210 protein-coding genes, 10 tRNA genes and 4 pseudogenes (2 of these 224 running past the window's edge) are annotated in these 228,382 nt (G+C 63.1%); 154 read left to right on the top strand and 70 right to left on the bottom strand.

All coding sequences use genetic code 11. The features are described from left to right. Positions 1-237, bottom strand: partial view of a hypothetical protein gene (locus tag F3H41_RS01375; RefSeq protein WP_149736800.1) — the 5' portion only. 189 nt of this gene lie to the left of the window's left edge; only the first 237 of its 426 coding nucleotides appear in the window; it begins with the start codon at positions 235-237; the stop codon falls past the left edge of the window. 58 nt (positions 238-295) lie between these two features. Here F3H41_RS01375 and F3H41_RS01380 point away from each other — a divergent pair, with 58 nt between their 5' ends. The 3 genes and pseudogenes from F3H41_RS01380 to F3H41_RS01390 all read left to right on the top strand — a co-directional run. Then, positions 296-766 (top strand): GNAT family N-acetyltransferase, encoded by a 471-nt coding sequence (locus F3H41_RS01380; protein ID WP_149736801.1) that lies wholly within the window; start codon positions 296-298, stop codon positions 764-766. Between the two features lie 110 nt (positions 767-876). Then, complete coding sequence (locus F3H41_RS01385; protein ID WP_149736802.1) at positions 877-1,275, top strand: NADH:ubiquinone oxidoreductase subunit NDUFA12; 399 nt, start codon at positions 877-879, stop codon at positions 1,273-1,275. 238 nt (positions 1,276-1,513) lie between these two features. Then, positions 1,514-1,855: pseudogene (locus F3H41_RS01390) on the top strand (DUF2155 domain-containing protein); the annotation flags it as partial. Positions 1,856-2,148: 293 nt separating this feature from the next. On the opposite strand, the gene aat reads toward F3H41_RS01390, so the two are convergent. From aat to F3H41_RS01415, 5 genes are all read right to left on the bottom strand, one after another. Next, the gene (gene aat / locus F3H41_RS01395; RefSeq protein WP_149736804.1) at positions 2,149-2,757 is read right to left on the bottom strand and encodes a leucyl/phenylalanyl-tRNA--protein transferase; all 609 of its coding nucleotides are present in this window, start codon (positions 2,755-2,757) and stop codon (positions 2,149-2,151) included. Between the two features lie 17 nt (positions 2,758-2,774). After that, a complete protein-coding gene (gene accC, locus F3H41_RS01400) occupies positions 2,775-4,118 on the bottom strand; it encodes an acetyl-CoA carboxylase biotin carboxylase subunit (protein ID WP_149736805.1) in 1,344 nt (447 codons plus the stop codon). A 12-nt stretch (positions 4,119-4,130) separates the two neighbouring features. After that, the gene (gene accB / locus F3H41_RS01405) at positions 4,131-4,610 is read right to left on the bottom strand and encodes an acetyl-CoA carboxylase biotin carboxyl carrier protein (protein WP_149736806.1); all 480 of its coding nucleotides are present in this window, start codon (positions 4,608-4,610) and stop codon (positions 4,131-4,133) included. A 21-nt stretch (positions 4,611-4,631) separates the two neighbouring features. Continuing rightward, entirely contained in the window at positions 4,632-5,078 is a 447-nt protein-coding gene (gene aroQ / locus F3H41_RS01410) for a type II 3-dehydroquinate dehydratase (RefSeq protein ID WP_149736807.1), read from the bottom strand. Positions 5,079-5,187: 109 nt separating this feature from the next. Beyond that, on the bottom strand, positions 5,188-5,952 hold the full coding sequence (locus tag F3H41_RS01415; RefSeq protein WP_149736808.1) for a DsbA family protein: 765 nt from the start codon (positions 5,950-5,952) through the stop codon (positions 5,188-5,190). Positions 5,953-6,128: 176 nt separating this feature from the next. On the opposite strand from F3H41_RS01415, the gene F3H41_RS01420 reads away from it, so the two are divergent. Further along, complete coding sequence (locus F3H41_RS01420) at positions 6,129-7,286, top strand: pyridoxal phosphate-dependent aminotransferase (protein ID WP_149736809.1); 1,158 nt, start codon at positions 6,129-6,131, stop codon at positions 7,284-7,286. 71 nt (positions 7,287-7,357) lie between these two features. Here F3H41_RS01420 and F3H41_RS01425 read toward each other — a convergent pair whose 3' ends face one another. Further along, positions 7,358-8,122: an SDR family oxidoreductase gene (locus tag F3H41_RS01425; RefSeq protein ID WP_149736810.1), complete on the bottom strand. Its 765-nt coding sequence runs from the start codon at positions 8,120-8,122 to the stop codon at positions 7,358-7,360. 204 nt (positions 8,123-8,326) lie between these two features. Here F3H41_RS01425 and F3H41_RS01430 point away from each other — a divergent pair, with 204 nt between their 5' ends. Then, the gene (locus tag F3H41_RS01430) at positions 8,327-9,322 is read left to right on the top strand and encodes a hypothetical protein (RefSeq protein ID WP_149736811.1); all 996 of its coding nucleotides are present in this window, start codon (positions 8,327-8,329) and stop codon (positions 9,320-9,322) included. Between the two features lie 136 nt (positions 9,323-9,458). Here the strand turns inward: F3H41_RS01430 and F3H41_RS01435 are convergent, their stop codons facing one another. Continuing rightward, a complete protein-coding gene (locus tag F3H41_RS01435; protein WP_188129308.1) occupies positions 9,459-12,428 on the bottom strand; it encodes a ribonuclease E/G in 2,970 nt (989 codons plus the stop codon). 738 nt (positions 12,429-13,166) lie between these two features. On the opposite strand from F3H41_RS01435, the gene F3H41_RS01440 reads away from it, so the two are divergent. From F3H41_RS01440 to prfB, 3 genes are all read left to right on the top strand, one after another. After that, positions 13,167-14,408 carry an N-acetylmuramoyl-L-alanine amidase gene (locus F3H41_RS01440; protein ID WP_149736812.1) on the top strand — a complete coding sequence of 414 codons (1,242 nt, stop codon included), beginning with the start codon at positions 13,167-13,169 and terminating at the stop codon, positions 14,406-14,408. A gap of 275 nt (positions 14,409-14,683) precedes the next feature. Beyond that, entirely contained in the window at positions 14,684-17,131 is a 2,448-nt protein-coding gene (locus F3H41_RS01445) for a penicillin-binding protein 1A (protein WP_149736813.1), read from the top strand. A gap of 96 nt (positions 17,132-17,227) precedes the next feature. Beyond that, positions 17,228-18,356 (top strand): peptide chain release factor 2 gene (prfB, locus tag F3H41_RS01450; RefSeq protein ID WP_149736814.1). Its coding sequence is split into 2 segments (ribosomal slippage): positions 17,228-17,296 and positions 17,298-18,356, totalling 1,128 coding nucleotides; the frame shifts between segments, so codons are not numbered across the junction. Between the two features lie 85 nt (positions 18,357-18,441). Here prfB and F3H41_RS01455 read toward each other — a convergent pair. The 7 genes from F3H41_RS01455 to F3H41_RS21165 all read right to left on the bottom strand — a co-directional run bounded on the left by F3H41_RS01455 (position 18,442) and on the right by F3H41_RS21165 (position 23,222). After that, entirely contained in the window at positions 18,442-18,909 is a 468-nt protein-coding gene (locus F3H41_RS01455; protein ID WP_149738160.1) for a hypothetical protein, read from the bottom strand. A 227-nt stretch (positions 18,910-19,136) separates the two neighbouring features. Continuing rightward, entirely contained in the window at positions 19,137-19,907 is a 771-nt protein-coding gene (locus tag F3H41_RS01460; RefSeq protein WP_244616042.1) for an NAD kinase, read from the bottom strand. Positions 19,908-20,127: 220 nt separating this feature from the next. Then, entirely contained in the window at positions 20,128-20,301 is a 174-nt protein-coding gene (locus tag F3H41_RS01465) for a hypothetical protein (protein ID WP_188129310.1), read from the bottom strand. 153 nt (positions 20,302-20,454) lie between these two features. Continuing rightward, positions 20,455-21,789, bottom strand: a complete 1,335-nt coding sequence (locus tag F3H41_RS01470) for a pilus assembly protein (RefSeq protein ID WP_149736816.1) — start codon at positions 21,787-21,789, stop codon at positions 20,455-20,457. A 212-nt stretch (positions 21,790-22,001) separates the two neighbouring features. Then, a tRNA-Thr gene (locus F3H41_RS01475) sits at positions 22,002-22,077 on the bottom strand. 125 nt (positions 22,078-22,202) lie between these two features. Further along, on the bottom strand, positions 22,203-23,081 hold the full coding sequence (locus F3H41_RS01480) for an RNA methyltransferase (protein ID WP_149736817.1): 879 nt from the start codon (positions 23,079-23,081) through the stop codon (positions 22,203-22,205). Between the two features lie 3 nt (positions 23,082-23,084). Beyond that, positions 23,085-23,222 (bottom strand): hypothetical protein, encoded by a 138-nt coding sequence (locus F3H41_RS21165; RefSeq protein ID WP_188129311.1) that lies wholly within the window; start codon positions 23,220-23,222, stop codon positions 23,085-23,087. 85 nt (positions 23,223-23,307) lie between these two features. On the opposite strand from F3H41_RS21165, the gene F3H41_RS01485 reads away from it, so the two are divergent. The 14 genes from F3H41_RS01485 to F3H41_RS01555 all read left to right on the top strand — a co-directional run bounded on the left by F3H41_RS01485 (position 23,308) and on the right by F3H41_RS01555 (position 39,749). Further along, a tRNA-Tyr gene (locus F3H41_RS01485) sits at positions 23,308-23,392 on the top strand. A 25-nt stretch (positions 23,393-23,417) separates the two neighbouring features. Further along, a tRNA-Gly gene (locus tag F3H41_RS01490) sits at positions 23,418-23,491 on the top strand. 236 nt (positions 23,492-23,727) lie between these two features. After that, positions 23,728-24,903 (top strand): elongation factor Tu, encoded by a 1,176-nt coding sequence (tuf, locus tag F3H41_RS01495; protein ID WP_149736818.1) that lies wholly within the window; start codon positions 23,728-23,730, stop codon positions 24,901-24,903. 240 nt (positions 24,904-25,143) lie between these two features. Further along, positions 25,144-25,464 (top strand): hypothetical protein, encoded by a 321-nt coding sequence (locus tag F3H41_RS01500; RefSeq protein ID WP_244616043.1) that lies wholly within the window; start codon positions 25,144-25,146, stop codon positions 25,462-25,464. Positions 25,465-25,581: 117 nt separating this feature from the next. Continuing rightward, positions 25,582-25,657 (top strand) — tRNA-Trp (locus tag F3H41_RS01505). 371 nt (positions 25,658-26,028) lie between these two features. Then, complete coding sequence (gene secE, locus F3H41_RS01510; RefSeq protein ID WP_149736819.1) at positions 26,029-26,229, top strand: preprotein translocase subunit SecE; 201 nt, start codon at positions 26,029-26,031, stop codon at positions 26,227-26,229. Positions 26,230-26,246: 17 nt separating this feature from the next. Continuing rightward, complete coding sequence (gene nusG, locus F3H41_RS01515) at positions 26,247-26,777, top strand: transcription termination/antitermination protein NusG (protein WP_149736820.1); 531 nt, start codon at positions 26,247-26,249, stop codon at positions 26,775-26,777. 232 nt (positions 26,778-27,009) lie between these two features. Continuing rightward, on the top strand, positions 27,010-27,441 hold the full coding sequence (gene rplK, locus F3H41_RS01520; protein ID WP_149736821.1) for a 50S ribosomal protein L11: 432 nt from the start codon (positions 27,010-27,012) through the stop codon (positions 27,439-27,441). Positions 27,442-27,445: 4 nt separating this feature from the next. Beyond that, positions 27,446-28,141, top strand: a complete 696-nt coding sequence (rplA, locus tag F3H41_RS01525) for a 50S ribosomal protein L1 (protein WP_149736822.1) — start codon at positions 27,446-27,448, stop codon at positions 28,139-28,141. Between the two features lie 355 nt (positions 28,142-28,496). Further along, the gene (gene rplJ / locus F3H41_RS01535; RefSeq protein WP_149736824.1) at positions 28,497-29,015 is read left to right on the top strand and encodes a 50S ribosomal protein L10; all 519 of its coding nucleotides are present in this window, start codon (positions 28,497-28,499) and stop codon (positions 29,013-29,015) included. Between the two features lie 58 nt (positions 29,016-29,073). Continuing rightward, positions 29,074-29,451, top strand: a complete 378-nt coding sequence (gene rplL / locus F3H41_RS01540) for a 50S ribosomal protein L7/L12 (RefSeq protein ID WP_149736825.1) — start codon at positions 29,074-29,076, stop codon at positions 29,449-29,451. Positions 29,452-29,718: 267 nt separating this feature from the next. After that, positions 29,719-33,858 (top strand): DNA-directed RNA polymerase subunit beta, encoded by a 4,140-nt coding sequence (rpoB, locus tag F3H41_RS01545; protein ID WP_149736826.1) that lies wholly within the window; start codon positions 29,719-29,721, stop codon positions 33,856-33,858. Between the two features lie 197 nt (positions 33,859-34,055). Continuing rightward, positions 34,056-38,264 (top strand): DNA-directed RNA polymerase subunit beta', encoded by a 4,209-nt coding sequence (rpoC, locus tag F3H41_RS01550; protein ID WP_149736827.1) that lies wholly within the window; start codon positions 34,056-34,058, stop codon positions 38,262-38,264. Between the two features lie 216 nt (positions 38,265-38,480). Then, positions 38,481-39,749: a caspase family protein gene (locus tag F3H41_RS01555; RefSeq protein WP_188129312.1), complete on the top strand. Its 1,269-nt coding sequence runs from the start codon at positions 38,481-38,483 to the stop codon at positions 39,747-39,749. Between the two features lie 54 nt (positions 39,750-39,803). On the opposite strand, the gene F3H41_RS01560 is transcribed toward F3H41_RS01555, so the two are convergent. Then, positions 39,804-40,097: a transcriptional regulator gene (locus tag F3H41_RS01560; RefSeq protein ID WP_149738163.1), complete on the bottom strand. Its 294-nt coding sequence runs from the start codon at positions 40,095-40,097 to the stop codon at positions 39,804-39,806. A gap of 542 nt (positions 40,098-40,639) precedes the next feature. Here F3H41_RS01560 and rpsL point away from each other — a divergent pair. From rpsL to F3H41_RS01740, 36 genes are all read left to right on the top strand, one after another. Beyond that, a complete protein-coding gene (rpsL, locus tag F3H41_RS01565) occupies positions 40,640-41,011 on the top strand; it encodes a 30S ribosomal protein S12 (RefSeq protein WP_003507760.1) in 372 nt (123 codons plus the stop codon). An 84-nt stretch (positions 41,012-41,095) separates the two neighbouring features. Continuing rightward, positions 41,096-41,566: a 30S ribosomal protein S7 gene (gene rpsG, locus F3H41_RS01570; protein WP_149736829.1), complete on the top strand. Its 471-nt coding sequence runs from the start codon at positions 41,096-41,098 to the stop codon at positions 41,564-41,566. Positions 41,567-41,596: 30 nt separating this feature from the next. Beyond that, positions 41,597-43,696, top strand: a complete 2,100-nt coding sequence (fusA, locus tag F3H41_RS01575; RefSeq protein ID WP_149736830.1) for an elongation factor G — start codon at positions 41,597-41,599, stop codon at positions 43,694-43,696. 90 nt (positions 43,697-43,786) lie between these two features. After that, the gene (gene tuf / locus F3H41_RS01580) at positions 43,787-44,962 is read left to right on the top strand and encodes an elongation factor Tu (protein WP_149736818.1); all 1,176 of its coding nucleotides are present in this window, start codon (positions 43,787-43,789) and stop codon (positions 44,960-44,962) included. 418 nt (positions 44,963-45,380) lie between these two features. After that, positions 45,381-45,689 (top strand): 30S ribosomal protein S10, encoded by a 309-nt coding sequence (rpsJ, locus tag F3H41_RS01585; protein ID WP_003507767.1) that lies wholly within the window; start codon positions 45,381-45,383, stop codon positions 45,687-45,689. A gap of 164 nt (positions 45,690-45,853) precedes the next feature. Continuing rightward, a complete protein-coding gene (gene rplC, locus F3H41_RS01590) occupies positions 45,854-46,540 on the top strand; it encodes a 50S ribosomal protein L3 (protein ID WP_149736831.1) in 687 nt (228 codons plus the stop codon). Between the two features lie 14 nt (positions 46,541-46,554). Continuing rightward, a complete protein-coding gene (gene rplD / locus F3H41_RS01595; RefSeq protein ID WP_149736832.1) occupies positions 46,555-47,175 on the top strand; it encodes a 50S ribosomal protein L4 in 621 nt (206 codons plus the stop codon). Next, positions 47,172-47,465 (top strand): 50S ribosomal protein L23, encoded by a 294-nt coding sequence (locus F3H41_RS01600; protein WP_149736833.1) that lies wholly within the window; start codon positions 47,172-47,174, stop codon positions 47,463-47,465. Before rplD ends, F3H41_RS01600 begins: the two co-directional genes overlap by 4 nt. 11 nt (positions 47,466-47,476) lie before the next feature. Then, on the top strand, positions 47,477-48,313 hold the full coding sequence (gene rplB, locus F3H41_RS01605; RefSeq protein WP_149736834.1) for a 50S ribosomal protein L2: 837 nt from the start codon (positions 47,477-47,479) through the stop codon (positions 48,311-48,313). A gap of 15 nt (positions 48,314-48,328) precedes the next feature. Beyond that, the gene (gene rpsS, locus F3H41_RS01610; RefSeq protein ID WP_023517272.1) at positions 48,329-48,607 is read left to right on the top strand and encodes a 30S ribosomal protein S19; all 279 of its coding nucleotides are present in this window, start codon (positions 48,329-48,331) and stop codon (positions 48,605-48,607) included. A 2-nt stretch (positions 48,608-48,609) separates the two neighbouring features. Beyond that, the gene (gene rplV, locus F3H41_RS01615; protein WP_149736835.1) at positions 48,610-48,999 is read left to right on the top strand and encodes a 50S ribosomal protein L22; all 390 of its coding nucleotides are present in this window, start codon (positions 48,610-48,612) and stop codon (positions 48,997-48,999) included. After that, positions 48,999-49,739, top strand: coding sequence for a 30S ribosomal protein S3 (rpsC, locus tag F3H41_RS01620; protein ID WP_149736836.1), 741 nt, complete (start codon positions 48,999-49,001; stop codon positions 49,737-49,739). The genes rplV and rpsC overlap by 1 nt, the downstream gene beginning before the upstream one ends. Positions 49,740-49,777: 38 nt before the next feature. Beyond that, entirely contained in the window at positions 49,778-50,191 is a 414-nt protein-coding gene (gene rplP / locus F3H41_RS01625) for a 50S ribosomal protein L16 (RefSeq protein WP_149736837.1), read from the top strand. A gap of 12 nt (positions 50,192-50,203) precedes the next feature. After that, entirely contained in the window at positions 50,204-50,404 is a 201-nt protein-coding gene (gene rpmC, locus F3H41_RS01630; RefSeq protein WP_149736838.1) for a 50S ribosomal protein L29, read from the top strand. A gap of 13 nt (positions 50,405-50,417) precedes the next feature. After that, positions 50,418-50,657, top strand: a complete 240-nt coding sequence (rpsQ, locus tag F3H41_RS01635) for a 30S ribosomal protein S17 (RefSeq protein WP_149736839.1) — start codon at positions 50,418-50,420, stop codon at positions 50,655-50,657. A 268-nt stretch (positions 50,658-50,925) separates the two neighbouring features. Next, positions 50,926-51,294: a 50S ribosomal protein L14 gene (gene rplN, locus F3H41_RS01640; protein WP_007770138.1), complete on the top strand. Its 369-nt coding sequence runs from the start codon at positions 50,926-50,928 to the stop codon at positions 51,292-51,294. A gap of 13 nt (positions 51,295-51,307) precedes the next feature. Beyond that, positions 51,308-51,619: a 50S ribosomal protein L24 gene (gene rplX / locus F3H41_RS01645; protein ID WP_149736840.1), complete on the top strand. Its 312-nt coding sequence runs from the start codon at positions 51,308-51,310 to the stop codon at positions 51,617-51,619. Beyond that, a complete protein-coding gene (rplE, locus tag F3H41_RS01650; protein ID WP_149736841.1) occupies positions 51,612-52,169 on the top strand; it encodes a 50S ribosomal protein L5 in 558 nt (185 codons plus the stop codon). Before rplX ends, rplE begins: the two co-directional genes overlap by 8 nt. 33 nt (positions 52,170-52,202) lie before the next feature. Beyond that, complete coding sequence (gene rpsN / locus F3H41_RS01655) at positions 52,203-52,508, top strand: 30S ribosomal protein S14 (protein ID WP_149736842.1); 306 nt, start codon at positions 52,203-52,205, stop codon at positions 52,506-52,508. 12 nt (positions 52,509-52,520) lie between these two features. Further along, positions 52,521-52,919, top strand: a complete 399-nt coding sequence (gene rpsH / locus F3H41_RS01660) for a 30S ribosomal protein S8 (RefSeq protein ID WP_149736843.1) — start codon at positions 52,521-52,523, stop codon at positions 52,917-52,919. Between the two features lie 42 nt (positions 52,920-52,961). Beyond that, positions 52,962-53,495 carry a 50S ribosomal protein L6 gene (gene rplF / locus F3H41_RS01665; RefSeq protein WP_149736844.1) on the top strand — a complete coding sequence of 178 codons (534 nt, stop codon included), beginning with the start codon at positions 52,962-52,964 and terminating at the stop codon, positions 53,493-53,495. A gap of 12 nt (positions 53,496-53,507) precedes the next feature. Then, complete coding sequence (rplR, locus tag F3H41_RS01670) at positions 53,508-53,870, top strand: 50S ribosomal protein L18 (protein ID WP_149736845.1); 363 nt, start codon at positions 53,508-53,510, stop codon at positions 53,868-53,870. 127 nt (positions 53,871-53,997) lie between these two features. Continuing rightward, a complete protein-coding gene (gene rpsE, locus F3H41_RS01675) occupies positions 53,998-54,567 on the top strand; it encodes a 30S ribosomal protein S5 (RefSeq protein ID WP_149736846.1) in 570 nt (189 codons plus the stop codon). Between the two features lie 12 nt (positions 54,568-54,579). Beyond that, entirely contained in the window at positions 54,580-54,783 is a 204-nt protein-coding gene (rpmD, locus tag F3H41_RS01680) for a 50S ribosomal protein L30 (protein ID WP_149736847.1), read from the top strand. A 13-nt stretch (positions 54,784-54,796) separates the two neighbouring features. Further along, positions 54,797-55,273: a 50S ribosomal protein L15 gene (rplO, locus tag F3H41_RS01685; RefSeq protein WP_149736848.1), complete on the top strand. Its 477-nt coding sequence runs from the start codon at positions 54,797-54,799 to the stop codon at positions 55,271-55,273. A gap of 232 nt (positions 55,274-55,505) precedes the next feature. Further along, positions 55,506-56,849 carry a preprotein translocase subunit SecY gene (gene secY, locus F3H41_RS01690; protein WP_149736849.1) on the top strand — a complete coding sequence of 448 codons (1,344 nt, stop codon included), beginning with the start codon at positions 55,506-55,508 and terminating at the stop codon, positions 56,847-56,849. Further along, the gene (locus tag F3H41_RS01695) at positions 56,846-57,496 is read left to right on the top strand and encodes an adenylate kinase (protein WP_149736850.1); all 651 of its coding nucleotides are present in this window, start codon (positions 56,846-56,848) and stop codon (positions 57,494-57,496) included. The genes secY and F3H41_RS01695 overlap by 4 nt, the downstream gene beginning before the upstream one ends. 277 nt (positions 57,497-57,773) lie before the next feature. After that, positions 57,774-58,142 (top strand): 30S ribosomal protein S13, encoded by a 369-nt coding sequence (rpsM, locus tag F3H41_RS01700; RefSeq protein ID WP_149736851.1) that lies wholly within the window; start codon positions 57,774-57,776, stop codon positions 58,140-58,142. Positions 58,143-58,267: 125 nt separating this feature from the next. Next, positions 58,268-58,657, top strand: coding sequence for a 30S ribosomal protein S11 (rpsK, locus tag F3H41_RS01705; RefSeq protein ID WP_003536496.1), 390 nt, complete (start codon positions 58,268-58,270; stop codon positions 58,655-58,657). 106 nt (positions 58,658-58,763) lie between these two features. Beyond that, positions 58,764-59,774 carry a DNA-directed RNA polymerase subunit alpha gene (locus tag F3H41_RS01710; RefSeq protein ID WP_149736852.1) on the top strand — a complete coding sequence of 337 codons (1,011 nt, stop codon included), beginning with the start codon at positions 58,764-58,766 and terminating at the stop codon, positions 59,772-59,774. A 46-nt stretch (positions 59,775-59,820) separates the two neighbouring features. Next, entirely contained in the window at positions 59,821-60,246 is a 426-nt protein-coding gene (gene rplQ / locus F3H41_RS01715) for a 50S ribosomal protein L17 (protein ID WP_149736853.1), read from the top strand. A gap of 453 nt (positions 60,247-60,699) precedes the next feature. Continuing rightward, positions 60,700-61,857 carry a ferric reductase-like transmembrane domain-containing protein gene (locus F3H41_RS01720; RefSeq protein ID WP_244616044.1) on the top strand — a complete coding sequence of 386 codons (1,158 nt, stop codon included), beginning with the start codon at positions 60,700-60,702 and terminating at the stop codon, positions 61,855-61,857. 96 nt (positions 61,858-61,953) lie between these two features. Next, entirely contained in the window at positions 61,954-65,277 is a 3,324-nt protein-coding gene (locus F3H41_RS01725) for a c-type cytochrome (protein ID WP_149736855.1), read from the top strand. 245 nt (positions 65,278-65,522) lie between these two features. Then, entirely contained in the window at positions 65,523-66,425 is a 903-nt protein-coding gene (locus F3H41_RS01730) for an OmpA family protein (RefSeq protein WP_149736856.1), read from the top strand. 3 nt (positions 66,426-66,428) lie between these two features. Then, entirely contained in the window at positions 66,429-68,051 is a 1,623-nt protein-coding gene (locus F3H41_RS01735) for a caspase family protein (RefSeq protein WP_149736857.1), read from the top strand. Then, a complete protein-coding gene (locus F3H41_RS01740) occupies positions 68,048-69,670 on the top strand; it encodes a caspase family protein (RefSeq protein ID WP_149736858.1) in 1,623 nt (540 codons plus the stop codon). Before F3H41_RS01735 ends, F3H41_RS01740 begins: the two co-directional genes overlap by 4 nt. A 107-nt stretch (positions 69,671-69,777) precedes the next feature. On the opposite strand, the gene F3H41_RS01745 is transcribed toward F3H41_RS01740, so the two are convergent. The 4 genes from F3H41_RS01745 to F3H41_RS01760 form a co-directional block, all read right to left on the bottom strand. Beyond that, positions 69,778-70,548, bottom strand: coding sequence for an amino acid ABC transporter ATP-binding protein (locus F3H41_RS01745; RefSeq protein ID WP_149736859.1), 771 nt, complete (start codon positions 70,546-70,548; stop codon positions 69,778-69,780). A gap of 15 nt (positions 70,549-70,563) precedes the next feature. After that, entirely contained in the window at positions 70,564-71,721 is a 1,158-nt protein-coding gene (locus F3H41_RS01750; RefSeq protein ID WP_149736860.1) for an amino acid ABC transporter permease, read from the bottom strand. Position 71,722: 1 nt separating this feature from the next. After that, positions 71,723-72,934 (bottom strand): amino acid ABC transporter permease, encoded by a 1,212-nt coding sequence (locus F3H41_RS01755; protein WP_149736861.1) that lies wholly within the window; start codon positions 72,932-72,934, stop codon positions 71,723-71,725. 96 nt (positions 72,935-73,030) lie between these two features. Continuing rightward, the gene (locus F3H41_RS01760) at positions 73,031-74,059 is read right to left on the bottom strand and encodes an amino acid ABC transporter substrate-binding protein (RefSeq protein WP_149736862.1); all 1,029 of its coding nucleotides are present in this window, start codon (positions 74,057-74,059) and stop codon (positions 73,031-73,033) included. Positions 74,060-74,453: 394 nt separating this feature from the next. Between F3H41_RS01760 and F3H41_RS01765 the strand changes: the two genes are divergently transcribed. Further along, on the top strand, positions 74,454-75,647 hold the full coding sequence (locus tag F3H41_RS01765) for a cystathionine beta-lyase (RefSeq protein WP_149736863.1): 1,194 nt from the start codon (positions 74,454-74,456) through the stop codon (positions 75,645-75,647). A 22-nt stretch (positions 75,648-75,669) separates the two neighbouring features. On the opposite strand, the gene F3H41_RS01770 is transcribed toward F3H41_RS01765, so the two are convergent. Continuing rightward, positions 75,670-76,845, bottom strand: a complete 1,176-nt coding sequence (locus tag F3H41_RS01770) for an FAD-dependent monooxygenase (RefSeq protein WP_149736864.1) — start codon at positions 76,843-76,845, stop codon at positions 75,670-75,672. Between the two features lie 28 nt (positions 76,846-76,873). After that, positions 76,874-77,116, bottom strand: coding sequence for a zinc-finger domain-containing protein (locus tag F3H41_RS01775; protein WP_149736865.1), 243 nt, complete (start codon positions 77,114-77,116; stop codon positions 76,874-76,876). Between the two features lie 231 nt (positions 77,117-77,347). Between F3H41_RS01775 and F3H41_RS01780 the strand changes: the two genes are divergently transcribed. From F3H41_RS01780 to F3H41_RS01815, 9 genes are all read left to right on the top strand, one after another. After that, positions 77,348-78,133, top strand: coding sequence for an alpha/beta hydrolase (locus F3H41_RS01780; RefSeq protein WP_149736866.1), 786 nt, complete (start codon positions 77,348-77,350; stop codon positions 78,131-78,133). A 143-nt stretch (positions 78,134-78,276) separates the two neighbouring features. Next, positions 78,277-79,104, top strand: a complete 828-nt coding sequence (gene cysE / locus F3H41_RS01785; RefSeq protein ID WP_149736867.1) for a serine O-acetyltransferase — start codon at positions 78,277-78,279, stop codon at positions 79,102-79,104. A gap of 96 nt (positions 79,105-79,200) precedes the next feature. Next, positions 79,201-79,404 (top strand): DUF3126 family protein, encoded by a 204-nt coding sequence (locus F3H41_RS01790; protein WP_149736868.1) that lies wholly within the window; start codon positions 79,201-79,203, stop codon positions 79,402-79,404. A gap of 245 nt (positions 79,405-79,649) precedes the next feature. Next, entirely contained in the window at positions 79,650-80,003 is a 354-nt protein-coding gene (locus F3H41_RS01795) for a phasin family protein (protein ID WP_149736869.1), read from the top strand. A gap of 186 nt (positions 80,004-80,189) precedes the next feature. Further along, positions 80,190-80,324 (top strand): hypothetical protein, encoded by a 135-nt coding sequence (locus tag F3H41_RS21675; protein WP_280177025.1) that lies wholly within the window; start codon positions 80,190-80,192, stop codon positions 80,322-80,324. 6 nt (positions 80,325-80,330) lie between these two features. Then, positions 80,331-80,687, top strand: a complete 357-nt coding sequence (gene clpS / locus F3H41_RS01800; RefSeq protein ID WP_149736870.1) for an ATP-dependent Clp protease adapter ClpS — start codon at positions 80,331-80,333, stop codon at positions 80,685-80,687. Positions 80,688-80,696: 9 nt separating this feature from the next. Continuing rightward, a complete protein-coding gene (gene clpA / locus F3H41_RS01805; protein WP_149736871.1) occupies positions 80,697-83,183 on the top strand; it encodes an ATP-dependent Clp protease ATP-binding subunit ClpA in 2,487 nt (828 codons plus the stop codon). Positions 83,184-83,428: 245 nt separating this feature from the next. Beyond that, on the top strand, positions 83,429-84,205 hold the full coding sequence (locus F3H41_RS01810; RefSeq protein WP_149736872.1) for an AzlC family ABC transporter permease: 777 nt from the start codon (positions 83,429-83,431) through the stop codon (positions 84,203-84,205). Then, positions 84,202-84,552, top strand: a complete 351-nt coding sequence (locus F3H41_RS01815) for an AzlD domain-containing protein (protein ID WP_149736873.1) — start codon at positions 84,202-84,204, stop codon at positions 84,550-84,552. Before F3H41_RS01810 ends, F3H41_RS01815 begins: the two co-directional genes overlap by 4 nt. A 25-nt stretch (positions 84,553-84,577) precedes the next feature. On the opposite strand, the gene F3H41_RS01820 is transcribed toward F3H41_RS01815, so the two are convergent. The 4 genes from F3H41_RS01820 to F3H41_RS01835 are packed head-to-tail and all read right to left on the bottom strand — an operon-like array spanning position 84,578 to position 87,409. Continuing rightward, complete coding sequence (locus F3H41_RS01820) at positions 84,578-85,003, bottom strand: HIT family protein (protein WP_188129313.1); 426 nt, start codon at positions 85,001-85,003, stop codon at positions 84,578-84,580. Between the two features lie 18 nt (positions 85,004-85,021). Beyond that, complete coding sequence (locus tag F3H41_RS01825; RefSeq protein WP_244616113.1) at positions 85,022-86,164, bottom strand: GNAT family N-acetyltransferase; 1,143 nt, start codon at positions 86,162-86,164, stop codon at positions 85,022-85,024. A 44-nt stretch (positions 86,165-86,208) separates the two neighbouring features. After that, entirely contained in the window at positions 86,209-86,934 is a 726-nt protein-coding gene (locus F3H41_RS01830; protein ID WP_149736875.1) for a glycerophosphodiester phosphodiesterase, read from the bottom strand. 7 nt (positions 86,935-86,941) lie between these two features. Further along, positions 86,942-87,409 (bottom strand): RidA family protein, encoded by a 468-nt coding sequence (locus F3H41_RS01835; protein ID WP_149736876.1) that lies wholly within the window; start codon positions 87,407-87,409, stop codon positions 86,942-86,944. A gap of 153 nt (positions 87,410-87,562) precedes the next feature. Here F3H41_RS01835 and F3H41_RS01840 point away from each other — a divergent pair, with 153 nt between their 5' ends. The 14 genes from F3H41_RS01840 (at position 87,563) to lpxB (ending at position 101,894) form a co-directional block, all read left to right on the top strand. Beyond that, positions 87,563-88,390, top strand: a complete 828-nt coding sequence (locus F3H41_RS01840) for a cell envelope integrity EipB family protein (RefSeq protein ID WP_149736877.1) — start codon at positions 87,563-87,565, stop codon at positions 88,388-88,390. A 174-nt stretch (positions 88,391-88,564) separates the two neighbouring features. Next, on the top strand, positions 88,565-89,332 hold the full coding sequence (gene rpsB / locus F3H41_RS01845; RefSeq protein WP_149736878.1) for a 30S ribosomal protein S2: 768 nt from the start codon (positions 88,565-88,567) through the stop codon (positions 89,330-89,332). Between the two features lie 245 nt (positions 89,333-89,577). Next, positions 89,578-90,504 (top strand): translation elongation factor Ts, encoded by a 927-nt coding sequence (gene tsf, locus F3H41_RS01850; RefSeq protein WP_149736879.1) that lies wholly within the window; start codon positions 89,578-89,580, stop codon positions 90,502-90,504. Positions 90,505-90,708: 204 nt separating this feature from the next. Then, the gene (gene pyrH, locus F3H41_RS01855; RefSeq protein WP_149736880.1) at positions 90,709-91,431 is read left to right on the top strand and encodes a UMP kinase; all 723 of its coding nucleotides are present in this window, start codon (positions 90,709-90,711) and stop codon (positions 91,429-91,431) included. Positions 91,432-91,539: 108 nt separating this feature from the next. Beyond that, positions 91,540-92,100: a ribosome recycling factor gene (gene frr, locus F3H41_RS01860; protein WP_149736881.1), complete on the top strand. Its 561-nt coding sequence runs from the start codon at positions 91,540-91,542 to the stop codon at positions 92,098-92,100. Between the two features lie 39 nt (positions 92,101-92,139). Next, the gene (locus F3H41_RS01865; RefSeq protein WP_149736882.1) at positions 92,140-92,883 is read left to right on the top strand and encodes an isoprenyl transferase; all 744 of its coding nucleotides are present in this window, start codon (positions 92,140-92,142) and stop codon (positions 92,881-92,883) included. Further along, the gene (locus tag F3H41_RS01870; protein WP_149736883.1) at positions 92,883-93,716 is read left to right on the top strand and encodes a phosphatidate cytidylyltransferase; all 834 of its coding nucleotides are present in this window, start codon (positions 92,883-92,885) and stop codon (positions 93,714-93,716) included. Before F3H41_RS01865 ends, F3H41_RS01870 begins: the two co-directional genes overlap by 1 nt. 27 nt (positions 93,717-93,743) lie before the next feature. Beyond that, entirely contained in the window at positions 93,744-94,886 is a 1,143-nt protein-coding gene (rseP, locus tag F3H41_RS01875) for an RIP metalloprotease RseP (RefSeq protein WP_149736884.1), read from the top strand. Positions 94,887-95,128: 242 nt separating this feature from the next. Then, on the top strand, positions 95,129-97,471 hold the full coding sequence (gene bamA / locus F3H41_RS01880; RefSeq protein WP_149736885.1) for an outer membrane protein assembly factor BamA: 2,343 nt from the start codon (positions 95,129-95,131) through the stop codon (positions 97,469-97,471). Positions 97,472-97,517: 46 nt separating this feature from the next. Next, positions 97,518-98,582 carry a UDP-3-O-(3-hydroxymyristoyl)glucosamine N-acyltransferase gene (lpxD, locus tag F3H41_RS01885; protein WP_149736886.1) on the top strand — a complete coding sequence of 355 codons (1,065 nt, stop codon included), beginning with the start codon at positions 97,518-97,520 and terminating at the stop codon, positions 98,580-98,582. Beyond that, positions 98,575-99,042 carry a 3-hydroxyacyl-ACP dehydratase FabZ gene (gene fabZ, locus F3H41_RS01890; RefSeq protein ID WP_149736887.1) on the top strand — a complete coding sequence of 156 codons (468 nt, stop codon included), beginning with the start codon at positions 98,575-98,577 and terminating at the stop codon, positions 99,040-99,042. Before lpxD ends, fabZ begins: the two co-directional genes overlap by 8 nt. After that, complete coding sequence (lpxA, locus tag F3H41_RS01895) at positions 99,039-99,854, top strand: acyl-ACP--UDP-N-acetylglucosamine O-acyltransferase (protein WP_188129378.1); 816 nt, start codon at positions 99,039-99,041, stop codon at positions 99,852-99,854. The genes fabZ and lpxA overlap by 4 nt, the downstream gene beginning before the upstream one ends. A gap of 4 nt (positions 99,855-99,858) precedes the next feature. Then, positions 99,859-100,716, top strand: coding sequence for an LpxI family protein (locus tag F3H41_RS01900; RefSeq protein WP_149736889.1), 858 nt, complete (start codon positions 99,859-99,861; stop codon positions 100,714-100,716). Further along, positions 100,713-101,894: a lipid-A-disaccharide synthase gene (gene lpxB, locus F3H41_RS01905; RefSeq protein WP_149736890.1), complete on the top strand. Its 1,182-nt coding sequence runs from the start codon at positions 100,713-100,715 to the stop codon at positions 101,892-101,894. Before F3H41_RS01900 ends, lpxB begins: the two co-directional genes overlap by 4 nt. A gap of 82 nt (positions 101,895-101,976) precedes the next feature. Here lpxB and gltA read toward each other — a convergent pair whose 3' ends face one another. Then, positions 101,977-103,266 carry a citrate synthase gene (gene gltA, locus F3H41_RS01910; protein WP_149736891.1) on the bottom strand — a complete coding sequence of 430 codons (1,290 nt, stop codon included), beginning with the start codon at positions 103,264-103,266 and terminating at the stop codon, positions 101,977-101,979. A 473-nt stretch (positions 103,267-103,739) separates the two neighbouring features. Here gltA and F3H41_RS01915 point away from each other — a divergent pair, with 473 nt between their 5' ends. The 8 genes from F3H41_RS01915 to exoR all read left to right on the top strand — a co-directional run bounded on the left by F3H41_RS01915 (position 103,740) and on the right by exoR (position 115,770). Further along, a complete protein-coding gene (locus F3H41_RS01915) occupies positions 103,740-106,022 on the top strand; it encodes a ComEC/Rec2 family competence protein (protein ID WP_149738165.1) in 2,283 nt (760 codons plus the stop codon). Positions 106,023-106,143: 121 nt separating this feature from the next. Further along, positions 106,144-107,067: a tonB-system energizer ExbB gene (gene exbB, locus F3H41_RS01920; protein WP_149736892.1), complete on the top strand. Its 924-nt coding sequence runs from the start codon at positions 106,144-106,146 to the stop codon at positions 107,065-107,067. Positions 107,068-107,083: 16 nt separating this feature from the next. Continuing rightward, on the top strand, positions 107,084-107,512 hold the full coding sequence (gene exbD / locus F3H41_RS01925) for a TonB system transport protein ExbD (protein ID WP_149736893.1): 429 nt from the start codon (positions 107,084-107,086) through the stop codon (positions 107,510-107,512). A gap of 147 nt (positions 107,513-107,659) precedes the next feature. Further along, positions 107,660-108,310: a protein-L-isoaspartate O-methyltransferase gene (locus F3H41_RS01930; protein ID WP_149738166.1), complete on the top strand. Its 651-nt coding sequence runs from the start codon at positions 107,660-107,662 to the stop codon at positions 108,308-108,310. Positions 108,311-108,581: 271 nt separating this feature from the next. Next, entirely contained in the window at positions 108,582-109,895 is a 1,314-nt protein-coding gene (locus F3H41_RS21680) for a DUF2497 domain-containing protein (RefSeq protein WP_280177026.1), read from the top strand. 133 nt (positions 109,896-110,028) lie between these two features. Next, positions 110,029-112,875 (top strand): valine--tRNA ligase, encoded by a 2,847-nt coding sequence (locus tag F3H41_RS01940; RefSeq protein ID WP_149736894.1) that lies wholly within the window; start codon positions 110,029-110,031, stop codon positions 112,873-112,875. Positions 112,876-113,288: 413 nt separating this feature from the next. After that, a complete protein-coding gene (locus F3H41_RS01945) occupies positions 113,289-114,548 on the top strand; it encodes an OmpP1/FadL family transporter (protein ID WP_149736895.1) in 1,260 nt (419 codons plus the stop codon). A 412-nt stretch (positions 114,549-114,960) separates the two neighbouring features. After that, the gene (gene exoR, locus F3H41_RS01950) at positions 114,961-115,770 is read left to right on the top strand and encodes an exopolysaccharide production regulator ExoR (RefSeq protein WP_149736896.1); all 810 of its coding nucleotides are present in this window, start codon (positions 114,961-114,963) and stop codon (positions 115,768-115,770) included. Between the two features lie 31 nt (positions 115,771-115,801). On the opposite strand, the gene xth is transcribed toward exoR, so the two are convergent. Then, a complete protein-coding gene (gene xth / locus F3H41_RS01955) occupies positions 115,802-116,593 on the bottom strand; it encodes an exodeoxyribonuclease III (protein ID WP_149736897.1) in 792 nt (263 codons plus the stop codon). 212 nt (positions 116,594-116,805) lie between these two features. On the opposite strand from xth, the gene F3H41_RS01960 reads away from it, so the two are divergent. After that, the gene (locus tag F3H41_RS01960; RefSeq protein ID WP_149736898.1) at positions 116,806-118,269 is read left to right on the top strand and encodes a phospholipase D-like domain-containing protein; all 1,464 of its coding nucleotides are present in this window, start codon (positions 116,806-116,808) and stop codon (positions 118,267-118,269) included. A gap of 79 nt (positions 118,270-118,348) precedes the next feature. Here the strand turns inward: F3H41_RS01960 and erpA are convergent, their stop codons facing one another. Beyond that, entirely contained in the window at positions 118,349-118,681 is a 333-nt protein-coding gene (gene erpA / locus F3H41_RS01965) for an iron-sulfur cluster insertion protein ErpA (protein ID WP_149736899.1), read from the bottom strand. A 215-nt stretch (positions 118,682-118,896) separates the two neighbouring features. On the opposite strand from erpA, the gene F3H41_RS01970 reads away from it, so the two are divergent. From F3H41_RS01970 to F3H41_RS02040, 15 genes are all read left to right on the top strand, one after another. Next, a complete protein-coding gene (locus F3H41_RS01970; protein WP_149736900.1) occupies positions 118,897-120,114 on the top strand; it encodes a deoxyguanosinetriphosphate triphosphohydrolase in 1,218 nt (405 codons plus the stop codon). A 96-nt stretch (positions 120,115-120,210) separates the two neighbouring features. Further along, entirely contained in the window at positions 120,211-121,971 is a 1,761-nt protein-coding gene (gene argS, locus F3H41_RS01975; RefSeq protein ID WP_149736901.1) for an arginine--tRNA ligase, read from the top strand. Between the two features lie 64 nt (positions 121,972-122,035). Then, positions 122,036-124,888 (top strand): SPOR domain-containing protein, encoded by a 2,853-nt coding sequence (locus F3H41_RS01980; RefSeq protein ID WP_149736902.1) that lies wholly within the window; start codon positions 122,036-122,038, stop codon positions 124,886-124,888. 129 nt (positions 124,889-125,017) lie between these two features. Next, on the top strand, positions 125,018-126,034 hold the full coding sequence (nagZ, locus tag F3H41_RS01985; protein ID WP_149736903.1) for a beta-N-acetylhexosaminidase: 1,017 nt from the start codon (positions 125,018-125,020) through the stop codon (positions 126,032-126,034). Between the two features lie 112 nt (positions 126,035-126,146). Further along, a complete protein-coding gene (locus F3H41_RS01990; RefSeq protein WP_244616114.1) occupies positions 126,147-126,962 on the top strand; it encodes a ScpA family protein in 816 nt (271 codons plus the stop codon). Between the two features lie 70 nt (positions 126,963-127,032). Then, positions 127,033-127,701 carry an SMC-Scp complex subunit ScpB gene (gene scpB, locus F3H41_RS01995; protein WP_149738168.1) on the top strand — a complete coding sequence of 223 codons (669 nt, stop codon included), beginning with the start codon at positions 127,033-127,035 and terminating at the stop codon, positions 127,699-127,701. An 81-nt stretch (positions 127,702-127,782) separates the two neighbouring features. Further along, entirely contained in the window at positions 127,783-128,895 is a 1,113-nt protein-coding gene (locus tag F3H41_RS02000) for an ABC transporter ATP-binding protein (RefSeq protein WP_149736905.1), read from the top strand. Positions 128,896-128,989: 94 nt separating this feature from the next. Continuing rightward, entirely contained in the window at positions 128,990-129,193 is a 204-nt protein-coding gene (locus tag F3H41_RS02005; RefSeq protein ID WP_149736906.1) for a twin-arginine translocase TatA/TatE family subunit, read from the top strand. A gap of 68 nt (positions 129,194-129,261) precedes the next feature. Continuing rightward, on the top strand, positions 129,262-130,128 hold the full coding sequence (tatB, locus tag F3H41_RS02010) for a Sec-independent protein translocase protein TatB (RefSeq protein WP_149736907.1): 867 nt from the start codon (positions 129,262-129,264) through the stop codon (positions 130,126-130,128). Next, complete coding sequence (gene tatC, locus F3H41_RS02015) at positions 130,125-130,928, top strand: twin-arginine translocase subunit TatC (protein WP_149736908.1); 804 nt, start codon at positions 130,125-130,127, stop codon at positions 130,926-130,928. The genes tatB and tatC overlap by 4 nt, the downstream gene beginning before the upstream one ends. 123 nt (positions 130,929-131,051) lie before the next feature. Then, positions 131,052-132,335 carry a serine--tRNA ligase gene (gene serS, locus F3H41_RS02020; protein WP_149736909.1) on the top strand — a complete coding sequence of 428 codons (1,284 nt, stop codon included), beginning with the start codon at positions 131,052-131,054 and terminating at the stop codon, positions 132,333-132,335. Between the two features lie 10 nt (positions 132,336-132,345). Further along, a complete protein-coding gene (gene surE, locus F3H41_RS02025; RefSeq protein WP_149736910.1) occupies positions 132,346-133,116 on the top strand; it encodes a 5'/3'-nucleotidase SurE in 771 nt (256 codons plus the stop codon). Continuing rightward, the gene (locus F3H41_RS02030) at positions 133,116-133,769 is read left to right on the top strand and encodes a protein-L-isoaspartate(D-aspartate) O-methyltransferase (protein ID WP_149736911.1); all 654 of its coding nucleotides are present in this window, start codon (positions 133,116-133,118) and stop codon (positions 133,767-133,769) included. The genes surE and F3H41_RS02030 overlap by 1 nt, the downstream gene beginning before the upstream one ends. 232 nt (positions 133,770-134,001) lie before the next feature. Continuing rightward, entirely contained in the window at positions 134,002-134,658 is a 657-nt protein-coding gene (locus F3H41_RS02035) for a biotin biosynthesis protein BioC (protein WP_149736912.1), read from the top strand. Between the two features lie 194 nt (positions 134,659-134,852). After that, positions 134,853-136,427, top strand: coding sequence for a LysM peptidoglycan-binding domain-containing protein (locus tag F3H41_RS02040; protein ID WP_149736913.1), 1,575 nt, complete (start codon positions 134,853-134,855; stop codon positions 136,425-136,427). Positions 136,428-136,491: 64 nt separating this feature from the next. Here the strand turns inward: F3H41_RS02040 and F3H41_RS02045 are convergent, their stop codons facing one another. Beyond that, the gene (locus F3H41_RS02045; protein WP_149736914.1) at positions 136,492-137,364 is read right to left on the bottom strand and encodes an ATP-binding protein; all 873 of its coding nucleotides are present in this window, start codon (positions 137,362-137,364) and stop codon (positions 136,492-136,494) included. 241 nt (positions 137,365-137,605) lie between these two features. Between F3H41_RS02045 and yajC the strand changes: the two genes are divergently transcribed. From yajC to F3H41_RS02070, 5 genes are all read left to right on the top strand, one after another. Continuing rightward, a complete protein-coding gene (yajC, locus tag F3H41_RS02050; protein ID WP_149736915.1) occupies positions 137,606-137,944 on the top strand; it encodes a preprotein translocase subunit YajC in 339 nt (112 codons plus the stop codon). A 166-nt stretch (positions 137,945-138,110) separates the two neighbouring features. After that, positions 138,111-140,621, top strand: coding sequence for a protein translocase subunit SecD (gene secD, locus F3H41_RS02055; protein WP_188129314.1), 2,511 nt, complete (start codon positions 138,111-138,113; stop codon positions 140,619-140,621). Between the two features lie 6 nt (positions 140,622-140,627). Then, positions 140,628-141,014 (top strand): Mth938-like domain-containing protein, encoded by a 387-nt coding sequence (locus F3H41_RS02060; protein ID WP_149736917.1) that lies wholly within the window; start codon positions 140,628-140,630, stop codon positions 141,012-141,014. Then, positions 141,011-141,877 carry a phytoene/squalene synthase family protein gene (locus F3H41_RS02065; protein WP_149736918.1) on the top strand — a complete coding sequence of 289 codons (867 nt, stop codon included), beginning with the start codon at positions 141,011-141,013 and terminating at the stop codon, positions 141,875-141,877. The genes F3H41_RS02060 and F3H41_RS02065 overlap by 4 nt, the downstream gene beginning before the upstream one ends. A 230-nt stretch (positions 141,878-142,107) precedes the next feature. Beyond that, positions 142,108-142,593: a hypothetical protein gene (locus tag F3H41_RS02070; RefSeq protein ID WP_244616045.1), complete on the top strand. Its 486-nt coding sequence runs from the start codon at positions 142,108-142,110 to the stop codon at positions 142,591-142,593. A gap of 30 nt (positions 142,594-142,623) precedes the next feature. Here F3H41_RS02070 and trmFO read toward each other — a convergent pair whose 3' ends face one another. From trmFO to F3H41_RS02085, 3 genes are all read right to left on the bottom strand, one after another. Then, entirely contained in the window at positions 142,624-144,042 is a 1,419-nt protein-coding gene (gene trmFO, locus F3H41_RS02075) for a methylenetetrahydrofolate--tRNA-(uracil(54)-C(5))-methyltransferase (FADH(2)-oxidizing) TrmFO (protein ID WP_149736919.1), read from the bottom strand. A 175-nt stretch (positions 144,043-144,217) separates the two neighbouring features. Then, on the bottom strand, positions 144,218-144,361 hold the full coding sequence (locus F3H41_RS02080; RefSeq protein ID WP_149736920.1) for a DUF1127 domain-containing protein: 144 nt from the start codon (positions 144,359-144,361) through the stop codon (positions 144,218-144,220). 298 nt (positions 144,362-144,659) lie between these two features. Beyond that, entirely contained in the window at positions 144,660-144,803 is a 144-nt protein-coding gene (locus F3H41_RS02085; RefSeq protein WP_149736921.1) for a DUF1127 domain-containing protein, read from the bottom strand. A 1,013-nt stretch (positions 144,804-145,816) separates the two neighbouring features. Here F3H41_RS02085 and F3H41_RS02090 point away from each other — a divergent pair. From F3H41_RS02090 to tig, 4 genes are all read left to right on the top strand, one after another. Then, a complete protein-coding gene (locus F3H41_RS02090) occupies positions 145,817-146,944 on the top strand; it encodes a DUF2157 domain-containing protein (RefSeq protein WP_149736922.1) in 1,128 nt (375 codons plus the stop codon). Continuing rightward, entirely contained in the window at positions 146,941-147,543 is a 603-nt protein-coding gene (locus F3H41_RS02095; protein ID WP_149736923.1) for a GDYXXLXY domain-containing protein, read from the top strand. The genes F3H41_RS02090 and F3H41_RS02095 overlap by 4 nt, the downstream gene beginning before the upstream one ends. Positions 147,544-147,666: 123 nt before the next feature. Further along, a tRNA-Leu gene (locus tag F3H41_RS02100) sits at positions 147,667-147,751 on the top strand. Between the two features lie 277 nt (positions 147,752-148,028). Next, positions 148,029-149,522, top strand: a complete 1,494-nt coding sequence (gene tig / locus F3H41_RS02105) for a trigger factor (protein WP_149736924.1) — start codon at positions 148,029-148,031, stop codon at positions 149,520-149,522. Between the two features lie 67 nt (positions 149,523-149,589). On the opposite strand, the gene F3H41_RS02110 is transcribed toward tig, so the two are convergent. From F3H41_RS02110 to phaC, 6 genes are all read right to left on the bottom strand, one after another. Further along, complete coding sequence (locus tag F3H41_RS02110) at positions 149,590-150,393, bottom strand: endonuclease/exonuclease/phosphatase family protein (protein WP_149736925.1); 804 nt, start codon at positions 150,391-150,393, stop codon at positions 149,590-149,592. Between the two features lie 24 nt (positions 150,394-150,417). Beyond that, positions 150,418-151,824: a Si-specific NAD(P)(+) transhydrogenase gene (sthA, locus tag F3H41_RS02115; protein WP_149736926.1), complete on the bottom strand. Its 1,407-nt coding sequence runs from the start codon at positions 151,822-151,824 to the stop codon at positions 150,418-150,420. Between the two features lie 140 nt (positions 151,825-151,964). After that, positions 151,965-152,777, bottom strand: a complete 813-nt coding sequence (gene radC / locus F3H41_RS02120; protein WP_149736927.1) for a DNA repair protein RadC — start codon at positions 152,775-152,777, stop codon at positions 151,965-151,967. Next, positions 152,774-153,613: a type I methionyl aminopeptidase gene (gene map, locus F3H41_RS02125; protein ID WP_149736928.1), complete on the bottom strand. Its 840-nt coding sequence runs from the start codon at positions 153,611-153,613 to the stop codon at positions 152,774-152,776. The genes radC and map overlap by 4 nt, the downstream gene beginning before the upstream one ends. Before the next feature lie 30 nt (positions 153,614-153,643). Beyond that, a complete protein-coding gene (gene sfsA, locus F3H41_RS02130; RefSeq protein ID WP_149736929.1) occupies positions 153,644-154,363 on the bottom strand; it encodes a DNA/RNA nuclease SfsA in 720 nt (239 codons plus the stop codon). Between the two features lie 54 nt (positions 154,364-154,417). After that, on the bottom strand, positions 154,418-156,256 hold the full coding sequence (phaC, locus tag F3H41_RS02135) for a poly(3-hydroxyalkanoate) polymerase subunit PhaC (RefSeq protein ID WP_348532475.1): 1,839 nt from the start codon (positions 156,254-156,256) through the stop codon (positions 154,418-154,420). Positions 156,257-156,358: 102 nt separating this feature from the next. Between phaC and F3H41_RS02140 the strand changes: the two genes are divergently transcribed. From F3H41_RS02140 to recJ, 4 genes are all read left to right on the top strand, one after another. Further along, positions 156,359-156,682, top strand: coding sequence for an SHOCT domain-containing protein (locus F3H41_RS02140; protein WP_149736931.1), 324 nt, complete (start codon positions 156,359-156,361; stop codon positions 156,680-156,682). Between the two features lie 231 nt (positions 156,683-156,913). Continuing rightward, on the top strand, positions 156,914-158,131 hold the full coding sequence (locus F3H41_RS02145; protein ID WP_149736932.1) for an LL-diaminopimelate aminotransferase: 1,218 nt from the start codon (positions 156,914-156,916) through the stop codon (positions 158,129-158,131). A gap of 183 nt (positions 158,132-158,314) precedes the next feature. Beyond that, the gene (locus F3H41_RS02150) at positions 158,315-159,637 is read left to right on the top strand and encodes a homoserine dehydrogenase (protein ID WP_149736933.1); all 1,323 of its coding nucleotides are present in this window, start codon (positions 158,315-158,317) and stop codon (positions 159,635-159,637) included. A 55-nt stretch (positions 159,638-159,692) separates the two neighbouring features. Beyond that, positions 159,693-161,495, top strand: coding sequence for a single-stranded-DNA-specific exonuclease RecJ (recJ, locus tag F3H41_RS02155; protein WP_149736934.1), 1,803 nt, complete (start codon positions 159,693-159,695; stop codon positions 161,493-161,495). 130 nt (positions 161,496-161,625) lie between these two features. Here the strand turns inward: recJ and F3H41_RS02160 are convergent. From F3H41_RS02160 to F3H41_RS02175, 4 genes are all read right to left on the bottom strand, one after another. Continuing rightward, a tRNA-Glu gene (locus tag F3H41_RS02160) sits at positions 161,626-161,700 on the bottom strand. A gap of 164 nt (positions 161,701-161,864) precedes the next feature. Beyond that, positions 161,865-161,939 (bottom strand) — tRNA-Glu (locus tag F3H41_RS02165). A 220-nt stretch (positions 161,940-162,159) separates the two neighbouring features. Beyond that, positions 162,160-163,389: a D-Ala-D-Ala carboxypeptidase family metallohydrolase gene (locus F3H41_RS02170; RefSeq protein WP_149736935.1), complete on the bottom strand. Its 1,230-nt coding sequence runs from the start codon at positions 163,387-163,389 to the stop codon at positions 162,160-162,162. Positions 163,390-163,710: 321 nt separating this feature from the next. Next, the gene (locus F3H41_RS02175) at positions 163,711-164,151 is read right to left on the bottom strand and encodes a VOC family protein (protein WP_149736936.1); all 441 of its coding nucleotides are present in this window, start codon (positions 164,149-164,151) and stop codon (positions 163,711-163,713) included. 97 nt (positions 164,152-164,248) lie between these two features. On the opposite strand from F3H41_RS02175, the gene F3H41_RS02180 reads away from it, so the two are divergent. The 4 genes from F3H41_RS02180 to F3H41_RS02195 all read left to right on the top strand — a co-directional run bounded on the left by F3H41_RS02180 (position 164,249) and on the right by F3H41_RS02195 (position 165,767). Then, positions 164,249-164,446, top strand: a complete 198-nt coding sequence (locus tag F3H41_RS02180; RefSeq protein ID WP_149736937.1) for a hypothetical protein — start codon at positions 164,249-164,251, stop codon at positions 164,444-164,446. 58 nt (positions 164,447-164,504) lie between these two features. After that, on the top strand, positions 164,505-165,083 hold the full coding sequence (locus F3H41_RS02185) for a cold-shock protein (RefSeq protein ID WP_149736938.1): 579 nt from the start codon (positions 164,505-164,507) through the stop codon (positions 165,081-165,083). Between the two features lie 10 nt (positions 165,084-165,093). Beyond that, complete coding sequence (locus tag F3H41_RS02190; protein WP_188129315.1) at positions 165,094-165,576, top strand: DUF192 domain-containing protein; 483 nt, start codon at positions 165,094-165,096, stop codon at positions 165,574-165,576. Between the two features lie 115 nt (positions 165,577-165,691). Next, a tRNA-Lys gene (locus F3H41_RS02195) sits at positions 165,692-165,767 on the top strand. 62 nt (positions 165,768-165,829) lie between these two features. Here F3H41_RS02195 and F3H41_RS02200 read toward each other — a convergent pair. Further along, a complete protein-coding gene (locus F3H41_RS02200; RefSeq protein WP_149736940.1) occupies positions 165,830-166,831 on the bottom strand; it encodes a GlxA family transcriptional regulator in 1,002 nt (333 codons plus the stop codon). Between the two features lie 288 nt (positions 166,832-167,119). Between F3H41_RS02200 and F3H41_RS02205 the strand changes: the two genes are divergently transcribed. The 6 genes and pseudogenes from F3H41_RS02205 to F3H41_RS02230 form a co-directional block, all read left to right on the top strand. After that, positions 167,120-167,196: transfer RNA gene (locus F3H41_RS02205), tRNA-Pro, on the top strand. A gap of 132 nt (positions 167,197-167,328) precedes the next feature. Next, positions 167,329-168,609, top strand: coding sequence for an Hsp70 family protein (locus F3H41_RS02210; RefSeq protein WP_149736941.1), 1,281 nt, complete (start codon positions 167,329-167,331; stop codon positions 168,607-168,609). Between the two features lie 158 nt (positions 168,610-168,767). After that, complete coding sequence (locus F3H41_RS02215) at positions 168,768-169,073, top strand: ETC complex I subunit (RefSeq protein ID WP_149736942.1); 306 nt, start codon at positions 168,768-168,770, stop codon at positions 169,071-169,073. A 52-nt stretch (positions 169,074-169,125) separates the two neighbouring features. Beyond that, positions 169,126-169,202, top strand: a tRNA-Arg gene (locus tag F3H41_RS02220). A gap of 413 nt (positions 169,203-169,615) precedes the next feature. Beyond that, positions 169,616-170,763: pseudogene (locus F3H41_RS02225) on the top strand (IS3 family transposase). A gap of 17 nt (positions 170,764-170,780) precedes the next feature. After that, a pseudogene (locus F3H41_RS02230) lies at positions 170,781-171,314 on the top strand (transposase); the annotation flags it as partial. Positions 171,315-171,492: 178 nt separating this feature from the next. Here F3H41_RS02230 and F3H41_RS02240 read toward each other — a convergent pair. The 9 genes from F3H41_RS02240 to F3H41_RS02280 form a co-directional block, all read right to left on the bottom strand. Beyond that, positions 171,493-172,356, bottom strand: coding sequence for a Pnap_2097 family protein (locus F3H41_RS02240; RefSeq protein ID WP_244616046.1), 864 nt, complete (start codon positions 172,354-172,356; stop codon positions 171,493-171,495). A 3-nt stretch (positions 172,357-172,359) separates the two neighbouring features. Continuing rightward, on the bottom strand, positions 172,360-173,631 hold the full coding sequence (locus tag F3H41_RS02245; protein WP_149736943.1) for an MSMEG_0569 family flavin-dependent oxidoreductase: 1,272 nt from the start codon (positions 173,629-173,631) through the stop codon (positions 172,360-172,362). An 11-nt stretch (positions 173,632-173,642) separates the two neighbouring features. Beyond that, positions 173,643-173,930 (bottom strand): MSMEG_0570 family nitrogen starvation response protein, encoded by a 288-nt coding sequence (locus F3H41_RS02250; protein ID WP_149736944.1) that lies wholly within the window; start codon positions 173,928-173,930, stop codon positions 173,643-173,645. Further along, a complete protein-coding gene (locus F3H41_RS02255; RefSeq protein WP_149736945.1) occupies positions 173,923-175,095 on the bottom strand; it encodes an MSMEG_0565 family glycosyltransferase in 1,173 nt (390 codons plus the stop codon). The genes F3H41_RS02250 and F3H41_RS02255 overlap by 8 nt, the downstream gene beginning before the upstream one ends. Beyond that, positions 175,092-176,066 carry a sll0787 family AIR synthase-like protein gene (locus F3H41_RS02260; RefSeq protein ID WP_149736946.1) on the bottom strand — a complete coding sequence of 325 codons (975 nt, stop codon included), beginning with the start codon at positions 176,064-176,066 and terminating at the stop codon, positions 175,092-175,094. Before F3H41_RS02260 ends, F3H41_RS02255 begins: the two co-directional genes overlap by 4 nt. Before the next feature lie 2 nt (positions 176,067-176,068). Then, a complete protein-coding gene (locus F3H41_RS02265) occupies positions 176,069-176,611 on the bottom strand; it encodes an MSMEG_0567/Sll0786 family nitrogen starvation N-acetyltransferase (RefSeq protein ID WP_149736947.1) in 543 nt (180 codons plus the stop codon). Next, complete coding sequence (locus F3H41_RS02270; protein WP_149736948.1) at positions 176,608-177,726, bottom strand: MSMEG_0568 family radical SAM protein; 1,119 nt, start codon at positions 177,724-177,726, stop codon at positions 176,608-176,610. The genes F3H41_RS02265 and F3H41_RS02270 overlap by 4 nt, the downstream gene beginning before the upstream one ends. After that, positions 177,653-178,696 carry a Nit6803 family nitrilase gene (locus tag F3H41_RS02275; protein WP_149736949.1) on the bottom strand — a complete coding sequence of 348 codons (1,044 nt, stop codon included), beginning with the start codon at positions 178,694-178,696 and terminating at the stop codon, positions 177,653-177,655. The genes F3H41_RS02270 and F3H41_RS02275 overlap by 74 nt, the downstream gene beginning before the upstream one ends. 81 nt (positions 178,697-178,777) lie before the next feature. After that, positions 178,778-179,260, bottom strand: coding sequence for an MSMEG_0572/Sll0783 family nitrogen starvation response protein (locus F3H41_RS02280; RefSeq protein ID WP_149736950.1), 483 nt, complete (start codon positions 179,258-179,260; stop codon positions 178,778-178,780). A 339-nt stretch (positions 179,261-179,599) separates the two neighbouring features. Between F3H41_RS02280 and F3H41_RS02285 the strand changes: the two genes are divergently transcribed. Beyond that, positions 179,600-181,003, top strand: a complete 1,404-nt coding sequence (locus tag F3H41_RS02285) for a PLP-dependent aminotransferase family protein (RefSeq protein ID WP_149736951.1) — start codon at positions 179,600-179,602, stop codon at positions 181,001-181,003. A gap of 470 nt (positions 181,004-181,473) precedes the next feature. Here F3H41_RS02285 and F3H41_RS02295 read toward each other — a convergent pair. Continuing rightward, positions 181,474-181,749, bottom strand: a pseudogene (locus tag F3H41_RS02295) (transposase); the annotation flags it as partial. 45 nt (positions 181,750-181,794) lie between these two features. Continuing rightward, positions 181,795-182,379, bottom strand: coding sequence for a transposase (locus F3H41_RS02300; RefSeq protein ID WP_244616047.1), 585 nt, complete (start codon positions 182,377-182,379; stop codon positions 181,795-181,797). Between the two features lie 598 nt (positions 182,380-182,977). Here F3H41_RS02300 and F3H41_RS02305 point away from each other — a divergent pair. Then, positions 182,978-183,727, top strand: coding sequence for a cytochrome c biogenesis CcdA family protein (locus F3H41_RS02305; protein ID WP_149736952.1), 750 nt, complete (start codon positions 182,978-182,980; stop codon positions 183,725-183,727). A gap of 110 nt (positions 183,728-183,837) precedes the next feature. Beyond that, the gene (locus F3H41_RS02310) at positions 183,838-184,809 is read left to right on the top strand and encodes an AEC family transporter (protein ID WP_149736953.1); all 972 of its coding nucleotides are present in this window, start codon (positions 183,838-183,840) and stop codon (positions 184,807-184,809) included. Here the strand turns inward: F3H41_RS02310 and F3H41_RS02315 are convergent. Next, positions 184,777-186,000, bottom strand: a complete 1,224-nt coding sequence (locus F3H41_RS02315) for a UbiH/UbiF family hydroxylase (RefSeq protein WP_149738172.1) — start codon at positions 185,998-186,000, stop codon at positions 184,777-184,779. The two genes, F3H41_RS02310 and F3H41_RS02315, sit on opposite strands and share 33 nt — an antisense overlap. A gap of 277 nt (positions 186,001-186,277) precedes the next feature. On the opposite strand from F3H41_RS02315, the gene pcsA reads away from it, so the two are divergent. The 12 genes from pcsA to F3H41_RS02375 all read left to right on the top strand — a co-directional run bounded on the left by pcsA (position 186,278) and on the right by F3H41_RS02375 (position 199,888). Then, positions 186,278-187,006 (top strand): phosphatidylcholine synthase, encoded by a 729-nt coding sequence (pcsA, locus tag F3H41_RS02320; RefSeq protein WP_149736954.1) that lies wholly within the window; start codon positions 186,278-186,280, stop codon positions 187,004-187,006. Between the two features lie 21 nt (positions 187,007-187,027). After that, positions 187,028-188,002: a quinone oxidoreductase gene (locus tag F3H41_RS02325; protein ID WP_149736955.1), complete on the top strand. Its 975-nt coding sequence runs from the start codon at positions 187,028-187,030 to the stop codon at positions 188,000-188,002. Positions 188,003-188,052: 50 nt separating this feature from the next. Further along, a complete protein-coding gene (locus F3H41_RS02330; protein ID WP_149736956.1) occupies positions 188,053-189,615 on the top strand; it encodes an ABC transporter ATP-binding protein in 1,563 nt (520 codons plus the stop codon). Then, positions 189,605-190,687 (top strand): ABC transporter permease, encoded by a 1,083-nt coding sequence (locus F3H41_RS02335; RefSeq protein ID WP_149736957.1) that lies wholly within the window; start codon positions 189,605-189,607, stop codon positions 190,685-190,687. Before F3H41_RS02330 ends, F3H41_RS02335 begins: the two co-directional genes overlap by 11 nt. Then, positions 190,687-191,607 carry an ABC transporter permease gene (locus F3H41_RS02340; RefSeq protein WP_149736958.1) on the top strand — a complete coding sequence of 307 codons (921 nt, stop codon included), beginning with the start codon at positions 190,687-190,689 and terminating at the stop codon, positions 191,605-191,607. The genes F3H41_RS02335 and F3H41_RS02340 overlap by 1 nt, the downstream gene beginning before the upstream one ends. 46 nt (positions 191,608-191,653) lie before the next feature. Continuing rightward, positions 191,654-192,724, top strand: coding sequence for a BMP family ABC transporter substrate-binding protein (locus F3H41_RS02345; RefSeq protein ID WP_149736959.1), 1,071 nt, complete (start codon positions 191,654-191,656; stop codon positions 192,722-192,724). A gap of 202 nt (positions 192,725-192,926) precedes the next feature. Further along, positions 192,927-193,889, top strand: coding sequence for a galactofuranose ABC transporter, galactofuranose-binding protein YtfQ (ytfQ, locus tag F3H41_RS02350; protein WP_149736960.1), 963 nt, complete (start codon positions 192,927-192,929; stop codon positions 193,887-193,889). Positions 193,890-194,156: 267 nt separating this feature from the next. Continuing rightward, complete coding sequence (ytfR, locus tag F3H41_RS02355) at positions 194,157-195,683, top strand: galactofuranose ABC transporter, ATP-binding protein YtfR (protein ID WP_149736961.1); 1,527 nt, start codon at positions 194,157-194,159, stop codon at positions 195,681-195,683. Continuing rightward, positions 195,680-196,699 carry an ABC transporter permease gene (locus F3H41_RS02360; protein ID WP_149736962.1) on the top strand — a complete coding sequence of 340 codons (1,020 nt, stop codon included), beginning with the start codon at positions 195,680-195,682 and terminating at the stop codon, positions 196,697-196,699. The genes ytfR and F3H41_RS02360 overlap by 4 nt, the downstream gene beginning before the upstream one ends. Next, positions 196,699-197,667 carry a galactofuranose ABC transporter, permease protein YjfF gene (gene yjfF / locus F3H41_RS02365; protein WP_149738173.1) on the top strand — a complete coding sequence of 323 codons (969 nt, stop codon included), beginning with the start codon at positions 196,699-196,701 and terminating at the stop codon, positions 197,665-197,667. The genes F3H41_RS02360 and yjfF overlap by 1 nt, the downstream gene beginning before the upstream one ends. After that, positions 197,664-198,422 carry a FadR/GntR family transcriptional regulator gene (locus F3H41_RS02370; protein ID WP_149736963.1) on the top strand — a complete coding sequence of 253 codons (759 nt, stop codon included), beginning with the start codon at positions 197,664-197,666 and terminating at the stop codon, positions 198,420-198,422. Before yjfF ends, F3H41_RS02370 begins: the two co-directional genes overlap by 4 nt. Before the next feature lie 173 nt (positions 198,423-198,595). Then, entirely contained in the window at positions 198,596-199,888 is a 1,293-nt protein-coding gene (locus F3H41_RS02375; RefSeq protein ID WP_149736964.1) for a hemolysin family protein, read from the top strand. 306 nt (positions 199,889-200,194) lie between these two features. Here F3H41_RS02375 and glp read toward each other — a convergent pair whose 3' ends face one another. The 6 genes from glp to F3H41_RS02405 form a co-directional block, all read right to left on the bottom strand. After that, positions 200,195-201,400: a gephyrin-like molybdotransferase Glp gene (gene glp, locus F3H41_RS02380; RefSeq protein WP_149736965.1), complete on the bottom strand. Its 1,206-nt coding sequence runs from the start codon at positions 201,398-201,400 to the stop codon at positions 200,195-200,197. Next, entirely contained in the window at positions 201,397-201,897 is a 501-nt protein-coding gene (moaC, locus tag F3H41_RS02385; protein ID WP_149736966.1) for a cyclic pyranopterin monophosphate synthase MoaC, read from the bottom strand. The genes glp and moaC overlap by 4 nt, the downstream gene beginning before the upstream one ends. Continuing rightward, positions 201,897-202,712: an indole-3-glycerol phosphate synthase TrpC gene (gene trpC, locus F3H41_RS02390; RefSeq protein ID WP_149736967.1), complete on the bottom strand. Its 816-nt coding sequence runs from the start codon at positions 202,710-202,712 to the stop codon at positions 201,897-201,899. Before trpC ends, moaC begins: the two co-directional genes overlap by 1 nt. Before the next feature lie 14 nt (positions 202,713-202,726). After that, positions 202,727-203,740, bottom strand: a complete 1,014-nt coding sequence (gene trpD / locus F3H41_RS02395) for an anthranilate phosphoribosyltransferase (RefSeq protein ID WP_149736968.1) — start codon at positions 203,738-203,740, stop codon at positions 202,727-202,729. A gap of 14 nt (positions 203,741-203,754) precedes the next feature. Beyond that, positions 203,755-205,647: a peptidylprolyl isomerase gene (locus tag F3H41_RS02400; RefSeq protein ID WP_149736969.1), complete on the bottom strand. Its 1,893-nt coding sequence runs from the start codon at positions 205,645-205,647 to the stop codon at positions 203,755-203,757. A 164-nt stretch (positions 205,648-205,811) separates the two neighbouring features. Beyond that, positions 205,812-207,548, bottom strand: coding sequence for a hypothetical protein (locus F3H41_RS02405; RefSeq protein ID WP_244616048.1), 1,737 nt, complete (start codon positions 207,546-207,548; stop codon positions 205,812-205,814). 173 nt (positions 207,549-207,721) lie between these two features. Between F3H41_RS02405 and glmU the strand changes: the two genes are divergently transcribed. From glmU to F3H41_RS02425, 4 genes are all read left to right on the top strand, one after another. After that, a complete protein-coding gene (gene glmU, locus F3H41_RS02410; RefSeq protein WP_149736970.1) occupies positions 207,722-209,086 on the top strand; it encodes a bifunctional UDP-N-acetylglucosamine diphosphorylase/glucosamine-1-phosphate N-acetyltransferase GlmU in 1,365 nt (454 codons plus the stop codon). 55 nt (positions 209,087-209,141) lie between these two features. Next, positions 209,142-210,968: a glutamine--fructose-6-phosphate transaminase (isomerizing) gene (glmS, locus tag F3H41_RS02415; RefSeq protein ID WP_149736971.1), complete on the top strand. Its 1,827-nt coding sequence runs from the start codon at positions 209,142-209,144 to the stop codon at positions 210,966-210,968. Then, positions 210,965-211,474: an N-acetyltransferase gene (locus F3H41_RS02420; RefSeq protein ID WP_149736972.1), complete on the top strand. Its 510-nt coding sequence runs from the start codon at positions 210,965-210,967 to the stop codon at positions 211,472-211,474. The genes glmS and F3H41_RS02420 overlap by 4 nt, the downstream gene beginning before the upstream one ends. Before the next feature lie 62 nt (positions 211,475-211,536). Next, positions 211,537-212,229: a DUF502 domain-containing protein gene (locus tag F3H41_RS02425; protein WP_149736973.1), complete on the top strand. Its 693-nt coding sequence runs from the start codon at positions 211,537-211,539 to the stop codon at positions 212,227-212,229. 63 nt (positions 212,230-212,292) lie between these two features. Here the strand turns inward: F3H41_RS02425 and F3H41_RS02430 are convergent, their stop codons facing one another. Then, positions 212,293-212,508 (bottom strand): hypothetical protein, encoded by a 216-nt coding sequence (locus F3H41_RS02430; protein WP_149736974.1) that lies wholly within the window; start codon positions 212,506-212,508, stop codon positions 212,293-212,295. A 95-nt stretch (positions 212,509-212,603) separates the two neighbouring features. Next, complete coding sequence (gene recG / locus F3H41_RS02435) at positions 212,604-214,709, bottom strand: ATP-dependent DNA helicase RecG (RefSeq protein ID WP_149738175.1); 2,106 nt, start codon at positions 214,707-214,709, stop codon at positions 212,604-212,606. Positions 214,710-214,873: 164 nt separating this feature from the next. On the opposite strand from recG, the gene F3H41_RS02440 reads away from it, so the two are divergent. The 3 genes from F3H41_RS02440 to F3H41_RS02450 all read left to right on the top strand — a co-directional run bounded on the left by F3H41_RS02440 (position 214,874) and on the right by F3H41_RS02450 (position 219,382). Then, the gene (locus F3H41_RS02440; protein WP_149736975.1) at positions 214,874-215,188 is read left to right on the top strand and encodes a succinate dehydrogenase assembly factor 2; all 315 of its coding nucleotides are present in this window, start codon (positions 214,874-214,876) and stop codon (positions 215,186-215,188) included. A 3-nt stretch (positions 215,189-215,191) separates the two neighbouring features. Further along, the gene (gene mfd / locus F3H41_RS02445) at positions 215,192-218,701 is read left to right on the top strand and encodes a transcription-repair coupling factor (RefSeq protein ID WP_149736976.1); all 3,510 of its coding nucleotides are present in this window, start codon (positions 215,192-215,194) and stop codon (positions 218,699-218,701) included. Between the two features lie 78 nt (positions 218,702-218,779). Beyond that, positions 218,780-219,382, top strand: coding sequence for a hypothetical protein (locus F3H41_RS02450; protein ID WP_149736977.1), 603 nt, complete (start codon positions 218,780-218,782; stop codon positions 219,380-219,382). A 229-nt stretch (positions 219,383-219,611) separates the two neighbouring features. Here the strand turns inward: F3H41_RS02450 and F3H41_RS02455 are convergent, their stop codons facing one another. Together F3H41_RS02455 and F3H41_RS02460 are read right to left on the bottom strand one after the other, a co-directional pair. After that, positions 219,612-220,271: a DsbA family oxidoreductase gene (locus F3H41_RS02455; protein WP_149736978.1), complete on the bottom strand. Its 660-nt coding sequence runs from the start codon at positions 220,269-220,271 to the stop codon at positions 219,612-219,614. Between the two features lie 61 nt (positions 220,272-220,332). Next, on the bottom strand, positions 220,333-222,150 hold the full coding sequence (locus F3H41_RS02460) for an extracellular solute-binding protein (protein WP_149736979.1): 1,818 nt from the start codon (positions 222,148-222,150) through the stop codon (positions 220,333-220,335). Positions 222,151-222,447: 297 nt separating this feature from the next. Here F3H41_RS02460 and F3H41_RS02465 point away from each other — a divergent pair, with 297 nt between their 5' ends. Then, positions 222,448-223,077, top strand: coding sequence for an invasion associated locus B family protein (locus tag F3H41_RS02465; RefSeq protein ID WP_149736980.1), 630 nt, complete (start codon positions 222,448-222,450; stop codon positions 223,075-223,077). Between the two features lie 114 nt (positions 223,078-223,191). On the opposite strand, the gene hspQ is transcribed toward F3H41_RS02465, so the two are convergent. After that, complete coding sequence (gene hspQ / locus F3H41_RS02470) at positions 223,192-223,521, bottom strand: heat shock protein HspQ (protein WP_149738176.1); 330 nt, start codon at positions 223,519-223,521, stop codon at positions 223,192-223,194. Positions 223,522-223,640: 119 nt separating this feature from the next. Here hspQ and F3H41_RS02475 point away from each other — a divergent pair, with 119 nt between their 5' ends. After that, positions 223,641-224,378 (top strand): hypothetical protein, encoded by a 738-nt coding sequence (locus tag F3H41_RS02475; RefSeq protein ID WP_149736981.1) that lies wholly within the window; start codon positions 223,641-223,643, stop codon positions 224,376-224,378. 198 nt (positions 224,379-224,576) lie between these two features. On the opposite strand, the gene glnA is transcribed toward F3H41_RS02475, so the two are convergent. Both glnA and F3H41_RS02485 read right to left on the bottom strand, forming a co-directional pair. Next, a complete protein-coding gene (gene glnA, locus F3H41_RS02480; RefSeq protein WP_149736982.1) occupies positions 224,577-225,986 on the bottom strand; it encodes a type I glutamate--ammonia ligase in 1,410 nt (469 codons plus the stop codon). 68 nt (positions 225,987-226,054) lie between these two features. Further along, positions 226,055-226,393: a P-II family nitrogen regulator gene (locus tag F3H41_RS02485; RefSeq protein WP_003508042.1), complete on the bottom strand. Its 339-nt coding sequence runs from the start codon at positions 226,391-226,393 to the stop codon at positions 226,055-226,057. A 394-nt stretch (positions 226,394-226,787) separates the two neighbouring features. Between F3H41_RS02485 and F3H41_RS02490 the strand changes: the two genes are divergently transcribed. Then, positions 226,788-228,269, top strand: a complete 1,482-nt coding sequence (locus tag F3H41_RS02490) for an NAD(P)H-hydrate dehydratase (RefSeq protein WP_149736983.1) — start codon at positions 226,788-226,790, stop codon at positions 228,267-228,269. A gap of 93 nt (positions 228,270-228,362) precedes the next feature. On the opposite strand, the gene F3H41_RS02495 is transcribed toward F3H41_RS02490, so the two are convergent. Beyond that, positions 228,363-228,382, bottom strand: partial view of a DUF72 domain-containing protein gene (locus tag F3H41_RS02495; RefSeq protein WP_149736984.1) — the final stretch only. 796 nt of this gene lie beyond the right edge of the window; 20 of the gene's 816 nt are visible here — the last part of the coding sequence; the start codon falls outside the window, past its right edge; the stop codon is at positions 228,363-228,365.

Raw genomic sequence — 228,382 nt, forward strand, 5'->3', positions numbered from 1 at the left:
GCTCCAGAAGCCGGGATAGCACCAGGCCTGCTCGATGCAGTCTTCGGCCGCCGCACCTTGGGCGACGCACTTTTTCTTCGCGCAGGCGAAGGCCTCCTGCGGCGTGGCGCCCGTGCAGACACCGCCGCCCTGTTCCACCGCCTGCACGAAAGCGATGCCGTGTCGCCCGTCTGCAGCCAGCGCAGGGGCGGAGAAGGCGAGCAGGGGGATCAGAACGGCGGCGGTGCGGCGTGTCATCAAATTGTCTCCAAAGCCGGTGTAGGGCCGGATCATCGCATGTCAGGTCCGGAAAGCAATGTCTCCCGCATCTCCTCTTCTCATCCGCCCGGCCCGCCGCGGCGATCTGCGTGACATCATTTCCCTCTTTGCCGACGATCCTTTGGGTGGGCACGGTGACACGCTCGCGCCCGATGCCTTCCCCGCCTATCTCGCCGCCTTTGAGCGCATCGCCTCGACACCCACCGAAGCGCTTTACGTGGCCGAAGAGGCGGGCGAGGTAGTTGGCACCTTCCAGACGACGCTGACGACATCCCTGACCGGCCGCGGTCGCACGACGATGATTCTCGAAGCCGTTCAAGTGCGCGCCGACCGTCGCGGCCGCCAGATTGGCGAGGCCATGGTTCGCGAGGCCGAGCGGTTGGCCCTTGCGGCGGGCGCGGCCACGCTGAAGCTCACCTCCAACATGGCCCGCGAGGGCGCCCACCGATTCTACGAACGTCTCGGCTTCGACCGCTCCCATTACGGCTTCAAACGCACCCTGAAATAAGTGCGAGACCATTTGAAACGCTGGACAATGTCCGTCGGGAGCGGCATAAGCGCAGGTGAGAAAATGGTGCGGTGCAAGCGCGCCGCGCGACCGATTAAGGGCGAGTGCTCATGTCTTTGCTGACGCAGATCTTCACCTGGTGGAACGGCCAGACCATCGGAACGCGCTTCCACACCTGGCGCTTCGGTACGAAGGTCGGTCAGGACGAGTTCGGCAACGTCTATTACGAGGGCGGGCGCAAGGACACCGAGGGCCGCACGCGCCGCTGGGTGATCTATAATGGCTACGCCGAAGCCTCGGCCATTCCGCCGGGCTGGCACGGCTGGATGCACCACCGCACCGACACGCCGCCGAGCAAGGAAAACTACGTGGCGCGCGACTGGCAGAAGCAGCACCGCCCCAATCCGACCGGCACCTCCGAAGCCTATCGTCCGCCGGGCTCCATCACCCGCGCCGGCGAACGCCCGAAGGTGAGCGGCGACTACGACGCCTGGACGCCCGGCGCCTGAGGCATTGCGCGCCACGGGACCCGGCCGATGCGTGACCTTGCGTCGGCCATAATTCTTCCCTAGGCCTTCGTCCGTGACAGAAGCGGCCATCCTTGCATAGGAATCTTCGGCCCGGCGCGGACAGACAGGAAACGAACGATCAATGGCATCGGTGGGTGGTATCTCGAAACGGCTTTTGATGGCGGCTGGCGCGCTGGCGGCCACCGTGCTGCAAGGGCCGGCGATCGCCGAGGCGGCGCAGATCAAGAACCCCGTGGCCGTCTTCTCCGGCATCGACAAGATCACGGGCCGCATCACCACCTTCGACGTCTATCTCGGCGAGACCGTGCAGTTCGGCGCGCTGCAGGTAACGCCGCGCGTCTGCTACACCCGTGATGATACGGAAGCGGCCAAGACGACGACCTTCGTGGAAGTCGACGAGATCACCCTCGACCGTAAGATCCGCCGCATCTTCACCGGCTGGATGTTCGCCGATAGTCCCGGCCTCAACGCGGTCGAGCACCCCGTCTACGACGTCTGGCTGAAGGACTGCAAGCAGCAGTCCGACATGCCGGCGCCGGATACGGCTGCGCAGCAGTAGGGGTCTGCGGCGTCCGACTTGCGCCGCGCTACGGAGCATTTGTCGCTCAAACCCCTCGGGAAAACCTAAGCAATCCCACGACCTAGTCATTCCGGCCTTGAGCCGGAATCTAGCCAGCCCAAGTCATTGGGCTGAAAGGGTCTTTGGACGTGCGGACGCACGTCCACTGGATTCCGGCTCAAGGCCGGAATGACGGAGATAATGCGATTTTTCGTCTCACCGCTCTCTGGACCTGAACCACGTGAGAGTTGGGCAAAGCCACCGCTTCTCGATCACCTAAGTAAGACATTCGCTCACCCGAACGGAATATTCGGCATCGAGACAGCGCGCGCCAGCATCTTTTCGTAGCGCTGCTTGGGCACGTCGATGGCGCCGAAGGTTTTCAGGTGCTCGGTGGTGAACTGAGTGTCGAGCAGCACGAAGCCGCGCTGGCGCAGGCGCTCGACCAGATGCACGAGGCAGATCTTCGAGGCGTTGGTGGCGCGCGAGAACATGCTCTCGCCGAAGAAGGCGCCGCCGAGCGAGACGCCGTAGAGACCGCCGACCAGCGTGTCGTCCTCGAAGGCCTCCACGCTGTGGGCATAGCCCATGCGGTGCAGCATCGAGTAGAGCTTGACGATCTTGCTGTTGATCCAGGTGTTTTCGCGGCCCGGCGCCGGGGAGGCGCAGCCCTTCAAGACGTCGGCAAAGGCGGTGTTGACGCGGATATCGAAGGGGGCCTTGCGCATGGCCTTGGCAAGGCTGCGCGGCACGTGGAAATCACTGAGCGGGATCACGCCACGGATCTCCGGCTCGACCCAGAAGAGTTCGGGGTCATCCGCCGAATCGGCCATTGGAAACAGGCCGATCGAATAGGCGCGCAGAAGGAGTTCGGGGGTAATGTCCGGTTCCTTGCTGCGCATCCTGGTCCTTCAGTGCCTCAATCGGTCTTGGCTGCCAGATACTTTTCCAGCCAGTGGATGTCGTAGTCGCCATTGGCAATGTCCTGGTTGGACACGAGATCCTGGAAAAGCGGCAGGGTGGTCTTGATGCCGTCGACGACGAATTCGTCGAGAACGCGCCGCAGACGCATCATGCATTCGACGCGGGTGCGCCCGTGCACGATGAGCTTGCCGATCAGGCTGTCATAGTAGGGCGGGATCTTGTAGCCCGCATAGGCGCCCGAATCGACGCGCACGCCAAGCCCGCCCGGCGCATGGAAATGCGTGATCGTGCCCGGAGACGGCGTGAAGGTGCGCGGGTCCTCCGCATTGATGCGGCACTCGATCGCGTGGCCGGAAAAGACGATGTCTTCCTGCGCAACGGACAGGCCGCCGCCGGAGGCAACGCGGATCTGCTCATGCACGAGGTCGATACCCGTGATCGCTTCGGTGATCGGATGCTCCACCTGCAGGCGCGTGTTCATTTCGATGAAATAGAACTCGCCGTTTTCGTAGAGAAACTCGACCGTACCGGCACCGCGATACTTCATCTTCTTCATGGCGTCGGCGCAGATCTGGCCGATCTTCATGCGCTGCTCGACATTGAGCGCCGGGGAGTTGGCCTCTTCCCAGACCTTCTGGTGGCGGCGCTGCAGCGAGCAGTCGCGCTCGCCGAGATGGATCGCATTGCCCTCGCCATCGCCCACGACCTGGATTTCGATATGGCGCGGCTTTTCGAGATACTTTTCCATGTAGACGGCGGCATTGCCGAAAGCCGCAGAAGCTTCCGAGCGGGCCGTGTCGAAGGCTTCCATCAGGTCGGCTTCGGTCTTGGCGACCTTCATGCCGCGTCCGCCACCACCGGCTGTTGCCTTGATGAGAACCGGAAAGCCGATCTTGCGGCCCGTTTCCAGAACGTTTTCCGCCGTCACCTCGCCATCCGAGCCGGGAACGACGGGAATGCCGAGCTCCATGGCCGTCTGCTTGGCGGTGATCTTGTCACCCATCAGGCGGATGTGTTCGGCCGTCGGGCCGATGAAGGTGATGCCATGCGCTTCGAGGATATCGGCGAACTTGGCATTTTCCGAAAGGAAGCCGTAGCCGGGGTGGACGGCATCCGCACCCGTGATTTCGCAGGCCGCGACGATCTGGTGGATGTTGAGGTAGCTGTCGCGCGAGGGCGGCGGGCCGATGCAGACGCTTTCATCTGCAAGGCGCACATGCATGGCGTCGGCATCCGCCGTCGAATGCACGGCAACGGTCGCAATGCCGAGTTCCTTGCAGGCGCGCAGAACCCGGAGTGCGATTTCGCCGCGATTGGCGATGAGGACCTTCGAGATCATGGGGCGGCCGCCTTATTCGATGATGAGGAGGGGTTCGCCGTATTCGACGGGTGAGGCGTCCTGCACGAGGATTTCGGTGACCTTGCCCGAGCGTGGCGCCGGGATCTGGTTCATCGTCTTCATGGCTTCGATGATGAGGATGGTCTGGCCTTCCTTGACGGTCGCGCCGACCTCGATGAAGGCGCGGGCGCCCGGAGCCGGCGACAGATAGGCCGTGCCCACCATCGGCGCCGTCACGGCATTCTTGTTGTTGCGGGCCGACGGGGCGGCAGCTTCGGCAACAGAGACGGCAGCGGGCGGAACGGCAGCCGGAGCCGCAGCGGCCGGTGCGGCAGCATAATAGGCAGGAGCGGGGGCTGCGGTAATCGTGCGCGACACGCGGATGCGCAGATCTTCCTGCTCGACCTCGATCTCGGTCAGGTCCGTGTCCTTCAGGATGTTCGCCAGATCGCGGATCAGCGCCTGGTCGATGCCGGATTTTTTGTCAGCCATGGATGGAGCCTCTTGTTCTTCTTATCTCGTTGTCTGTGTCAGGGACCGCAGCGCATGCAGCGCAAGGATATAGCTCTGCGCACCAAAGCCGCAGATCACCCCTTTGACGGCAGGGGCAATCATGGATTTGTGGCGAAATTCCTCGCGGGCATGCACATTGGACAGGTGAAGTTCGACGACCGGAACGGAAATCGCCCGAATCGCATCATGGAGCGCAATGGATGTGTGTGTATACGCGCCGGCATTGATGGCGACGCCAGCGGCCGTGTCGCCCGCCTCGTGCAACCAGTCCACCAGCGCGCCCTCATGGTTGCTCTGGCGAAAATCCACTGCAAAGCCAAGCGCTTGACCCTCGGTGCGGCACATCTCGGCAATGTCGGCAAGTGTCTGGCCGCCATAAATGCCGGGCTCCCTCTTGCCGAGCGCGTTGAGGTTCGGTCCGTTCAGGACGAAGAAGGTCTGTGTCATGCGGCATCCGGGTTGCTTTGCGAGCCGTAGCTATAGACCGGGGAGCCCGTGAAAAAAAGCCCCGCCGGCGCTGGCGGGGCTTGTCCACAAACTTCGGTAAATCTTTGGTTCAGCAGGTCGTCTTTCCGCAGGCGCGGATATTGGCGACCTTGCCCTGCAACTCCTCAAGACCCACGGCGCCGAACACGGCCTCGTTGCCGATCACATAGGAGGGCGTACCGGAAATGCCGAGATCATTGGCGAGCTTATAGGCTTCCATGACGGCAGCGTCCTTCGGGTTCTTGTCCATGTGGGCGCGCAGATCCGCCTCCTTGACGCCGAGCGTTTCGGCCACCGCAATCGCCGTCTCTTCCGTCGCCCGGTCCTCGCCGCCAAGCAGCGTGCGGTGGAAATCGCCATATTTTTCCGGCGCGATCGTGCGGAAGGCAGCGCTGACCCGGTGCGCGGCGAGCGAATCGGGCCCGAGGATAGGCAGTTCCTTCAGCACGAAACGCACATTCTTGTCGCTCTCCAGAATGGCGTTCATGTCGGAGAGCGCGCGTTTGCAGTAGCCGCAATTGTAGTCGTAGAACTCGACGATGGTGACGTCGCCCTTGGGATTGCCGAGCACCACGTCATGCTGCGAATTGAAGATCGCCTCCTTGTTCGAGGTGACGGCTGCCTCGGCGGCGGCGGCCTGCGCCGCCTGCTGCTTTTGCTGCAGCGCCTTCTGCACGTCGATCAGCACTTCCGGGTTGGCGATCAGATATTCGCGGATGAAGGCGCCGAATTCTTCCTTCTGCTTGTCGTCGAGCGCAGAGGCGGGCCCGGTCGCAAACAGCGTCGCGCCGGCAAGGAGGGTTGCGGTAACAAGGCGGAAGGGGAAGCGAATCATGATGTCCTCAAAATGCGGCGCCGGCGCCGGGAGCAGGATATGCCGGCAAGCTTAGCGGTGAGCCGCCCTTGAAGAAACCTCAAAAATCGGCCGAATGAAGACCGCCACGCCCTTGTGAAGCCTCAGTGCATCGGGCAGATGCGACGGACCAGAGAAAAGACGCCCGAGGTCCTGCCATGCCCCCGCTTTCCCGCCGCAGCGCAATCGAACCCTTCCACGCCATGGACATTCTGGCCGAGGGCACGCGCCGTCGCGCTGAGGGGCGGCCGGTCATTTCTCTTGCCGTCGGCCAGCCTGCCGCCCCGGCGCCGCAAAAGGCGCTCGAAGCTGCCCGCAAGGCGCTCGAGACCGGCCGGCTCGGCTATACCGACGCGCTGGGCACGCTCTCGCTGCGCCGTGCGATCGCCCGCGACTATGCCGACCGCCACGGCGTTGCCATCGATCCCGCCCGCATCGCGATCACCACGGGCTCCTCGGCCGGCTTCAACCTCGCCTTTCTCGCGCTCTTCGATCCCGGCGATGCCGTGGCCATCGCGCGCCCCGGCTACCCGGCCTACCGCAACATCCTGACGGCGCTTGGCCTGCGGGTCGTGGAAGTCGATGCCGGCGCCGAGCACGCCTTCACGCTGACGCCGGAAGGCCTGGAAGAGGCTGAGAAGGCCGAGGGCGTGCGGCTGAAGGGCGTGCTGCTCGCCAGCCCCGCGAACCCCACCGGGACCGTGACGGGCAGGGCGCATCTGGCGGCGCTGGCGCGTTACTGCGAGACCCGCGACATCGCCTTCATCTCCGACGAGATCTATCACGGCCTGACCTTTGCCGGGGAGGAGACGACCGCGCTTGCCATCACCGACCGCGCCGTCATCATCAATTCCTTCTCGAAATACTATTGCATGACAGGCTGGCGGATCGGGTGGATGGTGCTGCCGGACGATCTGGTGCGCGGCTTCGAGCGCATTGCCCAAAGCCTCTACATCTCCCCGCCGGAACTCTCGCAGATCGCCGCCGAAGCCGCGCTGGACGCCCGCGACGAACTCGATCGGCACCGCGAGGCCTATGCCGCCAACCGCGCATTGCTGCTCGATCGCCTGCCGAAACTTGGCCTTTCCATTGCGTCACCCATGGATGGCGCCTTCTACGCCTATATGGATGTCGGCCGCTTCACCAATGACAGCATGGCTTTCGCCCGGCGCATGCTGTCCGAAATCGACGTCGCCGCCACCCCCGGCCGCGACTTCGACCCGGTCGGCGGCCACCGCACGATGCGCTTCTCCTACGCCGGCAGCCCCGCCGAGATCGAGGAAGCCGTTGAGCGCATCGCCGGCTGGCTGGCCTGAGAAAACCGATTCCGCATCAACCGGTTGAGGGCGAAAGCGGAATCGATCTGCGAGAGACTTGAATCACTTTCTCAAACGCGGTTGATCGAAACGCCACCATCGACAAGCATCGCCGTTCCCGTCACGAAACTGGACGAGGGCGAGTACAGATAGAGGGCCGCTTCGGCAATCTCTTCCGGCGCAGCGATGCGCTTGAGCGCATTGAGGCCGGCGACGAAATCGAGCGCTTCCGGCGTATCCGAAATCTGCCGCCCCATTGGCGTGTCCGTGGCGCCGGGCAGAAGCGCGTTCACCCGAATGCCGTTGCGGCCATATTCGGATGCCAGCACCTGCGCAAGGCCGATCAGGCCCGACTTTGAGGCCGCATAGGCGGCAAGGCCTGGAAAGCCGGCGGTGTAGCCGACGAAAGTGGAGGTGAAGACGAGGCTCCCGCCACCGCGCGCCTGAAGTGCGGGAAGCTGGTACTTGGCCGCAAGGTAGGCGCTCGTCAGGTTGGTCGCGACCACCGCGTTCCAGGCCGCCAGATCGAGCGCGGGAAGCGGCCCGACCGGTCCCGTCGTGCCGGCATTGTTGAAGGCGATGTCGAGCCCGCCGAATTCCGCGATGGCAGTCTCGACCAGATGCTGGTGATGCGCCGCATCGGCGACATCGCCGGACAGGGCAACGGCGGTACCGCCAGCCGAACGGATCGCGCCGACAACCTCCGCCAGCCGCTCGGCATTGCGCCCGGACAGCACGAGTGCCGCACCTTCCTGGGCAAAGAGAAGCGCGGCGGCCCGGCCGATGCCGGAGCTGGCGCCCGTGATGATGGCGACGCGGTTGGAAAGACCTGTCATGATAATCTCCGTCTTGTTTCGACGGGAGAAGAACTGTCAGGCCGCCGCGTCGCCAGCCACCCGATTCCTGCCGCCGGTGCCTGGATGGCCTCGTTCAAGCTTTGTGTAGAATAACGGGATGACGACGCAACCGAAGGCATCAGGTCGCGTCGCAGTCTTACCTCGTTGGAGGCACCCTACGTGCTGAATGAGCTGACCGTCTGTATGCCCACCCGCCGCCCGATCGAGACGGCCGCGGCTTCGATCGAGAGCCTGCTGCGGTTCGGCGCCGAAACAGGATGCCGTATGGTGATTTCCGACAACTCGGGTGATCCGGAAAAACGGCGTCGATATGAGGGGCGGGCACCAAACCTCACCTATCTCGTTCAAGCGGATGACGATGCCGCCGAGAACCTCATCAACGCGCTTTCGCCGGTGCAAACGCGCTTCGTCATGCCTATGGGGGATGACGATCTGATCGCCACCAGACCGTGCGCGCCGCCTCTCGACCTTTCGACGGTCGGTGCCGGCGTCGCGCTCATCCGGCCGCACACGGAAATCTGGGCGTTGGATGCCGTGCAGTCTGTCTCGACCTTTTCGATCGATGGCGCAACCGCACAGGCGCGCATGCTGGAATACGCGCGGAAGGCACCGGGAAACAATTCCCTCTTCTACAGCATCATGCGCTCGGATCTTTTCATCCCGTTCATCCGGCAATTCGCGGCAGCCCATCCAACGCGCGGCGCCTATTGCGATTGGGCAGTGATGTTCACCATGCTCGCCTGTGGGCCGGCGCTCCATGCACCGTCTATCGCCTACCGCTACGATCTCGGGCGCTGGACCTTTGCCGACACGGTGGAGGAGACCAAGCGGTCTCTTTTCACGGCGGCCGGACTTCCGGACAACGCCGAAGATTTTTCCGCGTTGCTCACCTTTCTCGATCTCTTCACGTTTCTGTCCATGCAGCACTTGCATCTGGCAGCGGAAGAGCAGCACCACGCCATGGGTACGGCTGCGCAACTGTACCTCGCACCCTTCGTCGAGACGGTGCGGAAAATGCCCGATACCTACGACGAAACAACGCGGTATCTGGTTGATCTCATGGGCGATGAGCAGGACCTGCACGGTCTCTTCGCGCTGGCCCTCATCACCGCCGACTGTCTGCAGCCGGGCCTGAGAGCCCGTTATCTCGCCTTTTACCAGACGGTGTCGGCCGGCTAGAACATTTCCAGCCGAAGCGTCATCGTCTCAGCGTCCGGCGATGCGCCAGAAACAAGAGCGTCGGGCTCCCAGAGCAAACAAGAACGCCGCCCGGCGAACCGGGCGGCGTTTTCAGTCATTCATCGTCACGTGGTTCTCAGAAGAAGCCGCGGCGCTGCCACCAGCCGCCCTTCTTGGGCTTGCCGGCATCGCCGTCGTCGCTGCCTGCGGTCGACGACTTGATGACCGGCTCGCTGGCGATGTTCTCGATGTCGCGATTGGCGCGCTGCGGGCGGGCTTCCTCGGCCTCGGCAACCGTCTCGTCCGTCACGGCATCGGCGGGTTCGGCAGAGGCTGGCGCGGCCAGCGGAGCGACCTCGACCGGTGCTTCGGCAACGGCTTGCGGCGCGGCAACGACCTCGGCTTCCGCCTGTGCTTCGCTGCCGGCGGCCTTGCGGCGACCACGGCGCGGCTTGGCAACAGGCTGTTCAGACTCGCCCTCGACAGCCGACTCTTCCCGCGCAACCTCTGTGACCTCGCTCACGGCATCGGCGCGCGCCTCGTCTTCAGCGACGCCGGCGGCAGCGGCCTCGGACTCGTCGTCCTCGCCCTCGTCGCTGTCACCCTCTTCGCCTGCAGCGGAAACGGCGCCCTCTTCGCCCTCGGGACGATTGCGGCGGCCACCACGCTTGCCGCGACGGCGGCGCTTGCGGCGCTGTTCGCCATCGCCATTCGATGCGTCGGCCGAAGCGGCGATCGGCTCTTCGCCGTCACCAGCGCCTTCGGACGCCTCGTCGGCGGCGTCATCGCCATCCTCGTCGCTGCCGTTTTCGTCGTCATGGCCGCTGGCCTGGCCTTCGCCATTGCCACCATTGCGACCGCCACGACGACGGCGGCGGCGCTTGCGCTTGCGACCATTGGCGTCGTCGCCCTCGGCGGCCCGTTCCGGACGCTCGCTGCGCTCGGAACGTTCGCTGCGCTCTGCGGGGGCCTGTTCGGCCTCTTCGTCGATCTCGTCCTCGATGACGATATCGTCGTCTTCCTCATCCGGCTCGAAGGTGATGATCTGTTCGATCTTCACCGGGTTCTCGACGGCTTCGCCGCGGTCGATCGCGAAATGCGAAGCGCCGACATGGGCGTCGGCCTCGATGATGATCTCGACGCCGAAGCGGTTTTCATAATCGATGATCGTGCCGCGCTTGTGGTTGAGCAGGTAGAGTGCGATCTCCGGAATGGTGCGCACGGCGATGTTGTGCGTGGTGTTCTTGAGGAGATACTCCTCGATGCCGCGCAGCACATGCAGCGCCACGGAGGACTGCGAGCGGATATGGCCCGTGCCGTTGCAATGCGGGCAGGTTTGCATGGTGGATTCGAGCACCGAGGCGCGAATGCGCTGGCGCGACATTTCGAGCAGGCCGAAATGCGAGATACGGCCGACCTGGATACGGGCGCGATCGTTCTTCAGGCAGTCCTTCAGCTTCTTCTCGACCGAGCGGTTGTTCCGCTTCTCTTCCATGTCGATGAAGTCGATGACGATCAGGCCGGCAAGGTCGCGCAGACGCAGCTGGCGCGCCACTTCCTCGGCCGCTTCCAGGTTCGTCTGGAGCGCGGTGTCCTCGATCGAGTGTTCGCGGGTCGAGCGGCCCGAGTTGACGTCGATGGAGACCAGCGCTTCGGTCTGGTTGATGATGATGTAGCCGCCCGACTTCAGCGTCACCTGCGGCTGCAGCATGCGGTCGAGCTGGGCTTCGATGCCCGAGCGCGAGAAGATCGGGTGCACGTCGCGATAGGGCTGCACGACCTTGGCATGGCTCGGCATCAGCATCTTCATGAAGCTTTTTGCTTCGCGATAGCCTTCCTCGCCGGCAACGATGATCTCGCCGATATCCTTGTTGTAGAGGTCGCGGATCGAGCGCTTGATCAGCGAGCCCTCTTCGTAGACGAGGCAGGGTGCGGTGGAAGCAAGCGTGAGCGTGCGAACGTTCTCCCACAGGCGCATCAGATATTCGAAGTCGCGCTTGATCTCGACCTTGGTGCGGTTGGCACCGGCCGTGCGCAGGATCACGCCCATGCCAAGCGGCACTTCCAGCTCGCGGGCGATTTCCTTGAGGCGCTTGCGGTCCTGGAGGTTTGTGATCTTGCGGGAAATGCCGCCGCCGCGTGCCGTGTTCGGCATCAGGACGGAATAGCGGCCGGCGAGCGACAGATAGGTCGTCAGCGCCGCGCCCTTGTTGCCGCGCTCTTCCTTGGCGACCTGCACGAGCAGGATCTGGCGGCGCTTGATGACTTCCTGGATGCGGTACTGCTTGCGCGGCTTGCGCACATGGCGATCCGGCACCTCTTCCATGGCGTCTTCGGCGCCGACGGATTCGATGACTTCTTCTTCCTCGTCCTCGTCGTCATCGCGGCGACGACGGCCGCGCTGCTTGCCGACGCGCTCGGAAACCGTGTCGTCGTCAAGATCGACGGCCATGGCCATTTCGCCGGGTGTTTCGTCACCGCCCGTATCGGCGGCGTCTGCACCATCGGTCGCCTCGGCCGGCGCGGCGTCGGCGGCGGCCTCATCGACGGGGGCTGCCTTCTTGGCGCGGGGCTTGCGCACGCGCTTCGGCTTCTTCGGGGCTTCGTCCTCAGCGGCCGGGGCTTCGGCGACAGTCTCTTCCGCAACCGCTTCGCCGGCGGCAGCCGGCTCTTCGGCCGGGGCGTCTTCCGTCACGACGACGTCAGAAACCTCGACGGCTTCGCTGGATTCGGCGATCTCGGCGACAGTTTCCACCGGCTGCGGACGCATCGGCGCGGTCTCGACCGGCTCGAAGTCGTCGTCGCGTTCGCGGCGGGCGTCCTCTGCTTCGGCCTTCAGCAGCGCCTGACGGTCGGCGAGAGGGATCTGGTAATAGTCGGGGTGGATTTCCGCAAAAGCGAGGAAGCCGTGGCGGTTGCCACCGTAATCGACGAAGGCGGCCTGCAGCGAGGGTTCGACGCGCGTGACCTTGGCGAGATAGATATTGCCGCGGATCTGCTTCTTGTGTTCCGACTCGAAGTCGAATTCTTCTATGCGGTTACCGCGTACGACAACGACGCGCGTCTCTTCAGCGTGAGACGCGTCGATAAGCATTTTGTCTGCCATGTAAGCTTAGCTCCTCGGCGCAGGCTCGAGGCCGCGACCCGCTGGCGCCCGTCGAAACGAGGGGCGAGGGGGTCGATCGATGCGCCGGATAGTGAAGGTCTTGCCGGGACGCGGCGGTGCCGTGCAGGCTCGGCAGAGACGGAAGCGATCCTGCGCTCCGTTGTCTCTGTCATTGCCTTGACCTGCCGTCTCATCGTCATACGCCGAGCAAGAATGCCAATGTTAAAAGGCCTTTGGGCCCGATGAATACGCCCTTCAAGAGGGCGCGTGGTGGAACAAGCCACCCTGAATGCTGCCGGCCACCGCCGGGATGCGCGATCCTGCGTGCGAAAAGAAAGTCGGACGTCGGCGGATGAATGGACAAACACGACAAAAGGACCGTCTCACGCACAATCGCGTCTTGGGTCTTTTCCCGGTCAGGCGTGTCGCTCAAGTCTCAAGCGATTGATACAGCCCGGCCCATGATTCTATCCCGACTAAACTTTCTCCTCACGACGCTTTTATGGTTTTCATGTCACAATGGCAAGGGAAAAGCCCGGTTGTCACAATTTGGCACAATTCCCCTGCTTGCGCGCAAATCGGCCGCGCGCATCAAGGCTCTTTTAACCATGGGGGCGGCTTCGCGACGGATTTGCGGACTTGCCGGTCTTTCGCCATGTTTGTGCGCGAAGCGGGCGGAGACGAACAGGGCGGCGCAAGGCGTTGGGCCTATTCGTGCTGTACCCCTGACAGGAGACAATGACGGCGGTGATCCGACGCCCATTCATTCACATGATTGCCCTGGCCTCCGTGTTGCTGGTGAGCAGCGGCGCCGCGCTGGCGCCCACGACGGACGCCTCCGTCGCCGCCGCGTCGCCGCTGCTTGCTTACGAGGCACGCTTGGCGGGCGATGATGCGCGCGGCCGTCTCGTCATCAGTTTCGATCGCCGTCCCGATTTCGCGATCCACTATCTCGCCAACCCCTGGCGCGTCGTGATCGATTTGCCGGAGACGGCTTTCGGCATCAAGCCGGAAGACATGACCGCGCGCGGTCTCTTTCGCGAGGTGCGCTATGGTGCGATGGGCGGTGGCGCGGCCCGGATCGTCCTGACGGCGACGCGGCCCGTGCAGGTGACGCTGGCCGACGTCCAGCCGGAGGCGGGCGACAAGGGCTACCGGCTCGTTGTGGATACGGCCATGATCACGGAAAAGGAGTTCACCGGGCTCCTGAGCCGCCAGACCTGGACCGCGAGCGTCTCGCCACGGGCCGCTGACGCATCGGATCGCCCTGCTGCCGTGGACGACGGAAAGTTCGTCATCGCCATCGATCCCGGCCATGGCGGCATCGATGCCGGTGCTTCGGGTGCCACGACCAACACGCCCGAGAAGGATGTGACGCTGGCCTTTGCCCGTGAACTTGCGGGGATTCTCGGCAAGCAAGACGGTGTGCGGGTGATTCTCACCCGTGACAAGGACGAGTTCCTGTCTCTATCGCAGCGCGTGCAACTGGCGCGTAACGGCGGCGCCAAGCTCTTCATCTCGCTCCATGCCGATACGCTGAAGCAGAAGGATATTCGCGGCGCCACCGTCTACACCATCTCGGACAAGGCCTCGGACCATCTGGCCGCAAGCCTTGCGGAGCGCGAAAACCTCTCCGACGAGATTGCAGGCGTGCCGCTCGACGATGGTCCGGCCGAAGTTGCCGATATCCTCATCGACCTCACGCGTCGCGAGACGCAGGTCTTCTCCGTCAATCTCGCGCGATCCGTCGTCTCCTCCTTCGAGGGACAGATCGCGCTCATCAACAATCCGCACCGCCATGCCGGTTTCCGCGTCTTGCAGGCGCCGGACGTGCCGTCGGTTCTCCTTGAGCTCGGCTTTTTGTCGAACCCGGAGGACGAGAAGCAATTGCTGGATCCGGCCTGGCGCCGCAAGGTGGCCGAACGCATCGCTGCCGCCGTCAGCCAGTATCGCGCGACCGTTGTGGCCAATGGCGGCTGAAGGTTTCGTGCTGCAGGACGAACGTGATTTGTGTCGCGCGCACAACACGCCTAATCTTTCGGGGGAGGACCAAAGACTTGGCGGGACGGGGCCGCATTTTCCACACATTCAAGCTGCTATCGGCTAGTGTATCGGCAAAGGTTGAGATTCTTCGGCAATTGCCGGCCGTGCCATTTGCCTTTGGGGTGGAAGTGGTGCAAGGCGGGCGCTGTGGCGCACTGCGGTAAAGGCCACGCAAAAGGCGTGGCGAATAACTCGGAACCGGTATCGGACGAATGATCAGGCTCATTGGGTATTTTTTCGGGATTGGATGCTTCCTCGTGCTCGGCCTTGCGGCCGTCGTGGCCATCTATCTCGGTCATGTCTCGAAGGATCTTCCCGATTACGAGGTGCTGGCGAAATATGCCCCGCCCGTGACGACGCGCATCCATGCCGGTGACGGCGACCTGATGGCCGAATATGCGCGCGAGCGGCGCCTGTTCCTGCCGATCCAGGCCATTCCCGACCGCGTGAAGGCGGCCTTTATCTCGGCCGAAGACAAGAACTTCTACAATCACCCCGGCGTTGACATCACCGGCCTTGCGCGCGCCATCGCCGTCAACCTGCAGAATTTCGGCTCCGGCCGCCGTCCCGTGGGTGCCTCGACGATCACGCAGCAGGTCGCCAAGAACTTCCTGCTGACGTCCGACCAGACCATCGACCGCAAGGTGAAGGAGGCCATCCTCTCCTTCCGCATCGAGCAGGCCTACAGCAAGGATCGCATCCTTGAGCTCTATCTGAACGAGATCTTCTTCGGCCTCAATTCCTACGGCATCGCCGGCGCGGCGCTGACCTATTTCGACAAATCGGTCACGGAACTGACGATCGCCGAGACCGCCTATCTTGCGGCGCTGCCGAAGGGGCCGGCCAACTATCATCCGTTCCGCCGCACCGCGGCCGCCATCGAGCGCCGCGACTGGGTCATCGACCGCATGGTCGAGAACGGCTACGTGACGAAGGAAGATGGCGAAGAGGCCAAGAAGCAGCCGCTCGGTGTCAAGCCGCGCCGCAGCGGTGCGCATCTGTTTGCCTCCGACTATTTCGCCGAGGAAGTGCGCCGCCAGATCATTCAGAAGTACGGCGAGGACGCTCTCTACGAAGGCGGCCTTTCGGTTCGCACGTCGCTGGATCCACGCATTCAGCTTGCCGCCCGCAAGGCGTTGCAGGACGGCCTGATACAGTATGACGAGCGCCGCGGTTTCCATGGCCCGGTCAAGTCCATCGAGATCGGTGGCGACTGGGGCGTTCCGCTTGGCGAGATTGCTGCGTTGTCCGACGTTCCCGAATGGCGGCTCGCCGTTGTACTCTCCGTCGATGCGAAGGGTGCGGAGATCGGACTGCAGCCGGCCAAGGACGCGTCCGGCAAGGTTGTCGCCGAGCGCGAAACGGGCCGCATTGCGGCCGAGGACATGCGCTGGGCCTTCCGCGCCGCCAGCGGTGGCAAAACGGCCAAGTCGCCCGAAGGCGTGTTCGGCGCCGGCGATGTCGTCTATGTCGAGAAGAAGGAAGACGGCGGCTATCGTCTGCGTCAGCCGCCGCGCGTGCAGGGCGGCCTCGTGGCGATGGATCCGCATACGGGCCGCGTGCTGGCCATGGCGGGCGGCTTCTCCTACGCCCAGTCGGAATTCAACCGCGCCACCCAGGCAATGCGCCAGCCGGGCTCGTCCTTCAAGCCCTTCGTCTACGCCGCCGCGCTCGACAATGGCTATACGCCGGCCTCCGTGATCCTTGATGCGCCGATCGAGATCGTCTCCGGTGGCCAGGTCTGGCGCCCGGAAAACTATGGTGGCGGTTCGGCCGGCCCGTCCACGCTGCGGCTCGGCATCGAGAAGTCGCGCAACCTGATGACGGTGCGTCTGGCGCAGGACATGGGCATGAACATCGTGGCCGAATATGCCGAGCGCTTCGGCATCTACGACAAGATGCCGCCGCTGCTGGCCATGTCGCTGGGATCGGGCGAGACGACCGTGCTGCGCATGGTGTCGGCCTATGCGGTGATCGCCAATGGCGGCAAGCAGATCAAGCCGTCGCTGATCGACCGTATCCAGGACCGCTACGGCAAGACCATCTTCCGTCACGAGGACCGCACCTGCGACAACTGCAATGCTGCCGACTGGGAAGACCAGCCGGAACCGCAGCTGGTGGATAACCGCGAGCAGGTGCTCGATCCCATGACGGCCTATCAGATCACCTCGATGATGGAAGGCGTCGTGCAGCGCGGCACCGCTGCCGGCAAGATCCAGCTTGATCGCCCGGTTGCCGGCAAGACCGGTACGACCAACGATGAAAAGGACGCCTGGTTCGTGGGCTACACGCAGGACCTCGTCGCCGGTCTTTATATCGGGTTCGACAATCCGGCCCCGCTTGGCCGCGGTTCGACGGGCGGCGGCCTTGCGGCGCCGATCTTCAACGAATTCATGCAGGCTGCCGTCAAGGGCACTCGGCCGAACAAGTTCGTGGTTCCGGAAGGCATGAGCCTCGTCGCCGTCAACCGCAAGACCGGCATGGCGGCGGCAGAAGGTGATCCGGATACGATCATGGAAGCGTTCAAGCCAGGCACCGGTCCGGCCGACACCTTCTCCGTCATCGGCGGCATGGAAGGCTATCAGGCGCCGGAGGAAATCCTCAGGGCCTCGCCGCAGGCCAATCAGGCGGTGACCTCGGGCTCCAACGGCCTGTTCTAAACACGGATTTGAGAAGAGTGGCTCCGCCCGTTGCCTTTACTTCGGCGGCGGGCGTCGCTATTGACGCGACACGCCCGAAACCATGGCAGGAAGGCAATGAGAAACGAAACCCTTGGCATCATCGACGACATCAAGCAGGCCGTAAGCCTGCTGAGGAGGCATCTTTGACTGGGACCAGGCGATAAGACGACTGGACTGGTTGAACAACAAGGCCGAAGACCCGACCCTGTGGAATGACGCATCCGAAGCGCAGAAGCTGATGCGCGAGCGCCAGCAGCTCGACGACAGCATCAGCGCCGTCAAGCGCATCGAGCAGCAGCTGTCCGACAATGTCGAGCTGATCGAGATGGGCGAGGAGGAAGGCGACGAGACGATCGTCACCGAGGCCGAAGCCGCCCTCAAGGTCCTTCAGGCCGAGGCTGCGAAGAAGCAGGTGGAAGCCATGCTGTCGGGGGAAGCCGACAGCAACGACACCTATCTCGAAGTGCATTCGGGCGCGGGTGGCACGGAAAGCCAGGACTGGGCCAACATGCTTCTGCGCATGTACACGCGCTGGGCCGAACGGTCCGGCTACAAGGTCGAGCTCCTTGAAATCCATGACGGTGAAGAAGCCGGCATCAAGTCCGCGACGCTGCTGGTCAAGGGCCACAATGCCTATGGATGGCTGAAAACGGAATCGGGCGTGCACCGGCTGGTGCGCATTTCGCCCTACGACAGCAATGCGCGCCGTCACACCTCGTTTTCGTCCATCTGGGTCTACCCTGTCGTGGATGACTCGATCCAGATCGACATCAACGAAAGCGACTGCCGCATCGATACCTATCGCTCGTCCGGCGCCGGCGGCCAGCACGTCAACACGACCGACTCGGCCGTGCGCATCACGCACATGCCCTCCGGTATCGTCGTGCAGTGCCAGCAGGAGCGCTCGCAGCACAAGAACCGGGCCAAGGCCTGGGACATGCTGCGTGCCCGCCTCTACGAAGCGGAACTGAAGAAGCGCGAGGAAGCCGCCAACGCCGAAGCCGCCTCGAAGACGGATATCGGCTGGGGACACCAGATCCGCTCCTACGTGCTGCAGCCCTACCAGCTGGTCAAGGACCTGCGCACGGGCGTCGAAAGCACTGCCCCGAGCGACGTTCTTGATGGTGCGCTCAACCCGTTCATGGAAGCGGCACTTGCCCATCGCGTCAACGGCGGCGACACGGTGGTGGAAGACATCGCCTGACGCCATACACGGCGAGGGATCAGTTGAAGGCGCTCCGTATCGCGGGGCGCCTTTTCTGTAAGGACATGAGGGTCGGGCGGATGCCTCAGTTGGTGGCGCGTTCCACGCGCACATCGCCGAGATCGTCGATCAGCACCGTCCAGCTTTCGGTCTCGGGCGCTGCGGGATCGGTCTTCAGGTAGACGGTGGCGAAAAGGCCCGGCTGGCTGCTGACGCCGGAGGAGGAGTCCGGCCGGATGTCCGTGACATAGGCGCGAAGATCGGAAAACTCCTCAAGCTCGGCAGAGGTGAGCACGCGCGGCCCCTCCGGTGTTGAGGCGATCTGCTGGAGATGGATTTGCGCGGTGCCATCGGGTTGGCGCAGCGCGATCAGCTTGTAATAGCCACGCTGGATGGGAACCGCCTGCGCATCGTCTTGAGGCTCCTGCCAGAAGCCGGTGCTGATCACGAAGGTGACCTCCGGCGCCGGCAGACCGGCGTCCTCGGCCGCGGCGTCAGTTGGAGGCAAGGCGAGAAAGGCGCTTACCAGCAGGGCCGAAAGCGGGACGGTCATCCGCATCATCGCTCGTGTCTCCGATCTCATGGCCGGCGGGGCCGGCGCGCGTCTCAGCAGGCTCGGCCCGCTTGCCGGCCCTGCGGCGGGCTGGGGCGATGGCGAGAGACGAGGCCTCAATTCTTGTGCCACAGGATGACGACAGCTGTCCAATCAGCGGTGCGTTTGAGCGGGCGTGATCGCGCCTTCGGGGATCGATTCCCGCTGTTCAAACGCGCGCGGCCCCCTCAATTGGAAAACTGCTCCGAGAGGATGCGGTCCGACCAGGAGTGGTCGGGATCGGACAGGATTGTCGCCGTGGTGTTTTCCGATTGGGCAATGCGCACATGCACGACCGACTTGACCTCCTGATGATCCGCCACGGCATTGACCGGCCGTTTTTCTGCCTCGAGGATCGATAGATCGACCGTCACGCGGTTGGGCAAGAGCGCGCCGCGCCAGCGCCGGGGCCGGAAGGCGCTGACGGGCGTCATGGCCAGCAGCGGCGCTTCGAGAGGCAGGATCGGCCCGTGCGCAGAGAGATTGTAAGCCGTCGACCCCGCCGGCGTCGCGACCAGGAGGCCGTCGCAGATCAGTTCGTCCAGCCGGATGCGCCCGTCCACCACCACCTGCAATTTCGCAGCCTGATAGGACTGGCGGAACAGATAGACTTCGTTGATGGCAAGGGCCCGGAACCGGTTGCCGTCCGCGTCGATGGTCTGCATTTCCAGGGGATGCAGCACATTGGCGACAGCCTCGCTGATCCGCTCCTCCAGATCCTCGACGCTGTAGCGGTTCATCAGGAAGCCGACGGAGCCGCGGTTCATGCCGTAGACGAGCTTGCCGGAATTCATCGTCTGGTGAAGCGTCTGCAGCATGAAGCCGTCGCCGCCGAGCGCCACGATGACGTCCGCGGTTTCCGGCTCCGTTGTCCCATAGCGGGCCCTCAGATCCATCAGCGCATTTTGCGCATCCTCGGACGGCGAGGCGACGAAGGCGAGGGACTTGAAACTGCGCACGCGGAACCCCTGTTTCGGCCCGGCTCCGCGCCGCTGGCAAAAGCGCCGCCCACGGAAAGACTTACCGGCCGCCGCCATCATGCACAAAGCGCGCGCCGACGATAGGGTGCAATGTGCGGCAGCGTGCAACGAAAACAAGGACCGACGATGAGACGGCCAGAAGCCGACCTGCGTGTCTCGCCCCGTACATTCGCTCGGCTCCCGCCAACGCGTGCCGGAATTACTGCAGGTTGAGCGGAAGCTGGATGCCCTTCGGAATGTGGGTGATCTTGATCGTTGCCGCTTCGATCCGGCTGAAAACGGCCTTGCGCCGCGCCTGCTGCCTTTCCCGCAGGGCGCGCGACTGCGCGACGGCGGCGAGAGCCCGTTCAACGACCTTCTGCGTATCCTGCATGGCTGCCTCCAGGTGCAATGTTCATGATTTGTTCTCATATTTGCCCCAGCGCGTCAAGCGCACTGATTCGAGTCAGTCGTTTGGAAAAACGATAAATGGAAGAAACGACGGCGATCGGGATGGTCGCCGTGCGCCGGAGACCACGGGCAGCGGCTATCGCGAGACGACGGGGCCGGAAATGTCGCGGCCGATGTTGCGGAAGGCCTCTTTCAGGGCTGTCCCGGAGTTCGGGTAATAGACATGCCGCTCGCTGGTTGCGCATTTGGCGATCAGGTCCCGGGCAGCCTGCGTGTTCACCAGTTCGAGCCCGACCGTGTAGACCGTCACACCTGCCGCCTTCATGGAGGTGCACAATGCCTGCGCCTGTTCATAAGCACCGCCATTGGGCGCATCGCAATTGATGTGCTGGGAGGAGGCTCCGCTGCCGGTGAGCGAATTGCGGGCAATGACGCCATCGCAGTAAGCGCTGTTATATTCCCCGTCCGTCATCAGAATGACGATCTTTTTCGTCTTCTCGGTATTGTAGGGACCTGCCTGTCGCGCTGTCGGGAAGAGGTAGCTGAATTTCGGCGAGACCATGTACCAGCCCCAGGCGACGCCGATATGGCCACCCGTCGATCCGCCAGCGCTCAGGGCTTCGATGCTCGACTTGATCGCGGCCTTGTCGTCGCTGAGCGGCTGGATGGTGCTGGCAATGCAGGGATTGGCAGAGCTTGGGTAATTGTAGCCGAGACGTTTCGTGCTGGGCGGCGCATCGGTGTAGCTTTCCGGTCCCGTCCGTTCCGAAACGCAGGTGCTGCTCCCGAACGTCACCTTGTTGCCGTTCGCATTGGTGAACAGGAACTGGTTGCAGCCCGGTGTATTGCAGGTGCCGTTGCTGATCGTCCCGCGCACGGCATCGGCATAGGTGCCGACATTGACGGCCATCGAGTACGGGACGAGCGCGACCTTCGAGTAGGTGGGGGTCTGCCGGTCGGTGACCACGATATCGACGAGGTCCTTTGCCGCCACCTTGAGATCGGCGATGCGCTGGCCGGCCATGGAGGCTGTCGTATCGAGCACGAGGGCGACCTCGACATTCTTGGCGGAGCGCTTGACGTCGGAACTGACAGTGACGGTCAGACTGTCATTGTGGAAGAAGCCCCGCATCAGGCTGGGCACGGAAAACGTTGCCAGACCCTTGACGGTCAGTCCGTCCTCGGAATTGCTAAAGCTGCTCGAGACCAGCGTTCCGCCGATATTCATCTGGTTGCCCAGCATCGTGCGCGCGCCAAGCTCTTCCAGACCTTGTGTGTCACTCGTTGTGGTAATGGCCAGTTGCAGCATGGTGGAGTCCAGCGCACCCTGGGCCTCTGCTTTCACGCTGGTCGCCCGCGAAAAATCGATGACGGCAAGCGAACCGGCCATCACCATTGGTACAATGGCAGCGTAGAGAATGGCGAAGTTACCGGATTTGCAGGTGAAAAAGCTGGAGAAAACGTTCATCATCGCGACAGACTTGTGTTTGTTACTCGTCGCTATCCTAAGTCATGGCTTACTTATGGTGATCTAATCGGACCCGTAAGATTTTATGGAATACACGAATTCGGCACATCCTTCGCGCCGCCGCTCTGCCCGGACATGCCAATGTGGAAACCAACGCGCCCAGCCGTTCCCAATCGAACGCCGACCACGCCTGCCAGCAAACCGACGAATGGAAATGGTGCCCCCACCAGGACTCGAACCCGGGACCCCCTGATTACAAATCAGGTGCTCTACCAACTGAGCTATAAGGGCGCCCGCGCGCCGCTGCGGATGAACCGAAGGCGGCGGGTGATGGGAGCGGAGTTAGCACATCCTTGCCGACTGTAAAGGGGCAAAAGCGAAAACATCCGCTTCACTGCGCCTCCGCCCTCGGCGTGTCAGGCCTTCGTCAGGTGATGGCGGGCGGCATACATGGCAATGGCGGCGGCATTCGAGACGTTGAGCGACTTGATCGCGCCGGGCATGTCGAGGCGGGCGAGCGCCTTGCAGGTGCTGCGCGTCTTTTGCCGGAGGCCCTTGCCCTCCGAACCAAGCACCAGGGCGATTCGCTGCCCTTCGAGGGTCGCCTCAAGCGGTGCCGGCCCTTCCGAATCAAGGCCGATCGTCTGGAAGCCGAGCGCGTGAAGCTCTTCGAGCGCATCGGACAGATTGGTGATCTGGATATAGGGAATGAGTTCCAGCGCGCCGGAGGCCGATTTGGCAAGCACGCCCGATTCGGTCGGCGAATGCCGCATCGTGGTGATGACGGCGCCGGCGTCGAAGGCGACGGCCGACCGCATCAGCGCCCCGACATTGTGGGGATCGGTGACCTGATCGAGCACGAGCAGCAGGCGGCTGTCCTTCAGCGCATCGAGGCGGCGCACCGGCAGTGGTCGTGTCTCCAGCATCGCGCCCTGGTGGATGGCGTCGGGGCCAAGATGCTTGTCGAGCTGGCTCGGCTGCACCGTCTCCACGGGGAAGGGCAGGGCCGCGAGATCGTCGAGGCCGAGGCGTGCGGCGGCATTGGCCGTCACGCTGAGCCGGATGATCGTGCGAGCGGGATTGTCGAGCGCGGCGCGCACCGTATGGATGCCGTAAAGAAAGACCTGGTCGGGTGCGATCTGCGGCGCGGTCCAGCTTTCGGCCTGGCGCCGGCGGCGGTCATCGCGCGGCGTCGGGATCTCGCCGCGCTCGCGCTTCTGGTCGCGGTGCTGGCGTCTGAGCTTGGCAAAATGCGTGTCCTTGGCGGAGCGGCCGCCATTGTCATCCTGGGTCATCGGTCATCCCTGCTTTTGCCGCCTTATAGACCCTGCGGCGCGCAGGGCAAATGCCGCATTGAAGCCGATCTCCACAACCGGCTTCAAAAACATCGATTTTTTGTGACGGTTCGTGTTGACAGCATCGAGCTTGGCGGTCATATACCCGGCGCGGATCGGGGGGGCCAGACGGCCTTGACCCACGATACACGCGAACATGCTTGGACGACAGTCCCGCCGGAATAATGGAGGGATGCCCGAGTGGTTAAAGGGGACGGACTGTAAATCCGTTGGCTCAGCCTACGTTGGTTCAAATCCAACTCCCTCCACCATTCTGACGAGGACTGTCCGACGACCGCGGGTATAGCTCAATGGTAGAGCAGCAGCCTTCCAAGCTGAATACGCGGGTTCGATTCCCGCTACCCGCTCCAAATTCAAGACAGCGATAACCAGTTGACGCCGAAAGCGCTTTGCGCAAACCCGCCTTTTTGTGCGCTGGGTCGACACGCGTTTTGATCGGTGTTGCGGCACCTCGGCGGCCAGGCTGTCGCCCGCCTTGGATGTCCGACGCATTTAACCCTTGCGCAATCGTGGCGAAACCCTTAAACGCCTCCGCAAACCGGCCCGGGCCGGCTGACGCATTTGATGGATCATAGGATAACAGCCCATGGCAAAGAGCAAATTCGAGCGCAACAAGCCGCACGTCAACATCGGCACGATCGGCCACGTTGACCACGGCAAGACGTCCCTGACGGCTGCGATCACGAAGTACTTCGGCGAGTTCAAGGCGTATGACCAGATCGACGCCGCTCCGGAAGAAAAGGCCCGTGGTATCACGATCTCGACGGCACACGTCGAATACGAGACGGCGAACCGCCACTACGCCCACGTTGACTGCCCCGGCCACGCCGACTACGTCAAGAACATGATCACCGGTGCTGCCCAGATGGACGGCGCGATCCTGGTCTGCTCGGCCGCTGACGGCCCGATGCCGCAGACGCGCGAACACATCCTGCTGGCCCGCCAGGTCGGCGTTCCCGCCATCGTCGTGTTCCTGAACAAGGTCGACCAGGTCGACGACGCCGAGCTTCTCGAGCTCGTCGAACTCGAAGTGCGCGAACTTCTGTCGTCCTACGACTTCCCGGGCGACGACATTCCGATCGTCAAGGGTTCGGCTCTGGCCGCTCTGGAAGATTCGAACAAGACGATCGGCGAAGACGCGATCCGCGAGCTGATGGCTCAGGTCGACGCCTACATCCCGACGCCGGAACGTCCGATCGACCAGCCGTTCCTGATGCCGATCGAAGACGTGTTCTCGATCTCGGGCCGTGGTACGGTTGTGACGGGTCGCGTTGAGCGCGGTATCGTCAAGGTCGGCGAAGAAATCGAAATCGTCGGCATCCGCGCGACGACGAAGACGACCTGCACGGGCGTTGAAATGTTCCGCAAGCTGCTCGACCAGGGCCAGGCCGGCGACAACATCGGCGCGCTGCTGCGCGGCGTGACGCGTGACGGCGTCGAGCGTGGCCAGATCCTGTGCAAGCCGGGTTCGGTCAAGCCGCACAAGAAGTTCATGGCCGAAGCCTACATCCTGACGAAGGAAGAAGGCGGCCGTCATACGCCGTTCTTCACGAACTACCGTCCGCAGTTCTACTTCCGCACGACGGACGTCACCGGTATTGTGACGCTTCCGGAAGGCACGGAAATGGTCATGCCGGGCGACAACGTCACGGTTGCCGTCGAGCTGATCGTTCCGATCGCGATGGAAGAAAAGCTGCGCTTCGCGATCCGCGAAGGCGGCCGCACCGTCGGCGCCGGCATCGTCGCCTCGATCATCGAGTAATCGATGATCAGGGGCGGCGGGCCGAAAGCCTGCCGACGGCACTCAAAGTGTTCAGATGGCGCAGGCCCCAGGTAAAGGGTGGCGCGATCTGACCGCGGCGCCGGCATCGTCGCCTCGATCATCGCGTAATTGATTGCACCCGTTAGGGTTTGAAGGCCCCGCCGGAGACGGCGGGGCTTTTGTCGTTTCTGGCTTTCCAAAGCATGAGCGATAGAATGCATCGGGCGGGGAGGGCGCTTGATGTGGGATGGTGGAGCGATGGGGAGGGGGATCGCACGTGTCGGTGCTCATCTCCTTATAATTTGTATCGGCAGCCTCTATCTGCTCGACGCGGGAAGCCTGGCCTTTGCCGCCTGCCCGGAGCGCCCTGCCTGTCGCGGCTGCGGCTGCAAGGGTGGGCCGGGCTATCGTGGCCCGGGCGGACGCTGCGTCGGCTTCAAGGCGCTCGACAAAGTCTGCGGCATTCCACCGGAAACGCGCTGCACCTTCGAGAACGCGCGAGGCACAGGCGAGAACAAAGCGTGCGCTCTCGGCGGTGATGACACGAACAAAGCGTCCTAACGTCTTCCACCCGTTCAGGGAAATTCGTGGTCATCCATGGAAATTCGCTTGCCAAGGGCGCAATCGCATCTTAAAGGGAGCGCCATGCTCGCAGCGCGTAAGGCGCAGCCGGCTTCAAGGGGTATAGCTCAGTTGGTAGAGCGGCGGTCTCCAAAACCGCAGGTCGGGGGTTCGAGCCCCTCTGCCCCTGCCATGTCTTCAATTAAATGACCGTGAGACAGGCGCCGCACTGGCGATCACGCGCTCGTGGTTGCAGTGCCGGCTATGCCGCTTGTGGTGCGCGCCGGCTTTGCCTATATCGGGAGTGGCCCGAGAAGGTCGGGCAGGACAGATGGCCTTTAGGGGCGAATCGCGTGCAACGCGACGGGGATTTCGAAACTCTTAAAAGTCTTTCCGTGGCCCTTGCGAAAAACGGAATCGGGCGTTATACGAGCCGCAACAGACACGCGGCGCGTGGGGCTGAGAGTTCAGCCTTACGCGTCGATATCGTATGGGGTGATGGTGATTCGCTCCGCACGATGGCGGTGATCAGGCTGCCCAGGCAGCGAAAGGCGTGAATAGTCAATGGCATCCAAGACCAACCCGATGACGTTCCTGCGGCAGGTCCGCACCGAAACGTCGAAAGTGACGTGGCCGAGCCGGCGCGAGACGATGATCTCGACCCTGATGGTTTTCATCATGGCGATCGTCGCTGCTGCATTTTTCTTTGCGGCCGATCAGCTGATGGGCTGGGTGGTCAATTTCGCGCTGCATCTCGGCGCGTGATTGGACGGGAGACGGTAATGGCTGCTCGCTGGTATATTGTTCACGCTTATTCGAACTTCGAGAAGAAGGTCGCCGAATCGATCGAGGAGAAGGCTCGCCAGAAGGGGCTTGAGCATCTCTTCGAGAAGATCCTCGTTCCGACTGAGAAGGTCGTCGAGGTCCGTCGCGGTCGCAAGGTCGATGCGGAGCGCAAATTCTTCCCGGGTTACGTGATGGTTCGCGCCAACCTGACGGATGAGGCCTACCACCTCATCAAGAATACGCCGAAGGTGACGGGCTTCCTCGGTTCCGACAACAAGCCGGTTCCGATTCCCGATCAGGAGGCCGAGCGCATCCTGGGTCAGGTTCAGGATGGCGTCGAGCGTCCGAAGCCCTCTGTCTCCTTCGAGATCGGCGAGCAGGTCCGCGTTTCCGACGGTCCCTTTGCCTCGTTCAACGGCATCGTTCAGGATGTCGATGAAGAGCGCTCGCGCCTCAAGGTCGAAGTCTCGATCTTCGGCCGCGCCACGCCGGTCGAGCTCGAATACGGGCAGGTCGAAAAGGTCTGACAGATTTCCGGAGGGCTTCGGTTCTCCGGTCTTTGCCATCCGCGAAGGCGGGTGGCGCGCGGCGTTTGCCGCACCCCGCGTGGGAGGGGCCTGGCCTTGGCCGGGCAGGTGACCCGAACCACGCAACCGCAGCCGCCATCCGCAGCGTCGGATGGCAAGAGGGAGCCGCCGAATGGCGCTCCGCAACGGTCCGGAGACCTCTGGTGTCTGGATGTAACGAAGGCAGAGAGAAATGGCTAAGAAAGTTGCAGGCCACCTCAAGCTTCAGGTCAAGGCCGGCTCGGCAAATCCGTCGCCGCCGATCGGTCCTGCGCTTGGTCAGCGTGGTATTAACATCATGGAATTCTGCAAGGCGTTCAATGCCGCCACGCAGGAAATGGAAAAGGGTATGCCGATCCCGGTCGTCATCACCTATTACCAGGACAAGTCCTTCACCTTCGCGATGAAGCAGCCTCCGGTCAGCTACTGGCTGAAGAAGGAAGCCAAGATCACGTCCGGTTCCAAGACGCCCGGCAAGGGCGCTTCGGTCGGCAAGCTCACCAAGGCCCAGATCCAGACGATCGCCCAGGCCAAGATGAAGGATCTCAACGCTGCCGATATCGAAGGCGCAATGGCCATGATCGAGGGCTCCGCCCGCGCCATGGGCCTGGAAGTGGTAGGCTAAGACCATGGCAAAGCTCGCAAAGCGCGTACAGAAGTCCCGTGAGGGCATCGATCCGACCAAGCTCGTCGCCCTGACCGACGCCATCGCTCTCGTCAAGGAGCGTGCGACGGCCAAGTTCGACGAAACCGTCGAAGTCGCCATGAACCTCGGCGTTGACCCGCGTCATGCCGACCAGATGGTCCGCGGCGTTGTCAACCTGCCGAACGGCACGGGCCGCGACGTTCGCGTCGCCGTCTTCGCTCGCGGCGCCAAGGCCGATGAAGCAAAGGCTGCCGGTGCTGATGTCGTCGGCGCGGAAGACCTCGTGGAAATCGTTCAGGGCGGCAAGATCGATTTCGATCGCTGCATCGCAACCCCGGACATGATGCCGCTCGTCGGCCGCCTCGGTAAGGTTCTTGGCCCCCGCGGCATGATGCCGAACCCGAAGGTTGGTACGGTCACCATGGACGTTGCCGGTGCTGTCAAGGCATCCAAGGGCGGCGCCGTCGAGTTCCGCGTCGAGAAGGCTGGCATCATCCATGCCGGTATCGGCAAGGCTTCCTTCGACGCCAAGGCGCTCGAGGAAAACATCAAGGCCTTCGCCGACGCCGTCATCAAGGCGAAGCCGGCTGGCGCCAAGGGCAACTACGTCAAGCGCGTTGCCATTTCCTCGACGATGGGCCCGGGCGTCAAGATCGACCCCGCCACCGTTACGGCATGATTTTCGCCGGACCCCGTCAAGGGTCCGGTCACTCCGTTTCCCGGTCCTTCGGGGCCGGGAAATTCCGGAGAAATCCGGAGTTCCTGTCCGAGATTGCAGGTGGCCTTTGCCTTCGGGTGCTGGCCTTAATCGTCAGACCTGCATGAGACGGGTAAGAGCCGAATTCACTGAAGCGTCGGAGACGCGAATTTTGGTTCGAACCTCGCTTGCCTTGTGTCCGAGCCGGCCTGAGCCGGCAACGCCAAGGGACAGGATCCTCAAGCGTTGCTTGGGATCGAGTTAGAAGATCCCAGGTGACAAAGGCAACCCGGCGGGAGAAGCCCTCAAAGGCCATCCCGTCAACTGGAGACAGACAGTGGAAAGAGCGGAAAAACGCGAATTCGTCACGGAGCTGAACGAAGTCTTCAAGGCTTCCGGTTCGGTTGTCGTGGCCCACTATGCTGGTGTCACCGTCGCGCAGATGAACGACTTCCGTTCCAAGATGCGCGCTGCTGGCGGCACCGTCAAAGTCGCGAAGAACCGCCTGGCCAAGATCGCTCTTCAGGGTACGGAATCCGAGGGAATGTCGGACCTCTTCAAGGGTCAGACGCTCATTGCTTATGCCAATGATCCCATCACGGCTCCGAAGGTCGTCATGGATTTCGCCAAGACCAACGACAAGCTCGTTGTCCTCGGCGGCGCCATGGGTACGACCACGCTCAACGCGGAAGGCGTCAAGTCGCTTGCGACCCTGCCTTCGCTGGATGAACTGCGCGCCAAGCTTCTGGGCATGATCCAGACGCCGGCAACGCGCATCGCAGGTGTCGTCCAGGCACCGGCCGCCCAGCTCGCCCGCGTTTTTGCGGCCTATGCGAAGAAGGATGAAGCCGCATAAGGCGGTTTTTCACTGAACAGAAACCAAACCGGTTCGAACTGAACAAAGGACTAGTAAAATGGCTGATCTCGCAAAGATCGTTGAAGACCTCTCCTCGCTGACCGTCCTGGAAGCTGCTGAGCTTTCCAAGATGCTCGAAGAAAAGTGGGGCGTATCCGCCGCTGCTCCCGTAGCCGTTGCTGCCGCTGGCGGCGCTGCTGCTGCAGCTCCGGCAGAAGAAGAAAAGACCGAGTTCGACGTTATCCTGGTTGACGCTGGCGCCAACAAGATCAACGTCATCAAGGAAGTCCGCGCCATCACCGGCCTCGGCCTCAAGGAAGCCAAGGACCTCGTCGAAGGCGCTCCGAAGGCCGTCAAGGAAGCCATCTCCAAGGGTGAAGCTGCCGACCTCAAGAAGAAGCTCGAAGACGCCGGCGCCAAGGTCGACGTCAAGTAATTCTTCGGAATTTGCGAAGGGAGGTAGCCCGTTAAGGGCTGCCTCTCTTTGGTCTTTTTCGGAAACTATTACCCAAGAGCCCCTTCGTTTCAGGCTTTTGGGTAATGGGTTCTTCAAGAGGATGGTTTCAGGCATAAGGCGCAGGCAATCCGGCCGGCGCCTTCGGCACATGAAACGAGATTGATCCAACCCATTGATCTGACGGGTCCGACTGGCCAGCGGTTCCCGTCTCTTGCAGGCCCGGGTGCAAAAATCAAAGGAGCGACGATGGCTCAGACCCTTTCGTTTAACGGTCGTAGGCGCGTACGCAAGTTTTTCGGTAAGATCCCAGAAGTCGCAGAGATGCCGAACCTCATCGAGGTTCAGAAGGCGTCCTACGACCAGTTCCTCATGGTCGAAGAGCCCAAGGGCGGGCGTCCCGACGAAGGCCTGCAGGCCGTCTTCAAGTCCGTATTCCCGATCACCGACTTTTCGGGCGCCTCCATGCTCGAATTCGTCTCGTACGAATTCGAGCCGCCGAAGTTCGACGTCGATGAGTGCCGTCAGCGCGATCTGACCTACGCAGCGCCGCTGAAGGTGACGCTGCGCCTCATCGTTTTCGATATCGACGAGGATACCGGCGCGAAGTCCATCAAGGACATCAAGGAACAGAACGTCTACATGGGCGACATGCCGCTCATGACCGACAACGGCACCTTCATCGTCAACGGCACCGAGCGCGTCATTGTCTCGCAGATGCACCGTTCGCCGGGCGTCTTCTTCGACCACGACAAGGGCAAAAGCCATTCGTCGGGCAAGCTCCTGTTTGCCGCGCGCGTGATCCCCTATCGCGGTTCCTGGCTCGACATCGAGTTCGACGCCAAGGACATCGTCCATGCGCGTATCGACCGTCGCCGCAAGATCCCCGTCACCTCCCTGCTGATGGCCCTCGGCATGGACGGCGAAGAGATCCTCGAGACTTTCTACACCAAGTCGCTCTACCAGCGCGACGGCAAGGGCTGGCGCATTCCGTTCCAGCCGAACGCCATGAAGGGTCAGAAGACCGTTTCCGACCTCGTTGACGCCGACAGCGGCGAAGTCGTGGTGGAGGCTGGCAAGAAGCTGACGCCGCGCCTGCTGCGCACCCTGCAGGACAAGGGCCTCAAGGCTCTCAAGGCCAGCGACGACGATCTCTACGGCAACTATCTGGCCGAAGACCTCGTCAACTATGGCACGGGCGAGATCTATCTCGAAGCCGGCGATGAAATCGACGAAAAGACGCTGCAGGTCATCCTCGGCGCCGGTTTCGACGAAATCCCGGTTCTCGACATCGACCACATCAATGTCGGTGCCTACATCCGCAACACGCTGACCGTGGACAAGAACGAGAACCGTCAGGACGCTCTGTTCGACATCTACCGCGTGATGCGTCCGGGCGAGCCGCCGACCATGGATTCGGCCGAAGCCATGTTCCAGTCGCTGTTCTTCGATGCCGAGCGCTACGACCTGTCGGCCGTTGGCCGCGTCAAGATGAACATGCGTCTCGACCTCGACGCCGCCGATACGGTCCGCGTTCTGCGCAAGGAAGACATCCTGGCCGTTGTCCGGATGCTCGTTGACCTGCGCGACGGCAAGGGCGAGATCGACGACATCGACAACCTCGGCAACCGCCGTGTGCGTTCGGTCGGCGAACTCATGGAGAACCAGTATCGTCTGGGCCTCCTGCGCATGGAGCGCGCCATCAAGGAACGCATGTCGTCGATCGAGATCGACACCGTGATGCCGCAGGACCTGATCAATGCGAAGCCGGCTGCCGCCGCCGTTCGCGAGTTCTTCGGTTCCTCGCAGCTGTCGCAGTTCATGGACCAGGTGAACCCGCTCTCGGAAATTACCCACAAGCGCCGTCTTTCGGCCCTTGGCCCGGGTGGTCTGACCCGCGAGCGCGCCGGCTTCGAAGTCCGCGACGTTCATCCAACTCACTACGGCCGTATCTGCCCGATCGAGACGCCTGAGGGACCGAACATCGGTCTGATCAACTCGCTCGCAACCTTCGCTCGCGTCAACAAGTACGGCTTCATCGAAAGCCCGTACCGCAAGATCGTGGACGGCAAGGTGACGCGCGACGTGGTCTACCTCTCGGCCATGGAAGAAGCCAAGTATCACGTTGCCCAGGCAAACTCCGAACTCAACGAGGACCAGTCCTTCGTTGAAGAATTCGTCGTCTGCCGTCATGCCGGCGAAGTGATGCTGGCGCCGCGTGACCAGATCAACCTGATGGACGTCTCGCCGAAGCAGCTCGTTTCGGTCGCAGCCGCGCTCATCCCGTTCTTGGAAAACGACGACGCCAACCGCGCTCTCATGGGCTCGAACATGCAGCGTCAGGCCGTTCCGCTGCTGCGTGCCGAAGCCCCGTTCGTGGGCACCGGCATGGAGCCGGTGGTTGCACGTGATAGCGGCGCTGCCATCGCGGCCCGTCGTGGCGGCGTGGTCGACCAGGTGGATGCGACGCGTATCGTTATCCGCGCCACGGAAGACCTCGATCCCGGCAAGTCCGGCGTCGATATCTACCGCCTGCAGAAGTTCCAGCGTTCCAACCAGAACACCTGCGTCAACCAGCGCCCGCTGGTCAACGTCGGCGACGTCCTGAACAAGGGCGACATCATCGCGGACGGTCCCTCGACCGACCTGGGCGATCTCGCGCTTGGCCGGAACGCGCTCGTCGCGTTCATGCCGTGGAACGGTTACAACTACGAAGATTCGATCCTGCTCTCCGAGCGCATCGTGTCGGACGACGTGTTCACCTCCATCCACATCGAGGAATTCGAAGTGATGGCGCGTGACACCAAGCTGGGTCCGGAAGAAATCACGCGTGACATTCCGAACGTGTCGGAAGAAGCGCTGAAGAACCTCGACGAAGCTGGCATCGTCTATATCGGCGCAGAAGTTCAGCCCGGCGATATCCTCGTCGGCAAGATCACGCCGAAGGGCGAAAGCCCGATGACGCCGGAAGAAAAGCTTCTGCGCGCCATCTTCGGTGAAAAGGCCTCCGACGTGCGCGACACCTCCATGCGCATGCCGCCAGGCACCTTCGGCACCGTCGTCGAAGTTCGCGTCTTCAACCGCCATGGCGTGGAGAAGGACGAACGTGCGATGGCGATCGAGCGCGAAGAAATCGAGCGTCTCGCCAAGGACCGTGACGACGAACAGGCGATCCTCGATCGCAACGTCTACGCCCGCCTGATCGACATGCTGCGCGGTCACGTGGCGGTTGCCGGTCCGAAGGGCTTCAAGAAGGGCACCGAGCTCTCCAACGCCGTCGTCTCCGAATATCCCCGCTCGCAGTGGTGGATGTTCGCCGTGGAGAACGAAAAGGCGCAGGGCGAGATCGAAGCGCTTCGCGGCCAGTACGACGAATCCAAGGGGCGCCTTGAACAGCGCTTCATGGACAAGGTCGAGAAGGTCCAGCGCGGCGATGAAATGCCTCCGGGCGTGATGAAGATGGTCAAGGTCTTCGTCGCCGTGAAGCGCAAGATCCAGCCGGGCGACAAGATGGCCGGCCGTCACGGCAACAAGGGCGTCGTCTCGCGCATCGTACCGGTCGAGGACATGCCGTTCCTCGAAGACGGCACGCATGTGGACGTCGTTCTCAACCCGCTCGGCGTGCCCTCGCGCATGAACGTCGGCCAGATCCTCGAAACGCACCTCGGCTGGGCTTGCGCCGGCATGGGCAAGCAGATCGGCCAGATGCTCGACGCCTACAAGGAAAAGGGTGACATCCAGCCGCTGCGCGACACGATCGACGGCGTCATGGGCACCGGTCCGAAGGGCGAGCCGATCAAGGACTACGACGACGAATCGATCGTTCGTCTGGCCGAACAGACTCGCCGCGGCGTGTCGATCGCAACGCCCGTCTTCGACGGCGCTGTCGAGAAGGACGTCAACGAGATGCTCGAAATGGCCGGCCTCAAGGTCTCCGGTCAGTCGACGCTCTATGACGGCCGTACCGGCGAGACCTTCGACCGTCAGGTGACCGTCGGCTACATCTACATGCTGAAGCTGAACCACCTGGTCGACGACAAGATCCACGCCCGTTCGATCGGTCCTTACTCGCTCGTGACCCAGCAGCCGCTGGGTGGCAAGGCGCAGTTCGGCGGTCAGCGCTTCGGGGAAATGGAAGTCTGGGCGCTCGAAGCCTACGGCGCCGCCTACACCCTGCAGGAAATGCTGACGGTGAAGTCGGACGACGTGGCCGGTCGTACCAAGGTCTACGAAGCGATCGTGCGCGGCGACGACACGTTCGAGGCAGGCATTCCCGAGAGTTTCAACGTTCTCGTCAAGGAAATGCGCTCTCTCGGCCTGTCGGTGGAGCTTGAAAACTCCAAGCCCGACGAAAACGCGACGTCCCAGCTGCCCGACGCGGCGGAATGATGAACCAAGAAGGTGCGTGCCGAGGTTCGGCGCGCACCGCTTCCTGAAAGGCAGCCGTCACATGCGGCGCCTTTCGGGAAAGTGGCCGCGCGGCTCGCGCGGTCTCATCGGTTTAAGGGCAGGGGAGCCGGCATCCCGGGATTATCAGCCGGCCATCCCGCCAAGCTCAGGGCGATCCGCCCGTAAAGGAGACAGGCATGAACCAAGAGGTCATGAACCTTTTCAACCCGCAGGTCCCCGCGCAGACCTTCGATTCCATCCGGATTTCGATCGCGTCGCCGGAAAAGATCCTTTCGTGGTCCTACGGCGAAATCAAGAAGCCGGAAACGATCAACTACCGTACGTTCAAGCCGGAGCGTGACGGTCTCTTCTGCGCGCGCATCTTCGGGCCCATCAAGGACTACGAGTGCCTGTGCGGCAAGTACAAGCGCATGAAGTACAAGGGCATCATTTGCGAAAAGTGCGGCGTCGAAGTCACGTTGTCGCGCGTTCGCCGCGAGCGCATGGGCCATATCGAGCTCGCCGCGCCCGTTGCCCACATCTGGTTCCTGAAGTCCCTGCCGAGCCGCATTTCGACGCTGCTCGACATGACGCTGAAGGATATCGAGCGCGTTCTCTATTTCGAGAACTACATCGTCACGGAACCGGGCCTGACCTCGCTGAAGGAAAACCAGCTCCTCAGCGAAGAAGAGTACATGATCGCGGTCGATGAATTCGGTGAAGACCAGTTCACGGCCATGATCGGCGCGGAAGCCATCTACGAGATGCTCGCTTCCATGAACCTTGAGAAGATCGCGGGCGACCTGCGTTCCGACATGGCCGAGACCACGTCGGATCTCAAGCAGAAGAAGCTGATGAAGCGCCTGAAGATCGTCGAGAACTTCATGGAGAGCGGCAACCGTCCGGAATGGATGATCATGAAGGTCGTTCCGGTCATCCCGCCGGACCTGCGCCCGCTGGTTCCGCTCGATGGCGGCCGTTTTGCGACCTCCGACCTCAACGATCTCTATCGCCGCGTCATCAACCGCAACAACCGTCTGAAGCGCCTGATCGAGCTTCGTGCGCCGGGCATCATCATCCGTAACGAGAAGCGCATGCTTCAGGAATCGGTGGATGCGCTGTTCGACAACGGTCGTCGCGGTCGCGTCATCACGGGTGCCAACAAGCGCCCGCTGAAGTCGCTCTCCGACATGCTGAAGGGCAAGCAGGGCCGCTTCCGCCAGAACCTGCTCGGCAAGCGCGTCGACTATTCCGGCCGTTCGGTCATCGTGACAGGTCCGGAACTGAAGCTGCACCAGTGCGGCCTGCCGAAGAAGATGGCGCTCGAGCTCTTCAAGCCGTTCATCTATGCCCGCCTCGACGCGAAGGGTTTCTCCTCGACCGTCAAGCAGGCCAAGAAGCTCGTTGAAAAGGAAAAGCCCGAGGTTTGGGACATCCTCGACGAGGTCATCCGCGAGCATCCGGTTCTCCTCAACCGCGCACCGACGCTGCATCGCCTGGGTATCCAGGCCTTCGAACCGATCCTGGTCGAAGGCAAGGCCATCCAGTTGCACCCGCTCGTCTGCACGGCCTTCAACGCCGACTTCGACGGTGACCAGATGGCCGTTCACGTGCCGCTGTCGCTGGAAGCCCAGCTCGAAGCCCGCGTGCTGATGATGTCGACCAACAACATCCTGCACCCGGCCAACGGCGCGCCGATCATCGTTCCCTCGCAGGACATGGTTCTCGGCCTCTACTACTTGTCGATCCTCAACCAGAACGAGCCGGGCGAAGGCATGGCCTTCTCGGACATGGGCGAGCTGCACCACGCGCTCGAAACCAAGGCCGTGACGCTGCATGCCAAGATCCGTGGCCGCTTCAAGACCGTGGATGCCGAAGGCAAGCCGGTCTCGAAGATCTATGAGACGACCCCCGGCCGCATGATCATCGGCGAACTTTTGCCGAAGAACGTCAATGTGCCCTTCGACATCTGCAATCAGGAGATGACGAAGAAGAACATTTCCAAGATGATCGACACCGTCTACCGCCACTGCGGCCAGAAGGACACGGTTATCTTCTGCGACCGCATCATGCAGCTCGGCTTCACCCATGCCTGCCGTGCCGGCATTTCGTTCGGCAAGGACGACATGATCATTCCGGAAACAAAGGCCAAGATCGTCGGTGATACCGAGACCCTGGTGAAGGAATACGAGCAGCAGTACAATGACGGCCTGATCACCCAGGGCGAAAAGTACAACAAGGTCGTCGACGCTTGGGGCAAGGCCACCGAAAAGGTCGCCGAAGACATGATGGCCCGCATTAAGGCCGTCGAGTTCGATCCGGCGACGAACCGCCAGAAGCCGATGAACGCCATCTACATGATGTCGCACTCCGGTGCCCGTGGTTCGCCGAACCAGATGCGCCAGCTGGGCGGCATGCGCGGCCTCATGGCCAAGCCGTCGGGCGAGATCATCGAAACGCCGATCATCTCGAACTTCAAGGAAGGCCTGACCGTGAACGAGTACTTCAACTCGACGCACGGTGCCCGTAAGGGTCTGGCAGACACCGCCCTGAAGACGGCAAACTCCGGTTACCTGACGCGTCGTCTCGTCGACGTCGCCCAGGACTGCATCGTCAACATGGTCGATTGCGGAACCGAGACCGGCCTCACCATGACCGCCATCGTCGATGCCGGTCAGGTCGTTGCTTCCCTCGGCGCCCGTATCCTCGGTCGTACCGCTCTTGATGATATCGATCATCCGGTCACCGGCGAGCGTATCGTCGATGCCGGCAAGATGATCCTCGAGCCCGATGTCATCGAGATCGAGAAGGCCGGCATCCAGTCGATCCGCATCCGTTCGGCGCTGACCTGCGAAGTGCAGACCGGTGTCTGCTCGGTCTGCTACGGTCGTGACCTTGCACGCGGAACGCCCGTCAACATGGGCGAAGCCGTGGGCGTCATCGCGGCCCAGTCGATCGGCGAGCCGGGCACGCAGCTGACCATGCGTACCTTCCATCTTGGCGGCACCGCGAACGTGGTCGACCAGTCGTTCCTGGAAGCGTCCTATGAAGGCACCGTCCAGATCAAGAACCGCAACATGCTGCGCAACTCCGAAGGCAACCTGATTGCCATGGGCCGCAACATGGCGGTGACGATCCTTGACGAGCGCGGCGTGGAACGTTCCTCGCAGCGCGTCGCCTACGGCTCGCGCATCTTCGTGGACGATGGTGACAAGGTGAAGCGCGGCCAGCGTCTCGCCGAATGGGATGCCTACACCCGTCCGATGATGACCGAAGTCGAGGGCGTCGTTGCCTTTGAAGACGTCGTCAACGGTATCTCGGTGAAGGAAGAGACCGACGAAGTCACGGGTATCACCAAGCGCCAGATCATCGACTGGCGTTCGACCCCGCGCGGTACGGACCTCAAGCCGGCGATCGTCATCAAGGACAAGAACGGCAACGTGGCCAAGCTGTCGCGTGGCGGCGAAGCCCGTTCGTTCCTGTCGGTGGATGCGATTCTGTCGGTCGAGCCGGGCCAGAAGGTCAGCCAGGGCGACGTTCTCGCCCGTTCGCCGCTCGAAAGCGCCAAGACCAAGGACATCACCGGTGGTCTGCCGCGCGTGGCCGAACTGTTCGAAGCCCGTCGTCCGAAGGACCACGCCATCATCGCGGAGATCGATGGTACGGTTCGTTTCGGCCGCGACTACAAGAACAAGCGTCGCGTCATCATCGAGCCGGCGGAAGACGGCGTCGAGCCGGTCGAGTACCTGATCCCGAAGGGCAAGCCCTTCCATCTTCAGGATGGCGACTACATCGAAAAGGGTGACTACATCCTCGACGGCAACCCGGCACCGCACGACATCCTGGCGATCAAGGGCGTGGAAGCACTCGCTTCCTACCTCGTGAACGAAATCCAGGAAGTCTACCGTCTGCAGGGCGTTGTCATCAACGACAAGCACATCGAGGTGATCGTTCGCCAGATGCTCCAGAAGGTGGAAATCACCGATGCGGGCGACTCGACCTACATTGTCGGCGACAATGTGGACCGGATCGAACTCGAAGACGTCAACGATGCGCTGATCGAACAGGGCAAGAAGCCGGCTTCCGGCGATCCCGTCCTGCTCGGTATCACCAAGGCATCGCTGCAGACGCCGTCCTTCATCTCGGCCGCATCCTTCCAGGAGACCACCAAGGTTCTCACGGAAGCTGCCGTCGCGGGCAAGACGGACGGCCTGCAGGGCCTCAAGGAAAACGTCATCGTCGGTCGCCTGATCCCGGCCGGTACCGGTGGTACCATGACGCAGATCCGCCGCATTGCCACCTCGCGCGACGAGATGATCCTCGACGAGCGCCGCAAGTCGACGGGTGCTGATACCGCTACCCCGATGCTGGCCGACCTCGCCGGCGAGAATGGTCCGGCCGAATAAGGCCGGGCGTTAAACTGATGTTGAAAGGGCTGCCGGGAAAACCGGCGGCCCTTTTTGCGTTGCAGCCGTAAAATGTGCTGTCATGCAGGACCATTTTCGCCAACTATGCTGAGGGAAGGCCGGCGTCTGGGGGGAGGGCGGGTGATGAAGCTTTGGATTCTGTTGGGGTTCTGCGTCGCGTTTCTGGCAACGGGGCAGGCGGCTGCGGAGAGGCGTGTGGCGCTGGTTGTCGGAAATGCCGAGTACCAGCATGCCGGCCGGTTGAAAAATCCGTCGAACGACGCGGACGACATGTCGGAGGCGCTGAAAAAATACGGCTTCGAAGTGGTCGTCGCCAAGGATAGCGATTCACGACAGTTCGAGCGGGACATCGAGACATTCGCGCAGGCCATGCACGATGCGGACGTGGCGCTCTTCTACTATTCAGGTCATGCGCTGCAACTTGGCAGCGCCAATTACCTTCTTCCTGTCGATTTCAACGCCGACACCGAGCTGGCTGCCAAGCGCCAGGCTTTTGCACTGGCGGACATCATCGAGCAGATGGAGCGCGCTGCGAAAGTCAGCCTCATCTTTCTGGATGCATGCCGCAACAATCCGCTTGCGGAAACGCTGGGGGCGAAGCTGGAGAGTTCCGGTCGCTCCGCGATCCTCGGACGGGGTCTAGCGCCTGTTTCTGCCGGAAGCGCCAATACGATGATTGTTTTCGCCACGGCTCCGGGATCGGTCGCGGCTGACGGGCAGGGTCGCAACAGTCCGTTCACCCAGTCGATGCTGTTGAACATGGCATCTCCCGGCGTTGAAATCGAAACGATGATGAAGCGCGTGACGAACGAGGTTGCGACGGGAAGCGCGCGCCAGCAAATGCCTGAACGCCTGTCCAAACTGACGGTCGAGTTCTATTTTCAACCTCGCCAGCCGGCTTCGGCCCAGACGGCTGTCGAGGCAGGTGAAAATCAGTCCGATGCCCGGCCGGATGCCGGAATTGCAGCGGAAGCGGCGTTCTGGCAGGCGATCCAGTCATCGACACGACCTGACGATTTCGAGGACTACCTCGCGGGCGTGAAAGCCGGCCGTTTCACAGGCCTGTTCACCTCGCTCGCCGAGCGGCGACTGGTCGAACTGCGTGGCGCAACTGCGCAAGAAGCCGCTGTTCGCACGGATGAGACGCCCCGGGAGGCGCCCGACGCTACGGGGACCATCGCGGTGGCCAAGCTCAAATCGATCACCACGCGGGGTATGAACGGCAACGTCCTGGTCGAGGGGACGATCCGAAAGACCGGAAACACGCAGTGGGTCGAGACCAACACGCAAAACCCTGCCGGCCTCACCTTCGAGCAGGTCGAGATCAACGACAGCAGCCTCGTTCTTTTCGACACGAGCCGCTCGCTCTACCTGAAGATCGACCTTGCTGAAAAACTGACCTACTGGCGACAGGATCAGAGTGCTGCATGGAACCTTCTCTACACCGTGGTGGAGAGCCGGTAAGACGGGGGGCGAGGCAGAGTCCCGCTGCGCACCTCGCCTGTCGTCAGATGAACGTCATGCAAACCGGATGATCGAGACTTCGCCGGCAAGCGCGCCGCGATAGGCCGAGGCGTGCGGCTCTTCTTCGGGCTCGCCCATCAGCGTGCCGATCTGGTCGAGATCGGCTTCGAGGAAGCCTTCCTCGGCAAGCGCTTCCAGCGCCTCGCGCACGGCGCTGTCGTCGTCCGCGGCGCGCAGGATCACGTGGATGGAGACGCCCTCGGTTTCCGGCTCCTCATAGGCCGTGCCGATGACGATGAAGACGAGGATTTCGTCGGACTTGTTGTCGTTGTCATGGGCGTTGGCCATGGCTGCTCCTTTGCTGGTCATTGACTACCCTATGGCCGAACTGTGCCGCCGGTGCGAGAGAAAATCACTGTCCTCAGGAAAATTCGAGTCGCCCGGAGAGGCGGATGCGGGGAGGGAATCGCTCTTTACCTTGACGAGAACCGGGGGCTTCTGGAAGGGTTTAAGCCTGCCCAAGGGCGGCAAAAACAGAGCTCGAAGCAAAGCAAAGCCCGCAAATGCCGAGATTCTTTGAGCCTGCCGAGGCCTGCGCCCTTGACGCAACGGGTTGAAATCAGTACACCGCGCGCCATCAGGGCCCATGTGGGGCAGGGTGTTGTCGGCCTTAAACTGCCGCTGGCACAGCCTCAAACAGGTCCCGAACAAACGCTGACGACGAAAAGTGCTGCTCGCACGACGCCGTAACAGGCGTCCTCTGCCTTGACAGGGGCCATCCGCAGGCAAGCGGATCGGCCCTCGTTTTGCGCATTTTGATGACGTACGCAAGCCGGCGACGGCACCGCCCGCCCGCAAGGGTAACGACAAGAATTGTAAGGGATGGTTATATGCCTACCGTAAACCAGCTGATCCGCAAGCCGCGTCAGGCACAGGTCAAGCGCAACAAGGTTCCTGCCCTGCAGGAAAACCCGCAGAAGCGTGGTGTTTGCACCCGCGTCTATACCACGACCCCGAAGAAGCCGAACTCGGCTCTGCGTAAGGTCGCCAAGATCCGCCTGACCAATGGCTTCGAAGTCATCGGCTACATCCCGGGCGAAGGCCACAACCTTCAGGAACACTCCGTGGTCATGATCCGCGGCGGCCGCGTGAAGGACCTTCCGGGTGTGCGTTACCACATCATCCGCGGCGTTCTCGATACGCAGGGTGTGAAGAACCGCAAGCAGCGCCGCTCCAAGTACGGTGCAAAGCGTCCGAAGTAAGCTTTCGGATTTTAACGATTTTCGGGCGCTGCGCGAGGTTCTCCGCGTGATAAAGCGCCGCCAACCAATGAAGAGACGAGACGTATGTCCAGACGCCATAAAGCAGAAAAGCGCGAGATCAACCCGGATCCCAAGTTCGGTGACCTCGTCGTCACGAAGTTCATGAACGCCATCATGCTGCACGGGAAGAAGTCCGTCGCCGAAACCATCGTCTACGGTGCGTTCGACGTCGTTCAGACCAAGACCAAGCAGGAGCCGATCGGCGTATTCCATTCTGCTCTCGACAACATCGCCCCGCACGTCGAAGTCCGTTCGCGTCGCGTCGGTGGTGCAACCTACCAGGTTCCGGTCGATGTGCGTCCGGAGCGCCGCCAGGCACTCGCCATCCGCTGGCTGATCGCCGCAGCTCGCAAGCGCAACGAAACCACCATGGTCGATCGCCTCTCCGGCGAACTCATGGATGCCGCCAACAACCGCGGCAGCGCAGTGAAGAAGCGCGAAGACACCCACAAGATGGCCGACGCCAACCGCGCCTTCTCGCACTACCGCTGGTAATCGACGAACGTTTTTCGAAAGGACGCCTTCATGGCTCGCGAATATAAAATCGAAGACTACCGCAACTTCGGCATCATGGCCCACATCGATGCCGGCAAGACGACGACCACTGAACGCATCCTCTACTACACCGGCAAGTCCCACAAGATCGGCGAAGTCCATGACGGCGCTGCCACCATGGACTGGATGGAGCAGGAGCAGGAGCGCGGCATCACGATCACGTCCGCTGCCACCACGACCTTCTGGAAGGGCCGTGACGGCAAGATGCGCCGCTTCAACATCATCGACACCCCCGGCCACGTGGACTTCACCATCGAAGTCGAGCGTTCGCTGCGCGTGCTCGACGGTGCGATCGCCCTGCTCGACGCCAACGCCGGCGTTGAGCCGCAGACGGAAACCGTCTGGCGCCAGGCCGAGAAGTACAACGTTCCGCGCATGATCTTCTGCAACAAGATGGACAAGACGGGCGCGGACTTCTACCGCTCGGTGTCCATGATCAAGTCGCGCCTCGGTGCGATCCCGGTCGTCATGCAGCTCCCGATCGGCGCAGAAACCGAATTCAAGGGCGTCATCGACCTGATCGAGATGAACGCGCTCGTCTGGCGTGACGAATCGCTCGGTGCGCAGTGGGACGTCGTCGAAATTCCGGAAGACATGCGTGATCAGGCGGAAGAATACCGCGAACTGCTGATCGAAACGGTTGTCGAAGCCGACGAAGCTGCGATGGAAGCCTATCTGGAAGGCGTCATGCCCGACAACGACCAGATCCGCGCCCTCGTTCGTCGCGGCACCATCGACGTCAAGTTCCATCCGATGTTCTGCGGCACCGCCTTCAAGAACAAGGGCGTTCAGCCGCTGCTCGACGCCGTCGTGGACTACCTGCCGTCGCCGATCGACATCCCCGCCATCAAGGGTATCGACGTCAAGACCGAAGCCGAGATCGAGCGTCACGCAGACGATGCCGAGCCGCTCTCCATGCTCGCCTTCAAGATCATGAACGACCCCTTCGTCGGTTCGCTCACCTTCGCCCGCATCTACTCCGGCAAGCTCGAAAAGGGCTCGTCTGTCATGAACACGGTCAAGGAAAAGCGCGAGCGCGTCGGCCGCATGCTGCAGATGCACTCCAACTCGCGTGAAGACATCGAAGAAGCCTTCGCCGGCGACATCGTTGCCCTCGCAGGCCTCAAGGAAACCACCACGGGCGACACCCTCTGCGATCCCCTGAAGCCGGTTATCCTCGAGCGCATGGAATTCCCCGAGCCGGTCATCCAGATCGCGATCGAGCCGAAGTCCAAGGGCGACCAGGAAAAGATGGGCCTCGCGCTCAACCGCCTCGCAGCCGAAGACCCGTCCTTCCGCGTCAAGACCGATGAGGAATCCGGCCAGACGATCATCGCCGGCATGGGCGAGCTTCACCTCGACATCATCGTCGACCGCATGCGTCGCGAGTTCAAGGTCGAAGCCAACGTCGGTGCCCCGCAGGTTGCCTACCGCGAGACCATCACGCGCCTCACCGAAAAGGACTACACGCACAAGAAGCAGACCGGTGGTACCGGCCAGTTCGCCCGCGTGAAGCTCGTTTTCGAACCGAACCCGGAAGGCGAAGACTTCAAGTTCGAGTCGAAGATCGTCGGCGGTGCTGTTCCCAAGGAATACATCCCGGGCGTTCAGAAGGGCATCGAAAGCGTTCTGTCCGCCGGTCCGCTGGCAGGCTTCCCGATGCTGGGCGTCAAGGCGACGCTCATCGACGGTGCCTTCCACGACGTCGACTCCTCGGTCCTGGCCTTCGAAATCGCCTCGCGCGCCTGCTTCCGTGAAGCATCCCGCGAAGCCGGCGCACAGCTTCTGGAGCCGATGATGAAGGTTGAAGTCGTGACGCCGGAAGACTATGTCGGCGACGTCATCGGCGACCTGAACTCGCGTCGTGGCCAGATCCAGGGCCAGGAACAGCGCGGCATCGCGATCGTCATCAGCGCCCACGTGCCGCTGGCGAACATGTTCAAGTACGTGGACAACCTGCGCTCCATGTCGCAGGGCCGTGCCCAGTACTCGATGGTCTTCGATCACTATGCGCCGGTTCCCAACAACGTCGCGCAGGAAATCCAGGCGAAGTATTCCGGTCAGAAGTGACCGGAATACCGGACCATACGAACTGCCTGAAACAGTAAGAACAATCCCCCGCCAAGGGGGCCCCTCCGGGGGCAGATAGGAGAGCCGGAAATGGCAAAGAGCAAATTCGAGCGCAACAAGCCGCACGTCAACATCGGCACGATCGGCCACGTTGACCACGGCAAGACGTCCCTGACGGCTGCGATCACGAAGTACTTCGGCGAGTTCAAGGCGTATGACCAGATCGACGCCGCTCCGGAAGAAAAGGCCCGTGGTATCACGATCTCGACGGCACACGTCGAATACGAGACGGCGAACCGCCACTACGCCCACGTTGACTGCCCCGGCCACGCCGACTACGTCAAGAACATGATCACCGGTGCTGCCCAGATGGACGGCGCGATCCTGGTCTGCTCGGCCGCTGACGGCCCGATGCCGCAGACGCGCGAACACATCCTGCTGGCCCGCCAGGTCGGCGTTCCCGCCATCGTCGTGTTCCTGAACAAGGTCGACCAGGTCGACGACGCCGAGCTTCTCGAGCTCGTCGAACTCGAAGTGCGCGAACTTCTGTCGTCCTACGACTTCCCGGGCGACGACATTCCGATCGTCAAGGGTTCGGCTCTGGCCGCTCTGGAAGATTCGAACAAGACGATCGGCGAAGACGCGATCCGCGAGCTGATGGCTCAGGTCGACGCCTACATCCCGACGCCGGAACGTCCGATCGACCAGCCGTTCCTGATGCCGATCGAAGACGTGTTCTCGATCTCGGGCCGTGGTACGGTTGTGACGGGTCGCGTTGAGCGCGGTATCGTCAAGGTCGGCGAAGAAATCGAAATCGTCGGCATCCGCGCGACGACGAAGACGACCTGCACGGGCGTTGAAATGTTCCGCAAGCTGCTCGACCAGGGCCAGGCCGGCGACAACATCGGCGCGCTGCTGCGCGGCGTGACGCGTGACGGCGTCGAGCGTGGCCAGATCCTGTGCAAGCCGGGTTCGGTCAAGCCGCACAAGAAGTTCATGGCCGAAGCCTACATCCTGACGAAGGAAGAAGGCGGCCGTCATACGCCGTTCTTCACGAACTACCGTCCGCAGTTCTACTTCCGCACGACGGACGTCACCGGTATTGTGACGCTTCCGGAAGGCACGGAAATGGTCATGCCGGGCGACAACGTCACGGTTGCCGTCGAGCTGATCGTTCCGATCGCGATGGAAGAAAAGCTGCGCTTCGCGATCCGCGAAGGCGGCCGCACCGTCGGCGCCGGCATCGTCGCCTCGATCATCGAGTAATCGATGATCAGGGGCGGCGGGCCGAAAGCCTGCCGACGGCACTCAAAGTGTTCAGATGGCGCAGGCCCCAGGTAAAGGGTGGCGCGATCTGACCGCGGCGCCGGCATCGTCGCCTCGATCATCGAGTAATCGGTGAATGGCGGTGGCTTTGGCCGCCGCCACTTGATGAATTGCTGGGCGAAGCACGCGGTTTTCATCCGTGTGCCTCTCGAATTGGCGGAAGGGCAAAAAAATGTCCCTCCGCGGGCGTCCGAGCATTGTATCGGGCGCCGATTCCGTATATGTGGCGGGTCGTTTTGTGAGATTACCGACAGGGTGCTTCGCTCCCTGTGATCTTTGAAGCAGCAGCACCCGGATTAAGAAATGACGAACCGCCTCGTCTCGAGGCATTCGCTTAACAAGAACAAGGACAAGTCGAATGAACGGCCAAAATATCCGCATCCGCCTCAAGGCGTTTGATCATCGGATTCTTGACGCCTCGACGCGGGAAATCGTTTCGACGGCCAAGCGCACGGGCGCTTCGGTCCGTGGTCCCGTGCCGCTGCCCACGCGCATTGAAAAGTTTACGGTCAACCGTTCGCCCCACGTGGACAAGAAGAGCCGTGAACAGTTCGAAATGCGCACCCACAAGCGCCTTCTCGATATTGTTGACCCGACCCCGCAGACCGTCGATGCGCTGATGAAGCTCGACCTGGCTGCCGGCGTGGACGTCGAGATCAAGCTGTAAGAAATTCCGGCGAGAGCCGAAATAACAAGGAAGGTACGTGGCAGATCCTGCCAACGACTTCTCGAAACGGGAAACCTGAAAGTCTGGAAGGGCTCACAGGAATCCTTAAACAAGAGGCAAGCCGGTTCTCCTGAGCCGGCAGCGACTCTCAAGAGGAATGAACCATGCGTTCAGGTGTGATTGCACAGAAAGTGGGAATGACCCGCGTCTACAACGACGCCGGCGAGCATATCCCGGTGACGGTCCTGCGGTTGGAGAACTGCCAGGTCGTTGGCCAGCGTACGGAAGAGAAGAACGGCTACACCGCTGTTCAGCTCGGCGCCGGCCAGAAGAAGGTCAAGAACGTTTCCAAGGCGCTGCGCGGCCATTTCGCTGCGGCCAGCGTCGAGCCCAAGGCCAAGGTTGTCGAGTTCCGCGTATCGACCGATAACCTGATCGACGTCGGCTCCGAGCTGACGGCTGCCCACTTCGTCGCCGGCCAGCTGGTCGACGTGACCGGCACCACGATCGGTAAGGGCTTTGCCGGCGCCATGAAGCGCCACAACTTCGGCGGTCTTCGCGCCACCCACGGTGTTTCCGTCTCGCACCGTTCGCACGGTTCGACCGGTAACAACCAGGATCCGGGCAAGGTCTGGAAGGGCAAGCGCATGGCCGGCCACATGGGCCAGACCCGCGTCACCACCCAGAACCTCGAAGTCGTCTCCACCGACGAAGACCGTGGTCTCATCCTCGTGAAGGGCGCCGTGCCCGGTTCCAAGGGTGCTTGGATCGTCGTCCGCGACGCCATCAAGTCGGGCACTCCGGAAGGCGCTCCGCGCCCGGCCGGCCTGCGCGCTGCAGAAGCTAAGTAAGGGAGCCGGATCACATGGATCTCACCGTCAAAACCCTCGAGGGCAAGGACGCGGGAAAGGTTTCCCTTTCTGACGCCATTTTCGGCCTCGAACCCCGCGAAGACATCATTGCTCGCGTCGTGCGCTGGCAGCTTGCCAAGCGTCAGCAGGGCACGCACCAGACCAAGACCCGCGCCGAGGTGTCCCGCACGGGTGCCAAGATGTACAAGCAGAAGGGCACCGGTCGCGCCCGCCACCATTCGGCACGCGCACCGCAGTTCCGCGGCGGCGGCCGGGCCCATGGCCCCGTGACCCGCAGCCACGCCCATGACCTGCCCAAGCAGGTTCGTGCGCTCGGCCTGCGCCACGCTCTGTCCGCAAAGCTGAAGTCGGAAGACCTGATCGTCGTTGACGACCTCGTTGCGGCCGACGCCAAGACCAAGGCCCTGACCGGTGTATTTGCATCGCTTGGCCTCACCAACGCGCTGATCATCGGTGGCGCCGAGCTCGACAACAACTTCAAGCTCGCTGCCAAGAACATCCCGAACGTGGACGTTCTGCCGATCCAGGGCATCAATGTTTACGACATCCTGCGCCGCGGCAAGCTCGTGCTTTCCAAGGCAGCGGTAGAAGCCCTTGAGGAGCGGTTCAAGTGACGGATCTTCGCCATTACGATGTGATCGTGTCTCCTTCGATCACCGAAAAGTCGACGCTGGTTTCCGAACACAACCAGATCGTTTTCAACGTCGCCAAGCGCGCCAGCAAGCCGGAAATCAAGGCCGCCGTCGAAGCTCTCTTCGGCGTCAAGGTCACGGCTGTGAACACGCTGGTCCGCAAGGGCAAGGTCAAGCGCTTCCGCGGCTTCATCGGCAAGCAGCAGGACGTCAAGAAGGCCATCGTCACGCTGGCTGAAGGCCAGACGATCGACGTCTCCACCGGTCTTTGAGGATAAGAACAATGGCATTGAAAAGCTTCAATCCGACGACCCCGAGCCAGCGTCAGCTGGTCATCGTGGATCGGTCTGCGCTCTACAAGGGCAAGCCGGTCAAGGCGCTGACCGAGGGTCTTACCAAGAGCGGTGGACGTAACAACCTCGGCCGCATCACCGCCCGCTTCATCGGCGGCGGTCACAAGCGGACCTACCGCCTGATCGACTTCAAGCGTCGTAAGTTCGACGTCGAAGGGACGGTCGAGCGTCTGGAATACGACCCGAACCGCACGGCCTTCATCGCCCTCATCCGCTACACGGATGGCGAACTGGCCTACATCCTGGCTCCGCAGCGTCTGTCTGCCGGCGACAAGGTCATCGCGTCCACCGGCGCCGTTGACGTCAAGCCCGGCAACGCGATGCCGCTCGCCTACATCCCGGTCGGCTCCATCATCCACAACGTGGAAATGAAGCCCGGCAAGGGTGGTCAGATCGCCCGTTCGGCTGGTGCCTATGCCCAGCTCGTCGGTCGTGACCAGGGCATGGCGATCCTTCGCCTGAACTCGGGCGAACAGCGCCTCGTTCACGCCTCGTGCCTCGCCTCCGTCGGCGCCGTCTCCAACCCGGACCACGGCAACATCAACGACGGCAAGGCCGGTCGTACCCGCTGGCGCGGCAAGACCCCGCACAACCGCGGTGTCGTCATGAACCCGGTCGACCACCCGCACGGCGGTGGTGAAGGCCGCACCTCTGGTGGCCGTCACCCGGTTTCTCCGTGGGGCAAGCCGACCAAGGGCAAGCGTACGCGTTCGAACAAGTCGACCGACAAGTTCATCATGCGTTCGCGCCATCAGCGCAAGAAGTAAGAGGATAGTCTAGATATGGCTCGTTCAGTTTGGAAAGGTCCGTTCGTCGACGGCTATCTTCTCAAGAAGGCTGAGAAGGTTCGTGAAGGCGGCCGCAGTGAAGTGATCAAGATCTGGAGCCGTCGCTCCACGATCCTGCCGCAGTTCGTGGGTCTCACCTTCGGCGTCTACAATGGCTCGAAGCACATCCCGGTGGCCGTCAATGAAGACATGGTCGGCCACAAGTTTGGTGAATTCGCTCCCACCCGGACCTATTACGGTCACGGTGCGGACAAGAAGGCGAAGAGGAAGTAACAATGGGCAAGGCTAAAGCCGAACGCCGGCTCAAGGACAACGAGGCGCAGGCCGTTGCGCGCACGATCCGCGTCAGCCCGCAGAAGCTGAACCTCGTCGCGGCGATGATCCGCGGCAAGAAGGTCGATCGCGCCCTGGCGGAACTGGAATTCTCGCGCAAGCGGATTGCAGACACCGTCAAGAAGACGCTCGAAAGTGCAATCGCCAACGCCGAGAACAACCATGATCTCGACGTCGATTCGCTGATCGTAGCCGAGGCATTCGTCGGCAAGTCGATCGTCATGAAGCGGTTCCACGCCCGCGGTCGCGGCCGTGCATCGCGCGTCGAGAAGCCCTTCTCGCACCTGACGATCGTCGTGCGCGAAGTCGAAGCCAAAGGGGAGGCCGCATAATGGGTCAGAAAATCAATCCGATCGGTTTCCGCCTCGGCATCAACCGTACCTGGGACAGCCGTTGGTTCGCCGACAACGCCGAATACGGCCAGCTGCTGCATGAAGACCTGAAGATCCGCGCCTACCTGATGAAGGAACTCAAGCAGGCCGGCATCTCCAAGGTCGTCATCGAGCGTCCGCACAAGAAGTGCCGCGTCACGATCCACTCGGCTCGCCCGGGTCTGATCATCGGCAAGAAGGGTGCGGACATCGAGAAGCTTCGCAAGAAGATCTCGACGATGACTAACTCGGAAACGCACCTCAACATCGTTGAAGTGCGCAAGCCGGAAGTGGATGCGACGCTGGTTGCCCAGTCGATCGCCCAGCAGCTCGAGCGCCGCGTGGCTTTCCGCCGCGCCATGAAGCGCTCTGTTCAGTCGGCCATGCGTCTTGGGGCCGAAGGCATCAAGATCACCTGCGCCGGCCGCCTGGGTGGCGCTGAAATCGCTCGTACCGAATGGTACCGCGAAGGCCGCGTTCCGCTGCACACGCTGCGCGCCGACATCGACTACGGGACGGCTGAAGCCGAAACCGCATTCGGTATCTGCGGCATCAAGGTCTGGATCTTCAAGGGCGAAATCCTTGAGCACGATCCGATGGCCTCCGAGCGTCGCGCAAGCGAAAATGATGCACAGGGTCCTGCAAGCCGCGAACGTGGCGACCGCGGTGACCGTGGCGACCGTCGTCGTGAAAACGCGTAACAGTCGCGTTTGGCAGCCAATATCGGAGAAGTAAAAAAATGTTGCAGCCAAAGCGTACAAAGTACCGCAAGCAGTTCAAGGGCCGCATCAAGGGCGTCGCAAAGGGCGGTTTCGACCTGGCCTTCGGCGAATTCGGCCTGAAGTCTCTTGAACCGAACCGCGTCAACGCACGCGAGATCGAAGCGGCCCGCCGCGCGATCACGCGTTACATGAAGCGTGCCGGCCGCGTCTGGATCCGTGTGTTCCCCGACGTGCCGGTGACGGCAAAGCCCACCGAAGTCCGCATGGGTAAGGGTAAGGGGTCGGTCGAATACTGGGCATGCAAGGTCAAGCCCGGCCGCATGATGTTTGAAATCGACGGCGTCAACGAAGAAATCGCCCGCGAGGCGCTTCGTCTCGGTGCTGCGAAACTCTCTGTCAAGACGCGCTTCGTGCAGCGTATCGCAGAGTAAGGAGTAAAGCCGATGAAAGCCGCAGATGTTCGGGCATTCAGCCTCGACCAACTCAACGACGAGCTCGCCAAGCTGAAGAAGGAGCAGTTCAACCTGCGCTTCCAGCAGGCCACCGGCCAGCTCGAAAAGCCCTCGCGCATCACCGAAGTCCGCAAGGACATCGCGCGCATCAAGACCATTGCCCGCCAGAAGGCGGCAGAAGCCAAGGCCTAAGGACCAAGAAAAAATGCCGAAACGCATTCTGCAGGGCACCGTCGTCTCCGACAAGAACGACAAGACCGTGGTCGTTCGGGTCGAGCGCCGATTCGCTCACCCGATCTTCCAGAAGACCGTCCGCCGCTCCAAGAAGTACAAGGCCCACGACGAAGCCAACCAGTTCAAGGTTGGTGACGTGGTCTCTATCGAAGAGTGCGCACCGATCTCCAAGGACAAGCGCTGGGTCGTCATTTCGGCCGCCCAGGCCTGATTTCTCGGGTTTTCGAGGCGACGGGCTCTTGCCCTTCGCGCGAAAATCGGTATGAAGAGCCGCAAGGACGCTCGGTGCATTCGAGCGTCTTTTGCTTTTAGCGCACGGAAGGTCCCGGCCTGAGGTTCACTGAACCGGAAGGCACTGAGGAAACCACCTTGGCAACGATCGATCCCGCGCGAAAACATGAACTTTCATAAGCTGGAACAGGGGGCGTCCTTATCCGGGATGCCCAACCGGTCCGGTCACAACAAGAAGGCGACCTGACATGATTCAGATGCAAACAAACCTCGACGTGGCGGATAATTCCGGCGCACGTCGTGTCATGTGCATCAAGGTGCTGGGCGGCTCCAAGCGTAAGTACGCTTCGATTGGCGACATCATCGTCGTATCGATCAAGGAAGCCATCCCGCGCGGCCGCGTGAAGAAGGGTGACGTGATGAAGGCGGTTGTGGTTCGCACCGCCAAGGATATCCGTCGTCCCGATGGCAGCGTGATTCGCTTTGACAACAACGCAGCCGTCCTCATCGACAACAAGAAAGAGCCGATCGGCACCCGTATCTTCGGACCGGTTCCGCGCGAACTTCGCGCCAAGAACCACATGAAGATCATCTCGCTGGCTCCCGAAGTACTGTAAGGAGCGAAACGAGATGCAGAAGATTCGCAAAGGCGACAAGGTCGTCGTTCTCACCGGCAAGGACAAGGGCCGTACCGGTGAAGTTCTCCAGGTGATGCCGAAGGAAGACCGTGCGGTCGTCCGTGGCATCAACGTCGTCAAGCGCCATCAGCGCCAGACCCAGACGCAGGAAGCCGGCATCATTTCCAAGGAAGCCTCGGTTCACCTGTCCAACCTCGCTGTTGCCGACCCGAAGGACGGCAAGCCGACCCGCGTCGGTTTCAAGATCGAGGGCGAAAAGAAGGTCCGTGTGGCCAAGCGTTCGGGAGTAGTGATCGATGGCTGATACCGCATACGAGCCGCGCCTGAAGAAGGTCTATCAGGAGCGCATCCGCAAGGCCCTGCAGGAGCAGTTCTCCTACAGCAACGAAATGCAGATCCCGCGCCTGGAAAAGGTCGTGATCAACATGGGCGTTGGCGAAGCAACCGGCGATTCGAAGAAGCCGACCGTTGCTGCCGCCGACCTCGCAGCGATTGCCGGCCAGAAGCCGGTCATCACCCGCGCACGCAACTCCATCGCGGGCTTCAAGGTCCGTGAAGGCATGCCGATCGGCGCCAAGGTGACGCTGCGCGGCGCCCGCATGTTCGAGTTCGTCGATCGCTTGGTCAACATCGCGCTGCCGCGCGTTCGCGACTTCCGCGGCCTGAACCCGAAGTCCTTCGACGGCCGTGGCAACTTCGCCATGGGCATCAAGGAGCACATTGTGTTCCCGGAGATCAACTACGACAAGGTTGATCAGATGTGGGGCATGGACATCATCGTTTGCACGACGGCACAGACGGACGACGAAGCACGGGCTCTTCTGAAAGAGTTCAACTTCCCGTTCCGCCAGTAACCGTAACGACAAGCGTATAGAAGGATAACTTAGATGGCGAAAACGAGCGCAGTTGAAAAGAACAAGCGCCGCCGCAAGCTGGTTTCCCAGCACGCCGCCAAGCGCGCCGCGCTGAAGGCCGTGATCATGAACCAGTCTCTTTCGATTGAAGAGCGTTTCAAGGCGACCCTCAAGCTGGCATCGCTTCCGCGTGATGGCTCGAAGACCCGCGTCCGCAACCGTTGCGAAGTCACCGGTCGCCCGCGTGCATTCTATCGCAAGCTCGGTATGTCGCGTATCGCGCTTCGCGAGCTGGGCAACTTCGGCAAGGTGCCGGGTGTTGTGAAGTCGAGCTGGTAAGGAGACGGGCACATGACCATGACTGATCCTTTGGGCGATATGCTCACCCGCATCCGCAACGGCGCTGCCCGCCGGAAGTCCTCGGTTTCGACCCCGGCTTCCAAGCTGCGCGCCCGCGTTCTCGATGTCCTCCAGGCCGAAGGTTACATCCGCGGCTATTCCGAAGTCGCGTTTGACAACGGCAAGGCGGAACTCAGCATCGAGCTGAAGTACTACGAAGGCGCATCGGTGATCCGCAAGATCGACCGTGTGTCCAAGCCGGGCCGCCGAGTCTATGTCTCGGTGAAGTCCATCCCGCAGGTCGCGAACGGCCTCGGCATCACCATCCTTTCGACCCCGAAGGGCGTGATGGCCGATCACCAGGCACGCGAACAGAATGTTGGTGGCGAGGTTCTCTGCTCTGTCTTCTAAGGCAGCGCAGAGATCTCCCTAGCGAACAGACAGGATAACAACATGTCTCGTATCGGTAAAAAGCCCGTTCAGGTTCCGGCAGGTGTAACCGCGTCGGTGGACGGCCAGAAGGTCACTGCCAAGGGCCCCAAGGGCGAGCTGGTTTTCGTCGCCAACGACGATATCAAGCTGGCACTGGAAGACGGCGCCGTGTCGGTTCAGCCGGCAAATGAAAGCAAGGATGCACGTTCTAAGTGGGGCATGTCCCGCACGATGATCGAAAACATCTTCAAGGGCGTCAAGGACGGCTACGAGCGCAAGCTCGAAATCAACGGCGTTGGTTACCGCGCATCCATGCAGGGCAAGAACCTGCAGCTGGCGCTCGGCTTCAGCCACGACGTTGTGTATGAGCCGCCGCAGGGCATCACGATTGCTGTTCCGAAGCCGACTGAAATCATCATCACCGGCATCAACAAGCAGCAGGTCGGCCAGGTTGCCGCCGAGATCCGCGAATATCGCGGTCCGGAGCCCTACAAGGGCAAGGGCGTCAAGTATGCCGAAGAGCGGATCGTCCGCAAAGAAGGCAAGAAGAAGTAAGGATCACGCGAAATGGCTAGCAGGAAAGATACCCTCGCGCGTCGCGCCGCTCGCGTGCGCCGCCACATCAAGTCGGTCGCCAACGGTCGTCCGCGCCTGTCGGTTCATCGCTCGTCGAAGAACATCTACGTTCAGGTTATCGACGACGTTGCCGGCAAGACGCTGGCCGCTGCTTCGACGCTGGAAGCGTCGCTGCGCGGCTCGCTCAAGACCGGTGCTGACGTTGCCGCTGCTGCGGAAGTCGGCAAGCTGATCGCCGAGCGCGCCTCCAAGGCCGGTGTGAAGGAAGTCGTGTTCGACCGCGGCGCCTTCATCTATCACGGCCGCATCAAGGCGCTTGCCGAAGCTGCCCGCGAAGGCGGCCTGAGCTTCTAATCGTTTTCCGGCCGGGCAACCGGCCGGAACTCACCGGGCCGCGATAGGCCGTTGCCATCGGCAACGTTACCTCGCGGCCTTGATCCATGTCAGCCGTTTGAACCGGAAAAGAAAAAGGTAAAGGACAATGGCACAGGAAAAGCGGGCTCCGCGCGAAGATCGCGGCAGCCGTGAAGAGCGCGACAGCGAATTCGTTGATAAGCTGGTCGCCATCAATCGCGTCGCCAAGGTGGTGAAGGGTGGCCGTCGTTTCGGCTTCGCAGCCCTCGTCGTCGTTGGTGACCAGAAGGGCCGCGTCGGCTTCGGCCACGGCAAGGCACGTGAAGTGCCGGAAGCGATCCGCAAGGCAACCGAAGCTGCCAAGCGCGACCTGATCTTCGTTCCGCTGCGCTCGGGCCGCACGCTGCACCACGACGTGCACGGCCGCCATGGCGCCGGCAAGGTCCTGCTGCGCGCTGCCAAGCCCGGTACCGGCATCATCGCCGGCGGTCCGATGCGCGCCGTTTTCGAAACGCTCGGCATGCATGACGTTGTTGCCAAGTCGACCGGTTCGTCGAACCCGTACAACATGGTTCGCGCCACCTTCGACGCCCTCAAGAACCAGCAGCACCCGAAGGACATCGCGGCACAGCGTGGCATCAAGTATGCAACGCTCCAGGCTCGTCGCGCTGCCGCCGGCGTCGCCTCCGAAGAATAAGGAGTTTCGACCATGGCCAAGAAGGAAGCAGCAACCAAGACCGTGACCGTCAAGCAGATCGGCAGCCCGATCCGCCGCCCGGCAATCCAGCGCCAGACGCTGATCGGCCTCGGTCTGAACAAGATGCACAAGGAACGGACGCTGGAAGACACGCCGGCAGTGCGTGGCATGATCCGCGCCGTCCAGCACCTCGTCACCGTTGTCGACGAGAAGTGAGGGAGTGGGTTCTATGAAGCTCAACGAAATCAAGGACAATGAAGGTTCTACCAAGAACCGCAAGCGTCTCGGCCGCGGTATCGGCTCGGGCTCCGGCAAGACCGGTGGTCGCGGTGTGAAGGGTCAGAAGGCCCGTTCCGGCGTTGCCATCAACGGTTTTGAAGGCGGCCAGATGCCCATCTACCGCCGTCTGCCGAAGCGCGGCTTCAACAACATCTTCTCCGCCGACTACGCCGAGGTTTCCCTCGGCCGTATCCAGGCGGCGATCGATGCCAAGAAGCTCGACGCCTCCGCAACGATCGACGGCGCAGCCCTCAAGGCTGCCGGCGTCATCCGTCGCATCAAGGATGGCGTTCGCGTTCTCTCGGGCGGCGAGCTGACCTCGAAGGTCACGCTCGAAGTCGTCGGCGCCTCCAAGGCTGCCGTCGAGAAGGTCGAGAAGGCCGGCGGCGCAGTCAAGCTGCCCGTCGCTGCCGAAGCGTCGGAATAATTTCAAAATAAAGGGCCGCCCGGCTTTCAATCCGGGCGGCCTTGCTCCCATATGTGAGCCTCACGGATCTGGCCGTCGGAACTTTTGCCGGCCGGGTTGAACGGAAACCGCGTAGAGGCACGCGCCTGCATCACACGCAGACGTCTCCGCGCCGGTTCTCCTTTACGAAATCAAACGCCTCTTCGGAGATGCCGGTCATCCCGCCTCCGAAACAGGTCAGGCGGAGAATCGCATGGCGTCTGCAGCCGAACAGCTCGCTTCAAACCTGAATTTCTCGACTTTCGCCAAGGCGGAAGATCTGAAGAAACGACTCTGGTTCACGCTCGGAGCGCTCCTCGTTTATCGTCTCGGGACGCACATCCCGCTTCCGGGCATCAATCCCGATGCCGTGGCCAATGCCTTCCAGAGCCAGGCCGGCGGTATTCTTGGCGTGTTCAATATGTTTGCCGGCGGCGCAGTCGAACGCATGGCGATCTTCGCGCTCGGTATCATGCCCTACATCTCCGCTTCCATCATCGTGCAGCTCATGACGTCGGTCATTCCCTCGCTCGAGCAGCTGAAGAAGGAAGGCGAGCAGGGCCGCAAGATCATCAACCAGTACACCCGCTACGGCACGGTGTTCCTTGGCACGCTGCAGGCCTACGGCATCGCGGTGGGGCTTGAGAGCGGCAACGGGCTTGTGCTCGATCCGGGCTGGTTCTTCCGCATCTCCACCGTCATCTCGCTGCTCGGCGGCACCATGTTCCTGATGTGGCTCGGTGAGCAGATCACCTCGCGCGGCATCGGCAACGGCATTTCGCTCATCATCTTCGCCGGCATCGTTGCGGCGCTTCCCGGTGCGCTGGCTGGCACGCTGGAACTCGGCCGCACCGGTGCGCTGTCGACCCCGCTGATTCTCGGCGTCCTCGTCATGGTCGTCGCCATCATCGCGCTGATCGTCTTCGTGGAACGCGCCCAGCGTCGCCTTCTGATCCAGTATCCGAAGCGACAGGTCGGCAACCGCATGTTCCAGGGGGACACCTCGCATCTGCCGCTGAAGCTCAACACGGCCGGCGTGATTCCCGCGATCTTTGCGTCCTCGCTGCTGCTGCTGCCGGCGACGCTGGCGGGTTTCACCGACACATCGACCCTGCCGTCCTGGGCGACGACGATCATCGCTTCGCTTGGTCACGGCAAGCCGATCTACATCGCGCTCTATGCCGCGCTCATTGCCTTCTTCGCGTTTTTCTACACGGCCATCGTCTTCAATCCGAAGGACACGGCCGACAATCTCAAGAAGCATGGCGGCTTCATTCCGGGTATCCGTCCGGGTGAGCGGACCGCGGAATATATCGATTACGTGCTGACGCGGATCACCCTGCTCGGTGCGATCTATCTGATCGTCGTCTGTGTCTTCCCGGAAATTCTCATCGCCGAGGCAGGCGTGCCGTTCTACCTTGGTGGTACTTCGCTTTTGATTGTTGTCAGCGTCACCCTTGATACGGTAGCACAGATTCAAGGCCATCTGATCGCCCAGCAATATGAAGGGTTGATCAAGCGCTCGAAGCTGCGCGGCGGTAAAAGGGGAGGACGATGAGACTAATTCTGTTAGGACCGCCGGGAGCGGGGAAGGGGACCCAGGCCCAGCGGATCGTGGAAAAGCACGGCATCCCGCAGCTCTCCACGGGTGACATGCTCCGTGCCGCCGTTTTGGCAGGCACGGAGGTCGGCAAGCAGGCCAAGGCTGTCATGGACGCCGGCAAGCTCGTCTCGGACGCTATCGTCAATGCGATCGTCTCGGAGCGAATCGATCAGCCTGACTGCGCCAACGGCTTCATTCTCGATGGCTATCCGCGCACGCTGGTGCAGGCCGATTCGGTCGAAGCCATGCTGTCGGCCAAGGGCATCGAGCTTTCCGTCGTGATCGAACTGCGTGTCGAGGACGAGGTTCTCGTCGGACGTGTTTCGGGTCGTTACACCTGCGCCCAGTGCGGCGCCGGCTATCACGACGAAAACCTGAAGCCGAAGGTCGAGGGCGTCTGCGACAAGTGCGGTTCGACGCATTTCAAGCGCCGCGCCGACGACAATGCCGATACGGTGCGCACCCGTCTTCAGTCCTATTACAAGGACACGTCACCGCTGATTGGCTACTATCACGCCAAGGGCAAGCTGAAGTCGATTGACGGCATGGCCGATATCGACAAAGTGACGGCGGATATCGAAGCGATTCTCGCATCGGTCTGAAAACAGGGCCGGCGGCGTTCCGCCACCCTCCCTTCGCTTGGACACGTCCATCGCCGGGTAAATTTGTCGGACCGAAAGGTTGCATTCGCGCAGCCTTTCGGCTATGGACCGCACCAACTCGCGACATTTTGGCGATCGGCGCGGCCTTCCGGATTGCGGAGCCCGGGCGCGGTCGTTTTCGACGTGTTGCGGACACCAGTTGTTGAACGAGTGGCCGAAAGGCTGCGTAACGAAAATCCCCATGCCGGATGGCAGCGGGAAGGCAAGGAGAAGAGACGTGGCACGTATCGCTGGCGTCAACATCCCGACGGCGAAGCGCGTAGTCATCGCGCTGACCTACATTCACGGGATCGGCCCGAAGTTTGCACAGGAAATCATCGAGAAGGTCGGTATCCCGGCTGATCGTCGCGTGCATCAGCTCACGGACGCAGAAGTCCTGCAGATCCGCGAAACCATCGACCGCGACTACCAGGTCGAAGGTGACCTGCGTCGCGAGACATCGATGAACATCAAGCGTCTGATGGACCTCGGCTGCTATCGCGGCCTGCGTCATCGTCGCTCGCTGCCGGTTCGCGGCCAGCGCACCCACACCAATGCCCGCACCCGCAAGGGTCCGGCAAAGGCGATCGCCGGCAAGAAGAAGTAATTTCTGGGCGACTAGCGATTGGCGAGTAGCGAGTAGAAACCTATTCGCTACTCGCTGCTTGTCTATTCGCTCCGAAGGTGGAGCCGCTGGGATTACGGCGGCGAAGAGATCAGGAAAGGTATAAAATGGCCAAGGAAGCCACACGCGTACGCCGTCGCGAACGCAAGAACATCACGTCGGGCGTCGCTCACGTCAACTCGTCGTTCAACAACACGATGATCACCATCACCGATGCACAGGGCAATGCGATTGCCTGGTCGTCGGCTGGCGCCAAGGGCTTCAAGGGTTCGCGCAAGTCGACTCCGTTTGCTGCCCAGATCGCTGCGGAAGACTGCGCCAAGAAGGCTCAGGAACACGGCATGAAGTCCCTCGAAGTCGAAGTTTGCGGTCCGGGTTCCGGTCGCGAATCGGCTCTGCGCGCCCTGCAGGCTGCCGGCTTCATGATCACGTCCATCCGTGACGTTACGCCGATCCCGCACAATGGTTGCCGTCCGCGCAAGAAGCGTCGCGTCTGATCAGTGCATTCAACGGAGCCGGTCGTCGCGGTCTACCGTGGCGGCCAGGCGCTTCAGGGCTCGGTCGTCACGATTGGATGGTGACGGCGAACGGAAGGCAAACTAGATGATTCAGAAGAACTGGCAGGAACTGATCAAGCCGAACAAGGTTGAGTTCACCTCTTCCGGCCGGACCAAGGCGACCCTCGTCGCCGAGCCGCTGGAGCGGGGCTTTGGCCTGACGCTCGGCAACGCGCTGCGGCGCGTGCTTCTGTCGTCGCTGCGCGGTGCTGCCGTCACGGCAGTGCAGATCGACGGCGTATTGCATGAATTCTCCTCGATCCCGGGTGTTCGCGAGGATGTCACCGACATCGTCCTGAACATCAAGGAAATCGCCATCAAGATGGACGGCGACGATGCCAAGCGCATGGTCGTTCGCAAGCAGGGCCCTGGCGTCGTCACGGCCGGCGACATCCAGACGGTTGGCGACATCGAGATCCTCAACCCGAACCATGTGATCTGCACCCTCGACGAGGGCGCCGAGATCCGCATGGAATTCACGGTCAACAATGGCAAGGGCTATGTTCCTGCCGACCGCAACCGTTCCGAAGACGCTCCGATTGGCCTCATCCCGGTCGACAGCCTCTACTCGCCGGTCAAGAAGGTCTCCTACAAGGTCGAGAACACCCGCGAGGGCCAGGTTCTTGACTATGACAAGCTGACCATGTCGATCGAGACGGACGGTTCCGTAACCGGTGAAGACGCCATCGCCTTCGCCGCCCGCATCCTCCAGGACCAGCTGTCCGTCTTCGTCAACTTCGACGAGCCGCAGAAGGAGACCGAAGAGGAATCGGTGACCGAGCTCGCCTTCAACCCGGCGCTGCTCAAGAAGGTAGACGAACTCGAACTGTCGGTCCGTTCGGCAAACTGCCTGAAGAACGACAACATCGTCTACATCGGCGACCTGATCCAGAAGACGGAAGCCGAAATGCTGCGCACGCCGAACTTCGGTCGCAAGTCGCTGAACGAGATCAAGGAAGTGCTCGCCTCCATGGGCCTGCACCTCGGCATGGAAGTCCCGGCCTGGCCGCCGGAGAACATCGAAGATCTCGCCAAGCGTTACGAAGACCAGTACTAACAAGTCAAACTGCAGGCTGTCAGTCTGCAAGTGAAGGAGAAAAACAATGCGTCACCGCAAAGCCGGTCGCAAGCTGGGGATGACCGCCAGCCACCGCAAGGCGATGTTTGCCAACATGGCTGCCTCGCTCATCGAGCATGAACAGATCGTCACGACCCTGCCGAAGGCAAAGGAAATCCGTCCGATCGTTGAAAAGCTGGTTACCCTCGGCAAGCGCGGCGACCTGCACGCGCGTCGTCAGGCGATCTCGCAGATCCGCGACGTTGCGGTCGTTTCGAAGCTGTTCGATGCGATTGCCACCCGCTACGCCACCCGCAACGGCGGCTACCTGCGCATCATGAAGGCCGGTTTCCGCCACGGCGACAACGCCGCCATGGCCGTTATCGAGTTCGTCGATCGCGACACCGCGGCCAAGGGCGCCAAGGATGCGGCACGCGTTGCTGCCGAAGCCGAAGCGGCTGAAGCAGCATAAGCTGCTTCTATCGATTTGATGTGAGAGAACGCCGGGCCGAAAGGTCCGGCGTTTTCGTTTGTCTCGAAGACGGTGCGCGGGCTCGGTCATAGCAGGATCGCGGCGGGGCAGCGCGGCCTTCTGCTGGCGGGGGTATGAAAGGGATACCAGGGGGCGCAAGTCTTGGTGAGAAAGCCCTGCGCATTCGGCGGTCTTTTGCTTCTGTGGTTCGAAGATGACGGCTTGACCCGAAGAAAACTGGTCATGCTTAGATTTGACTTACAAATGCAGTTGACGAATGTGTGGTCGCTTGCCAGTCTTCAGGGTGGGGACAGGGCGTTCAAGCGCCCGAAAACATTTGGGGGCAGGCGTGGCATGGGCGCCGTTATTGTCTGGGCATTGATTGTTTTTGCTGGGCTTCTGACCGCATTCTCACCGGTCAGTGCGACAAATCTTGAGACAACGATCTCATTGATGGCGTCGTCCATGGCCTTTGTCGGCATGGCCATCGCCCAATTCCTGGCCACACGACCGCCCTTCATCGAACCCTATTTCGGCGGTCTCGATCGGATCTACCAGTTGCATCGCAAGATTGGCATTTCGGTTCTGGCGCTGATCCTTGTCCATTACTTCGTCACGCCGAATTTCAAGGGTCTGGCGCTGACGAGCGGTCTGAACGAGATCGCTGCCGATTTCGGCAATTATGCCTTCTACGGCTTCGTGGTGCTGCTGGCGCTCAGCCTCATCAAGGTCGTGCCGCGCACCAAGGTCGAATTTCCCTATCATATCTGGCGCTGGAGCCACCGGCTGATCGGCGTGCTGTTCATTCTCGTTGCTTTCCACCAGATGTTCATCAAGCGTCCCTATGACGGCACGGCGCTGATTGCGACCTATCTCAACCTCTTCGCTCTCATCGGCATCTGTAGCTACATCTACACGCAGGCGCTGCCCTGGCTGCGCACGCGTGCCTACGTCGTGTCCGATGTGCTTCGCCATGACGGCGCGACTATTATCACCGCGCGTCCCACGGGACGGCCTCTGCGCGCCAAGCCCGGCCAGTTCGGTTTTTTCCGGGTCAACAAGTCGGGCCTGCGTGAGCCGCATCCCTTTACCATCGCCGGCATCGACGATGACGGGACGGTGCGCTTCGCCATCAAGGCGCTCGGCGATTACACCAAGGCGCTGCGCGAGTCGGTGAGCATTGGCGATAGCCTGACACTCGAAGGGGGCTACGGTCATTTCAATCATCGCCGGGGCGGCAAGAAGCAGATCTGGCTGGCCGGCGGCATCGGCGTGACGCCCTTCCTCGCCATGGCCAGCCGCCTGAAGGGCGATGAAGGCCAGGACATCCACATGGTCTATTGCGTACGCGACCGCAACGAGGCGATCGGGCTCGAGACCTTCGAGGCGCAGGCCGAGAAATTGTCGAATTTCAGTTTCGTCCTGCATGATTCGACCGTCGACGGGCGGCTTGATGCTGCAAAGCTTGCGGCCAAGAGCGTGGTCGAGCCGGGGGAAGCGGATCTGTGGTTCTGCGGTCCCCCGCCCTTGCGCATGGCGATCGAAAAGGGCCTCGCGGAGCTCGGCAAGAAGCCGCGCCGGGTCGAATTCGAGCAGTTTCAGTTCCGCTGAAAAGCGGCCGGTCGTGCGCCCTGTTCCTGCGGGAACGGCGAACCCGGCCTTCAAATGTTGATGTGAGACGTGTTTCTTTCAAAAGGAGGGCATGCCATGGGGCTGTTCCGCAAGATGTCGCAGGAGCGTTCGTCCGAGCCGCCGTTTGCCAGGGCTTTCGCCCTTCTGGCCTTCGGTCTCGCCGTGCTCGTCCACTGTCCGCCCGCAAACGCCGCGCCAGAGCCGTTCGCGGATGACGCCTTCGCAACCTACAAGGCCAATCCCGATAACGGAAAGTACCTGTTCAACGCTGCCGGCTGCGGCGCCTGCCACGGGTCGGGCGACAATACCGAATTGCTGTCCGGCGGGATGGTCATGGATACCGCGATCGGGAAATTCTATGCCCCGAACATCTCGCCCGGCGGCGCCGGCATCGGTGGCTGGAGCAATGCACGCTTCCTCAACGCTGTCATGGTCGGCGTCGATGGCGAGGGCAAAAACCTCTATCCTGTCATGCCCTACACCTCCTATGGCGGCATGAAGCCGGAGGATGTTCTCGACATCAAGGCCTACATCGACACGCTCCAGCAGTCCGATGCCGCCTCGAAGGAGCACGAGATTGCCTTCCCCTTCAGCCGGCAGACGACCATCACCCTGTGGAAGCGCAGCCATTTCAACGTCGCGACTTATCAGGCGCGCGAGGAGACGCAGAAGGAGCGCGGCCGCTATCTGGTGGAAAACGTCGGGGGCTGCGGTGATTGCCACACGCCGCGCACCACCACCTATGGCCTTGATCTCGAAAGGGCCTATCAGGGTGAAAAGGGCCTGACGGGCGCCGTCGCGCCTGACATCAGCAAGGACAAGATGGCGTCTGCCGATCCCAAGGCCTTCACGGTCGGCCTGATCGACGAGGGCAAGAAGCTGTCGGGTTCGCCGATCAACGATCCCACCATGCGCCATATCGCCAAGGGACTGTCTGTCCTCAGCGAAGAGGACCGCGCGGCCATGTTCGCCTATCTCTCCGACAAGGAGCAGAAGGCGCCGGAGCGCGTCGAGCAGTCGCCGACCGCAGTCTGCACGGAAAAGACGGCGGATTCCAGCCTTGGCGGCGGCAATGCCGGACTTGCCCAGCAGGCCGATGCCTTCATCGGCAAATATTGCCGCAACTGCCATGGACCGGGCGAAAGCTCTCAGGGGAGCTATTCGAGCGGCGACCTCGCTTCCATCGCCGCCGATGCCGCCTTCGTGGTGCCGGGCGATGCCTCCAAGTCGCGCCTCTTCACTTCAATTTCCAGCGGCCGCATGCCGCTTGGCAAGCGTCCGACGGGCGAGGAGGTGAAGGCACTGGAGGACTGGATCAATTCGCTCTCCAAGGCCGACGTGCCGCAGGCGGTCGCCGCCTCCGCGCCGTCCCGCACCCGTCCGATGCTGATGTACCGCGACTTCATGGAAGCGGCGCTGAACGATATCGGCAAGGTCAACGAACTGGACCGGCCCTACATCCGCTACTTCTCCTATCGCAACCAGTATAACGGCATGATGGGCTGCGAGAGCGACGCCACCTTCATGAAGCGCATGAACGTGCTCGCCGGCGGCTTCAAGAAGCTGCTGAACTCGCTGTCCTATGGTCCCAAACTCGTCCTGCCGACGGAAGTCGATGGTACCAACGGTCTTCTGGTGCGCATCGACCTGCGCGATCTGCAGTGGTCCAACGCCGATTACGATGCGTTGATCAGCGAATATTTCTACGGCATCGATCCCGCCAGCGATCCGACGCTGCGGGCGCTCGCCAAGGAAACCCAGACGGTGCTGCCGATCATGCGCATCGACTGGTTCATGGCCAATGCCGCCAAGCCCAAGCTCTACAACTACCTCATGAAGCTGCCGACGCAGATCCGTGATCTGGAAACCCGCTTCGGCATCGATGTGGACGAGAATATCCGCCGCCGTCAGGTCGTGCGCGCCGGATTTGCCGACGGCTCTTCGGGTGTGTCGGATCATAACCGCATGCTGGAGCGGCACGACATGCCCTTTGGCGGCTACTACTGGAAATCCTACGACTTCGGCGGCGATGTCGGGCGCCAGGTTCTGGCCCGCTTCCCGCACGGCCCGAAGGAACTTGAGCCGCTCGATACCGGCCTGACGCCTTTCGAGCATGATGGCGGCGAGATGATTTTCTCGCTTCCGAACGGCCTGCAGGGCTATTACCTCTCGACAGCCGAGGGCAAGCAGCTCGATGTCGGCCCGACCGCCATCGTCTCCTTCCGCAAGCGGCCGATCGGCAAGGGCGTCGAGATCGTCAATGCCCGTTCCTGCTTCGATTGCCACGCCAACGGCATCCTGTCGAAGCGCGATCAACTGAGGGACATCGTCACCAAGTCGACGCTGTTCACCAAGGACCAGCGCGATCTGCTCCTTGAGATGTATGTGCCGCAGGAGCAACTGGACGCCGCCTATAACGAGGACCGCCAGCGCTTCGTGGCCGCCCTCGACAAGCTCGGCGTCACCGAGCCGACGCCGGACGGTCTGTCGCAGAGCATGCAGGCCCCGGGCAATGCCGAACTCGTCACCTACTTCGCGGACAAGTACGAGGATGAACTCGACTACGAGGCCGTTGCGGCCGAGTTCGACATGACGCCTCAGGAGTTCGCCGAATCGATGCGTCGTGTGCAGGACATTGATGCGCTGCGTCTCGGCCTCGACTGGATCACCACGCTGGAATCCGGCGGCACGATCCCGCGCCTGGAACTCGAACTGCAATATGCCGTGTTGCTCTACCCGTTGATGCAGTTGCAGCCGCTGGACGTGAAGCAGGTCTATACGGCCGCGGACGGCAGTTACACCTACGATCCGACGGCGCTCCTCAATCCGCAGAGCGGCGTTGCCATCGAAGGCGGCAATCCGGCCGTGCTGAACCAGCCTGCCGTGGCTGAGCAGGCCCAGCCAGCCACGCAGCAGCAGGCGGCCGCCTATACGCCGCCGGTTCTCGCCTACAAGCAGGACCCGCAGCCCTCCAAGCTGACGCTCGGCCTCTACGTCGGCTCCACCTCGGCCAAGGTCGGCGATCCGCTCTCCTTCGAGCTGACCGCCAACGAGGCCTGCGAATTGCAGGTTCTCTATGTGGAATCGACGGGGAACGTCGAGGAAATCCCGGCAGCGATGATCGGCAACACGACGCTGCAGCCGGGTGAACGGCGCCAGATTCCGCAGCCGGGTTCGGGCACCATCACCTTCGATGCGCCCGCGCCGGCCGAAACGATGATCTCCTTCTGCCGAGTCGGGGGTCTCGGGGACAAGAGAATGACGGCGGAGGATGCGCGCCGTCTCGTGGCCCGGTCCAACCAGCCGGCCACCAAGGGCATCGCCATCAGCCTCGCCAAGAAAGCGGAAGCCGACAATGGTGCGAGCACGCTGAACATGGTGACGTTTGACGTGAAGTGATAAAAGGGCGGGCGGTCTCCGGGCCGCCCGCTTTGCGACATGCGCAGTGTTGGGCCTGTTTCTCCTGGCTGTTACCGGGACAACAGGCCCGGGCGCGAAAAAGGGGCATGGATTGGCAGAGCTCTCGGCTGCCGGTCGGCGGGCAGTCGAGACGGAACCATCCGCAGGCGTTTGACGGGAAGTGCTTGTCTGCGGATGGCATGTGGAACGGATTGGCGAGTGGCCGTCGAGAAGGGGACAGTCTCATGAGCGCGAAATACTTTCTCATCGCTTCTTTTCTCGCCCTCCTTCCGGCGGCGCCTGCCGCGGCAGCCTGCCCGGCGATCCAGGCTGCGGTGGATGCCATGAATGCCGGCAAGACCGCTGAAGCCGCCACGGCGGCGACCAAGACCGAAGGCTGTTCCACGCAGGAGCAGACGATTGCCCTGCGTGTGGCCGGCATTGCCGCCTTCAACGAGATTGCAACGGCGGTTGCCGGCGGCGCGCCGCTTGAAGGCTTTGAAGCCAAGCTCCAGTCCATCCAGACGGAATTCGCCTCGCCCTGGCAGGTGCGCGATGCGCTCGGCGATATCTATCGCGGCCAGAAGAACTACGCGGCTGCTTCCGATGCGTACCAGAGCGCTCTCGAAATCGGCTCGGACGAGAGCGTGACGCCCGACTGGATGGCGCCGGATGCCGATTACATCGTGCGTCTCGACAAGCTGGCATCGGAAATGCGGCTCCTGTCCGATCAACCGGTCAAGCTCGCCTCGCGCGGCCCCTGCAAGGTCAATTTCCGCGGTGTCACGCTGAAGAAGAAATCGACGCCGGTCCGCTACGTGTTCGGCAAGGCGGAGTTCACGCCGGAAGGCGAGGCGGCCGCCAAGGACTTGTCCGAATGCCTTCGCTCGATGGATGCGAAGGAGATCGTCCTCATCGGCCACACCGATCCGGTCGGTTCGGACGAGGCAAACATGACGCTGTCGGTGGCCCGCGCCGATGCCCTCGGCCAATATCTGGCAAAGGCCGGTTACGCCGGCGCCTGGAAGGTGGTCGGCAAGGGCGAGAGCGAGCCCTTCAAGCCGGATGATGCCAGCGCCTACACAACCGATCAGCTCAACCAGCTCAACCGGCGCGTCGAGGTCGACGTGCAGAAGGCGGGGAACTGAGCCATGGCGCACCGCGCGGCGACGGGATGGGGCAGGGCGAGGCTGGCGCTCGCGACGGGCGCTGCTCTCCTCTTCGGCGCGGCTACGGCGCGGGCAGAAACCTACGCGCTGGTAGTCGGCATCAACCACTATCCCTACGATGTCAGCCTCGATGGCGCGTTACAGGACGCCGAGGATGTGGGGCAGGCGCTGCGCAAGGCGGGCATTGCCAATGTGGCGGAGTTCCTCAACGAGAAGGCCGTGAAGGCCGATATCCGCAGGGCCTGGCAGGAAGAAGTCGAAAGAGCGGGCGCCGGCGACACGATCATCTTCCATTACGCCGGCCACGGCGCGCAGATGCCCGAACTGGTGGCCGGCGATGAGGCCGACGGCCTTGACGAATTTCTCCAGCTGCCGGGTTTCGACCGTACGCGGGCGAAGGAAACGCAATCGGAAATCATTGTCGACAATGAGCTCAACAGCTGGTTCCAGGAGGCAGAGGCCAAGGGCGTGCATGTGCTCTTCGTCTCCGACAGCTGCTTCTCCGGTGGCATGAGCCGGTCGGCCACCGGCAAGCTGCGGCTGGCAGCGCCGTTGAAGGTCAAGCTGCCGATCACGACGCCAGAGGCTGTGGAAGGCGCCAAACTGAAGGAGAGCAATTTCCAGCTCGCCACAGTGCTGGCCGCCTCGCTCGAAAGCCAGCCGACCCCTGAAGTGGTGATCGGCGACAAACCGCGCGGAGCTCTCAGTTGGAGCTTTGCCCGCGCCCTGGAAGGGGCGGCCGACCGTAACGGCGACGACATCATCACCCGCGTCGAGCTGGAGAAATACGTCTTTGCCGTGGTGAAGTCGGAATCCGAAGCCCTGCAGGTGCCGAACTTCACCCCGCAACTGCCGCGCTCTGAGGACGAGGTGGTGATCCGGCTCCCATCGCGTGCCGTGACGGCGCCGGGAAATGAACCGGTCGCAATTGAGGACGGCGCGAACCAGACGGCAACCGGCCAGCCGAGCGCCGGGACTACGCAGATGCCTGGGACCGGCGAGCCGCCACAGTGGCATGCGGCGCTCTCCCTGCGGGTCATCGGACAGGCGCCGGCCCTTGAGAACATCGTTGACGGCGACCTTCCTTACGAATGGGATGTCGCGAGTGGCGTCTTCCGAACGCCGAATGGTGACGTGGCCGGCGAAGACATCGGCGCCGACCGCGTCCAAAGCGTTATCGACAAGTTCATCCTTTTGGACTTTCTGAAATTTCTCGCCCTGAAGAATCCGGGCGACGTATCCCTGAAGCCGTTCCAGGACATCTATGCCGCCGGCGACCGGATGACATTTTCCGTGCCCGACAGCGGCTACCGCAACCGGCTTGTGTTCAATCTCGCCAATACGGGCGAGGTGCAGTTCCTCGACATGCAGGTTGGTGCCGCCGCCGCCAATCCACCGGCGCTGGAGCAGCTCGAGGTCACCGAGCCCTATGGCGCTGATCATCTGATCGTCATCTCCACCAACGAACAGGTCAAACCGATCGGCGACGCGATCGCCAATACCAGCCTGTCGCCGGCCACCCTCCTGTCCGTTCTGCGCGGCCAGCTCGAGGGAACGGAGACGGCCATCGCCATCCAGCCGCTCTACACACGGGAAAATCGATGACTGGTTCCTCGCGCCGCCGTCTTCGCGCTCGCCTCTGCGGGCTCCTCGCCTCCACCGGCCTCCTGGCCACGACAGCGCTTGCAGCAGGTCCGGCCACCGCCGCCGATCGCGCCCTGTTGATCGGCATCGGTACCTACCAGAACCTGCCGCCGGAACTCTTCCTGCATGGCCCAAAGAACGATGTGGTCGCCATGCAAGGCCTCTTGACGAAGACGCTCGGTTTTGCGCCCGAAACGATCAAGGTGCTGAAGGACGGTGAGGCGACCCGCGACACCGTCACCGGTCAGATCCAGCAATGGCTCATCGACGGCACGAAGCCCGGTGACCGGGTCTATCTCTATTTTTCCGGCCACGGGCTGCAGGTGAAGGATTTGAGCGGCGACGAAGAGGACGGGATGGACGAGGCGCTGGCGCCGTTCGACATCAAGCCTGGCGATACCGATTTCACCAATACGATTCTCGACGATGAGTTGGAGCCGCTGCTGGCGAAACTGAAGGACCGGCAGGTGACCGTCGTCATCGACGCCTGCCATTCCGGCACCATCTCGCGCTCGCTGTCGGTGGACGTCGCCAACGGCATCGAGGGAGCACGCTATCTGCCGCGCCCCTTTGCAAAGCCTGTCGATCAGAAGCTGACACGCGGCATCCGCATCGATACGGGCGTGATCGACAAGCCCGCCAAGCTGACGGAAGCCGGGATCACCACATGGAGTGCCGCCGCGCCCTATCAGGTCGCCTGGGACGACACGCGTCTGCCGGAAGACAAACGCCATGGCGTCTTCACCACGGCCTATATTGCCGGTTCCGAACCCGGTAAGGCCGATGCCAACAGCAATGGGCTGATCTCCAATGCCGAACTTTTTGAATATGTGAAGGCGGAAAGCGCTGCCTATTGCAAGACGCAGAAGAATTGCCAAAACCTCGATCCGCAGCTCGAAACCCAGGCCGGTGCGCTGGGGGTCAGCGTTGCAAAGCCCGAGGCCAAGCCCCAAACCGTTGTGACGCCGGTTAAGATCGAGAACAACAAGGTGGAAGTGCCGGCGGACCCCGCCTATACCGCAACGCCTGGCCAGACGACGACGCCTGCGGTCACGAATATCGCGGCGGCCGCGCCGGCCTATGTCGATGCCAATCCTCTTGCTGCCGTCACTGACATCGTTGGCAAGCCCGATACAGGCGAGGTCGTGGTGAAGCTCGACCGTACCGGCCCGATGAAGAAGGGCGACGTCTTCCACATTTCCGTGACCAGCAAGAAAGCCGGCAACCTGATCCTGCTCGACGTCAACGGCAAGGGCGAGGCGACGCAGATCTTCCCGAACGAGTTTGCCCAGAAGATCACCCCGCTGACCCCCGACTCGACGCTCACCATCCCTGACGACTATTATGGCTTCGATTTCGAGGCTGACGGCAAGGGTGACAGCGTGCTGGTCGCACTCGTGGTGAGCGATCCCGTTGACCTCAAGGATGTCGCGCCCGCCACACGCGGCCTCAAGGCTGCGAGCGCGGCTCGCGAAACCGTGTCTTCGATCGTCACACGGCTCCAGAAGACCTGGACCGGCGACCTCGATACCCGCGGGATACAATGGCAGATGGGTACGCTGACCTATACGATCGAATAGGGCCTGAAGCGGCAGGCGCCGACCGCTGGGCCGCGTCTCCGCGCTTTCCAAAAAAAGAACGGCCCGGAAATCCGAGCCGTTCGTGTTTTCCCGTGATGCCGTTCGCCTCAGTGCAGGATCTGGCTGAGGAACAGCTTGGTGCGTTCGTGCTGGGGATTGTCGAAGAAGTCGGTCGGGTTGTTCTGCTCGACGATCTGGCCCTGGTCCATGAAGATGACGCGGTTGGCGACCTGACGGGCAAAGCCCATTTCGTGGGTCACGCACAGCATCGTCATGCCCTCTTCGGCAAGGCTTACCATCGTGTCGAGCACTTCCTTGACCATCTCAGGGTCGAGCGCCGAGGTCGGTTCGTCGAAGAGCAGGATCTTCGGCTTCATGCACAGCGCCCGCGCGATGGCGACACGCTGCTGCTGGCCGCCGGAAAGCTGTCCCGGATACTTGTTGGCCTGCTCGGGGATCTTGACGCGCTTGAGGAAGTGCATCGCGATCTCTTCGGCGTCCTTTTTCGGCATCTTGCGCACCCAGATCGGCGCCAGCGTGCAGTTTTCGAGGATCGTCAGGTGCGGGAAGAGGTTGAAGTGCTGGAACACCATGCCGACCTCGCGGCGCACCTCGTCGATCTTCTTCAGGTCGTTGGTCAGTTCGATACCATCGACGACGATCGTGCCCTTCTGATGCTCTTCGAGGCGGTTGATGCAGCGGATCATCGTTGACTTGCCGGAGCCCGAGGGGCCGGCAATGACGATGCGCTCGCCGCGCATGACCTTGAGATTGACATCGCGCAGCACGTGGAAATCGCCGTACCACTTGTTCATGCCGGTGATCTCGATGGCGACTTCTGTCGCCGAGACGTCCAGTTTCCGGGAGGCTTCAGCCATTGTTTTCCCCTTTGATTATCGTTTGTGGCCGGTGTCGAGACGTCGCTCGATAAAGAGCGAATAGCGCGACATGCCGAAGCAGAAAATCCAGAACACGAAACCCGCAAAGACCAGACCGGTCAAGGGTGTGACGGGCGTGCCCCAGGTTGGATCGTTGAAGCTCGCCTTCACGATGCCGAGCAGGTCGTACATCGAGATGATGGTGACGAGCGAGGTATCCTTGAACATGCCGATGAAGGTGTTCACGATGCCGGGAATGACGAGCTTGATGGCCTGCGGCAGGATGATGAAGGTCATCTTGTGGAAGTAGTTGAGGCCGAGCGCGTCGGCCGCCTCGTACTGTCCCTTGGGAATGGCCTGCAGGCCGCCGCGGATGACTTCCGCCATATAGGCGGAGGCGAAGATCGAGACGCCGATCAGGGCGCGCAGGAACTTGTCGATATTGTTGCCGGGCGTCAGGAAGAGCGGCAGGAGCACGCTCGCCATGAACAGAACCGTGATCAGCGGCACGCCGCGGATCAGTTCGATGAAGGCCACGCACACCGTCTTCATGATCGGCATTTGCGACCGGCGGCCAAGCGCCAGCAGGATGCCGAAGGGGAAGGAGATGACGATCCCGACAAATGACAGGATCAGCGTGACCATGAGCCCGCCCCACAGCGAGGTCTCGACATATCGAAGGCCGAAGGAGCCGCCAAGCAGCAGGAAGAAGGCGATGATCGGCATCACGACGAGAAGCAGGATCGCGTTCAGCCCCTTGCGCGGCACTTTCGGCATCAGCAGCGGAATCAGCAGGGCGACGGCGATGACAAGGACCGTCAACGGACGCCAGAGCTGGTCACGCGGGTAGGAGCCGAACATGAACTGCACGAAACGGTCGCCGACATAGGCCCAGCAGGCCCCGCTCCAGCCTTCCGGCTGGATGCCTCCGGCGACGACCGTGGTGCAGACCGAGCGATCCGCGCCGGTCCAGACGGCCGAGATGAACAGCCAGTTGATGGCCGGCGGCAGATACCAGAGGATTGCCAGCGCCGCGATGATCGTCAGCGTGGCATCGACCGGTGTCGCAAACAGGTTGCGGCGCATCCAGCCGAAGGCCGTGGCATCGTTGGTGGGCGGTGCTGCCGGCGCGATGAAGTCGTGCCGGACGAAGGAAGAGGTCTGGTCCGTCATCTTAACGCTCCACCAGGGCCATCTTGGCGTTGAACCAGTTCATGAACAGCGAGGTCGTGAGACTGATCGAGACGTAGATCAGCATCCAGATCGCGATGATCTCGATCGAGCGGCCGGACTGGTTGAGGATCGTGCCGCCGACGGCGACGAGATCCGCATAGCCGACGGCAACGGCAAGCGAGGAATTCTTGATGAGGTTGAGGTACTGGGAGGTCAGCGGCGGAATGATGATGCGCATGGCCTGCGGCAGAACCACGAGCCGCATCGCATGGCTGGAGCGCAGCCCGAGCGCAAAGGCCGCTTCCGTCTGTCCGCGCGAGACGCCGCGAATACCGCCGCGCACGATTTCGGCGATGAAGGAGGCGGTGTAGAGCGACAGGGCGAGGTAAAGGGCGATGAACTCGGGCCCGACCGACATGCCGCCCCGCATGTTGAAATTGCCGGGAATGGCATAATCGAAGCTGAGCGGCATGCCGAGCGCGACGAAGGTCAGCACGGGCGGCAGGATAATGAGCGCGAGGTTGACGAGGAGGACAGGGGGACGCTGGCCGGTCGCCAGCTGGCGCCGGTTTCCGTAGATCGCAAAACAGATGGCCGCCACGATCCCCGCAATCAGCGCATAGACGACCAGCGAAAAGCCCTCGCCGAAGATCGGCGCCGGCATGTAGAAGCCGCGGTTGGACAGAAAGAAGATCTTGTCCGGATTGTCCTTGATGGTCTGGAACAGCTCGCGCGCCGTCGGCAGCAGAGCCAGAACGCCGAGATACCAGAAGAAAATGACGAGCAGCGGCGGCAGGTTGCGGAAGAGTTCCACATAGGCGGTGCAAAGCCGCGCGATCAGCCAGTTGTTCGAAAGACGGCCAATGCCGACGAGAAGACCGACGATCGTCGCCGTAATGATGCCCCAGAAAGAGACCACCAATGTGTTGACAAGACCGACCTGAAGCGCCCGGAAGAAGGTGTCGTCGGGCGTATAGGAGATCAGCGCCTGCGCGACGTCGAAGCCGGCGCGGCTGTTCAGGAAGCCGAAGCCCGCCGTCATATTGGCGCGGGCAAGGTTCTGGATAACGTTGGTTGCGGCGAAATAGACCGCCCAGATGATGATCGCCAGTGTGACGACCTGATAGAGCACGCGGCGCAGTGCCGGATTGTAGATAAGCGATACGGAAGGTCGTTCCGTCCCGCCCGGATCATGGGCGTCGGTCGCTGCCATACTTTTCCCCTGTATCAAGCGAAGCCCTTATGCCGGGCTTTCATTGGAAGGAAGGGGCGGCCCTGAAGCCGTCCCTCCCGTTCTCGTGGGTTGCGATCAGCGGATCGGCGGGGCGTACTGCAGGCCGCCCTTGTTCCACAGCGCGTTCAGGCCGCGCTGGATCTTGAGCGGCGAGCCTTCGCCAACATTGCGATCGAAGGCTTCGCCGTAATTGCCGACGGCCTTGATGATCTGAACGGCCCAGTCCTTCGGAAGGCCGAAATCGGCGCCGATGGTCGAGTCGGCTTCTTCACCGAGGAAGCGCTTGATATCGGGGTTTTCCGACTTCTTCATTTCCTCGACATTGGCCTGGGTAATGCCGAATTCCTCGGCCGTCACCATGGCGTAATGCGTGAAGGAGACGACGTCGAACCACTTGGAATCATTGCCGCGAACGGCCGGGCCCAGCGGCTCCTTGGAGATGATTTCCGGCAGAACGACGTGATCGTCCGGATTGTCCATCTTCAGACGGATCGAATAAAGGCCCGATGCGTCGGTGGTATAGGCATCGCAACGGCCGGCCTTGTAGGCGGCGTCCGCTTCGCTCTGCTGCTCGAACACGACCGGCTTGAACTCGATATTATTGGCGCGGAAGTAGTCGGCGAGGTTGAGTTCGGTCGTCGTACCGGACTGCACGCAGATCGACGCGCCGTTCAGTTCGAGGGCCGAGTTCACGCCGAGGTCCTTGCGCACCATGAAGCCCTGACCATCATAATAGTTGATGGCGCGGAAGTCGAAACCGAGCTGGCTGTCGCGGCTTGCACTCCAGGTCGTGTTGCGGGCAAGGATGTCGATTTCGCCGGATTGCAGCGCCGGGAAACGGTCCTTGGCGGAAAGGGGCGTGAACTTCACCTTCGTTGCATCGCCAAAGACGGCGGCTGCAATGCCCTTGCACAGGTCGACGTCGAGACCGGTCCAGTTGCCCGTCGAATCCTGGGCGCCGAAGCCAGCGAGGTTGGATCCGTTGACGCCGCACTGGACGAACCCCTTCGCCTTCACGTCGTCGAGCGTGCCGGCCGACGCTGCCTGAGCGCCCAGTCCCAGCACCGCTGCGCCGATCAGCGTCGAGAGAATTTTCTTTGCCATCTTTGAGCCTTTATCCTTGTCGTTGTTTGCAGTCCTGTCCGCCGAAACCATGACGGTCTCAGGCGCCCAGCCCCCGCCACCCTCCTGGCGCGAGTAAAAGGCATTTCAGGCGCAAACGCATTGAGGGTCAAGCGCAAATGCCGAAAATTCGTGCCGGCCCTCGCAATTGCCTCTGAAACCCGCACCGCAGTGTGGAATTGCATTAAAAATAATCAGCTGGTGGCTAATTGTGCATCTTTTGCGCTTTTGACCCTGTCCCGGTGACAATGGAGCGAGGGGATTCCTCTTGACCCTCCGCTTCGCCGTGACCAAAAGTCTGCGCCACCAGCAGGAAGAATGCCGGCCTCGCGCAGAAGTGAAAACCTGCCGGGGCGGCGAAGCGAAAGGAAGCGGCATGGCGGACAAGTCGGATTTTTTCCGCGAGGCGGGCGTGAATACAAGGCTTGCCCATATCGGCCCTGACCCCGCCGACTATCACGGCTTCGTCAATCCTCCCGTGGTCCACGCCTCCACCGTCCTGTTTCCCAATGCCCGGACGATGGAAACGCGCGCGCAGAAATACACCTACGGCACGCGCGGCACGCCGACCACCGACGCGCTGACGGATGCGATCGACGCGCTGGAGGGGTCGGCCGGCACGATCGTCGTGCCGAGCGGCCTTGCGGCCGTCACCGTGCCGTTCCTGGCCTTCCTCTCGGCCGGTGATCACGCGCTGATCGTCGATTCGGTCTACGCGCCGACCCGCCATTTCTGCGACACGATGCTGACGCGGCTCGGGGTCGAGGTGGAGTATTACGATCCGGCGATCGGCGAGGGGCTCTCTGCCCTGATGCGGTCCAATACGCGCCTCGTGCATACGGAAGCACCGGGATCGAACACGTTCGAGATGCAGGATATCGGGCTTGTCGCCCGCATCGCCCATGCGGGCGGCGCGGTGGTGACCATGGACAATACATGGGCGACGCCGCTGTTCTTCAAGCCGCTCGACCACGGCGTCGACATCTCGATCCATGCCGCCACGAAGTATCCGGCCGGCCATTCCGATATTCTCATGGGCACGGTCTCGGCCAACCGGCAGCATTGGTCGCAGTTGAAGGAGGCGTCCATCACGCTCGGCATCTGCGGAGCGCCGGATGACAGCTATCAGGTCCTGAAGGGCCTGCGCACCATGGGCATTCGCCTGGAACGGCATCAGCAGAGCACGCTCGAAATCGCCCGCTGGCTGGAAACGCGCGACGAGGTCGCCCGCGTGCTGCATCCCGCGCTCGAGAGCTTCCCGGGTCACGATCTTTGGAAGCGCGACTTCAAGGGCTCCAGCGGCATCTTCTCCTTCGTGCTGAAGGCGCCGGCGGCGGATCGCTTCAAGCCGCGCGCCCATGCCTTTCTCGATGCGCTGCGCCTCTTCGGCCTCGGCTACTCCTGGGGTGGGTATGAGTCGCTTGCGGTCCATGTCAGCCTCGCCGACCGCAAGGTGACCAAAGCGCCCGAGGAGGGCCCGGTGATCCGGCTGCAGATCGGTCTCGAAGATGTCGCCGACATCCGGCGGGACATTGAGGCTGGCCTTGCGGCGGCATCCGCGATCGGATGAAGGCACGCCTCCCGACGTCTGCCTAAAGACCGGGCGCCCGGTATCCATAGAGCCAGTCGAGCCCGGCGGCGAGCCGGGCAGGCGGAGTGAGGCCGAAGACGATGTCGCGGGCGAATCGCACCGGACCGCGGGCGTGGTAGGCAAAGCTGTTGAAGGCGCCCCGGTCGCGCACCCGGGCAACGCGGACCCGCCTCGCGGTCTCGAAGCCGCTGAGGCGATCCGTCAGCGTGCCGCTGTCGCTCGCCACCGCTTCTGCCAGTTCCCAGGCATCCTCGATGGCCATGGCCGCGCCCTGCGCCGCAAAGGGCGTCATGGCATGGGCGGCGTCACCGATCAGCACGCGGCGCTCGCCGTCAAACCATCGTCCTTCGCTGACACCGTAGAGCGGCCAGCACAGGAGCGAACCTTGTCCCTCGGCGGCAATCCAGCCGGCAATATCGGGGTGCCAGCGGGAAAAGGCGCGGATCAGGGTCGAGCGCATCGCCGCATCGGCCGCGCTATCCCAGCGTGACGGGGCGGAGAGGCCCGACACGATCGCAACGAGATTGACCGCGCCGGCTTCCCTCAGCGGATAGGCAACGAGATGGGCGCCGGGGCCGACAAAGGCACTCACCCGTTCCTCGTGGATCCACCTCGGTGCCGCCGTCATCGGAACCGTGATGCGGAAGGCGACAGAACCGCTGAAGGCGGCCCTGCCGGCGCCCGCGATCTCACCGCGCAGACCGGACCAGACGCCATCCGCGCCGATCACGAGGTCGGCATTCGGAGCAAGATCTTTCGAGGGAAGGGCAGGGTCGATCGTTGTGCCGAGATGAAGCGTGACGCCGCTCTGCCTGCCGACGGCGTCGGCCAGCGCGCCCTGGAGCGTGGCGCGGTGCAGCGTTCCGTAGGGCGCGCCCCAGCGCCGTTCGGCCGCTGCGCCACAGGCAATTTCGGTGAGGGTGCGAAGGCTCTTGCCATCGACGAGCGCCACGGCGCGCGGTTCGAGCCAGACAGACCGAAGCGCCGGCAGCACATCAAGAGCATCGAGGATGCGGCTGGCATTCGGCGAGAGTTGCAAGCCGGCGCCGACTTCGCGCAGGGCTTCGGCCCGCTCGTGGAGATCGACGGCAATGCCCTTGCGCGCCAGCGCCAGCGCGGCCGTCAGCCCCGCAATGCCGGCGCCGATGATGGCGACCTGCTGCGGACGGCGCGTCATGGCATGTCTTTTCGTGTGGGAAGCAGAATCAGGCTGCGACGTGATAGGTGCAGCCGGCCGGAACCGTATCCTCGATCTTCAGCGCCGGATTGTAGCGATAGAGCGTCGAGCAGTAGGAACAGACCTTCTCGTTGTCGTCGCCCATGTCGATGAAGATATGCGGATGATCGAAGGGGGAGGAGGCGCCCGTGCACATGAATTCCTTGGCGCCGATCTCGATCACCGCGTGACCGCCATCGTTCTGAAAGTGGGGAATACCGTGCCCAGCCATGCTCATTCTCCGTCGTCCGGCCGCGATCGATGCGGCCCATCTCGATTTGCGCCGCACCATAGTGGGCTTTCAACGGCTTGTGTAGCATCAAAGATGCCGCAGACCCGCCTTTTCCCGTCGGCGCTCGCATGTCGGCTCACCCATCGGCGGGAAAATCGATTTCACTCTTTTTCCTTTCGCCGCGAAGGCCTATGACAACGGCCTTCCTTCGAAAAACCGGAGACATGCCGCATGGACCTGAAGACGCCGCGCTTTGAGAGATTTGAGCACGATGGCCTCGACATCGCCTTCTTCGATGAGGGCGATCCCTCCGGCGAGCCGATCCTCCTCGTCCACGGCTTTGCCTCCAGCGCCATCGTCAACTGGGTCAATCCGGGCTGGCTGAAGACGCTGGGTGATGCCGGCTATCGCGTCATCGCCCTTGATAATCGCGGTCACGGCCAGAGCGCTCGCCCGCATGATCCAGAAGCCTATCGCCCGAAGGTCATGGCCGGGGACGTCGTGGCTCTCGCCGATCACCTCGGAATCGGGCGTTTTCACCTGATGGGCTATTCCATGGGCGCGCGCATCTCCGCTTTCCTGACGCTCGGCCATCCCGATCGCCCCGCCACGCTCATCCTCGGCGGCCTAGGCATCGGCATGGTCGAGGGCGTCGGCGACTGGGATCCGATCGCGGACGCGCTCCTCGCGCCCTCGCTCGACGATGTCACCCACCCGCGTGGCCGCATGTTCCGCGCCTTCGCCGACCAGACCCGCAGCGACCGCACCGCGCTCGCCGCCTGCATTGCCACATCGCGCGATCTTGTGAGCGAGACTGAGGCCGCGCGCATCACCACGCCGACGCTGATCGGGGTCGGAACAACCGACGATATCGCGGGATCGCCGCAGGCATTGGCCGCCCTTATGCCGAATGCAACGGCGCTCGATATCCCCGGTCGCGACCACATGCTGGCCGTCGGTGACCGTGTGTTCAAGGCCGCCGTGCTCGCCTTCCTCGCCGATCACCCCAGCGGTTGATTTTGGCGGAGGGGCCTCTGGTAGAAGGCTTGTGCCGGCCCATTTATGTCAAGGTCGATTTGTCCTATGATCGTGCCGTTCCGTGGTACAGGCGTGCGCGCCCCGCCTCGGCAGCAGTCGGAAACTAGAGAAGGAGTGCGACCATGGTCGCCATCAGCGACATCCGCCTCAGCGAAACCGTGAAGGCCATGGACCCGATCTGGGACAGCATGCGCGATGAAGCCTGCGCGGCCGCCGATCACGACCCGCTTCTGTCGGCGTTTCTCTATTCGACCGTCATCAACCAGCGCTCGCTGGAAGAAAGCGTCATTCACCGCATCTGCGAGCGCCTCGACCACCGCGATCTCGATGCCAGCCTGCTGCGCCAGGCCTTCGTCGAAATGCTGGATGACTGGCCGGAATGGAGCACGATCCTGCGTGTCGATATCCAGGCCTTCTATGATCGCGACCCCGCATGCACGCGGTTCATCGAGCCTGTTCTCTATTTCAAGGGCTTCCACGCCATCCAGACGCATCGCCTTGCCCATTGGCTGCTCGGCAAGGGCCGCCGCGACTTTGCGCTCTATCTCCAGAGTCGCGCCTCGAGCGTCTTCCAGACGGACATCAATCCGGCCGCCCGTATCGGCCGCGGCATCTTCCTCGATCACGCGACCGGGCTGGTCGTGGGCGAGACGGCCGCGATCGGCGATAATGTCTCGATCCTGCATGGCGTGACGCTTGGCGGCACCGGGAAAGAAGGAGCCGACCGTCACCCAAAGATCGACAATGGCGTGCTGATAGGTGCCGGCGCGAAGATTCTCGGCAATATCCACATCGGCCATTGCTCGCGCATTGCCGCTGGCTCCGTCGTGCTGAAGCCGGTGCCGCCGAAGACCACGGTTGCGGGTGTTCCGGCGCGGGTCGTCGGTGAGGCCGGATGCTCCGAACCCTCCCGCTCCATGGACCAGATCCTGGCCGGCAGTGATATCTGAGGACGTGCCCGCTACGGCCTTCCCCACGGGGTTTACAGCCCGACATGCGCCGTGCGACAAGCGGCGCCGACTGACGAAAACCCACGGAGAAGACCGTTGAAGCCTGAGGAAATCCGCAAGCTCGAAGCCTATTTCAAGCGCAATATCAACCCGAAGATCACCATCAAGGCGCGTCCGAAGAAGGACGAATCGGCCGAGGTTTATCTCGAGGATGAGTTCCTGGGCGTCATCTTCCGCGACGACGAAGACGGCGAACTCTCCTACAATTTCTCGATGGCGATCCTCGATATCGATCTGTGAGTTTTCTTTTCTGATAATCCTAAAATGACGAGGCCCGGGTTGAGAGATCAGCCCGGGCCTTTGTCAATTTTGGGAGTGATTTTGACGTGAACGTTAAAGTCTGACGTGCGAAGCGCAGAAATTTTATTGCAAGGTCATCAGCATGTTATGCTTTGGCGCTATTCGGATATTGCGCTGCACATTGACAAGATTGTGCGCTGCACCTAAGTCTTTGTCATCGGTTTTACCAGAACGGGAGTGATGCAATGTTCAATTTCGAAGATGCCAACAAGCAGGGCAAGGAAGCTTTCGACCTCATGCTGAAGAGCTATGCGTCGATGACGAAGGGCTTCCAGGCAATCGCCTCCGAAACCGCTGAGTTCACCAAGAAGTCCTTCGACGAGAACGTTGCTCACCTCGACAAGCTGTCGAAGGTCAAGAGCATGGAAGCCGTTTTCGAACTTCAGACGAATTATGCCAAGTCGGCCTATGAGGCCTACGTTGCCGAAGCCCAGAAGATCGGCGAAATGTATGCCGACCTCGCCAAGGGCGCGTACAAGCCCTACGAAGCGCCGGTTGCCAAGGCAACGGCTGCTGCCAAGGCCGCTGTTGCTGCCTGATGCGCCGGACGCCCTCGGCGTCGTGTGACAGTATTTTTTTGAGTTTGCCGCTTCGGCGGTGTGTGCCGGTCGCGTTTCGTGGCCGGCATTTTGCTTTCTGGCTTGCGGTCGTTTCGGCGTGCCCTGCCGGATCAACGCGGCTTTCGAGGCGGTCAGGTCCGCTCAAGAATGGCAGGTGATCCTGTCATGAAATCGGTAAATTTCGTTGCAGTGCGGGCAAACGGCCTTAAAATTGCGACGAAAGAACCTAACTTAGGCTTAACGCGACGCAAGGGCGACGATCTCGACGGGGAGCCGGTGGCGCGCTTGGTAAGGGAATGACGGGCAATGAAGGCCAATCCGGTTCGGATGCAGGACGACGGGGAAAACGGCAATGGGCAGACGCCCGGTCGCGGCACCTCGGTCATTACGCGCACCAAACCCAAAACCCGCAAGCCAAGCCTTTACCGGGTCCTGCTGCTCAATGACGACTACACGCCGATGGATTTCGTCATCCATATCCTCGAACGCTTCTTCCAGAAGGACCGCGAGGCGGCGACACGAATCATGCTGCATGTCCACCACCACGGTGTCGGCGAATGCGGCGTGTTCACCTACGAGATTGCCGAAACCAAAGTGACACAGGTGATGGATTTCGCCCGGCAGCACCAACATCCGCTGCAGTGCGTCATGGAAAAGAAATGAGGAACGATCGTGCCGACATTTTCGCCAAGCCTTGAAAAAGCACTGCACCAGGCGCTCACCTTCGCCAATGAGCGCCATCATGAATATGCAACGCTCGAACATCTGCTGCTCGCCCTGATTGAAGACAGTGATGCAGCCGCCGTCATGGGCGCATGCAACGTCAATCTTGACGTACTGCGCAAGACGGTTGCCGATTACGTGGACAACGAGCTTGCCAATCTCGTCACCGGCTATGATGAGGATTCCAAGCCGACCGCGGGCTTCCAGCGCGTCATCCAGCGCGCCGTCATCCATGTGCAGTCTTCGGGCCGCGAGGAAGTGACCGGCGCCAACGTTCTGGTCGCCATCTTCGCCGAGCGCGAAAGCCATGCGGCCTATTTCCTGCAGGAGCAGGAGATGACCCGTTACGACGCTGTCAATTTCATCTCCCATGGTATCGGCAAGCGCCCCGGCGCCTCCGAGAACAGGCCCGTGCGCGGCGCCGACGAGCAGGACGCTGAACCCAAGGGCCAGCGCGAGCAGGATGAGGCAGGCGGCGCCAAGAAGCAGCAGGATGCGCTCACAGCCTATTGCGTCAACCTCAACGAGAAGGCCAAGACGGGCAAGATCGACCCGCTGATCGGTCGCCACGCCGAAGTCAGCCGCACGATCCAAGTTCTGTGCCGCCGCTCGAAGAACAACCCGCTGTATGTCGGCGACCCCGGCGTCGGCAAGACGGCGATTGCCGAGGGCCTCGCCAAGCGGATCATCGAGAAGAAGGTGCCGGAAGCCCTGCAGGATGCGACGATCTTCTCGCTCGACATGGGCACTCTGCTGGCCGGCACGCGCTACCGCGGCGATTTCGAGGAGCGCCTGAAGCAGGTGGTCAAGGAACTCGAGGAATATCCGGGCGCCGTGCTCTTCATAGACGAGATCCACACCGTCATCGGTGCGGGCGCGACGTCGGGCGGTGCCATGGACGCTTCGAACCTCCTGAAGCCGGCCCTGTCCTCCGGTGCCATCCGCTGCATCGGCTCGACCACTTACAAGGAATACCGTCAGTTCTTCGAAAAGGACCGGGCGCTGGTCCGCCGTTTCCAGAAGATCGACGTCAACGAGCCCTCCATCGACGATGCCATCGAGATCATGAAGGGTCTGAAGCCCTATTTCGAGGACTATCACAAGCTGAAATACTCCAACGAGGCGATCAAGTCGGCCGTGGAGCTTTCTGCGCGCTATATCTCCGACCGCAAGCTGCCGGACAAGGCGATCGACGTGATCGACGAGACCGGTGCGGCCCAGATGCTGCTGCCGGCCGGCAAGCGTCGCAAGCTGATCACCGAAAAGGAGATCGAGGCGACGATCGCCACCATGGCACGCATTCCGCCAAAGACTGTCTCCAAGGATGACGAGCAGGTGCTCGCCAACCTCGAGAAGGAGCTGCGCTCGGTCGTCTACGGCCAGGACCTCGCCATCGAAGCCCTGTCCTCGGCGATCAAGCTTGCCCGTGCGGGCCTGCGCGAGCCCAACAAGCCGATCGGCTGCTACGTCTTCTCTGGCCCAACGGGCGTCGGCAAGACGGAAGTTGCCAAGCAACTCGCAAGCTCACTCGGCGTCGAGCTGTTGCGCTTCGACATGTCGGAATACATGGAGCGCCACACGGTGTCGCGTCTGCTTGGTGCCCCTCCCGGCTATGTCGGCTTCGATCAGGGCGGCCTGTTGACGGACGGGATCGACCAGCATCCGCACAGCGTGTTGCTGCTCGATGAAATCGAAAAGGCCCATCCGGACCTCTTCAACATCCTGCTGCAGGTCATGGATCATGGCCAGCTGACGGACCACAACGGCAAGAAGATCGACTTCCGCAACGTCATCCTGATCATGACAACCAATGCGGGCGCGGCCGACATGCAGAAGGCCGCCATCGGCTTCGGCTCGTCGAAGCGCGAAGGCGAGGACGTCGAGGCGCTGAACCGCCTCTTCACGCCGGAATTCCGCAACCGGCTGGATGCGGTGATCCCCTTCGGCTCGCTGCCGACGCCGGTCATCCATCAGGTCGTGCAGAAGTTCGTCATGCAGCTCGAATCACAGCTCGCCGAACGCAACGTCACCTTCGACCTCGCGCCGGAGGCGATCGCCTGGCTGGCGGAAAAGGGGTACGACGAGAAGATGGGTGCCCGCCCGCTGTCGCGTGTCATCCAGGAAAACATCAAGAAGCCGCTCGCCGAGGAAATCCTCTTCGGCAAGCTGAAGAAGGGCGGCGTCGTCCGCGTCACCATCGGCGAGAAGCCGGACGGCAAGCAGGGCCTCCTGCTGGAATCGGTGTCCGAAACGGCACCGATCAAGCCGAAGCCGGAAATCCAGCGGCCGGCCCGCAAGACGGCCAAGCCCAAGGCCGAACCGGAACTGGTGGCGGCCGAAGCAAAGGCCCGCGGCAAGAAGCCGGCCGATGAGGCAAAGCCCGAAGAGCCCGCCCGCAAGGGCAGTACGGTTCCGAAGGTGCCGCGCAAGAAGTAAGGCCACTGAAAGTGGTGCACAGGGATGCCGGGCCTCGTGCCCGGCATTTTTGTGCGCGGCGAGGCCGCTCAGCCTGTGGCGACCGTGCTGGTCATTCATCTGTGAAATAATGAATATTGCGGCGCACTTTTCCTTCCGCGCCGCGCGGCGGCAGTGCTACAGTCTATGAAAGAGCGGCGCCCGGCCCGGCACATCGAAGTCCATGGCCTGTCCTTGCGGCGCCCGCCAAAGGCGAGACGACCCCCATGACAACACAGACATCGGATGGCTCGGCGGCCTACTGGTTTGTCCGCGGTGCCGCCGGCCTGTTCAGCCTGCCTGGCGTCATTCTCATGTTGTCCTTCGTCGGATTCGCCGCCTTCTGCGTCGAAACCGGCATGCCGCGCGACCAGGTGGTCTTCATGGTCGGCATCGTCTGGGCCCTCCCGGCCAAGATGATCCTCGTCAGCTCGATCGCGAGCGGTGCCAATATCGCCGCTGCCTTCCTCGCCGTGACGCTCTCCTCCATCCGGATGATGCCAATGGTGGCGGCGCTGGTGCCTGAAATCCGTGGACAAAGGACGCGCACGGCAAGCCTTCTTGCGCTTTCCCATACCGTGGCCATCACGGCTTGGGTCTACGCCATGCAGCGCGTGCCGGAGGTGCCGCGTGATCGGCGCGTCGTCTTCTGCGCCGGTCTCGGCATCACGCTGGTCGTCGCCAACATGGTGCTCGTCGGCATCGTCTACAATCTCGTCGTCACCTTTCCGCCGATCCTGGCGGGCTGCCTGTTCTTCCTGACGCCCGTCTACTTCCTGGCCTCCATCTGGGCATCGGCCCGCCAGCGCGTCATCCATGTCGCCCTTGTCGTCGGCCTCATCGTCGGTCCGATCGCCACCATTCTCGCGCCCGAGCTCGACATCCTCATCGCCGGCCTCGTTGGCGGCACCCTGGCCTGGGCGATCGAGCGTGCCATGCGTCAGCGCTCCATGCGCGCATCCGCAACGCCGGATGCGGGCAAGGGCGGGGAGGGCGCACCATGAGCTGGAACTGGGCCGATAACTGGTGGGGCTTCGTCTTCATCGCCATCGCCGGCTGGCTGGCGACGGACATCTGGCGCTGGCTCGGCGTCCTTGCCGGCAATCGTCTCGATGAGAGTTCCGAAGCCCTGAACTGGGTGCGCGCCGTCGCCACCGCCCTCGTTGCCGCCGTCATTGCCAAGCTAGTGGTTTTTCCGACCGGCACGCTCGAACAGTCACCCGTCTGGCTGCGCATCGGCGCCATTGCCGTTGGCGCCGCCGCCTTCTTCATCTCCGGCAGCCGCCCGCCCGTCGGCATCGCAACCGCTATTGCAACGCTGGCCCTTGGCCTGTGGTGGCTGGGATTTTGATCCCAGCCCTTTGACTGATCGACCCTTACAGCGCCCGCCGCACCTTTTCGGCATTCGCGGCCAGCACCGCATTGTCCTCCATCTTTCCGCTGTGGGGCCGCAGGCCGACGCCGTCCTTTCGGGGAATGACGTGGAAGTGGAGGTGGAAGACCGACTGGCCGGCCGGCGCCTCGTTGAACTGCATGATGGTGATGCCGTCGGCGTTGAAGGCCTCCTGGGCCGCCACCGAGAGCTTGCGCACCGCGGCGATCAGCGGCGCGAGTGTCGAATCGCTGGCATCGAGGATGTTGCGCGACGCCGTCTTGGGGATGACAAGCAGGTGGCCCTCGGCCTGGGGCATCACATCCATGAAGGCGAGCACATCGTCCGTCTCGTAGACCTTGTGGCACGGGATTTCGCCGCGCAGGATCTTCGCGAAAATATTGCCGTCGTCGTAGCCTTGCAGTGCCATGGTTGCTTCGTCCTCTTGTCAGTCGTCTTGGCGTTCGCCGCGCCGGAAGGGTCCGTGTTCGGCGAGCATGTCGGAGACCGCCTCCACCTCGCGCCGTTCCCGCTCCAGATAATCGGCAACGGCATGGCGAAGGCCCGGATGGGCAATGTGGTGCGCGGAGTGGGTGGTGACGGGCATATAGCCGCGGGCAAGCTTGTGCTCGCCCTGCGCACCCGCTTCGACGCGCTTCAGCTTGCGCGCGATCGCAAAATCGATGGCCTGGTGGTAGCAGACCTCGAAATGCAGGAAGGGGTGATCCTCAAGGCAACCCCAGTGCCGGCCATAGAGCGCATCGGCGCCGATGAAATTGATGGCGCCGGCGATGTAGCGTCCATCCCGCTTCGCCATCACGAGCAGGATGTCGTTCGCCATGCGCTCTCCGATCAGCGAATAGAACGACCGCGTCAGATAGGGCCGGCCCCATTTGCGGCTGCCCGTATCCATGTAGAAGGCGTAGAACTGATCCCAGATATCCTCGGTCAGGTCACTGCCCGTCAGCCAGTCGATGGTGATGCCGTTCGCCAGCGCATCACGCCGCTCGCGCTTCAGGCCCTTGCGCTTGCGTGAGGCGAGGGTGGCGAGGAAGTCGTCATGGCAGCCATAGCCGTCATTCGTGAAATGGAACTGCTGGTCCGTGCGATGCAGATAATCGGCGGCCCCGAAGGCTGCCATTTCGGCCTCGGGTACGAAGGTCACATGCGCTGATGAGACCTTGAGCCGCGAGGCCAGTGTCTTCAATCCCTCGGCAAGGGCAATGCGGATCATCTCGGCGTCGGAGCCCTCGGGCGCCTGGGCGAGAAGGCGCGGCCCGGTTGCCGGTGTAAAGGGCACGCAGGATTGCAGCTTCGGATAATAGCGTCCGCCGGCCCGCTGGAAGGCATCGGCCCAGGCATGGTCGAAAACATATTCGCCCTGGCTGTGGGACTTGAGGTAGCAGGGCAGGGCGCCGATCAACTGTCCCTCGCCGTTTCTCAGCAACAGGTGCTGGCCAAGCCAGCCCGTGTCGGCATCGGCCGAACCGGACTCTTCCAGAGCCGAGAGAAAAGCGTGGGAGATGAACGGATTGTAGCCCGGCGTCCGCGAGCAGGCGCCGGTCAGCGCCTGCCAGTCTGCCTCGCGAATATCCGCAAAGCGCGTTTCCACATGCAGCGTCAGATCGCCTTCTGTCACGCGGCGGCTATCTCCATAGGGTCGAACCCTTCGAACGTCATCTGGTCGGCATGGAGATAGGTATGGCGCAGTGCCTTTTCATCCCTCACGGTCCAGGTGATGATGGTCCGGCCGAGCGTTTTTTCCTTGGCGATGAAGCTGTTGGGCAGGTCGCCGTAGAAGTAGGAAATGAAATCGAGGCCGAGCTGCATTGCCTCCTCATGCACGAAGAAGGTCTCGGGGCTCGAACCTTCCGCCGTAAGACCGAGCGGGTAGGGCGCGCCAAGCGCCTTCAGGTCCTTCAGCAGCCAGTGGTCGAAGCTCATCAGGGCGACATGGCCCTTGTAGCCCTCGAGTTCCTCAAGGACCGATTCGGCAAAGCCTTCGTCGTCGCCTTCCCGCCCCTTGAGTTCGATGACGAGCGGCACCTTACCGTCCACCGCCTTCAGAAGCTGGCGCAGCGTCGGGACTTTGTCGGACGTGCCGCCGATGGCGAGCAGGCCGAGTTCGCCGGCGGTCCGGGCCCGCACATCGCCGCGAATGCCGCACAGCCGCTGCAGGTCGTCGTCATGGAAGACGACCGGCACGCTGTCGGCGGTGTAGTGCAGGTCGCATTCGATCGCGAACCCCTTCTCGACGGCGCGCCGCGCCGCCGACAGCGTGTTTTCCCACACCGTCCTGTTCATGTCGTGGTAGCCCCGATGGGCGATCGGCTGAGCCTTCAGCCAGGACAGATCCTGCATGGCAGCCTCAGGCGATTTCGATGACGGCGTCGATTTCGACGGCGGCATTGAAGGGAAGCGAGGCCATGCCGACCGCCGCGCGCGCATGCTTGCCGGCGTCGCCAAGCACCTTGGCGATGAGGTTCGACGCGCCGTTGATAACGAGGTGCTGCTCAATGAAGGCGGGGTCGGATGCGACGAAGCCGTTCAGCTTCACGACGCGGCGGATGCGCGACAGATCCCCACCCAGCGCCGCCTTGGCCTGCGAGAGAATGTTGATGGCGCACAGTTCCGCCGCGCGCTGGCCCTCGGCCACGCTGACATTGCGACCAAGGTGGCCGGTAACCGCGATCTTGCCATCTTCCATGGGCAATTGACCGGAGATGGTGAGCAGCGATCCGCTGATGACCCACGGAACATAATTGGCAGCAGGCGCCGCTGCGACGGGCAACGTGATACCGAGTTCAACAAGAAGAGCATCGATAACAGCGGACATGGATAGCCTCCGGGACGGTGTCGTTGTTGTCATTTCAATCGGAATCCGGCATGCAAGCGTTTCGACGGTTGCGCCGGCAGGCGGATCGGCTTCCATCCGGAAGCCCGGTCAGGTTCTTAGCGCATCCCTTGCCAAGACGACAGGAGGAAACCGATGTCGCGGACATCGTTCATCACCGCCGGTGCCCTTGCCCTTCTCGGCGCCGCCATGGGCCCGGCCGCTGCTTCCGCGCAAGGGGCAGGTCTTCTGGCGCCGCATCGCGCCGTGTACGACCTCGAACTCAAGGATGCTTCGGATCGTTCCGGGATATCCGGCATTTATGGCCGCATGGTCTACGAGTTCAATGGGTCGGCCTGCGAGGGCTATACCGTTTCCTTCCGCTTCGTCACCAAGGTGCAGAGCGAGGATGACAGTCGTTTGACCGACATCCAGACGACCACCTACGAGGATCTGAAGAATGGCAATTTCCGCTTCCTGACGCGCTCCTTCACCAACGAACAGCTCGACAAGGAAGTGCGAGGCCTGGCGCATGACGATAGCAAGGGCATGCGCGTCGAGCTGACAGCGCCGTCCAAGCGGGAGGTTGATCTCGCGTCCGGCCGTTTCCCGACGGAGCACATGATCGATGTGCTCGATCACGCCCGGCGCGGCGATGCCTTCTTCGAATCGCGGATTTTCGACGGCTCCGATTCGGGCGATAAAACGCTGTTGACGACGACCGCTATCGGCAAGCGCACGGCACCCAAGCCCGACGAGAGGGATGCCGACAAGGCAGGCGCCTTTGCGACCGCCGAATACTGGCCCGTGACCATCGCCTACTACAATGACGAGACCGTGGGAGACGGCCTCCCGATCTACCGCATGTCCTTCAAGCTCTACGATAACGGCATCATCCGTGACCTGACGATGGATTACGGCGATTTCGCCCTGTCGGGACGACTGGCCGAACTCGAAGTCTTCAAGCATCCGGACTGCAAATAGGCCAAATATGGCTCGCCCTCTTGCTTTTGGGCCGCTTATCCTTTAGGGGCCACGCCATTCCACACGTAGGGCATGGGGTCTGTCGGGAGAAATCCGTCAGGTTCCGCCGGTGGTGCAGACGGTTGTCTGCGCTGTTCGCCCCGCGGAGGTTCAACCGGAAAAGGAGAAAAAGGCATGGCATTGCCTGATTTCAGCATGCGCCAGCTTCTGGAAGCTGGTGTTCACTTCGGCCACCAGACCCATCGCTGGAACCCGAAGATGAAGCCGTACATCTTCGGCGACCGCAACAACGTCCACATCATCGACCTCGCCCAGACGGTTCCGATGCTGAGCCGCGCCCTGCAGGTCGTGTCCGACACCGTCGCTTCGGGCGGCCGCGTTCTCTTCGTCGGCACCAAGCGTCAGGCTTCGGAAATCATCGCTGACGCCGCCAAGCGTTCGGCCCAGTACTACGTCAATGCCCGCTGGCTCGGCGGCATGATGACCAACTGGAAGACGATCTCCAACTCGATCCAGCGCCTGCGTAAGCTCGATGAGATCCTCGCTTCGGAAGCTTCGGGCTATTCCAAGAAGGAACGCCTGAACCTCGAGCGTGAACGCGAAAAGCTCTCGCGCGCCCTCGGCGGCATCCGCGACATGGGCGGCGTTCCGGACCTGATGTTCATCATCGACACCAACAAGGAAAACATCGCAATCGATGAAGCCAAGCGTCTCGGCATCCCCGTCGTCGCCATCATCGACTCCAATTGCGATCCGGACCGCATCGACTACCCGATCCCGGGCAACGACGACGCCTCGCGCGCCATCGCTCTTTACTGCGACCTGATCTCGCGCGCTGCCATCGACGGCATCGCTCGCCAGCAGGGCGCATCGGGCCGCGACATCGGCGCTTCCGCGGAAGCCCCGATCGAGCCGGCTCTCGAAGAAGCCGCCGAGGCCTGATAGCTCGGGTTCTCCGGAGCCTGATCATGTGTCGGAAGGCCGTTTGCGCCCGAAAAGGGTGAACGGCCTTCCGCTTTTTGAAAGCGACGGCACCGCCGCGGCGAACCGCCCGCGGGACGCCGACCGCAGCCGGTGTGAGACCCTCAGTCATCACGCCGTCATACAGACCGGGCAAATCCCGGCTCAATCTCTTCCGGCAGCCGACAAGCATCGTACGGCGGCCCAACAGTCTAAAGAGGCACACCATGGCTGAAATCACTGCTGCTCTCGTGAAGGAACTGCGCGAAAAGACCGGCGCGGGCATGATGGATTGCAAGAAGGCGCTCGCCGAAACCAATGGCGACATGGAAGCCGCCATCGACTGGCTGCGCGCCAAGGGCATCGCCAAGGCCGACAAGAAGTCGGGCCGCACGGCCGCCGAAGGCCTGATCGGCGTTGCCTCGTCCGGCACCACTGCCGTCGTCGTCGAAATCAACTCCGAGACCGACTTCGTTGCCCGCAACGATGCCTTCCAGGATCTCGTGCGCGGCGTTGCCAAGGTTGCCCTGACGACCGACGGTTCCGTCGAAGCCATCAGCGCTGCCCAGTATCCGGCAACTGGCAAGTCCGTCCACGACACCATCACGGACGCCATCGCCACGATCGGCGAGAACATGACGCTGCGCCGTGCCGCGTCGCTCTCGGTCACCGACGGTGTCGTCGCCACCTACATCCACAATTCCGTGGCTGACGGCCTTGGCAAGCTCGGCGTGCTCGTCGCCCTCGAATCGACCGGCGACAAGGAAGCCCTGAGCGCCATCGGTCGCCAGGTTGCCATGCACATCGCCGCCACCAACCCGCTGGCCGTGCGCGCTGACGAAGTCGATGCCGCTGTCGCCGAGCGCGAGCGCAACGTGTTCATCGAGCAGTCCCGCGCCTCCGGCAAGCCGGACAACATCATCGAGAAGATGGTCGAAGGCCGCATGCGCAAGTTCTTCGAGGAAGTCGCCCTTCTCTCGCAGGCTTTCGTCATCAACCCCGACCTGACCGTTGAAGCTGCTATCAAGGAAGCCGAAAAGACCGTTGGCGCGCCGATCGTCGTCAAGGGCATGGCTCGCCTGCTGCTCGGCGAAGGCGTTGAAAAGGAAGCCTCCGACTTTGCCGCCGAAGTGGCTGCCGTCGCCAAGGGCTGATTTCCGGTTTCATCCTCAGCAAATCCGAAGGGCATCGCGTGACAACGCGGTGCCCTTCGTGTATCCGGCATTTCCGGAGCCTGTGTGTTTGCAGGGGGCGCTCCGGTCGCGATGGTCACATCACACGCCGTCAGGGTCCAGCCGCGCCGGTCATTTGATTTTTCATTTCAGGCGCTGAGCGCGTTTTTCATTCAAGGAGTTACCATGGCTGGCAAACCTCTCTACAAGCGTGTTCTTCTCAAGGCGTCCGGTGAGGCGCTCATGGGCAGCCAGGGCTTCGGCATCGACGTTGCCGTGGCCGATCGCATCGCTTCCGATATTGCCGAGGCGCGGGCCATGGGTGTGGAAGTCGGCGTCGTCGTCGGCGGCGGCAATATTTTCCGCGGCGTCGCCGTGGCCTCCAAGGGTGGCGACCGCGTCACCGGAGATCACATGGGCATGCTCGCCACCGTCATCAATGCGTTGGCGCTCGCCACCTCGCTGCGCAAGCTCGATATCGACACTGTCGTTCTGTCCGCCATCGCCATGCCGGAAATCTGCGAGAGCTTTTCGCAGCGCGCCACCCTGTTCCATCTCGGTCTCGGCCGCGTCGTGATCTTTGCCGGCGGCACGGGCAATCCCTTCTTCACCACGGACAGCGCCGCTGCGCTGCGCGCCGCCGAAATGGGGGCGGAGGCGATCTTCAAGGGCACGCAGGTCGATGGCATCTATTCGGCAGACCCCAAGAAGGTGCCGGATGCGACCCGCTTCGATCGCCTGACCCACAGCGAAGTGCTCGAAAAGGGCCTCGCCGTGATGGATGTCGCCGCCGTGGCGCTCGCCCGCGAAAATGCCATTCCGATCGTCGTTTTCTCCATTCACGAGAAGGGCGGCTTTGCCGAAATCTTGACCGGCGGCGGTCGCGCGACCATCGTGACGGATAACTAGACGTGTCAGGGACGGGCGAGGCCGCTTGTCCGAGAAAGTCAATCGACACAGCAAGTGCAGTAAAACGGGCCGCTTGCCGGCCCGAAAGACCGACAGGGAGTGCAGGATATGAGCCAGGATATCGATCTGAAGGAAATCAAGCGCCGCATGGAAGGCGCCGTCTCGGCGTTCAAGAACGACGTGGCGTCGCTGCGCACCGGCCGCGCGTCGCCCAACATTCTCGACACGATTACGGTCGAGGCCTATGGCTCGCGCATGCCGCTGAACCAGGTAGCCAATGTTTCCGTGCCCGAGCCGCGCATGCTGGCTGTCTCGATCTGGGACAAGGGCATGGTCCGCGCCGTGGACAGTGCGATCCGCGAGTCCAATCTCGGTCTGAACCCGATCGTCGACGGCCAGAACCTGCGCATTCCGCTTCCCGAGCTCAACGAAGAGCGTCGCCGCTCGCTCGTCAAGCTTGCACACGACTACGCTGAAAAGAGCAAGGTGGCCGTTCGCCACGTGCGCCGCGACGGCATGGATGCGCTGAAGAAGGCGGAGAAGGACGGCGACATCGGCCAGGACGAGAGCCGCAGTCTCTCGGAAAAGGTCCAGAAGATGACGGACGAAACGATTTCCGAGGTCGACCGCTTGCTCGCCGACAAGGAAAAGGAAATCATGCAGGTCTAGGCTCAAGGCCCAGATGTGAGTCACAAGCCAAGGCGTCCGATGTCCGACCGTCACATGATCTGCCCCCCGAAGCACGTTGCCATCATCATGGATGGCAACGGCAGATGGGCGAAGGCCAGGGGCCTGCCGCGCTCCATGGGCCATCGCAAGGGCGTGGAGGCCGTGCGTGCCGCCGTGCGCGCCGCCGCCGAGTTCGGCATCCGCTATCTCACGCTCTATGCCTTCTCCTCGGAAAACTGGTCGCGCCCGGAAGCGGAGGTCAATGACCTCATGGGCCTGCTCAAGGCCTTCATCCGCCGCGATCTGGCCGAACTGCATGGCGAGAACGTGCGCATTCGCATCATCGGCGACCGCACGAATCTGCGCGGTGACATCATGCCCCTGTTGCTGGAGGCCGAGGAAACCACCCGCAACAACACCGGAATCACGCTGCTGATCGCCTTCAACTACGGTGCCCGTGACGAAATGGTTCGGGCCATGCGGCGTCTGGCGGCAGAAGTGGCAGCCGGCACCCTTGCGCCCGACGAGATCACGCCGGCGCGGGTGTCCGCCAGCCTCGATACGGCGGGCGTTCCGGACCCGGACCTCATCCTGCGCACCAGCGGCGAGGAGCGCCTCTCCAACTTCCTGCTCTGGCAGGCCGCCTATTCGGAACTGATGTTCGTGCCGGAACTCTGGCCGGACTTCACCCGTGATACGTTTTATGCCGCAATCGAGCGCTTCCAGCAGCGCGAACGCCGCTTCGGCGGCGTGACGGCGCCCTCGCTGGCGGTCGGCTCGTAATGTCCCAGGAACTGAAGCTTCGCGTCCTCTCCGGTCTCGTCATGGCAGCCCTGGTGCTCGCCGCGACCTGGTATGGCGGCATGGCCTTTGCCATCCTGTCGGTCCTCATCGGTCTGCTTGTCTACTTCGAATGGGCTTCGATGACCGGGCTTGGCCAGCGTGATCCCGAGGGCAGGGCGCTTGGCTGGCTGGCCGTCGTCTCGACCGGGATCAGCGTGCTCGTCGCCGATCTTGAAACCTCGCTCGTCACACTGCTCATCTTCACGGTGCTGGCTGCCGGCTGGGCGCAGTTTCGCGGCCGCAGCCACTGGCTGACCGCCGGCATCGTCTATTCGGGCCTCACCGCAATCGCACTTGCCGCCATCCGCGGCGAATCGGCCGTTGGCCTCGTCGCGATGCTTTTCGTTTTCGCCGTCGTCTGGTCGACGGACATCCTTGCCTATTTCGTCGGCCGTGCAATCGGTGGACCGAAGCTCGCGCCGCGCATTTCACCCGGCAAGACCTGGTCCGGTGCGATCGGCGGCGCGTTTTTCGGCATTGTCGGGGGCGTAGCGGTCTATCTGTCCTATTTCGCCTCCTTCAGTGTCCGCATCGTGCTGCTGGCTCTCGCGCTCTCCTGCGCCAGCCAGGTCGGCGACCTCTTTGAATCCTTCATCAAGCGCCGGTTCGGCGTCAAGGATTCCAGCCACCTCATTCCCGGTCACGGTGGCGTGATGGATCGCGTCGATGGCCTCGTTTTCGCCTGCTTCGCAGCCTTGTTGCTTGCGGTGGCGCAGACTTATCTTTACGCAGAGCAGGCGCGGTCGGTCGGTGCGCTGCTCCTTGGACGGTAGCCGACGCGGCCTTCACGGAGGCGATGCATGGCTTTTCTGGTCGATGCCTGGCAATTTGTTGTCGGCACACTTCTTCCCTTTCTCGTCGTTCTGACGCTGATCGTCTTCGTGCACGAAATGGGCCACTACCTCGTCGGGCGCTGGTCCGGAATCGGGGTTACGGCCTTCTCGATCGGTTTCGGGCCGGAACTCGCCGGCTTCAATGATCGGCACGGGACGCGCTGGAAGCTCTGCGCCATTCCGCTTGGCGGCTATGTCAAATTCTTCGGCGACGAGGATGTCTCATCCAGCAGCACCGATCAGAGCGCCCTTGATGCGCTGACACCGGCAGAGCGCGCCCGTACATTTCCCGGCGCAGCCCTTTGGAAACGGGCGGCGACCGTGGCAGCCGGGCCGATCGCCAATTTCATCCTCGCCATCGCCATCTTCGCCGTGCTTTTCTCCCTCTACGGCCGGCGCGTGGCCGATCCCGTCGTCTCCGAAGTGCGCGCCGGCAGCGCGGCGGAAGAAGCCGGTATTCGCACCGGCGACCGTCTGCTCGCCATCGACGGCGTGCCCGTGGCAACCTTCGACGATGTGCGCCGCTACGTCAGCGTTCGCCCGGAAATGCGCATCGTCGTGACCGTCGAGCGCGGCGCGGAAAAGCTCGATTTCCCCATGACGCCGAAGCGCACGGAACTCACGGACCAGTTCGGCAACAAGATGGAGCTGGGTGTGATCGGCGTGGTCACGGACGAAGCCGCCGGGCGCTTCCGCACCGTCACCTACGGACCACTGGAAGCCGTGGGCGAGGGCGCGCGCCAGAGCTGGCACATCGTGACCGGCACCTTCGACTATATTTCCAACCTGATTGCCGGCCGCATGAAGGCCGACCAGCTCGGCGGGCCGATCCGCGTTGCCCAGGCATCAGGCCAGATGGCAACGCTTGGCGTGGCGGCGCTGCTGCAACTCGCCGCCATGCTCTCGGTCTCCATCGGCCTGTTGAACCTGATGCCGGTGCCGGTGCTGGATGGCGGGCACCTGGTCTTTTATGCGATCGAGGCCGTGCGCGGAAAGCCCGTCGGGCCCAATGCGCAGGAGATTGCCTACCGCATCGGCATTGCCCTCGTCCTCAGCCTGATGGTGTTCGCCACCTGGAACGACATCAGCATGCTGTTTTCGCGCACCTGACCTCAGGCGTGCAGATTCTCCCTTTGGAGTCAGCGCATTGTGGATGGGGAAAGCCCAATCAAGGCAAGGATTTGTTTACGATAAATGCACGTGGTAGTGACCCTGAGGACACGGCTGCGAATGAAGTAAATAGAAATTAACCTGCTGGCTTGCTTGTATGGGAAAAGCCGGTAAAACGGCAAACATGACCGGAGTCGGCGCGCGCTTACGCTGCGGGACGTTGGAAAAAGGTAAGAAGTGAAATGAAAGCTGGTTCAAGGTTTTTGAACGCCGTGTCGGCGGTTGCTCTTTCGGCGAGCATGGTGACGACAGGCGCGGGTGTCGCAGTTGTTGCCGGCGCCACCGCAGCAGAAGCCGCTGTCGTCCGCAATGTCGTGGTGCGCGGCGCGACGCGCGTCAGCCCAGAAACGGTGCGGGCCAATGTCAGCATCGTTCCGGGCAGGAACTTCTCCAACGCCGATATCGATGAATCGGTCCGTCGCCTCTATGCGACCGGTTACTTCTCCGACGTGAACATTGCCGTTTCCGGCGGTTCGCTCGTCGTGACCGTGAATGAAAACCAGCTGGTCAATGCTGTCGTCTTTAACGGCAACCGCAAGATCAAGGACGACAAGCTCGAAGCCGCCGTCAAGACGCGCGCCCTGGGCCCGTTCGACCAGAATCAGATCAACGCCGACATCGAGGCGATCAAGCAGGCCTATGCCGCGATCGGCCGCAACGATGTGACCGTCACGACGCAGACCGCGACCGTCGGCGAAGGTCGCGTCAACATCGCTTTCGTCATCAACGAAGGCGAGCGCACCAAGATCACCGACATCAATTTCGTCGGCAACAATGCCTATAGCAACAGCCGTCTGCAGTCGGTCATTGCGACGAAGGAGTCGGGCATCTTCTCCTTCCTGACCCGCAAGGATGTCTATAATGAGGACAAGCTGCGCGCGGACGAGGAGTTGCTGCGCCAGTTCTACTTCAACCGCGGCTATGCCGACTTCCGCGTCGTCTCGTCCGATGCGACGTTGAACGAAGCCACCAACGAGTACACGATCACCATCACGGTCGATGAAGGCGAGCGTTACGATTTCGGTCCGATCAATGTCGAATCGACCGTCGATGGCGTCAACGCCGAGGACCTCAGGGGCCTCGTTGAGAGCCGTGAGGGCAGTGTCTACAAGGCCCGTGACGTTCAGGATTCCATCACTGAAATCTCCAAGCGCGTGGCTTCGGCCGGTTATCCCTTTGCCCGCGTCACGCCGCGCGGCAACCGCGATCTCGGCAACCGTACGATCGCCGTTGACTATCTCGTCGACCAGGGCGAGCGCGCCTATGTCGAGCGTATCGAGATCCGCGGCAACACCCGCACGCGCGATTACGTCATTCGCCGCGAATTCGACATCAGCGAAGGCGATGCCTTCAACCAGGAAATGATTTCCCGCGCCAAGCGTCGCCTGGATGCGCTCGGCTACTTCTCGTCCGTCAACATTTCGACGGCGCCAGGCTCGGCTCCGGACCGCGTTGTCGTGGTCGTCGATGTGCAGGACCAGTCGACCGGCAGCTTCGGCATCGGCGGCGGCTATGCGGCCGGCAGCGGTGGTGGCTTCCTGCTCGAAGCCTCCATCGAGGAAAAGAACTTCCTCGGTCGTGGCCAGTACATTCGCCTGTCCGCCGGTCGCGGCCAGAACGCCAAGACCTACAATGTTTCGTTCACCGAGCCCTATTTCCTTGGATATCGTCTGGCCGCCGGCTTTGATGTGTTCAAGAACGAAAACGAGTTCAAGGACTACGAATACTCCTCCGAGGATCAGGGCTTTGCGCTGCGTCTGACGGCCCCGATCACGGAGCGCCTGTCGACGACGCTGAAGTACAGCTACACGGAGCTGCGGTTCAGCAGCAACAATCTGGCCGATCTTGCCTCGCCCTACGTGACGGCGGTGCAGCAGGGGCCGTGGAAGCGTTCGTCGATCTCGCATAGCTTCAACTACAATTCGCTCGACGACATGACGCTGCCGCGCGAAGGCGTGACGGCGTCGGTGACGCAGGAATTTGCCGGTCTCGGCGGCACCTCCGATTTCTACAAGATCTCGGGCAAGTTCCGTATGTTCTACCTGCTGAACGACGAAGCGGACCTTATCGGTTCGCTGGCTGGTAGCGCCGGTCACCTCGTCAAGACGACCGGTTCGCTTGAGGTCTTCGACCAGTTCCAGCTTGGCTCCAGCGACATCCGAGGCTTCGAGCGCAACGGCGTCGGCCCGCGCAGCAACGCCTTCGGCGAAGCGATCGGCGGTACGACCTACTTCACGGCCTCGGCCGAGGCGACCTTCCCGCTGCCGTTCGTGCCGCAGGATGCCGGGTTCCGTGGCGCCGTGTTTGCGGATGCCGGCACGCTCTATGGCAACGAAGTGACGGTCAACCAGGGCAAGAACGACGCGGTCGTCGGTACCGACGCTACGCTGCGCGCATCGGTCGGTATCGGCCTGATCTGGGCTTCGCCCTTCGGTCCGCTGCGTGTCGACTACGCGATTCCGGTCGCCAAGCAGGACTTCGACCGGGTTCAGAACCTGAAGTTCGGTATCTCGTCCTCGTTCTGATCCGCGCAGTCCAGAACTGCTGACGCCCTGTTCTGGAGTGTCTGACATGGAATCGAACTGGTTCTTCCCGCCGCATCCAGGGATTCGGTTGGGCGATCTCGCCGGTGTGCTCGGCGCGTCGCTCTCTGATCCCGATGCGGCGGATCGCCTCGTGCGCTCGCTCTCGCCGGTCTATCGGGCCGGGGAGGGTGATTTGTGCTATCTGGCCCATGCGCGCCATGGCGAGGAGCTCGCGACCTGCCAGGCGACCGCCATCCTGTGTGACGAAGAGACGGCGAGGCTCGTTCCGCCGGGGATCACCGTCCTTCTGACACGCCATGCCTTCACGGCTTTCGCCGTCGCTGGCGCGCACCTTTATCCGCAAGCCATGCGCCCGGAGCGCCTGACCGCCGGATCCGGCGTATCGCCGCAGGCTGTCGTGGATCCGAGCGCACGCCTTGAGGCCGATGTTGAGGTCGAGGCGTTCGCCGTCGTCGGTGCTGGCGCGGAAATCGGCAGGGGGACCCGCATCGGTGCAGGCGCGGTGATCGGTCCGGGCGTGCGCATCGGTCGTGATTGCACGGTCGCAACGGGTGCCAGTGTGCTGTGCGCGCTTGTCGGAAACCATGTCATCATCCATCCCGGCGCGCGCATCGGCCAGGACGGCTTCGGCAATGCGCCGGGTCCGAAGGGTGGCATGATCAAGGTCGTCCAGATCGGTCGCGTCATTCTGCAGGACCATGTCGAGGTCGGTGCCAATACCACGATCGACCGCGGCGCCATGGATGACACCGTCGTCGGCGAAGGCACCAAACTCGATAATCACATCCAGATCGCGCATAATGTGCGCATCGGCCGCTACTGCGGCATTGCAAGCCAGGTCGGCATTGCCGGCAGCACGCGCATCGGTGACGGCGTGATGATTGGCGGCGCTGCCGCCATCAATGGTCATATCACCATCGGCAGCCGCGCGCAGATTGCCGCGATGAGCGGTGTCATGGTGTCCGTGGGGCCGGGAGAGCGTGTCGGGGGCATTCCGGCCCGTCCGATCCGGGATTTCCTCAGGGAAGCATCCGAGATTGCGATCAGGTCCGGTGCGCGGCGGACAAAAAAGGGAGCCAAGAATGACTGAGACCACGGCAACAGTGCTTGGAACAGCCGAGATTCAGGAGATCCTGAAGCTGCTGCCGCACCGCTATCCCTTCCTGCTGGTGGACCGTATCATCGAGATCAACGGCGATGATTCCGCCGTCGGCATCAAGAATGTCACGGCCAACGAACCGCATTTCACCGGGCATTTCCCGGAGCAGCCGATCATGCCCGGCGTTCTCATCATTGAGGCGATGGCCCAGACGGCGGGCGCCATCTGCGTGCGCAAGGTCGGCACGACCGGCAACCTCGTCTATTTCATGACGATCGACAACACCCGCTTCCGCAAGCCGGTGGTGCCGGGCGATCGGCTGGAATTGCATGTCACCAAGGTCAAGCACCGCGGCAATATCTGGAAATTTCACTGTGACGCAAAAGTTGACGGGCAACTTGTCGCCGAAGCTGATATCGGCGCGATGATTGTAAGCAAGGACGCTGCCTGAAGATGATTGCGAAAAGCGCGAAGATCCATCCCCTGTCTGTCATCGAAGACGGGGCGGTGATCGGCGAGAACGTAGTGGTCGGTCCCTTCTGCCATGTCGGGCCGAAGGTCACGCTCGGCGATGGTGTCGAACTGATCAGCCATGTCGTTGTTCTCGGCGTCACGAGCGTCGGCGCCGGTACGCGGATATTCCCCTCGGCCGTGATCGGCGGTGACAGCCAGAGCGTTCACCACAGCGCGGTCGATACCAAGCTGACGATCGGTCGCAACTGCACGATCCGCGAAGGCGTGACCATGAACACCGGCACGGTCGAGCATGGCGGCGAGACGGTGGTCGGCGACAACAATCTCTTCCTTGCCTATGCCCATGTCGCCCACGATTGCCGGCTCGGCAACAACATCATCCTGTCGAACAACGTCATGCTGGCCGGTCACGTCACGGTCGAGGATCGCGCCATTCTCGGCGGCGGCTCGGCCGTGCACCAGTTCACGCGCATCGGCCGGCAGGCCTTTGTCGGCGGCCTCTCCGCCGTGAGCTACGATCTGATCCCCTACGGCATGCTGAATGGCAATCCCGGCGTGCTCAGCGGCCTCAACGTCGTCGGCATGACCCGCGCCGGCATGGACAAGCCGACCGTGCACCGCGTGCGCCGGGCCTACAAGCAGGTTTTCGAAGGCGAAGGCTCGATCCGCGCCAATGCCGCGGCGATCCGCGATGATTTCGCCGATTGCCCGCAGGCGATGGAAATCCTCGATTTCATCGCCGCCGACAGCGACCGGGCCCTCTCGTCCCCGAACCGCGGCAAGGCCTGATCCGATGACCGCGCCGGCCGGACGCCTTGCCATCATCGCCGGTGGCGGGCGCCTGCCGCACCATGTGGCCGAGGCCGCGCGCGAGGCTGGCGAAAATCCTTTCATCATTCCACTCACGGACGAAGCCGACGGCGATTGGCTCGGCTTCGATCATCTGCCGCTTTCCGTCGGGGATTTTGCCGGCGTCACCCGCGCCTTTCGCGAGCGCGGCATTGGCCGCGTGGTTCTGTCCGGTGCGGTGCGCCGGCGACCCGACTGGCGCGGCATTCGCCCGACGCTCGCCTTCCTCTTTCGCATGCCGCACGTGGTGCGCACGCTTTTGAAGGGCGGCGACGACACCGTTCTCAAGATGGTCATCGAACTGATCGAATCGGCTGGCGCCCGTGTCGTCGGCGTCCAGGAAATCCTTCCGTCTCTTTTGGCCGAAACCGGCCCCGTCGGCGCCGTGACACCGGATGAGGCGGCGCGCGCCGACATCACCGCAGCGGGCGAAGCGGCGACGGCACTTGGCCGCCTCGACATCGGCCAGGGCGCAATTGCCGTCGGCGGCCGGGTGGTGGCGCTCGAGGGACCTGAGGGCACGGATGCCATGCTGGCGCGCGTGGCGAGCCTGAAGGCTGAGGGACGCATATCGATCCGCCGCCGCGGCGTTCTCGTCAAGCTCTGCAAGCCCCAGCAGGATCTGCGTGCCGATCTTCCTTCCATCGGCCCGGCGACGATAGAGAACGCCCATGCGGCCGGACTTGCGGGGATTGCCGTGGAGGCCGGCCGTGCTCTGGTGCTGGAGCGTCGCACGGTGATCGAAACCGCCGACAGGCTGGGGCTTTTCCTGATCGGCATCGAACGGGAGACCGGCGCATGACGCAAGCAGCGCGACCCCTCAAGATCGCCATGATCGCCGGCGAAGTTTCGGGTGATCTTCTCGGTGCCGACCTGATCGGCGCGCTGCGGCGCCAGCATGCCGGACCGCTGAGCATCGTCGGTGTTGGCGGCGAGGCCATGGAGGCGGAGGGGCTTTCCTCATGGTTCGATTATTCCGAACTGTCGATCATGGGCATCGCGCAGGTGCTGAAGCGCCTTCCGCAGCTGCTCGCCAGGATCCGGCAGACGGCTGAGCGCATCATTGCCGAAAAGCCGGATCTGCTCGTGATCATCGACAGCCCAGATTTCACCCATCGTGTCGCCAAGCGCGTGCGCAAGGTGCTCCCCGATCTTCCGGTCGTGAACTATGTCTGCCCGAGCGTCTGGGCCTGGAAACCGGAGCGGGCGACGAAAATGCTCGCCTATGTCGATCACGTCCTCGCCGTGCTGCCCTTCGAGCCGGACGCCATGCGGGCGCTCGGCGGCCCTGCGACCACCTATGTCGGCCACCGCCTCGTGGCGGACCGCAACGTGCGCGCCGTTCGCGACGCCCAGAAGGCGCGGCCGGCTGCGGCGGGGCTAAGGCCCGCGACCTGCCTGCTGCTGCCGGGTTCGCGCGGCAGCGAGATCGACAAGCTGCTGCCGGTCTTCGGGGAAACGATGCAGGAGCTTCGCCGGCGCCATCCCGACATGCGCTTCGTGTTGCCGACCGTGCCGCGCCAGGAAGCGCGCGTGCGGACTGTGGTCGCCACCTGGCCCGAGCAGCCCGACATTCGCGTTGGCGCGGCCGGCAAGTGGTCTGCCTTTGCCGAGGCGGATACCGCGATCGCTGCCTCCGGCACGGTTATTCTTGAACTCGGTCTGTGCCGCATCCCGACCGTCTCGACCTACAAAGTGGATTTTCTGATCCGCCTCATGCATCAGCGCATCCGCACCTGGACGGGTGCGCTGCCGAACCTCATCGCCGACTACCCCTTCATTCCCGAATATCTGAACGAGGCGATCCGTCCGGGAAGCCTGGTAAGATGGGTGGATCGGCTGATTGCCGAAACGCCGGAGCGCGCCGCCATGCTGGCCGGGTTTGATCGCGTCGAGACGGTGATGGCGACGCAGGTGCCGGCCGGCGAGCGGGCGGCGGAGGTGGTGCTGTCGCTCCTCGATACGCGCCGCGGCATCTGAAGCAAGACGGCTGCGCCACCGACATCCCATGAAAAAAGCCCGGCGCGACGGCCGGGCTTTTCGTTTGTACTGAGGATGCCGGTCAGCGCTTGGAAACCGGCACGTAGTCGCGCTCGGGAGCGCCGACGTAGAGCTGGCGCGGACGGCCGATACGCTGTTCCGGATCCTCGATCATCTCGTTCCACTGGGCGATCCAGCCGACGGTGCGCGCCAGAGCAAAGAGCACGGTGAACATGGTCGTGGGGAAGCCCAGCGCCTTCAGCGTGATGCCGGAATAGAAGTCGATGTTCGGATAGAGCTTTTTCTCGATGAAGTAGCTGTCCGTCAGGGCGATCTTTTCCAGTTCCACGGCAACGTCGAGCAGCGGATCGTCCTTGATGCCGAGTTCGCTGAGGACCTCATGGCAGGTCTTCTGCATGATCTTGGCGCGCGGATCGTAGTTCTTGTAGACGCGGTGACCAAAGCCCATCAGGCGGAACGGATCGTTCTTGTCCTTGGCTTTCGCGATATATTCCGGAATGCGATCGACGGAGCCGATCTCGGCGAGCATGTTGAGCGCTGCCTCGTTGGCGCCGCCATGGGCCGGGCCCCACAGGCAGGCAATGCCGGCCGCGATGCAGGCAAACGGGTTGGCGCCCGAGGAGCCGGCGAGGCGAACAGTCGACGTCGAGGCGTTCTGCTCGTGGTCGGCATGCAGGATGAAGATGCGGTCCATGGCGCGGGCCAGAACCGGGTTCACGTGATACTCTTCGCACGGTACGGCAAAGCACATGCGCAGGAAGTTCGAGGCGTAGTCGAGGTCGTTCTTCGGGTAAACGAAGGGCTGGCCGATATGGTACTTGTACGCCATGGCGGCGATCGTCGGCATCTTGGCGATCATGCGCAGCGAAGCGACCATGCGCTGGTGCGGATCGGTGATGTCGGTGGAGTCGTGGTAGAAGGCCGAAAGCGCCCCGACCGTGCCGCACATGACGGCCATCGGGTGGGCGTCGCGGCGGTAGCCGGTGAAGAAGCGGCTCATCTGCTCATGCACCATGGTGTGGCGCGTGACGCGATTGTCGAAATCGACCTTCTGAGCCTTGGTCGGCAGTTCGCCGTAAAGCAGGAGGTAGCAGACTTCCAGGAAGTCGCCATGTTCGGCGAGCTGGTCGATCGGGTAGCCGCGGTGCAGCAGCACGCCGGCATCGCCATCGATATAGGTGATCTTGCTTTCGCACGATGCCGTCGAGGTGAAGCCGGGATCGTAGGTGAAGGCGCCCGTCTGCTTGTAGAGCGAACCGATGTCGACGACCTCGGGGCCGATCGACCCAGACCGTACCGGCAGTTCGACCGTTTTGCCGTCGAGTGTTACGACTGCGCTTTTATCCGCCATGGGATCCTCCGTTTGCAGTATTTCAGGCACCTTGATGGCGCCCAATTTAAGCTGGTGAATTTGCTACTAGATTTACACCGAACTGCCAAGTTCTACGAAAGGCAAATTGTGCAATGCGACACCGCGCTCGCGGCAGCGCAATATTTGCATGTTTGCCGGGCTTGTCTACCACCAACTTGTCCGATTCCAGCCGCAATCGCCACCCCACGCCGTCGGTCTGCGTAAAATATCGGCATTTACGCCAGGGTTGTGTCCGGCTGCGAGAAAGCGCAATCTAGGCGTTGGATATCAGAAGGAGCGGTGGAGCGGGGCCTTTGACGCAACGTGTCGAGGATGAGCGATGGACCACCGCGCCACGTGCCGAAGCGCAACTCTTGGTGCTGGCGGCGGCTGACCAGCCGTTCTTGCGACGCGCAGGCGCGGATGTGGCGGAAACCCCACAGTTTGCGGCCGATAACGAGAGCCGCAGCCTATTGTCTCGCTGCGCCGCAGCACGCTTTCTTGCTCTTTCCGCCTGGGCCCGGGAATGCGATTTCGGCCACGCTTTCCTGTTTCTGCCGCTGCTTCTCGGTCTGGGCGCAGCCGGTTGGTATACACTCCCCGGGATACCAACCTATGCGCTGGTCGCATGTCTGACATGCGTTTTGTGCATATCTCTCGTGGCGAAGCCGAGCATTGCGCGGACCTTGGCGCTTGTGGCGCTTGTTCTGAGTGCTGGGATGGCGCTTGCGGCCTTCGAGGATTGGCGACGGTCGACCATGCTGCTTGACAGTCCCGTGACGAGCGAGGTGCGGGGCAGGGTCGTCTCGCGCGAGGTCGGGACCCGCGGCAGCCTGCGGTATGTGCTCGATCTCGGCGCCACGAGTGGGCCGACGATAAAGCGGGCGCCACATCGCATCACGCTGGTGGTGCGCGCCCGTCACACGCCCTTCGAGCCGGGCGCCTGGATGACGGTGCGCGCGCGGCTCTCGCCGCCCTCGGGGCCTGCCTTGCCGGGACTGAACGACTTTGCCTTCGATTCCTACATGCGCGGGATCGGTGCGATCGGCTTTGCCTATGGCGTGCCGGTTTCGACCCCGCCGGTGGCGATGCCGGCCGACGGGCCCGAGGGTATTCTGGCGACACCCTTTGCGCTGGCCGCGACGCTGCGCCAGGCCATTGGCGAGCGTATCCGCGCCACCGTGCCCGGCGATGCCGGCGCCATTGCCGCGGCGCTGGTGACGAACGAGGAGCGGGCCATCGACCGCGACACGGTCGAAACGCTGCGCACCGCCGGGCTCGCCCATGTGCTCGCCATTTCCGGCCTCAACATGGTGCTGGCCGCCGGCACCTTCCTGGTCGGCGCGCGCACCTTGCTGGCGATGATCCCGGGCTTTGCGCACCGGTTTCCCGTCCGCAAGATCGCTGCCGTCGGTGCGCTGGTGATGGTCGGCCTTTATGGCCTCCTGTCGGGCGGTGCGGTCTCGGCGGTCAGGGCCTGGATCATGATCTCGATCATGCTGATCGCGGTGCTCTTCGATCGTCCCTCCATCAGCCTGCGCAACATTGCGCTCTCCGCACTCCTCATCATCGCCGTCACCCCCTCGGCGGTGCTGAGCCCCGGCTTCCAGATGTCCTTCGCCGCCACTTTGGCGCTGGTCGCCGGCTATGAGCGCTGGCGTCGCCGCCGGCCCCGGGACCGCAATGCGCTCATCGATGCCGTGCCCGGCCTTTCCTTCCTCGGCCGCTTCACCGGCGGACTGGTGGCAACCTCGCTGCTCGGCGGCATCTCCACCATGGTCTATGCGGCCGCGCACTTTCACACCGTCACGCTTTACGGTCTGGCCGGCAACATCCTCGCCATGCCGGTCGTCAGTCTCATGGTCATGCCGTCGGGCGTCGCCGCCATGCTCGCCATGCCCTTCGGCCTCGATGCGCCCTTTCTCTGGCTGATGGCGCTCGGCATTCGCTGGATGGTGGCGGCTGCGGATCTGGTGGCCGGGTGGGGCGAGCCGCTGGCAACCGGACGCCTGTGGGCGCCGGGCCTCGTCATGATCGCGGTTGGCGGCGCTGTCATGTGCATGCTGCGCACCTGGCTTGCCCTGGGCGGTCTTGGCCTCGTGGCAGCAGGCTTGATCGGTCTTGCCGCTGTCCCGGCATCGCATCCGACGGTGACGATCTCGGAAGACGGGCGTCTCGTTGGTGTCCGGACGGGCGATGTCCTGGCGCTCAATCGTGCCCGGCCGCCGTCCTTCCTCGCCGATCAGTGGAAAGCGGCGCTGGCCATTCGCACGCTCAGCAAACCCGAGGAGGAAAAAGACAGCAGGAAAAAGCAGGACCCGTCACAAAGGCGGGGGCGGTCGACCATCGCGCCGGCACAGGCAAAGGCACTTCTGGCCGCGCTGCTTGCGCGCGCCCAGCAAGACCGCAGCCGCTTTGCCTGCCGTCCCGACCTTGGCTGCGCTGCCGTAACCCCACAAGGTTGGCCGATTGTCACCATCGATGAGCCGTCCCTGCTTGGCGCAGCCTGCGATGCAGCGCGGATCGTTGTCGCGAGCCGTCCGCTGCGGCTCGAGACCTGCCGAAGCGGCGCCCTGCTGTTCACCTCGAGGAGCATGCGGGCCACCGGTGCGGTGGAGATCGCCGCCGGCCCTGATGGGGAACCCGAGGTCCATACCGCCTTTGAAAGCCTTGCCCGAAACTGGCAGCGTCACCGTGCCTATGACTGGCGCAGCGCCCGCTTTACGGACGAGGGCACCGCAGCGGCGGATGATTGATAAACATGATTTTTATAATCAAGAATATTGCCTCCCTCAGTCGATCGGCGTATGAGCCACCCCAATGTCCGGCGCCCCGGCCTTCGGCTTATGGCGTCCTGTGTGTGAAGGAGAAAATCCGATGCGTCTGTTGTCCGTGGTCGCTGCCATGGTGCTGATGGGTGTAGCGCCGGTTCTGGCACAAACGACCTCTCAGCCGACCCCTGTCGAAACCCAGGAGATCATGCAGGAGCCGGTCGTTCCGGCGCAGGCGTCGGAAGCGCAGGGCACCGATGCAGCCGCGTCCATCCCTCAGGCGACCGGCGCATCGCAGGCCCAGAGCCTGCCGCACGATCTATCGCCCCTCGGCATGTTCCTTGCGGCCGACATCATCGTCAAGGGCGTGATGATCCTTCTCGCGTTCGCCTCCGTTGTCACCTGGGCGGTGTTTTTCCTCAAGAGTATCGAAATCGCGCTGGCCCGCCGCCGCGTGCGCCGTGCCGCCCATATCCTGACTCATTCGAACGGCCTGACCGCCGCCGCCGAACACCTGACGGGTGAGGGCACGGCACGCTCCATGGTGCTGGCGGCCGGCGATGAACTGGCCCGCTCTGAAGCCGCCCTCGACCGCGTCTCGCCGGAGGGTGTGAAGGAACGCGTGTCGTCCCGTCTCGCCCGCATCGAGGCCGGTGCCGGCAAGAAGATCGCCATCGGGACGGGCATTCTCGCAACGATCGGTTCCATTTCGCCCTTCGTCGGTCTCTTCGGCACGGTCTGGGGCATCATGAATTCCTTCATCGGCATCAGCCAGGCGCAGACCACCAACCTTGCCGTGGTGGCGCCCGGCATTGCCGAAGCGCTGCTGGCGACCGCTATCGGCCTCGTGGCGGCCATTCCCGCCGTGGTGATCTACAACGTCTTTGCCCGCGCCATCGCCACCTACCGCGTTGCGCTGGCCGATGCGCGGGCGGCCGTCGAACGGCTCGTCAGCCGCGATCTCGATTTTCGTGCCGCGGGCCATCCGCGCGAGCGCCGCACGGATGCCGGCCTCGCACGGATCGGATAGGAGGCGACAGGAGACCATGGCAACGAAGATCTCCGAAGAGGCCGGCGACGACCTTCCCGAAACCGCCGATATCAACGTCACACCCTTCATCGACGTGATCCTGGTGCTGCTCATCATCTTCATGGTGGCCGCACCGCTCGCCACCGTCGATATGAAGGTGGATCTGCCGCAATCGGCCGCGCGCGCAACGCCGCGTGACGACAAGCCGGTCTTCGTGACGCTGAAGTCAGACCTTGGGCTTGCCATCGGCAACGAGACGACGACGCGCGAGGGCTTTGTGGCCGCCCTTGATTCGACCACCGGCGGCGACAAGCAGACCCGGGTGCTGCTGCGGGCAGACAAGGCGGTCGCCTATGGCGATCTGATGGCGGTGATGAATCTCGTGCAGCGGGCCGGCTATACGAAGATCGCGCTGGTCGGCCTCGAAGGCGGCGCTGCGAACTGATCTTTGGTGCCGCCTTTTTGTGCGCTGCGACGGCCTTGCGGGAATGCGGTCTTGAAACCGGCTGCGGGCGGAATTAAGAGCGATGGACAGGACGGCGATGCGCCGGCAAACTCCATCCCTCCGGGGCAGGGCAAAGAGGACATCATGATCAATTACGAAGCGCTGCGCGTGAAGATGGTCGACAACCAGATTCGCCCGACGGATGTGACCTCGCATTCGGTCCTTTCCGCTTTCCTGAGCGTTCCCCGCGAGGAATTCGTGCCGGCCGACAAGAAGGCGCTGGCCTACATCGACACCGACATCGCCGTCGGCGGCGGACGCTACCTCATGGAGCCGTCGCCGCTCGCCAAGCTGGTGCAGATGGCGACCATCGGCAAGGATGATCTCGTCCTGGAGGTCGGCTGCAACTCCGGCTATGCCTCCGCCATTTTCTCGCAGATCGCCAGTTCCGTCGTCGCGCTGGAAAGCGACGAGACGCTGGCCGGTGCCGCGACGCAGACGCTCTCGCGTCTTGGCTATGACAATGTGGCCGTCGTCACGGGCGCGCTGGAAGCCGGCTACAAGGCCGAGGCACCCTTCGACGTGATTTTCCTGCATGGTTCGGTTGCCGTCATTCCGCAGGCGCTGTTCGACCAGTTGCGCGATGGCGGCCGCCTCGTGGCGGTCATCGGTGAAGGCAATGCCTCGCGCGCGACGCTCTATATCAAGGAGCGCGGCGTTGTGACCGGGCGCCCGGTCTTCAACACCTCCGTGAAGCCGCTGCCGGGCTTTGCGCCGGCGCCGGAATTCGTCTTCTGATCGCGATCGATCCATTGTTTTCATCGGTTTTGACCCTGGGGCGCCGGACCATCTGGACCGGTGCCTTTTTCATGTCCACCGATCGTCCTCCCGAAGGCTGGGGAGCTCCGGGCCCAGCAGCGAGAAACGGGCCGTGACGGTTGCAACAAATCTGTGCATGATCGTAGGAGGGCGATTCGCCCCGATTTCCCCAAGGGGTGAAGTCGCCTAGAGTCTGTGTGCCTGCCAGCGAAATGAGCGGCGTAGGCGGGCGCAGTCAACGAGGATGACCATGGCACAGCCGAATGTAGCGCGTGAACCGTCGATGGATGAAATCCTTGCGTCGATCCGCAAGATCATCGAAAGCAACGAGCCTCAGCAGGCTGCGATCGAAATTTCGGGGCGCAACACGGCATCCGGCCGCGTTACGACTGCGATGGGACGCGACGAGCGTAAGGACGAGGAAATCGGCCTGACCATCGACGACGCCCTCTTGGCGCATGATTTCTCCAACAACTCCATGTCGGCGGGTCGGGCTACGGAGCCTGCGCCGGTTGCTCGCAGTGCAGCCTCGGAAGCTGCCCGTCTTGGTGTTCCCGCATCGCCGTTCTCCTCCACGCAGCAGACGTCGCCTGAGCCTTTGCCGTCGTCTTCGCTCCCGTCTTCGCCAGCACAGGCGTCGGCAGCGACGCAGTCGCCCCTCTCGCTCGCTGATATCGCTGCCCGCGTGCGCGCCGCATCCGAGCGCAATGCCACGGCTCCGCGCGATGCCGCGCCGCGCGCCGAGGATGCGTCTGCAGCCAGCCCTCAGCCGGCGGCGCCTTATGTTGCCGCACCGTCGCAGAGCACCTACGATACGAATCCGGTTGTCAGCGTATCGCCGGCAGCGCCTGCCGCGGAGCTTGCGCCCTTCGACGCTCTCCAGGCCCTTGCCAATATCGACGTCGAACCGTCCCGGCCGGAGCCGCAAATGGACGATCAGTTCGCCGCCGTGCTTGCAAGCTTTGCCGAAGCGGCGGACGAGGCGGTTGCGGATGCCATCGAGGACGCAAAGGCTGAAAGGGCGGATCTTGCCGCCGAGCCGGCAATGCCCGCCGCGGATGCGGCGCCTGCCAGTGTCGAGCACGTCGCAGATGCGGCGCCTGCCAGTGTCGAGCACGCGGCGGATGAGCATAAAGCCTCCGCTGAGCCCATCTCGTCATCTGTCGCGACGCCTGAGCCTGTAACCTCGGCAGCGCCGGCCGAGACAGCAACGATCGCCCACGACCGTCCGGTGCCTGCGGCCGCCGCTGCCCCGATCGGCAATTCCCGCGCGCCGGCATTTGCCGCCGAACCGGCTGCCGTTCGCGCGCCAGCCGCACCGCCGGCAGAGCTCGCCGCTTCGGTCGGAGCGCTGGTTTCCCCGGCTGTCAGCAATCAGGTGGCGCAGTCCTTCGGCGCGCTTGCCGACGCCGTCGACTACAAGAACCGCACCTCATTCGACGACATGGCGCGCGAGATGCTGCGTCCCATGCTGCAGGAATGGCTGGATGACAATCTGCCGACGCTGGTTGAGCGTCTGGTGCGCGAGGAAATCGAACGGGTCGCGCGCGGCGGCGCGCGCTGAATTTCGACCCAAAACAACCGCAGTATGAAGCCGTGGCGCCCGACGCCGCGGCTTTTTCGTCCTTCGTGTTGACAGCCAAACCCCGTTCTAGTTTACACGAACCCACTTTTGAAAGACCCGGATAGGCAAGGCAATGCTTGAGAAAACCTACGATTCCGCCGCCATCGAACCCGCCATCGCCCGCAGATGGGACGAGGCCGATGCGTTCCGGGCCGGCGCGGGCGCCAAGCCCGGTGCCGACAGCTTCTGCATCGTCATTCCGCCGCCGAATGTGACCGGCTCCCTGCACATGGGCCACGCGCTGAACAACACGCTGCAGGACATCATGGTCCGCTTCGAGCGCATGCGCGGCAAGGACGTTCTCTGGCAGCCGGGCATGGACCATGCCGGCATCGCGACGCAGATGGTTGTCGAGCGGCGCCTGGCGCAGGACAAGACCAACATGTCCCGCCGCGAGATGGGCCGCGAGGCTTTCATCGAGAAGGTCTGGGAATGGAAGGCCGAATCCGGCGGCCTCATCTTCAACCAGTTGAAGCGCCTCGGCGCCTCCTGCGACTGGTCGCGCGAACGCTTCACCATGGATGAAGGCCTGTCCGAGGCCGTTCTCGAAGTCTTCGTCTCGCTCTACAAGGAAGGCCTGATCTACAAGGACAAGCGCCTTGTGAACTGGGATCCGAAGCTTCTCACGGCGATCTCCGACCTCGAGGTCGAGCAGGTCGAGATGAACGGCAATCTCTGGCACCTGCGCTATCCGCTCGAAGAGGGCGTCACCTACCAGCATCCGATTGCCTTTGATGACGAGGGCAAGGCGACGGAGTGGGAAACGCGCGACTATCTCGTCGTCGCCACCACGCGGCCCGAAACCATGCTCGGTGATACCGGCATTGCCGTCCACCCCGATGACGAGCGCTACAAGGCGATCGTCGGCAAGCACGTCGTCCTGCCCATCGTCGGCCGCAAGATCCCGATCGTTGCCGACGAATATCCGGACCCGACCGCCGGCACCGGTGCCGTCAAGATGACGCCCGCCCATGATTTCAACGACTTCGAGGTCGGCAAGCGGCAGGGCCTGCGCCAGATCAACATCCTCACTATCGATGGCAAGATCACCATCAAGGAGAACGAGGAGTTTCTGGAGGGCCTCGACAATCCCGCTGCCCTGCACGGCGCCTGGGACCAGCTGGAAGGCAAGGACCGCTTCGAGGCCCGCAAGATCATCGTCGAGATTTTCGAGGAGGCCGGCCTTCTCGACAGGATCGAGCCGCACAAGCACATGGTGCCGCATGGCGACCGTGGCGGCGTGCCGATCGAGCCGCGCCTGACGGAACAGTGGTATGTCGATGCGGCAACGCTCGCCAAGCCGGCCATCGCCTCCGTTCGTGAAGGGCGCACCAATTTCGTTCCGAAAAACTGGGAAAAGACCTATTTCGAATGGATGGAGAACATCCAGCCCTGGTGCGTTTCGCGCCAGCTCTGGTGGGGCCATCAGATTCCCGCCTGGTACGGCCCGGACGGACAGGTCTTCGTCGAGAAGGCCGAGGAAGAGGCTCTGCACGCCGCCATCCAGCACTATCTCGCCCATGAAGGCCCGTGGAAGGCCTGGGTCGAGGAGAAAATCGAAAACTTCCGTCCGGGCGAGATTCTCGTTCGCGACGAGGATGTGCTCGACACCTGGTTCTCCTCCGCCCTCTGGCCCTTCTCGACACTCGGCTGGCCGAACGAGACGCCGGAACTGGAGAAATACTACCAGACCGACGTGCTCGTCACCGGCTTCGACATCATCTTCTTCTGGGTTGCCCGCATGATGATGATGGGCCTGCACTTCATGAAGGATGAGGCCGGCACGCCGGTCGAACCCTTCCATACCGTCTATGTCCACGCCCTCGTGCGCGACAAGAACGGGCAGAAGATGTCGAAGTCGAAGGGCAACGTCATCGATCCGCTCGAACTGATCGACCAGTATGGCGCCGACGCGCTGCGCTTCACGCTCGCCATCATGGCGGCGCAGGGCCGTGACGTGAAGCTCGACCCGGCCCGCATCGCCGGCTACCGCAACTTCGGCACCAAGCTGTGGAACGCCACCCGCTTTGCCGAGATGAACGGCGTCAAGGCTGACCCGGCCTTCGTGCCGGAAGCCGCGACGCTGACCATCAACCGCTGGATCCTCACCGAGCTCTCGCGCACCGTCCGCGATGTGACGGAGGCGATCGAGGCCTATCGCTTCAACGATGCTGCCAGCAGCCTCTACCGTTTCGTCTGGAACCAGGTCTGCGATTGGTATCTGGAACTGCTGAAGCCGGTCTTCTCGGGCGAAGACGCGGCAGCCAAGGCCGAATCGCAGGCCTGCGTCGCCTATGTGCTGGATGAGATCTACAAGCTTCTGCACCCCTTCATGCCCTTCATGACCGAGGAGCTTTGGGAGAAGACGGCGCCGGAGGGAACGCTGCGCGACGGCCTGCTCTGCCATGCCGAATGGCCGGCCGCTTCCTATGCGGACGATCTGTCTGCGGCCGAGATCAACTGGCTGGTCGACCTCGTCTCCGGCATCCGCTCCGTGCGTGCGGAGATGAACGTGCCGCCGGGCGCCACCGCACCGCTGGTCGTTGTCGGTGCTTCCCAGTTGACGAAGGACCGGCTGGAGCGCCACGCTTCCGCCATCGGCCGGCTCGCACGCGTCGAGGCGATCGGTCACGCGCCTGAAGCGCCCAAGGGCAGTGCCCAGATTGTTTCGGGCGAGGCGATCGTCTGCCTGCCGCTGGGTGCCCTGATCGATGTGACCGCCGAAAAGCAGCGCCTCGAAAAGGCCCGCGCAAAGGTCGATGCCGAACGCGACCGCATCCTCTCCAAGCTCTCCAACGAGAAGTTCGTGGCCAATGCCAAGCCGGAGGTCGTCGAGGCCGAACGCGAGCGGCTGGCCGAACTCGATCTTCAAAAGAGCGCGCTGGATGTCGCGCTGGCGCGGGTGGCGGAGGCCGGCTGAGGCGCTGCGCGCGCGCCTTGGCTGCCAAGCCGAATCGATCCTCAAGCCGCCGTCCCGCCGGGACGGCGGCTGGTCTTTTTCTCAATGTAAGCGGATGGTTGCGCGTCGTTGCTCGTGTTCCCGATGCCTACGGAGAAGCGAGGCAAAAATGACGAATGTTGTTGATTTGTAACACCGTCGCCGACATTCGGAAGAATTTTCCAACGAAGACCGATTTTGGCGTGTTAATCGGAATTTCGTTCCTATTTTTCTGGAATGTGTCTGTGAACTGAATTTCTTACGTCAATTTTTGGGCGGATTTTCCTTTTCTCGCCATATTTCGCGGTTTGCCAAGACGGCCATGCCCAAAGATACTCCTTCCCATTGGATGACGCGGTGGCGGCCGCACATCTTTCAGGCATTGGGAGGACTTCATGCTGAACAACAAAATGCGTCGCGGCGTACTGGTGGCGGCAGCGGCAATGCTGGCTTCGACGGCAGCCCATGCAGGTGGCCTGGAACGGGGCGGCTACAATATCGATCTTCTGTTCGATCCGGCCGACTACGCGGCTGAAGCGGCGGCAACCTATGTGAACCCGCAGCGCGACCTGAAGAACGTGCGTGACAATATTCCGCAGGACGGCAACCTTAACGGCCTGAAGAACAATGACGTGCGCGATACCGAAGGCTATTGGGTCCCGCGGATCGGTCTGAAGGCTGGTATTGGCGATCGCGTCGACTGCCTTCTCGACTACTCGCAGCCTTGGGGTGCTCACCTCAATCCAGGCCGCAACTGGGCAGGCGCCAACGACAACATTGAAACCAAGATCGACAGCGACAATTACGGCGCGACCTGCTCCTATTCCTTCGACCTTGGACAGGGCCAGTTCCGTGTCCTCGGTGGCGCCTTCTACCAGGAAGTCTCCGGTTTCAAGGATCGTCTCGTCTTCGATTTGCCGGCCGGTGCGCCGCTGACGGGCGTCGGTCGCCTCTCGCTCGAGGGCCATGGTTGGGGCTGGCGCACGGGTGTTGCCTACGAAATCCCGGAATACGCGCTGCGCGCCAGCGTCGTCTATAACAGCGCCGTCGATCTCGACAACATCACCGGCACGCTCGACCTGCGCCAGGTCCCCGGCGCCGTGGTCGCGCCGCTCCCGGCTGCCAACATCCCGGTTTACGGCTCTGCCAGCATGCCGGACTCGCTCGAGATCAAGCTGCAGACCGGCGTTGCACCCGGCTGGCTGGTTTTCGGCTCCGTCAAGTGGACCGACTGGAGCCAGTTGCAGAGCCTGCCTTTCTGCCCGGTCTCCACGAAGAGCATCGCGGCTTGCACCACGGGCAGCCCGACGGAAGCAACCTCGCTTGATCTGCTTTACCGCGACGGCTGGACCGTCTCGGGCGGCGTTGGCCACAAGTTCAACGACCAGTGGAGCGGCGCCGTCAGCCTCACCTGGGACCGCGGCGTCAGCACCGGCATCGGGGCGCTGAGCGACACCTGGACCCTCGGCACCGGCCTCTCCTACACGCCGACCGAAAATGTCGAGTTCCGCCTTGCCGGCGCCGTCGGCCTGCTGACCAGCGGCTCCTCGGGCCAGGTCACGCGCAACGGCCGCACCTTCGGCAGCCGCGTCAGCTACGACTACGGCACCGACATCGTCACGGCCGTCTCGACCTCGCTGAAGGTCAAGTTCTGACCCTGACGCGCAGGCTTTGCAAACAAGAATGGGCTCGGCTGTCAAAGCCGGGCCCATTAACGTTTTGATCAGCATAAGGTTTCGTCGAAACGTCGCGGCGCGCCGTCTTCGACTTTGCGTCGGAAGTGTTGTGACGATTCCGCAACACATTTTTCGCTATAGTTTGCTATCAGCATCGGCGGGGAGGCCGATGTCCATTTCCCGCCACAAACGGAGCGCACCCCATGCGGCAGGCAAACCTGCATAATGAGTTTTGCGCCTGCGGCGTTGAGGCCTGATGAGACGGACACGAAGAATTTTCCCTTTTTGCCTTCATGCCGGAGGGCCAGATCCGAGAGGATGGGCTGATGGATTGGGGCGTTCCGGCGAAGGCGACGACCGGCAGGTAGTGAAGACGGACAGACGCGGAAACATGCGCATCAGCGAACTTCTTTCGGCAAAAGCTTTCATGACCGGCGCGACCATTGTCGCCGTTGCAAGCCTTTTTCTGACCACGCCATGTCTGGCGTTTGATCCACAGGACAACGTCAACAAGGACTCCGGTCCCTTCGCGCTCTTCAAGTTTGGCTTCTCTGCCTATAAGGACGGCCGCAAGGATGAGGCGGTCGAGGCCTATCGTTATGCCGCCGAAAAGGGCCATACCGGCTCGCGCTGGGCGCTGGCCAACATGTATGCCGCCGGCGATGGTGTTGCCGAAAACGACCTCGAAGCCTTCAAGATCTACAGCGAGATCGCCCGCGAAGGCGTGGAGCCGGGCTCAGAAAACACCGGCTTCTTCGTGAACGCGCTGATTTCGCTCGCCGGCTATTACCGCCGCGGCATCCCCGACAGCCCGGTTTCCGCCGATCTCGCCCAGGCCCGCCAGCTTTATTTCCAGGCCGCTTCCACCTTTGGGGTCGCTGAAGCACAGTTCCAGCTTGCCCGCATGCTGCTGGCCGGCGAGGGCGGGGCGGTCAACGTCCAGCAGGCCAAGAAGTGGCTGAACCGCGCCCGAAAGAGCGGCCATGTCGGCGCCATGGGCGTCTTCGGCAGCGTGCTCTTCAACGAGGGGCATTCCGTGCGCGGTCTTGCCTATATGACGGCGGCGCTGAACCAGTGCGGCCCCAAGGAACGCAACTGGCTGCAGCCCATGCAGGAACAGGCCTTCTCGATTGCGACTGAAGACGAACGTCGCTCCGCCATCACCATGGCGCAGTCCATCCACCCCGGCGACGACGACTGATCGCGGTTTGGCGAAGCGAGGTCCGGCCCGGTCAGGCCGGCTCGAAAGCGAGCGTTGCGACGACGGGGACATGATCGGACGGCTTTTCCCAAGCCCGCACATGCTTTTCCACGGCAGCATCCTTGAGCCGGTCGGCGGCCTCGGGCGAGAGCATCAGATGGTCGATGCGGATGCCCTGGTTTTTCGGCCAGCACCCCGCCTGATAATCCCAGAATGTATAGAGCGGCACGGCATCGCTTGAGGCCCGGAGCGCATCCGTCAGGCCGAGATGGGCAAGCGCGTGGAAGCGCTGGCGCGTTTCGGGCAGGAACAGCGCATCCTCAGCCCACACGGCCGGATCCCAGCAGTCATGCGGCTGCGGGATCACATTGTAGTCGCCGGCCAGCACGAAGGGCTCTTCAAGCGCAAGGCGCGCCTTGGCATGGGCGGCGAGCCGGTCCATCCAGGCGAGCTTGTAGGTGTATTTTTCGGTGCCGGCCGGATTACCGTTCGGCAGATAGAGCGAGGCGACGCGCAGGACGCCGCCCTTGACCGAAAACACGCCTTCGATGAAGCGGGCCTGCTCGTCGCTCTCGTCACCCGGCAGGCCGCGCATCACCTCGTCCGGCCGCATCTTCGACAGCAGGGCGACGCCGTTGAAGCCCTTCTGGCCGTGGGTCTCGACGTGGTAGCCGAGCGCTTCGATCTCAAGGCGGGGAAACCCCTCGTCGACGCTCTTGATCTCCTGCAGGCAGGCAATGTCCGGCTGGCTTTCTGTCAGCCAAGCCACGAGGTTTTCGATGCGCGCCTTGACGCCATTGATGTTCCAGGTCGCGATCTTCATCTCATCCGTCCTCAGCTTGGCCTGACATGACGCACCAGCCCCGCAGGCAAAGCGAGGCGGCAGCGCGCGGCGTCGCTATCCTCTAACCGATTGCAGCCGCGCGCGGTATCGCTTTTCGTCGCTCTGCTGAGAGGCGCGCCCGTCTATGCACAGCGGCGCAGCATGCTGGCGGCAGTCGTTGCCGAACGGCGTCCCCAGCCTATATTGGAGCCATGCTCGAAACGCTCCAGGCCAATTGGCCCCATGTGCTGGCCGTCCTCTCCGTTCTCATGGGCGTTCCGGCCGCCATCCATGCGACGATGACCAAGCGCGAGGTGCGCTCGGCGATTGGCTGGGTGGGCGTGATCGTTCTTTCGCCCATTGTCGGCGCGCTGCTTTACGGCGTTGCCGGCATCAATCGCATGCGGCGGCATACGGTCGGTCTCCAGCGCATGCAACTGGCCCGCACCGCCGATCGTCTGGCGGTCTCCGGCCCGGTCGGCGCCGTGGCCGTGGCTGAGAAATTCGGAGGCCGGCTCGGGGCGCTGAAGCGCCTGTCCGACAAGGTCACCCGCGCCCCGCTGACGGACGGCAACGCCATCACCCCGCTGCTTGACGGCGACACGGCCTATGCCGCCATGCTGGAGGCAATCGCGACGGCCGAGCGCAGCGTCCTTATCGAGACCTACATCTTCTCGCGCGATGTGATCGGCCTTCGCTTCGTTGCGGCGCTTTCCGCCGCCCGCAGGCGCGGCGTGGCCGTCAAGGTGCTGATCGATGCGGTTGGCGCCCGCTATTCCGTACCGAGCATTGTCGGGGCGCTGCGGGAGGCGGATATCGACGTTTCCGTCTTCAATGGCAACATCGTCATGGGCCTGCGTCTGCCCTATGCGAACCTGCGTACGCACCGCAAGATCATGATCGTCGATGGCGCCGTCGCCTTCACCGGCGGCATGAATATTCGCGCCGAGTTCACCCGCGAATGCGCCGGCGACAAGGCTTCCCTCGACACGCATTTCCGGGTCACCGGGCCTGTCGTCGCCGACCTCTTTCGCATCGCCGCCGAGGACTGGCTCTATGCCAGCCATACACCTTTGGAGGGGGAAGCCTGGGCCTATTCGCCGCTCAGTCACACGCCGGACGAAGATCCGGTTCTGGCCCGCGCGGTCGCGACGGGTCCCGATCGCGCCAACGAGACCAACCACAAGCTTTTGTGCGGCGCCATCTCCGTGGCGGAAAACACCATCACGATCATGTCGCCCTATTTCCTGCCGGATCGCGAACTGATCGGCGCGCTGGTCACAGCGGCACGGCGCGGCGTCAGCGTCGATATCATCGTGCCGTCCGTCAATAATCTGACGCTGGTCGACCGGGCGATGACGGGGCAGTTCGAGCAGATCCTTGGCGGCGGCTGCCGCATCTTCCGTGCGCCCGGCACCTTCAATCACTCCAAGCTCTTCGTGATCGACGAGACCTGGAGCTTCGTCGGCTCCTCCAACATCGACCCGCGTTCGCTCCGCCTCAACTTCGAGATAGATCTCGAGATCTACGACACCGGCTTTGCGCAGCTGATCGAGACACGCATTCGCGAGCTCGCGCGCGGCGCCGAGGAGGTAACGGTTGAGCGCCTGCGGGCACGCCCCTTCATCACGCGGCTGATCGACCGCATCTTCTGGCTCGGCTCGCCCTATCTCTAGGAAATGTCCGAAAGGATTCGGATATCAGCAGCTTGCCACTGTTTTCGGACTCAATGTGTTAGGTGCCGCGCGCCGCGCCTCAGATCGAAAAACTCGTTCCGCATCCGCAACTTGCGACCGCATTCGGATTCTTGATCTGAAAGGACTGGCCGAGCAGGTTGTCCACGAAGTCGATTTCCGAGCCGCTCATATAGACCAGCGACAGGCTGTCGATGAGGACGCGAACGCCGTTCTTCTCGATGACGATGTCGTCTTCCCCGCCGCCTGAGACGAGGTCGAACTTGTAGGAAAAGCCGGAGCAGCCGCCGCCTTCGACGGAGACGCGCATGGCATCCTTGCCCGGCTCCTTGGCAAGGATGGTGCCGATGCGCCGCGCGGCGGCATCGGAAAGGGTCACGTTCGTTTCGCTCATGGTTCACTCCTGCTGCCCGGTCAAGGCGGGCAGATTCGCCGGTTCTGTCACCGCAAAGGATGAACGATCTGACTCATTCTCTCAATGGCGATCGTCAAGATACTGAAAGATAAGCCATATCAAGGGATGCGAAGGTCGTTCTTCCCCCGGTCTTCATCCATAGGTATGAATGGCCATGGAAGGCGTCAATGGGGCGTTGGGTTCAGGACATGCAAATGACGGTTGACGGCAAATCTCTGGGTTTTGGCTATGGCGAGCGGGCAATCTACGCCTCCGACCCGTGGAACTGCCGGGGTCGGCTGTATGGAGAGGTCGGCAGTCCGACGCGCTCCGACTTCCAGCGCGACCGCGACCGCATCGTCCACACCACCGCCTTTCGCCGTCTTAAACACAAGACGCAGGTCTTCATCGCCGCCGATGGCGACCATTACCGTACGCGCCTGACCCATACGATCGAGGTCGCGCAGATCGCCCGCGCGCTGGCCCGTGCCCTGAAGCTCGATGAGGACCTGGCCGAAGGCGTGGCGCTCGTCCATGATTTCGGCCACACGCCCTTCGGCCATACCGGCGAGGATGCGCTGCACGAGATGCTGAAGCCGCATGGCGGTTTCGACCACAATGCCCAGTCGCTGCGCATCGTCACCAAGCTGGAGCGTCGCTACGCCGAATTCGACGGACTGAACCTCACCTGGGAAAGCCTCGAAGGCCTCGTCAAGCACAATGGCCCGCTGATGCGCGCCGACGGCACCGGCATCAAGGGCGAGGTGCCGCAGCCGATCCTAGACTACTGCGCCCTGCATGACCTTGAACTCGCAAGCCATGCCAGCCTCGAGGCACAAGTGGCTGCAATCGCTGACGATATCGCCTACAATACCCATGATATCGATGACGGGCTGCGCTCGGGCTACCTGACCTTCGAGATGCTGGAGGACATTCCCTTTCTCGCCGGCCTGATGCGCATCGTGCATGATCGCTATCCGGGGCTTGAACCGGCCCGCTTCACCCACGAGATCATGCGCCGCCAGATCACCGCTATGGTCGAGGACGTGATCTCGGTGGCGCAGGCCAATCTGCGCGATGTACGGCCGCAAAGCGCCGGCGACGTGCGCGCAGCAGGCCGCACCATTGCCACCTTCTCCGATCAGATGGCCGAGACCGACCGGCAGATCAAGGCGATGCTGATGAAGCGCATCTATCGCCATCCCGAGGTGATGCGTGTGCGCCAGAACGCGGCGCAGATCGTCGTCGACCTCTACAAGGCCTTCGCCGCCGACCCTGCGCTGATGGAAGGTCACTACTGGGTGAACCAGTTGCCGGGCATGGCCGAGGCCGCCAAGGCGCGGCATGTGGGCGATTATCTCGCGGGCATGACGGACACCTTTGCCGTGACCGTACACAGGCGCTTGTTTGACCATACACCCGAATTGCGATAGTGACCGCGCCGATTTCACCGGGGTATTTGCCCCTTGCCAGACGTATTGATGGCCACTGGCCGAAGGACGCGCGGGACGACCGCGCGGATGGATCCGATGAACCTTTTCAGCGATTTTCAAACCAAGATTGCGACTGCCCTTGAAGGTGTCGATCTGGTTCGAGACAGCCAGGCGCCGGTCGATCTGTCCCGCGTTGCCGTCGAGCCGCCGCGCGATGCCAGTCACGGTGATGTCGCCACAAACGCCGCCATGGTGCTGGCCAAGCCGCTTGGCACCAATCCGCGCGCGCTTGCCGAAAAGATCGTCGAGGTCCTGAAGGCCGATCCCGAGATCGCCGACATCTCCATTGCCGGCCCGGGCTTCATCAATGTCCGCCTGTCGGTCGGCTACTGGCAGAAGCTGCTCGCCGACATGGTCGCCCGCGGCACCGAGTACGGCCGTGTCACGCTCGGGGCAGGGCACAAGGTGAACGTCGAATATGTCTCGGCCAATCCGACGGGCCCGATGCATGTCGGCCATTGCCGCGGCGCTGTTGTCGGCGATGCGCTGGCCAACCTGCTCGCTTTTGCTGGCTATGAGGTGGTCAAGGAATATTACATCAACGATGCCGGCTCGCAGATCGATACGCTCGCCCGCTCGGCCTTCCTGCGCTACCGCGAGGCGCTGGGCGAGGAGATCGGCGAGATCCCGACCGGGCTTTATCCCGGCGACTATCTCGTGCCCGTCGGCGTGAGACTGGTCGAGGAATTCGGCTCCAGCCTGCGCGCCATGCCGGAAGCCAAGTGGATGCCGCTCGTCAAGGACCGCACCATCGATGCGATGATGGCGATGATCCGCGAGGATCTGGCAGCGCTGAACGTCAGGCACGACGTGTTCTATTCCGAGCGCTCGCTGCATGCCGACAATGCGACGCCGATCCGCACCGCCATCAACGACCTGACCTTCAAGGGCCATGTCTACAAGGGCACGCTGCCGCCGCCGAAGGGACAGCTTCCGGAGGACTGGGAAGACCGCGAACAGACGCTGTTCCGCTCGACGGAGGTGGGCGACGATATCGATCGCCCGCTGATCAAGTCGGACGGCAGCTACACCTATTTTGCCGCCGACGTCGCCTACTTCAAGGACAAGTTCGAGCGTGGCTTCAGCGAGATGGTCTATGTGCTCGGCGCCGATCATGGCGGCTATGTGAAGCGGCTTGAGGCTCTGGCGCGTGCCGTCTCTGGCGGTTCCGTCAAGCTGACGGTGCTGCTGTGCCAGCTCGTCAAGCTTTACCGCGATGGCGAACCGGTCAAGATGTCGAAGCGCTCCGGCGATTTCGTCACCCTGCGCGAGGTGGTTGACGAGGTCGGAAGTGATTCGGTTCGCTTCATGATGCTCTACCGCAAGAATTCCGAACCGCTCGACTTCGATTTCGCCAAGGTCACGGAACAGTCGAAGGACAATCCGGTCTTCTACGTGCAGTACGCCCATGCGCGCTGTGCGTCGGTCTTCCGTCAGGCGAAGGAAGCCTTTCCGGACCTTGATATTGATTCCATTGATCTTTCTGCCTGCATCGCCGGCAATATCAGCGATCCCAACGAGTTGCAGATCGTGGCCAAGCTTGCCGAATATCCGCGCCTGATCGAGGCTGCGGCGATCGCGCAGGAGCCGCATCGGGTGGCCTTTTACCTGTATGATCTCGCCAGTGCCTTCCACGCGCACTGGAATAAAGGTAAAGAGTCTCCTGACTTACGGTTTGTTAATGATAAAAACCGAGAATCCACGCTCGCCAGACTTGGGCTGGTGCATGCCGTTGCGTCGGTGTTGAGATCTGGTCTGTCGATTACCGGCACGGCTGCTCCCGAAGAGATGCGATGACGGCGTCACCAATTGCCCACAATGCACTGGCAGGTCAGTAGACGCTAGTTGTGAGTGGAGCAGCATGGCAGAGAAACAGTTCGCCCGGAACGATGCCGATAATTTCGCAGGGCTCGCCGAAGACGATCCCTTGAGCGAACTGGCGCGCATCGTCGGCTACGACGCACGCCCTGCCGTGGAAACGCTGAAGGAACTGAAGCGCCATCAGGAAACGGTGAAGATCGATCCGCCGTTCAACCTCGAAGACGAGCTTCTGCGCGAATTCGACCGCTATGCCGGTTCGCAGGATGCCGCGCCCGCGCCTGTCGTCGCGGATGTGGCGCCGGCGCCGGCGGAGATCGCGGTTCGTCCACTGGTCGTGGAATCGGCAGACGATGGAGTGGGTGCAGCGTCTGCGCCGACTTCGGCGATGGGGGCCTCTTTCGTTGATGCCGCGCCCGCGCCCGTTTTTGCTCACTCTGAGCGTGACGCCTTCGAGGCGCCCGCGCCGGCCGCAGACGATGCCGCGCATCTTTTCGACCTCGCCGATGAACTGGAATTTTCCATGCGCGCCGAGACGGCGGCTGCAGTCCCGTCCGACGGCGAGCCCGTGTTCAATGCGCCCGCCTTCGACATGTCCGTGTTCGATGATATCGCTCTCGATGAGCCCGTCGAGGCCGTCGTGCCGCAGCCTGAGACCGTTCGCCGGGAGGCTCCCGTCGCGGCCCAGCCGGTGGAGCGGCTCGAGCCGAGCTTTGATCAGCCGCTTTCTTTCACCGCTGCTCGCCCGGAAGTCGTCGTGCCGCCGTCACCCGCTGCCGTCGCCGCCGAGCCGGAAATGAGCGAGGTGGACAAGCTGCTTGCCGACGTTGCGCGCTTCCCGGTTCCGCCGGTCGCCCCGCGTGCTGCCGAGCCCGTCCTTCCCGTTCAGGAGTCCGGTACGCCTGCGAAGAAGCAGAACTACCCCTTCACGCCGGTCTTTAGCCGCGCAACGCCCGTTGCCGGTTCCAGCGGCAGCCGCTCCTATGCAACGCCTGCTATGGCTGAGCCCGCCGTGGCCGTGCCGCAGACTGCGCCGGTTTCCGCCCCGGTGGTTGCTGCCGCCGCGGCCATTCCGGCCGTTGCTGCTGCGCCGGTAGCTGTGGCCGCAAGCGAGCCGGAGCCGGACTTTGACCTTGCCAATTTCGAGCGGGAACTGTCCGATATCCAGTTCGACATGGATCTCTTCGATGAGCCGCAGGCCGCGACAGGCGGACCGGTTGTCGACCAGATCTTTGCCACACAGCCCGAACCTGTCTACGCCGCGCCGCAGCGTCAGGCTGCCGCGCCCGAGCCGGTGAGGGAGCCGGAACTGGCCGCCATCGAGGAACCCGTCGAGGAGGCGCTGCCCTTCGACCCGGCTATGATCGCGGAAACCGAAGAGCATCCCTCCGCGATTTCGGAAATGGATGTGCCGGCACTGCCTGTGCACGAGGAGCCGCAGTCCGTCGTGCCGCTGCACGCCGATTTCGACCTCGATCTCGATGCGGAAATGGCGCAGCTCTTCGCCGAGCATCAACCGACCACCGTGGAGACACCCACGCCTGTCGCCAAGGCATCGGCCGCTGCCGATGTGGCCGAGATGTTCAACATGTTCTCCCACCAGAGCGCCCCGTCGGTCGTCAGCGACTTCCAGGTGGACGAAGACGTGCGCCGTGCCTTTGAAGCGCAGCGCGCTGAGTTCGGCGCCGCGCCGCACCGTGTCGATGCGTTCAATTTCGAGGCCTATGACAACGTTTCTCCGGCCGCCGAATCCGGGCAGCGCTCGCGCCTGCCGGTCTACGCCGCCGCGGCCGCCGTTCTGCTGCTGCTCGGCGGTGCCGGTCTCTATGTCTGGATGGGAGGCAGCGATGCGGCCCTGACAGCCGAGGGACCGAAGGTCATTCTGGCCGACAAGGACCCCGTGAAGATCGTTCCGGAGGAAAAGGGCGGCAAGACGGTTCCGAACCAGGACAAGGCCGTCTACGACCGCGTCGCCGGAACGCAGGATTCGACCCCGCGCCAGGAAGCTCTTGTTTCCACCAAGGAAGAACCTCTCGACGTCGTTCAGCGCACGCTGACGCCGGAAACCCTGCCGCTTCCTGATGAGGAAGACGGTGCTGCGGCGCCGGCCGATACCACGGCGGATGCGGCCGAGAACCGCCTGCTGCCGGAAGGCCAGGAAGCGGCCGCCGCGGCCAAGGACGAGCAGAACCCGGCCGTTGCCCCGCGCAAGGTCCGTACGATGATCGTCAAGCCGGACGGCACGCTCGTCGCCCGCGAGGAACCCGTGTCCGAGCCTGTCGCAACGGCCACCACGACGCTTCCCGCTGCAACGGAAACCGTGCCGGCCGCAACCGCGAGCGATGTTGCGCTCGCCGCGCCGACGACCACCACCACGACGACCGTGCCGGTGACCCCGGCGACAACGGAGCCGGCAACGGCCACCGAAGCCGCTGCGACGCCTGCCGTTGATACGCCCGCCAATACGCCGGTCCCGCAGATGCGCCCGGCCGAGCAGCCGGTCAATGTCGTCGGCACCGTGACGGAAAACGGCAACCTGCGTCCGACCGCCTCTCCTGAAACCCAGGTTGCGGCCGCAACGCCGTCGCAAACTGCGGCAACCCAGCCGGTTTCGTCCGCAACCGCGGAGGCCGCCGCGACGACCGTTGCGCCCGGGACCTATGTCATCCAGATCGCCTCCGTTCCGAACGAAGCCGACGCCCAAAAGACCTTTACGAGCCTCTCGTCCAAGTTCGGCAGCGTGATCGGTGGTCGTGGCGTTGATATCAAGCGCGCCGACATTGCCGGCAAGGGCACCTTCTACCGCGTGCGCATTCCGGCCGGTTCGAAGGAAGAGGCCAACCAGCTGTGCGCGCGCTACAAGAGCGCCGGCGGGAGCTGCCTCGTCACGCGCTAAGCGCTGTCATCTGCAGGGAAGGGGCGCCGATGGCGCCCTTTTCTGTTGCACGGCCCGCCCGGACATCGAGAGCCGGGCAGGACACCTTGTTGTTCCGTCGCGCGGCGACGCCTTCCCCGGGATTTGAGCATGACCCCATCAAAAGCCTTCATCTCCGGTTGCAAGGGCCTGACCCTCACCGATGACGAGATCGCCTTCTTCCGCGATGAGCGACCGTGGGGCTTCATCCTCTTCGGCCGCAATATCGGCGATGCCGCGCAGATCACGGACCTTGTGGCAGCCCTGCGTGACAGCGTCGGCCGTCCCGATGCGCCCGTGCTGATCGATCAGGAGGGCGGGCGCGTGCAGCGTATCCGCCCGCCGCTCGTGCCATCCTATCCGAATGCCGCCGCGATCGGGGCGCTCTACCGGCTGGACCCGGAGAAGGGGTTGCGCGCCGCCTGGCTGATGTCGCGCCTGCACGCCTTCGATCTGACGCGCTTCGGCATTTCCGTCGATTGCTTGCCCGTCCTCGATGTCGCCGCGCCGGGTGTACACGACGTCATCGGCAACCGTGCCTATGCGAGCGACCCCGACGTTGTCGCGGCCCTCGGGCAGGCGGCGGCCGACGGGCTGAAGGCGGGTGACATGTTGCCGATCATGAAGCACATGCCGGGCCATGGCCGCGCGCTGGTTGATTCGCACCACGACCTGCCGGTCGTTACCGTCGGCGTCGAGGAGCTTGCCGCCTCCGACTTTCGCCCGTTCATGGCCCTGAAGAACGAAAAGATGGCCATGTCGGCCCATATCGTTTTTACTGCGATCGACCCGGCCCGGCCAGCCACGACCTCGCCGATCGTCGTTGACACGATCATCCGCGGCCTGATCGGCTTCGACGGACTGCTGATGTCCGACGATGTCTCGATGAATGCGCTGGCCGGCACGATCGGCGAGCGGGCGAGGGACATCATCGATGCCGGCCTCGACATCATCCTGCATTGCCACGGCATCATGGAGGAGATGGTGCAGGTGGCTGCCGCAGCGCCCGAACTTTCGGGCGACCGCCAGCGGCGGGCCGAGGCCGCGCTTTCGGCCTTCACGCCGGCCGATTCGAGCGACGAGCAGGCCCTGCGCGCCGAATTTGCGGATCTACTTCCCATCGCCTGACAGACGTCGTATCGGAGGAAGGGCAGGATCCATTCGGCGGGCGCACGAAGGCAGGGGGCAAGGCGACATGGCGGCGGCAGAGGGGCAGAAGCGGGCCGGCACGACGACCCCGATGGAGAGTTTCTGGTCCAAGGAGGCCGAAGCGCCGGCCGAGGAGGACGCTCTTGTCGTCGATATCGCCGGCTTTGAAGGCCCGCTCGATCTTCTTCTTCATCTGGCGCGTAACCAGAAGGTCGATCTTTCCCGCATCTCCGTGCTGGCGCTGGCCGAACAATACCTGGCCTTCGTCGATACGGCCCGCAGCATTCGCCTTGAACTCGCCGCCGACTATCTGGTCATGGCGGCCTGGCTCGCCTTTCTCAAATCGCGGCTCCTCATCCCGCAGCAGGCCAAGGATGATGGTCCCTCGGGCGAGGAACTCGCCTCGGCGCTCGCCTTCCGCCTGAAGCGGCTGGAAGCGATGCGCGATGCCGCGGCCCGCCTCGTCAACCGCAACCGCCTTGGGCGGGATGTCTTTGCGCGCGGCGCGCCGGAGCATGTGCCGGTGGAGCGCGTGCAGGCCTTCGACGCATCGCTCTACGATCTTCTGTCCGCCTATGCGGGGCTGCGCCAGCGCCAGGCGATCACCCAGGTGACGATCGAGAAACGGCAGGTCTGGTCGCTATCCTCCGCCCGTCTCATTCTGGCACGCCTGCTCGGCGAAACCCACGACTGGATCGCGCTCGACGCCTATCTGACGCGCTACCTGACGGATCCGCGCCAGCGCGCGACGGCGCTTGCCAGTTCGTTTGCCGCAACGCTCGAACTGGTCCGCGAAGGACGGCTGGAAATTCGCCAGTCCGATGCCTTCGCGCCGATCTATCTGAAGACCGGACCGCGCCCGATGACGCCGGAGGAACTCGCCGCGCTGGAGGCCAGCGATGACTGAAACGTCGCAGACGAGCCGGGAGCCGGGTGATGACGCGGTTCTGCCCGACGATACCGAAGGCCAGGTCGGCATGAACGAGGCCGTGCTGCACGAGGCCGAGCGCATCGCCGAGGCGCTGGTCTTTGCTTCGGCCGAACCCGTCACGGAGAGCTTTCTGGCCGACCGCCTGCCAAAGGGCGTCGACGTGCGCACTGTAATGGCCGGCCTGAAGGCGCGTTACGCAACGCGCGGCGTCAATCTGGTGCAGGTCGCCGATTGCTGGGCCTTCCGCACCGCCGCTGACCTCACCTTCCAGCTGCGTCGGGACGAGAGCGAGGTACGCAAGCTCTCCCGCGCCGCCCTCGAAGTGCTCGCCATCATCGCCTACCACCAGCCGGTGACCCGTGCCGAAATCGAGGACATCAGGGGCGTGCAGACATCCAAGGGCACGCTGGATGTGTTGCTGGAATCGGGATGGGTGCGCTTTCGCGGCCGGCGCCGCACGCCTGGCCGCCCCGTCACCTTCGGCACGACGCGCGACTTTCTCGATCACTTCGGCCTTGAGGAAATCCGTGACCTTCCCGGGCTCGAGGAGCTGAAGGGCGCCGGCCTGCTGTCGGGTCGCATCCCGCCCAGCCTCTCCATCCCCGCGCCGCGCGACGACGACCTCACGGAAGACGAAGACCCCATCACCCAGCTCGACCTTGAGGAACTCGGCCTCTTGACACCGGGCGGGGAAGAGGCAGAAGAGCATACCTGATTGGATAAGTCTTGTTTTGCCGCTGCTTTCGCCGTCATCATGTGCGGCTTTCGTGGCGGCGCAGTCGAATGAAGGTCGGGCATGACGGTTGACACACAGACGGCGCAGGCCGGTCGGGCACGGCGCACGGCGGGTGTCACCTTCGCCGGCCGCTTCGAATTCGATGACATCCACCACCGCTATGGCGCGCGCGAAACCATCCGGGGTCTCTCGCTGACGGCAGAAGCCGGCGAGGTCCTGTGCCTGCTCGGCCCCTCCGGCTCCGGCAAGACCACGCTCCTGCGGATTGCGGCCGGCATCGAGGCGCAATCGGCGGGGCGCGTCCGGTTGAACGGGTTGGAGATCGCCGGTCCGCACGTCTTTGTTCCGCCGGAGCGACGCGGCGTCGGGCTCATGTTCCAGGATTTCGCGCTTTTTCCGCATCTGACGATTCGGGACAATGTCCGCTACGGCCTCACGGCCATGTCGCGGGCGGCTGCGCTTGCAGAGGCCGATGCGGCGCTGGAGCGTGTCGGCCTATCACATTATGCTGATCGTTATCCGCACGTGCTTTCCGGCGGGGAGCAGCAGCGTGTGGCGCTGGCCCGTGCGCTCGCCCCGCGCCCGTCCGTCCTGTTGATGGACGAACCCTTCTCCGGGCTCGATTCCCGGTTGAAGGATTCGATCCGTGCCGACACGCTCGCCATTCTGCGGGAAACACGTGCCACGGCCATCGTCGTGACCCATGATGCGGAGGAGGCGATGCGGATGGGCGACCGGATCGCGCTTCTGAAAGACGGGTGCCTGATCCAGCATGGGACGGCGGACGAACTCTACCGCCGGCCGAAGAGTCTGTTTGCCGCCGGCTTCTTCTCCGAGATCAACGCCTTCGAAGGCACCGTGCGGTCGGGCCGCGTCGAAACGCCGCTGGGCACCGTTGCCGCCGATGGGATGGCCGAGGGGGCGCCCGTTTCGGCGGCCGTGCGCCTGTCCAGCGTCAATGTCAGGGAGACCGGCGGTTCCATCCCCGCGCGCATTTTGTCGCGCCGTTTCCTGGGGGTGGTCGAGCTCCTCAATTTCGCCGTTCCGGGATCGGAAACTCCGGTTCGTGCGCGGATAAAGGCGGATGTCCTGCCTCAGGGCCTCAGGGAAGTCACGCTTTCCGTTGACGCCGGCGACATATTGCTATTTGAAAAAGCGAACGTGACCGCATAGGCTGGAAAAATCGTTGAATTCAGACGCGTAGCGACTGGTAATTGGAACGAGGACCGCCCCATATGGGTGAAGGTCCTGACTGGGAGATAGGGTAATGGGTTCCTTTAGCATCTGGCACTGGCTGATCGTTCTGGTCGTCGTTCTGCTTCTTTTCGGCCGCGGCAAGATTCCGGAACTGATGGGCGACGTTGCCAAGGGCATCAAGAATTTCAAGAAGGGCATGAACGACGACGATTCCACGCCCCAGACCGGCGTGGACTCCAAGACCGTGGAACACAAGTCCGACGAAGTTCGCTGATCGTCGTCATGGTTCGCGGTTAGACCACCCCGTCGGGGTGGTCGCCGTCGTGTAAGGAATGCTTCGACATGCTGGACATCGGCTGGACCGAGCTGGTTGTGATTGCCATCGTGCTCATTGTCGTGGTCGGGCCGAAAGACCTGCCGCCCATGTTGCGGGCTTTCGGTCGGATGACGACCAAGCTGCGGGGCATGGCGTCGGACTTCCGCCAGCAGTTCGACGAGGCGCTGCGCGAGGCCGAACTCGATGATGTCAAAAAGACCATCGATGATGCCCGCCGACTGAACCCGGCCAATGCCATCCGCGAAGCGATCAATCCGCTTCGCCAGGCGGGCGAGGACATCCGTTCCGATATCCGGAACGCGACGCGTCCCGCAACGCCTTCGGTTGCCGCTCCAGCGTCGGCTGCAACGCCGCTTGGCGATGGCGAGGCGGTGACAGCGGAGGCCATCGCTTCGGGCCTCGGGCTGCCGGATGTCCCGGTCGGGGAGGTCCTGCATTCCGATCCAATGCCAGTCTCATCCACGACAAGTACGCCTGCAACCGCTTCGCCGACGGCGCAGCCTTCCGCCGCCGCACCCGTCGGCGCTGCAGCTGTTGCGGCCGCGCCGGTGGTCAAGGGTGAGCTAGCAAAGACCGAGACGGTCGCAGCCGCAGCGCGCGCATCTGCCGAAAAGCAGTTGAAACGTCTCGACGAGGCGGAAGCGACCGCAAAGGCGTCCGCCGCGCTGCCGGCCGATGTGCCGGTAGCCGAAAAGCCTGCTGCAAAGGCACCCAGGAAGGTGGCCAGTCCCGCGAAGCCGGACGAAGCCAAGGTCGAAAAACCCCGAAGCCGCAAGAAGGCCGATGCGGCGAACACGGTCGCCGGAGCCGGCGACGTGGTGAAGAAGCCGCGCGCACCCCGCAAGATCAAGACGACAGGAGATGAGGCATGAGCGGCGATCTGGACGACAAGCCGCAGCCGCTGATCGAGCACCTCATCGAATTGCGCTCGCGCCTGATCTGGGCGGTCGGTGCCTTCTTCGTGGCATTTCTCGTCTGCTTCTTCTTCGCCAAGCAGCTTTTCAACGTGCTGGTGCAGCCCTTCAAATGGGCCGTAAGCTGGGCAGGCCTCAACCATCGCAATGTCGAGTTGATCTACACGGCGCCGCAGGAGTTCTTCTTCACGCAGATCAAGGTTGCCATGTTCGGTGCGATGGTCATCGCCTTCCCGATCATCGCGACTCAGGTCTACAAGTTCGTGGCGCCGGGCCTCTACAAGAATGAGCGCGCGGCCTTCCTGCCCTTTTTGGTGGCCTCTCCCTTGCTCTTCCTGCTCGGTGCAGCGCTTGTCTATTTCTTCTTCACGCCCATGGTGATGTGGTTCTTCCTGTCGATGGAGCAGGGCGGCGGTGACGGGCAAGTGGCGATCCAGTTGCTCCCGAAGGTCTCGGAATATCTCAGCCTGATCATGTCGCTGGTCTTCGCCTTCGGCCTGGTTTTCCAGCTTCCGGTCATCACCACGCTCTTGGCGCGCACCGGCTTTCTCACCAGCGAGACCCTGCGTGAAAAGCGCAAATATGCGATCGTAATCGCCTTCGTCGTCGCCGCCGTGCTGACGCCCCCGGATCCGGTTTCCCAGATCGGTCTTGCACTGCCTGCCCTCATTCTCTACGAGATTTCCATCTATACCGCCCGACTCGTGGAGCGCCAGCGGGAGCAGGAAGCGGCCGCGCGAGAGGTCGCCGAGACCTGATCCGCAAGGCCTGCCGCGTTTCGGCGGGCCGCACATTTCACGTCGTACCCGGCAGGTCGCCGTTCGCGCATGACGCGCCCGGAAAGCGGCCTCACGGCCCGGCCAAAACCGTCTGGAACGATCATGCTCGACATCAAATGGATCCGTGAGAACCCCGAAGCGCTGGACGCAGCGCTTGCAAAGCGCGGCGCAGACCCGCTGGCGGCCGGCCTCATCGCGCTTGACGAGCGTCGTAGGGCCGTTCTGCAGGACTTGCAGGACAAGCAGTCGCGCCGCAACACCGCTTCGAAGGAAATCGGCGCCGCCATGGCGGGGAAGAATTCGGAGCTGGCCGAAAGCCTGAAGGCCGAAGTCGCCGACCTCAAGACCACGCTGCCGGCGCTGGAGGAGCAAAGCCGCAGCATCGAGGCCGAACTGACCGATGCGCTCGCCCGCATTCCCAACATTCCGCATGACGATGTGCCGGTCGGCAAGGACGAGACCGGCAATGTCGTGGCGCGCACTGTCGGCGAAAAGCCCACCTGGAGCCACCCGGCGAGGGAGCATTACGAGATCGGTGAAGCCCTCGGCTACATGGATTTCGACCGGGCCGCCAAGCTGTCCGGCTCGCGTTTCACGGTTTTGACCAGCCAGATCGCCCGCCTGGAGCGCGCGCTTGGCCAGTTCATGCTGGACCTCCACACGCGCGAACATGGCTATACGGAAGTCTCCTCGCCGCTGATGGTCCGGGCAGAAACCCTCTACGGCACAGGCAATCTTCCGAAGTTCGAGGAAGACCTCTTCAAGACCACCGACGGCCGCTACCTGATCCCGACCGCCGAGGTGACGCTGACCAATCTGGTGGCCGGCGAAATCCTCGACCAGGAGAAGCTGCCGCTGCGCTTCACGGCGCTGACGCCGTCCTTCCGCTCGGAAGCAGGCTCGGCCGGCCGCGACACGCGCGGCATGCTGCGCCAGCACCAGTTCTGGAAGTGCGAACTCGTCTCGATCACCGATGCCGATAGCTCGATTGCCGAACACGAGCGCATGACGGCCTGTGCCGAAGAGGTGCTGAAGCGGCTCGGCCTGCATTTCCGTACCATGACTCTGTGCACCGGCGACATGGGCTTCGGCTCGCGCAAGACCTATGATCTCGAGGTCTGGCTGCCCGGCCAGAACACCTACCGCGAAATCTCCTCCTGCTCGGTCTGCGGCGATTTCCAGGCGCGGCGCATGGATGCGCGATACCGCGGCAAGGGCGAGAAGGCGACGAAATTCGTGCACACGCTGAATGGCTCGGGCACGGCGGTCGGCCGCTGCCTGATCGCGGTGCTCGAAAATTACCTGAACGAGGACGGGTCCGTTTCGATCCCCGAGGTCCTGCTGCCCTATATGGGCGGCCTGACCCGTATCGAGAAGGCAGCCTGAGGAGAACCGCATGCGCATCCTGCTCACCAATGACGACGGTATCCATGCCGAGGGCCTTGCTGTCCTGGAGCGCATCGCGCGCACGCTATCGGACGACGTCTGGATTGTCGCGCCGGAAACCGACCAGAGTGGTCTTGCCCATTCGCTGACGCTCTCCGAGCCGTTGCGCCTGCGCCAGATCGAGGAAAAGCGCTTCGCATTGCGCGGCACGCCGACCGATTGCGTCATCATGGGGGTCCGCAAGGTGCTGGACCGCGCCCCGGATCTGGTTCTTTCCGGCGTCAATGTCGGTGCCAATATGGCTGATGACGTCACCTATTCCGGTACGGTGGCCGGTGCCATCGAAGGCACGCTGCAGGGCGTGCGCTCCTTTGCGCTCAGCCAGGCCTTTGCCCATGGCAGCATGACGCCTGTTCCATGGGAAGTCGCCGAGACCCATGCGCCGGCTCTCATCCGCAAGCTCATGAAGGTCGAGCTTCCCGACTGGACCTTCCTCAACCTCAACTTCCCGGACTGCCTGCCGGAGGATGTGAAGGGCACCGAAGTCACCGCGCAGGGCAAGCTGGATTTCGGCCTGACGATCGACGAGCGCTCCGACGGGCGCGGCCATCCCTATTTCTGGCTGCGCTTCGGCGAGCGCATTGGCGATTTCCGGGCCGGCACCGATATCCAGGTCGTGCGCGACAAGAAGATCTCGGTCACGCCGCTGAAGCTCGATCTGACCGATTATTCGGTTCAGGATCGCGTCGCCCGTGCGCTGCTGGAAGGCGCCGACGCCTGATGCCACAGCGGGTCGCCGTCCAGGAAGGCATGGCATCGCTGCTCCTGCGGCTGAGGGCAGAGGGCATCGCCTCGGCTGCACTGCTCAATGCGGTGGAACAGACGCCCCGCAGTGAATTCGTCCTGTCCCAGTTCCAGGCCGACGCCTATAGCTCTCGCACCCTTCCGCTCGACTGCGGCGCCTTTATGGAAGGCCTCGATTTCGCCGTACGCCTTCTCAACGCGCTGAACCTCAAGCCCGGCCAGCGGGTTCTGGAGGTCGGGACCGGCAGCGGCTTTACCGCCGCCGTCATGGCCCGCATCGTCGACCGCGTGGTGACCATTGACCGCTACCGCACGCTCGTGACTGGCGCCCAGAAAAACCTCGATCGCCTCGGCATCCGCAATGTCGTCGCCCGCCACGCCGATGGCAGTGCCGGCCTGCTCGGGGAGGGTACCTTCGACCGAATTCTGGTCACCGCCGCCTTCGACAGCCTGCCGCGCGTCTATTCCGAGCATATCGTGTCGGGTGGCATGTTGATCCTGCCGATCATGCTGTCGGAGACAACCTGCCGTATGGTTCGCCTGTCGCGCACAGGCAGCCGCTTCGACCGCGAAGATCTCTTCGAAGCGCCTTACCTGCCCATCGTGCCGAAGCTTGCCGCCTTTCTCTGAGCGGACAATCGCCCGATTTCCCTGATTCTTCGGTCGGCCGGTAAAGGCGGGCACGCGCGCTACCGCGTGGCGTGCCGCTTGCTCGCGCAATTTCAATCGCGATTCAAGTCGTTAAGATTGCGTTAACCATAGTCAGCCTCGCGCAAGTTTCGAGGCGCATCGCCTTATGTGAGGATTTTGTTCCGCGCCTCGTCAGAAGGTGGCGACTGGTGCGGGAACGGGGACAGGGCTCATGCAGGTCGATGGCAGAATGATCGCAAATGCGGCGGCAGGTGACGGGCGCGGCAACCCGCACGGCCGGCAGGCGCAGCCCTCCGCCCCGGTCTCCGCCGATGCGACCGCCGCGGCAGTCGCCGCCGTCAATTCCTATCTCGAAACGCCGAGCCGCATCCAGCTTTCGGCCGAAGCGCTGCTCTACCTCAGCCGCACCCGCCGCGCAGCGGAACGCCAGCCGGCCCTGACGCGCGAGGAATGGTCGAATGCCCTAAGCCCGCAACTGGCACGGCGCGAACATCAGGCCTTTGGCCGCTACAGCGAGACGGGCGACTACAAGGCCTATTACCGCGCCTTCATCGACTATTACGATTCACTGCGCAGCGAGGACCAGAACAGCCTGCGCTACTTTGGCACCCGCGAGGCGGCCGTTGCCGGCCTGCGATCCTTCGAATACAGCGAGGAAAGCGGCTCGGTGGTCGAACCCGAGTTCCACCGCCTCGTCAGCGTTCTCCTCGACAGTGACAAGACGTTTGTCGATACGCCGTCGCCCGTCAGCGTCGAGCATGACGGGACCTATCGTGCCTGGGACACGACCCGCATTACACTTGCAGAACCCGATGAAAAAGGCTCCGGCGTCTCCGAATTCGTGAAGCTCTATTCCGAAACCTTCTGAACGCCGCGTGCTGGCATGATGCGTCGCAGCCGCATGCCGCAGACCATGCAGATCAGGGCCCTGGCGCCGGCGCGTCGTGGTCATGGTTATCAAAAAGCCAAAAAGACGCGCGAACGACGAACGCTTTAACGGCGCGGTAACTCTAATGCGCTTTAATAAATCCCATGAAGTTGCGTTCCTTGTGGGTAAGCGTCATGCGTCATCGAGTGTCTCCGGCCGCATCCAGGTCAATTTTCCGCCTTTGTGTGGCTGTTCTGCTGGCAGGTTCTGCCGCCGGGTGCAGTTCTGATACGTCGCGCTTCAGCGGCATTTTTTCACGTCCCGATGCGATGACAACCGCGTCCATTCCCGGTCGTGGCGGCAATGCGCCGATCCCCGCCGAGGATGTTGCCGGTGCGGGCTCCTATGCCGCTCCGCAGCCGCAGATGGCGCGCAACGAGGCCATCAATCAGCCTTTCCCCGATCCGGTTCCGAGCCAGGGCTATGATCCCGTCAATACGGCGACAACGCCGGTCTCCGGTGCCCGCATGGCCTCGACGCCGGTCAGTGTCCAGCGCGTTGCGCTCGCCGACCCGTCTGCCTCGTCCCGTCAGCAGGTCCTCGAGCAGCCCATGCCGGCCGGCCGCAACACGCTGGCCGAGCAGGCGCGGCACGCGGCACCCGATCCGGTCACGACCGGTGGCTCCAAGAACGGATGGACGACGGCGAATGCCCCGTCCGTAATGGTTCGTCAGGGTGATACCGTGTCCTCAATCGCCCGCCGCTTCGGTGTTCCGGAAAAGGAACTGATGAAGGCAAATGGCCTGAAGACCGCGTCGGCCATCGAACCTGGCCAGCGGCTCGTCGTTCCGACCTTCGGCGTTCCCGGTTCGGCTGCAAAGGCTTCGGCTTCCGAACAGGCGACCGCCCTCGACATCAACAAGCAGAAGCCATCGCCGCTGCCGACCGACCAGCGCGATGTGGCGATCCTGCCCGGCCAGACCAACCAGACCCGCGACAAGAATGGCGGCCGTAGCGACGTGGCGGCCGGCAAGCAGAATGCCGGTGCGGCAGGCGAGGGCGGCTACGAAGTCAAGCCCGGCGATTCGCTCAACAAGATCGCCAAGGCCCATGGTGTCAGCGTCGATGCCCTGAAACAGGCGAACGGGCTTGATACGGCCTCGATCCGCATCGGCCAGAAGCTTGCAATCCCGGCTGGCGGCGCCGTGGTCGCCAAGGCGGATACGGCCAAGCCCGATCCGGTGAAGACCGCGACGGTGCCGGCCGGTCAGCAGCAGAAGCCGGCTGGCCAACAGCAGAAGCCCGTCGAGGTCGCCAAGCTCGAGCCGAAGCAGAGCGTCTCCGATGCCGAGACCAAGTCAGACGTGACGGAAGCCTCGCCGAAGGCCACGGGTATCGAGAAGTATCGCTGGCCGGTGCGCGGCGCGGTGATCGCCGGCTACGGCGCCAACGTCGACGGAAGCCGCAACGATGGCATCAACATCTCGGTCCCCGAGGGCACGCCGATCAAGGCCGCAGAGAATGGCGTCGTCATCTATTCCGGCAGCAGCCTGAAGGAACTCGGCAACGCTGTTCTCGTGCGCCACGACGACGGCACCGTGACCGTCTATGGCAACGCCTCCGCCCTCAACGTCCAGCGCGGCCAGAAGGTGCAGCGCGGCCAGACGCTCGCCTCCTCGGGCATGACCGGCAAAGCGACGCAGCCGCAGGTTCACTTCGAGGTGCGCAAGAACGCCACCGCCGTCAACCCGACCACCTATCTGGAATAGGCCGGTCCGGGCGACACCAGACGCGACGGAACGGGGCGGCCTTCGCGGGTCGCCCTTCGTCGTTTCAGGAGAGGGTCTTGCGCCTGCGACCAGCAAGGTCCTGAATATACTGCCAGGCGACGCGGCCCGAGCGCGAGCCGCGCGTCGTTGCCCATTCCAGCGCTTCGGGATGCAGTGTCGTCACATCGTCCGCCAACTTGAAGTGCGCGGCGTAGGCGTCGATCATTTTCAGATAGTCATCCTGGCTGCACTTGTAGAAGCCGAGCCACAGGCCGAAGCGATCGGAAAGCGATACCTTCTCTTCCACCGCCTCGGACGGGTTGATGGCGGTGGATTGCTCGTTTTCCATCATGTGGCGTGGAAGAAGGTGCCGGCGGTTGGAGGTTGCGTAGAGGAGCACATTGTCCGGCCGCCCTTCGATCCCGCCATCCAGCACCGCCTTCAGCGACTTGTAGGATGTGTCGTCATGGTCGAAGGACAAGTCGTCGCAAAAGACGATGAACCGCTTGTCCGCCGCTTTCAGGATTTCCATCAGCAGCGGCAGGCTGGCAATATCCTCGCGGTGGACTTCGACGAGCTTCAGCCGATGGCCGACCGTTTCCGTCACCGTTGCATGCACGGACTTGACGAGCGAGGACTTGCCCATGCCGCGCGCGCCCCAGAGCAGCACGTTGTTGGCGGGAAAGCCGGCCGCGAAGCGATCGGTGTTGTCAAAGAGAATGTCACGCACGTGATCGACGCCCTGGATGAGTGAGAGATCGACGCGGTTGGGCCGGATAACCGGCATGAGGTGCTGGCGGGCGGGGGACCAGACGAAACAATCGGCGTTGACGAAATCGTTATCGGCAGGCTTTGGCCCGGCGATGCGCTCCAGCGCATCCGACAGACGCCGGACTTCGGCAATCAACGTGTCGATTTTCGTGTCGGCAAGCGTCATCACGGCCTCCATTCCTCGTAAACGCCGGCTTGGGCTAGCATGGGGAAACCGCAGCGAAAAGGACGACTTCGGCCAGAAAAGACTTCTCGCCCCCTTCTTTTCATGTAAGAGGCAAGGAGAACCGGGCAGGGCGGCGAGCGGCAGTGAGGGATAACAGCGCGCGCGTTGCATGGGGCTTGCCGCTCCCTATATATCGGCGGTCATTTCCCTTGCCCGTCCCTACGCAATCATGGAGTTTTGAATGTTCATTACCGAAGCCTTCGCGCAGACCGCTGCACCGGCTCCCGCTGCCGGCGGTCTTGACATCCTGATGTCGGTGCTGCCCTTCCTGCTGATCTTCGTGGTCATGTATTTCCTGATCATCCGCCCGCAGCGCGCCCAGATGAAGCGCCGCGAAGAGCTGTTGAAGAACATTCGCCGCGGCGACCAGGTCGTTACCGGCGGCGGTATCGTCGGCAAGGTCACCAAGGTCATCGACGATGCCGAGCTGGAAGTCGAAATCGCCGAGGGCGTGAAGATCCGCGTCGTGCGGGGCGGCATTTCCGAAGTCCGCGTCAAGGGCGAGCCCGTCAAGGAATAAGCCCCTTCGGCGGAAGGGGCGACAGGTCCTTCCGCCATTTGTCCGCCCGGCCGCCCATGCGCGGCATTGACAGGGCGGCCCTGCTCTTCGAGACTTTCCGGCGGCGGGCCGGTTCTGGAGGGGGATGCTCCAGTCGGCCGCAACCATGCAAACGGGCGGACCGACCATGCCATTTCTCTCCTGGTGGAAGAGCGCGCTGATCCTTCTGGTGGTCATCGCGGGCTTTTTGTTTGCGCTGCCCTCCTTCCTCTCGCCATCCGGTCGCGCCGCGCTTCCCGATTTCCTTACGTATCGGCCCTTGACGCTCGGCGTCGATCTTGAGGGCGGCAATCGTGTCGTCGTCGCCATCGACAATTCCGCCGCCATCGACGGGATCCGCCGCAGCGCGATTGCCCTGACCAGCAAGACGCTGGACGATGCCGGCATCGCCTATGTCGATCTTGCCGAAAGCAATGACGGTCTCCTCCTGACGCTTGACGATCCGGCCCGCATGGGTGAGGCCGCCGAACGGCTGCGCAAGGCCTTCGCCGCGGCGGGCATCGCCGTGACGCTGACCCCGCCGCAGACGGCCACGGGCGATCCCGCCGTGCTGACGCTTGCGCTTGGCGCACCCGACCCGGCCGGGGCTTCGGGTGTGCTTCTTGACGACATCGCCGTATCCCTGAAGCGCCGTTTTGCCGAAACGGGGCTCGGCGTTCCCGAGATCGCCATCGGCCGACGCGGCGAGATCACCGTCCATCTCAGCGGCGAGACGGATCCGGAGCGACTGCGCCTGATGTTCGATCAGGTCGGCGCCCTCTCCATTCGCGCCGTGGTGCCGGTCACAGACAATGGCGACGGCACGGCCGCCGCGCCGGCCGGTACCCAACAACTGTTTACGCTCGACGAAACGCCGGTCTCCTACCGCGTCGCCGCCGAGCCACTGGCGGCGCAGGCCGATATTCTCGATGCCCGCGCCGTGCTCGATCCCGAAAATGACGAGCCGACGCTGCTCGTCAGTCTCTCGCCGGCTTCGCTGAAGCGCTTTGCCGATGCGGCTGCCGCCGGCACGCGCCAGGCCGTGCTGATCCTCGACAATGCGGTCATTGCCGCCGTCGATCTGCCGGCCGCCATCAAGGGCGAGACCTTCACCCTGTCCGGCGGCTTTGCCTTCGAAGGCGTCGACAATCTCGCGGCCCTTGCCCGCGCCGGCCCGCTGCCATCGCCGCTGACCATCGTGGAGCAGCGTACCGTCGCGCCTGGTCTCGGTGCCGATTCGATGGATGCCGGCCTGCTCTCGGCGATTTTCGCCATCATTGCCGTCGCCCTGTTCATGATCGGCTTCTTCGGCGTTCTCGGTGCCATCGCCTCCGTGGCACTCGTTGCCAATCTGGCGCTGGTGCTCAGCCTGCTCGCCCTTCTCGGTATTCCCCTGACGCTTCCCGGCATTGCCGGCCTGGTGCTGACCGTCGGCATGAGCGTCGATGCCAATGTGCTGATCTACGAGCGCCTTCGCGACGAGATGAAGGCCGGTGCGCGGTTTGCCGAGTCGGTACGCCGCGGCTTCGGCCGCGCCTTCCGCACGGTGCGCGATGCCGCGATCGTCATGCTGGCGGCCGGCCTCATCGTGCTGGAACTGATGACCGGGGCGGTGCGCGGCTTTGCGGCCACCATGATCATCGGCCTCTTCACCACGCTGTTCTCGGCATTCGTCTTCAGCCGCTGGCTGGTGGAACTTTGGGTCGCCGTCACTGGCACCGGCCGCGAACTCAGGGCCGGCCTGCGCACCCGCGTCTTCGATCGCATCCACCTGCACTTCATGTCGCTGCGCCGGCAGGTCTTCGGCACGCTCGCCGTGATCGCCTTTGTCAGCTTCGCCGCCGCCTCCATCTACGGCATCAATCTCGGCGCCGACTTCCGCGGCGGCTCGATCATCGAACTGCGCGCCAAGACCGGCAATGCCGACCTTGCCGACATCCGGGATCGGCTCGATGGGCTCAACCTCGGTGCGATCGATGTCCGCGAAAGTGGTGGGCCAACAGGCGCGCGCGTGCGCATTCCCTCGCAGGAGGCCGGTCCCGAGGCAGAGCAGAGCTCGCTCATTCTGGTGCGGGGCGAACTGGAAGATGCCTATGATTTCCGCCGTATCGACGTGATCGCGCCATCCGCGTCGCTGGATACGGCCCGGGCGGCCACGCTCGGCATTGTCGCCTCGCTCGCGGCGCTTCTCGCCTTCATCTGGATTCGCTATCGCTGGCAGTTCGCCGCCGGAGCGCTGATCGCCACGCTGCACGACATCGCGCTCATCCTCGGCCTTTTCGCCCTGACCGGCATGGAGTTCGGCGTCGGCAGCGTGGCAGCCCTCCTGACCGTGGTCGGCTATTCGCTGAACGACACGATGGTGGTCTATGACCGCATCCGTGAAAACCTGAAGCGCTTCCCGAAAATGCCGGTGCCAGTGCTGATCGACGCCTCGATCAACCAGACCCTGTCGCGCACCGTGCTGACCTCGGCGACGACGCTGATCGCGCTCGCCGCGCTCTTCTTTTTCGGCGGTGAGGTCATTCGCACCTTTGCGCTGACAATGCTGTTCGGTGTTGCCGTCGCCACCTTCTCCTCCATCTACGTTGCAGGTCCCGCCTTGATCTTCTTCGGCCTCCGGTCGAAGGACAGCGAGACCGAAACGCGAAAGGCCTGAACGAGAATGCCGAGCGGAATTGAAATGAAGGAGGCCCATTTTCCGGGCCGGGCGCCGATCGACGCCTATGGAAACGGCGGCTTCCGCTTTGCAGACATGTCTCATCGTGGCTCCATCCTGCTCTTGCCGTCGGGCATTTATGCCTGGGATGCGGAGGAGGGCGATCCTCTCGGGCTCGACCGGTTCCGCCGCGTGCTGTCCGAAGCGCGCGACATCGAGGTGCTTCTGGTCGGCACCGGCAAGGATCTGCGACGCCTTCCCGTTCCGCTGAAGGATGCGCTGCGGGGATCCGGTATTTCCTCCGACCCGATGAGCACCGGCGCTGCCGTGCGCACTTACAACGTCATGCTCGCCGAATCGCGCGCCGTCGCCGCCGCGCTGATCGCCGTATGAGCGCGGCCGCGACACGGGCGAGCGAGGGCACTGGCGGCGACGTTCTGGCCGAGTTGCGGGATCTTGACCGCGACCGCTATCTCGCCTGCCTGCTGGCGCCCGCTGAACACCGCGCCGATCTTGCGGCCCTTTACGCTTTCAACGCCGAGATTGCCCGGTTGCGTGATGTCGTGCGCGAGCCGATGGCCGGTGAAATCCGCCTGCAATGGTGGCGCGATGCGCTCGACGGCCCGGACGGCACGCGCACCGGCCACCCGGTCGCCGATGCGCTGCGGGCCACCATTGCGCGCCACAATCTGCCGCTTCCGGCGCTGCACGCGATGATCGATGCCCGCGTCTTCGATCTCTACGACGATCCGATGGGCAATCGCGCCACCTTCGAGGCCTATGCCGGCGAAACGGCCTCTGCGCTGATCCAGCTTGCCTGCCTGATCCTCGATCCGAAAGCGGCGGCCCAGTCTTCGGATGCCGCCGGCCATGGCGGTGTCGCCCAGGCGGTGGCGGGCACGCTGCTGCTCCTGCCGCAACACCGCGCCCGCGGGCAGGTCTTTCTTCCCGCCGACCTCCTCGCTGCCATCGGTCTTGATCGCGACCAGTTTCTGGCCGCAGACCGCCCGGCGGAGGTCGACATGGCGATCCGTGCCTTCGCTGCCCTCGGCCGCGAGCACCTTGCTTCAGCCCGCCGCGCGGCAGGCGGGATCAGTGCGGCGAACCGCGCCGCTTTCGCCGTTCTCGGTCCCGTCGGCCCGGTGTTGGAGCGGGCCGACAAGGCAGGCCATCGCCTGCTCGAAAGCCCGCCGGTACCGGCCCAGTGGCGGCGGCAATGGTGGATGTGGCGGGCACTGCGCAGCGGGCGCTGGTAGGCCGACTGCTCGACCGACCGCAACCGGGCAGATGTGCTTCCTTAAGCACGTTGAGCGCAAGCATGTCTCTTCCCCTTGCCGGATCGCCCCGGACAGCGCAAGAATGGCACAACGGCATTGCGGCGTGTCTCCTTTCGGGGCGGATCGCCGATAGTGTGGCAAAGGCAGGACGGGACGGAGTGGCCGCCGGAGAGAGGCAAGGCCGCCCGCCCCGGGATGAGGAGAAGCGGTTGGATCTGCAATCCACCCTCTGGATTGGCCTGATGGCCGCGGTGATCATCAGCGCGCTGTTTTTTCGCGACCGGATGCTGGCACGCGCAGCGCGGGATGCGACCGAGGCCGATACGGGTCTTGCCATCCTCGATTTTGGCCGCGCCTATCCCGAAGAAGCGATCCGCTCCATTCACATGACCGAGGATGAAGGCGCCTATTTCCTGCGTCTGCACGATGGCAAGGCCGGCTTCATGCAGGCCCACGGCGCCCACTATCTCTGCCACCTCCTGGGCCCCGGCAGCGTGCAGATGAGCGCGGGCCCGGACAATCGCTCGATCCGCGCCCATTTCCCGGATTTCGCCTATCTCGACGGCGTCTATCGCTTCCGCAGCGAGGCGGAAGCGGCGGAGGTTTCCCTGTTGCTTCTGGAAACCGTGGTGCCCCGTGACGTCGCGCCCTTCAGCGACGACGACAACAATGGCGGCGAGCGGCCGGTCCACTGACCGGGGCCCGTTTGCGCATCTGTTGCTGTCTCAGACCGGATTGGCGGAAAGCCAGGCGGCGCAGTCTCTCAGCGCCCGCTCCGCCATCAGGTTCTTCTTCACGACCGCCTTTTCCTTGCCACGAAAGCGCTTGACGCCTTCGGGACGCGTGATCGCACCGGGCTCCAGGGGCGGGAAGAGGCCGAAATTGACGTTCATCGGCTGGAAGGAGCGCTTGCCCGGCTCCTCGTCCGAGACGATATGCCCGCCGGTGATATGGCCGAGCAGGGCGCCGAAGGCGCTGGTCGCGGGCGGCGGCGGCAAGGTCGTCCCTTTGCGCTCGGCAGCAGCAAAGCGCCCGGCCAGAAGACCGATACTGGCGCTCTCCACATACCCTTCGCAGCCGGTGATCTGGCCGGCGAAACGCAGAGACGGCCGCGATTTGAGCCGAAGCGTCGGATCGAGCAAGGTCGGCGAGTGGATGTAGGTGTTGCGATGCAGGCCGCCGAGCCGCGCAAACTCTGCCTTCTCGAGACCGGGAATCATGCGGAAGACTTCGGCCTGTGCGCCATAACGCAGCTTCGTCTGGAAGCCGACCATGTTGTAGAGCGTGCCGAGCGCATTGTCCTGGCGCAACTGCACCACGGCATAGGGCTTGACCGTCGGATTATGGGCGTTGGTCAGCCCCATCGGCTTCATCGGCCCATGGCGCAGCGTCTCGCGCCCGCGCTCGGCCATCACCTCGATCGGCAGGCAGCCATCGAAGTAGGGCGTGCCTTCCCATTCCTTGAAACCGGTCTTGTCGCCGGCGATCAGTGCATCCACGAAGGCATTGTACTGCTCCGCGTCCATCGGGCAGTTGATATAGTCCTTGCCCGTCCCACCGGGGCCGACCTTGTCATAGCGCGACTGGAACCAGCAGGTGTCCATGCCGATGCTGTCGAAATGCACGATGGGGGCGATGGCGTCAAAAAAGGCGAGGGCATCCTCGCCGGTCTCGCTGCGGATCGCCTCGGCGAGTGAAGGCGCCGTCAGCGGTCCCGTGGCGACAATCGAAAGGCCCCACTCGGCCGGCGGCAGGCCGGGCACTTCCTCGCGCACCACGGTAATCAACGGATGGGCCACGATCTCGGCCGTCACGGCCTCGGCAAACCCGTCGCGATCGACGGCCAGCGCGCCACCGGCCGGGACCTGGTGGCGATCCGCCGCCCGCATGATCAGCGAGCCCGCCAGCCGCATCTCGGCATGCAGCACACCGACGGCATTGCTGGTCGCATCGTCGGAGCGGAAGGAGTTGGAACAGACGAGTTCGGCAAGCGCGTCGGTCTTGTGCGCGTCGGTGCCGCGCACGCCGCGCATCTCGTGAAGCACGACGGGGACGCCAGCCGAGGCGATCTGCCAGGCGGCTTCCGAACCGGCAAGACCGCCGCCGACGATGTGAATGGGAGCGAAGGATGATGTGTTCTGCATGGCAAGCCTCCTACACCAAGCGGCCCGCGAGCGGAATCGATTTGTGCGGATGGTCCCCGGTGCGACCCGACGGCCTGCCCAAAAGCCTGATGCCCAAGCTGCCGAAAGGGAGGAGCCGGCAAACGCAAAACGGCGCCAGATGGCGCCGCCTCAACGAAGATGCTGCCCGAACCGCTTAGCGGAACGAACGGGATGCAATGTTGCGGATGTCGTAACGCGTGATGCCGATGTCGGCCAGCGTGTGGGACGGCAGGCTGGCGAGTTCGCTCATCGTACGACGGTAGTTGATCCAGCTCTTGGCAATGCGGAAGGGGTTCATGGGTCGGTCCTCGAAATGGTTTGGAGCGCCGCGCGCTCTCTTGACCGTGCTTATACGCCGGGCCCCACGCCAGATGGAGTGCAAAGAAAATGCATCTGCCATGCAAATGTGCAGGATGATGCATCAAAAAGCAGCAGGTGTGCCGACTGATCGATTTTCCGGCGGCCGACGAATGGTCTCGCGTCTGTTCAATCGAAGGTGCGAGCCTGCTTGCGCTCCGAGAACGCAAAACGCCCGCCGAACGGGTCGGCGGGCGTTGAAGGGATGGCTCGGAGCCGACGTCTTTCGAAAGACGCTGTTATCGTACGGCGCGACGGGCAACCTGCGGAATGTCGTCGCGGCCGATGCCGAGATCGTTGAGTTCGCGGTCGGTCATGCGGCCGAGTTCGTTGCAGGTCTGACGATACTTGCGCCACGTGCTGAAGGAGCGTGCCAGGTTCATGATCTCTTCCTTTCCAAGATCCGTCGCCAGCTTTCAAACTCTCTCGCTGGCCTCATCTGATGGGAGGAATATAATCGATCTTAGGCTGTTTCCCCAGCGTTGATGCTGCATCGCACCCATGCAGGATACGCATCTCTCGAGCCAAAAATTTCACGCAATCTTAACCCTTGTCCGAAAGGCGGGCCAAAGGCGCGTGAATCAGGCTGTTGCGATCAGGGGGAAGGCGCGAGAAAGCGGGGCAGGAAAAGAACAACGCCTGCTGGGGGAGGAGGTCCAGCAGGCGTCGTTTGTTCCGACTGACAACTTGGGAGGAGGAACGTTGTCAGTCCCGTCGGCTGCGCTGGGAGGAGGAGTGCGCTTGCCGATGATTAGAAGATAGGTCCTCTAATCGATTTGCGCCAGCCATGATTTCGAATGGCACCTATGCATCAAGCGCATACCATCGCAAATTTGACGCAGATTTTGCACAAAAATGCACCATCCAATCGCCGCCCCACGCGTTTTGTCACCGCAGCGTCCTGATGAGTCTGCTGCGCATGCGCGAATGTCGTCCGTTGGAAAAGATGACGGAGCGGGGGGATGAAAGGTTGGAACCAGCACTTGCAGCGGTCCGAAAACAACGACACCCGCTGGGGGAGGACCAGCGGGTGTCGTTAAGGGTGATCGGCGACTGGGAGGAGGAGTGCCGCCGATCGCATCGAGGCGCGCTGGGAGGAGGAGGAGTGCGCGGCCCCGAAACTGTTTCTCGGATCGTTGGATCCGGTGTCTTTGCTTTCGCAGGCTGACCGCGCCTACCGTTTCGCCGCACCGTTCGCGCCGTTTCGATAAGTCATACATATTCGATGGCAGGCACTTTGTGCAGTGCAATATGGACATGGATGCCATGCACCGGCTGCATGAAGGCCTTGGCCGATGCCCACGACGATGGACATGGCTTTGCCGGAATGCTTCGATGCGGCTGGTGTGAACGGGTCGGAGTCCACCACTGACATTGCAAAGGGCCGGGAGACAGAATGTATCGATCGCGGTTGGAAAAGGACCTGAAACGCTGGGCGGGTCTTGGTCTTGTCTCGGAGGCATCGGTTACCGCGATGCTCGGCGAGTTCGACCAGCGCGAATCGAGCTTCAGCCTCGGGCGCGTGCTGGTGATGATCGCCGCGCTGCTGCTCTCGGCGGCTGTCCTTCTGCTCGTGGCTGCCAACTGGGAGGGCATTTCCCGACCGGCCCGGGTCGGGCTGATCCTTTCCGTCATCTGGATCGGTTACGGCGCCGGCGCCGCCTTTCGCATGCGGGGCTGGTCGCTCGTGTCGCAGGCCGCGCTCGTCATCGCGACCTTGAGCTTCGGCGGCGCCATCGCGCTGATCGGCCAAATGTATCACCTGTCCGGCGATGCCGCCGATGCCATGGCGCTCTGGTTCGCTGTCGCCGTGCTTGCAACGTTTCTGACGCGCGCTCCGGCGCTGGCGACCGTGGCTGCCTTCCTGCTGGCCGCGCTCTTCGCCACGCTCGTTTTCGACGATGCCACGATTGCCTTTGCCGGCGACGGCGCGTGGTATGTGCCGGTCGGAATCGTGCTGGTGATCGCACTGGTGCGCTACACCGGCGCGGCGCGCACTCGCCACGTCGCCTATCTCACGCTGCTCGCCTGGTTCGGCTGGCTCTACATGGAAGTCGATGCGCTGAGCCTTGCAATCGCCTATGCCGGCCTCGGATTCATCGGCTTCTGCCTCTGCGTTCTGACTCGGTCTCCTCTCGCGCGCCTTGCCGAAACCGCAGGCGCCGCGCCGGCCTTCTACGCCTACCTACTCGGCGCACTCGGCCTCTTCGGCCTGCAGATCTCGACCCCGGTCTTCGATCCTGCGGCATCCGCCCTTGTCGCAAACATCGTGATCGGCGTGCTCACGCTCGCCTTTGCGCTCGCGGGCATCGTTCTGGCCGGCCGCAGCAACGGCGCGGTGCGCTACCTTGCCTACCTTATCTTTGCGGCCGAGTGCCTCTATCTCGCATCCGAGACGATTGGCTCCATCCTCGGCACTTCCGGCTTCTTCCTCATTTCCGGCGTGGTGGTCGCCGTCATCGCGTGGCTCGTCATACAGATCGAGCGACGGTTGAAGCGCGCTGAAAAGGGGGTGTCGGCATGAGCATCGTGGCAACCGCACCGGCGCGTAAGCCCCTGCTGCATCCGCTCCTCGCCGCTCTGCTTCTTGCGGTCCTGCAGACCGTCATTCTCTTTGCCATGATTTCCGAGCGCGCTGCGATCCTGCGGGACGGCACCGAGATTCGCCTGCGGACGGCGCCTGTCGATCCCCGCGATCTCCTGCGCGGCGACTACGTCATTTTGTCCTATGACATTTCCACCATCTCTGCCGACAGGATCATCGGCCCCCTGCCGGACGGGACGGAGCCCGCACGCCTCTACGTTCGGCTCTCACCCGGCGACGACGGTTTCTGGCAGCTTCGCGAGGCCTCGTTCGCGCCGCTCCAAAAAAGTCCCGAGAGCGTCGTCCTTCTGTCCCAGCCCTTTGCCTACTATCCGCCTGCCCCTGGCTTTTCCGCCAGCTATGTCGTGCCCTATGGCATCGAACGCTACTATGTGCCGGAGGGCGAGGGCAGGGTGCTGGAGGAGGCCCGCAATGCTGAGGCCCTGTCCGTCATCGCTCGCGTCTCCGATTCCGGCACCGCCCAGATTGCGGCGATCGTGATCGACGGAAAGCCGGTTTACGAAGAGCCGCTGTATTGAAGGCAGCGTGACGTCGGGCAAATCAGGGCCTGATGCCGTCATCATCGCGTCACGAATTTCCTTTGCGCGGTCCGGTGCCGGTGTTATAGACACGCCCGCGCCGGGAGCAGGCTCCTGGCGCATGCGGGTATGGTGGAATTGGTAGACACACCAGATTTAGGTTCTGGCGCCGAAAGGCGTGGGAGTTCAAGTCTCTCTACCCGCACCAGATTGACGGTGGGCGACAGCGTCGACCGGCAGGGCGTGGATGGCGGCGGACGGCAAACGTTCAGGATCGCCTCCGGCCACTGCGAATTGGATGGCACAGGGAGCGTGCGCGCGCAGGCTCAAAGCATGGTTTTCCGTGGCCGGACGGAGGGTATGCGGGCATTTTGCTTGCAAAACGGCCTGTGAAATGCGTAAAGCCACACCCGGCATAAGGATCGGCTCAGATGTCCGCGCATCGTCAGCGCCTGGGCATCGCAACGTGAAATGAAGGTTTGAACATGCAGGTTATCGAAACGCTCGCTGAAGGGCTGAAGCGCGAACTCAAGATCGTCATCCCGGCCAAGGACATGGAAGCGCGCATGAACGAGCGCCTCGTCGAGGTCAAGGATCGCGTCCGCATCAACGGCTTCCGTCCGGGCAAGGTGCCGATGGCGCACCTGAAGAAGGTCTACGGCAAGTCCGTCATGGCCGAACTCGTCAACGAGCTGGTTCGTGAAAAGCCGACCGAAATCCTCAACGAGCGCGGCGAAAAGTCTGCGACGCAGCCCGAAGTGGCAATGACCGAGGATCAGGCCGAGGCTGAAAAGATCCTCGCCGCCCAGGCCGATTTCGAATTCACCGTTGCCTATGAAGTTATCCCGGCCATCACGCTCGGCGACGTCTCCGGCATCAAGGTGACCCGCGAAGTCGTCCAGATCCCGGATGAGGACGTCAACGAGCAGATCCTCAAGATTGCCGAGAGCGCCCGCTCCTACGAGAGCAAGACCGGCGCTGCCGAAAATGGCGACCGCATCACCATGGATTACCTCGGCAAGGTCGATGGCGAAGCCTTCGACGGTGGCAAGGCCGAAGACGCCGAGCTGGTTCTCGGCTCCGGCCGCTTCATCCCCGGCTTCGAAGATCAGCTGGTCGGCGTCAAGGCTGGCGACGAAAAGGTCATCACCGTGACCTTCCCGGCTGAATATCCGGCCGCCAACCTCGCCGGCAAGGACGCCACCTTCGACATCACCGTCAAGGATGTGGCTGCCCCCGGTGCCGTCGAAATCAACGATGAGCTGGCCACCAAGCTCGGCCTCGAATCGGCTGACAAGCTGAAGGAAGTGGTCCGCGGCCAGATCGAAAGCCAGTACGGCGCGATCACCCGCCAGAAGATCAAGCGTCAGATCCTCGACCAGCTCGACGAGCAGTACAAGTTCGAGACGCCCGAGCGTCTGGTCGACGTCGAGTTCGAAAACATCTGGCGCCAGATCAACACCGACCTCGCCCAGGCCGGCAAGACCTTCGCTGACGAAGAGACGACCGAAGAAGAAGCCCGCGCCGAGTACCGCAAGCTCGCCGAGCGCCGCGTTCGCCTCGGCCTCGTCCTCTCCGAAATCGGCGAAAAGGCCGGCGTCGATGTGAGCGAAGATGAAATGCAGCGTTCGCTTTTCGAACAGCTGCGCCAGTTCCCCGGCCAGGAAAAGCAGATCCTCGACTACTTCCGCAACACGCCCGGTGCCGCCGCTTCGCTGCGCGCCCCGCTGTTCGAAGAAAAGGTCATCGACCACCTGCTCTCCGAAATCTCCGTCACCGACAAGTCCGTCACCAAGGACGAGCTGATGGCTGACGACGAGGACGGCGAAGAAAAGACGTCTGCCAAGAAGCCTGCCAAGAAGAAGGCCGCCAAGGCCGAGGCTGCTTCGACCGAAGCCGCCGCCGAAGGCGAGGAAGCTCCGGCTCCGAAGAAGAAGGCCCCGGCCAAGAAGAAGGCCGCTGAGAGCGACGCCGAGTAACACCGGCGCTTCGACGAGATGACGAAAAGGCCGCCTCCGGGCGGCCTTTTTGCGTTTGGCTGTTGTCTTAGCGCAGGGTCAGCAAAAGCGGACGATGATCCGACACCTCGGGCTCCGCCACGACATCGAAGGCAGCCCAGTCAACATGCGGGTTTACGAGGAGATAGTCGGCGTACCGAACCGGCTTCGTGTAATGCGAGGTGCGCGTGTCCGTGAAACCGAGTTTCGTGACGAGATCTTCAAGACCGAGTGTCTTCAGGTCATCGAAGGTTCGGCTGTCCGGCAACAGGTTGAGGTCACCGCAAAGAACAATGGCTTCGTCCGGCTTCTTGAAGGCTCTGATGATCTCGACAAGTCGTTTGCACTGGCGGTCGCGTGCGGGTGTATCGCCCTTGCCGGAAATTTCCCGAAGACCGTGCACTTGGAAGATAACGAGGCTCTTCTGGCTTTCGTGGTCGAAGACCCGGATGCCGTGAAGATTGCGCGCGCGCGGGTGCGGTCCAAACGCGTTCGGCGAGTAGTCCTCATGGACAAATTCGAGAGTCTGGCCTGTGATGGCGAGGGAAGAGCGAACAAACGTCGCAAGTCCGAAGGACTGCCAATGCATTCCGGACCCGGCTGGCAAGAGGCCGCGCGCAAACGGGAAAAAGGATCCGTCATGGTCCGTCAAGGAGGCTTTGAGGGCCTCGAAGAGATTGGCCCGTTGCGGCAGGATGACACCATCATGCTCATAATCGAGCCACTCGGGCGTGCCGCGTAGCGAGCGTGACACTTCCTGAAGACATATGACGTCGGCATCCACCTCGGCGAGATAAGGTAAAAGTTTGTCGTAAAGCGCGCCACCCCAGCAGTTGAGGGAGAGGATCCGCATCATCTGCTCCATGTTTGCGCCGGTCTACACCGGCTGCGACAGATCCCCCATCCGGTTCCAGGCGTCGAGGCCGGCGATCTTGTAGGCTTCGGCGAGGGTCGGATAGTTGAAGGTGTTTTCGACAAAATATTCGACGGTGCCCTTGAGGTTCAGAACGGCCTGGCCGATGTGGACGAGTTCGGTCGCGCCTTCGCCGACGATGTGGACGCCCAGCAGGCGGCGGGTCTTCAGCGAGAAGATCATCTTGAGGAGCCCCGAATCGAGGCCCATGATGTGTCCGCGGGAGGTCTCGCGGAAGCGTGCGATGCCGCATTCATAGGCGATGCCGCGCTGCTTGACCTCTTCTTCCGTCAGGCCGCAGGTGGAGATTTCCGGCACGGCATAGATGCCGTAGGGGAAGTATTTCGGCGGCTCCTTGGCGATGGCGCCGACGGCGACGCGGGCGGCGATGCGGCCCTGCTCCATCGAGGTCGAGGCAAGGCTCGGGAAGCCGACGACGTCGCCGGCGGCGTAGATGTTCGGCACGCTCGTCTGGAAGGTCTCGGGGTTGACCGAAAGGCGCCCGCGGCTGTCGGCGGCAAGGCCGGCGGCCTCGAGGTTCAGCGTGTCGGTGGCGCCCATGCGGCCGGCGGCGAACAGCACCATCTCCGAATGCAGGATGCGGCCATTGTCGAGCGTGATGCGGCAGCGCCCGTCCGCATCCTTCTCCACCTTGTCGGCCTTGGTGCCGAGAATGAGCTTCATGTTGCGGTCACGCAGCTGGTAGGTGAAGTCCTCGACGATCTCCTTGTCGATGAAGTCGAGCATGGTCGACTTCGGGTCGATGACGGTGACCTGCGCGTCGAGCGCCGAGAAGATCGTCGCATATTCGATGCCGATGACGCCGGCGCCGATCACCACCATCGAGCGCGGCAGGTGTTCGATTTCGAGCAGTTCGTCGCTGTCGAGGATCGTCTTGTTGTCGAAGGGAATGTAATCGGGCCGGAACGGCTTGGTGCCGACCGCCAGAAGAACGCTCGTCGCCTTCACCTGCACGCTCTCGCCGTCGTCCTTGACGATCTCCAGCGTTTCGGGGTCGATGAAATGTGCCTTGCCGCGCATGTGCTGCACGCGGTTGCGGGCGAACTGATGCTCGAGAACCTCGACTTCGTGGTCGAGCGTGATCAGCAGGCGGCGGCGCAGATCGTCGGCGCTAATCTCCTGCTTGACGCGGTAGGCGCGCCCGTAGAAGCCGCGCTCGCGCCAGCCGGTCAGGTTCAGCGCTGTTTCGCGCAGCGTCTTGGAGGGGATCGTGCCGGTGTGGACGGAGACGCCGCCGACCCGTTTGCCCTGCTCGATCACCAGAACCTTGCGGCCGAGCTTGGCAGCCTGGATGGCACCACGCCGGCCCGCAGGTCCGCTACCGACGACGACGAGATCGAATTGCATCATGGGGGTATCCGCTGCTGGTGGTGGACAGGGCGAGAATCATTGTGCAGTGCCACAAAGTCTTACGCCAAAATCCTTAAGGTCAATGTACGACAGCGCCATTTCAGCGGGCAGGATGCGTCGCGATCCTTGCCGCCAACCTATCAGATCAGCCTGAGCCCCTTCAGGCTCGCATGGCCATCGCGACCGATGATGATGTGATCATGCACGGTAATGCCAAGCGGCTTGGCCGTGTCGATGATCGTCTTCGTCATCTCGATATCGGCGCGCGACGGGGTCGGGTCGCCGGAGGGATGATTGTGCACGAGAATGATGGCCGTGGCCGAGACCTCCAGCGCCCGCTTCACCACCTCGCGCGGATAGACGGGCGTGTGATCGACCGTGCCGGTCTGCTGCACCTCGTCGGCGATCAGCGCATTGCGCTTGTCGAGGAAGAGGATGCGGAATTGTTCGCGCGGCTCATGCGCCATGGCGGCGTGGCAGTAGTCGATGACCGACGACCAGGAACTCAAGACCTGCTTGCCGCGCAGTTCGCTCTTCAGCATGCGATGGCCGACGGAGGCGATCAGTTTCAGATCGGTCGCCACCGCCTCGCCGACACCCTTTACCTCCATGAGGAGAGCCGGCGCAGCACCGAAGACGCCGGCCAGCGTGCCGAACCGGTCGAGCAGGGCTTTCGCGATTGGCTTGGTGTCACGGCGGGGGATGAGGCGGAAGAGGAGCAGTTCGAGAAGTTCGTAGTCTGCCAGAGCCGTATCGCCCTGATCACGGTAACGCGTGCGCAGGCGCTCGCGGTGGCCGTGGTAGTGGGCTTCCTCCGGCTGGCCGGTGCGCGCCTTGGCAAGGCTGCTGCCAAGCGCCTTCTGCCCTTGCGCGACCGCCTTGGTCCTTTGTTCGGCAAAAAAGCCGCGTTCGTCCGAATCGAGCCCGTCTTTCTCCGGAGGCTCCTTGCTCATGCGGCCGCCAGTGCCGGAAGACCCGGACGATCAAGACCGGCCGGCGACAGCGTGAAGATCTCGCAGCCCTCGGCGGTCACGCCCACCGTGTGTTCATATTGTGCCGAGAGCGACCGGTCGCGTGTCACTGCGGTCCAGCCATCGGACAGCACTTTCACGTGCGGGCGGCCGAGATTGATCATCGGCTCGATGGTGAAGATCATGCCTTCGCGCAGTTCCGGCCCTTCATTGGCCTTGCCGTAATGCAGGATGTTCGGCGCATCATGGAACAGCGTGCCCACGCCATGGCCGCAGAAGTCGCGCACGACCGAGCACCGCTCGGCTTCGGCAAGAAGCTGGATCGCCTCGCCAATGGCACCGGTGCGCGCACCCGGCTTGACGGCCGCGATGCCGCGCATCAGGCAGTCATAGGTCACTTCCATCAGCCGTTCCGCGGCACGCTTCACAGTGCCGACCGGATACATCCGGCTCGAATCGCCGTGCCATCCATCGAGAATGAAGGTCACGTCGATATTGACGATGTCGCCCTCGCGAAGCGGCTTGTCATCGGGAATGCCGTGGCAGACGACATGGTTGATCGAGGTGCAGGACGCCTTGGTGTAGCCGCGATAATTCAGCGTGGCGGGCAGGGCACCATGGTCGAGACCGAACTGGAAGACGAAACGGTCGATTTCATTGGTGGTGACCCCCGGCTTGACGATGTCGACCAGTGCGTCGAGACACCGTGCGGTCAACTGGCAGGCGCGCCGCATGCCTTCAAATGCATCGGCCCCGTAAAGGCGGATGACGCCGGTATTCTTGAGAGGGGCGGCTGCCGCCTCGACATAGGTGACCATCTGTACACTTCCCGCTGCAAGGTGCGGATGTCATAGAGCAGTCATGGCCTGATCGTCCACCGGGATCAAGTCCAAGGCGCTGATTTGCTGCGGTGAAACGCTGCAGGAGAGCGCGTAAGCCTCGACGCCGGCCGCCCGCGCCCGGCGATAGGCACGCGCATAGGCCGGATCGAAATCGGCCGCGATGGCGAGGCGCGTGCAGTCGCCGCGCTGGACGACGTAGACCATTGCCGCCCTGTGCCCCTCGGCGACCATGGCGGCGAGATCGTCGAGGTGGCGTGCGCCGCGCTCGGTGGGACTGTCGGGAAATTCCGCAAGGCCTGGCCGTCGTGAGAAGTGGACGTTCTTCACCTCGACGTAAAGCCGCGCGCCGGCTGCATCCGTCAGCAGGAAATCAATGCGCGACTGCGCCGCATAACGCTGCTCGGCCTTGATCACAGGATGGGAGGAGAGGGCAGGGATGACGCCGGCCCTGATGGCCTCCAGCGCCAGCCGGTTCGGAAGGCCGGTATTGATGCCGACGAGCGTGCCGTCCGCCTCGACCATTTCGAGCTGGTATCGATATTTGCGTGTCGTCGTCTCGTGCGTCGACAGATAGATCGGTGATTGCGGCGCCGTCAGGCCCCGCATGGAGCCGGTGTTCGGGCAAAAGCCGGTGATGGCCTGGCCATCCTCCAGCACGGCATCGAACAGGAAACGCTTGTAGCGGGAGACGAGCCGGGCAGGGATGAGCGGCGGGGAAAACTCCATGCGCCGGGGCCCCTATTTCCGGAGGCGTCCGGACGTATCAGACCGCACGGCGGATCATGCCCGTGCCCGCACAAAGGAACCCGGCGCTTCCTCCAGCGTGTTCAGCGGGCCGCCCGGCTTGCGGGCCGGCACACGGCGCTTGTCCTGCTTCTCGATCCAGTCATGCCAGTGCGGCCACCAGGAGCCCGGCGTTTCCTTGGCCTTCTCAAGCCAGGCCTCATAGTCGCCCTTCGGTGCCGGCCCGGTCCAGAACTGGTACTTCTTCTTGTCCGGCGGATTGACGACGCCGGCAATGTGGCCGGAGCCCGTCAGGACGAAGGTGACCTTGCCCCCGAATGAACTGCTGCCGAGGAACACGGATTTCGGCGGCGCGATATGATCCTCGCGTGTTGCCAGATTGTAGATCGGGATTTTCACGTCTTTCAGGGAAATCTTGTCGCCTGCCAGCACCATCTCGCCGCGTGAGAGCTTGTTTTCGAGGTAGCAGTTGCGCAGGTAAAAGGAGTGGTTGGCCGCCGGCATCCGGGTCGAATCGGAGTTCCAGTAGAGAAGATCGAAGGGCATCGGATCCTGGCCCTTCAGGTAGTTGTTGACGAAATAGGGCCAGATCAGTTCCGAGGCGCGCAGCATGTTGAAGGCCGTCGCCATCTTCGAACCGTCGAGATAGCCGGACGCCTTCATGCCCGCCTCGATCATCTGGATCTGCTCCTCGTCCACGAAGACCTTGAGATCGCCCGCATGGGTGAAATCGACCTGCGTGGTGAACAGCGTGGCGGTGCGGATGCGCTTGTCGCCCTCGCGCGCATGCAGGGCGAGGGTGGCCGACAGCAGCGTGCCGCCGACGCAATAGCCGATGGCGTTCACATCGGTCTCGCCGGTGGCCTGCGTGATGGTGTCGAGGGCAAAGCCGATCCCCTCGCGGGCATAGGCTTCCCAGTCCTTCTGCGCGTGGCGCTCATCCGGATTGACCCAGGAAATCACGAAGACGGTGTGACCCTGATCGACGGCCCATTTGATGAAGGACTTCGCCGGGTTGAGGTCGAGAACGTAGTATTTGTTGATCCATGGCGGGCAGATCAGCAGCGGCCGCTTCAGCACCGTCTCCGTCGATGCCTCGTACTGGATGATCTGGCACACGTCGCTCTGCGCAATCACCTTGCCGGGGGTGATGGCGATGTTCTCGCCGATGGCGAACTTGCTCGTATCCGTCTGCCGCATCCGAAGGTCGCCGCCGCCCGCTGCGATGTCCTCGGCAAACATCTTCATGCCCTTGACCAGATTGGCGCCGCTGGAAGCCACCGTCTCGCGGTAGAGCTGCGGGTTGGTCGTGACGAAATTGGCGGGCGACAGCGCGCTGGTGATCTGGCGCACATAGAAGGCCGCCTTGTGCCGCGTGTGCTCGTCCAGGCCCTCGGCGTCGCGCACCATGCGATCGGCCCAGTCGGCGGTCACCAGATAGGCCTGGCGCAGGAAATCGAAGAACGGGTTCTTCTCCCAGTCGGCATCCGAAAAGCGCTTGTCCGGCTTGACGGCGGGGGCCGCCGCTGGTTCCTCGCCGCTCATTCTCATCAGGCTGCGCGACCAGATGCCGAAATAGCTGCCGAAGAGATGCGTTTGCGCTTCCAACGCACGCTTGGGGTCCGCCAGCCAGTACTCGCTGACCTTGGAGAGCGTCTTGACCATCTCCACGAGAGGTTCGGCGACGACGTCGGTCTTTTCGCCGGTCTCACGCGGGGCGAGCCAGGCGGAAGCGGCCTTGCCGAGATTTTCGACAGTGCGGGCGAGATTGACGGTAAAGGCTTCGGGATCTTTCAGAACATAGGGCTCGATCGCAGCCGGATCGAAGCCCGGAAATGCATCGCGAGCGTGCGTCTCGTTCTTGTTCTCACCCAAACCCCGGCCTCCCAGCATCTTGTTTGTTTTCTTGTTTTTACATCCTGCCTGAAAACGACTACAAGTGCCAGCGCCTCATTCGTATCAGACGGACCCGGGATCATGACCTTAGCCTTCGCCCGCCAGGGCCTTTCTGCCGCCCTGCTGGCATCCGCGCTCACCCTTGCCGCCTGCAGCAAGACGCCGCCTGCGGCTGATCCCGCGCTCGATGCGGAAGGCTTCCCCTCCGTCTATCGGCCGCTCTATGCCGCAACGACGCAAATGACCAATGACGAAGCCGCCAGCCAGCAGCAATCCCTGTCAGGCCTTGCCGCGCGGCGGGCATCGGGCGCCATCTCGGAAGCCGAATATCGCCGGCGGGTGGCCGAGATGCGCGCTCTGGGCGCGAATCACGGCACCGAAGTGCTTCAGGAAATGAACAAATAGTCCTTGCCTTCGGCAGCAATTGGACGCAAAGCCATGGAGTTGAAGGGCGGGCGGTTTCGGATTCGAGACATGTCCGCAATTTGGCCGCAGAATGTGGTTTTGTGGCAATTGGATGCGCCGCGCGCCTAGCCTGCGGGCATCCTTGAGAGGGGCCGAGAAGCCCGTTGAACCCGCGCGCCGGCGACGCGCCCGATGGCCCTTGCCGGATCTCGCGCAAACCGAGGTCAGAAGATGGAAGAGTTTCACAAAGTCCGGCGTTTGCCGCCCTACGTTTTCGAACAGGTCAACCGTTTGAAGGCGAGCGCGCGAGCGGCGGGCGCCGACATCATCGATCTCGGCATGGGCAACCCTGATCTTCCGACCCCGCAGGCCATCGTCGACAAGCTGTGCGAAGTGGTCAAGGACCCGCGCACCCACCGCTATTCGTCCTCCAAGGGCATTCCCGGTCTTCGCCGCGCCCAGGCCGCCTATTATGCCCGCCGGTTCGGCGTGAAGCTCAATCCGGATACGCAGGTGGTCGCCACCCTCGGCTCCAAGGAAGGCTTCGCCAATATGGCGCAGGCGATCACCGCGCCCGGCGACGTGATCCTCTGCCCGAACCCGACCTATCCGATCCACGCCTTCGGCTTTCTGATGGCGGGCGGTGTCATCCGCTCCATCACGGTTGAGCCGGACGAGACCTTCTTCCCGCCGCTGGAACGCGCCGTGAAGCACTCGATCCCCAAGCCGCTGGCGCTGATCCTCAACTACCCCTCCAACCCGACGGCGAAAGTCGCGACGCTCGATTTCTACAAGGACGTCATCGCTTTCGCGAAGAAGCACGACATCATCGTGCTCTCCGACCTTGCCTATTCGGAAATCTACTTCAACGACGATCCGCCGCCGTCCGTGCTGCAGGTGCCGGGTGCCATCGACGTCACGGTCGAGTTCACCTCCATGTCCAAGACCTTCTCCATGCCCGGCTGGCGCATGGGCTTTGCGGTCGGCAACGAGCGGCTCATCGCGGCCCTGACGCGCGTCAAGTCCTACCTCGACTACGGCGCTTTCACGCCGATCCAGGTGGCCGCCACCCACGCGCTGAACGGCGACGGCTCGGACATTGCGGAAGTGCGCAGCGTCTACAAGCGTCGCCGCGACGTGATGGTGGACAGCTTCGGCAAGGCCGGCTTCGAAGTGCCACCGCCGGAGGCGACCATGTTCGCCTGGGCGAAGATCCCGGAAAAGTTCCGCCATCTCGGCTCGCTTGAGTTCTCCAAGCTGCTCGTCGAGAAGGCGGATGTCGCCGTCGCGCCCGGTATCGGCTTCGGCGAGATGGGGGATGATTACGTGCGCCTCGCACTCGTCGAAAACGAGCACCGCATTCGCCAGGCCGCCCGCAACATCAAGAAGTTCCTCTCCTCGGCCGACGAGACGATGCACAACGTGATTTCGCTCAACGCCCACCGTTGATCGCACGCCGGCTATCCCTTACCAGACTGAGACTGACGCTCCGCCTTCGGGCGGAGCTTTAGAGTTTGTCAGGGATAAGTGGTTTCCGGTTATCCCGAAGAGACAAACGGCACGAAGGAATCGAGGGTCTGTCAGGGTTAGAATGACCCTGACAGACCCGAGTAAAAACAGGACGAACCGACTATGACGCAAGCTCTTCGCATCGGCATCGCAGGCCTCGGCACCGTGGGTGCCTCGCTGGCGCGCATTCTCACCGAGAAGGCCGAGATGCTGACGACAAGCTGCGGCCGGCCGATCACGGTCGTCGGCGTCACCGCCCGCGACCGCGACCGCGATCGCGGCGTGGATCTTTCCGCTGTCGAATGGCACGCCGATGCACTGTCGCTGGCCACCAATGCCGAGATCGATGTCTTCGTCGAATTGATGGGCGGTGCCGGCGACCCCGCCTACAGCGCCGTCAAGGCGGCCCTTGCGCGTGGCATCCATGTCGTCACGGCCAACAAGGCGCTGCTGGCCTCCCATGGCGTGGAACTCGCGACCATCGCCGAAAAGACCGGCGCGCTGCTGAACTACGAAGCGGCTGTCGCCGGCGGCATTCCGGTCATCAAGGCGCTGCGCGAATCCATGACCGGCAACACGATTTCCCGCGTCTACGGCATCATGAACGGCACCTGCAATTACATCCTGACGCGCATGGAGCGCGAAGGCCTGACCTTCGAGGCGTGCCTCAAGGAAGCCCAGCGCCTCGGCTATGCCGAAGCCGATCCGGCCTTCGACATCGAGGGCAACGACACCGCCCACAAGCTCTCGATCCTGACGAGCCTTGCCTTCGGCACGGCGATCGCCGCCGATGACATCTATCTCGAGGGCATCACCAACATCTCTATCGAGGACATCCGCGCCGCGTCCGATCTCGGCTACCGCATCAAGCTCCTCGGCGTCGCCCAGAAGACCGATAGCGGCATCGAGCAGCGCGTCCATCCGACGATGGTGCCGGTCGACAGCGTGATCGCGCAGGTCGATGGCGTCACCAATGCCGTCGCCATCGAAAGCGACATTCTTGGCGAACTTTTGATGGTCGGCCCCGGTGCCGGTGGCAATGCGACGGCCTCCGCCGTCCTCGGCGATATCGCCGACATCGCCAAGAGCCGCCCAGGCGCCCAGAACGTGCCGGCCTTTGGCCGCCCGGTCGAGGCGCTGATCCCGTATCACCGCGCCCAGATCCAGAATCACGAAGGCGGCTATTTCATTCGTCTGACGGTGGTGGATCGTGCCGGCGTCTTCGCCAGCATCGCGACCCGCATGGCCGAGCAGAAGATTTCGCTCGAATCGATCGTGCAGCGCTCCAAGCAACACACCGAGGGCGCCGAACCGCAGACGATCATCCTCGTCACCCACGCCACGAGTGAAAATGCCGTCCGCGCGGCCGTCGAGAAGATTAAGGCCGAAGGCTATCTGGTCGGCGAACCGCAGGTGATCCGTATCGAGCGTCCCAAGGCGGCCTGAGGCCGCCCGTAGAGCCGCCATGCCCGTGTCGGGGCGCTTAAGGGAAAGAGGCGAGATGGAAGAGCCGGCCGACCCGATCCAGCGTCCCTTTCTCGGTGTCGAACACTCCGCCCGTGGCAATCGCTGGATGGCGCGGCTTGATCAGGCTGGCGAGAACCGGGCGCTGGCGATCGCCCAGATCAACGGCATGCCGGAACTGATCTCGCGTGTGCTCGCCGGTCGCGGCGTCGCTCTTGACGATGCTCTTGCCTTCCTCGACCCGACGCTGCGCAGCCTGATGCCGGATCCCGACACGCTGACCGACTGCCGGCGCCTGTCGATGCGGCTTGCCGAGGCGATCGTCCGGCGCGAAAAGGTGGCGATCTTCGGCGATTACGACGTCGACGGCGCGGCATCCTCCGCGCTTCTGTCACGCTTCCTCACGCATTTCGGCATTGAGGCCGAAATCTACATTCCCGATCGCATCTTCGAAGGCTACGGGCCGAACCCCGCAGCGATCGGCCAGCTGATCGAGCGCGGCGCGCGCCTCATCGTCACCGTCGACTGCGGCTCAACCAGCCACGAATCGCTTGCGGTGGCGGCGGAGGCCGGCATCGACGTCATTGTCATCGACCACCACCAGGTGGGTGCGACGCTGCCGCCCTGCCATGCACTGGTCAATCCGAACCGGGAAGACGACCTGTCGGGGCAGGGGCATCTGTGCGCTGCCGGCGTCACCTATCTCGTCATCATCAACACGCTGCGCTGCCTGCGCGAACGCGGCGACCGGCGCGCCGGCGATTTCGATCCGCTCGCGCTGCTCGATCTCGTGGCGCTTGCCACGATCTGCGACGTGGTGCCGCTCAAGGGCCTGAACCGCGCCTATGTCGTGAAGGGGCTGATCGCCGCGCGCCACCAGCAAAACCCCGGTCTTGCGGCGCTCTTCCGCGTCGCCGGCCTTGGCGGGCCCGTCACGCCCTATCATTTCGGCTTCCTGATCGGCCCGCGCATCAATGCCGGCGGGCGAATCGGCGATGCGGCGCTGGGTGCCCGTCTGCTGACGCTGGAGGATCCGACCGAGGCCGAGACCATCGCCCGCAAGCTCGATGAACTGAACCGCGAGCGACAGGCGATGGAGGCGCAAATGCTGGCCGAAGCCGAAGCGGAGGCGATCGCCGAATACGGTACGGGCGAGGGCGCTTCCGTCATCATCACGGCCCGTGAAGGCTGGCATCCCGGTATCGTCGGGCTGCTGGCCTCGCGCCTCAAGGACAAGTTCAACCGCCCGGCCTTCGCCATTGCCTTTGACGCCAATGGCCGGGGCACCGGGTCCGGCCGTTCCATCGCTGGATTCGACATGGGCAGGATGGTCCGCGCCGCCGTCGGGGAGGGGCTGCTCGTCAAGGGCGGCGGTCACGCCATGGCGGCCGGCCTCACCGTGGAGCGCGGTCAGCTCGGCCGTGTCAGGACCTTCTTCGACGAGCGCGCTGCCCAGACAGTGCCGCAACTGGTCGCCGTCAAGACGCTGAAGATCGATGGCGCGCTTGGCGCACGCGCAGCAACGGTCGAGCTTGTCGATCAGCTGGAAAAGGCGGGTCCCTACGGCTCGGCCCATCCGCAGCCCGTCTTCGCCCTGCCGGCCCATCAGGTCATCGATGTCAGGCAGGTGGGCGCCGAGCATGTCAAGGTGACGCTGGCAGGCCTCGATGGCGCCCGCCTCGACGCGATCGCCTTCCGGGCCATGGGCACGGACCTGGGTCCCTTCCTCTTCGCCCAGCGTGGCCACAGCATCCATGTCGCCGGTTCGCTCTCGGCCGACCTCTGGCAGGGCAGCCGCCGCGTGCAATTGCGCATCATCGACGCCGCCAAGGTACGATAAGAGCCTCTCGATCGCGTCCGGATGGTGCGAGCAGGCGTGCCGTGTTCTTCAGATCGAACATCAGAAAACGCCGGTAGGCAGTTGTTGCTGCCCGGCTCATCAATGCTGGAATGTCTGGAATAGAACACCGTGGCACGCCCTAGGGGAGTCGAACCCCTCTTCCCAGAATGAAAATCTGGTGTCCTAACCGATAGACGAAGGGCGCGTCCGGTGGTGAGCGGACATATAGTGGCGACCGGCCCGCGGCGCAAGCGAAAAATGACCGGCGCCGAAGGTTTTTTATCGAGCAAAGCCAAATGCCTAGACGGGCTTCTTCACGACAAGGTGACGGATCGCAGGCAGAAAATATGGGAAAACAAAAGAGAGAAGTGGCACGCCCTAGGGGAGTCGAACCCCTCTTCCCAGAATGAAAATCTGGTGTCCTAACCGATAGACGAAGGGCGCCTGCGCTTCGCTTGTGGGCGTCTTATAGTCAGGCTCTTTTCAGACCGCAAGCACGAAACAACGATTTTTCTCAAAAAAATGACAGCCGTGGGATGCCTGTGGAAAAATCCGTTAACGAACTGAAAAATATGGGATATCTTTCGATGCTCTTGTCAGTCTGCAGCGTGCTGCGCAGCGCTTCGGCACAGGCAGGGCCGCCGATAGTGGCGGTCAAGACGCCTTACGACTTGCGCCGCCGACAGCGCCAGTTCCAATCCCGCTGCTCGCCAATGTCGATATGCACCGATTCCGTATGGCAATAGGTGCCGACGCCGCCCCGGCCCGGCATGCTGCGCAGGTAGGAGGCCAATTCCCACTTGTTCACGCCGGGAATTTGGATGTCGGCCGCATCGCAGGTCGCATGCAGCGAATGGCGCGCGCCGACCGGACGACGCGGATCCCGGAAGCCGGAGGTCACGACGAGCTTCTTGCCGTAATGGGCCTCGATCGAGCGCAGGACGTTCAGCAGATCCGGCTTGAAGCACCCTGTGTCCACCGTCCCCGTCTGCAGCCAGAGGCCGTTCGGCGCAAGGCGCGCGAGGCCTGGCAGCATGGCGACTTCCGTTACGGCCGGCTCTTCGGCAGCGCCGTCATCATAATCGTCGTAGAGCATGCGGTTGTGTTTGCCGGCCGCCGGCTGCGTCGCGCCACCACCTTGATGGGGCGCAAAGCCGAGCGCCGCCACTTCCGCCGCTTCGCCCCGCTGCTTGCGCTTGGCGGCGGCAAGGGCCGCAAGCGCCAGCGCATCCGGCGTGGTGCCAGGCGTGCCGCCGGTCTCGTCGCTTCCGCTGGTCGCAGGTGGCAACATGCTCGGATCGGCGGCCGCAACCTCGGCGGTTGCCGCTGCCGTCGCCGGCGGAAGCACGGCGCTCGCGCCTTGCTGGGGCAGAGCTTGCGGCCCGGCATCGGCCGGCACACTGCCGGTCACCTGCGCGCGGAACAGACTGTTGGAGACGGGTGCGACCTGCGTCTGCGGGCCGCCATCCGTCGAAACCAGCGCGCCGCTGCGCGCCGTGGTGGAATAGATGGGATTGGCCATGGCATTGACGCCGGTAGACTGCATGGCGAGCGGCTGGCCCGCCGCTGCAGCGGCCTGCAAAGGCACCTCGCTGGCCATCTGCTGTGTCGCCGGGTTAGCGCCGGCGGGCGCGCCGCCAAGTGCGGCAACGGCCGGATCGCGGTAACCGGGTGTATGGGTGGCAGGCTGCTGCGCCGGGTCGCCTGTCGCGGCGGCCTGCGCCGCAGGGGCACTCTGCTCAGCGGGCGCCGGCGTCGTTGCGGTGCTGGCGAGCAGGTCGCCCTGTGTTGTCGAACATCCCGTGATGAAGAAGAGGCCGGCAATGGCAAAGCCGGCAATGGCTGCGGATGCTGCGAGCGATTGACCTGGGGTCGCTCTTTCCGTCGATGACACGTCTACTGTCCTCCTTGACAGGCGAAGCCCGCTGCCCTGATCGGGCCGCAGAACCGCGCCGGCGGGACAATCATGTCCCTGGGGTCTTGCGGACGCCGTCCGCTTCCCCGTCGATCACCGTGTCCTTAAGAATGACATGGTTAATTCCCGCTGAACAGACAGCGGCAAGGCTCACGAACCACCGCGCCGCGCCGCCCCTCAGAAAGGGGCGGAAGAATCGCGGCGTCCGTCGTTCTGCCGGCAGACGTAAGCGGCGGGCATTGCCCGGGGCTGGCGTCGGGCGACGTGTCCGGGCAATGCCAAGGGGGGGAAGGCTTCCGCCTACCAGCTGCCCGTATTGGCCATGGACGCCCAGGGCTCCTGCGCGGGAAGGCTTTCGCCCTTCTGCAGGATTTCGATGGAAATGCCGTCCGGCGAGCGCACGAACGCCATGTGACCGTCGCGCGGCGGACGGTTGATCGTCACGCCATTGTCCATCAGGTGCTGGCAGAAGCGGTAGATGTCGTCCACTTCATAGGCGAGGTGGCCGAAGTTGCGCCCGCCGGTATAGTCTTCCGGGTCCCAGTTATAGGTGAGCTCCAGGCAGGGCGATTGTCCCGCATGGGCGGACGGCACATCCTCGTCGGCGGCCAGAAACACAAGCGTAAAGCGACCGCGCTCGTTTTCGTAGCGACGGGTCTCCTTCAGGCCGAAGAGAGTGGAATAGAAGTTGAGGGACGCATCGAGGTCCTTCACCCGGACCATGGTGTGCAGATAGCGCATCGAAATCTCCTTTGAGCCAAGAGGCTTGGCCGCGCGCGGGTCGCGCGGCACCGGCCGAAAGGTAGAGCGGCCTTTCGGCGAGCGGGAGTGGTACGGCATGACCGCGACGGATATTTTTGCGCCTGATGGCACCGCGCCTGCCGTGATCCGGGTCGACATTGCGTCGCAAAGTCCCGCCGCGCAAGGGCTTGAAGGAGATAGGACAGCCCGGCGCAAGCTGTGCGAAGTACCCCTTCGAGGGTCAAAAGTTCACGTGGAGGGCTTGCGTTTCGGCATTCAGACAATGTTAATCTGATCTTCAAGAATCAGTTAACCGTGTTGAAATGTGTCGCGTAGGCGAGGGGCTGGCAGGTATGGCGGACAGGTTTTCTTCGAAGGACGTCAGCGGCAGCGAAGACTTCGGCGCCGATGCACTCGATCTTGTCGAGATCACCGGTGTGATCAAGTGGTTCGATGTGGCCAAGGGCTTTGGCTTCATCATCCCGGACAATGGCATGCAGGACGTGCTGCTGCATGTCACGTGCCTGCGGCGCGACGGTTACCAGACGGTGCTCGAGGGCGCCCGCGTCGTTGCCCTGATCCAGCGTCGCGACCGCGGCTACCAGGCTTTTCGCATCCTCTCCATGGACCAGTCGACGGCCGTTCATCCCTCGCAGCTTCCGCCGGTGCGCACCCATGTGCAGGTAACACCCTCCAGCGGCCTCGAGCGCGCCATCGTCAAGTGGTTCAACCGCACCAAGGGCTTCGGCTTCCTGACGCGCGGCGAGGGGACCGAGGACATTTTCGTGCATATGGAAACGCTGCGCCGTTTCGGCCTGACCGAACTGCGGCCCGGCCAGGTGGTGCTGGTCCGCTTCGGTGATGGCGACAAGGGCCTGATGGCCGCCGAAATCCACCCCGACGGCCCGGCGCCCGTCACGCGCTCCCATTGATCGCATGCCGATGCTGCGCCCCGTCCTCCTAGCCGTCCTGAGCGCCATCTCGGCGCTCTTCCTGTTTTTGGCACCCGGCCATGCTGCTGATGGGGCCACGGTGCGCTTCGAGCGCGCGCCGCTGAGCATCGTCACCGCCGATGGCAAGCGGCACACCTTCGACGTCGAACTCGCCGTGACCGATGCGCAGCGTCAGCACGGGTTGATGTTTCGCGAGACCATGGCCGCCGACGAGGGCATGCTCTTCGATTTCGGCACGCCGCGCCGCATCACCATGTGGATGCGCAACACGATTCTGCCGCTCGACATGATCTTTATCGATCCCTCCGGAGAAATTCTTTCCATTCACAAGGATGCCGAACCCTTTTCCGAATCGATCATCGACAGCGGCGCGCCGGCTGCCTTCGTGCTCGAACTCAACGCCGGCATCACCGGCGATCTCAACATTCGCCGCGGTGACCGCGTCGAAAACGAGCGTATTCCGCTTCGCTAGCCTGGCAGACGCCGTGAAAAGCACAAATCCGCGCCCTGCCGATTTTTCGGTTGACCGGCCGGGAAAGCCTGTGCATATCTCCGCGCACTTTCAAGGCGTTTGATGACGCCTTCGGGAGCGCGTAGCTCAGTCGGTAGAGCAACTGACTTTTAATCAGTAGGTCCAGGGTTCGAATCCCTGCGCGCTCACCACAAGACATTGATTCCACTCTGCTTATAAAATCTTGCACTCGCCCGAATGTCCGGCGGCCTGCTCAGGCATGCCCCGCTTCCGGTTCGGATGCAGGGGCGTGTCCGGCGCGGCGCCAGGCGAGCGGGCTTTCGCCGAAACTGCGCTTGAAGGCGCGGCTGAAGGCGGAAAGGCTGTCGAAGCCGGTGCGAAGGGCGATTTCCCTGAGTGGCGCGCGCGTATCGCGCACCAGCCGCTGCGCCGCCTGCAGCCGGAGCCTCAGATAATAGGCGCCGGGGCTGGTCTCCATGCCGCGCGCAAAGAGCGTGTCGAGCTTGCGGTCGGAGACACCGATCCGGCGCGCCACGGCGCTGACGGCCAGCGGGTGTTCGATCGTGCGTTCCATCAGGCGGATGGCGCGTGCCAGTTCCGGGTCGGCCGCCGCCATGCGACCGAGCGAGACGAGGGGCTGGGCATCGTCGGCGGCATGGGTCTCGTCATAGACGAAGAGGCTGGCCACATCGAGCGCCGTTGCCGAGCCCACGCGGTCGCGAATGAGATGCAGCATCATGTCGAGCGTTGGCGACGCGCCGCCGGACGTCCAGAACCGCCCGTCAATCACGAATCGATCGGCCATGACGCTGAGCGTCGGAAAGCGTGAGGCGAAATCCTCCAGTTCCTCCCAGTGGGCCGTCGCCCGCCGCCCGTCGATCAGCCCGGAGCCTGCCAGCAGGAAACAGCCCGATTCGACCCCGGCGACGACGCCGCCCAGCCGTGCGGCGGCCTGGAGCCTGCGAATAAAGCGCCGACCCGCATGGCGCTCGATGTGGAAGCCGGCGATCACGATCAGCACTTCGCCGAAGAACGGCTCTACAAAGGCCCCGTCCACGGCGATCTGAAGCCCGCAGGTCAACGTGACCGGCTTGCCATCGGGCGACAGCAACCGCCAGCGAAACACGGTGCGTGCCGTGACGCGATTGGCGGCGCGCATGGGATCGAGCACCGAGGCCAGCGACATGATCGAGGATTCCGGCAGGACGACGACAGAAACCTCGATGGGAGGCCGGGGGCGGGGGCGCTGGGTCATGCGGGAAATGTCAATTCTCCTGCGGCTTTTGTCAAATCATCGCGCTGCAATGCGCGCAATCTGTCCTTGCCAATCACCACGAGGCCGATGCAGCGCGGCTGGTGGTGTCCCCTGATCCGACATTTGAGCGGACGGGCCGGCCGGTCCCCGAAGACCGCCGGCCCGCATTTTTTTCGGGCGCGCGGCGCCGCCGCCGTCGCCAATCCCTCTTTCCGTCCCTGCCTGATATCGGTGGATGACGCATTTTAAGTTGCGACCCGCTGACGACTTGTGTATGCCGCCTCTCATCGGAGTGTAGCGCAGTCTGGTAGCGCATCTGGTTTGGGACCAGAGGGTCGGGAGTTCGAATCTCTCCACTCCGACCACTCCCTTCAAGACCTTCACAAAAGCTTCTCTTGCCATGACGCGCCGCGCATGGCATCAGGCGCGCTCTTTTGGGCGCACCTTTTCCCGTTGTGCCCGTCTTCCCGTCCATCGATGACAGTCAGGAGGGCGCCATGCGGCGAGCCTTGGGGTTTGATTTTGGCACGACGAATTCGCTGATCGCGGAAGCGAGCGGCGACGAGACGCGCTCCATGGTGTTCGAGAGCGCCGCCGGCCGCTCCGATACGCTGCGCACCGCGCTTTCCTATCTCCGCAAGGGCAATCTCGGCCTTTCGGTGGAAGCCGGGCAGGCGGCGATCCGCCAGTTCATCGACAATCCCGGCGACTGCCGCTTTCTCCAGTCGATCAAGACCTTCGCGGCAAGCCCGCTCTTCCAGGCCACGCAGATCTTCGCGCATCGGGCGAGCTTCGAAGACCTGATGGCGACGTTTGTCGAGCGCCTCAAGACCTATGCGGGTCCGGAATGGCCGGAGGAGCCCGGCCGCCTCGTGGTTGGCCGTCCCGTTGCCTTTGCCGGCGCGACACCCGATGAGGCTCTGGCGCTCAGCCGCTACAACGAGGCCCTGTCGCGATTCGGCTTTCCCGAGATCCATTATGTCTATGAACCCGTGGCGGCCGCCTTCTTTTTCGCCCGCAAGCTGAAGCAGGATGCGACCGTGCTGGTCGCCGATTTCGGCGGCGGCACGACGGACTATTCGCTGATCCGGTTCGAGACCGAGGCGGGGCGCCTCAAGGCAACGCCTATCGGCCACGCCGGTGTCGGCATTGCCGGCGATCATTTCGATTTCCGTATCATCGACAACATCGTCTCGCCCGCCATCGGCAAGGGCGGCACCTTCCGCAGTTTCGACAAGAGGCTCGAGATCCCGAGCGGCTACTACGCCAATTTCGGCCGCTGGAATCAGCTCTCGATCTTCAAGACGACCCGCGAATTCCAGGAACTGAAGGGACTCGTGCGCGCCGCCGACGAGCCGGAAAAGCTCGAACTCTTCATCGACCTCGTCGACCACGACGAAGGCTTCCCGCTCTATCAGGCCGTCTCCTCGCTGAAGATGGCGCTCTCGTCTGAGGAGGAGGCCACCTTCGACTTCGCCCCGCTCGGCCCTGCCGGCCGCGCGCGCGTGCGCCGCGCCGATTTCGAAAGCTGGATCGCGCCGGAACTTGCCCGCATCGAAGGGGCGCTCGACGATGTCCTGATGAAGACCGAGACGCCGGCCGGCGCCATCGACAAGGTGTTCCTCACCGGCGGCACCTCCTTCGTCCCAGCCGTCAGGCGCCTTTTCGAGAACCGCTTCGAGCGCTCGCGAATCGAAAGCGGCGGCGAGCTTCTGTCCATCGCCCACGGCCTTGCCCTCATCGGCCAGCGCGACGACATCGATGCCTGGACGGCCTGACCATCCTTCTTTGTCCGCGCGCCGCTGCCATTTACGGTGAAACTGCGCGGGCAGGGCAGGCAGGTCATTCCGTTTTCATTCTTTCTGCGCTAAAGGAAGGCGAAAGCGGGGCGCGTCACGGCGCGCCCGTCCAAGGATCATTTCGGAGCAGGTGAGACATGTCCGCCAAGATCTATCGCCCGGCCAAGACCGCCATGCAGTCGGGCAAGGCCAAGACGCATCTGTGGGTGCTGGAATTCGACCAGGAAAAGCCGCGCACCATCGACCCGATCATGGGCTATACGAGCTCGCGCGACACGCGCCAGCAGGTCAAGCTGACCTTCGAGACCGCCGAGCAGGCCATCGCCTACGCCGAAAAGAACGGGATCGACTACCGCGTCATCGCGCCGAAGGAAGCCACCCGCAAGGCCGTCTCCTACACCGACAACTTCCGCTTCAACCGCCTCCAGCCCTGGACGCACTGAAGCCGCCTTCGCCCCGGACGCTGCGCCTCCCGCAACTGTCCGCAGGCCGGCAGGCCCCTTAGCTCAACTGGATAGAGCAGCTGCCTTCTAAGCAGCAGGTCGCAGGTTCGAGTCCTGCAGGGGTCGCCAATTAACGCTTTGTCCATTCTCGAATGCGCGGCCTCAAGCGAGGCTACGTCTAGCGATGCTCGTGTCGTCAATCATCCAAAAGGGCGTCCCCACGAATACCGACACGCCGATAGGCTACCACCTGGCCGTCACTTCTATAGTCGAAGTCCAGCCAATTTCAGGTGGTTCCTGACAGCCTCTGCCGCGCCATGTTCCGCGCCTAACCAGATCAAACGTTGCCATCCGTTGGCGGCCAATTCGAGCATTGTCGATGGCGCTTAACTGTGCAGGCGGCCTAAGCCAAATCTGTGCAGTTTAAGGCCGCTCTCAGGCAGGTATCTCCACGGTTGTCACAGTGAGAACGATGGAACTGGCCTGCTGCCGGTTTCTTGGACACCGAGTTAAGGTGCTTCCAATGAAACTGGAGTGCATGAATGCAACGAAGGAAGTTCAGCCGCGAGTACAAGCTTGAGGCGGTGAGATTGGTTTGAGAGCGTGGGGTCGGCGTTGCGCAGGCATCCCGCGATCTGGATGTTCATGAGAATGTCCTGCGCAAGTGGGTCAGGGAATATGGTTCGGACCCAGCACAGGCGTTTCCTGGTCAGGGACAGATGAAGCCTGAGCAGCTTGAGATCGAGAGGCTTCGGAAAGAAGTGGCCAAGCTGAAGGCGGAGCGTGACATCTTAAAAAAGGCCACCGCCTACTTTGCGAAGGACGTGATATGAAGTTCGCGTTCATTGCAAAGCACCGTTCGATCTGGCCGGTGGCATGGCTCTGCGAAGCGCTGGGTGTATCGCGTTCCGGCTTTCATGCGTGGTTAAACCGCTCTCCGAGCCAGCATGCTCGGTATGACGAGGCTCTGCTCGACAAGATCAAGGACAGCTTCAAGGATAGCGACCGCACCTACGGCGCACGGCGTGTCTGGCACGACCTCCTCGCCGAAGGCCTCTCCTGTGGTCTGCATCGCGTCGAGCGTCTCATGCGCGACAATGCATTGAGAGCAAGGCCGAGACGGCGTGGCTTGCCGAAAGACGACGGTGAGCGCCCGGTCATCATGCCGAATGTGCTAGACCGACAGTTCGCGGCAGCAAGACCGAACCAGAAGTGGGTGGCCGATTTTACCTATCTATGGACGGCTGAGGGCTGGCTCTATGTGGCCGTCGTCATCGATCTGTTCTCGCGACGTGTTGTTGGTTGGTCGATGAACACCACCATGACAGCCCAGCTCGTTACAGATGCGTTGATCATGGCCATCTGGCGCAGAGGCAAGCCGGATGCGCTCCTCCACCATTCTGACCAGGGTAGCCAATACACAAGCGAGCAGTTCCAGCGTCTCATGGCCGACCACGGCATCACATGCTCGATGAGCCGATCCGGCAATGTCTGGGACAATGCCGCGATGGAAAGCTTCTTCTCATCACTCAAAACGGAAAGGACAACTCGCAAGGTCTATAGGACCAAGGACGATGCAAAGGCGGACGTGTTCGATTACATCGAGCGCTTCTACAATCCAAAGCGTTGCCATTCGACACTGGGCTACCTCAGCCCTATGGAATTTGAAAACAAGGTGGGATTAGCCTAAGTCGGTGTCCGAAAATCCGGCAGCAGGCCAATCCTCATGATGTCGAATTGATCTTTCCCGTCTCTGGACATGGTCGCCCGCGTAAGCATCTGATCCCCGACACCCTTTCGGTTTCCGCCGAAACGATGTTGGCGTCTGCAAGCTTGAAGAAGGTCAGTTGGCGCCGTGGCACGAAAGGCCGCCTCACGGCACGGTTTGCCGCATTGCGCATCCGGATCGCCGACGGCACGCCGCAGCGCATTCTCGACAAGGGACAACAGCACATGCCGGGCGAAGAAGCCTGGCTGGTTGGCGAATGGCGATCAAACGACGAGCGCAAATACTACGTGTCCAACCTGCCGGTCGTTGCGACGTTGAAAGTACTGGCGGCCGCCATCAAGGCGAGATGGGTTTGCGAGCAGGCGCATCAGCAGATGAAAGAGGAGCTTGGTCTCGACCACTTCGAAGGCCGATCATGGCAAGGGCTACATCGGCACGCTCTGATGACGATCATCGCTTATGCTTTCCTCCAGCGCCAGAGATTGCAGACTGCAAAGCGGGAAAAAAGAAGCGACAAGGACGCAAGGGGTAACCTGAGCCCACCCTGCCAGGCATCCGTCGAGCCGTCATCAGCGCCCTCGCCAGACAAATGATGACAACCCGATGTCCCCACTGCAAAGCGCAAATTCGAGCCACAGAGTCTCTTCTGCCAGAGTAGTGCTAAGACGTCGCAGCAAAGTCTGTTCGGGGTTATGGCGGATCTCTGTAGGACATGAATATCTTCGCGATGGGGTCGCCAGACCGCCGCCTGATCTGGCCATGAAGGTTGTCGCCGTTGTCGGATGCTGCGACCAAGTCAAAGACGAGGCTTTCGCTCCTTTCAATGTTGCCGAGAAAAAAGATATCCCGCCTTTTCAGCGCCTCTCGGTGGGGGAACCAAGCATCCAGGGCGCGGTCAGCGAGAGCCTGAAATTCTGCAAAATAGAAGAGGCCGGCGCCGTTGAATTCTTGGGACACTGCGGGATCGAAGCGGAATGACCGCAAGGGTTCCGTGATCGTAACAGGGATGCCCCAGTGACCTGAAATCCGAGAGTTGCGAATGTCTGCTGCCGTCTTTGCCAATTGATTGAGCTTATAGGGCCCTGCCTGCGGTACTTGTAGAGCTGTTCGCGCGAGAGACTGATTGCGACCTTTGATTGCGCGATGAACGAAGGCGGAGATCAATTCTACCCGTCCGATCTTCCGGTTGGCGACATAAAGGTCGTGGGTCGTCGAGGTCTGGCTGCGCGAGACAGTCGACAGCTCAGAACGAATGGTCAAGATGGAGTTCGCCTTCACGATGTCGAAGCGAGCTTCGGACAACGATGTTGCGCAGATGGCCGCATAGGCCTCTTCACCGTCGATGGTGCGGAAATCCGCATTGTTCATGCCAAGATCGCGTGCCAGCATGAGCCAGTGTCGATGCCCCAACTCCTTCATCAGCCAGGTCTCCGACAGGCCATGCGGTGTGAGATGCGGCATGCCGATCAGTAGGTGGGGCTCAAGCGCGCGATCCATAAGATCGCGGCTCAAGGGTGCCATCGACATGTTGGAGGTGTTGACTGCGAGGTTCATCGCTTATCCGTTCGCTGCTTGTTTCACGGGGGGCTGTGTCTGCTCCAACCGCGTCGCGAGGTGCTCGACAACGTATTCGGCATCCTTGCCGACCGAAAGGAACCTCCCGGAACCCCAGGTCCAGAGCCATGGAAGCCCCAAAACATAGACACCCTCTACGCCGGTAACGCCGCGATGCTGAACCGGATAACCGGTGCCATCGAAGATAGGCAATCCGACATAGGACCAGTCCGGCGTGAAGCCTGTGGCCCAGATGACCGACGTGATGCCTTCCGCTCCAAGATCCAGTTCGATCGTTTCGCCTTGTGGCTCCCAGACCGGCACATAAGGGCTGCCGGCTGGAGCATCGATGCCCTTTTCCGCAATGTATCGGTCGATGAGGGCGTTGATGCCATTATAGACGCGGTCGGCGCCATCGAGATTGCTCTTGAGGTTAGGTTCGAACAGCATCTTGCCGGCGGAAACGCCGGTCATGCGGCCATAAAGCGCCATGCCCTCAACCGCGAACTTTCGAAGATCGATATCGCGCCCGCCATCGCGGCCGGTGAGATAATGGTTGGTGTCGTGCTTCTTTTTAGACATTCCGTCATGGGCGATGGTGATGTCGTATTGGCCGATATCGGCCAGCCAGTCGACGACGTCGCGACCCCGGTAAAAACGGGCGCAGCGCGGGGCATTGCCGGTGACCATATGCACCTTGCGGCCAGCCAGATGCAGATCTTCGGCAATCTGGCAGCCCGACTGACCGGAGCCGACGACAATAACGCCGCCCGGCGGCAATTGAGACGGGTTGCGGTAGTCCGCCGTGTGGATCTGGGTCACGCTGTCAGGGAGACGCTCTGCAGCACGCGGCACAAAGGGCTGGCTGTAGAGGCTCGTAGCGAGGATGACACTGTCGGCGGTAACGGTGCCGGCAGAGGATTCGATGCGGAAGATATTTCCGACCTTCTCCAGCGCGGTAACGCTCGTGCCTTCGAAGACAGGCGCATCGACCTTTTTGACGAAGCGGTCGACATAGGCGAGGATCTCGTCTTTCACCATGAAGCCATGCGGATCGGCGCCGTCATAGGGGTGGTCGGGTAGCTGGCACTGCCAGTTCGGGGTGACGAGGCAAAACGCATCCCAGCGCTCGTTCTTCCATTTGTGCGCTGCCGTTTTCTTCTCGAAGACGACATGGTCGAGCCCATGTTTCTTGAGATAATGGCTGGCAGAGAGGCCGGCCTGGCCGCCCCCCACCACGACGGCGCTATAATGGGATTTCAGAGATTTGCTCATTGGATGGCCTTTCACAGGATGAATGTCTTGCAGCAAACGCGCGCATCCGCTTGATCGAGGAAGGGGGTTGCTGCTGCTTCGATGCGAGCGAGCTGGTTGTTTGCGGCCGAACAGGAAAATCCGTATTTGGCGGCGACCCGGTCACTGGCGATGGTGAGCGCCTGTCGGCTGCGCTCGACAAAATCCGCGACCGGATAGGTTTCACCCTCAGCGAAGAAATCGCGGATGATCAGCGAGGGCGAATAACAGGTCTCTTCCTCGCCATTGGGCCAGGTGATGACAAAGCGCATCTCAGGCATGAGCTGTCTCCTTCACTGTTGCATAGGTTGAAAGGTGGGCCTGTGCGACACGTTGCCAGGTGAAGCGCCCCGCGACCTCCACGCCACGCGGGATGACTTGGTTGCGGATCTCAGGCATCAGGGCCATGGCCATGGCTTCGGCAATCGAAGCGGAGTGGCGGGGATCGCACCAGAGGGCATCGTCGTGGCCGAGATATTCGGTAAAGGGGGCGATCGAGGGGACGATAGCGGGAACGCCGGAGGCCATTGCCTCCAGCACGACGAGGCCGAAACCTTCCTTCAGCGAGGGGAAAACCAGCGCGTCGGCGAGCCTGTAGAGGTTCGGCATATCGTCATCGGACACCGCACCAATGACGTGGACAGCGGCGGCATCATCGCGCAGGGCCCGCAAATGGGACTCGAATTCCGACCGATAATCCCGATGGTCGAGCAGCGAGACGCCGCCGGCGATGACCAATTGTGCGTCCGGTTTCACGGCCCGCAACTGCCGGAAGGCATCCAGAATGCCGATTGTGTTTTTGCGCGCCTCAATGCCGCCGATGCTGAGGAAAACCGGGCCGGCATGGAGACCGAGCCGGTCTCGCAGCGCCGTTTGCTCGCCGCTCCAGGCGGGGACAAATCTTTTGCTGTCGACGCCATTGCCGACGACTGTGGCCTCCACGCCGAGGCTGTCACGCAAGGCGGCCTGCCACAGGCTGCTAACGGCGAGGTATGCATCGGCCGCACGGATCGAGCGGTCCTGAAGGGCCATCAGGCGCTTGTCTTCGAACTGGTCGATATGATGGACGGTGCGCACGAAGCCGGGAATCAGGCCGCGCGCTTTCAGGGTCGCCAACGCATTGCTGGAAATGCCGTCATGGGCATGGAAGACATCGAAAGCGCGATATTCCCCCGGTTCGAAATATCTGACGTAGTCGGCAATGCGCTGCTCGACCATCTCAGTCACATCCGGGAGGGGAGGCGGCACCGGAAAACAGGCCGTGCGACAGGCGGGCAGGCGAAAAAAGCCCGTTCCCATTGAATCTGGCGCGTGCAGGGTGACGGTATGACCAAGCGCCGTCAACGCTTCGGAAAGCTGCATGGCATGCACGACGCCGCCGCGCGGATTTGTGGAATGGGTCAGCATGGCGATCCGCAAAGGTCTTGGGATATGGTGACGGGTCATTGGGAATGCTCCGTCGGGCCAAGCTGCATGAGGGGTGTCGTCGCATGGTCACGGATGACGGTACGATTGGTGCCATCGGTGATCGCAACAGTGCTGCCCGGCAGCACAGAGCCAATGACGGCGGCGGAAATGTTTCGCGTTGCGAACCGGTGAAGTACCGGTTGGACGTTGTCGGGCGAGACCGAGAGGAGGTAGCCGAAGCTTGGAAAGGTTGCCAGCCAGCGGTCGAGGCTGACGCCTGATGGCAGCGGAATTGCAGTCACATCGATATCGATGCCGACACTGGAACATTCGGCCAGCATGATCGCCGTGCCGACGATGCCGCCCTGGCTGATGTCCTTTGCGGCAAGGCAAAGCCCAGCCTCGGCTATCTGCGGCAGGATGTCGAGATCGCCACGAAGCCGCTCGGCTGGCGCGTCGGTCGCGGCTTCCCAGTTGTCGAAGGGCGCACGGTAGCGACCGCGATGATCGACAGCGGCAATCAGCATGTCGCCAGGGCGGGCGTCGAAGCTGGTGAGCAGGCGTTTTGCGCGCCCGACAATGGCAACCGACAATTGACCCCGATCGGTGCGGATATTGGTGTGGCCACCGACGATCGGCACGCCATAGGCCTCAGCCGCCGCCCGCATGCCATCGAGAAGCGGGGCGGCTCCCACTTCGCCATCGGCCCAGACGGCATCGACCACGGCAAACGGCCGGCCGCCCATGGCGACGACGTCGGAGATGTTCACCATGACGCCGCACCATCCGGCAAACCAGGGATCGGCGGCGACGAAGGCATTCATGAAGCCTTCGATGGCAAACAGCAGATAGCCGTCTCCGTCGGGCAGGGCTGCGCAGTCGTCCCCCACGGCTACGGCCTTGTCCTTGACGCCAAGCCGCGCGGTAACGCCGCCGATATCGTGTTTGGCCGCGATCCCGCTGCTGGATCGCAGCTTTTCCGCTAGCGTGCCGAGGTCGACATCCGCCATTCTCAAGCCGCCCGTTTGGCGAGCGCCACGAAACCGGCCTCCGGCGTGGCGCAGGGGGGATATCGGCTGAGATCCGCCTTCATCCGCAAGTGCGGTTTGCCGTAGACCTCGAATTCCTCCACCACATCCCAGTGCAGGCGGCGAAAGAGCAGGCCGTTCTGTACCTGAACATTGGCCAGGAACGTATGGCAGCCCATGGCATTCGCGGAGGAGACGGCAAGCCGGATCAGCGTGGCGCCAAGCGCACCGATCTTGCGGAAATCCTCGTGCACGGCGAGGCGCGCCCCCCACCAGACACCCGGCTGTTCCTCATGGATGCGCACCGTGCCGACCACCCGGTCGGCGGCAACGCCGAGCATGGAAAGCGCAACGATGGGCGTGGCATAGTCGTCGATGGCGTCCCGGTCGTCTGTCTCAAAGATCTGCTGTTCGCGGCAGAAGACATCCCGGCGAAGGGCATGGGCCTCGTCACGCTCCCACGCGGATGTGGCAAACTTCACCTGATATTCACTGGTGCGGAAGGGTGAGAACGGTTCGATGATCATTTCGTCAGCATTCTCTCATAGGTGGAAAGGGCAGAGCAGGCACCGCATTTGCCGCAGCCCGCCTTGATGTCGACGGCCTTCAGGCCGCTTTCGACAAGCAGTTTCGACAAGGGCCCGAGGATCGAGTGCATGAATTCTGGTTTCGGCGCGGGATGGCTTTCGAGTGGCGTGCCCGAGATCGGCACGAAGGGCACGACGAAGGGATAGACGCCGATGGCGACAAGCTTTTCGCAGATGTCGAGGATGGCTTCGCGCGTGTCTCCAAGGCCTGCCAGGATATAGGTGGAGACCTGTCCGCGCCCGAATACGGTGACCGCCGCCTTGAACGAGGCCATGTATTTCTCGATGCCGACCTGCGCCTTGCCCGGCATGATGCGGGCGCGGATTGCTGCTGTCACGACTTCCAGATGCATGCCGAGCGCATCGACGCCGGCCTCCTTCATCCGTGAAAACCAGATATCGTCTTCCGGCGGCTCGCATTGTGCTTGAATGGGAATATCGACGGCGGCCTTGATGGCGCGCGCACTCTCTGCCAGCACGGCGGCGCCCCGATCGTCACCCTTCGGCGTGCCCGTGGTCATCACCATATGCTTGACGCCATCAAGCTCGACGGCCGCCTTGGCGACTTCTGCCAACTGCGCCGGCGTCTTGTGGGCGATGGTGCGGCCAGCCGCCAGAGATTGGCCTATAGCGCAGAACTGACAGGTTTTCGTCCGGCTCTGATAGCGAATGCAGGTCTGCAGGACAGTGGTGGCGAGCACATCGCGTCCGTGCAGCACGGCGATCTGCGAATAGGGAATGCCGTCTTCCGTCGAGCGCTCGTAAAAGCGGGGGCGCAGGGGAAACGAGACTTCGCCGATAACCCGGCCGTCACGGCTGATGCGGCTGTTTCCAGCTTCATCCGGTTTTTCGACAAGATAGGGGCTTTCGAAGGCGGGCGCGGTGTGAACAGGCACCATGACTGTCATGCCGTCGATGGTCAGCGCCTTGTGATCGGAAGGGCCGGCACCGCCGCGGCGGCTTTCGTGACCGGCCTTGGGATCAACGAACCTCGCGCCGAACGATTGCAATTCGTTGATCAGTGTTTCCGTCGAAAGCTGGGGTCTGGTGTCCATCGGTAGTGTTCCCTGTCGGTGCGGTTTCGAGGAAAGGATGGGCTGTCACCATCGGGTTTGCCGGGCGATCATCGACGACGAGATGCAGCAGTTCGGGGCGCGCATAGTGGCCAACGGAATCCATCATCCGCTTGCGCTTGAGGATGAGGCTCATGTCGAGATCGGCAATAAGGATGCCTTCGCCCTCCGTGATCGGGGCGGCCAGATGTTTGCCCTCGGGCGAGATGATCGCCGTCATGCAGCCACCGCGTAGAGCCTTCTGCAGTCCTTCGTCCGAGGTGATCGACTTAATCTGCTCGTCGCTCAGCCAGCCCGTGGCGTTGACGACGAAACAGCCGCTTTCCAGCGCATGGTGGCGGATGGTGACTTCCATCTGGTCGGCGAAGATCTGCCCGACCATCGAGCCCGGGAACTGCGCGACATGGATTTCCTCATGCTGGGCCATCAGCGCGTAGCGGGCGAGCGGATTGTAGTGCTCCCAGCAGGCAAGCGCGCCGATGCGGCCGATTCTGCTTGCGACCACTTTCAGGCCCGACGCATCGCCCTGGCCCCAGATCATTCGCTCATGGAAGGTCGGGGTGATCTTGCGCCGCTTGAGAACGAGGGCGCCATCCGCATCGAACACCAATTGCGTATTATAAAGCGTGCCGTGATGCCGTTCGTTGACGCCAAGCGCCACGACGATGCCATGTTCGCGGGCTGCTGCGGCAACTGCGTCGGTCGTAGCACCGGGCACCGTGACCGCTTCCTCGTAGAGGCGCAGATGCTCACGGCCGGAGAGAACCGGGGGCAGGACGAACGAAAAATAGGGATACCAGGGGACGAATGTCTCCGGGAAAACGATCAGCTCCGCGCCCTTGGAGGCGGCCTCGCGGATCGTTTCCAGCACGCGGGCCAGCGTCTTGTCGCGGGAGGTGAGATCCGGCGCGATCTGTGCGGCGGCGGCCCGAACGGTCCTGTTGACGGCCATGACGACTTCCTTGAATTGAGGTGAAGGAGGCGGAGCGGACCCCGCCTTCCGAACGCGCGCTTTAGCTCGGGGTGGCTCGGGTCAGAGCGTCCAGGTATCGAGAATGACTGCGCCGGCGCGGCGATGGATCAGCATGAGATCCAGCACATCGAGCGGGCTGATGGGCGTGATGCCGGGGATCAATGACGGCTCGCCATGGCCATAAAGGGCCTGCAGGGCGAACCGGCAGGCATAGACCTTGCCGCCTTCTTCGAGAAACCCCTTGATCTGGTTGTTGAAGTTGAGGTGGCCTGGAAAGGCTTCCGAACCGAGTTTGGGGAAACCGCGCTGGATGCCGAGCGTGACGCCGGGGCCGTAGAGCAGAATGGATGTGTCATATCCCTTGCGCTTCAAGCGCTTGGCCTGGAGCAGGTTGACGAGGCCGATCGAGCCTTCGAAGGCAACGGTGTGGAAGGTGATGAGGGCTTTCTCGCCTTCCAGGGCCTGCACATCTTCAAAGACCTTTTCTTCGTAATCGACGAAGAAGTCTCCATCAGCGTGGGCCGGTGCGGTGATTGCGGGCATTGAATGGCTCCTGTGTTGAGGTCGGCCCAAGGCGGGCCACTACCATTCAATTGCAAGGGGTATGCCAGTCCGTGTTTTGCCTATTATCAAATCAATATGGACGGATATACATTCAATTAAGCAGTCAATTTTCTGCTATCGGTGGGCGCCGTCCCATTTTCCGGGCAAAAACCTGATCAGCGCTTAGGCGCTTCTGTTAAGTTTAAGTGCATTCAATACGCTGTCAATTTTGACCGAGCAGGTCTGGCCACATCGTGAACCTGTTGGAAAACTGCTTTTTCCCGTGACAAATGAAAGAAGCAACAATATACAGTCAATGTTCACCACAGATGAGTTTTCATGAAAACCTGGCTCCCCGACCTCTCCCGTAGCAATGGCCCGCGCTACATGGCGATTGCCGACGTCATCGAGATGGATTTAAAAAGCGGCAAGCTTCTGGTGGGCGACAGGCTGCCGCCGCAAAGGGAGCTTGCAAAACGCCTTTCCATCGATTTTACCACCGTCGCGCGCGGTTATGTCGAGGCGCAGAAGCGCGGACTTGTCGCGACCCATGTCGGGCGCGGAACCTTTGTGACCGGCGGGCCGGAAAAAGAGCGGCGTGGCTTCGTCTCGCAGGCGGCGCAGGATTCCAGGCGCACGTCCGTTGTCGATTTTTCCATGAACATGCCGCCGGAACCTGACGATCCTGATCTTCTGGCGCGCATGCAGGAAGGGCTTTCTTCCGTCGCCACCAATATGATCCCGCTGCTGCGCTATCAGGGGTTTGGTGGCGCCGGCATGGACAAGGAGGCGGCCGCATCATGGCTCAGCCGCCGCGGCCTGGTTCCCTCGCAGGAGAGAATTTTCGTGACGCCTGGCGCCCATCCGGCGCTTCTTGCCATCTTTGGGCTGCTCGCAAAGCCGGGTGAAATGGTGTTGTCGGAGAACATAACCTATCCTGGAATGCGTTCGATCGCGGCCCAGTTGCGCCTTAATCTGACGGGACTTCCAATGGACGAGGAGGGTATTATCCCGGCCGCCTTTGCGGAGCTTTGCAAGACGGGCAAGCCGAAGGCCCTATACCTCAATCCGACGCTTCAAAATCCGATGACGCTGACGATACCCGAAAAGCGGCGAGAGGAAATCTGCGCCGTAGCCCGCAAATATCATGTTCCGATCGTGGAAGACGATGCTTACGGATTTATTCCGCTTCACGGCCCGGCGCCGCTTGCGGCGATGGCGCCGGATCTCACTTGGCACATTGGGGGATTGGCGAAATGTATCGGCGCGGGCCTTCGACTCGCTTATGTTGTTGTGCCGGATACCAAGGCAGCCTGGCCCTTCGCCAGCGCCATGCGCGCGTCAAACGTCATGGCTTCGCCGCTCTCCGCCGCCCTCGCCACACGCTGGATAGAGGACGGTACCGCAGACAGCATCCTGCGCTTCATCCGCACCGAAGCTGCCGCGCGTCAGGCCCTGGTTGCCGAAGTGTTGCCGGCGGGTTGCTATAAAAGCGATCCGATCAGTTTCAATATATGGTTGCCGCTGACGAATGGTTGGACGCGTTCGACCTTTGGCACGCAGATGCGCGCGTCGGGTATAGGTGTCGTGGCCAGCGATGCGTTTACCGTGGACGGTGTCGCCGAGGAAGCCGTTCGCGTTTGCCTTGGAGGACCGATAAGGCGTGAGACCCTCAAAGGCGCACTTGAGTTCATGGGTCACACGATTGAAGGTTCCCCGGAAATGGCAGGCACTTTTTTCTGACGATGGTGCCCGCCCTCGACGGCGCAGTCACCGCTCGGCAGAGGGCTGCGGCATGGCTGAGGGGGTGTGCGCTGCGGTCACTGCGACGTGAGGCCGGATGTAATCGCGGTCATTTTTCCCTTCCTCAGCCTTGACGAAATACTGGCTGTTGACGAGCCAGCCCTTGACGGGACGAAGCGCCGGACCATACGACAGGTGCGGGAAGCCTATGGCGCCGGCGGCGAACGTATAGGCTGGTTGAAGCCAAATCCTGTCCCGCGATGCGTGCCCGTCACGACCTGATCGGTTACGCCAAGAGCTCCGCGCGCCAAAAGCCTCCGCTCACCATGTTTCGAATGACGTCAGCCAAAACCATCGCGGCCGCTTCCGCGCCGCGGGGATTCAGCGTCCGCGGCGATACGATGACAGACAATCTCCATGAGGGCGTCGGATCGATGATGCGGACGGCGACCATCTCACCCCGTTCCATTTCCTCGACCGGGATAGCCGAGCGTCTTCATCGTCGCAGAGATACAACGATCATGGGTGAGAAAGTGCTCAAGAGCGGCGTGCTTGTGGGCCTCGGAGAATTTCGGTGCTCGAGCTACCGCCTGAACACGCAAGTCGCGGTTCTCGACGTACGCCCGGTACCAGCCCTTCAGGGCATTCTTTGTAGAATAACCCAACTGCCGAATGGTCGCGTTAAGTCGCTTGCCCAGCCGGAGATACAGCTCGACCGCTCGAAGTCTGTCTGCGTAGGAATACATGAACTACCTCCATGGTGGTCCAAGTTTTCGTCCGCACCCCCACCTCTACCATTTCGCGGAGAGCACCTTCGACAAGGCTGCCTTGATGCCCTCGTGCGCAACTGAGACGACGAGCTTGACGCTGCGCGGACCTCGCCTGGTCAGCCTGCGCAGGAACTCGGTCCAGATCGCCTCGGCCTCAGATGTGCCGAGCACCTTGCGCTGACCGTCGGTGTTCACCCCCACGGCGATGATGACGGCGACCGATACGATGCGATCGCCGCGACGAACCTGCAGGTAGGTGGTGTCGATCCACAGATAGGACCATTCCCCATCGATCGGCCTTTCGAAAAAGGCCCGCCTTCTCGGTGATCTCCCCTTGCTAGGCAGGCAATGCCCGCATTGCCGAAAGGGGCGCAGAGCTGGGAAACCTGGCTTCTGGAAATACCAGACATACCCACTGCTTTGACGCCGGGACAAACTTCGTTTGCGCTCATCGACGGATCGGGTCGAAGCGCGCTGGATGGAGGCCTCTTGGATGACCGCCGTCAGGGCCCCTTCCGCCATCCGGCGCGGCTCAAGAAACTTCGGGAAATAGCTGCCGGGACGAAGCTTTGGAGAAGTCGAGGCAACGGGCGTCGCAACGCGCATGGCGAAGGGCCTCGTTGGCCGCAGACGCGGTCAGGCCAGTGATCGAGGCGATGACACCCGCCGCGGGGTAAAGACGCGACTTGATGTCGATGACGATGTCGTGAGGGTGACGGCGTCGATGACGTCAGCAGGCGGCATCGCGTCGGCTCCTGCCGGAGCAGGTGCGTGCAGAGCGGATGCCGACTGAATACGACTGGCCGCGAGCGTATCGGTGATTGCGGTGACTAGAGCGTCGTGGCGACCGCCCTCAAAGCAGGCGGGCTTACAGGTTCCTTCCAGCGAGGGAGGGGGGCTACGACTGGTGTCCCAGATTCGCAAGGTAATGGTGAAATTTTAATGGTTTAGAGACCGCGGTCTAAGGTTCGAATCCGTTCAAGGCGGAGACGACCGGCATCTTTGAAATTTAATTGAAAACTAGGGTATCTGATCCGCGTTCACTCGTGGCGCGCCGGGACCCATTGCCACACGGGCACCGAAAGGTGATTGGCGGCCTTCTTTGCTCCTCGGCTATGCGGTAGACCGAAGGTTCCGGTAACGCCTGTCGAGATGAACGCGGGCGCCGTGCCGAAGACCAATTCGTTCCGGGGTGCCTGACGCCGTGTCCATTGCCGATATTTCCATTCTGACGGCGCTGATTGCCGGTGCGCTATCGTTCCTGTCGCCCTGCGTGCTGCCGCTGGTGCCGCCCTATCTGTGTTACATGGCCGGCGTTTCCATCGAGGATTTCAGGGCCGAAGGGGGCGGTGCGGCGGCTGCGCCGCGGCGGCGGGCCGTGTTCTTTTCGGCCTTTGCCTTCACGCTTGGTTTTTCCACCGTCTTCGTGGCGCTCGGGGCCGGGGCCTCGTCGATCGGCATGGTGCTGCGCCAGAACATCGATCTCCTGGCGCAGATCGGCGGCGTCATCATCATTCTCATGGGGCTGAACTTTCTCGGCGTGATCCGCATTCCGCTGCTCTCGCGCGAGGCGCGATTCCAGGGCGGCGGCAAGCCGGCGACGCTGACGGGCGCCTATATCATGGGTCTTGCCTTCGCCTTTGGCTGGACGCCCTGCATCGGTCCCGTGCTCGGCGCCATCCTCGGCGTTGCGGCCTCGCGGGAGACGGTGGGCGATGGTGCCCTGCTGCTGGCGGTCTATTCGCTCGGCCTTGCCGTGCCCTTCTGGATCGCGGCCGGCTTTTCCGGCGCCTTCATGCGCTTCCTCGCGCGCTTCCGTCGCCATCTGGGGCTGGTCGAGAAGGCCATGGGACTGCTTCTGGTGCTGACGGGTCTGGCGTTTGTCTTCGGTCTCGTCAGCCGCGTGGCCATCTGGTTCCAGCAGACCTTCCCCATCCTCCTGCAGATCGGTTGAGACAAACCGGCCGGTCGATCGCGCTCTAGGCTTCACAGACCGGTCCGGCATGACTATCAGGGCGTGCGGTGGCGTTCGGTTTCAGCCGCCGGAACGGGAGTGCCGGTCAGATGGCGGATATACTGGGCCTTGTCCTGCCCTTCTTCGGGCTCATCCTGCTCGGCTGGATCGCCGGCCGGCGTGCGAGGCAGCCAGTCGAGGCCATGGGCTGGCTGAACATCTTCATCATCTACCTCGCCCTGCCGGCGCTGTTCTTCAAGCTGGTGGCCCGCACGCCCTTCGAGGAATTGACCCGCTTCGATTTCATCCTCTCGACACTTGGGGTCACCTATTCGATCTTCACGCTCGCCTTCCTGCTCGCCCGCTTCCTGCGCCGGGCAAAGATCGCCGAGGCGACGATGCAGGGCCTTGCCGCCGCCTATGGCAATATCGGCTATATGGGCCCGGGACTGGCGCTGCTCGCCTTCGGGGAAAAAGCCGCCGTGCCGGTGGCGCTGATCGTGTGCTTCGAAAACGCGCTGCATTTCGCAGTCGCGCCGACCGCCATGGCCCTTGCCGCGCGCGGCACGGACGGCGGGAGCGGGCATTTGGCGCTCATCGCCACGATTGTTAAGCGCATCGCCTTTCACCCCTTCATTCTCGCCATGGTGGCCGGATTCGCTTTTGCCGGTTTTCGCCTGCCGGTACCGGAAGCGGCGCAGCGGCTCATTGATTATCTCGCACAGACGGCCGCGCCCTGCGCCCTCTTTGCCATGGGCGTGACGCTGGCGCTGCGGCCGCTGAAGCGTGTGCCGGCCGAGATCGGCTATATCGTGCCGCTGAAGCTGATCGTCCATCCGGCCGCCATGTATCTCGGCCTCAGCCTGGTCGGCAGCTTCGATCCCGTCTGGGTCTGGTCGGCCGTGCTTCTGGCGGCGCTGCCGACAGCCACCAACGTCTTCGTCATCGGTCAGCAATATGGCGTCTGGCCGGAGCGCGCCTCGGCCACGGTGCTGATCACGACGGCCTGTTCGGTCGTGACGATCACCGGGCTCCTGGTGCTGATCCGCTCAGGCGCTCTTGCGCCCGACCTTTTCCCGTAGACCGATCTTTTCCCAGAGGGCGGCACCGGACGCCTTCAGGGCACTGCCAGGCTCGATGCCCTCGCGCATGACGGCGCCGCGCAAGGGGCCGGCGATGGACAGAAGGTGAAGGCCGGCCGCCCGCAGCACCTGCACCGGCAGGAAATCCGAGAGGAGCGAGCGGTTGAGAAGATCGACGCTGGCCGTGCGACTGGCGACGTCGAGCCGCCGGCGCCGGTCGTAGCGGCCGGCGAGATCGGTCTGCGCAAGCCCGCCGTCGCGGATGAGGTCGGTGAGAACGGACACGTCGCGCAGGCTGAGATTGAGGCCCTGTGCCCCGATCGGTGGGAAGGCGTGGCCCGCTTCTCCGATCAGCACGGTGCGGCCGGCGCCGAAGCGGTGGGCGCGCATGCCGGACAGATCGAAACGCTGCACGCCTGGCTCCACCGTGACGGCGCCGAGCATCGACTGCATGCGCTTTTCCACGACCAGAGACAGCGCCTCAAGATTGAGCTCGGCGCGGTCGGCCGCATCCGTCGGCTGCTGGACCCAGACAAGGCTGGAGCGATTGCCGGGAAGCGGAACCTGCGTGAAGGGGCCGGCCTCGGTGTGAAATTCGTTGGAAATCGAATCGTGCGGCAGAAGGTGCGAGAAATTCAGCACCAGCGCCGTCTGCGGATAGGTCCACGTCTTCACGTCGATCCCGGCGGCAGCGCGGGCCACCGATTTGCGCCCGTCCGCAGCCACCACGAGCCGCGCCGTGAGAGCACGTCCGTCATCCAGCAGAAGGCGCGCGGTGCCATCCGCCTCCGTGACGGTCTCCAGCATGGCATCGACGCGCGTGATTGCCGGCTGCGCCGCGATCGCATCCGAAAGCACCGTATTGAGATGGGCATTCGGGATATTGTAGCCGAAGGCGGGCAGGCCGACATCGACGGAGCGGAAGGTGACGGTCGGCGCGCGCAGCAGCCGCTTCGTGCCGTCGATGATGCGGATAGCGGCAAGCGGCGCGCTTTTCGGCCGGATCGCCTCCCACAGATGAAGGCTTTCGAGGATCGCGATCGAGGGATCGACGAGCGCCGTCGTGCGCCCGTCCGCCTGCTGCGGCGTGCGACCGATAAAGGCGACGCTGAGGCCCTCGCGGGCCAGCGCCAGCGCCGAAAGCGCGCCTGCAAGGCCCGCACCCACCACGGCCACGTCGTGGCTGTCCACACCGGTTTCCAGCGTCAGGGTCATGGTCTCTCAAACTCCGCATGGCCGTTGTCCTACCCGCTTATGTAGCGCGTGCCCGACGCTGCGCAAATGGGGTGAATCGGCGCAGGCGCACCGCACGGCTTGTCTCGTCATCCACAGCGCCCCCCCGCATTTCCGCTGGCAGTGCCCGCCAAAGGATGCATAGTGCGGGCAAGACCGCGATGATGACGGACGCTGGGGTGCCTGGAAGACGGGCAGCCGACGAGGACACTTTAGGAACGGACCGCCACCACCGATGAAATTCTTCAATTACAAGCGCGTACCCTACGCCGAAATCCGGGCCTTCTCGGTCCATATCCTGACGGCATCCGGCTCCTTTCTGGCCTTTCTCGGCGTCGTCGCCGCGGCCGAACATCGCTTCGTCGACATGTTCTGGTGGCTGGGGCTGGCGCTCGTTGTCGACGGCATCGACGGGCCAATCGCCCGCAAGCTGCGCGTTAAGGAAGTGCTGCCCAACTGGTCGGGCGACACGCTCGACAATGTGATCGACTACGTCACCTACGTGCTGCTGCCGGCCTTTGCGCTGTACCAGAGCGGCATGATCGGCGAGCCCTGGTCCTTCGTCGCCGCGGGCGGCATTGTGATGTCGAGCGCCATTTACTACGCCGACATGGGGATGAAGACGGACGAATATTTCTTCTCCGGCTTCCCCGTCGTGTGGAACATGGTCATCTTCACGCTGTTCGTGGTCAAGGCGAGCGAACTGGCGGCCTCCATCGTCGTCTTCGTGTCGGTCATCCTCACCTTCCTGCCGATCAACTTCCTTCACCCCGTGCGCGTCAAGCGGCTGCGGCCGCTCAACATGGCGGTCTTCCTGCTGTGGTCGGTGCTGGGCGGCTACGCGCTGCTGGCGCATTTCGATTCGCCCGCCTGGGTTGTGTGGGGCGTCGTGGTCACCGGCCTTTATCTCTATGTGATCGGTTTTGTCATGCAACTGTTCCCGGCGCTCGGCCGCCGGGTCTGACCACCATCAGCGGAGGGAAAAATGGCCCAGGCAATTGTCATTCGCGAGATCGGCGGTCCCGAGGTTCTGAAATACGAGGGCATCAGCCTCGATCCGCCCGGTCCCGGCGAGGTGCAGATCCGCCAGGTGGCAATCGGGCTGAACTTCATCGACGTTTATTTCCGCACCGGCCTCTACAAGAGCGAGAGCATGCCCTTCATCCCCGGCAAGGAAGGGGCGGGGATCGTCACCGCTGTCGGCGACAATGTCGCCGGCTTTTCGGTCGGTGATCGCGTCGCCTATGCCACCTCGGACGGCGCCTATTCCACCGAGCGCAACATCGAGGCGACGCAGATCCTGAAAGTGCCGGACGAGATCCCGCTGGAGACGGCCGCCGCGATGATGCTGAAGGGCATGACGGCGCAGTATCTGCTGAAGCAGACCTATGAGGTCGGGCCCGGCACCACGCTTCTCTTCCACGCCGCCGCGGGCGGGGTCGGGCTGATTGCGGGGCAGTGGGCCAAGGCGCTCGGCGCGACCGTGATCGGCACAGCCGGCTCGCAGAAGAAGATCGATCTGGCGCTCGCCCACGGCTACGACCACGTCATCAATTATAACAGCGAAAATTTCGTCAGCCGCGTCAAGGAATTGACCGGTGGAAAGGGCGTCGACGTCGCCTATGACAGCGTCGGCCGCGACACCTTTCCGGCCACGCTCGACTGCATCAAGCCGCGGGGCCTGTGGGTCTCCTTTGGCAATGCGTCCGGCCCGGTCGAGAATTTCGGCATCGGCATTCTCGCCCAGAAGGGCTCGCTTTTTGCCACGCGCCCGACGCTCTACGCCCACGTCGCCACGCGCGCAGCGCTGGAGGCATGTGCAAATTCTCTCTTTGATATTGTGCGCAGCAACAAAGTGCGTATCAATATCAACCAGACCTATCCGCTGGCGGACGCCGGCCGTGCGCAGGCGGATCTGGAATCAAGAAAAACGAGTGGAACAACCCTGCTGATTCCCTGACAGACGCCAAAGGCGCAGCAGGTTGCAGGGCAAGGGGAAAGAGGGGCAACGTGCCTTCAAGCGCTGAGTCTGGCGCCGGCCTTTTGCTGGCCGTCGAAAACGTGACCAAGCTGTTCGGTTCCTTTGCTGCCTGCAATGGCATCAATCTCGATATCCGTCCCGGCGAAATCCACGCCCTCCTCGGCGAGAACGGTGCGGGCAAGTCCACATTGGTCAAGATGCTGTTCGGTGTTCTCGCGCCGACCAGCGGCGAAATTCGCTGGCAGGGGCAGCCGGTTCGCATTGGAAGCCCCGGCGCCGCCCGCAAGCTCGGCATCGGCATGGTCTTCCAGCATTTTTCGCTGTTCGAGGCGCTGACCGTCGCCGAGAACATCGCTCTGTCCCTGGATGACAAGGTGCCGCTTTCCGATATCGCGGCCCGTGCCTCCGAACTCTCCCACGCCTATGGTTTGCCGCTTGATCCGAACGCCCATGTCGCCGACCTCTCCGTCGGCGAGCGCCAGCGCATCGAGATCGTCCGCGCCCTCCTGCAGAACCCCAAGCTCATCATTCTCGACGAGCCGACCTCCGTGCTGACGCCGCAGGAGGCCGATCGTCTGTTCGAGACGCTCTTCAAGCTACGCGCCGAGGGCCGCTCGGTCCTCTACATCAGCCACCGGCTGGAAGAGGTGCAGCGCATCTGCGATCGCGCGACCGTGCTGCGCCATGGCAAGGTGACGGGCGCCTGCGATCCGAAACAGGAAACACCCGCCTCGCTCGCCCGCATGATGGTGGGCGGCGAGGTGGCGCATGTCTCTGCCGCCGGCACCACGACGCGTGGCGACGTGCTGCTGGAAGCGCGGCATCTGTCGGCCGCCGCCCGCACGCCCTTTGCGGTGTCGCTGAAGAATATCTGTCTGAAGGTCCGCGCCGGCGAAGTCCTGGCGATTGCCGGCGTCGCAGGTAACGGGCAGGGCGAACTCTTCGATGCTCTCTCGGGCGAATATCCCGTCGACATCGATGATACCGTGCAGATCCGCGGCAAGGCCGTCGGCCGCAGCGGCATCAATGCAAGGCGGGTGCTCGGCGCCGGCTTCGTGCCGGAAGAGCGTCACGGCCACGCGGCCGTCTCGGCGTTGCCACTTTCGGACAATCTGGTGCTGGCGCGCTATTTTTCCGACCGCAAGGCCTTCCTGTCCGGCCCGCTCGGCCTCATCCGCTCCGCTGCGGTGAAGGCGGCGGCAAAGCGCATCTGCGAGACGATGGATGTGCGCAAGAGCGGCGAGGACCCGGCCGCCGGCTCGCTGTCGGGCGGGAATCTGCAGAAGTTTATTGTCGGCCGCGAACTGGATCGCCAGCCCTCCGTGCTCATCGTCAACCAGCCGACCTGGGGTGTCGATGCGGGCGCGGCGAGCCGTATCCGGCAGGCGCTCGTCGATCTTGCCAAATCCGGCTCCGCCGTGCTCGTCATCAGCCAGGATCTCGACGAGATTTTCGAGGTCGCCACCGAAATCTCCGTCATCAACGAGGGGCGCCTGTCCGACGCCTATCCGGCGGGCGAGTTGTCGCGCGAAAAGATCGGCCTGTTGATGGGTGGCCTCCACGGCAAGACGGAGGCCGCCCATGCGCATTGAACTCGAACGGCGCGGCGGCGTCTCTCCGCTTTTCTCCATTCTCTCGCCGATCATCGCGCTGGCGCTGACCGTTGTCGTCGGTGCCATCATGTTTGCGATGCTGGGCAAGAACCCGGCCAGCGCCCTCTATTCCTTCTTCATCGAGCCCTTGCTGGAAACCTGGTCGCTGCATGAACTGGCCATCAAGGCGGCGCCGCTGATCCTGATCGGCGCGGGCCTGACGATCTGTTATCGCTCCAACAACTGGAACATCGGTGCCGAGGGGCAGTTCATCATTGGCGCCATCGCAGGCTCCATCCTTCCCGTTCTCTTCCCGGAGTGGACCTCGCCGGTCGTCCTGCCGCTGATGCTGCTGATGGGCATGGCGGGCGGCGCGCTCTATGCCGGCATTCCCGCATTGTTGAAAACCCGCTTCAACACCAATGAGATCCTGACGAGCCTGATGCTGGTCTATATCGCCCAGCTCTTTCTCGACTGGCTGGTGCGCGGTCCCTGGCGCGACCCCGGCGGCTTCAACTTTCCGGTGACGCGCGACTTTGGCGCCAATGCCATCCTGCCGGAAGTGATTTCCTCGGGCCGCGCCAATTACGGCTTCGTCTTCGCCATTGTCGCCGCTGTCGCGCTTTGGTTCCTGATGCGCTACACGCTGAAGGGCTTCGAGATCGCCGTGCTCGGCCAGTCCGAGCGGGCAGGGCGGTTCGCCGGCTTTTCGGCCCGCAGGATGATCTGGTTTTCGATGCTGCTCTCGGGCGCGCTGGCCGGTCTTGCCGGCATTTCCGAAGTCTCCGGCGCCATCGGCAAGCTGCAGCCGGTCATTTCGCCCGGCTACGGCTTCACGGCCATCATCGTCGCCTTCCTCGGCCGTCTCAATCCGCTCGGCGTGATCATCTCCGGTCTGGTGCTGGGGCTGACCTATCTCGGTGGCGAGGCGGTGCAGGTCTCGCTCGGCATTTCCGACAAGGTCGTGCGCGTCTTCCAGGGGCTGCTGCTGTTCTTCGTGCTCTCCTGCGACACGCTCATCCACTACAAGATCCGTCTGATCATGCCGGGCACCGCCGAAGGGAGAGGCTGATGGGTATTTTCGAAGCCATCCTGCTCAGCGTCATCACGGCCTCCACGCCGCTGGTCATCGCCGCCTGCGGCGAACTGATCGCGGAGCGCTCGGGCGTGCTCAATCTCGGCGTCGAGGGCATGATGGTCATGGGCGCCGTCATCGCCTTCATGGCCACCACCGCCACGGGCTCGCCCTATATCGGCGTTCTCGCCGGGATTGCCGGCGGCGCGGTCTTCTCGCTGCTCTTCGGTTTCCTGACGCTGACGCTGGTCGCGAACCAGGTGGCAACGGGTCTTGCGCTGACGATCCTCGGCATCGGCGTGTCCGGCATGCTCGGCGAAGCCTATGTCGGCCAGCCCGGCATCAAGCTCCAGCCGATCGACATTCCGCTGCTCGCCGATATCCCGGTCATCGGGCCGCTGCTCTTCAAGCAGGACCTGATCTTCTACCTCTCCGTCGTGCTGGTCGTCGGCATCAACTGGTTCCTGTTCAGGAGCCGTGCCGGCCTGAAGCTGCGCGCCGTCGGCGACAGCCATTCCTCGGCCCATGCACTCGGCGTCAGCGTCATCCGCACGCGCTATCTCGCCGTCATGTTCGGCGGCGCCTGCGCGGGCCTCGCCGGCGCGCAGCTGTCGCTCGTCTATACGCCGCAATGGGTGGAGAACATGACGGCCGGTCGCGGCTGGATCGCGCTCGCCCTCGTCGTCTTCGCCTCCTGGCGGCCCTGGCGGGTGGTGGCCGGGGGCTATCTCTTTGGTGCGGTCTCGATCAGCCAGCTCCACGCGCAGGCCTTCGGGATCGGCATACCCTCTCAGTTTCTCTCCGCACTTCCCTATGCGGCGACCATCATCGTGCTGGTGCTGATCTCGCGCAACCGCCGCACCACGCTCATCAACACGCCGGCATCCCTCGGCAAATCCTTCGTTCCCGACCGATGAGGCGGGAACGACCAGACGTTCTTCAGACACCAACGGAGGTCACATCATGAAGAAACTCCTTCTCGCACTCGCCGCCACGACGGCCGTGCTCGGCTTTGCCGCGGGCGCCAGCGCCGCCGACAAGGCGAAGATCTGCTTCGTCTATGTCGGGTCCAAGACCGACGGCGGCTGGACGCAGGCCCATGACCTCGGCCGCCAGGAGCTGGAAAAGGCGCTCAGTGACAAGATCGAGACCCAGTTCCTCGAAAACGTGCCGGAAGGGCCCGATGCCGAGCGCGCCATCGAGCGTCTCGCGCGCTCGGGCTGCGGCCTGATCTACACCACCTCCTTCGGCTTCATGGATGCGACCGTGAAGGTCGCCGCCAAGTTCCCCGATGTGAAGTTCGAGCACGCCACCGGCTACAAGAACGCGCCGAACGTTGCGACCTACAACAGCCGCTTCTATGAGGGCCGTTACATCCAGGGCGTTATCGCCGCCAAGATGTCGGCCAAGGGCGAGGCCGGCTACATCGCCTCCTTCCCGATCCCCGAAGTCGTGCAGGGCATCAACTCCTTCCTGATCGGCGCGCGCTCCATTAATCCCGACTTCAAGATCAAGGTCGTCTGGGCCAACACCTGGTTCGACCCCGGCAAGGAAGCCGATGCCGCCAAGGCGCTGATCGACCAGGGCGTGGATATCCTCACCCAGCACACGGACACGACGGCTCCGATGCAGGTTGCCGCCGAACGCGGCATCAAGGCCTTCGGCCAGGCATCGGACATGATTGCTGCCGGCCCGCAGACGCAGCTGACGGCCATCAAGGACACCTGGGGCCCCTACTACATCAAGCGCACCCAGCTCTTCCTCGATGGCAAGTGGGAAACCGCTTCCAGCTGGGATGGCCTGAAGGACGGCATCCTGCAGATGGCGCCCTACACCAACATGCCCGACGACGTGAAGAAGCTCGCAGAGGAGACCGAAGCGAAGATCAAGTCGGGCGAGCTTAAGCCCTTTACCGGCCCGCTGAAGAAGCAGGACGGCAGCGAGTGGCTGAAGGCCGGCGAGAGCGCCGATGACGGCACGCTGCTCGGCCTCAACTTCTACGTCGAAGGCGTGGACGACAAGCTGCCGCAGTAAGCCGTGCCTTTGCTGCAAAGAGCAGGGGCGCCCAAGTCCCTGCATCCACATCTATATTCGATACAACTTTAGGAGGGTGCTGCGCTGCACCCTCTTTTTTTGTCGCTGCAGCAACGAATTTCGAAATCCGGCCGTTTACATAAATCATACAATATGATTTTTTGACTGTGCTGCTGGAGGGCAGCCGTCTTTGGAGGAAATCATGAAACTGAAAACTGCACTCGCAAGTGCCACGATTCTGGCTGCCTGCATGTTTGGTTCGGCCCAGGCGGCCGACATGACCGTTGGTTTTTCGCAGATCGGCTCGGAATCGGGCTGGCGCGCGGCAGAAACCACGCTGACGAAGCAGCAGGCTGAACAGCGCGGCATCGACCTGAAATTCGCCGATGCGCAGCAGAAGCAGGAGAACCAGATCAAGGCGATCCGCTCCTTCATTGCCCAGGGCGTCAATGCGATCCTGCTCGCCCCGGTTGTTGCGACTGGCTGGGACGAAGTGCTGACGGAAGCCAAGGAAGCCAACATTCCCGTCGTGCTTCTTGACCGCACCGTCGATGCGCCGAAGGACCTTTACCTCACCGCCGTGACGTCCGACCTCGTTCACGAGGGCAAGGTTGCCGGCGAGTGGCTGGTCAAGACCGTCGGCGACAAGCCGTGCAACGTGGTCGAGCTTCAGGGCACCACCGGCTCCTCGCCGGCCATCGACCGCAAGAAGGGCTTCGAGGAAGCGCTCGCCGGTCACGACAACCTGAAGATCGTGCGCAGCCAGACCGGTGACTTCACCCGCACCAAGGGCAAGGAAGTCATGGAAAGCTTCCTGAAGGCCGAAGACGGCGGCAAGAACATCTGCGCGCTCTATGCCCACAATGACGACATGGCCGTCGGCGCGATCCAGGCCATCAAGGAAGCCGGCCTGAAGCCGGGCACGGATATCCTCGTCGTCTCCATCGACGCCGTTCCGGATATCTTCCAGGCACTCGCCGCCGGCGAAGCCAACGCAACGGTCGAGCTGACGCCGAACATGGCCGGTCCCGCCTTCGATGCGCTGGATGCCTTCATCAAGGACGGCAAGGAGCCGCCGAAGTGGATCCAGACGGAATCCAAGCTCTACACCCAGGCTGACGATCCGATGAAGGTCTACGAAGAAAAGAAGGGTCTCGGCTACTGATCCGAAGGGGCAGGTCGATCGCAGCACAGCGTTCCGATCGATCTGTTCCCGAACACCTTCCTCGCGGCTTCCGGCTTTTGGAGCGGCGGGGAGGTTTCAGCGTCCCGTGGTCGGGAGGGCAGGGCCGTGAGAGGCCTTGATCGTCCCGACCGCGTTGGCAGTGGCGCACCAGATCCGCAGCCGGCTTCTGTCATGGCGTGGCTGCGGATCCGTCCATACCCACCCGGCGCGCAGACGCGCCGGTCCCGTGCCCACGGAGTGACCAGCATGCAGGATGAGACGGAGCGGCCGATCCTTTCGGCGACCGGCATTTTCAAGACTTTTCCGGGCGCTGTCGCGCTCGACCATGTGGACTTCATCCTCCGGGGTGGCGAGGTTCACGCCCTGCTCGGCGAAAATGGTGCCGGCAAATCCACCCTCATCAAATGCCTGACCGGCGCCTATCGCCGCGACGGCGGCGCCATCCATCTGGATGGCGTCGCGATCGATCCGCGTGATCCGCTGGACGCGCAGCGCCTCGGCATCGGCACGGTGTATCAGGAGGTGAACCTTCTGCCGAACCTGACGGTGGCGGAAAACCTCTATCTCGGCCGCCAGCCACGCCGCTTCAGCTTTCTGGCGACCGGCGAGATGAACCGGCGCGCCCGGGCGCTCTTGTCCGGCTACGGTCTCGACATCGATGTCACCGCCAGTCTCGACCGTTATTCGGTCGCCGTGCAGCAGGTCATCGCCATCGCCCGCGCCGTCGATCTCTCGGGAAAGGTGCTCATTCTCGATGAGCCGACCGCCAGCTTGGACGCGCGCGAAGTCGAGATGCTGTTCGAGATCGTGCGGGGCCTCAAGGCCCGCGGCCTCGGCATCGTCTTCATCACCCATTTCATGGAGCAGGTCTACGCCCTGTCCGACCGCATCACCGTGCTGCGCAACGGGCGCCTGATCGCCACCCGCGAGACAGCGCGCCTGCCGCGCATGGACCTTGTCACCCTCATGCTCGGCCACGAATTGCAGGCGGCGGCAAAGCCCGCCCATGCGCCGGCCGGCGAGCGCGCGGCGCCGCGGTACCGCTTCGAAGGGCTCGGCAAGGCCGGCGTGATCGACCCCTTCAATCTGCAGATCGGCGCCGGCGAAGTCGTCGGTGTGGCCGGTCTTCTGGGGTCCGGCCGCACCGAGACAGCCGAGCTTTTGTTCGGCGTGCGCACCGCCGACACGGGCAAGGCGCTGATCGAGGGCCGGGAGGTCCAGCTGTCCTCGCCGCGCGCCGCCATTGCCGAACGTTTCGGCTTCTGCCCGGAGGACCGCAAGACCGATGGCATCGTCGGCGACCTCTCGATCCGCGAAAACATCGTGCTGGCGCTCCAGGCCCGCCGTGGCTGGGCCCGGCCGCTCTCGCGCAACGAACAGGTCGCGCTCGCCGACAAGTACATCAAGGCGCTCGACATTCGCACCACCGATCGCGAAAAGCCAATCCGGCTTCTGTCCGGCGGGAACCAGCAGAAGGTCATCCTTGCCCGCTGGCTTGCCACAAACCCATCGTTCCTCATCCTTGACGAGCCGACACGCGGCATCGATGTCGGCGCCCATGCCGAAATCATCCGCCTGATCGAGGGCCTGTGCGCCGAGGGCCTCTCGCTGCTCGTCATCTCGTCCGAACTCGATGAACTCGTGGCCTATTCCTCGCGCGTGCTGGTGCTGCGCGACCGGCGCCATGTCGCCGAACTCGTCGGCGAAGAGGTGACCACCAGCCGGATCGTCGATGCCATTGCCGCCGCCGGCACGGCGCAGGAGACCGCATGACCCAAGCCGCCGCCCTCTTGAAGCGTCTGACGCCGCAACTCGTGGCGCTCGCCGTGATCCTTCTCCTGATCTGGCTGGTGTTTCCCGCCTTCTTCACGCTGACAGTGCAGAACGGTCGTCTTTACGGCAGCCTGATCGACGTCATGAACCGGGGCGCGCCCGTGGCGCTGCTCGCCGTCGGCATGACGGTCGTCATCGCCACCCGCGGCATCGACCTGTCCGTTGGTGCCGTCATGGCGATCTGTGGCGCGGTTGCCGCCGCCTCCAGCGTGCGCGGCGATCCGCTCGTCTTCACGCTCGCGCTCGCCCTCGGCACCGGCCTTGCCTGCGGCCTGTGGAACGGTTTCCTTGTCTCCGTGCTCAACATCCAGCCGATCATCGCCACGCTGGTGCTGATGGTTGCCGGGCGCGGGATCGCCCAGCTGATCACCGAAGGCGCGATCCTCACCTTCAACGATCCGAATCTCATCTTCATCGGCAGCGGCTCCTTCCTTGGTCTGCCCATGCCGGTGGTGATCTGGATCGTCTTCGGTATCGCCGTTGCCGTTCTCGTGCGCCGCAGTGCGCTTGGCCTGTTGATCGAGGCGACGGGCATCAACCGCCGGGCCAGCACGCTCTCCGGCGTCCAGGCAGGCGTCTTGCTGATGGCCGCCTACATGCTCTCCGGCCTCTGCGCCGCCATGGCCGGCCTCATCGTCACCGCTGACATCAAGGGCGCCGACGCCAACAATGCCGGCCTCTGGCTGGAGTTGGACGCGATACTCGCCGTCGTCGTCGGTGGCACCTCGCTGCTCGGCGGGCGCTTTTCGATCATCGCCTCCCTGTTCGGCGCCATGATCATCCAGGCCGTCAACACCGGCATCCTGCTCTCGGGCTTCCCGCCGGAATTCAATCTCATCATCAAGGCAGCGATCGTCGTCGTGATCCTTGTCATCCAGTCGCCGAAGGTCTCGGTTGCCATGGGCTTCTTCGCCCGCAAGCCGTCCTCGGCCGAAAAGTCTCAGGCCTCCCGATGATCAACCAGCGCACGCTTCCCCTTTTCGCGACGATCGTCATCTTCCTCATCGCCTATCTTGTCTGCTGGCTCCAGTATCCGAACATCCTGTCGACGCGCGTCGTCGGCAACCTCCTGACCGACAATGCCTTTCTCGGAATCGCCGCGGTCGGTATGACCTTCGTGATCCTATCGGGTGGCATTGACCTGTCGATCGGCTCGGTGATCGCCTTCACCGGCATCTTCCTCGCCGTGCTCTTCGAGGCAACCAGCATCCACCCGCTCGCGGCCTTCGTGCTGGCGCTCGCCATCACCACCGCCTTCGGTGCGCTGATGGGGGCGATCATCCACTATCTCGAAATGCCGGCCTTCATCGTTACGCTCGCCGGCATGTTCCTGGCGCGCGGCATGGCCTTCGTGCTGTCGATCGACTCGATCCCGGTCAAGCACCCGTTTTATGCCACGCTGAAGACCTTCTACCTGCTTTTGCCAGGCGGCGGACGAATCACGCTGATCGGCGGGCTTATGCTGCTCGTCTTCCTCGTCGGCATCCTCATCGCCCATCGCACCCGCTTCGGCGCCAATGTCTATGCGCTTGGTGGCGGAGCGCCGACGGCCGCCCTGATGGGTGTCAGCCTGGCGCGCACGACGATCGGTATCTACGCACTGTCCGGCTTCCTCGCGGGCCTTTCCGGCATCGTCTATTCGCTCTACACCTCCGCCGGTTACTCACTCGCTACCGTTGGCGTCGAACTCGATGCGATCGCGGCGGTCGTCATCGGCGGCACGCTTCTGACAGGCGGAGCGGGCTTTGTGGCGGGCACGTTCTTCGGCGTGATGATCCAGGGACTCATCCAGACCTACATCACTTTTGATGGCACTCTGTCGAGTTGGTGGACGAAGATCCTCATTGGCCTCTTGTTATTCCTGTTCATCCTAATGCAGAAAGGGATTCTTGCACTGTCCCGCGGAGAGAGGGGACGGGCATGAGGGGAGTGAAGGACGTGCGCCAAGGGCTGTTTCAATCGGTCATCACCGGGCCATCGACGCGCACGAGCCATGCCCAGGTCGTGCATGAACTCGGCAAGGCGATCGTCGGCGGCGAATTTCCGATCGGCTCCATCCTGCCCGGCGATCCGGAACTGGCGCTGCGCTTCAAGGTCTCGCGCACCGTGCTGCGCGAGGCGATGAAGACGCTGGCCGCCAAGGGGCTGATCGTTCCGCGCGCGCGGATCGGGACACGGGTCACGCCCAAGACCCACTGGAACCTTTTCGACAGCGAGGTCCTGGCCTGGCATTTCGACAAGGGCGTGGAGGAAGATTTCCTCTTCCACCTCAGCGAAATCCGACTTGCCTTCGAGCCGCATGCCGCGGCACTCGCGGCCCGCTATGCAGGCGAACAGGAAATCAGCAACATGATGCGGCTTGCCGTCGCCATGGGCGAGGGGGGGCACACCGCCGAAACGCTCGCCTATGCCGACCTCAAGTTCCACCTTGCAGTCGTGGAAGCGTCCGGCAATCCTTTCATGCGCACCGTCGCCGGCCTTATCGAGGCGGCGCTCGTCGGCATCTTCAAACTGTCCTCGCCGCTGGAAAGCAAGAACGGACTCGACGAAATATCGCGCAACCACATCGCCATCGTCGACGAAATCGCGCGCCGCGACGAGGCGGGCGCCCGCGTGGCCATGGAGCGTGTCATTCGCGTTGGGCGCGACCGCGTGAAGGCGACGCTCGCAAAAGGGTAGAATGTCCTGTTTCTCAACGTGTGCACTGCATCGGTGAGGTGCTTCCCGTTCAACAGTCCCTGATCGCACGCTGCAGCGCAAAAAATGTGCTTTCCCTTGCTCCGGCTGACATGTACCCCTATCTGATGGGGCTCCGATGAAAGCCTTGTCGCGGTAGAGGGCCGCATTTCCCAATGTACGAATTTCTGGTCATTCTGGCGCTGTTGTTGGTCAACGCGTTTTTCGCCATGTCCGAAATGGCGATCGTGTCCGCCAGCAAGCCACTCCTGCGCCAGATGGCAAAGAAGAATGGTCGTGCTGAAATTGCCTTGAAGCTCGCCGAAGACCCCGGTCGCTTCCTCTCCACCGTGCAGGTCGGCATCACCCTCGTCGGGATCATCGCCGGTGCCTATGGTGGTGCGACGATTGCCGACAAGCTTGCGCCGGTGCTCAATGAGTTCGCGTGGATTGCGCCCTATGGCTCGCCCGTTGCGGTCGCCATCGTCGTCTCCTTCATCACCTATCTCTCGGTGGTGGTGGGCGAACTCATTCCCAAGCAGTTGGCGCTGAAGAACTCCGAAGCGATCGCTATGTTCGTTTCGCCGCCGATGCTGCTGCTCTCGCGCATCGTCGCGCCGATCGTCATGCTGTTCGAGGGGTCCGCCGCGCTCGTCATGCGCCTGCTCGGCATGAAGAATGTCGCCGATCAGGTGACGGAAGAAGAGGTGCAGGCCATCATCGCCGAGGGTGTCGAAAGCGGTGCGATCGAGAAATCCGAGCACGAGATGCTGCGCCGCATCATCCTTCTCGGGGATCGAAACGTGAAGTCGATCATGACGCATCGGACCGAGGTCGAGTTCATCAGCATCGAGGACGATCTCGAAACGGTGCGCGCCAAGGTGCGCGAAGCGGCCCATTCCCGCTACCCGGTCATCGACCCCGTCAGCGGCGACGTGCTGGGTGCCGTCCTGATCAAGGAGATCCTCAACGCACCGTCCGCACCGGACTTCTCGATCCTGCCCTTCGTGCGGGAGATCCACGCGCTGCCGGAAACGACATCGTGCCTGAAGGCGCTCGATACCTTCAAGGGGTCCAGCATCAACATGGCGCTGATCGTCGATGAATACGGCAGCACCGAAGGCATCGTGACGATTGCCGATATTCTCGAAGCCATCATCGGCATGCTGCCCTCCAACTATGACGATATCGAGCACATGCTAATCCGCCGGCGCGAGGATGGAACGTGGCTGGTCGATGGCCGTACACCGGTCGACGAGATCCAGCTGACCTTCGGCATCGACGATATCCGCAGCGACGGCGATTTCGAAACGGTCGCCGGTTTCCTCGTGCATCAGTTGAAGAAGACGCCGGAAGAGGGCGACATCGCCGAAGCCCATGGCTACCGCTTCGAGGTCATCGACATGGACGCCCGCCGCATCGACAAGATCCTCGTCACCCGCCTTGCCGAGGGCGAAGCGTCGATCTGATCATCGATGGTGAAAGAAATTTGTTCCGGCCCGCCCTGCGCGGGCCGATTTGCATTCCGCCATCCAGTGCCGCGGGTCGGTGTAGGCGCGATCTCCAGTCTGCTGGATTTGGTGCCAAACAAAAAAGGCCGACACAAATGCAAAAAAGGCCGGGGCGAACCCGACCTTCTCGCATCGTTCAGCGGCGCGCCAGTACATCCGTGGTCTTGCCTGCTGATCGAATGATCCAATGCGATGGTAAATAGAAGGTTAAGATGACGTCGTCGTGACGCGCTTGCGTCAGTTTTTTGAATCTTGATCTGCGGATCAGCGCAGACGCAGCGCGGGTAGCCTGTCACCGATGGCGGCGGGCTCAGCCTGCGGAGGCCGCACGATCAGGCAGTCGGAACCGGCAAAAACTGTCACCATTGACGAATCCTGCCGGGAAAAGGGCAGGGCGGATGGCGGGTCTTCGCCGTCCACGAAGCGGGCACGCACATAGTCCTGCCGCTTTTCGTTGGCCGGCAGCGGCGCGGCAAGACGAACGGCCATCGTCCGGTCACGGGCCGGCAGCCGGGCGAGGCGGCGCACCAGCGGCTCAAGGAACAGCAGGCCGCAGACGAGGCTCGATACGGGATTTCCGGGAAGTCCCAGCACCTGCATGGCGCCGAGATGCCCGACCATCAACGGCTTTCCGGGCCGCATGGCGATCTTCCAGAAATCGAGCTGCATGCCGAGCGAAACGAGGGTCGGCTGCACCAGATCGTGATCGCCGACCGAGGCGCCGCCAAGGGTGACCAGAATGTCGGCGCCGGCCTCGCGCGCCCGCGTCACGGCAGCGGCAATGGCCTCCTTTCGGTCAGCCACGATGCCGAGATCGATGATATCGGCGCCGTTCTCCCGGGCGATGGCGCTGACGCCCGCGCCGTTCGAGGCGACGATCTGGTCCGCACCCGGCTCTGAGCCTGGCGCGACCAGCTCGTCGCCTGTGGCGAGGATGGCGACGAGCGGCCGGCGAAAGACGGGGAGGCTCGCGTGGTTGCAAGAGGCCGCCAGCGTCAGCCGGCCCGGATCGAGAACGGCGCCGGCGGAAAGGATGATCTCGCCCTGCCGAAAGTCCTGCCCCTTCGGGCGGATGTGGCGGCCGCGCTCGGGCAGAAAGGTTGGTCTTACGTGCATCTCATCGAGACGCTCGGCATCTTCCTGCAGCAGCACCGTATCGGCCCCGGCCGGCATCGGCGCGCCGGTGAAGATGCGCACGGTCTCGCCCGGCCCGACAGTACCGTCGAAGCGTTGGCCCGCAACAGACCGGCCTATGATTTTCAGGGGTGCGCCAGCCGCAAGGTCGTCATGGCGTAGCGCATAGCCATCCATGGCGGAATTGTCGAAGGCGGGATGGGTGAGACGGGCAGCGAGATCGGCCGCCAGAACGCGTCCGTTCGCCTGGTCGAGCTCGACCGTCTCGACACCGGAGGGCAGCACTGCCGCATCCAGCAGTCGCCGCAGCGCCTCCTCGACGGGCAGCAGGCTCATCGCGCCGCCTCGCTGTCCCCGGCGCGAAAATCGCCGGAGCGGCCGCCGCTCTTTTCCAGAAGACGGATGCCGCCAATCTCCATGCCGCGATCGACGGCCTTTGCCATGTCGTAGATGGTCAGGCAGGCAACGCTTGCCGCCGTCAGCGCTTCCATTTCCACGCCGGTGCGCCCCGTCAGCCGCGCCATGGCGGTGACGCGCAGACCCGGCAGCGCCTCGTCGGGCGCGATCTCCACGGCAACCTTGGTCAGCATCAGCGGATGGCAGAGGGGAATGAGGCTGGCGGTCTGCTTCGCCGCCATGATGCCGGCGAGCCGCGCCGTGCCGATCACGTCACCCTTCAGCGCATTGCCGGCAAGGATGAGGGACAGGGTTTCGGGCTGCATGCGGATATGCCCTTCCGCCACGGCCGTGCGCAGTGTCTCCGCCTTGGCGGACACATCGACCATATCGGCGGTGCCGTCGGTCGCGAGGTGGGTGAGGCGCGGTTCGCTCATCACTCAGCCGCGGCCGAGGCGCCGTCGCCCGTCAGCAGCAGCCGGGTTGCCGCCGCCACATCCTGCTGGCGCATCAGGCTCTCGCCGACGAGGAAGGTGGTGATGCCGACCCCGGCGAGGCGCGCGCAATCGGCATGGGTGAAAATGCCGCTTTCGCCGACCAGCAGCCGGTCGTCCGGCACCATGGCGGCGAGCGTCTCGCTGACGGTCAGGCTGACCTCGAAGGTGCGAAGGTTGCGATTGTTGATGCCGATCATCGGAGAGGCGAGCTTCAGCGCCCGCTCCATCTCCGGTGCATCGTGTACCTCGATCAGCACGTCCATGCCCAGCGACAAGGCCTCGTCTTCCAGCCGCCGCGCCTCGTCGTCGGTGAGCGAGGCCATGATGAGGAGGATGCAATCGGCACCCCAAGCGCGCGCTTCCTGCACCTGATAGGTGTCGAACATGAAGTCCTTGCGCAGCGCCGGCAGCGCGCAGGCGGCACGGGCGTCCGTCAGATATTCGGGCGCACCCTGAAAACTCGGCGTATCCGTCAACACAGACAGGCAGGCCGCGCCGCCGGCCTCATAGGCTTCAGCCAGCCGCGGCGGATCGAAATCCGGTCGGATCAATCCCTTTGAGGGGCTCGCCTTCTTGATTTCGGCGATCAGGCCGAACCTACCGTCTGCCTGCCGCGCTTTCAGCGCCTTCAGGAAGCCGCGCGGTGCTGGCTGGTCGGCAGCGCGCGCCGTGACGTCGGCAAGCGGCACCGCGGCCTTGGCGGCCTCGATTTCCGCGCGCTTGTAGGCTTCGATCTTGCGCAGGATGTCAGTCATCGGAACGGCCTCCGTCAGGCTGCATTCGAGGTGGCGACGAGGGCGTCCAGCACCCGGGTTGCCGCACCGCTGTCGAGCGACTGGCGTGCCAGCGCCATGCCCTCGGCAATGCCGCCGGCCCGCCCGGCAATGATCAGCGCCGCCGCGGAATTGGCAAGCGAGATATCGCGATACGCGTTGCGGGCACCCGAAAGGACGTCCTTCAGCGCCGCCGCATTCACCGCGCCGTCGCCGCCCTTGAGGGCCTGAAGCTCGACGCGCTCCAGTCCGAAATCGGCCGGCGTCAGCTGGAAAGTGCGGATCTCGCCGTTTTCCAGCGCCGCCACTTCCGTCATGCCCGTCGTGGTGATCTCGTCGAGACCGTCGCCGTGCACGACCCAGGCCGTTTCAGAACCGAGATCGCGCAGCACTTCGGCGAGCGGCACGACCCATTGCGGCGCGAAGACGCCGAGCAACTGGCGGCGGACGCCGGCCGGATTGGAGAGCGGACCGAGCAGGTTGAAGATGGTGCGCGTGCCGAGTTCGACGCGCGTCGGGCCCACATGGCGCATGGCCGAATGATGCTGCTGCGCGAACATGAAGCCGAGCCCGGCCTCGCGGATGCAGCGGGTGATCTCTTCCGGACCGATGTCCAGCTTCACGCCGAGGCAGGACAGCGCATCCGCCGTGCCGGACTTCGAGCTGAGGGCCCGGTTGCCGTGCTTTGCGACCGGCACGCCGGCGCCGGCCACGATCAGCGACGTCAGGGTGGAGATATTGTAGGTTCCAGCGCCGTCGCCGCCCGTGCCGACGATGTCGATGGCGTCGGCCGGCGCGTCAACGGTCAGCATGCGCGCCCGCATGGCGCCGACGGCACCGGCGATTTCGTCCACGGTCTCGCCGCGCACGCGCAGCGCCATCAGGAAGCCGCCGATCTGCGAGGGCGTGGCGCCGCCTGACATGATGACGTCGAAGGCCTGATCCGCTTCGGTCCGATCGAGGGCCTTGCCGGTGGCGACCTTGGCGATGAAGGGCTTGAGGTCACTCATGGTCGTAAAATCCCTCAGCGCGTCGAAGCGATGGTCTGCTCGGCCAGCGCCTGGTTGATCTGGACGCCGTAGGCGCTCTGCAGGGTGCTGACCATCTGGTCGAGAATGTCGTCACCGCTGGCCCGCGCCACGGCCTCGATGCCCCGTGCATCATTGTCGAGCACATCAGCCGGCGCGTCCTGGACATCCGTGACCTTGAGGAGGATCTGGCCTTCGCCACCGACGCCCGGCGCGGTCGCCACATGGCCGTTTGCGCCGCCGAAGGCCGCCGCGACAGCCGCCGGGCTCAGCGCTGCATCCTGCGCGTTGCGACGCAGGCCGGACTTGGTTTCGACGGCAAGGCCGAGCTCCGTCGCGATCGTCTGTAGCGTTTCGCCCTTCAGCACGCGCTCTTCCAGTTGCTTGGCACGGGCCGCGAGCGCAGCGCGCTGCTGTTCGGCCGTCCAGTCGGCAACGACGCGTTCGCGCGCCTCGGCAAGCGTGCGGTCGCGGGCCGGCTCGATCTCGAGGACGTCGAACCAGACATAACCGTCGCGGCCGAGTGTCACCGGCTGGGTCTCGCCATTCACGTCGCTGTTGAAGATTTCGGACAGAAGTTCCGGCGCCTGCGGCAGGTTGGTCACGGGATCGCCGTCCTTGTCGTTACCGCGCGCATCGATCGCGGGCACTTCGACATAGGTCAGCTTCATCTGTTCGGCGGCTTCCTTGATCGGCGTACCCTGCAAGCGCATCTCCTCGATGCGGTCATGGATGCCGACGATTTCGTTCGATGCGTTGTCGAGCGCGATATCCTTGCGCAGCGTGTCCTTGACCTCGTCGAAGCTCTGGACGGTCGCCGGCTTGATGTTGCTGACGCGCACGATGACCGGAGCGAAGGCTCCATCGACGACGGGTGTCGTACCGCCATCCGTGGCAACGGCAAAGGCCGCCTCGGCGATCTTCTGGTCCGGCAGGGCGTCCTTGGTGAAGTCGCCGAGAAGAACGTCGGTCGCCGTCTTGCCCTGCTCTGTCACGAGCTGGTCGAAGCTTGTGCCGGCCGCAAGCTTTGCCGCCGCCTCGTCCGCCGCCTGGCGCGAGGGGAAGGTCAGCTGTTCGATCGTCCGGGTCTCCGGCGTGCTGAAGGTGGCCTTGCGGCGCTCATATTCGGTCGTCAGATCCTCGTCGCTCACGCTGCTTTCATCGGCAATGTCCACCGGTTCGAGCTTCAGGAAACCGACCTTGCGGAATTCGGGTGCCTTGTAGTTCGCCTTGTTTGTCTCGAACCACGGGGCAAGCACGTCGTCGGTCGGCGCCTTCACAGGGTCGATATTGGCGTTGGAAAGCATCAGGAAATCGACGGTGCGGCTTTCCTGGCGATACTGCTTGATGGCGTCGACCAGCACCTTCGGCGGCTGGTAGCCATCCGAGACGGCATCGACGATCTGCGAGCGTACCGCCACCTGGCTGCGGTTGGCGATATAGTCCTGCTCGCGAAGTCCCGCATTGCGCAGGATCGAGGTGAAGGCGACACGGTCGAACTGGCCGTTGACCCCATGGAAGGTCGGGTCTTCGCTGATGAGCTGCGCGAGGCGGTCCTTGGACAGGCCAAGACTCATGTCTTCGGCCAGTTGATCGAGCGTTGCACCGGCAATGACCTGCGAGAACACCTGTGCCTCGACACCGAAGGCGCGGGCCTGATCGGGCGTCAGGCGCTGGCCGAACTGACGGGACAGCTGCGCCAGCTGGCGCTCATAGGCGAGGCGGAAGTCGAGCGGCTTTACCTTCACGTCACCGACGGTCACGACCGAATCGGCAACACCCGTGTGCAGCGACGAGGAAATGCCCCAGACGGCGAAGGAGATGACCAGGACGATCATCAGACCCTTCATGATCCAGGTCCGGGCGAAGGCGCGCAGCAGTTCAAGCATTGTGAGGTGGTCCCTGTCGGCAATGTCAAAGCCGCCCGGCGGCATGACGGCCACCGGACGAATGACGTTCCTTAGAGCAAAGCCTTCACGAAATGAAGGGTGCGCCTTTCAATTTCGGGCGATCCCACGCCGGGCCAAGACGCCTTGCGGCTGCAAGCGCCTGCTCAGTTGGCGGCAGACGCGGCAAGGCCGTCGCGGATGAAGGCATCGAAGCAGGGCGTCAGCGCGATGCGCCGGTGGCCGTCAAGTGCCGGACGGTAGAGGTCGAAGAGTGCAAGGCGCGCATTGGTCACGGGGCAGGTCGGCAAAAGCACGAGGTCCGTGTCCCTGACCGATGCAAGCACCGCTTCGCTCGGCGGCGGAACGGCGCGATAGGGATCTGCGCCGATGGCAACGAGACGCGGCGCCTGGCGTTTGAGGATCCAGGCAACCGGATTGGTGAAATCCAGCGTGAAGATCGTCTCGAACCGAACACCCTTTGCCAACTCGTAGGCTTCGATCGCCGCGGTGGCCGCATCGAATTCGCGCAGCAGCAGCACCTGAAAATCGAAGTCGCTGTAGAGCAGGTAGGACGGCAGGATCTTGTCGGCGGCGATCCGCTCATAGGTCGCCCGGTCGGCAATATAGCGTGCCCGCATCGTTTCGGCGTGCGCGAGGAAATCCGGCCGCGCCGTCACCGCATTGAGCGGACCGAGATGCGCGGTTCCGATCGGCTGGTTGAGGAGCCCGCCGGCATAGGCTCTTGCCGCCTTCTGCGTGATGAGCACCGCTGGCGGCAGAACGGCGGCAAGCAGCAGAACGCCGGCCGTCGCCCTTCGCCAGGACATGCGTTCACCGGCCAGCGACACGAGCAGCACGGCCACGAGGGGCCAGAGGAAGATGAAGGCCTGACTGCCGGTGTTCTGGCTTTCGAAAAGCAGGCCCGCCAGCGCGAAGGCGGCCAGCCACACCGTCGGTCGGTCGAAAAGCCGGGCAACAGGGCCGCTCGTCTCTCGGGCGCCGCCAAGACCGTACGGCCGTGTAAAGAGGAGGGCGGCCCCCGCCAGCGCCGTCATCAGAACGATGCCGAAATTCAGCGAGGCGGCCTGGATCAGTCGCGGCAGCAGGGCTCCCTCGTTCAGCGCGATGAGGGCGAAAATGTCGCGCAGATACGCGGATGTCATGCCGGCGGAGACTTCGAGGAGCGCGAGCACCGCGACGACGGCGGCGCCGGCGATCAGCGCAACCTTCAGCGGAAGGCGGCCGGCCAGAAGGGCCTGGAGGCACAACACCGTTCCGCCGACAGCGCCGGTCACTTTGGTTTCAAAGAGCGCCAGCATGCTCGCGCCCATGACGAAGCCGAGGACGCGCGGGCTCTCGACCGCAACGAGCGCAGCGGCGAGAACGTAGAGAAGCTGGCAGACCTGCCGGTTATAGATGCCAAAACCTTCCGTACCGGGGAAGGGGTAGAACTCGCCCGTCGTGAAGGGCAGGGCCGAAAACAAAAGGAACGGCAGGACGAGCGCGAGCCCCAGGCCCGGGGAGCGGCGGCTGACATCGTATGCGACAAGCCCCATCAGCGGCGCCGTGACGATCAGCAGGGACCAGCTGGACACGAGCAGCGGCTGTCCGTTTGGAAAGAGCGTCGCCGCCAGCCAGTAGAGGTAGTAGCCGAGCGGTCCGACAGGGGCGAAGAAATCGACCGCCGGCATCTGGCCACTCGAAATGCGCTGCGCCGCATCGAGATAGATGAGGTGATCCCAGTACATCGGGCCGATCGGTTGCGCGACGGTCGTCAGGAGAAGGCCGCACAGCACGAGCACACCCAAGGCGAGAAGACCCAACGGCACATGACGCGGGATCGGCAGGGGCCGAGGCAGGGGCGCGGCGTGGCGGTTTTCCGGAAACAGGCTGATCGTCATCGAGTGGGCCTTCAGCTTCAACGTGAGGTGGCCTTATCGCATCCCCTGCCTTGTGGGGCGGTTAACGCCCGTAATCGGAAGTGATTATGTTTCTCGAAACAAGTTGCTGATAAGGAAGCCCGGAATCGGTTGCATCGCAAAAGCGCAGCCGCCTGCTTCATTTCGGGGGTTTCATGACGCGTTCCTGCCTGGCCATCGTTCTCGCCGCCGGCGACAGCACCAGAATGAAATCGTCGCGCTCCAAGGTTCTGCATCCCGTCGCCGGCAAGCCGATGATCGCGCATGTCATCGATGCGCTCGCTGCCGCCGGCATTGCCGAGGTGGCGCTCGTGCTCGGACGCGACGCCGACAAGGTCGAAAAGGCCGCGGCCCGCGACGGCATCACGCTGACCGCCTTCGTCCAGACCGAACGCCTTGGGACCGCCCACGCCGTGCTTGCCGCCCGCGAGGCCATCGCCACGGGTTACGACGATGTGCTGGTCGTCTACGGCGATACGCCTTTGATCACCGAGGCGCCCCTGACCGCCGCCCGCGCCGGCCTTGCCGATGGCAATGACGTCGTCGTCATCGGCTTCGAGACGGCTGATCCGACCGGGTACGGCCGCCTGCTGGTCGAAAATGGCGAACTCGTCGCCATCCGCGAGCACAAGGATGCAACCGACGCCGAGCGCGCCATCACGCTGTGCAATGGCGGCCTGATGGCGATCGACGGTCGCAAGGCGCTCGACCTGCTCGGCCGCATCGGCAACACGAATGCCAAGGGCGAGTACTACCTGACGGACGTCGTGGAAGTCGCCCGCGCGACAGGTGGCCGCGCCAGCGTCGTCGTCGCGCCCGAAGCGGAACTCACCGGCTGCAACACCCGCGCCGAACTTGCATCCATCGAAAAGCTCTGGCAGGAGCGCCGCCGCCGCGAGCTGATGCTGTCGGGCGTCTCGATGATCGCGCCGGAAACCGTTTTCCTCGCCCATGACACGGTCATCGCGCCGGATGTGCTGATCGAACCCAACGTCGTCTTCGGCCCTGGCGTCGTGGTGGAGGCGGATGCGATCATCCACGCCTTCTCGCATCTGGAAGGCGCCCATGTCGGCGCCGGCGCAACGGTCGGGCCCTTCGCGCGCCTGCGTCCCGGCGCCCATCTCGGGGCGGAAGCCAAGGTCGGCAATTTCTGCGAGGTGAAGAAGGCGGAGATCGGCGCGGGTGCCAAGATCAACCACCTCACCTATATCGGCGATGCCACGATCGGCGCGCGCACCAATATCGGCGCTGGCACCATCACCTGCAATTATGACGGTGTGAACAAGCACGAGACCCATATTGGCGCGGATGCCTTCATTGGCTCCAACTCCGCCCTCGTGGCGCCGGTGACGATCGGCGATCGCGCGCTTGTGGCCTCCGGCAGCGTCATCACCGACGAGGTGCCGGCCGAGGCGCTCGCTTTCGGCCGCGCCCGCCAGTCGGTCAAGCCCGGCCGTGCGGTCGAGCTGAAGGCGCGCTATCTGGCCGAAAAGGCCAATCGCAAGGTATCGAAGGACTGAGGTCCGGCGCGGGCTGCCGAACCCGGCGCCCGTCCCCAAGAAATGGAGAAAACGCATGTGCGGCATCGTCGGCATCGTGGGCAATGAGCCCGTTGCGGAACGTCTGGTGGATGCGCTGAAGCGCCTGGAATATCGCGGCTATGATTCGGCCGGCGTCGCCACCGTCACCGGCGGAAAGCTGGAACGCCGCCGCGCCGAGGGCAAGCTCGTCAACTTGGAAAAGCGCCTGAAGGCCGAGCCGCTCGACGGCACCATCGGCATTGCGCACACGCGCTGGGCGACCCACGGCGCGCCGACCGAAAACAACGCCCATCCGCATTTCACCGATGGCGTGGCGGTCGTGCACAACGGCATCATCGAAAACTTCTCCGTCATCAAGGAAGAGCTGATTGCTGGCGGCGCGGAGTTCAAGACGCAGACCGATACCGAGGTCGTTGCCCAGCTTCTCGCCAAGCTTCGCCGCGAAGGTCTCGGCCGGCGCGAGGCCATGCATGCCATGATCCGCCGCGTCACCGGCGCCTATGCGCTCGCCGTCATCTTCGAGGACGACCCGTCCACCATCATGGCCGCCCGAAACGGTCCGCCGCTCGCCATCGGCTTCGGCGAGGGCGAAAGCTATCTCGGCTCGGACGCCATCGCGCTCGCACCCTTCACCAACGAGATCAGCTATCTCGTCGATGGCGACTGGGCCATCATCGGCCCCAACGGCGCCCATATCTTTGATCTGGACGGTCAACCCGTGCACCGCGCCCGCCAGACGACGGTCGCCGCCGCCTACATGGTCGACAAGGGCAATCACCGCCACTTCATGGAAAAGGAAATCTACGAGCAGCCGGAAGTCGTGTCGCACGCGCTCGGCCACTACGTCGATTTCATCGAGAACACGATCACGGCCAATGCCGCCGCCATCGACTTCAAGGCGATCCCGAGCCTTGCGATCTCCGCCTGCGGCACCGCCTATCTCGCCGGCCTCGTCGGCAAATACTGGTTCGAGCGCCTTGCGCGTCTTCCGGTCGAGATCGATGTCGCCTCCGAATTCCGCTACCGCGAGATCCCGCTGAACCCGGCCTCCGCCGCGCTCTTCATCTCGCAGTCCGGCGAAACCGCCGATACGCTGGCATCGCTGCGCTACTGCAAGGATCTCGGCCTGAAGATCGGCGCCGTCGTCAATGCGCGCGAATCGACCATCGCCCGCGAATCGGATGCGATCTTCCCCATCCTCGCCGGCCCGGAAATCGGCGTCGCCTCCACCAAGGCCTTTACCTGCCAGCTCACGGTTCTGGCAGCCCTCGCCATCGGCGCCGGTCGTGCGCGTGGCACGATCACGGCCGAGGACGAACGCGACCTCGTGCGACACCTCTGCGAAATGCCGCGCCTGATGGGTCAGGTGCTGAACGGCATCCAGCCGCAGATGGAAGCGCTGGCCCGCGACCTCTCCAAATGCAGCGACGTGCTCTATCTCGGCCGCGGCACCTCCTTCCCGCTTGCCATGGAAGGGGCGCTGAAGCTCAAGGAAATCTCTTACATCCACGCCGAAGGCTATGCTGCCGGGGAACTGAAACACGGGCCAATCGCGCTGATCGACGAGAACATGCCGGTCATCGTCATCGCGCCGCATGACCGCTTCTTCGAGAAGACCGTGTCGAACATGCAGGAAGTCGCCGCGCGCGGCGGCCGTATCATCTTCATCACCGACGAAAAGGGCGCAGCGGCGTCGACCCTGCCGACCATGGCAACCATCGTGCTGCCGAATGTCGACGAGATCGTCGCGCCGATGATCTTCTCGCTGCCGATCCAGCTGCTCGCCTACCACACGGCCGTCTTCATGGGCACGGATGTCGACCAACCGCGCAACCTCGCCAAATCGGTGACGGTCGAATGATCGTCCGCCCGGAGGAGCCGCAGGACGAGACCGCCATCCGCGCATTGATTGCCGCTGCCTTCGTCGGCCACCCGCACAGCGATGGCAGCGAACCGGCGATTGTCGACGGCTTGCGTGCTGCAGGAGCGCTGACGATTTCGTTGGTAGCCGTTGATGCCGCCGGCGAGATCGTCGGCCATATCGCATTCTCGCCCGTGACGCTGTCGAAGACGGAAGGGGACTATCTCGGCCTCGGTCCGCTGGCGGTTGCGATCGAGCACCAGCGTCAGGGCGTCGGTCGCGGTCTGGTGGAGGAAGGACTCGCCCTTGCCAACCAGCGCGGCGCGGATGGCGTCGTCGTCATGGGCGACCCGGCCTATTACAGCCGCTTCGGTTTCGTCAGCGATGCCGGCGTCAGCATGCCCGGTGTTGCGCCGCAATATTTTTCGGTCCTGACCTTGTCGGGTCGTCCGGCTTCCGGCATTGTCGGCTATCATCCGGCCTTCACGGGCGGAGCCGAAGACTGACCCTGGCCAGGTGACATCCGCCTGAGGATGTCGCGAACCAAGCGGCGATGAGACACACGAACATGGCTGAACATCGCGTACGCGGCTTTCTGGCAACGCGGCTCAGGAACTACTTTTTCACGGGCCTGATCATCTGCGCACCGATTGCCATTACCGCCTGGCTGGTGATTTCCTTCATCGACTGGGCCGATGGCTGGGTGAAGCCGTATCTTCCGACGTTCTACAATCCCGATAATTACCTGCCCTTCGCGGTGCCGGGCTTCGGCCTCGTGGTCGCCATCATCGTCATCACGCTGATCGGCTTCCTGACGGCCAACATCGTGGGACGGTCGATCGTCGGCTTCGGCGAATCGCTGCTGAACCGCACGCCGCTGGTCCGCTCCATCTACAAGGGCCTGAAGCAGATCTTCCAGACGGTGCTGCAGGACCAGTCCACCTCCTTCAAGAAGGCCGGCCTCATCGAGTATCCAATGCCTGGCAGCTGGACGCTGGTCTTCATTGCGACAGACGTGAAGGGCGAGATCAAGGCAAAATTCGACGAGCGCGGGCTGGACATGGTCACGGTCTTCCTGCCGCCGACCCCCGTGCCGACCGCCGGCTTCCTGCTGTTCGTTCCCCGGGAAAAGATCGTCATGCTCGACATGAGCGCGGAAGATGCCGCCAAGCTGCTGATCTCTGGCGGTCTGGTCACGCCGGAACACAAGAGGCCCGCACCGGCCGCCGTCACGCAAGAGCCGGCTGCGGCGGGCGCCTGAAAACAAACACTGTCGAACCGGGGGCTTGGAAAGGGGCGGACCGCCGCAGCGGCCCGCGAAAGGTTACTGCGCCGTCTTCGTCTCGCCGTTCGGCGGGAGAAGCGTCGGGTCGGTCATGGTGCTCTGTGGCGCCTTCTCCGTCTCCGGCAGGATGATGCTGGCCGTTTTCGTTTCCGTATCGACCGGCAGTTTCGCGCTGACATGGCCGGCGCAATCGGCAAGGGCCGCGGGCGCTGACAGGCCGACGACCGCGGCGGCAAGGATGAGAATCTGCTTCATGCCATTCCTCCTGTTTGCTCGAACAACAGGAGGATGCGGCCGAACGGGTATTGCTGGAAATCACGTTTGCGTGGCCGGCGGGCAGGGCGCTTGCTTCAGCCCGCCCTGAGAAACCGGATCGCCTCGTCGCGGCGATGGAAATAGAGGAGCGTGCGCAGCCGCTCGCCGCGCGGGCCCGTGAGGTCCGGGTCGGTGTCGAGCACATAGGCCGCATCCTTCCGGGCGATCTCCAGGAGGTCGCCATGCGCCTCGAGACTGGCGATTCGGAAGCCCGGCGTGCCGGACTGGCGCGTGCCGAGAAGCTCGCCTTCGCCGCGCAGCTTCAGATCCTCCTCCGCAATCACGAACCCGTCTTCCGTATCGCGCATGACGCTGAGCCGCGCGCGCGACGTTTCCCCGAGCGGCCCCTTGTAGAGCAGGATGCAGGTGGAGGCATCGCTGCCGCGCCCGACACGCCCGCGCAACTGGTGAAGCTGCGCAAGCCCGAAGCGTTCGGCGTGCTCGATCACCATGATCGTCGCATCCGGCACGTCCACGCCGACCTCGACCACCGTCGTCGCGACCAGAATGCGCGTCTCGCCGGATTTGAAGGCAAGCATCGCCGCATCCTTCTCCGGCCCCGGCATCTGCCCGTGCACAAGGCCGACGTCAGTTCCGAACACCTGTTTCAGCGTCCCGAAACGCTCGTCCACCGACATGAGGTCGCTTTCCTCGGACTCTTCCACCAGCGGACAGATCCAGTAGGCTTTTCGCCCGTCGGCAAGGGCGGCGCGCAGCCGGTCGACGACCTCGCCGGTCCGCTCGTTGGAGACGATGACGGTCTTGATCGGCTTGCGCCCGGCCGGCTTCTCCGTGAGCTTGGAGACATCCATGTCGCCGAAGGCCGCCAGCACCAGCGTGCGCGGAATCGGCGTCGCCGTCATCACCAGCATGTGCGGTGAGATGCCCTTGGAGGTCAGCCTGAGGCGCTGGTGCACGCCAAAACGATGCTGTTCGTCCACCACGGCCAGCACGAGATTGCGATAGCTCACCGCATCCTGGAACAGCGCATGGGTGCCGACGATGATGGCGCTGTCACCGGAGGCGATCCGCTCCAGCGCCGCCTCACGCTCCTTGCCCTTCATCCGGCCCGTCAAAAGCGCGACCTCAAGGCCGGCAGCGCGCGCCATGCCGGACAGCGTCGCATGGTGCTGCCGCGCCAGAATTTCCGTCGGCGCCATCAGTACGGCCTGCCCGCCGGCCTCCACCGCCGCCAGCATCGCCATCAACGCCACTACCGTCTTGCCAGACCCGACATCGCCCTGCACGAGGCGCAGCATGCGCTGCTCGCCGGCCATGTCCGCAAGGATTTCGGCAACGGCCTGGGTCTGGCTGCCGGTCAGGGAAAAGGGCAGGGCGGCGAGCACCTTCTGGCGCAGCCGTCCGTCGCCGCGCACCGGCATGCCCGCCACCTTGCGCAGCTTTTGCCGCACCAGCGCCAGCGACAATTGCCCGGCAAGGAATTCGTCATAGGCCAGCCGCCGCCGGCTCGGCGAGCGCGGATCGATGTCGAGTTCGTCGCGCGGCGTGTGCAGGCGTTCGAAACTCTCCTTCAGCGCGGGAAAGCCTTCGCGCGCCGTCAGCGGCCCGTCCAGCCATTCGGGGATCTGAGGGATACGCTCCACGGCGGCATCGATGGTCTTTTTCAGCGTCTTGGGAGAGAGCCCCGCCGTCAGGCCATAGACAGGCTCCACCAGCGGCAGGGAGGCGGCTTCCGAGGCCTTCACCATGTGATCGGGATGCACCATGGAGGCGCGGCCGTTGAACCAGTCCACCTTGCCGGAGACCGTCACCATCTCGTCCACCGGCAGGGCCTTCGACAACCAGTCGCCCTTGACGCGGAAGAAGGTCAGCGCCAGTTCCCCCGTCTCGTCGTGCACGAAGACGCGGTAGGGCACCGAGGAATTCCCGCGCGGCGGTGGCTGGTGGCGGTCGACACGACCGGTAATCGTAACGATCGAGCCCTGCGGCGCGCCGGCAATGCCGGGCTGCTTTCGCCGGTCGATCAGCCCGTGCGGCGCGTGGAAAAGAAGGTCGATGACGCGGCAGTCCGTAATCGATTCGCGGCCCAGCAGCTTGGCATAGAGCGGACCCACCTTCGGACCGATGCCCGGCAGGCTGGCGAGCGCGGCAAACAGGGGATCGAGGATGGCGGGGCGCATGGCCGCGACAAGAACCGAGGAATCCGGCTTTGGCAAGGCTCGTCCATGGCTGACAACCGCCTTTCCAGCGTTTATAGACCGGCCAGCCCGACAGAAGACGCGGCGGGCGAGGCGGGACGTCTCCCGGCTGCACCGCCCGCAAGGCAAGGGATGAAAGACCAATCATGACCGGCATCACCCGCACCAGCGCTGACCTCGACCCCCGCCGCCGCCGCATCCTGTTCCGGGCCTGGCACCGCGGCATCCGCGAGATGGACCTGATCCTCGGTACTTTTGCCGAAACCGAACTTCCCACCCTTGATGAGGCCGAGCTCGACGAACTCGAACGGATCATGGCCGAGGAAGACAACGACCTCGTCAAGTGGATCACGGGCGAAAAGCCGCTGCCGGAGGTCTTCGACACCGCGCTTTTCGCGCGCATCGCGGCCTACAAGCCCGATTTTCCCTATCCCGATCACGAAAAGCCGGAAGCCCTGTAATCCATGAAAATTCCCGGATTCGACGCCCGCAAGGTCGCTTCCAGCGCCCGCGAAGTCACGATCTGCCCGGCGCCGGCCGGGCTGGAGCCGCTGCTGATTGCGGAGCTGGCGCGCACATCCGGGCCGCTCGCCTACATCCTCTCGGACGGGCAGCGGGTGGCCGATCTGGAGCAGATGCTGGCCTTTGCCGCGCCGGATATTCCGGTGCTGACGCTGCCCGGCTGGGACTGCCTGCCCTATGACCGTGTCTCGCCGAGCGCCGACACCTCCGCCCGCCGCCTGACGGCCATCGGCAATCTCATCGCCCACGCCGCAAAGCCGCATCCGGCTATCGTGCTCGTTACGGTGAACGCCGCGTTGCAACGGATGCCGCCGCGTGAGGTGATGAAGAGCCTCGGCTTTTCGGCAAAACCCGGCCAGACCGTCCGCATGGACGATATCGTCGCGCGTCTTGAGCATAACGGCTTCGAACGTGTCGCGACCGTGCGCGATGTCGGCGAATATGCCGTACGCGGCGGCATTCTCGATGTCTTCATCGCCGGCATGGGCGAGCCCGTGCGCCTGGATTTCTTCGGCGACACGCTGGAAACGATCCGCTCCTTCGACACCGCCACGCAGCGTACCACCGGCCAGCTGAAGAGCATCGACCTCAACCCGGTCAGCGAAGTCTCCCTCACCAAGGAGACGATCAGCCGCTTCCGCACCAACTACCTCTCCCTCTTTGGCGCCGCGACCCGCGACGATGCGCTCTACCAGGCTGTTTCCGAAGGCCGTCGCTACGCCGGCATGGAGCACTGGCTGCCGCTGTTTTACGGCGAACTCGAAACCGTCTTCGACTATCTCGATGGCTTTCGCATCGTCACCGACCACACGGTGCGTGAGGCCGCCGGCGAGCGCGGCAAGCTGATCGCCGACTACTACGAAGCGCGGCGCGATGCCGCCAAGCCCGGCAAGGGCGAGAGCGCGCAGGCGACGCCCTACAAGCCGGTGCCGCCGGAACAGCTCTACCTCGATGTAGACGCCTTTTCCGGCGAGCTTTCGGGCGGCAACGCCATCCGGCTCTCACCCTTCCTCGAACAGGCCGCCGACAACCGCTCCGTCGTGGAAATCGAAGCGCGCATCGGCGTGCGCTGGGCCAAGAGCACGACGGAGGCCGTGCCGGAAGGCGAGCGCGCCAACGTCTTCGAACTCGCCGTCAAATACATCGCCGACCGCCGCTCGAAGGGCGACAAGGTGCTGGTCTCCGGCTGGACGGAAGGTTCGCTCGACCGTCTCTTGCAGGTGCTCGCCGAACACGGCCTCGGCAATGTCCGCACCATCTCCGCCCTCAAGGAGATCGACACGCTGAAGCCGGGCGAGGCCGCCGCCGCCGTGCTCAGCCTCGAAGCCGGCTTCGAGACCGGCAACCTCGTCGTCGTTGGCGAACAGGACATTCTCGGCGACCGCATGGTGCGCCGCTCCAAGCGCCGTCGCCGCGGTTCGGATTTCATCGCGGAAGTGGCGGGGCTGGAAGAAGGCTCCATCGTCGTGCATGCCGAGCACGGCATCGGACGTTTCGTCGGCCTGCGCACCATCGAGGCGGCCGGCGCCCCGCATGCCTGTCTCGAACTGCGTTATGCCGATGACGCCAAGCTCTTCCTGCCGGTCGAAAACATCGAGCTTCTGTCGCGCTACGGCTCGGAAGGCAGCGATGCGGTGCTGGACAAGCTCGGCGGCGTTGCCTGGCAGGCCCGCAAGGCCAAACTCAAGAAGCGCCTGCTGGACATGGCCGGCGGCCTGATCCGCATCGCCGCCGAGCGCGCCACGCGCCATGCGCCGGCGCTGGTCGCGCCCGACGGGCTCTACGACGAATTCGCCGCCCGCTTCCCCTATGACGAGACGGACGACCAGATGAACGCCATCGAGGCGGTGCGCGAGGATCTCGGCGCCGGCCGGCCGATGGACCGTCTGATCTGCGGCGACGTCGGCTTCGGCAAGACGGAAGTGGCCCTGCGCGCCGCCTTCCTCGCCGCCATGAACGGCGTGCAGGTGGCCGTCGTCGTGCCCACCACGCTGCTGGCGCGCCAGCATTTCAAGACCTTTTCCGAGCGCTTTCGTGGCCTTCCGATCCGCGTGCAACAGGCCTCCCGCCTCGTTGGCGGCAAGGAGCTGTCGCTGGTCAAGCGCGAGGTGGAGGAGGGCAAGACCGACATCGTCGTCGGCACCCACGCGCTGCTCGGCACCTCCGTCAAATTCGCCAATCTCGGCCTGCTGATCATCGACGAGGAGCAGCACTTCGGCGTCAAGCACAAGGAGCGCCTCAAGGAACTGAAGTCGGACGTCCATGTGCTGACGCTCTCGGCAACGCCGATCCCGCGCACGCTGCAATTGGCACTCACGGGCGTGCGCGAACTTTCGCTGATCACCACGCCGCCGGTCGACCGCATGGCGGTGCGCACCTTCATCTCGCCGTTTGATCCGCTGGTGATCCGCGAGACGCTGATGCGCGAGCATTATCGCGGCGGGCAGAGCTTCTATGTCTGCCCGCGCCTCGCTGACCTCTCGGAAATCCATGATTTCCTGCGCGCCACCGCGCCGGAGCTGAAGGTCGCGGTCGCCCACGGCCAGATGGCGGCGACCGAGCTCGAAGACATCATGAACGCCTTCTACGAGGGCCAGTACGATGTCCTGCTATCGACCACCATCGTCGAATCCGGCCTCGATGTGCCCACGGCCAACACGCTGATCGTGCACCGCGCCGACATGTTCGGCCTTGCCCAGCTCTACCAGCTGCGCGGCCGGGTCGGTCGCTCCAAGGTGCGCGCCTTCGCGCTCTTCACGCTGCCCGCCAACCGTACCCTGACGACGACGGCCGATCGCCGGCTCAAGGTGCTGCAATCGCTGGATACGCTCGGCGCCGGTTTCCAGCTCGCCAGCCATGACCTCGACATCCGCGGCGCCGGCAACCTGCTCGGCGACGAACAGTCCGGCCATATCAAGGAAGTCGGCTTCGAGCTCTACCAGCAGATGCTGGAAGAGGCGGTCGCCGAACTCAAGGGCACCGAGGAAGTGCGCGACAGCGGCTGGTCGCCGCAGATTTCGGTCGGAACGCCGGTGATGATCCCGGACGACTACGTGCCGGACCTGCACCTGCGCCTTGCCCTCTACCGCCGTCTCGGCGAGGTCACCGACCTCAAGGAAATCGACGCCTTCGGCGCCGAACTCATCGACCGTTTCGGCCCGCTGCCGATCGAGGTGCAGCATCTCCTGAAGATCGTCTACATCAAGTCGCTCTGCCGCACCGCCAATGTCGAAAAGCTCGACGCCGGCCCGAAGGGCATCGTTATCCAGCTCCGCAACCGCGAATTCCCGAACCCCGCCGGCCTCGTCGGCTACATCGCCAAGCAAGGCACCCTGGCGAAAATCCGGCCCGACCACAGCATCTTCTTCGCGCGTGATTATCCGACGCCAGAGAAGCGCCTGCAGGGCGCGGCCGTGGTGATGACACAGCTTGCGGCACTGGTGGGGCAGTAGATTAAGGTTGCATTAATTATAATTGACAACCTGTGAGGTGTAGTCGCATGCTGCCCCTATCCAAATGGGGGACGCAGCATGGATCCGTGGCTTGAGCTGGCGAAGAGTATTCATCCTCAATTGGGGCCGGCGCTTGCCGGGCCCAACGGCGTGTCGATCGGCGAGAGCGCCATTGCCGCTGCAAAGCGCGTGACCGGTACGAGTGACATCGATCAGGCGGCTTCCGCTCTCGAAGGAGACGGGAACCTCAAAAGCGAGCTTGGCAGTCAGATCGCCCAGGCGATCGCCAGCGCTGCGACCGTGCCACAGAAGATCCGCCCTCAGCAAACTGCGGCGGGTGACGCCGAGGATCCATCCCTGAAGGCGGCAAGTGTCGAGGCTGTGGAATTGGCGGAGGCACGAGCGGCCTATTTGGCTGCCATCGCCAATCAGCGTTTCGGGTGGGTTGCTCCGCTGCTCTCTGTGCTCATTCCCGTCAGCTTTATCGGCGTCGTCTTTGCCCTGCTTTTCTTCAATCCGACAGGCGCCTCTGGACAGGTTTTCAATATTGCGCTTGGCAGTCTTGCAACGGCATTCGCGACCGTCATCGCATTCCATTTCGGTTCGTCCAGCGGTTCGAAGAAAAAGGATGAACGGCAGTCTCTTCTTGCCGCGGAACGCGAAGCATCCCGCAGCGCGTAACCGTTGAAAGAAAAATAGTTAGCCGACTTACTAAATGACGACCGATCGTTCGATTTGGCCGGTTTGTGCCGCACGTCTCTTCTACCCGGCGGGAAGAAGATGGCCCGAAGGGTCAGATGAGGGGGACGGCGAAGCCAAACAATCGTCCTGTGGCGTATGGCGCTTATGGTCTTGCCGGAAACGCCGCAGGTGGATCATCGCAGGCAAAAGGCAGCGGGTGGGGAGATAATCACCCCGCCGCGCCTTCCTGCCCGACCTGACGGATCGCATCTTCCAGCGTCTCGACGCTCTGTGCGCCCATCACAGCATACTTGCCCTGCAGCACAAAACACGGCACACCGCTGACGCCCATCTGACGGGCGGCGTCGATTTCGCCGGAGACGGTGTCGCGATCGGCGTCGCTCTCGAGCAATCGTGCCACGACGGCCCGTTCCATACCGGCGCTCTCGGCAATGGCGAGCAGCGTCTCTTCGTCGCCGACATCGCGGCCTTCCTCGAAATTTGCCTTGAAGAGGGCGCTTGCCACGGCATTTTGCTGCTCCGGCCCGCCCGTTGCGGCCCAGTGCAGAAGGCGGTGCGCGTCGAGCGTGTTGGGCTCGATCTCGATCTTGTCGAACTGGTAGTCGATGCCGGCTTCCCGGCCGAGCCCGCGCAGCATGTCTTGGGCGCGATCCACCGCCGCCTGCCCGCCGAGCTTGGCGGCCAGATGCGGCTTGTGGGGGACGCCCTCCGGTGGCAGGTCGGGGTTGAGCTGGTAGGGTCGCCAGCGCACGATGACATCGACCTCGGTCGAAACGGTGCGCACCGCCTGATCGAGCCTTGCCTTGCCGAGATAGCACCAGGGGCAGACAACGTCCGACACGACATCGACGGTAACGATCGGCTTCATGTAATATTCCTCTTGTCTTGCTCTACCGCTGCACAGCGTCACGCCGCCGCGCCGGCATCGCTCACTGTTGCGCGCGGGCGTCCCACCATGTCTGCAACTGATAGCCATAGAGCGGTACCGCATCCGGTCGTGCGATGTAGTTGCGTCGCGCAACCCATTGTTCAGCCACATGATAGAGGGGTACGACGTAAAAATTCGAGACCAGCATGCGGTCATGGGCCCGCACGGCGGCGACGAAATCCTCCTCGCTGCGCGCCTGAATGAGGTTGTTCACGAGCTTGTCGACGGCAGGATCGGCAACGCCGGCGAAGGAATCGACACCAGAACGATCGCGCGATTGCGAGTTCCAGCGCTGCACCTGTTCGACACCCGGAGACAGAGAGGATGTATAGGCCTTGATGATCATGTCGTAGTCGAAGGTCTGGCTGCGCTGCTGATACTGCGCATCATCCACCGTGCGGACCGAGAGCGCGATGCCGAGCGCGGCAAGCGAGCGCTGATAGGCAAGGGCCATCTTCTCCTGACCCTCGTTCTGGGTCATCACCTCGAAAGCGAGCGGCCTGCCATTGGCATCCACCATCTTGCCGTCCTTCACCGTGTAGCCGGCTTCCCGGAACAGGGTCATCGCCTCGCGCAGGACATTCCGGTCCCGTCCGGACGCATCCGTCACGGGCAGGCGGTAGGTACCGTCAAGAACGCCTGGCAGGATGCGGTCCTTGATGTCGCCGAGCAGCGCCAGTTCCCGGTCGTCGGCCGGCGTGTCGAGATACGAAAGCTTGGAATTCTGCCAGTAGCTCTGCGTGCGCGTATAGGCGTTTTCGAAAAGGTTCTTGTTCACCCATTCGAAATCGAAGGCCAGCGTCAGTGCCTGCCGCAGCTTCACATTGTCGAAGACGGGGCGACGCAGGTTGAAGACGAAGCCGAGCATGCCCGACGGGGTCTTGGGCGTGAACGTCTCCTTCACCACATCCCCGCTCGTCACCGCCGGAAAGGTGTAGCTTCGCTTCCACTTGACCGGGCTTCCCTCGGCATAGACATCCACCTCGCCCTTTTTGAAGGCTTCGAAAAGGGTGCTGTCCTGCAGGAAATACTCGACCGAGATCTGGTCGTAATTGTCGAAGCCGACCTTGGCCGGCAGGTCCTTCGCCCAGTAATCGTCGCGGCGCTGATAAACGATGCGCTCGCCGGGTACCACCGAGGCCACCTTGTAGGGGCCGGAACCAACCGGGAATTTCAGGGTCGTCTGGTCGAAAGTCGCGACATCGGTCGCATGCTTCGGCAGGATCGGCGTCAGGGCGAGAAGCAGCGGAAACTCGCGGTCGGCCTTTTCATTGAAGGTGAAGCGCACACTGCGCTCGCCCACCTTTTCCATCTTCGCCACCTTGTCGAGGCGGCTGGAGAAGGGCACGCGGCCCTTGTCGCGGAAAATCTCGAAAGTGAAAATCACATCCTCTGGCGTCACCGGTTGGCCATCCGCCCACCGCGCCTTCGGGTTCAGGTTGAACTGGATGAAGGTCCGGTCCTCATCCCATTCCACTGTCTCGGCCAGGAGCCCATAGAGCGAAAAGGCTTCGTCGCGCGAGCGCTGCATCAGCGAATCATAGACGAGATTGCCGAACTCCGGATCCAGCATGCCGCGCGCGGTGGTGCGCATGCTCTTCAGGATGAACGGATTGAGATTGTCGAACGTGCCGACGACGCCATAGGCGATCTTGCCACCCTTCTTCACCGTCGGATTGACGTAGGGGAATGCCTTGAAATCCGCGGGCAGGGCAGGCTGGCCGTGCATGGAAATGGCGTGAACGGGGTCTGCCAGGGCAGGCGCGGCGGCGAGAAGCTTTGCCGTGACCAGTGCCAGGCCGATGAAAAGGGCGCGCACGTCGTCCTCCCTTGGGCGAGTTGCATGTGAGTCGGGCGACGTTACCACGATCCCGGGAAGGGGCAATTCCAATCAGTTGCCCGTGGGTTTTCTGAGGCAGAGCCGGACATGCTGACGAAATTCATCACGAAAGACTGGATTATGGGGACGCCGCGATGTAACAGGTTTGGCGAAACAGGGGTCATGCATTTGCCTCATTTGGCCAACAGGGAAGCTGTCGGCCCACGGGAGGGCGAGGCGCGGCCCCGGCGCACGTTGCTTCGTTCCAGAGACGGAATTCAGGAGACAGATCGAACCATGTCGTTCACGAAAAACATCACCAAGCGCGTGGCCCTGCCGGTGCTCTCTCTGGCTGTTGCCGCCGCTTCGCTGCCGACCGTCGCTTCGGCCCAGCAGGCCGCCGGCCGTCCGCCGCAGGGCTGGTTCAAGGTCTGCACCAAGCAGGAAGACAATGACGTCTGCATCGTGCAGAACCTGATGACCGCCAATAACGGCCAGCTGATCACCGCTGTCGGCCTCATCACCGTATCCGGCAAGGTGAACCGCAAGGCGCTGCAGGTATCCGTTCCCTCCGCACGGCTGATCCCGTCGGGCGTCCAGATGCAGATCGACGGTGGCAAGGCCATCAAGCTCGACTACGCCATCTGCATGCCCGACAAGTGCGTCGCCGAAGCGCCGCTGAACGATGCCACCATTGCAAGCCTCAAGAAGGGCAATGAGGTCGTCTTCACCTCGGTCAACTTCCAGCGCGCTCCGAACCCGATCAAGTTCACCCTCGCCGGCTTCACCGGTGCATTCGATGGTGACCCGATCGAGCAGTCGCAGCTCGAAGAGCGTCAGCGTCTCCTGCAAGAAGAAATGCAGAAGAAGGCTGAAGACGCGCGCAAGAAGCTGGAAGAAGCCCAGAAGGCCGCCAAGCAGCAGTAACATGCTGGCGCTCCCGCGCAGCATTTACCCGATCGAAAAAACGGCCCGGACAGCATCGTCCGGGCCGTTTCGCGTTTCAGAGTGTCCGGTCAGCACGCAGCGGTTCGCACGCCGTCAATGCTGCACGACGGCCTTCGGTTTGAAGCTTCCCGGCCCGTCCGGCGTAAAGAGGGCATGAACCTGCTGGCTGCGCAGCGGAAGGCCGCTCTCATCTGGTACCAGGTTTTGCTCCGACACATAGGCGATGTATTCGCTCTCTGCGTTTTCGGCGAAGAGGTGGTAGAAGGGCTGCTCCTTGTGCGGCCGGATCTCGGCCGGGATGGCATTCCACCACGCCTCCGTATTGGCAAATTCCGGGTCGACGTCGAAGATCACGCCGCGGAAGGGGAAAATGCGGTGGCGGACGACTTGTCCGATCTGAAATTTCGCGTTTCTCTGTTTCATGGCCCCGACCATCCTTTCTTTCGAATAATTGGGGTCACACAGCCGTAACATCAATGGGGTGGATGGTTCGGCAGGGACCTGACAGTCAATGTCGGGTTGAGCCGGAAAGCGAGGGCAATGTGGCAGTCCGCACAGCACGCAAGAGTGAGGTCATCTCGCGCGGCCCTCCGACCGGGCGGGGCGGCAATGGCCGCGTCCTGACGATCTTGCTGTTCGCCGCGCTCGTGGCCGGCGGCGTCTATGCCCTTTCGGAGCAGCAGCGCCTGAAGCGGGAGATCGTGCACATGGACGCCGAGCTTCGCCGCGTCACCGAGGCCCGCCTCTCGGCCGAGGCCGAAATCAAGTCGCTCGCGCGCGAACTCGACGCGTTCCGCCAGAACGCTGCTACCTGGGCCACCGAGATCGAAAAGGAGTATGCGGCGCTGAAACTGACGGAAATCCCCAAGCTGACGCGCCTTCTCGACAAGCGCGATGCGGAAGTGACAGCGCTGGAGAAGAAGCTGAAGGTCGCCGCGCAGGAGGCCGATCGTATCGTCGCAGGTTACGTCGAACAGCTTGCCGCGCTTTCACGCACACTCGCTGATGAAAAGACCAATGCGCGGGCACTTGAGGAGAGTCTCGCCGCCGCGACCCGGGACCGTGACGCAGCGATCACGAGGGCGGACGGCTTGCGGACCGAAATTGATGCAAGCGAAGCCGATCTCGCGAAACTCACCGCTGCCAAGCAGGCGCTTGAGGCGGAAAGCCGCGCCACCATTGCTGCGCTGAATGCGCAGATCAAAAGCCTGAAGGCGGCAAAGCACGAGGCGCCAGCGCCGTCGAGCGGAACCCAACCGCAGACCACCGTCAGTCCGTAATCCTGACCGTCAGAGCGTCGGTCAGCGGCCGCGTGGGCGCTTTTAAGAAACACGATTCGTCTTGCCCGCACCCGGACGCTGAGGTGGCTTGGCCGGTGATGGCGGGGAAACGCCAACCCGTCTCTGCGCAAATTTCTTTGCCGGCCAACAAAAAACCCCGGCGGGACGAGCCGCCGGGGTTTCAGAGACATCAGCCGATCAGGCCGAATAGTACATGTCGAACTCGACCGGGTGCGGGGTCATTTCGTAGCGCATGACCTCGACCATCTTCAGCTCGATATAGGCGTCGATCTGGTCGTCATCGAAGACGCCGCCGGCTGTCAGGAACTTGCGGTCCTTGTCGAGGCTTTCGAGTGCTTCGCGCAGGCTGCCGCAGACCGTCGGGATCTTCTTCAGCTCTTTTGGCGGCAGGTCGTAGAGATCCTTGTCCATGGCCTTGCCCGGATGGATCTTGTTCTTGATGCCGTCGAGGCCGGCCATCAGCATGGCGGCGAAGCCGAGATAGGGGTTTGCCAGCGGATCGGGGAAACGCACTTCGACGCGCTTCGACTTCGGCGATGAGCCGAAGGGAATGCGGCACGAGGCCGAGCGGTTGCGGGCCGAATAGGCGAGCAGAACCGGTGCCTCATAGCCCGGCACGAGACGCTTGTAGGAGTTCGTCGTCGGGTTTGTGAAGGCGTTGATCGCCTTGGCATGCTTGATGATGCCGCCGATATAGTAGAGGCAGCTTTCCGAAAGACCGGCATATTCGTCGCCGGCGAACGTCGGCTTGCCGTCCTTCCAGATCGACTGGTGCACATGCATGCCCGAGCCGTTGTCGCCGAAGATCGGCTTCGGCATGAAGGTGGCCGTCTTGCCATAGGCATGGGCGACCTGATGCACGACATACTTGTAGATCTGGATCTTGTCGGCGTTGCGCACCAGCGTGTCGAACTTGACACCGAGCTCGTGCTGGGCGGCGGCCACTTCATGGTGCTGCTTTTCGACGACCACGCCCATTTCGGCGAGAACCGTCAGCATTTCCGAGCGCATGTCCTGCGCGCTGTCGATTGGCGGAACCGGGAAGTAGCCACCCTTCACGCGCGGACGATGGCCCATGTTGCCGGTCTCGTAATCCGTGTCGTCGTTGGACGGCAGTTCGTTGGAATCGAGCTTGAAGCCGGTATTGTAGGGGTCGGCCTTGTACTTCACGTCGTCGAAGACGAAAAATTCGGGCTCGGGACCGACGAAGACGGTGTCGCCGATGCCCGACGCCTTGAGGTAGGCTTCGGCCTTCTTGGCCGTGCCGCGCGGGTCGCGGTTATAGGCCTCGCCGGAGACCGGGTCGAGAATGTCGCAAACGATGACCATGGTGGACTGGGCGAAGAAGGGGTCCATATGGACCGTGTCCGGATCGGGCATCAGCACCATGTCGGACTCGTTGATCGCCTTCCAGCCGCCGATGGAGGAGCCGTCGAACATCACGCCGTCGGCAAACATGTCCTCGTCCACGCAGGACACGTCCATCGTCAGGTGGTGCAGCTTGCCGCGCGGATCGGTGAAGCGCAGATCGACGAACTTCACGTCGTTGTCCTTGATCTGCTTGAGAATGTCGTTGGCGGTCGTCATTGTGTTTCCGGTCCCTTATTGGTTGACGGTTCTTGCCCGGCCATGGCTCTAGCCGGGGATCATTGCAGTCAGATGGCATCCACGCCGGTTTCCCCGGTCCGGATGCGGATCACTTCCTCGATATTGGACACGAAGATCTTGCCGTCGCCGATGCGGCCCGTCTGGGCGGCGTTGCGGATGGCCTCGATGACGGCCTCGGCATTCTCGTCGGCCAGCACCACTTCCACCTTCACCTTCGGCAGGAAGTCGACGACATATTCGGCGCCGCGATAAAGCTCCGTATGGCCCTTCTGGCGCCCGAAGCCCTTGGCCTCCGTGACGGTAATGCCCTGCAGGCCGACTTCCTGAAGGGCCTCCTTCACCTCATCGAGCTTGAAGGGCTTGATGATCGCTTCGATCTTTTTCATGAGGAAAACACTCTCCGCTTCTCCCGTTGCAGCAGGCCTGGCCCGCATGCGCCAGTCTATGCAGTTTGTGTGCCAATTCATCCGAAATCTGCGTCATCGGAAGCGAATCGGCAGGTTTTTCGCGTCGTCCAGCGTGTTTTTTGCATGCTCCTCGTCAAAATTGCCTGCTTTTTGGCGAGAGTGCCGAATTTCCACGCTGAACACACTGTGCCGCAGATTGTGGCCTTTGTTAAGCATCATAATTAAGCGCTTAATTTGTGCAAATGCCTAAAATATATCCGTTTTCTCGCGTTTTGGGAGTTGGAGGCGTGGAGGAAGACGGCGGGCGGCAAAATGACGATGCTCGCCATCTTTCGTCATATCGGCGCGCCCCGTGGGCGGTTAAGGTTGTGGCATGCAGCAGACATTTTCCAGATCCGGGCTTCTTCTGACACCCGACGAAATGGCCGGCGTCGACCGTGCGGCCGCAGCCTCCGGCATCGACAGTTTCCTGTTGATGCGGATGGCCGGCGAAGCTGTGGCCGCGGCCGCGCTCAAGGCCGAGCCCGGCGCGCTGCGCTTCATCGTGCTCACTGGTCCCGGGAACAATGGCGGGGACGGTTATGTTGCGGCTGAAGCCTTGAAGGCCTCGGGCGCGGATGTCGTGCTCTTTGCCATGCAACCGCCTGCGGCATTGACCGGGGATGCGGCGCGCGCTGCTGCGGGATGGACGGGCGCCATCGCCAGTCTAGATGCGTGCGACCTGAAGCCGGGCGATGTCGTGGTCGACGCGCTCTTCGGCGCCGGCCTGTCGCGCCCCGTGCCCGACACTGTCGTTGCGCTGGCGGAGAGGGCGCAGGCCCTCAGCCTTCCCGTCATCAGCATCGATCTTCCCTCCGGCATTGACGGGCGCACCGGCACGGTCCGGGGCGGAGCCTTCCGCGCGCGGCACACGATCACCTTCATGAGCCTGAAACCCGGTCACGTGCTGATGCCGGGCCGGGACCATTGCGGTCGTGTCGAGGTTGTTGATATCGGCATCCCCGAACGCTTCCTTACCGCCGCCGCTGGTCGCCTTGCCATCAACGCGCCCGCCATATTCGACGCTGCCAGAAAACGGAACGGCGCGGACAGCCACAAGTTCAGCCGCGGCCATCTCGTCGTCTTTTCGGGCGGGCCATCCACCACGGGCGCAGCTCGCCTTTCCGCCACGGCCGGGCTGAAAGCGGGCGCCGGCCTCGTTACGCTCGCAAGTCCCGGCAATGCGCTTGCCGTCAACACCACGCACCTGACGGCGGTGATGACGCGCCGCCTGGATGATCTTGCCGGCCTCACCGACTGGCTGGAGGATCGCCGCCTTGCGGCCTTCGTGCTTGGCCCCGGCTTCGGTGTCAGTGAAACGACGCGCCTCTACGCGCTCGCCCTCGTGGGTCGCCCGGTCGTTTTCGATGCCGATGCGATCACCGCTTTCGCCGGCGAGCCGGGGAGCCTTTTCGAGGCCATCAGGCAGAACGGTTGGCCTGTGGTGCTGACGCCGCATGCGGGCGAATTCGCGCGCCTCTTTCCCGATCTCTCCGCCAAGGATGCGCTCTCCAAGATCGACAAGGCGCGTGCCGCTGCCGCCCGCAGCGGCGCCGTGGTGCTTTTCAAGGGCGCCGACACGGTCGTAGCCGCACCCGATGGCCGTGCCGTCGTCAATGTTTCGGCCCCGCCCTTCCTCGCCACCGCCGGCTCCGGCGATGTCCTGGCCGGCATCATCGGCGCACATCTGGCCGAAGGCATGCCACCCTTCGAAGCCGCCGCCGCCGGCGCCTGGCGCCACGGCGCTGCCGGTTATCTCGCAGGCGAGGGGATGACGGCGGAAGATCTGGTGGCGGCCATCAGGCCTCTGCCGTGACGGCGACGACAAATTTTTTGGGCCATGGCCCGTTGGCCAGGAAGCGGGCCTGCCGGCTACCCTTGCCGAGCCGGTGGCCGGTCATCGCTCCGGTCAGCCGGCAACCGCCCGCT

It is taken from the genome of Rhizobium sp. RU20A, assembly GCF_900155885.1.
Classification (GTDB): Bacteria; Pseudomonadota; Alphaproteobacteria; order Rhizobiales; family Rhizobiaceae; genus RU20A.

Bases quoted from the DNA above. Each gene is read 5' to 3' on its own strand.
- rplD (WP_149736832.1), top strand. From the start codon at position 46,555: ATGGATCTCACCGTCAAAACCCTCGAGGGCAAGGACGCGGGAAAGGTT.
- F3H41_RS02485 (WP_003508042.1), bottom strand. From the start codon at position 226,393: ATGAAAAAGATCGAAGCGATCATCAAGCCCTTCAAGCTCGATGAGGTG.
- F3H41_RS01440 (WP_149736812.1), top strand. From the start codon at position 13,167: ATGACGGCGGTGATCCGACGCCCATTCATTCACATGATTGCCCTGGCC.
- F3H41_RS01735 (WP_149736857.1), top strand. From the start codon at position 66,429: ATGGCGCACCGCGCGGCGACGGGATGGGGCAGGGCGAGGCTGGCGCTC.
- F3H41_RS01815 (WP_149736873.1), top strand. From the start codon at position 84,202: ATGAGCTGGAACTGGGCCGATAACTGGTGGGGCTTCGTCTTCATCGCC.
- F3H41_RS02035 (WP_149736912.1), top strand. From the start codon at position 134,002: ATGCAGGTCGATGGCAGAATGATCGCAAATGCGGCGGCAGGTGACGGG.
- secY (WP_149736849.1), top strand. From the start codon at position 55,506: ATGGCGTCTGCAGCCGAACAGCTCGCTTCAAACCTGAATTTCTCGACT.
- F3H41_RS01385 (WP_149736802.1), top strand. From the start codon at position 877: ATGTCTTTGCTGACGCAGATCTTCACCTGGTGGAACGGCCAGACCATC.
- F3H41_RS02200 (WP_149736940.1), bottom strand. From the start codon at position 166,831: ATGACCCAGCGCCCCCGCCCCCGGCCTCCCATCGAGGTTTCTGTCGTC.
- scpB (WP_149738168.1), top strand. From the start codon at position 127,033: ATGAACGAGGCCGTGCTGCACGAGGCCGAGCGCATCGCCGAGGCGCTG.
- F3H41_RS01780 (WP_149736866.1), top strand. From the start codon at position 77,348: ATGGACCTGAAGACGCCGCGCTTTGAGAGATTTGAGCACGATGGCCTC.
- tsf (WP_149736879.1), top strand. From the start codon at position 89,578: ATGGCTGAAATCACTGCTGCTCTCGTGAAGGAACTGCGCGAAAAGACC.
- F3H41_RS02280 (WP_149736950.1), bottom strand. From the start codon at position 179,260: ATGCCCGCAATCACCGCACCGGCCCACGCTGATGGAGACTTCTTCGTC.
- F3H41_RS01820 (WP_188129313.1), bottom strand. From the start codon at position 85,003: ATGGCACTGCAAGGCTACGACGACGGCAATATTTTCGCGAAGATCCTG.
- F3H41_RS02005 (WP_149736906.1), top strand. From the start codon at position 128,990: ATGGGTTCCTTTAGCATCTGGCACTGGCTGATCGTTCTGGTCGTCGTT.
- F3H41_RS02150 (WP_149736933.1), top strand. From the start codon at position 158,315: ATGACGCAAGCTCTTCGCATCGGCATCGCAGGCCTCGGCACCGTGGGT.
- F3H41_RS02490 (WP_149736983.1), top strand. From the start codon at position 226,788: ATGCAGCAGACATTTTCCAGATCCGGGCTTCTTCTGACACCCGACGAA.
- F3H41_RS02405 (WP_244616048.1), bottom strand. From the start codon at position 207,548: ATGACGATCAGCCTGTTTCCGGAAAACCGCCACGCCGCGCCCCTGCCT.
- F3H41_RS02255 (WP_149736945.1), bottom strand. From the start codon at position 175,095: ATGACCCGTCACCATATCCCAAGACCTTTGCGGATCGCCATGCTGACC.
- F3H41_RS01695 (WP_149736850.1), top strand. From the start codon at position 56,846: ATGAGACTAATTCTGTTAGGACCGCCGGGAGCGGGGAAGGGGACCCAG.
- F3H41_RS01865 (WP_149736882.1), top strand. From the start codon at position 92,140: ATGTCCGACCGTCACATGATCTGCCCCCCGAAGCACGTTGCCATCATC.
- F3H41_RS21675 (WP_280177025.1), top strand. From the start codon at position 80,190: ATGAAATCGGTAAATTTCGTTGCAGTGCGGGCAAACGGCCTTAAAATT.
- rpsB (WP_149736878.1), top strand. From the start codon at position 88,565: ATGGCATTGCCTGATTTCAGCATGCGCCAGCTTCTGGAAGCTGGTGTT.
- F3H41_RS01810 (WP_149736872.1), top strand. From the start codon at position 83,429: ATGACAACACAGACATCGGATGGCTCGGCGGCCTACTGGTTTGTCCGC.
- F3H41_RS02040 (WP_149736913.1), top strand. From the start codon at position 134,853: ATGCGTCATCGAGTGTCTCCGGCCGCATCCAGGTCAATTTTCCGCCTT.
- mfd (WP_149736976.1), top strand. From the start codon at position 215,192: ATGAAAATTCCCGGATTCGACGCCCGCAAGGTCGCTTCCAGCGCCCGC.
- F3H41_RS01425 (WP_149736810.1), bottom strand. From the start codon at position 8,122: ATGACAGGTCTTTCCAACCGCGTCGCCATCATCACGGGCGCCAGCTCC.
- F3H41_RS02430 (WP_149736974.1), bottom strand. From the start codon at position 212,508: ATGAAGCAGATTCTCATCCTTGCCGCCGCGGTCGTCGGCCTGTCAGCG.
- rplX (WP_149736840.1), top strand. From the start codon at position 51,308: ATGCAGAAGATTCGCAAAGGCGACAAGGTCGTCGTTCTCACCGGCAAG.
- rpsL (WP_003507760.1), top strand. From the start codon at position 40,640: ATGCCTACCGTAAACCAGCTGATCCGCAAGCCGCGTCAGGCACAGGTC.
- F3H41_RS02095 (WP_149736923.1), top strand. From the start codon at position 146,941: ATGAGCATCGTGGCAACCGCACCGGCGCGTAAGCCCCTGCTGCATCCG.
- secE (WP_149736819.1), top strand. From the start codon at position 26,029: ATGGCATCCAAGACCAACCCGATGACGTTCCTGCGGCAGGTCCGCACC.
- rpsN (WP_149736842.1), top strand. From the start codon at position 52,203: ATGGCGAAAACGAGCGCAGTTGAAAAGAACAAGCGCCGCCGCAAGCTG.
- rpsS (WP_023517272.1), top strand. From the start codon at position 48,329: ATGGCTCGTTCAGTTTGGAAAGGTCCGTTCGTCGACGGCTATCTTCTC.
- moaC (WP_149736966.1), bottom strand. From the start codon at position 201,897: ATGAGCGAACCGCGCCTCACCCACCTCGCGACCGACGGCACCGCCGAT.
- F3H41_RS02140 (WP_149736931.1), top strand. From the start codon at position 156,359: ATGACCTTAGCCTTCGCCCGCCAGGGCCTTTCTGCCGCCCTGCTGGCA.
- rpsH (WP_149736843.1), top strand. From the start codon at position 52,521: ATGACCATGACTGATCCTTTGGGCGATATGCTCACCCGCATCCGCAAC.
- yajC (WP_149736915.1), top strand. From the start codon at position 137,606: ATGTTCATTACCGAAGCCTTCGCGCAGACCGCTGCACCGGCTCCCGCT.
- lpxD (WP_149736886.1), top strand. From the start codon at position 97,518: ATGGAATCGAACTGGTTCTTCCCGCCGCATCCAGGGATTCGGTTGGGC.
- trpC (WP_149736967.1), bottom strand. From the start codon at position 202,712: ATGACTGACATCCTGCGCAAGATCGAAGCCTACAAGCGCGCGGAAATC.
- tuf (WP_149736818.1), top strand. From the start codon at position 43,787: ATGGCAAAGAGCAAATTCGAGCGCAACAAGCCGCACGTCAACATCGGC.
- F3H41_RS02065 (WP_149736918.1), top strand. From the start codon at position 141,011: ATGAGCGCGGCCGCGACACGGGCGAGCGAGGGCACTGGCGGCGACGTT.
- F3H41_RS21165 (WP_188129311.1), bottom strand. From the start codon at position 23,222: ATGACCGCCAAGCTCGATGCTGTCAACACGAACCGTCACAAAAAATCG.
- F3H41_RS01750 (WP_149736860.1), bottom strand. From the start codon at position 71,721: ATGACGGACCAGACCTCTTCCTTCGTCCGGCACGACTTCATCGCGCCG.
- F3H41_RS02270 (WP_149736948.1), bottom strand. From the start codon at position 177,726: ATGGACACCAGACCCCAGCTTTCGACGGAAACACTGATCAACGAATTG.
- F3H41_RS01560 (WP_149738163.1), bottom strand. From the start codon at position 40,097: ATGGCCAACGCCCATGACAACGACAACAAGTCCGACGAAATCCTCGTC.
- F3H41_RS02310 (WP_149736953.1), top strand. From the start codon at position 183,838: ATGGCGGATATACTGGGCCTTGTCCTGCCCTTCTTCGGGCTCATCCTG.
- map (WP_149736928.1), bottom strand. From the start codon at position 153,613: ATGGTCACCTATGTCGAGGCGGCAGCCGCCCCTCTCAAGAATACCGGC.
- F3H41_RS02175 (WP_149736936.1), bottom strand. From the start codon at position 164,151: ATGCGCTATCTGCACACCATGGTCCGGGTGAAGGACCTCGATGCGTCC.
- xth (WP_149736897.1), bottom strand. From the start codon at position 116,593: ATGAAGATCGCGACCTGGAACATCAATGGCGTCAAGGCGCGCATCGAA.
- rseP (WP_149736884.1), top strand. From the start codon at position 93,744: ATGGCTTTTCTGGTCGATGCCTGGCAATTTGTTGTCGGCACACTTCTT.
- rpoB (WP_149736826.1), top strand. From the start codon at position 29,719: ATGGCTCAGACCCTTTCGTTTAACGGTCGTAGGCGCGTACGCAAGTTT.
- F3H41_RS01455 (WP_149738160.1), bottom strand. From the start codon at position 18,909: ATGACCGTCCCGCTTTCGGCCCTGCTGGTAAGCGCCTTTCTCGCCTTG.
- exbD (WP_149736893.1), top strand. From the start codon at position 107,084: ATGGCAACGAAGATCTCCGAAGAGGCCGGCGACGACCTTCCCGAAACC.
- F3H41_RS01770 (WP_149736864.1), bottom strand. From the start codon at position 76,845: ATGACGCGCCGTCCGCAGCAGGTCGCCATCATCGGCGCCGGCATTGCG.
- F3H41_RS02335 (WP_149736957.1), top strand. From the start codon at position 189,605: ATGCGCATTGAACTCGAACGGCGCGGCGGCGTCTCTCCGCTTTTCTCC.
- F3H41_RS02370 (WP_149736963.1), top strand. From the start codon at position 197,664: ATGAGGGGAGTGAAGGACGTGCGCCAAGGGCTGTTTCAATCGGTCATC.
- argS (WP_149736901.1), top strand. From the start codon at position 120,211: ATGAACCTTTTCAGCGATTTTCAAACCAAGATTGCGACTGCCCTTGAA.
- rplR (WP_149736845.1), top strand. From the start codon at position 53,508: ATGGCTAGCAGGAAAGATACCCTCGCGCGTCGCGCCGCTCGCGTGCGC.
- gltA (WP_149736891.1), bottom strand. From the start codon at position 103,266: ATGGCGGATAAAAGCGCAGTCGTAACACTCGACGGCAAAACGGTCGAA.
- trmFO (WP_149736919.1), bottom strand. From the start codon at position 144,042: ATGCAGAACACATCATCCTTCGCTCCCATTCACATCGTCGGCGGCGGT.
- ytfR (WP_149736961.1), top strand. From the start codon at position 194,157: ATGCAGGATGAGACGGAGCGGCCGATCCTTTCGGCGACCGGCATTTTC.
- rpsE (WP_149736846.1), top strand. From the start codon at position 53,998: ATGGCACAGGAAAAGCGGGCTCCGCGCGAAGATCGCGGCAGCCGTGAA.
- erpA (WP_149736899.1), bottom strand. From the start codon at position 118,681: ATGAGCGAAACGAACGTGACCCTTTCCGATGCCGCCGCGCGGCGCATC.
- F3H41_RS01945 (WP_149736895.1), top strand. From the start codon at position 113,289: ATGCTGAACAACAAAATGCGTCGCGGCGTACTGGTGGCGGCAGCGGCA.
- F3H41_RS01435 (WP_188129308.1), bottom strand. From the start codon at position 12,428: ATGGCAGACAAAATGCTTATCGACGCGTCTCACGCTGAAGAGACGCGC.
- accB (WP_149736806.1), bottom strand. From the start codon at position 4,610: ATGGCTGACAAAAAATCCGGCATCGACCAGGCGCTGATCCGCGATCTG.
- pcsA (WP_149736954.1), top strand. From the start codon at position 186,278: ATGAAATTCTTCAATTACAAGCGCGTACCCTACGCCGAAATCCGGGCC.
- F3H41_RS02110 (WP_149736925.1), bottom strand. From the start codon at position 150,393: ATGCGGATCCTCTCCCTCAACTGCTGGGGTGGCGCGCTTTACGACAAA.
- F3H41_RS21680 (WP_280177026.1), top strand. From the start codon at position 108,582: ATGGCACAGCCGAATGTAGCGCGTGAACCGTCGATGGATGAAATCCTT.
- F3H41_RS01710 (WP_149736852.1), top strand. From the start codon at position 58,764: ATGATTCAGAAGAACTGGCAGGAACTGATCAAGCCGAACAAGGTTGAG.
- F3H41_RS01960 (WP_149736898.1), top strand. From the start codon at position 116,806: ATGCTCGAAACGCTCCAGGCCAATTGGCCCCATGTGCTGGCCGTCCTC.
- F3H41_RS01830 (WP_149736875.1), bottom strand. From the start codon at position 86,934: ATGCAGGATCTGTCCTGGCTGAAGGCTCAGCCGATCGCCCATCGGGGC.
- rplE (WP_149736841.1), top strand. From the start codon at position 51,612: ATGGCTGATACCGCATACGAGCCGCGCCTGAAGAAGGTCTATCAGGAG.
- nagZ (WP_149736903.1), top strand. From the start codon at position 125,018: ATGACCCCATCAAAAGCCTTCATCTCCGGTTGCAAGGGCCTGACCCTC.
- recG (WP_149738175.1), bottom strand. From the start codon at position 214,709: ATGCGCCCCGCCATCCTCGATCCCCTGTTTGCCGCGCTCGCCAGCCTG.
- sfsA (WP_149736929.1), bottom strand. From the start codon at position 154,363: ATGGAGTTTTCCCCGCCGCTCATCCCTGCCCGGCTCGTCTCCCGCTAC.
- nusG (WP_149736820.1), top strand. From the start codon at position 26,247: ATGGCTGCTCGCTGGTATATTGTTCACGCTTATTCGAACTTCGAGAAG.
- rplL (WP_149736825.1), top strand. From the start codon at position 29,074: ATGGCTGATCTCGCAAAGATCGTTGAAGACCTCTCCTCGCTGACCGTC.
- F3H41_RS02045 (WP_149736914.1), bottom strand. From the start codon at position 137,364: ATGACGCTTGCCGACACGAAAATCGACACGTTGATTGCCGAAGTCCGG.
- F3H41_RS02250 (WP_149736944.1), bottom strand. From the start codon at position 173,930: ATGCCTGAGATGCGCTTTGTCATCACCTGGCCCAATGGCGAGGAAGAG.
- F3H41_RS02190 (WP_188129315.1), top strand. From the start codon at position 165,094: ATGCTGCGCCCCGTCCTCCTAGCCGTCCTGAGCGCCATCTCGGCGCTC.
- F3H41_RS02285 (WP_149736951.1), top strand. From the start codon at position 179,600: ATGAAAACCTGGCTCCCCGACCTCTCCCGTAGCAATGGCCCGCGCTAC.
- F3H41_RS02340 (WP_149736958.1), top strand. From the start codon at position 190,687: ATGGGTATTTTCGAAGCCATCCTGCTCAGCGTCATCACGGCCTCCACG.
- F3H41_RS02000 (WP_149736905.1), top strand. From the start codon at position 127,783: ATGACGGTTGACACACAGACGGCGCAGGCCGGTCGGGCACGGCGCACG.
- F3H41_RS01745 (WP_149736859.1), bottom strand. From the start codon at position 70,548: ATGGCTGAAGCCTCCCGGAAACTGGACGTCTCGGCGACAGAAGTCGCC.
- rpmD (WP_149736847.1), top strand. From the start codon at position 54,580: ATGGCCAAGAAGGAAGCAGCAACCAAGACCGTGACCGTCAAGCAGATC.
- accC (WP_149736805.1), bottom strand. From the start codon at position 4,118: ATGATCTCGAAGGTCCTCATCGCCAATCGCGGCGAAATCGCACTCCGG.
- serS (WP_149736909.1), top strand. From the start codon at position 131,052: ATGCTCGACATCAAATGGATCCGTGAGAACCCCGAAGCGCTGGACGCA.
- F3H41_RS01990 (WP_244616114.1), top strand. From the start codon at position 126,147: ATGGAGAGTTTCTGGTCCAAGGAGGCCGAAGCGCCGGCCGAGGAGGAC.
- F3H41_RS02465 (WP_149736980.1), top strand. From the start codon at position 222,448: ATGTCGTTCACGAAAAACATCACCAAGCGCGTGGCCCTGCCGGTGCTC.
- F3H41_RS02090 (WP_149736922.1), top strand. From the start codon at position 145,817: ATGTATCGATCGCGGTTGGAAAAGGACCTGAAACGCTGGGCGGGTCTT.
- fabZ (WP_149736887.1), top strand. From the start codon at position 98,575: ATGACTGAGACCACGGCAACAGTGCTTGGAACAGCCGAGATTCAGGAG.
- cysE (WP_149736867.1), top strand. From the start codon at position 78,277: ATGGTCGCCATCAGCGACATCCGCCTCAGCGAAACCGTGAAGGCCATG.
- F3H41_RS02030 (WP_149736911.1), top strand. From the start codon at position 133,116: ATGCCACAGCGGGTCGCCGTCCAGGAAGGCATGGCATCGCTGCTCCTG.
- tig (WP_149736924.1), top strand. From the start codon at position 148,029: ATGCAGGTTATCGAAACGCTCGCTGAAGGGCTGAAGCGCGAACTCAAG.
- F3H41_RS01445 (WP_149736813.1), top strand. From the start codon at position 14,684: ATGATCAGGCTCATTGGGTATTTTTTCGGGATTGGATGCTTCCTCGTG.
- F3H41_RS01835 (WP_149736876.1), bottom strand. From the start codon at position 87,409: ATGTCCGCTGTTATCGATGCTCTTCTTGTTGAACTCGGTATCACGTTG.
- F3H41_RS01480 (WP_149736817.1), bottom strand. From the start codon at position 23,081: ATGACCCAGGATGACAATGGCGGCCGCTCCGCCAAGGACACGCATTTT.
- F3H41_RS02360 (WP_149736962.1), top strand. From the start codon at position 195,680: ATGACCCAAGCCGCCGCCCTCTTGAAGCGTCTGACGCCGCAACTCGTG.
- F3H41_RS01380 (WP_149736801.1), top strand. From the start codon at position 296: ATGTCTCCCGCATCTCCTCTTCTCATCCGCCCGGCCCGCCGCGGCGAT.
- F3H41_RS02145 (WP_149736932.1), top strand. From the start codon at position 156,914: ATGGAAGAGTTTCACAAAGTCCGGCGTTTGCCGCCCTACGTTTTCGAA.
- F3H41_RS02420 (WP_149736972.1), top strand. From the start codon at position 210,965: ATGATCGTCCGCCCGGAGGAGCCGCAGGACGAGACCGCCATCCGCGCA.
- F3H41_RS02425 (WP_149736973.1), top strand. From the start codon at position 211,537: ATGGCTGAACATCGCGTACGCGGCTTTCTGGCAACGCGGCTCAGGAAC.
- F3H41_RS01470 (WP_149736816.1), bottom strand. From the start codon at position 21,789: ATGATGAACGTTTTCTCCAGCTTTTTCACCTGCAAATCCGGTAACTTC.
- radC (WP_149736927.1), bottom strand. From the start codon at position 152,777: ATGAGCAAGGAGCCTCCGGAGAAAGACGGGCTCGATTCGGACGAACGC.
- glmU (WP_149736970.1), top strand. From the start codon at position 207,722: ATGACGCGTTCCTGCCTGGCCATCGTTCTCGCCGCCGGCGACAGCACC.
- rplF (WP_149736844.1), top strand. From the start codon at position 52,962: ATGTCTCGTATCGGTAAAAAGCCCGTTCAGGTTCCGGCAGGTGTAACC.
- F3H41_RS02060 (WP_149736917.1), top strand. From the start codon at position 140,628: ATGCCGAGCGGAATTGAAATGAAGGAGGCCCATTTTCCGGGCCGGGCG.
- F3H41_RS02400 (WP_149736969.1), bottom strand. From the start codon at position 205,647: ATGCTTGAACTGCTGCGCGCCTTCGCCCGGACCTGGATCATGAAGGGT.
- F3H41_RS01970 (WP_149736900.1), top strand. From the start codon at position 118,897: ATGACGGTTGACGGCAAATCTCTGGGTTTTGGCTATGGCGAGCGGGCA.
- trpD (WP_149736968.1), bottom strand. From the start codon at position 203,740: ATGAGTGACCTCAAGCCCTTCATCGCCAAGGTCGCCACCGGCAAGGCC.
- F3H41_RS01775 (WP_149736865.1), bottom strand. From the start codon at position 77,116: ATGGCTGGGCACGGTATTCCCCACTTTCAGAACGATGGCGGTCACGCG.
- F3H41_RS01740 (WP_149736858.1), top strand. From the start codon at position 68,048: ATGACTGGTTCCTCGCGCCGCCGTCTTCGCGCTCGCCTCTGCGGGCTC.
- rpoC (WP_149736827.1), top strand. From the start codon at position 34,056: ATGAACCAAGAGGTCATGAACCTTTTCAACCCGCAGGTCCCCGCGCAG.
- rplN (WP_007770138.1), top strand. From the start codon at position 50,926: ATGATTCAGATGCAAACAAACCTCGACGTGGCGGATAATTCCGGCGCA.
- rpsQ (WP_149736839.1), top strand. From the start codon at position 50,418: ATGCCGAAACGCATTCTGCAGGGCACCGTCGTCTCCGACAAGAACGAC.
- exbB (WP_149736892.1), top strand. From the start codon at position 106,144: ATGCGTCTGTTGTCCGTGGTCGCTGCCATGGTGCTGATGGGTGTAGCG.
- hspQ (WP_149738176.1), bottom strand. From the start codon at position 223,521: ATGAAACAGAGAAACGCGAAATTTCAGATCGGACAAGTCGTCCGCCAC.
- rpsJ (WP_003507767.1), top strand. From the start codon at position 45,381: ATGAACGGCCAAAATATCCGCATCCGCCTCAAGGCGTTTGATCATCGG.
- F3H41_RS02185 (WP_149736938.1), top strand. From the start codon at position 164,505: ATGGCGGACAGGTTTTCTTCGAAGGACGTCAGCGGCAGCGAAGACTTC.
- F3H41_RS01765 (WP_149736863.1), top strand. From the start codon at position 74,454: ATGGCGGACAAGTCGGATTTTTTCCGCGAGGCGGGCGTGAATACAAGG.
- F3H41_RS02375 (WP_149736964.1), top strand. From the start codon at position 198,596: ATGTACGAATTTCTGGTCATTCTGGCGCTGTTGTTGGTCAACGCGTTT.
- F3H41_RS02240 (WP_244616046.1), bottom strand. From the start codon at position 172,356: ATGAACCTCGCAGTCAACACCTCCAACATGTCGATGGCACCCTTGAGC.
- rpsG (WP_149736829.1), top strand. From the start codon at position 41,096: ATGTCCAGACGCCATAAAGCAGAAAAGCGCGAGATCAACCCGGATCCC.
- F3H41_RS02080 (WP_149736920.1), bottom strand. From the start codon at position 144,361: ATGAACCCCTTCCGCATTGCCAAGAGCTGGATCAACTACCGTCGTACG.
- tuf (WP_149736818.1), top strand. From the start codon at position 23,728: ATGGCAAAGAGCAAATTCGAGCGCAACAAGCCGCACGTCAACATCGGC.
- tatC (WP_149736908.1), top strand. From the start codon at position 130,125: ATGAGCGGCGATCTGGACGACAAGCCGCAGCCGCTGATCGAGCACCTC.
- clpS (WP_149736870.1), top strand. From the start codon at position 80,331: ATGAAGGCCAATCCGGTTCGGATGCAGGACGACGGGGAAAACGGCAAT.
- F3H41_RS02215 (WP_149736942.1), top strand. From the start codon at position 168,768: ATGTCCGCCAAGATCTATCGCCCGGCCAAGACCGCCATGCAGTCGGGC.
- F3H41_RS01900 (WP_149736889.1), top strand. From the start codon at position 99,859: ATGACCGCGCCGGCCGGACGCCTTGCCATCATCGCCGGTGGCGGGCGC.
- F3H41_RS02450 (WP_149736977.1), top strand. From the start codon at position 218,780: ATGGATCCGTGGCTTGAGCTGGCGAAGAGTATTCATCCTCAATTGGGG.
- F3H41_RS02300 (WP_244616047.1), bottom strand. From the start codon at position 182,379: ATGCGCGTTGCGACGCCCGTTGCCTCGACTTCTCCAAAGCTTCGTCCC.
- rplC (WP_149736831.1), top strand. From the start codon at position 45,854: ATGCGTTCAGGTGTGATTGCACAGAAAGTGGGAATGACCCGCGTCTAC.
- F3H41_RS01840 (WP_149736877.1), top strand. From the start codon at position 87,563: ATGTCGCGGACATCGTTCATCACCGCCGGTGCCCTTGCCCTTCTCGGC.
- F3H41_RS01980 (WP_149736902.1), top strand. From the start codon at position 122,036: ATGGCAGAGAAACAGTTCGCCCGGAACGATGCCGATAATTTCGCAGGG.
- F3H41_RS02325 (WP_149736955.1), top strand. From the start codon at position 187,028: ATGGCCCAGGCAATTGTCATTCGCGAGATCGGCGGTCCCGAGGTTCTG.
- aat (WP_149736804.1), bottom strand. From the start codon at position 2,757: ATGCGCAGCAAGGAACCGGACATTACCCCCGAACTCCTTCTGCGCGCC.
- rpmC (WP_149736838.1), top strand. From the start codon at position 50,204: ATGAAAGCCGCAGATGTTCGGGCATTCAGCCTCGACCAACTCAACGAC.
- rplQ (WP_149736853.1), top strand. From the start codon at position 59,821: ATGCGTCACCGCAAAGCCGGTCGCAAGCTGGGGATGACCGCCAGCCAC.
- sthA (WP_149736926.1), bottom strand. From the start codon at position 151,824: ATGATGCAATTCGATCTCGTCGTCGTCGGTAGCGGACCTGCGGGCCGG.
- F3H41_RS02345 (WP_149736959.1), top strand. From the start codon at position 191,654: ATGAAGAAACTCCTTCTCGCACTCGCCGCCACGACGGCCGTGCTCGGC.
- frr (WP_149736881.1), top strand. From the start codon at position 91,540: ATGAGCCAGGATATCGATCTGAAGGAAATCAAGCGCCGCATGGAAGGC.
- F3H41_RS01430 (WP_149736811.1), top strand. From the start codon at position 8,327: ATGCCCACCCGCCGCCCGATCGAGACGGCCGCGGCTTCGATCGAGAGC.
- F3H41_RS02260 (WP_149736946.1), bottom strand. From the start codon at position 176,066: ATGGCGGATGTCGACCTCGGCACGCTAGCGGAAAAGCTGCGATCCAGC.
- fusA (WP_149736830.1), top strand. From the start codon at position 41,597: ATGGCTCGCGAATATAAAATCGAAGACTACCGCAACTTCGGCATCATG.
- rplO (WP_149736848.1), top strand. From the start codon at position 54,797: ATGAAGCTCAACGAAATCAAGGACAATGAAGGTTCTACCAAGAACCGC.
- F3H41_RS02440 (WP_149736975.1), top strand. From the start codon at position 214,874: ATGACCGGCATCACCCGCACCAGCGCTGACCTCGACCCCCGCCGCCGC.
- F3H41_RS01760 (WP_149736862.1), bottom strand. From the start codon at position 74,059: ATGGCAAAGAAAATTCTCTCGACGCTGATCGGCGCAGCGGTGCTGGGA.
- F3H41_RS02085 (WP_149736921.1), bottom strand. From the start codon at position 144,803: ATGAACCTGGCACGCTCCTTCAGCACGTGGCGCAAGTATCGTCAGACC.
- glnA (WP_149736982.1), bottom strand. From the start codon at position 225,986: ATGACGACCGCCAACGACATTCTCAAGCAGATCAAGGACAACGACGTG.
- tatB (WP_149736907.1), top strand. From the start codon at position 129,262: ATGCTGGACATCGGCTGGACCGAGCTGGTTGTGATTGCCATCGTGCTC.
- F3H41_RS02455 (WP_149736978.1), bottom strand. From the start codon at position 220,271: ATGAAGCCGATCGTTACCGTCGATGTCGTGTCGGACGTTGTCTGCCCC.
- F3H41_RS02210 (WP_149736941.1), top strand. From the start codon at position 167,329: ATGCGGCGAGCCTTGGGGTTTGATTTTGGCACGACGAATTCGCTGATC.
- glmS (WP_149736971.1), top strand. From the start codon at position 209,142: ATGTGCGGCATCGTCGGCATCGTGGGCAATGAGCCCGTTGCGGAACGT.
- F3H41_RS01465 (WP_188129310.1), bottom strand. From the start codon at position 20,301: ATGCAGGATACGCAGAAGGTCGTTGAACGGGCTCTCGCCGCCGTCGCG.
- exoR (WP_149736896.1), top strand. From the start codon at position 114,961: ATGCGCATCAGCGAACTTCTTTCGGCAAAAGCTTTCATGACCGGCGCG.
- surE (WP_149736910.1), top strand. From the start codon at position 132,346: ATGCGCATCCTGCTCACCAATGACGACGGTATCCATGCCGAGGGCCTT.
- F3H41_RS01755 (WP_149736861.1), bottom strand. From the start codon at position 72,934: ATGGCAGCGACCGACGCCCATGATCCGGGCGGGACGGAACGACCTTCC.
- F3H41_RS01940 (WP_149736894.1), top strand. From the start codon at position 110,029: ATGCTTGAGAAAACCTACGATTCCGCCGCCATCGAACCCGCCATCGCC.
- F3H41_RS01415 (WP_149736808.1), bottom strand. From the start codon at position 5,952: ATGATTCGCTTCCCCTTCCGCCTTGTTACCGCAACCCTCCTTGCCGGC.
- F3H41_RS02265 (WP_149736947.1), bottom strand. From the start codon at position 176,611: ATGATCATCGAACCGTTCTCACCCTTCCGCACCAGTGAATATCAGGTG.
- rplV (WP_149736835.1), top strand. From the start codon at position 48,610: ATGGGCAAGGCTAAAGCCGAACGCCGGCTCAAGGACAACGAGGCGCAG.
- rplA (WP_149736822.1), top strand. From the start codon at position 27,446: ATGGCAAAGCTCGCAAAGCGCGTACAGAAGTCCCGTGAGGGCATCGAT.
- aroQ (WP_149736807.1), bottom strand. From the start codon at position 5,078: ATGACACAGACCTTCTTCGTCCTGAACGGACCGAACCTCAACGCGCTC.
- F3H41_RS01730 (WP_149736856.1), top strand. From the start codon at position 65,523: ATGAGCGCGAAATACTTTCTCATCGCTTCTTTTCTCGCCCTCCTTCCG.
- F3H41_RS01500 (WP_244616043.1), top strand. From the start codon at position 25,144: ATGTGGGATGGTGGAGCGATGGGGAGGGGGATCGCACGTGTCGGTGCT.
- F3H41_RS01795 (WP_149736869.1), top strand. From the start codon at position 79,650: ATGTTCAATTTCGAAGATGCCAACAAGCAGGGCAAGGAAGCTTTCGAC.
- bamA (WP_149736885.1), top strand. From the start codon at position 95,129: ATGAAAGCTGGTTCAAGGTTTTTGAACGCCGTGTCGGCGGTTGCTCTT.
- F3H41_RS01725 (WP_149736855.1), top strand. From the start codon at position 61,954: ATGGGGCTGTTCCGCAAGATGTCGCAGGAGCGTTCGTCCGAGCCGCCG.
- rpsC (WP_149736836.1), top strand. From the start codon at position 48,999: ATGGGTCAGAAAATCAATCCGATCGGTTTCCGCCTCGGCATCAACCGT.
- F3H41_RS02180 (WP_149736937.1), top strand. From the start codon at position 164,249: ATGACCGCGACGGATATTTTTGCGCCTGATGGCACCGCGCCTGCCGTG.
- rplK (WP_149736821.1), top strand. From the start codon at position 27,010: ATGGCTAAGAAAGTTGCAGGCCACCTCAAGCTTCAGGTCAAGGCCGGC.
- glp (WP_149736965.1), bottom strand. From the start codon at position 201,400: ATGAGCCTGCTGCCCGTCGAGGAGGCGCTGCGGCGACTGCTGGATGCG.
- rplP (WP_149736837.1), top strand. From the start codon at position 49,778: ATGTTGCAGCCAAAGCGTACAAAGTACCGCAAGCAGTTCAAGGGCCGC.
- rplB (WP_149736834.1), top strand. From the start codon at position 47,477: ATGGCATTGAAAAGCTTCAATCCGACGACCCCGAGCCAGCGTCAGCTG.
- F3H41_RS02245 (WP_149736943.1), bottom strand. From the start codon at position 173,631: ATGAGCAAATCTCTGAAATCCCATTATAGCGCCGTCGTGGTGGGGGGC.
- pyrH (WP_149736880.1), top strand. From the start codon at position 90,709: ATGGCTGGCAAACCTCTCTACAAGCGTGTTCTTCTCAAGGCGTCCGGT.
- F3H41_RS01420 (WP_149736809.1), top strand. From the start codon at position 6,129: ATGCCCCCGCTTTCCCGCCGCAGCGCAATCGAACCCTTCCACGCCATG.
- secD (WP_188129314.1), top strand. From the start codon at position 138,111: ATGCCATTTCTCTCCTGGTGGAAGAGCGCGCTGATCCTTCTGGTGGTC.
- F3H41_RS02275 (WP_149736949.1), bottom strand. From the start codon at position 178,696: ATGGCCGTCAACAGGACCGTTCGGGCCGCCGCCGCACAGATCGCGCCG.
- rpsK (WP_003536496.1), top strand. From the start codon at position 58,268: ATGGCCAAGGAAGCCACACGCGTACGCCGTCGCGAACGCAAGAACATC.
- recJ (WP_149736934.1), top strand. From the start codon at position 159,693: ATGGAAGAGCCGGCCGACCCGATCCAGCGTCCCTTTCTCGGTGTCGAA.
- ytfQ (WP_149736960.1), top strand. From the start codon at position 192,927: ATGAAACTGAAAACTGCACTCGCAAGTGCCACGATTCTGGCTGCCTGC.
- F3H41_RS01720 (WP_244616044.1), top strand. From the start codon at position 60,700: ATGGCGTCGTCCATGGCCTTTGTCGGCATGGCCATCGCCCAATTCCTG.
- lpxB (WP_149736890.1), top strand. From the start codon at position 100,713: ATGACGCAAGCAGCGCGACCCCTCAAGATCGCCATGATCGCCGGCGAA.
- F3H41_RS01870 (WP_149736883.1), top strand. From the start codon at position 92,883: ATGTCCCAGGAACTGAAGCTTCGCGTCCTCTCCGGTCTCGTCATGGCA.